Origin of the sequence: Sphaerisporangium corydalis (genome assembly GCF_025506355.1) — a bacterium.
Classification (GTDB): domain Bacteria; phylum Actinomycetota; class Actinomycetes; order Streptosporangiales; family Streptosporangiaceae; genus Sphaerisporangium; species Sphaerisporangium corydalis.
Genome location: NZ_JANZYP010000005.1, coordinates 57672 through 240732 on the forward strand (window position 1 = coordinate 57672; position 183061 = coordinate 240732).

Sequence of the window (183061 nt, forward strand, 5' to 3'; positions counted from 1 at the left end):
CAAATTCGACCCGCGCAACGACCAGATCACGGTGTTCCGCGACGCGCGCTCGACCGGTCCGACCAGCAACACGTACGCGACCACATGGGAGTACACGCCGTACGGGGAGAGGTCCAAGGAGACCACCCCCGCGACGCCGGACTTCCCCAGCGGGCGTGCGACCTCGTACACCTACACGGACGGTACCGAGGCGGCGATCGGCGGCGGCACCACGCCTGCCGGAATGCTCGAGACCGAGACCGACCCCAAGACCAACCAGCGGGTCTACGCCTATACATCAGCGGGGGATCTGGCGCAGGTCACCGAGCCGACGGGCCTGGTCACGAAGTACGGTTACGACGCGATCGGCCGCGCGGCGTCCCTCACCCAGGTCTCCGGCACCCAGAGCCCTGTCACGACCTCATACACCTACGACGACGTAGGTCGTAACTCGAAGATCACCGGATTCGGGGTGCGGAACGAGGTAACCGGCGTCACCCACACCCCTGAGACCCGTTACACCTACGACGACGACGGCAACAAGCTCACCGAGACCCTGGCCGACCTCACGGGCGGCGACCCCACGAGTACGACGACGCTCGAGTACGACACGTACGGGCGCCTGGAGAAGGTCACCGGTCCGGAAGGCGGGATCACGCAAACCGCCTACGACCACATGGGGAAGGTCGTCACGACCACCGACCCGGCAGGTGCCACCTACGGCTACGGCTATACCGAACGCGGCCAAACCGCTTCCATCACCTTGAAGGGCTGGACCGGGAGCCCCACGAATCCGGAGACCCCGCGCGACGTGGTCATGCAGTCGTTCTCCTATGACGACGGTGGCCGTCTCTTCTCGAAGACCGACGCGGTGGGCCGTACCACCCGTTATACCTACTTGGGCGATGACTCCCCGGCCGAGGAGATCGCTTACCAGGTCAAGCTGAACGCCTCGGACACTCGAGTCAACGTGGTGCTGAAATCCTCCACCTACGACGCCGCGGGAAACCTGGTCCGACAGATCACCGGCGGCGGCAAGACTCGGGTGGACTACGTCTACGACGCGGCCGGCCGGTTGACCTCCTCCACTCTGGATCCGACAGGGCTTGGCAGGAAGGCCAGCTACGTCTACGACGCCAACACCAACGTCACCCAGACGAGCAAGACGGCGACCGGCTCCACGCGCACTGAATTGGAGTCCTACGGCTACGACGCCGGAAACCGGCCCATCGAGAAGACTGTGGAGAACGGCGCCACCGATCTGAAGACCTCGTGGAAGTTCGACGACCGCGGCCTACCGACCGAGATCACCGATCCTCGGGGCAACGCTTCGGGTGCGACTCGGCTGGACTTCACGACGCTGGTCACCTATGACGCGCTCGGCAGGTCGATCAAGGTTCAGGGCCCGCCAGTGAAAATGGAGCGCAACGGTTCGGCTGCGGTCACCGAGCGGCCCACCGTTCAGAGCGGGTACAACACGGCGGGAGAGCAGACCCACCAGACAGCACCCGAGGGCCGGACCAGCGTCGTCAGCTACGACAAGGCCGGCCAGGTCACGGCGGTTACCGGGGCTCCTTACACACCTCCGGGCGGGACGGCCCTCACCCCGGGTACCTCCTACGGGTATGACGCGGCCGGCCGTGTCATCTCGACCACGGATCCGCGAGGCAACGTCTCCAACGTGACCTACGACGTGCTGGGCCGTACGGTTCGCGTCACCGATCCCCCGCCACTTCAGGGGCCGCTCGAGGTAACTGGGACTACACCTACACCCTCAGCGGGGAGCGGCTCTCCTCGACGGACCCGACCGGTGCCCGTATGGAGGCCACTTATGACGGGCTGGGCCGTCAGGTGACCACGACGCAGGTCGAACGCAAACCGACCGCGGTCGCGCTCACCACCAAGTCCGAGTACGACGACGCCGGCAACCTGGTCGCGGTGATACGACCGGCGGGCAATCGGAATCAGGCCACGGTCAACGCCGCCGGTGAAGTGGTGACGCAAACGGACGCGCTGACCCATTCCAATGCGTTCGACTACGATCTGGTCGGCCGGACGAACAAGGTCACCGACGCGCTGGGCAACGCGACCGTCGCCGAATACGACCTGGCTGGGCGAAAGACCGTCGTCAAGGACCTGAACCCCACCGGCACCGTTTTGCGCACGTACGGCTTTGAATACGACGCTGCGAACAACCCTGTAAGCCAGACGAGTCCCGAGGGTCATGTCACCCGACGGACGTTCGACGCCGGGAACCGGGTGACCCAGCTCGTGGAACCGGTGTCGGCAAGCAAGACGATCACCAGTTCTTTCGGCTACGACGCGGCCGATCGGAAGACACGCACCACTGACGGGCGCGGCAACGCCGTCATCGTCACCTACAACACTCTGGGCTCGGAGGAGTCGCGCATCGAGCCGTCCACCGCGGCGCACCCTGGCATAGCCGATCGGACTTGGACGTTCAGCTATGACGCGGCCGGAAACCAGGTCGGTGTGCTCCAGCCCGGTGGTGTGCGCACCACCAACACCTTTGACAACCTGAACCGGCTGGTGAATGAGGCGGGTACGGGGGCGGAGGCCGCCACTCAGGCGAATGCCTTCGGATATGACCTGGCCGGGCGGCGGACCAGTGCGGGTGATCTCAACTTCACTTTCAACGACCGTGGCCTGGTTCTCAAAACCGCCAAGACCGGTACCTCCGGCGACCTGTCGTCGTTCGGCTACGACGCCAACGACCGGCTGGTCCAGCGTACCGACGCCTCCGGAAGCGCCACCTTCACCTGGGACACCGCCGACCGGTTGAAGACGTTGAGTGACCCGGTGACCGCCACCACCCTGACCTACGGCTACGACAACGCCGACCGGCTGACCGGCATCGACTACGGCACCAACAAGCCCAAGCGGACCTACGCCTACGACCCCATGGACCGCCTCACCGGCGACACCCTGAAGACCTCCTCCAGCGCGGCGATCGCCTCGATCACCTACGGGTACGACCTCGACGACAATCTGACCACCAAGACGACCGCCGGCACCGCGGGCGCGGGCACCAACACCTACGCCTACGACCACAGCAACCGGCTCACCTCCTGGACCGCCCCCGGCGGCGCCACCACCGACTACACCTGGGACGACGCCGGCAACCGCACCCAAGCCGGAACCCAGACCTTCACCTACGACGAACGCAACCGCCTCCAGTCCGGCGGCGGCTCCACCTACACCTACACCGCACGCGGCACCACCGCGAGCCAGACCACCGGCAGCGTCACCAAGATGCTCCAGTTCGACGCGTTCAACCGGATGACCAGCGACGGGAACGCCGCTTACACCTACGACGCCCTGGACCGCATGACCAGCCGGACCCAGGGCACCACAACCAGCAAGTACCTGTACGGCGACTTCGGCAACGACGTGGTCGCCATGACCGATGCCGCCGGCGTCAAACAGGCCGGCTACAGCCGAGGCGTTCGCGGCGAGATCATCGGCATCTCCGACAGCTCGGGGCCCGCCTCGCTTTCGCCGACCAGCATGGCGACGTCGTCGGCACCTTCGGCACCACTGGCACCGCACTGACAGACTCGGTCGCCTACAACCCATTCGGCGAGGAAATCGCACGAACCGGCTCCAGGCACGACCTCGGCTACCAGGGTGAATTCACCGATCCCACCACCGGCAAAGTCAACATGCACGCCCGCTGGTACCAGCCCACCACCGGCACCTTCGCCAGCCGCGACACCGCCACGCTCGGTTCGGATCCCTCTGTTCAAACCAACCGCTACACCTATGGCAACGCTTCCCCCCTGACGAACACCGACCCCACCGGCCACGGCGCCTACTGCAGCAACTGCCCCGCACCCCCCGTCCAGAACATGCCAGGATATATGTGCACCAACGGCATCTGCGTCCGGCCAGACGTGACCGAAAGATGGTGGAACGACTACGTCAATTCCCCCGGATTCGACTACTACAACAACCCGCAACTGTCCGACGATGAGGTCAAGCGACTCGGATACAAGTACATGCCCAACGGCCGGCCCGTTGACCAACCGAACTTCTGGTTCGCCGACGAAGACGTACAGAACGCCTACATGGAACGCTGGTCCCCTCTGCTGAGCGATCGAGATCTTGCTTTTAATTGGGTGTCGGTCGGCGGAATGGACAGCATGGCAAAGATGCTTGAGGCTGCCAGGAAGAACGCCGGAGCGAGAGGTGGGGGTAGGCAGAGCGCGAAAAACAAATTCCAGAAAAAAGATGCGCGGATTCCCACGTGTGTATCGCAGGGGAAAAATCAGTATAACTGCCCGGATTTCCCATATTTCCGTTACTATATGTTCTTTCTCCAATATGAGAAGACCATCCTCTACGCGGCGAAGGAGCATGGGATCGATCCTGCGGCGCTGATGGCCACGCTCATTTATGAGAACCTGTGGCTTGAGCCGAAGACCGGGCCCATTGCACACTTGTTGCCCGGGGACTCTCATGGCGTCGCTCAAATGCAGATACCGACTGCCGACAGGCTACTGCGTAGGTATTACAAGAACACCTTGGCCAAGATATATAAGACGCCCGCAGAAATTAAGAACATGTTGATCGATAATATCCAGCTGTCTATCAGGTTGGCCGCCGCGTACATGAGGTACCTCAAGGAGACGTATCGCCTTCCTGACGGGCGAGGAGGTTCCCGTCCTCTCAATGACTGGAAGGCTGCCGTCGCCTATGCCATTACGCCTGAAGACTACGTCGCATGGAAGTCCGGGAAAATAAAGCCCAAGTATCCTGAGTGGCAGAAGCGAGAGTCCTATGTATACGGATGGGTAGGAGATGCGGCACGGGAGTATTGGGCGTGCCTAAAGGCACATTGCCATTATTATCTTCAGGATCAAGATCGGGATTAGTTCGCTGCGATGAAAACTCATCGGATCTTCCGGGTGGTATCAGAAATCACCCTGCTTCTTGTGCTGGTCGCGGCGTGTACCTGGGGTGATAAACACTCGGAGGCGGGCGCCGGGGCCGTGCGCGAAGTGCAGGAGATCGGGGTCAAGATGGCGGATGTCAAGTCGGATTTCATCGAGTCCGACACCCTCGTGACCAGCCGGTACATGGTATTCGACCTTGAAGCACCTCGTGCGGAGGATGCCCTCAGAAAGGGCGCCGACAATCTGCGGTCAAAGGGATGGCGAGTCGAGGTGGATCGTTTCCCGGGCTCGATGTACCTGATTTCCGACCAGCTTGGGGCGGCTGTTCTTCTGGAGCCTTTGGAGCAAGCCTTCGCCACCGGAGTCAACGAGGAAGTAAAGCAGGCCGCTGAAGCCGCCCGTGCGAAAGCAGGCGATCCGGGCTCCCTTTTGTTCGTGTCCCTGGAAGCTCTGCGGTCGTAGTTCGGCTTGGCGCGGCGACGGGTCCTCCACACGGCGACGGGGTCACCCACGCGGATATGTGGGGGACCCCGTCTGGTGTTCGCCAATTCGTGGGTGACCAAAGGATCTGCCGCTTTTCCGGCAACGGCGATCGGATACCCGCTGATTCTGGTCAGGACACCGCTTGCTGACGCACTTGTCCATCCCGCATGCGGGAGGGAGTGGTGGTCAGCGGAGCGGGCGGTTCGTCTTGATGACGAGGAGGCGGCTGGGGACGCCGGAGTCGATCAGTTTGCCGTCGGGGCCGAAGGTGCCGAGGCCGAAGTCGTTGTCGTTGGCGACCGCGAGGGTGTCCCGGTCGAGGAGGGCGACGCCCTCCAGCTTGCCGGGGATGCCCGGAAGGGCGGCCAGGTCGACGGTGAGCTTCTTGGCCAGCGGCTTGACCGTCGCGGGCAGGGCCGACTCCAGGCTCGGCGTGGTCGCGGCGTCGTCGTAGGTGCCGCCGAGCAGGTCGGTGGCGCCGCGCAGGTCGGCGGTGTAGAGGCGGGCGACGTTGTCGGTGCGCTCCTCGACCAGCAGCCTGCCGTCGCCGAGCCCGATCACGGCGGAGATCTTCATCGCGCTCTGGTCGCCCTCGGCCTTGGGGTCGAACGTGGTCACGTCCTCGAAGACGTAGGCGTACTCGCCCACCGGCTTGCCGGTGCGCAGGTCGACGGCGAGGATCCGGGTGGTTTTGGACGACTTGCCGGTGGACTTGTTCGGGTTGGCCAGCGGGCTCTGCAGGCCGATGTACAGCCGGTCGCCGGACACGCCGAGGCCCTCGAAGCCGCGGTTCTGCTGCCGCTTCAGGAAGATGGCCGGCAACGTCTCGTACACGGGGTAGCCGGTCCCGGTCAGGCCCAGACCCTTCGGTACGTACCGGGCCAGGATCCGCCCGTTGGACGCGACGCGCACCAGCGACGGGCTGTACTCGTCCACCAGCCAGAACTCGCCCCTGGCGGTGCGGATGATGTCCTCGGTGTCCAGCCCGTTCGGGTCGTAGGTGAGCGGCGTCGTGCCGTCCCAGGCGTACGGCTTCTCGTCCCGGCTCTCCTGGTTGGACCGCCCGGTGATCGGCTTGCCCGCCGAGGTCTTCAGGGTGATCGTCTCGACGACCTTCGCCCTGCCATGACCCGTGGAGACGCGCACGATCGCGGGCGCGAACTCCGGCACGGGGAACGTGCGCCGCTTCTCCCCGTCGACCTCCGGCTCCCCGTTGGGCCCCCGGTCGGTGACCATCCAGTACTCCCCGGCCCGCCCCGCCGGATACAGCCCGCTGCCGACCCCGCCCAGCTTGACGCCATGATCGTCGGTGACCACCCGCCGCTCGAACTCGGCCAACGCCGGCGCGGGCAACGTCACGTCACTGACGACGCGCGTCTTCCCATGGCCGGTCGCGTACACCGGCCCTGCCGCCGCGAACGCGAACGCCACAGCCACCGAAGAAGCCAGGACAGCGGGTACAACTCGCATCAAGGGTGCCTTTCATGCCTTCTAACCCGAACAGCGCCCAAATCTAGCCAAATCACCTGACCATCCGATGTCCTCAAGATGAACGCTCACCATCGTCCGGCCACGGGACACACGGGTTCGAGAGCGAACTTCTGGCCGGACCTCCTCGTCTAACGACATTGACCCATGCGGGAAGAGCAGGCCGATCTCAGGGGTCAACGGTCGCCCCCGATACCAGGAGTCCCCATGAGCCCACAAGCTCGTTCGTGCGGAAAAGATTCCGTCGGTAGGTTATTGATCATGGTGGTCTGTACGTTCTCCCTGGTGGCATGCATTGCATTACCTGGCGACCCCATGCCGCGACCAGTGGGAATCGGTCGTGCCGATGACGGGCGTATCAGATTCATCGTCGCACTGTGTGCCGGTGAACGGCTTTCGTCTTTCCAGGTGACCGACCATCAGACGGAACAGCTCATCTGGGCGGTATCTCGCCCGGTCGACGCGATGGGCAAGGGCCGCCAGATCACGCTCGGCGACGTGAGAGGCTTCGAGGCCCTCGAAGTTCCGCTGCCGCCTGAACTGCCGGAGAACATCGACGCGACGGCCCGGTTGGCGGATGGCCGGAGTTTCGGATCTGCCTTTGTGATAACCGAGATTTCCCCCGATCTCGCCGGCGCCCAGCGTGTTCTGGGCATCGAGAGAGTGGAAATTTCGGAAAATGAATTCTTCGAAGAGATCGATGATGGGTTCTGCTGATCCGACAATGGTGACGCGCGGGCGCTTCGTCAGGTCGTCCAGATTCGCAGGGGGCCGATCGGGGTGAAGTTCTGGGACAAGGGGGAGTCGAGGTCGTCGGGGCGGTCGTAGGCGACCAGGGGGTGGGCGGGGAAGAGGGCGGTGGCCATGGTGACGGCGCCTTCCCAGGCGGCGGGCAGGTCGCAGCCGGAGGCGAAGACGTTGGAGACGCCGACCGCCTGGCCGCTGTCGTTCAGGACCGCGCCGCAGACGATGTCGCCCTCGATGCGGCCGGCCAGGAGGGCGACGCCGGGCTCGGTCAGTAGCGCGGCCGGGAACAGGCTCTCGTCCAGCCCGCTGAAATGGTTGGACTCCCAGTCCTGCAGCTTGATTTCCGTCGTGATCACCGCCCAAGAGATGGGGTCGCCGGTGACGGCGCGCAGGCGGTCGGCCGATGTGGCCGGGCCGGGTGGCCGCATGATCCACTGGGCGTCGAACAGGACGCGGAATCCGGCTCCCCGCAGGTCAAGGTCGGCGAAACTGTCCTTGACGGACGCTTCGGCTGAGTCATGGTCGATGGCCGCGAGTATCTCCTCCGAGGATGCCTCCGGGGCCAGGGTCACCGCGTCCGGATAGAGAACCGGCGTCCGCCGCGCGCTCGACCAGAAGGACTCCCCGAAAGTGCCAGGCATGCCATGCGCCCGGCACATCACCTCACACCACTCCGCATTGTTCCGCGCCGCCGCTGGCACCCACCTGTCACTCATACCGAAATCATCCAGGCAGCCCTCATTCGCCGCATCATTTTTATCGCCGGTCGAGGGGAGGTGTTAACGCAGGGGACATCCGGGTGACATGGGTTGGTTACATAGGTCGAGGTCACAGTGTGTGAGGGCGGGACATTATCTGGGGCGGGTGGCCGACCTACGCTGGCGGGAAGCTGTGTGATCTAGGTCCTGGCACAGCGGTCTCAGCTGCGGAGGTACCCCCCATGATCCATCCGCGTCCCCTGGCCGTATCCCGACTCCGGTTCGTGTTCGTCGTTCTGGTCGCTCTGCTCGGGGCGATGGTGGCGGTGGTGCCCAGGCCGGCGAGTGCCGCCTCGCTCACGGCGGTGAGCGGGTTCGGGTCCAATCCCGGCAACCTGTCCATGTACAGCTACCGCCCCGACGGGTTGCCCTCGGGGGCGCCGCTGGTCGTGGCGATGCACGGGTGTACGCAGAACGCGACCGACTACTTCGGGCACTCCGGCTGGCAGAAGTACGCCGACCTGTGGAAGTTCGCGCTCGTACTGCCCGAGCAGAAGTCCGGCAACAACGGTCAGTCGTGCTTCAACTGGTTCCTGCCGGGCGACACCGCCCGAGGGCAGGGCGAGGCGCTGTCGGTCAAGCAGATGGTCGACTACGCCGTGGCCAACTACGGCAGCGCCGCCTCCAAGGTGTACGTGACCGGGCTGTCCGCCGGTGGCGCGATGACCAGCGTGATGCTGGCCACCTACCCCGACGTCTTCGCCGGTGGCGCGGTGATGAGCGGCATCGCGTACGGCTGCGGCACCGACCAGGTCAGCGGCACGCTGTGCCTGTCGCAGAACAAGGGGTACTCGGCGCAGAAGTGGGGCGACCTCGCGCGTGCCGGATATCCCGGCTACAGCGGGACCCGTCCGCGGGTCGCCATCTGGCAGGGCACCAGCGACTACACCGTCTACCCGTTCAACGCCGACCAGCTGCGTGACCAGTGGACGAACGTGGCGGGCGTCTCCCAGTCGCCGACCGGCACGTCCAGCCTCCCCGGCGGCACCACGCTGAAGGAGTACGGGTCGGCGGTGAAGGTGTACACGATCAGCGGCATGGCGCACGGCCTGCCGGTGAGCCCCGGATCGGCCGCCGACCAGTGCGGCAGCACCGGCGCGTACTACATCAGCACCATCTGCTCGTCGTACTACGTCGCCACGACCTGGGGGTTGAACGGTGGTGGCACGACCCCGCCGCCGGGCGGGCCGTCCGCGCCGGGCGGGCTCGCGGTCACCGGCGTCACGGGAGCCAGCGTCTCGCTGTCGTGGAGCGCGGTCTCCGGGGCGGCCGGCTATCACGTGTACCGCAACGGCACCCGGGTGACCACGTCGGCGGTGAGCGGGACGACGTACACCGACGGCGGCCTGACGGCCGGCACGGGCTACAGCTACGCGGTCAGCGCGGTGAACTCCGCGGGGACCGAGGGCGCGCGGTCGGGCACGGTCACCGGTACCACCACCGGATCGGGAGGCGGTGGCACGTGTGTGACGTCCAGCAACTACGCGCACACCACCGCGGGCCGCGCGCACGTCTCCGGGGGCCTCACCTACGCCAACGGCTCCAACCAGGCCATGGGCCTGTGGAACGTGGCGGTCACCCACACCCTCCGCCAGACGGCCACGAACTACTGGGTCCTCGCCGACGGTCAGTGCTGATGGGCGGAAACCGAGTGCCGGCGGCCGGAGGTTCAGTGTCGGCGGCCGGAGGTCCTGTCCTGGCGGCCTGAGGGTTCAGCGCCTGACGGAGGTCGCCTGCTCCGCCCCCGCCGCTGGTCAGCGGGGGTGGGGTGCGTCCAGGAGCTTGTAGAAGATGGTGGTCGAGCGGAGGGTGCCGGCGGTGTCCTGGGCGTAGGCGGGGATGGCGCCCGACTCGGTCCAGCCGCCGGTGCGGTAGAAGTGCTCGGCGGGGCTGCCGGTCTCGGTGTCCAGCAGGAGCAGGGTCAGGCCCGCGTCGGCCGCCGCCTGTTCCAGGGCGGCGAGCAGCCGCCGGCCGAGGCCCCGGCCCTGGGCGTCGGGGTGGACCATCAGCTTGGCCACCTCGCCGCGGTGCCGGCCGTTCGGGATGCGTTCCAGCTTGAGCTGGACGGTGCCGAGGACGCGGTCGTCGTCGCGGGCGACCCACACGATGAGGTGGCCCTCGGCCACGGCGGGCACGAGGTTCTCCCACCAGGTCACGGCGGCGTCCGGGGCGAGCGGGGCGAGGAATCCGACGGAGGCGCCGTCGTGCACCACGTCGGCCATCAGGCCGGCCAGCTCCTTGGCCGCACCGGCCAGCTCAGGGGGGGACGGTCGACCGATGTTCAGCATGGAGGAGAGCGTAACGTCTTCCCTGGTGACGGGCCCCTGCCGGTGGGGCCTCAGGCAAGAGGGCGCGGGTACATGACGGACTTGAGCGAGCGGGCGGCCGAGCTGGACGCCCGGGATCCGCTGGCGTATCTACGCGCGGAGTTCGATCTCGATCCCGGGGTGGTCTATCTGGACGGGAACTCGCTGGGCGCGCCGCCCCGCAGGGTGGCCGCCCGGGTGGGCGAGGTCATCCACCAGGAGTGGGGGCGGCGGCTGATCAGGTCGTGGCAGGAGACCTGGTGGACGGCGCCCGAGCGCGTGGGGGAGAAGATCGCCCCGCTGGTGGGGGCGGGCCCCGGGCAGGTCGTGGTGGCCGACTCGACCAGCGTCAACATCTTCAAGGCCCTGGTCGCCGCGATCAGGCTGACCCCCGGGCGGGACGAGATCGTGGTCGACGCGGCCACGTTCCCGACCGACGGGTACATCGCGGAGTCGGTGGCCGAGATGACCGGCAAGGTGCTGCGCCCCGTGATGCCCGACGACCTCGGTGACGTGCTCGGCGACCGGACGGCGGTGGTGCTGCTCAACCAGGTGGACTTCAAGACCGGCCGCCTGTACGACATGGCCGCCGCCACCGAGCGCGTGCACGAGGCGGGGGCACGGGTGGTGTGGGACCTGTGCCACAGCGCGGGCGTGCTCCCCATCGAGCTGGACGCGCTGGGCGTCGACCTCGCCGTCGGGTGTACGTACAAGTTCCTCAACGGCGGCCCTGGCGCCCCGGCGTTCATCTACGTGCCGCGCCGCCTGCAGGAGTCGTTCCGCCAGCCGCTGTCCGGCTGGGGCGGGCACCGGGACCCGTTCGCCATGACCCCGGACTACGTGCCGGACCCGGGGGTCGCGCGGGCGCGGGCCGGGACCCCCGACATCCTGTCGCTGCTCGCCCTGGAGGCCGCCCTGGAGGTCTGGGACGGCGTGGACCTCGCCGGCGTCCGGGCCAAGGGGCTGGCGCTGACGGGGTTCTTCATCGAGTGCGTCGACGAGCTGGCCGGGGACACGGTCGAGGTGATCACCCCGCGTGACCAGCGCAGGGGCCATCAGGTGTCGTTGCGGCACCCGGACGCGCGGGCGCTGGTGCCCGAGATGACCGCCCGCGAGGTGATCGGCGACTTCCGCGACCCGGACGTGCTCCGCTTCGGCTTCGCGCCGCTGTACAACGGGTACGCCGAAGCGCTGCGTGCCGCCCGCACCCTGGCGGACGTGCTGGCCACCTGGTCCTGACGAGAGGCCCGGGCGCCTGGTCCTGACGAGGTGCCGTGATCAGCCGGGGACGCTCGCGGTCCCCGGCCGTACGGGGTCCCCGGCGCGGGCCGCGAGGCGGGAGCCGGCCGGTCAGTCGCCGATCGAGGTGCAGGGGCGGCTGCGGAGGTCGGTGACGTAGTCGTCGGGGGCGCCGGCCTTCTCGGCGGCGTCGGCGAGGATGCCCAGATAGCGGGCGGAGGGCAGGCCGCCCTCGTACTCGTCAAGGACGTAGAACCACGCGACGATCTCGCCGTCGAGGGTCGCCACCCGCAGCTTGACCTTGTGGTAGAGCCCGAGCGCGGCCCCCTCCCACTGGTCGAGGGAGGACTCGTCCCATTCGGGCACGTCGTAGAGGACCACGAAGACGTGGTCGTCGGGGTCCTCGGCGATGGAGGCGAGCGCGCCCTCCCAGCCGACGTCCTCGCCACCGAAGGTCAGGCGCCAGCCTTGCAGCCAGCCCGTCCCGCGCATGGGCGAATGAGGAGCCCTCTGAGCCATCTGCTTGGGGTCCATGTTGCTGCCATAGGCGGCGTAAACAGGCACGGTACACAAGAGTAATCCAAGATCGGTGCGCTGATCCGGCCAGGCGGGTCCAACACGCGTGTCGATCGTGGTGAGAGGCGTTCTTTCTTCCGGTGAAGGGCGTCGGCAGTCGTGGATTCGTAGGGGTTTTTGTCGGGGAATCGCGCTTTTTACCGGCCTTCGGGGCTTCTGATCAAGTATTGAACCCCGGGCACCCCGCGTCATGCGGGACAATAGGGTATGTGACGAGGATTGTGATCATTGGCGGTGGACCCGGCGGGTACGAGGCCGCACTAGTGGCCGCGCAGTTCGGGGCCGAGGTCACCGTGGTCGAGCAGGAGGGCCCGGGCGGCGCCTGCGTGCTGACGGACTGCGTGCCGTCCAAGACCATGATCGCCACGTCCGTCCGCAAGCAGGCCCTCCTGGACGGGACGTCGCTCGGCGTCCACTTCACCGGCGGCCTCGACGGCGACGTGGGCGGCATCCAGGTGGACATGCCGCTGGTCAACACGCGTGTGAAGGAACTGGCGCTGGCCCAGTCGAACGACATCGCGGCCCGGCTCACCGCCGAAGGCGTCAAGGTCGTGCTCGGCTCGGGACGCCTGGTCGACCCCCAGGTGGTCCGGGTGGGCGACCAGACGATCAGGGCCGACATCGTCATCGTGGCCACCGGCGCGACCCCCAGGGTCCTGCCCGGCGCCGAGCCCGACGGGGAGCGCGTCCTCACCTGGCGCCAGCTCTACGATCTCGACGAGATGCCCGAGCACCTCATCGTCGTCGGTTCCGGCGTCACCGGCGCCGAGTTCGCCGGCGCGTACCGCTCGCTGGGCTCGGAGGTCACGCTCGTCTCCTCCCGCGACCGCATGATGCCGAACGAGGACGCCGACGCGGCCGAGGTCCTGGAGAACGTCTACCGCAGGCGCGGCATGAACGTCATGGGCAAGTCGCGCGCCTCCTCGGTCAAGCGCACCGAGCACGGGGTGGTCGTCACCCTTGAGGACGGCCGCACGGCCGAGGGCAGCCACTGCCTGATGACCGTCGGCATGGTCCCGAACACCTCCGGCATCGGGCTCGAAGAGGCGGGCGTCACGCTCGACCGCAACGGTTTCGTCCAGGTCGACAAGGTCTCCCGCACCTCCGCCCCCGGCGTCTACGCCGCGGGCGACTGCACCGGCGTGCTGATGCTCGCCTCCGTGGCCGCCATGCAGGGCCGCATCGCCATCTGGCACGCGCTGGGCGAGGCCGTCCAGCCCCTGCGCCTCGCCACCGTCGCCTCCACGATCTTCACCGACCCCGAGATCGCCGCCGTCGGCATCTCCCAGCGGCAGATCGAGACGGGGGAGATCGAGGCCAACGTCGTCAAGCTGCCGCTGGCCACCAACGCGCGGGCCAAGATGCAGGGCTTCAACGACGGCTTCGTGAAGCTGTTCTGCCGCCCGCACACCGGCATCGTGCTCGGCGGCGTGATCGTCGCCCCCCGCGCGTCGGAGCTGATCCTGGCCCTGTCGCTGGCCGTGCAGCACCGGCTCACGGTCGACCAGATCGCGCACACGTTCGCGGTCTACCCCTCGCTGGCCGGCTCCATCACCGAGGCCGCCCGCCGCCTGATGCTGCCGGTCACCTCAGGCGGGATCTGACCCGCTGCAGCGCGTCCCGCCCGTGGTGGACGGCCGTCGCCACCCCGGCGAGCTGGTGGACGACCTGGGCCGCGCTCAGGGACCGCTTCGCCGCCTCGTAGGCGTCGAGGGCGCGGCGCCAGTCCTGGTCCACGCCGCCGGTCGTCATGTGGTTGATCTTGTAGTCGAAGTCCAGCGAGTCGATCTCCTCGCCCAGCCGGATCACGTCCTCCTCGGCGGCCCGCCGCGCCGCGGTGAAGCGCGTGGCCCGCTCGACCCGGCGCCGGTGCGACAGCCCCCACAGGATGAGCGTGACGCTCAGCCCCACCCCGCTGAGGATCACCAGGACCAGCCCGAGGCCGCCCCCTGAAGTACTCGGCCGCGACTCGCCGAAGTCGCCGCCGGTGCGATCGCCGGTGTCGTTGACGGCCGGCAGGTCGGACGTGTGGCCCGTCGCGTCGTCCGGCACGTTCTCGGGCTCGCCGAGCGCGCCGGTGAGGTTGACGTCGTCGGCCTGGGTGAAGGACGCCCCCTCGACGGTCGCCCCGCCGAGGTCGGTGCCACGCATCTCGGCCTGGGTGAACTCCGCCTTGGTGAGGTTGGCGCCCTTGAACGTCGCGAACTGCAGCTTCGCCTGGCCGAGCTTGACGTCGCGCAGCTTGGCCCGGGTGAAGTCGGCGTTCCTGGCCTGGATCTGGCCGAGGGTGGCGTCGTTGAGGTCGGCGTCGACCAGCGTCGCGTCCGTCAGGTCGGCCTGGGTCAGCTCGGCCCTGGCCATGACCGCCTCGGTGAGGTCGGCGTGCGGGAACTCCGCCTGCCCGGCATGGGCGTCGGTGAGTACCGCTCCGCGCAGGACGGCGTGCTTGGCGAAGACCTGGCCGAGGTCGGCGTCCGACAGGTCGGCGCCGGACAGGTCGGCGTACTCCAGGTGGGCCTGGGTGAAGTCCGCCTCCTTCATGGACGCGTTCCGCAGGATCGCCCCCGACAGGTCCTTCTGCGTGAAGTCGACCTCGTCCAGCTTGGCGTTGGTCAGGTCGGCGCAGCGCAGGTCGGTGGGGAGCGTGGCGCCGTCGGTGAAGTCCCTGCCGCGCAATTTGCGGCCCGAACCGGGCTTGCACGGCACCGCCGCCGTACTCCGCGTCGGCACCGCCGCCGTACTCCGCATCGGCACCTCCGCCGTACTCCGCGCCGGCGCCGTGACCGTCGTGGAGGACGACGCCAGGGCGGGTCCCGCCGCCGACGCGGGCATGGCCGGCGCGGCCAGGACGAACAGCCCCGAGATCAGGGCCAGGGGGATGGAACGACGCAACGCGGCCTCCTCGACGATGTGCCGAGTGTGGCAGGTGAGCATATACGCGGGGTTGCACCTTCCTTGCAGATCGCTTTCGCACGACCCGCCGAACCGCCCTCGCCTGATCGCCTTCCGTTCGCCGCGCTGAGTCGCCTTCGCGGCCCAGCGAGGGCCGTCGCGGACGTGAAGAGCCCCGGCGGGCCGGGTGGCCCGCCGGGGCTCTGTGGAACGGGTGGCCGTGGCGATCACCACGGCCCGAAGGAGCCTGGGTTACCAGTCGCCGCCGCCACCGAAGTCGCCGCCGCCGAAGTCCCCGCCGCCACCACCCCAGTCGCCGCCGCCACCGCCGCCGCCCCAGTCGCCGCCGCCACCGGATTCGGCGCCCTGGGCGAAGCCCGCGTCGTACCCGGAGCCGTAACCGCCGCCGCCCCAGCCGCCGAACGAGCCGCCGAGCATGGTGCCGATCAGCATGCCAGTCATCAGGTCGCCGCCGAAGCCGCCGTAGTAGCCGGAGGCGTAGGGGGCGTAGGCCGGGCCGGCGTCCCAGTAGGGACGGCGCTGGCCGTCGACCATGACCTCGCGCATGTGCGGGTCGAAGCCCTGGTCCACGCGCTGCGCGTCGGCCGCGCAGGCGGGCACGTCGCGCGGCGCGCCGTTCGGCGGCGCCCACAGGACGTCGCGGACCGACGGGCCGTGCTGCGGGTTGAAGAAGCACGGCGCCCGGCGCTCGGGGACCGCCTCGTTGTTCACGCGCGCCTTGACGCAGGCCAGGGCGTAGCGCCCCTCTTCGAGCGCCGTCGTCACGCCGCGCAGGTCGTCGGCGCGCTTGACCGCCGCCAGCTCGTTCTTGGCCCGCTCGTAGGAGTCGAGGGCCTGCTGCCAGTCGCTCTGGGTCTGGGTCTGGTTGTCGGAGACCCTGACGTCGATGTCGAGCGCGGTGATCTCCTCACCGAACTTGGTGACGTCCTCCTCGACGGTCTGCTTGACCGCGGCCAGCTCCTTGGCCTCACGGGCCTCGCGGTCGCGCCGCTTCTTGCGGGAGTAGAAGAAGATGCCGAGGCCGCCGGCCAGGGCGAGGACCAGGATGCCGATCAGGACGCCGCCGCCACCGCCGCTCGCGGCGCTGCCGGACGCCAGGGCACCCTTGGAGTCGCCCTTGACGGCCTTGTCGACGCGCTGGACGAAGTCGTTCATCCCCGTGACGACGTCCTTGTTGTTACTGGTCGCGAGGTTCGCGAGCGTCCCGGCCACGCCGGCCTTGCGGATGGCGCTCGACCCGGCGAACAGGGTGGTGCCGTCCAGGACCGCCACGGTGGCGCGCGGGCGCCCTTCCTTGGCGAGACTCTGTCCGAGGGTGTTGATCAGCTGACCGGCCGACGTGCCGTCGGTCACCGTGCCGTCGGCCAGGGCCGCGACGTAGATCTTGCTGCTCGCGCCCTTCACCGAGTCACGGATGTCGGAGAGCTGGCTGGAGCTCAGCGACGCGCCGGGAGCGGCGTAGACCGGGTCGCCGGCCTTCCACGCGGCCACGATCGCCGCCGGATCGGGTGGTGCCGCGGCCTGTGCCGCGGGCGACAGCGCGAGCAAGGTGAGCAGCCCGGCCAGCATCGCCACAAACGTGGCAGTGGCACGGCGCACCAATTGAGTGGTCACGGCTATATGCCTCCTTCGCCCTACAGGACGAATGGGGGGTCCTCTAGGTTCCTCGATACACAACCGTATCTCGATCTGTGATGGAACCCGTTGGATCGAAGCCGTTCAGGCGTCCTTGATCTCGCAAATGGCCGCCCCGGCCGTGACCGTCTGCCCGACCGTCGCCACGAGACCCGTCACGATGCCCGATTTGTGCGCGGTGAGCGGCTGCTCCATCTTCATGGCCTCCAGCACCACGACGGCGTCACCGGCCTGCACGACGTCCCCGTCGGACGCGGCCACCTTGACGATCGTGCCCTGCATCGGGCTGACCAGCGAGTCCCCGCTCATGGCCGCCGACGAGCCCTTGCCGCCGCCCGCGCGCCTGGCGGGCTTCTTCGGCACCGTCTGCCGGGCCACGGAGGGCGCGGCGGGCAGGACGACCTCAAGGCGCTTGCCGCCGACCTCGACGACCACGCGCTCCCGCTCGACCGGCTCGTCCGCGGAGATCTCCCCGGTGTAGGGCTCGATCACGCCGGTGAACTCGGTCTCGATCCACCGGGTGTGCACCGAGAACGGCTCGCCGGTGAACGCCGGGTCCGACACGACCGTGCGGTGGAACGGCAGGACGGTCGGCATCCCGTCCACGACGAACTCCTCCAGCGCACGGCGTGACCGCGCGAGCGCCTCGGCCCGGGTGCGGCCCGTGACGATCAGCTTCGCCACCAGGGAGTCGAACGACTGCGGCACCGTCATCCCGGCCTCGTACCCCGCGTCCAAGCGCACGCCGGGGCCCGCGGGGGCCCGCATGGTCGTCAGCGTGCCGGGGGCGGGCAGGAAGTTGCGGCCGGCGTCCTCGGCGTTGATCCGGAACTCGATGGAGTGCCCGCGCACCTCGGGGTCGTCGTACCCGATCGGCTCGCCGTCGGCGATGCGGAACATCTCGCGTACCAGGTCGATGCCCGTCACCTCCTCGCTGACGGGGTGCTCGACCTGCAGGCGGGTGTTGACCTCGAGGAAGGAGATCGTGCCGTCCTGGCCGACGAGGAACTCGCACGTGCCGGCGCCGACGTAGCCGGCCTCCTTCAGGATGGCCTTGGAGGAGCTGTAGAGCAGGTCGCGCTGCTCGTCGGACAGGAAGGGGGCCGGGGCCTCCTCGACCAGCTTCTGGTGGCGCCGCTGCAACGAGCAGTCGCGGGTCGAGATCACCACGACGTTCCCGTGTGCGTCGGCCAGGCACTGGGTCTCGACGTGGCGCGGCCGGTCCAGGTAGCGCTCGACGAAGCACTCGCCCCGCCCGAAAGCGGTCACGGCCTCGCGGACCGCCGACTCGTACAGGTCCGGGATCTCCTCCAGCGTGCGGGCCACCTTCAGGCCGCGCCCGCCGCCGCCGAAGGCCGCCTTGATCGCGATTGGCAGGCCGTGCTCGGACGCGAAGGCCACCACCTCCTCGACGCCGGAGACCGGGTCGGGGGTGCCGGCGACCAGAGGCGCGCCGACCCGCTGGGCGATGTGCCGCGCGGCGACCTTGTCGCCGAGCGAGACGATCGCCGACGGCGGGGGCCCGATCCAGACCAGCCCGGCGTCGATCACCGCCTGGGCGAACTCGGCGTTCTCCGCCAGGAAGCCGTAGCCGGGATGCACGGCGTCCGCGCCGGACTCGGCCGCGATCCGCAGCAGTTTGCCCATGTCGAGGTAGGTCTCCGCCGGAGACTGCCCGCCGAGGGCGTACGCCTCGTCCGTCATCCGCACATGAAGCGCGTCGAGGTCTTGGTCTGCGTACACCGCGACGCCGACCAGCCCGGCGTCCTTGCATGCGCGGGCGATCCGCACCGCTATTTCGCCACGATTGGCGATCAGGACCTTCTGCACCGAGGTTGTCCCTTTCCTCCAAAGGCCTTGCGCGCCTCCCACGGAGTGTAAGCGGCCTCTGATCTCCCGTGAGCCCCTACCCCCGGGCTTTCTCTGGGGGGTGGGGGTCGCCTGCGCAGGCCGGGGGCGATAACCGCTCGGTATAACCAGTGCGACTTAGGGGTCTGACGTCTAAGGTAGGGGCGTTTGGCTACCCCCTGTATGCAGACGATCCCGAAGGAGACCGGCATGAGCCAGAGCTTGCTCGGCGGCGACCCCGCGGAAATGCAGAGCATGGCCGCTCAGTTCACGCAGCAGGCGGAGCAGGTGCGCCAGACGATGGCCGCCCTCGACCGTGAGGCCGCGAAGGTCGGCAGTGCCTGGACGGGGCCGGGGGCGGTGCGCTTCGGCAGCGCGTGGCAGAACTACCGGCAGGCGTTCCAGCGGATGTCCGAGGAGCTCACCGAGGCCTCTCGCATCATCACCACCTACCGCGGCAACATTGAGTCCGCGACGCGGTAGTCGCGGGGACCACGACTTTCCCGCCGGTTCGCCCCTCTTTCTTCCTTCGCACGATTTTTCAGGGTCGGCCGCCGGGGAGATGGGGTGTCGCGAGGCCGGCGCCTCGCGTGGCGTCCGAACCGCTTGAACACCGAGGCCCGGTGGGGTGGTCTTTCCACGCCGGGCTTTCGTGTGCCCGGGGTCTCCTCTGGCGTCCTGTCGGCTCGGGGGTGATCTCCTCGGGGCGTCCCGCCGGTCCAGAGCCGGTCCTCTCGGACGTGCCTGCGGCCAGCGCCGGTCCTCTCGGACGTGCCTGCGGTCCAGCGCCGGTCTCCTCGGGCGCCTTTGGGGCCGGTCTTTTCTTGGGCGTCCCGTCGGCCACGATGGGTCCGCCGCCAGTGCCCCCCGAAAACTGGAGTCCCGCCGATGAGGGTCACCGACCGACCTCCCACCACCGAGATCCGTCCACCTTCCGCGACGCTCCCCCTTAGTGCGGGCGGCGGGCGCGGTGTGGGCGGTGTGGGCGGTGGCGGTACGGGGGCCGTGAGTGTCGCGGGCGGCGGGCACGACGTGAGCGGTGTGGACGGCGGGCGCATCGCGTGTCGAGGGCTGGTCGCGCGTCGAGGCCGGGTCCGGGTCCGGGGTCTCCGGGGGCGGTTCGCGGGCGGGCAGAGGGCGGGACGGCCGGGGGCCGGGCGGGGGGAGCGGGGGGCCACGGTCATCGAGCTGGCGCTGATCATGCCGGTCGTGCTGGTGGTCATCCTGCTGATCGTCCAGTTCGCGCTGGTCTTCCACGGCAGGCAGGTGGCGGACGCCGCGGCGCGCGAGGGCGCCAGGATCGCCCGAGGCGCCGGCACCGGTTCGAGCGGCTGGCAGGGCTCCGCCGAGGCCCGCGCGCGCGGCATCGTGAAGACGATCGGCCCCAAGATGCTCCAGAGGGTCGCCGTACGCGCCTGGGAGAAGGGCGACCAGCGAGGGGTCACCGTCGAGGGGGACGCCGTCGCCGTGGTCCCGCTGCTACCCGGCATGTCCTTCAAGATCACCTCAACCTTCGGCGGTCCCATCGAGTGCTTCCGGCCGGACGACGGCAGCGAGGGGTGCGAGTGACCTGGGCGGCGCGCAAGGCGGGCGCGGCCGGTGACCTGGCGGGGCGTAAGGCGGCGCGGCCGGTGATCTGGGAGTCGCGCAAGGCGGTGCGGCCGGTGACCTGGGCGGCGTTCGGGGCGGCGCGGTCGGGGGCGCTGAACGGGATGTCGGCGTCTTCAGGGCGGTCGCGGGGAAGGCATACTTCCTGACCATCAACGGGTTCGGCGGGGGCGGTAAGAAGATCGCGGCCCCGCCGGTCCGCGGACTGTTCAGGGATTGAGGAAATGGCCACACCACCAGCGCGTGCACGCAGGACGGCGTCCGGCGCCCTGCTCGGCCTCCTCGCCGTCGTCGCACTGCTCGTGCTAGTAGGCGGCGTACCGGGCGCGCTGGTGTTCTTCGTCGGCTCCCCGCTTCCCGAGGGCGGGCTCTCACTGGACATGCTGGCCCGCCGCATCGGCCCGCGCGACGTCGTCGCCCTGCTGTCGGTGCCGGCCTGGCTGCTGTGGCTCCAGTTCGTGGTCTGCGTGGTGGTCGAACTGCGGTCGGGGATCCGGCGGTCGGGGGAGCCGCCCAGGCTCCCCCTCGCCCGCCTCACCCAACCCCTCGCCCACCACCTCACCACCACCGCACTGACCCTGTTCTCCCCCTCCACCTCCGCTGGCCCGTCCTCCACCGGTTTGTCCTCGACTGGCCCATCCTTCACCGGCTCGTCCTCCACGGGCTCGTCCTCGGCTGGCCCGTCCTCCACCAGTTCGTCCTCGGTTGGCCCGGCCGGAGCCGGGGATGGGCACGGCGTCGCGACCCCGGCGGGCGCGGGATCGGCGCCGCCCGGCACCCCGTCCGTGCATGTCCCCGGATCCATCGGTTCCCCCGGATCGCCCGGCTTCGCTGGAGCGCCTGGGCCGGGGGGCGTCATGGGATCGCCCGGGTCGCCTGGTTTCGTGGGATCGCCTGATACGGGGGGTGTCGCGGGAGCGCCAGGATCGCCTGGCTTGGGGGGATCGCCGGGATCGCCTGGCTTCGGGGGAGCACCCGGATCGCTTGGTTTCGGCGGAGCGTCCAGTTCAGCCGGTGCCCCCGGATCGCCTGGTGTCGTGGGAATGCCCGGTTCGGGAGGCGCCCCCGGGGTGCCCGGTTTCGCGGGAGCGCCCGCAGGGGGTGTCGTCGGAGCGCCCGGGGGGTCTGGTCTTGGGGGAGTGCCCGGGACGCCGGGTGGGGCGGGGGTTCATGGGTCGGGGGCGGCATGGGGTGCGGGGGCGCCGGGGTTTCCGGCCGTTCCGAGCTCCTGGGCCATGCCGAACACGCCGTCCACCGATCCACCGCCCGACACCAGGGACATCCCGGCCGAGGAGGCACCGGGGACCTCCGGTCACCGGGACGACTCGCCCGCCCCGGCCGCCCTGACCCCGGCGGACGTCATGGCCCTCACGGCCCTCGTGGGAGAGCGGGCCGCCGGTTTCTACGCGCCCGGATCGCTCGCCGCCGCGGGGATCCTCGCCGCGCTCGGGCAACGGCGCCGTGAACGCCTGTGGACCCGGACGTACGGCCGCATGCCTCCCGTGCCCACCGGAGAGGCGGCGCTCGCGGAGATGGCCCTGATGATCGGCGCGGACCAGGCGGGCAGCAGGCTGCTGGACCTCGGGCTCCGCCACCTCGGCAAGGAGCTGGCCGCCAAGGGACGCACGCCGCCCACCGTCTACGGCGCGTTCCTCGCCCCGGCGCGCGTCGACCTGTGGATCCACCCCGCCGACGAGGACGTCCCCGCGCCGTGGACGGCCGTCGACGGCGGCCGGGTCTGGCGGCTGGACGCCCGCGAAGGGTCGTCGCTCACCGAGCAGGCCGTGGCCGGGACGGTCGCCCCGTACCCGGGGCTCGTGTCCATCGGCACCAACGGGAACGGGCGGGTGCTGGTCGACCTGGAGACCGCCCGAGGGCTGATCAACCTCCGGGGTCCGCGGCCGGTCGTCGCGGCGGCCATCGCGGCGACCGCTGTGGAGCTGGCGACGAGCCCGTGGTCCGACCGTACGAGGCTGGTGCTGGTGGGGTTCGGCCCGGAGATGGCGATGATGGCCCCCGACCGCGTCATCGTCGCCGAGACCCTCGCCGAGGTCCTGCCCGAGATCTCCGCCTCCCAAGGGGCGGCCGGGGCCGGACGAGCGTCCCAAGGGACGGCAGGGGCCGGGCGGGCATCTCAAGGCGGGGGCGCGCCCCAGGGGACGGCAAGGGTCGGAGAGGCGTCTCAAGGGGCGGCCGGGGCCGGACGGGCGCCCCAAGGTACGGCCGGAGGAGCGTCCCAGGAGACGGCCGGGGCCGGAGGGTTGTCTCAAGGGGCGGCCGGGGCGGGACAGGCGGCCGGGGAAGCATCCCAAGGGGCGGCCGGAGTCGGAGGGGTGTTTCAAGGGACGGCCGGGGCCGGGCAGGCGGCCGGGGAAGCACTCCAGGGGACGGCCGGGGTCGGAGGGGTGTCTCACGGGGTGGCCGGGGCCGGACATGTGCCCCAGGGGACGGCCGGGGGAGCATCCCAGGAGACGGCCGGGGGCGGAGGGGTATTTCAAGGGGTGGCCGGGGGCGGGCGTCCATCTCAGGGTGCGGCCTCGGAGGGGCCGGGTGTTTCGGGGACCGCGCGTGCGGGGCGCCATCGGGGAGGGCACGAGCCGCCAGACGGCGGGTGGGCCGAGGAGCCGACCCCCATCTACCTGATCTCCGCCGTGCCGCCCACCCCTGAGGAGGCCGCGGGGCTGGCCGAGATCGCCCGTACCGCGACGTGGCCCGCGTCGGGGTATCTCGTCGCGGGGGACGGTGTCGAGGGCTCTGCGTGGACCTGGGAGCTCACCGAGCAGGGTCGCGCCGGCATCGCGGCCCTCGGGTTCGACGTGGCGGGACACCTCCTGCCCGGCTGGCAGTACGCCCAGGTCGCCGAACTCTTCCGCACGGCGGTACGCGGGAGGATGCCCCCATTGCCGCCGATCAGGACGAACGACACGGTCGCCGCCCAGATCCAGCCACCTGCCACCCCCGCCGACCGCCCCCCGCCGTTCCCCGACCCACCCAGAGACTCCACGGGACGCCCGCCGTCCCCGCCGTCCCCGCTGCCCTCTCGCATCGACGCCTTCCCGCCCCCTCAGCCGTCGAGACCCGCCGCCGAACGACCGACTCCGCCCTCGGTGACCGGCGCCGACCGGCCGGGCTTTTCGCCGTCGGGAACCGCCGCCGATCGGCCGGGCATTTCGCTGCCGGGAACCGAGTGGCAGGGCTTTCCGCTGACGGGAACCGGCGCCGAGCGGGCGGGTTTTCCGCCGTCGAGGACCGCCGGCGAGCGGCCGGTCTTCCGCCCGTCCGCCGAGGTGCTGCTGCTGGGGACGGTGCAGGTGCTCACCCCCAGACCGCTGGACGAGGAACGGGTGTCGATCTGTTCCGAGCTGGTCGTCTACCTGGCGACGCACCCAGAGGGGGTCCGGCCGGAAGTACTCGGCGGGGTGCTGTGGCCGCGCGGCGTGAATCCCGTCATCCGGGACCTCACGATCGCGGGCGCGCAGGAATGGCTGGGCAAGGACGGCAACGGCCGGTACAACCTGTACGTCGACGTCCAGGGGCTGCTGCGACTCGGGCCCGAGGTGCGCGTGGACTGGCTGGTGTTCCGCGAACTGCTGCGGATGGCACGGCACGATCCCCTCAGCGGGGCCGCCGCCCTGGCCGACGCACTGGCGCTGGTACGGGGGCCGCTGGTGGCCGGGCATCCGGCCGGGCGGTACCTGTGGCTCAAAGTGGACCCGGTGGGCGCCGAGGTCGTCGCCCGGGTGTCCGACGCCGCGCACCAGTTGTGCGTACTGCGCATGGAGGAGGGGGACGCCGACGGCGCCATCGGGGCGGCGCTCACCGGACTGCGCGTCTCTGAGGGCGACGAGGTCCTCTGGCGCGACCTGCTGCGCGCCGCCCGCGCCACGGGGGACCGGGGGACACTCCACCTCTGGGTCGGGACCTTGCGCCAGCGCGCCGCCGCCTCCCAGCACTGGGGCCGCCTCGTCCCCCAGACCGAAGCCCTGATCGCCCAGCTCCTCACCCCCTCCCCCACCCAGGACCGCCCCACCACCCGCTGACCGCCCGACCACACACTGCACAGCGCCGCCGCCCCGCCGATGGTCCTCGCCTTCGGCTCGGGCGTTTTTCTTGGGCCTGGCGGCGTGCCTTGGCCTTGAGCGTGTGTTCGCCGGTGGACCGCCGCATACGGCGTCGGCTTCGCCGTACTTCATCTCGCCGTATCGGCGCCCACTTGTCGAACCCTGGGGGCCGGTAGGTGAACCGGAAGCCGGGTGAGCAAGAGGGGTCGGGCTTGTCGGCACCTATTGCGTGGGTTGGGGGATGTTGGTCCATGGGAAGGGGAGGTGGCGGCCGGTGGCCGCCTTCCGGTGGTATTCGGTCCTGTCGGCCCTCCAGTCCTGAGAGGCCCGGTTGGTCCTGAGGGGTCGATTCACGCCGGTGGTTGTTGGATTGCGAGTGTTGGGTGGGCAGGACTCGGTTCCCACGACATTGCTTGCCGGGTGGGCCAATTGAAGCCAGCGTCTTTCTTCACCCCTCCCCCAGAGGACACGTCCTCAGGGTTCCAAGAGTTCTCAGCGGACGGTGACCGGTCAGCCGCCGTATTGGGCGCCGAGTTCGCCGTACCACGTCCCACCGCATCGGCGCCGACACTGGTCACCAAGGCGGGGGTGGGGTGAGCTGGGGACGGATGCGGGGAGGTGGCGGCCAGTGGCCGTCTCCTTACCGGGGGTGGTCCGCCGTTGCCTCCAGGGTGATGTAGACATGGAAGGCGCTGCGCAGCAGGCGCGTTGGGTCCTGAGGGGTTCGGTCACCAGTCCTGAGAGGGTCGGTCCCGCTCGTGATTGGGGTGTTGGGTGGCGAGTGTTGGGTGGGCAGGACTCGGTTCCCACGACACTGCTTGCCGGGTGGGCCAATTGAGCCGAGAGTTTTTCCCCACCCCTTTTCTTCCCGGGGACATGCCCTCAACGGCTCAAAAGGTTTCAGCGGACGGTGGCCGGTCGGCCGCTGTACTGGGCGCCGAGTTCGCCGTACCACGTCCCGCCGCGTCGGCGCCAAGACTGGCTATCGACACGGGGTGGGGGTGACCTGGGAGCACGACGGTGGGGCCAGGGGAGGGGAGCGGGGTGGTCGGTGGCGTCGGCAAGTGGTTTGGGTGGTCAGGGTGGTTGGGCGGTGGGTTGTTCGGGTGGTCAGGGTTGGGCGGTGGGTTGGGCGGTTGGTGGGTTAGGGGGTTAGGGCGGTTTGGATGGGGGTGGGGGTGCCGGAGATGACGAGGAGGCCGCGGCCGGGGGGGCCGCCTACGGCGCCGCGGGGGAGGCGGACGTTGAACAGGTCGCCGTCCGCGGGGCTCTGCACAGACAGGAGTAGTCCCGTGCGTGCCTTGCGCGCCTCGGCCACGAAGCCGCGGTAGGCGGTGGCGAGGTCACCGGTGGTCCCCGCGATCAGCAGGCCGTGCTCGCCGTCCCGGCCGCTGCGCAGCGTGCCCTCCAGGGCCAGGCCGAGGGGTGAGTCGGGGGACACCAGTTCGGCGTCGTCGACGATGACGACGTACCGCTCGTGGCCGCCGAGCGCCCCCGGCAGGTCCCCGGCCTCGCCGTCCCCGCCGAGGACCGCCAGCACGCCGGGCTCGCCGGTCAGTTCCCGCAGCGGGCTGCGGCGCGGCGCCACCACGGCGACCGGGGTGTCCTGGGCGAGCAGCGAACGGGCGGCCGTGAGCAGCGCCGAGGACCGCCCGGACCGCGACGGCCCCGCGATCACCGCCGCGGGCCCCTGCGCCAGCAGGTCGACGCCCAGCGGGGTCAGGGAGTCGCCGCCCGCGCCGAGCAGCGCCCACAGCGGCGACGGTGGCTTGAAGGCGGGGGCGAGCTCCAGGGCCTGCGTGGAGGTGATGCGCATCGGCAGCGCGTCCACCTTCAGCAGCGAACCGGGCCCGGGGTGGCGCGCCGCCGCCGTGCGCGCGAGCGCCTGGAGGGCGGCCACCTGGGCGGGCCCGGACGGGTCGTCGCACAGCAGCGCGATCTGGCTCTCCACGACCCCCTGCTCGCCGACGGAGATCACCCGTCCCGGCGGCATGGACGACGGGAGGCTCCGGGGCGGGATCCCCGCCAGGCCGTAGTCCGACGGATCGGCCAGCCGCATGATCAGCCGGTCCTCGAACAGCGTCGAGATCTGGCCGAGCAGGCCGGACCGGTCGGCGGTCACCACGGCGCGCAGCCCGACCGCCGGCCCCTCGCGGAGCAACTGCATGAGCGAGTCGAGCAGCCGCCCGTAGTCGTAGCCCTCGAACGCGGCGGCGAACCCCTCCCAGCGGTCGAGCATCAGCACGAGCCACGGCATGCGCAGCGTCGTGTCGCCCGTCCCGCCGTACGCGGTCACGGCCCTGGCCTCGGCCAGGGAGGCGTACCCGGCCTCGGCCAAAAGCTGCTGCCTGCGCCCGACCTCCGCCCGTAGCCGGGTGAGCAGGCGTTCGACCCGGTCGAGCTGGTCGCGCGTGACGACCGCGCCGCAGTGCGGGAGCGCGACCAGCGGCAAGAGGGCGCCGGAGCCGCAGTCGATGGCGTGCAGGTGCACGTCCTCGGGGGAGGCGTGCGTGGCGATGGAGCCGGCCAGGGTACGCAGGGCCGTCGACCTGCCGGTGCGCGCCGTGCCGGCGATCAGCAGGTGGCCGCCGTGCGCGGGGTCGAGGACGAGCGGGCGGCGGTCCTGGGCCCACGGCAGGTCGGTGAGGCCGAACGGCAGCGGCGGCACCTCGTCCCCGCCGTACTCCGACTCCTCCAGCAGCGTCAGCTCGGGGAGCGGGGGGAGCCACGGGCTCGGCTGCTCCGGGACGCCGGCCATGCGGGCGGCGTCCACGACGGCGTCCACGAGGACGGCGAGGTCGCTCGCGCCTCCGCCGGCGGCGCCCATCGTCCCGCCGGGCGCCGATCCCAGGCGCAGCGGGTGCCCGAGGTCGCGCCAGCCGACCTCGACGACCTTGGGCCCGGCGCTCCGGCGCGCGGCCTCCGGCACCCGTCCGCCGACCCTGGCGGTCTGGACGGCCTGCGCCGCACCGACGCCCGACCGTACGTAGCAGCGGCCCGGGGTGGACTTGGAGATGTGCGCGGCCTCGGGGCCGGAGATGACGTCGGCCGACTCGGCGGGCTCGGTGACGCGCAGCGCGATGCGCAGGGAGGTGTTGGCCTGGATGTCGGCGGTCACCACGCCGCCGGGCCGCTGGGTGGCGAGGACGAGGTGGATGCCGAGCGAGCGTCCGCGCCGGGCGATGTCGACCAGGCCGTCCACGAAGTCGGGCAGTTCGGCCACCATGGCGGCGAACTCGTCGATGATCAGCAGGAGGCGGGGCAGGGGCGCGGACGCCGGGACCGCCTGCCTGGAGCCGAGCCCCCCGGCCCTGCCCCCTGTCGACGCGGAGCCTGCATGAGCACCCGGGCCTCCATAGGCACCCAGGCCCCCAAGAGAACCCGAGCGCCCGAGAGCGCCAGAGCCTCCGAGAGCGGCACCCGAGCCCCGGGACGCCAGCCCCGACGACCCGCCCGACGACCCGGACCCGCCCGACGACCCGGGCCCGCCGGAGGGACCGCCGAACGACCCCGACCCACCGGACGACCCCGACCCGCCAGATCCCGACCCACCAGACCCCGGCCCGCCCAAGGTGGCAGGACCGCCCAAGGTCGCGGCCCCGCCCGGCGACCCCGAACCGCCCAGCGTGGCCGGACCGCCCAGCGTGGCCGATCCGCCGAGGGTGGCCGGGCCGCCCAGCGTGCCCAGGGACGCGGAGCCGTCGTTCAGGCGGTCCCTGAGCTCCAGGTAGTCCTCGATGTCCTTGGCCCCGGTCGCGAGCAGCAGCCGCTCCCTGCGGCGGATCTCGGCCGCCAGGGAGGCGAGAGCCCGCTGGGTCAAATGCTCGTCCAGGTCGCTGACCATGCCGACGGTGTGCGGCAGCCGCACGCACTCCTTGAACGCGGCGCCGCCCTTGTAGTCGATGAGCACGAACGTCATCTCGTCCGGCCGGTTGGCCACGGCCAGGGAGCAGATCAGGGTCTGGAGCAGCTCCGACTTACCCGCGCCCGTCGTCCCCGCGACCAGCGCGTGCGGGCCGTCCGTGCGCAGGTCCACGCTGAACGGCCCGTCGGGCCCGACGCCGATCGGCACACGGGTCGTCCGGCCTCCCGAGCGCCACCGCGCCGCGATCGTGCGGCCGGTCGGGACCAGTTCCAGCAGGTCGAGCAGGCGCACCGAGCCGGGGAGCGCGGCCGCCGCGTCGTCCCTGCTCACGTCGCGCAGGGGCGCGAGCGACCGTGCCAGGCGGTCGCACCACGCGGGCGAGACCTGGTCGGCGAGGATCTCGCCGAGCGCGTCCAGCCCGCCGCCGCGCAGCCGTACGAACCCCTCGGCGCCGCAGTCGACGACGGTCGCGCACTCCTCGGGGAGCAGGCGCTGGTCCTCGTCGATGGCGATCGTGTAGACGCCGGCGCGCGGGCCCTGGCGGAGCACCTGGGGCATTCCGGGCAGGGCGCGCAGCACTTGGGCGCCGTCGAGGATGACCAGCACGTCGTACGGGCGGTCGTCGTAGGCCGCGAACAGGGGTTCCTCGTCGGGCTGGAAGGAGCGTCCCCATCCCTTCATCGACGGGAGCGAGCCGAGGGGGTGCCCTTCGTCGTCGCCGAGCCGCTCGCCGATCAGCGTGGCCAGCTCCGCCACCCGCTGGGCCGCGGCCTCGGGGTCGGCGCCGACCAGCGCGACGCACGAGGCGTCGCGGGGCGCGCAGTGCGGCAGCCAGCGCGCCCAGCCCCACTGCGCGGCGCCGTCGGCGTTGGCGGAGAGCACGACGACGGCGAGGTCGCGCGGGCTGTGCAGGGTGACGGCGGTGCCGACCAGCGACCGGGCGAGCCCGAGGGTGACCTCTCGCGGCCCGGTCATGCCGGCCACGCCGAGCCGCCGCATCGCCAGCGAGACCGGGACGGCCCCCGACAGCGGCGGCTCGGGCAGGGCGGTGTCGGGGGACGCGCCGCGCTCGGGCACGAAGTCGATCTCCGCGGGGAGGTCGGCCAGCCCGATGCGCAGGCGCAGCGCGTCGGGGTCGTGGCTCCTGCGCTCCCACAGCCGCCGCCGGGGGCCGGTGGCGGTCAGCAGCAGCTCGGCGGGGTCGGGGGAGGCGGCGCGGCGTTCGAGCTCGTTCACGGCCCTGGCCGTCTCCAGCGCGGCCTCGAAGGTCACCAGGCGTTCCTTGTACGCCTTGACGGCCTGCCGGTACTGCCTGCGGCCGTGCCGCCGGTCGCTGATCCACTGCCCGATCATGATCAGGGGCGTCATCAGGGCAATCAGCAGGTAGTACCAGATCTGGAACACCGCGGCCATGGTCAGCCCGAGGACGGCGGGGAGGCACGCGGCGAGCAACTGCAGCCGCACGCCCTCGCCCCTGCCGGGTTCGGCCGGCACCTCGAACCGCTTGCGGCGCTCGGCGGGACGCAGCCGGGGCGGCCGGTTGTAGGCCAGGCCCCCTTCGGGCAGGACGTCCAGGTGGGCGTCGGGGGGCTCGGTGGCCTTCAGAAGCAGGACCGAGTTCCCGCAGGTGAGGGGGCTGCCGTCCGGCCAGCGGCGGGGGGCGGCGACCGGTTCGCCCGCCAGCCTCGGCACGGTGTGCGTCGCGCCGCTCGCCAGTGCGCCGATGACCTCGGCCTTCTCGGCGGCGCCCGTCACGGCCCGGCCGGCCGCCTTGCCCCGCGCCCGCCGCTTCGCCTTGCGCCGTGCCCTGCGCGAGGGCTTCGCCGGTGCCCTGCCGGGGGGTAAGACGGATCTGACCAGCACCTCGTCCGGTGTGACGCGCACCTCGGCCGCCTCTGTGGCGAGCTGTGGATCGGCGATGGACACCGCGCACGCGGTGTCGGACCCGATGACGTGCACGCCGAGGCCGAGCCGGTGCACCGCGCCCGCGCCCGGCCCGCCGACCACCCGGATCTCGATGGCGCCGCCGGGCTCGGCCAGGAGCGTCGACACCGCCGACCGCTGGTCGAGCGCCACCAGGTCGCCGTCCCGCAGGGCCGCGACCATGGGCGCGTCCGGGTCGAGCCGCCGGCCGTCCACCCACAGCGACGGCACCTCTCGCCCGCGCGGGCGTGACTGCCCGCCGAGGCCGTACGGCGCGCGGGCGCGCGTCAGCCGCACGACGTTGCCGCGGTTCTCCGCCGGTGCGCCCTTCAGCGCGACGGCGAGGGCCGCGACCGTGGTCTCCTCGTCACCATCGACGACGACGTCTCGATGGCCGTGCTCTGAGACCACGGTAAGCATGATCCGCATGCGGCGTCTCCTCCGGGTCCGGCTCCCGCATCAACGTAGCGACGGGAGTTCGCCCGGTCCGGAGGTTTACGTCAACCAGACCCGCGGGTGCCCGTTGCCCTACTCCACTTTCTTGCCGTCGGCGTTGACGACGTACCACTTGCCGCCGGAATCGCTCTTGCCCTGACCGTTGTAGTCGCCGGGCTTGGTGTCGCCGCTGTAGTAGTAGAGCGGGTGCTTGTTGTACGTGACCTGCTTCTCACCCTGCTTGCGGGTCGTGGTCCCGAGAAGCGCGTCCTTCACGTCGGTGCCGGCCTGGGGCTTGTCCATCGTGACGAACGGCGGCCAGGTGACCGCGCAGGTGTCGTAGCAGTTGGAGGTGTTCTCGGTGTCCTTCTCGAAGATGTACAGCGTCCGGTCGTTCTCGGCAACCAGGATCTTGCCGTACGTCGAGTCGGCGAGCTTGATCTTCGCGTGCTCGGGTGTCGGGATGGGGGTGGCCATCGTGGAGTCGGTGACCGACGGGGAGGCGCCCGGGGCCATGGAGTCGGTGACGGTGCCGGAGGGTTCGGGGTAGGAGGAGTCCGTGCTGGACGGGGACTCCGTGGCGTTGACCGCCGCCCTGCTGTAGCTGGTCGCGGGCTTGCCGGCCCCGCCGCACGCGCCTACCAGCAGGACGGTTGTGGCCAGCCCGACGCCGGACGCCAGGATTCTGTTCATGACCCCCTCCTTCTCAAGAGCTCCGCGCCCGGGTACCGGGCCGGACTATGTGTTTGTCTGGGGGGGACGTAGCTATCCTTCCCGCTTATCCGCTTTTCAGCACATCCGTGCTTGTTTCGTGGGTTCTCAGGCTAAAAGACCGATACAGCGGGACAGCCCGGTGGACGGCCTTCGCGGCGAATTGGCGTAAGCTCGGAGCTTCCTCCCGGCCGACTGTGGGCGGCGACTGTGGATAACCTCCTGTCCTGTGGATAACCGGCTGATGCCGTGACGGATTTCCACTCTTAAAACGGATATTTCGTTACAAATCACGCGAAAGTTCGGCCGGAGATAACGCGCTGTGCCTGTGGACAACGCTGTGGACAACTCGCCGCCCGGCTTCCCGATCCCCGCCCCATCCCCCGATCGGCCCGCCCGATCCCCCGTCCCCGCCGGGCCTCGCGCCCGATCCCGTCCGGCGTCCCGCCCGCTCGCGCGCCCGCCGGAGGGGCGCGGCCGAATCCGGGGACGATCCTTGCGCGGCGCATGGTTGGGATGGCGGCCGGCGGGGAAACCAGAGTGGTAAGTGAGGCTGAGGTTACGGTCGATACAAAAGGGAATATCAACGGAAATTTCGCTGTGGGCGATGTCACGGGGCAGGCGTGATTCTTGACGCTCCCGTTGACAGTTAATCGATAGTGGATAAGCATGGGTCCGGTTTCCATCCCCGCGCTTGGTGCAAGCTGCACGCAATGGCATGAGAATTCCGGAAGATAACTTCACGACCTCCGTCCTACATATCCGTGACCATGCCGTCCCGCACCGTGGTCATGCGGTTCATCTCGGTCGGCCCCGCCGCTGACCGGTATCAGCGCATGGTGAGGGTGTCGGCCCGGTCCCTGATTCGGGAGCCCCCCACTCATGAGGATCAGCGAGAAATCGGACCGCGACACCCGCGGGCCCGTGAACTCGGAGCGCCCGGGGACGCCGGGCGCGCTGTCCGGACCGGCCTCCCGCAAGCTCCCCGTGCCGCCCCGCGAGCGCAAGCCCGCCCTGGCCGCCCTCGCGCTGCTCCTGGTACTCGGCGGCGCCCTCGCCACCACCCTGCTGGTCATCCGCAGCGGCGACCGCGTGTCCGCCATCCAGATCGTCCAGCAGATCGGGCCCGGCCAGCCGGTGCTCCCCGAGGCGATGCAGGAGGTCCAGATCGCCGACACCGGCGTCGGGTACGTCTCCTGGTCCGCCCGCCAGCAGGTCGCCGCGACCTTCGCCCGGGTCACTCTGCTGCCCGGCACCCTGCTCACCGAGCAGATGGTCAGCCGGGCCAGTGACCAGCTCGGCCCCGGCAAGGTCACCCTCGGCCTCGCGCTCAAGGCCGGCCAGGTGCCCCTCGGCCTCCAGCGGGGCGACCAGGTCCAGGTGCTGTACGTCCCGGGCTCGGGCAGGGGCACGGCGCAGGGCAAGGTGCTCGCCCCGACCGCGCTGGTCGACAGCGTCGGCACCAGCGAGGGGAGCAGCTCGGGCCTGGTGTCGATCATCGTCGACGCCACCGTCTCCCCGGCGATCGCCATGTACTCGTCGAGTGGTGAGATCGCCCTGGGCAAGCTGTCCGGAGCCGGCTGACGTGGCACTCATCGCGCTCGCCGCCGACAAGGGGGCGCCCGGCGTGACCACCGCCGCGACGGCCCTCGGCGCCGTGTGGCCGAGGCCGGTGCTGCTCGCCGAATGCGACCCCTCCGGAGGCGACCTGGCGTACCGGCTGCCCGCCGTGGACGGCGGCGTGCTCAACCCCGGGCGGGGGCTGCTCAGCCTCGGGGCGACGGCCCGGCGCGGGCTGCGTCCCGAGCAGGTCCACGAGCACACCCAGAAGCTCGTCGGCGGCCTCGACGTGCTCACCGGCCTGACCAACGGCGAGCAGGCCACCGGCCTGACCTGGCTGTGGGGTCCGCTCGGCCGGGCGCTCGCCGCGCTGCCGGGCGCCGACGTGCTCGCCGACTGCGGCAGGCTCGGCGCCCACCCGCAGATGGGCGAGCTGATCGCCGAGGCCGAGCTCACGCTGCTGTTCACCCGCCCGAGCCTCGACCACGTGGCCCACCTCCGCGAACGGCTCATGCTGATCTCCGGGCAGGTCGGCGTGGTCGTGATCTCCGACCCCCGGTCCTACCGGGGTTCCATCGACGAGGTGCGCCGCATCGTCGCCGCGACCGCCAGAGAGGTCGCCTTCGTGGCGGGCATGGCCTACGACCCGAAGGGCGCCGAGCTGCTCAGGGGCCAGTGGGGAGGCCGCCTGGACCGCTCCCTGCTCATCCGCACGGCACGCGAGCTGGCCGGCCGCCTGGCCGCGCGCGTCGCGCCGGGCCGTACGCCCGCGCGGCCCGAGGCGCGTCCGGACGGCGGCACGCCCCCGGCGGGCGTCGCCAAGACCGGGCTCACCCGGGGCCAGGGCGGCCTCGCCCGTGGCACGGGCGGCATCTCGCGCGGCCCGGCACGCTCGCAGGAGACGCGGGCGGAGCGATCCGAATGAGCATCGACCACACCCTGGTGAAGCGGTTCCGGCAGGAGGTCGGCGACCGGCTCGCCCACCAGCGGCGCCTCGACCAGGCCAGTGGCCTGACCCCCATGTCCGGCGAGGACGAGCGCCAGTTCGCGCGGGCGCTGATCTCCCAGGTGCTGGAGGAGCACGCGCGCAGCGAGATCGGCTCGGGCCGCACGCCCCCTACCGCCGAGGAGGAGGAGGGCCTGGCGGCGGGCATCCACGCCGCGCTGTTCGGCGTGGGCCGGCTGCAACCGCTGCTTGACGACCCCGAGGTCGAGAACATCGACGTCAACGGCTGCGACCGCGTGTTCGTCGGTTACGCCGACGGCCAGGAGCTCATTCACGACCCGGTGGCCGAGACCGACGAGGAACTGGTCGAGCTCATCCAGATCCTCGCCGCCTACAGCGGCCTGTCCAGCCGCGCGTTCGACACCGCCAACCCGCAGCTCGACCTGCGGCTCCCCGACGGCTCGCGCCTCTCGGCGGTCATGGACGTCACCGTGCGCCCGGCGGTGTCCATCCGCAGGGCCCGCCTCGGCAAGGTGTTCCTCAGCGACCTGGTGGGCAACGGCACCCTCACCCCCGAGATCGGCCGCTTCCTGTCCGCCGCCGTCGCGGCCAGGAAGAACATCATGATCGCCGGGTCGACCAACGCCGGGAAGACGACCCTGCTGCGCGCCCTGGCCAACGAGATCCCGGCCCACGAGCGGCTGATCACCGTCGAGCGCGCCCTGGAGCTGGGGCTCGACCAGTTCTCCGAGCTGCACCCCAACGTGGTGGCGTTCGAGCACCGCCTGCCCAACTCCGAGGGCCAGGGCGAGATCACCATGGCCGAGCTGGTGCGGCGCTCGCTGCGCATGAACCCGAGCCGCGTCATCGTCGGCGAGGTGCTGGGCGACGAGATCGTCACGATGCTGAACGCCATGACCCAGGGCAACGACGGGTCGCTGTCGACGATCCACGCCAACTCCTCGATGGAGGTGTTCAACCGCATCGCCACCTACGCGCTGCAGGCGCGCGAGCGGTTGCCGATCGAGGCCACCCACATGCTCATCGCCGGCGCCATCGACTTCGTGGTCTTCATCGAGAAGCGCAACGACTACCACCAGGGCGGGCGGCTGCGCCGGTACATCGCCAGCGTCCGCGAGGTGGCCGGGGTCGACGGGCGGGTGCTGTCGTCGGAGATCTTCGCCTCGGGACCCGACGGCCACGCCGTGCCGCACGCCCCGATCGCCTGCATCGACGACCTGGCCCAGCACGGCTACGACCCGACGATGGGAGCCTGGTCATGATCCCGCTCCCCGCCGGGCTGTTCGACCCCCTCGCGATCCTCGCGGGCGCGGTGACCGGCGGCGGCCTGTTCCTGTTCGGCCTGGCCCTGTACGGGCTGCGCGCCGGGCCGGCCACCCCCGACCGGGGCGCCAGGCGGCGCGAGGTCCTGCGCCGGCTGTCCACCCGGTCGGCGGTCGCGACCATCACCGGAGGCGTGGTGCTCGTCGTCACCGGCTGGCCGGTGATGGCGGCCGGCGCCGTCCTGCTCGTCCTGGCCTGGCGCGGCCTGACCGGCGGCGCGGCCGAGGAGCGTGGCTCCATGAGCCGGCTCGAAGGGCTGGCCGCCTGGACCGAGTCCCTGCGCGACACCATCGCCGGCGCGGCCGGCCTCGAACAGGCGATCCCGTCGTCGATCAGGGCCGCGGCGCCGATGCTCCGCCCCCACCTCCGCGCGCTGGTCGACCGGCTGCACACCCGCATGCCGCTCGCCGACGCGCTGCGGATGTTCGCCGACGAGCTGGACGACCCGTCCGCCGACCTGGTGATCGCCGCGCTCATCCTGAACGGCAAGCTGCGCGGGCCCGGCCTGCGCGAGGTGCTCGGCGCGCTCGCGGTGTCGGCGCGGGAGGAGCTCGACATGCGCCGCCGCGTCGAGGCCGAGCGGCGGTCGACGCGCCGCAGCGTCCAGATCGTGGTCGGCACCGCCGTGGCGTTCGCCGCGCTGCTGGTCGTCTTCAACCCCTCCTACGTGGAGGAGTACGACTCGCTGCTCGGCCAGGCGGTGCTCGTCGTGGTCGCCGGGCTGTTCGGCGCCGGGTTCGCCTGGATGCGGCGGCTGGCCCGGTTCGACAAGCCCGCCCGCCTGCTCGGCCCGGCGTCCACCGCGCCGCTTGAGCGCGAGCTGGTGCCAGGAGGTGCCCATGGTTGAGAACGTCTTCGCCGGAGCCGCGGTCGGGCTGGGACTGTTTCTGCTGTTCAGGGCGCTGTTCCCGCCGAGGCCCGGCCTGGTCGCCCGCCTGCTGGCCCTGGACTCCGCCCGCCAGGGCGACGACGCGCTGCGGATCCGGCTGATCAGCCCCGACGAGGACGTCAGCGCCTTCCGGCGCGGTGTCGGCGTGCGGCTCGCCCGGTTCTACGCCGCGCGCGGGTGGGAGGTCCGCTCCACCCGCGCCGACCTGGCCCTGGTCGGCCGGTCCTTCGAGGGGTACCTCGCGACCAAGATGCTGCTCGCGGTGTCCGGGCTGCTCGCGTTCCCGATCCTTCTCGGGTGGCTGCTGCTGATGGGGTGGGGCGTCTCGCTCCAGGTGCCGCTGTGGTCGGCGCTGGTCGTCGCGCTGATCTTCTTCTTCCTGCCCGACCTGCAGATCCGCAGGGACGCCGCCGTGCGCAGGCGCGACTTCCGCCACGCCGTGGGCGCGTTCCTCGACCTGGTCGCGATGAACCTCGCCGGCGGCCGTGGCGTCCCGGAGGCGCTGCTCATGGCGGTGTCGGTCGGCGACGGCGGCAGCGCGTCCAACTGGGCGATGGCCCGCATCCGCGAGGCCCTGTCCAACGCCAGGATCGTCGGCATCACCCCCTGGCAGGCGCTCGGCCAGCTCGGCGACGAGATCAACGTCGACGAGCTGCGCGACCTGTCCGCCGCGCTGGGGCTGGTCGCCGACGACGGTGCCAAGGTCCGCGCCTCGCTCACCGCACGGGCGGCCACGATGCGGCGGCGCGAGCTGGCCGAGGTCGAGGGCCAGGCCGGCGAGCGCTCCCAGTCCATGCTGGTCGCCCAGCTCCTGCTCTGCGCGGGTTTCGTGATCTTTCTCAGTTTTCCGGCAGCGATGAAGATGTTGGGGTCCTAGATGTTCACACCTGCGTGGCTCACCTACCTGGTCGCCGTACTCCACGTGCGGATCGACCGTGCCAGGACCGCCCCCTCGCGCGGAGCCTCCGCCGTCGAGTGGGTGATCATAACCGCGATCATCGCCGGGGTGGCCCTCGGCCTGGCCACTCTGATCAAGACCCTGGTCACCCAGAAACAGGCCGAGATCCAGACCAACTTCGGCGGGGGTGGTGGCGGTACCGGCGGGAAGCCGTGACCAAGCGGCACCGTCCGGGGGCGCGTGACACGGGTTCGATGGCGGTCGAGACCGTCATGCTGGCGCCCGTCCTGCTGCTGTTCCTGATGTTCCTGGTCGGGGCGGGCCGGGTCGTCGAGGCGCAGGGCGAGGTCAACGGGGCCGCCAGGGACGCCGCCCGCGCCGCCTCGGTGCAACGCACGCTCGCGAGCGCCGAGACCGCCGCCAAGGACGCCGCCGCGTCCGCGCTGGACGACCAGTGCGGTCCCAAGGTCAGCCTGGCGGGCAGCGAGTGGAAGGAGGGCGGCACGGTACGGGCCAGCGTGACCTGCGACCTGAAGCTCGACTTCCTCGGCTTCGGGACGCTGAAGCAGATGAAGGGCACCTCGGTCGTCCCCCTGGAGCAGTTCCGGAGGGTCGAATGACGAGGGCCCGGGAAGTGCGGGGGATGAGGAGGGCCCGGAAGCATCGCGGGACGAGGGGGGCCCGGGAAGATCAAGGCTCGATGTCGGTATTTGTGGTGATCTTCTCTGTGGTGGTCTTCATGCTGGCCGGCCTCCTGGTCGACGGCGGCGCGGCCATCAACGCCCGGCTGCGGGCCGCCGACATCGCCGAACAGGCCGCACGGGCCGCCGCCGACCAGATCGACGTCGAGAACCTGCGGCTCACCGGCCAGGTGCGCCTGCTCGGCGACGAGGGCGCGGTCTGCGGCCGGGCCAGGCAGATCGTGCAGGCCCACGACGACGCCGACGTCAAGCTCGTCCGCTGCCAGACCGGCGCCGGGCAGGCGGACGTGACCGTCGCGGTGAGCGCCCACTGGGACGCGGTCTTCCTGTCCGCGCTCGGGTTCTCCGGAGCCGCCATGTCCGGCGTCGCGACCGCCGGCCCCGACCCCGGCGGCCAGCAGCCGTGACCGGCACCGAGATGAGGGAGGGAGAGGGATGACCCCACGCAGACCACCGACGCGCCCGTCCGGCGTCACCCCCGCGGCGCCCCGGCGCATCCGGCCGCGGCGGACGTTCGGCGATGTGATCATCGGCATCGCGGCGCTCATCGCGCTGGCCGCGCTCATGGGCGGCGTCCCGTACGCGCTCCTCCGCCTCGCCGGCCCCCCGCTGCCCGAGGCCCTGCTCAACGGCGACCTGCTCACCCGGCAGATCAGCACGACCACGGCCGTCGCCATCCTGGTGCTCCTGGTCTGGCTCACCTGGGCCCAGCTCGTCGTCTGCGTGATCGTCGAGGTGTACTCCGGGATCCGCAGGATCGGCATGCCCGTCCGCGTCCCGCTGTCCGGCGGCACGCAGGCGCTGGCCAACCGGCTGGTCTCGGCCGCGCTGACGCTGTTCACGGTGTCCGCCGTGGCGATCCCCATCGCCGGCATCGCCACCAGCCCGCCGCCCGCCCGGCCCTCGGTCGTGGCCGCGGCCCTGACCACGCCCGTCATCGACGACCAGGGCTCGCTCGACGTCGTCCGCCAGGTCAAGAAGGTGTACGTGGTCCAGCCCCCGCACGGGCGGCACCACGAGAGCCTGTGGGAGATCGCCGACAAGTGCCTCGGGGACGGGCGGCGCTATCCGGAGATCTACCGGCTGAACCAGCACAAGGCCCAGCCCGACGGCACCCGCCTGCAGATGGCCGACCTGATCAGGCCCGGCTGGGTGCTCGACATGCCGGACGACGCGCGGAACGTCCACGTCGTCCCGGTCGACGAGCGGCGGGAGACCATACTCAAGCACTACCCGGGCAAGCCCGCCGAGCTGGACGGCCGCACGCAGTTCATGCCCTCCGGCACCGCCGACGTGACCCGGCCGGGCGGCACGCACGACCTCGGCAAGCAGGGGCCGGCCGAGCGGACGCCCGGTGGGCGGGACCAGGGTCTTGGCCGGGATCAAGGTCAGGGGCGGCCCGAGGCCACCCAGCGGCCGGAGGCGGACCGGGACGGCACCAGCATCGTGCTGCCGCCGCCCGTGCCCTCCCAGCGCACCTACCACCTGCCCGCCGTGCCGAAGGTCCCGTCCGTCTCGGCCAAGCCGGCCGTCACCGCCTCCCCGCAGGGCACGGCCGAGGAGAAGCCGCAGAAGGCCGACCGCGCCGAGCGGCCGGAAAGGCTCGGGGCGCCGCAGCGGCAGGACAAGCAGGACCAGGGCGGCGGCCTCGACCTCGTCGACTACCTCGCGGGCGGGTCGCTGGCGGCGGCCGGGCTGCTGGCCGCGCTCGGGCGGCGCCGGCGCGAGCAGCTGTGGCACCGCGCGTTCGGCCACCGCATCCCCCGGCCGCGGGGCGACGCCGCCGGCGCCGAGGTCGCGTTGCGGCTGGGCTCCGACGCCCCCGGCAGCCGCATGCTGGACAACGGCCTGCGCCTGCTCGGCAAGCTCCTGGCCGAGCAGGGCCGCGTACCCCCGACGATCTACGCCGTTCACCTTTCGGCGCGCGGGCTGGACCTGTGGATCCACCCGCCGGAGCAGGAGGCCCCTGAGCCCTGGGAGTCGCACGACGGCGGGCGCACGTGGCGCCTGCTCGCCCACGAGGGCCGGGGCATCGACGAGCACGCCCTGGCCGACGTGCCCGCCCCGTACCCCGGCCTGGTGTCGCTCGGCGTCACCGAATCCGGGCGCGTGCTGATCGACATGGAGGCGGCGCACGGCGTGATCGCCATCACCGGGCACCGCGTGCGCGACGCGCTCGCCGCCCTCGCGGTCGAGCTGGCGACCAACCGGTGGTCGGACCAGATGCGGATCACGCTGGTCGGCTTCGGCGTCGACCTCGCCACCATCGCCCCGCACCGCGTGCGGGTCGTGGGCAGCATCGCCGAAGCCCTGCCCGAGCTGGAGGCCAGGGCGGAGGAGATCGCCGCCGCGGGCGCGCAGGTGCTGACCGGCCGCGTCCACGGCCGGGCCGCCGACCCCGTCTGGCCCCCGCACTTCCTGCTGTCCGCGATCGGGCCGGACGCCGAGGAGGCCGCCCGCCTGGCGAGACTCGGCCGTACGGGCGCCCGCACCGCCACCGGGTACGTCATCGCCGGCGACATGCCGCACGCTACCTGGACCTGGGAGATCACCGAAGAGGGCAAGGCGCGGGTGGAGGCACTCGGCGTCAGCGTCGCGGCCCAGCTCCTGCCCCGGCGGCACTACGACGCCGTGATCGAGCTGTTCCACACGGCCGGGCGCCGCGAGGGCGAGCCCGTGCGCGAGGACGAGGGGCCCCACGAGTTCACCACGTCCCCCTCGATCAACGTGCGGATCCTCGGCCCGATCGAGATCGGGCCGGTGCCGCCGCTGGAGGAGGGCCGGGCCGAGCTGGCCTGCGAGCTGGTCGTCTACCTCGCCACCCACCTGGCCGGCGTGCATCCCGTGGTGCTCGGCGGGATCCTGTGGCCGCGCGGGGTGCAGGCCGTCGTACGGGACGCCACCATCGCCCGGGTGGCCGAGTGGCTCGGCACCGACAGCGAGGGCAGGCCCAACCTGCGCACCGACGACACCGGCCGGCTGCGGCTCGGGCCCGAGGTGCGTTCCGACTGGCAACTGTTCCGCGAGCTAGTCCGGCGCTCGCACAACGACCCGGGCGCGCGGGCCGTGCTGTTGGACAAGGCGCTGGGGCTGGTACGCGGCCCGCTGCTCAACGGCAGGCCGCGCGGGCGCTACGCCTGGCTGGCGGCCGACGAGCTGGAGTACGAGGTGGCGGCGAGCGTGGCCGACGCGGCCCACCGGCTGTGCGAGGTGCGGCTGGCGCACGGCGACGCCGAGGCGGCCGTGGCGGCGGTACGGGCCGGGCTGCTGCTCACCGCCGACGACGAGGGCCTGTGGCGCGACCTGCTCAGGGCCGCGCACGCGACCGCCGACCCGCTCAAGCTGCGGGCGGTCGTGGACGGGCTGCACCGGCGGGCCTCCTCCCACCCGTACGGCGGGGGGATGGCCCCGGAGACCGAGGCGCTCATCGACGAGCTCCTGCCGAGCTGGCGGCTGCACTCCATGCCGTCGGCATGAGGTGGTGAGGGACGTGGTCCGGCGGCCGGTGGGGTCCTATGGCCCGGCGGACGGTGTGGTCTGCCGGACGGTGTCGAGAAGGTTTCGAGAAGAGGGAAAGGTGGCGGCGGCAGTGAAAGGGATGGGTCGCGTGGGCCGGGAAAATTCCCGCGAGTCATACCGATACCCGCATAAAGGTGGTCCGATCTCCCGGCCCGTGGTTACCGTCGGCGGCATGCGGATGCGGGCGGCCCTGGCCGCCGTCGCGCTGCTGGGCACGGGCTGCTCGGCCACCGGCGCGGAGCACACGTTCACCCCGGCGGGCGACGGCGGGTCCGCAGCGTCCGGCGCCCCGGCAACCCCCGGCTCGCTCGAGGCCCCAGGAGCCATGTCGACGCCCGGTGTCGAGATGGTCGAGGTCGCGCCCGGCATGACCGTGTCGATCGAATGGCCCGCCGGGCTCGACGCCGCCCAGCAGCCCATGGTCAGGGCGTTCACCGACGGCTACGTGGAATCCTGGAAGGCCGTCGTCAGCCAGGGCAAGGACAGCGGCTACCTCGACGGCGTCGAGGACCAGGCCGGCCGCGACTCCTACGCGTGGGTGCGCGGCTTCGTGAACCGGCGCGAGTCGGCCACGGGGACCGCCAAGGTGTACGCGGTCCGGGTGGCCTCGGCCACCGGCCGGGGGGCCGAGGTGGACGCCTGCGTCGACGAGTCCGGGGTCCGGGTGACGGAGGTCGACAGCGGCCGGCCGATCGACGGCCAGCCCGCATGGACCCAGCGGCCCACCTCGGTGTACCTCCAGGTCGCGGCCGTGCGCAAGGGCGACGACGGGGCGTGGCGGGTCAGGACCTACCTGCACGCCTCCTACCCCCATGAGCGTGCGAAGGAGTGCCGCCGATGAGATCGCTGCTGCCGTTCGTCCTGGCCGCCTCGCTGACGGCCGCGCCGGCCATCGACCCCGGAGGCCCGCGCGGGGAGGGGTTCCAGGACGGCCGCACGAGCGGGGTGGTGCTGCGCGACTCCAAGATCGTGCTGAGCGGCAACGGCCTCGGCGCCAAGAGCGACGGGTACCGCGTCAAGCGTCCCTGCTGGTACGAGCCCGGCGACAAGGCCGACGACATGCTGAACCGGCAGCAGGACGTCCGGGAGGACTGGTTCCACACCCACCCGACCGGCACCGACAAGGATTTCGACCAGTTCCTCAAGCAGTACAAGGACAAGGTCGGGCAGGACGGCCGGTGGTGGGCCCCCGCGTACAACGCCGCCGACCCCGACGGCCTGGCGTGCGCCACCGGGCTGCCGGGCGCGGTGTGGGTGCCCGAGGGCGGCACACCGCCCGGCGGTATCACCCTTCAGGAGCTCTACGACCTCGCCAGGGCCGCGCTGACCGTGCCCGAGCCGAAGATCGAGCTCAGCCCGGACGTCAAGAGCTACGTGAACCTGCCGACGTGGGTGTGGCTGACGGGCATCGGCGCCACCACCCGCTCGGTGACGGCCGAACTCCCCGGCGTCATGTCAGCCACCGTCACCGCCACCCTCACCGACGTTCAGATCGATTCGGGGACGACGGCCGGGCGGGCCGAGGTCAGGGAGAACTGCGGTCCCACGGGCCACCCCTACGTGAAGGGCGGCACCTTCACCTGCGGCGTCCGCTACTTGCGTGCCTCCGCCGACCAGTCGCGCGACGCCTACACCCTGACCGTCACCACCGTCTGGCCCGTAACGGGCGGCGCCGGCGGCTTCGCCTTCCAGCCCGTCCAGGCCCAGGCCGTCCGCGAAGTCCCGGTAGGCGAAGTCCAAACCACCGTCCGCGAAACCCCCACCTCCTGACCCGCTTACCGAACCCCAAAGCGAGGGGCTCACAGCCCCTCGCTCGGCTGTCACGTCAGTGGATCAGGTCGCTCGTGGCAGTCGCGGTCGGCTCGGGCGGAGTGGGGGACACCGGTGCGGGGCTTTCCGGCACGGGCGGGATCGTCTGCTTGTCCGTGGGCTTGGGCGCCGGACGGTCGACGTTCTTGCAGTTCTTCTGCGCGATCGCCGCCTTCTGGATCTCGATTTTCAGCTCGACCGCGACTCGGGCGAGCTTCGCCAGCTTCCAGTCCTTTATCGCCGTCTTGTAGACCTTCCGATAAAACTCACCGCGGCCGGCGAGCTTCTCCTTGGATTTCATGTCGCTCTCGCGCTGAGCTTCGAGATCTTTGCGCCAGGCCAGTTCGTCGATGAGCCGGTTGAGCTCCAAAGCCAGGCCGACGCACTCCTTGTCCGCGGGATTCGCGGCCGTGTTCTGGCATTTCGCCAGCTCGTACTTGGCGTTGTTCAGGACGATCCCGGCCTGGTCCATCGCGATGCGGAGCTTGTGCAGTTCTTCGGCAGAGATCGTCTGTGTCGCCTCCAGCTTCACCCCGTCCGCGTACTCGTCGGCGCTGAAGTCGTACTCCACCTGGGCCGTGTCCACCGCGTTCTGCTCCAGCTTGCAGACTTCCGCGTTGGCCGGGACATTCGGATACGGCGTGGTGGGGGTGATGGTCTCGGCCTGAGCCGCCGAGACCATCACTAAGATGGCGGCGAACACAGCGAGGAGCGCCGCGATCATCGCAAGCGGTTTCGCTTTCACATTGTTCCTTTCCCCAATCGGCTACGGGCTTCACACACGCTCGTCATTCGCAGCGCCCCCGCATTCGGATTGGGCCCGAGATCTGCGTTCTCCACCAACCTGGTGAAATCGCAGCACCATTAATACGCCCACGCAGTGCTGGCCGTCATACGTCACGGCATGGTCCGAGCAGTAGACGCGCTTCGCGCACGCGTGCTCGGGCTGTGTCTCTTCGGGGGCAAGCCCCCGAACCCCCGGCGAGGGGCCTGCCGGCCCCTCGCGCTCCCCGGCGCGCGCGGGAGTGCGACGAACATGACGATGACCAGCCATACGAGACGCTAAGGAGAGTGCGGCGAGTCATCGTCGACCGTCTTCCGGAACTCGCGACGACCGGGATCACCCGGCACTGGACAGGTGCGTCAGGGAACGAAGATCCCCTATGTCCGCACCATGTGATCCAGCGAGGCGATCAGACGGGCAAGGCGAACCAGACGGCTTTTCCGGAGCGAGGATGAGCGCTGCGGGTGTGTAGCCGACGCACGCCGCAGTCTCCTCGGGAGAGGGTGACGACGGTGAACAGGCCCCGGCCCCGTTCAAGAGTTCCGATCTCGTTGGCGTCGATGTTGTCGAGACTAAGGCGAGGTAGTGGCTGACGAGGGAGGGCGAACGGCCTGCCGTCATGTACGCAAGCGGTTCGTACTTCGTGCTCGAAGATGACGCATCGGCGATCACTTTCGTGGCGCACAACATACCCGGACTACTGCAGACGCCTGAATACGCACACGCACTGATCGCAGCGACCTTGCTGGATGGTTCAACGGAGGAGGTACGACGACGCGCTGAGGCGCGGATAACACGTCAGCTACTCCTGAGCCGCGACAAGGTCCCAGCGATCACCGTGATCCTCGATGAAGCCATTCTGCGGCGGCACGTCGGTGGAGAATCGGTCGCCCTCGCCCAGCTTGATCGCCTGATCGAACTGTGTGATCATCCAGCGATCACCATCCATGTGATCCCGTTCGGCGTGGGGGGTCATACCGGCCTGGACGGTGAATTCACCATCCTTGACTTTCCTGACGATGAGGGCCCGTCCGTCGCTCACCAGGAGGGACTGTTCGGAGATATCTTCGTTGAGGCACCCGGCGACGTCGCCCGCTATCGCAAGGCTGCTGATGCCGCGTGTCGCGCGTCTCTGGATCCTGAGGAGTCCCTGAGCCTGATCAAGAATGTGCGAAAGGCGATGTGATGACCGACGACCAAGGCTGGATCACCAGTAGCCGGACAGGCAGTGGTCAGCAGTGTGTGCAGATGAAGCCGACTCCGGCGGGGATCGCCTTACGCGATTCCAAGAACCCCTCTGGTACGCGACTGCTGGCGGCCCCGGACGTCTGGCGATTATTTCTGGCGCACGCTCAGAGGGGCTTCTATGATCCGCCGTCTTCCTTGTCCGTACCAATCGGAGACGTAGCGAAGCCCGCACCCGGTGATCTTGATTTGGGGCGTGCGACGTGGCTGGATGATGTTCCCCGTGATGAGGGCCGCGTTCGCCTGTCGGTCGCGTTCGTTGATGGCCATGTAGCGGTGCGTTCTTTACCGTCCATGGAGACTCTTGTTTTCAATCCCGCGGAGTGGCTCGCGTGGCTGTTCGGTGCCAAGGCCGGTGAGTTCGACCATCTCGCATGAGCTACGCCGATGGGTCGGACGTCCATGGACTTCGCCTGGATGCGCTCATGGCCGCTGCGCCGTCCGGGCTCGTCTGGGATGGGTTGTTCTGAGGGCTTGAACCCGCCGTAGCGGGAGGTCCTAGCGTTGTGGGTGTGATCGGGAGAGACGATGCGGGGCGCCGGTGGAGTATCGGTGAGGTGGCGCAGGCGAGCGGGGTTACCGTGCGCACGCTGCGGCACTACGACGAGATCGGCCTGTTGCGCGCGAGTGAACGTACCGCGTCGGAGCACCGTCGCTACACCGAGCGCGATCTGCGGCGGCTGTACCGGGTGCGTGCCCTGAGGGCGCTCGGGTTGTCGCTGGAGGAGATCGCGAGCGTGCTCGCCGACTCCACGGACGACCTCGCGGCCATGCGCGGCCTTCTGACCGCCCAGTTGCGCGGGCTGGAGGAACACGCCGCCCACATCGAGCAGCTCACGCGCCAGATTCGCGGGCTGCTGGGACAGATCGACAGCGGCTCGATGCCCGATCCAGACCGGTTCATGACTACCTTGGAGATGATCGCCGTGTTCGAGAACTCATTCACCACAGAGCAGCAGGAGCAGCTGGCCCAGCGCAGGACCGAACTCGGCCCGGAAGCCGTCGAGGCGGCCAAGACCGAGTGGAGCGGACTCGTCGAGGAGCTCCTGCGGCACGTACAGGACGGCGCCCCCGTGACCGACCCCAGGGTGCAGGCCCTGGTCGGGCGCTGGGACGCGGTGGGGAGCCGGTTCCACGGCGCCGGCGCCGGCGGCGAGCAGACCAAGGCCGCGGCGCAGCGCATGTGGCAGGAGAACAGCGAGGAGATCGGCCGCAGCCTGCCCTGGCCCGTCGACCGTATGCGCGACCTGGTCACCTACCTGGAACGCGCCCGCCAGTCCCGATAGTCGTCCACGTGGTGCAGGAGCCCGCTGGGCGGGCTCCTGTCGTCGTGGTCAGCGTGCGTTCTCGGCAGGAGCCCGGGCTGGGCAGGTTCCTGCCGTCGTGGTCAGCGTGCGTTCTCGTGCAGGAGCCCGGGCTGGGGCGGGCTCCTGTCGTGTCGGTCAGCGTGCGTTCTCGTGGGTGAGGAGCCATTCCTTGACCGGGGTGCCGTAGTAGTAGCCGCCGAAGCCGCCCGTCGAGGGGAGGACGCGGTGGCAGGGGACGAACGGGGCGACGAGGTTCTGGGCGCAGGCCGTTCCGGCGGCGCGTGCGGCCGTTCTCGGCAGGCCGGCTCGTTCGGCGAGCTGGGCGTAGCTGACGGTCGTGCCTGCGGGGACGGTGCGCAGGGCCGCCAGCAGCCGCTGCCTGGTGGGCGTCCCGGGCTGGTCCACCTCGATCGTGTCCAGGGCGAACAGGTCGCCGTCCAGGTAGTCGCGTACCGCCTGGGCGGGCTTGCCGAGGTCCTCGACGGTTCGCAGGGGGAGCGCCTTGAGGTTCGCGGGCAGGCGGGCGTACATCTCGCCGGTGTCGGCGGTGAATCCGGCCGCGACGAGCACGATCCCGTGGACCAGAAGCGCCAGCGGACCGGTCGGGGTGGACAGGACCTGCGCGTCGATCGTCGTGGGGAGGGCCTGGGCGGTGGTCGTCGTGGGGAGGGCCTGGGTGGCGGTCGGGGTGGGCGGGAGCTCAGTGGGGGGTGTGGTGACGAGGTTGGTGGTGGTAGTGGTGTTCATGGCGGTTCGGGGTGATCGCTTGGCTTGTGCCAGGGGTCGGCCCCCTCGCTCCTTCCAGATGGTGTGAGTGTGGGGCCGGCGCCTTCGTCGGGTCGGCCTTCGGGTTCATTCGGCTGGTGTGGTGGTTTCCGAGTTCCACAGGTGGAGGGCGGCGTAGGCGCGCCAGGGGCGCCAGCGGTCGACGTCGTCCTCGTGGATGTCGAGTGCCTTCATGGCCCGGCGGAGGCCGAGGTCGCCGCCCGGCCAGGCGTCGGGGTCGTGGAGCGCCCGCATGACGATGTAGCCGGTGGTCCATGGGCCGATGCCGGGAATGTCCAGGAGGTGGCAGGCGGTCTCGGCCGGGTCGGCGCCGCTGTCGAGGTGGAGCTCGCCGGAGGCCACCTTCTCGGCGAGGACCCGGATCGTCGTGATGCGCCGCCCGGTGAGCCCGAGCCCGGACAGGTCCGCCTCCGCCAGCCGCTCCGCCGTTGGGAACAGCAGCCATGGTGCGCCGTCGTCGCGACCTTCCTGGTCACGCGCGTCGCCTCCGGTGGCGGGGGTGCCGGCGTGCAGGGGTGTCGGCCCTTCCGGGCCGGAGGGGGTGGCGGGGGTTCCGGAGGTGGTGGCGGGGGTTGCAGAAGGGGTGGCGGGGGTTCCGGCGCGGGTGGTGATGCGGCCGAGCAGGGTGCGGGCGCCGGCGACGGAGACCTGCTGGCCGACCACGGCGCGGATCGCCAGCTCGAAGCCGTCGAAGGCGCCGGGTACCCGCAGGCCCGGATGGCGTTCGACCAGGGGCCGCAGGGCGGTGGCGCTCAGCGCGCCGGCGATGGCCTCGGGGTCGGAGTCGAGGTCGAGCAGGCGGCGGCACCGGGCGACGATCCTCGCCAGGTTGCGGGTGTCGTCGAGGGTCACCGACAGCTTGACGTGCCCGGCCGCGGGGGTCAGCGTGATGTGACCTCCTGGTACGGCCCGCCGGTATCCGGCCGGGCTCACCTGCTCCAGGCCGGGGATGGCACGGGCGGCCAGGAAACCGAGCAGGCTCGCCGCGTCGTACGGCGGCCGGTAGGTCAGCCGCAGGGTCAGCGTCGCCGGCTCTCCTTGGCCGAGGCCGCCGTCCGCGGGGGCACCCGGCCGGGCGAGCGGGCCCGTGGACGTGCGCGGGCTGGGGAGCGGGCCCGTGGACGTGTGCGGGCTGGCGAGTGGGCCCGTAGATGTGCGCGGGCTGGGGAGCGGGCCCTTAGACGTGCGCGAGCTGGCGAGTGGGCGCGAGGAGGTGAGGGGGCCGGCGGAGGTGCGGAGGTCGCTGGGGGCGAAGCCGTAGGCCTCCTTCATGGTGGCGTTGAACTGCCGCACGCTGCCGAACCCGGCCGCGAACGCGACGTCGGTGATCGGCAGCGGCGTCTCGGTCAGTAGCTGCTTGGCGAGCAGCAGCCGCCGGGTCCTCGCCACCGCCAGGGGACCCGCGCCGAGCTGGGCGGTGAACAGCCGCAGCAGGTGGCGCTCGGTCACGTGCAGGCGGTCGGCCAGCCCAGCGACGCCGTACTCGTCGGCCACCCCGTCGTCGATCATCCGGAGTGCCCGGCCGACCACGTCGGCGGCGACGTCCCAGCCGGGATCCCCGGGACTGAGCTCGGGGCGGCACCGGCGGCACGGCCGGAAACCCGCCGCCTCGGCGGCGGCCGCGTGGCGGTAGAAGCGGACGTTCTGCCGGGCCGGCGTGCGGGCGGGGCAGATGGGGCGGCAGTAGATGCCGGTCGAGGTGACGGCCGTGTAGAACCGCCCGTCGAACCGCAGGTCCCGGGAGCTGGCGGCCCGGTAACAGGAGTCGAAGTCGAGGGTCTGGTGTGGAGTCACACGTACGACGTTATGCCCTGCTCAGCTCGCGCCACTAGCGGGAATCGGACCTCGCCGTGGGAGGCGCCGCGCGGTCTCCCGACGATGGTCGAGAGGCTGGAGACCAGCCCCGGAGAGGATGATCGTGCCGGGTCCTGGAGAGGTTCGCCCCGATTCGGAGGGGGTGGGTGTCACTTGGTGGAGATGCCGACGCCTAGGTCGAATTCGCGGTAGACGCGGGCCCAGAAGCCGTCGCGGAGCCAGACGCGGGCCTCGGGGTAGGGGCGCAGGGAGTGGCCCAGTTCCTTTTCGGCCTCGATCAGCAGTTCGGTGTCGATGACCGTCGGCAGGAGCGGGCCCGGGAGCAGGTCGCGGATGTTGTCGCGGCCGCGGGTCAGTATCCACTTCTGCGCGACGTGCTCGCCGACCTCCTCGACCCTCGGACGGCTCGGTCCCAGCTTGGTGACCTGCCCGGGGTGCTTGACGGCCGGTTTGGCGTTGAGCGAGGTGCGCCCGGCGAACACCTGGGCGGGCGAGGGAGGGGCGGGCGCGGCGGCGGCCACGACCTGGGCGGCCCGGTTGAAGTAGGGGCGCAGGAAGTCGGAGCCCAGCTCCTCGACCGTGTCGGACTCCCAGACGAGACGTTCGGCTTGATTCGTTCCATAGGGAGGCTCGACGCCCCACAGGTGGATGCGCACGCCGAATGTCTGGGCGGCCTCGACGGCGGGGACCATGTCCTCGTCGCCGGCGATCAGCACGGTGTCGCTCACCGCGTGGTGGCGCGCGAGGGCTTCGAGGTCGCTCCGGATCTGCGCGTCGACGCCCTTCTGCTGCCCTCGGGCGTTGAGGTTGCCGAGGCGCACCTTGACCCACGGGAGCTGCGCGATCACCCGCTGGTCCACGGTGGGCACCCGGTCGCGCGCGGCGTCGTACCAGTAGACGCGCAGCAGCTCACCGGGGATGCGTTCCATGGCGTGCTTCTTGAGCGCCTGGATCAGCTCGTCGGCGGCGACGCGATATTCCTTGCGCTCCTTGGCACCCAGGATGACCTCGCCCGCCGCGGCGTAGAGATACCCCACGTCCACGAGAACGGCGTATTTCGCCGCCACTGGATGCGGTGTGAGGTCCGGGATTGCCATGCTCTCCTCCAGGCCTCGGTCCTAGGCGATGATCGGCTGACTATATTCCCCCATTTCTAGATAGTCCCAACTCTTAGCGCGCTTGACACCCACTTCCAAAGATCTAATGGGGCTGTGAGCTCGCTCGCCAGGCCCCCGGACCCGTGGGGAACGCCCTTCTCATCTGATGTGCTGGGTTACGCCACGTATCCCGGTTTCGGGCGGTTTTGGCGGGGGTTGTCGCCCTTGTCGCGACAGCGATGACGAGCGCGGCGACCTCCTCCGGAGTGGCGGCGCCGTGAATGATCCTCAGATAGGGCTGGTCCATGGACGCCTCCTACAGCGGGATGTTGCCGTGCTTCTTGGGCGGCAGGCTCTGGCGCTTGTTCCGCAGCACCCGCAGCGCCCTGACGATCTGGATCCGGGTGTCCGACGGCCTGATGACCGCGTCGACGTACCCGCGCTCGGCCGCGAGGTAGGGGTTGGCGAGCGTGTCCTCGTAATCGGTGATCAGCCGGGCCCGTTCGGCCTCGGGATCACCCGCAGTCGCAAGCTCGCGCCGGTACAGGATGTTGACCGCGCCCTGGGCGCCCATGACCGCGATCTGCGCCGTCGGCCACGCCAGATTGATGTCGGCGCCGAGGTGCTTGGAGCCCATGACGTCGTACGCGCCGCCGTACGCCTTGCGGGTGATCACCGTGACCAGCGGGACGGTCGCCTCGGCGTACGCGTAGAGCAGCTTGGCGCCGCGCCGGATGATCCCATTCCATTCCTGGTCGGTACCCGGGAGGAAGCCGGGCACGTCCACGAATGTCAGGACCGGAATATTAAAGGCATCACAGGTGCGGACGAATCGCGCGGCCTTTTCGGAGGCGGCGATGTCGAGCGTGCCGGCGAAGCTCATCGGCTGGTTGGCCACCACTCCCACCGAACGCCCCTCCACCCTGCCGAAGCCGACGACGATGTTCGGCGCGAACCCCGCGTGGATCTCCAGGAATTCACCGTCGTCCAGGACGTGCTCGATCACCTGGTGCATGTCGTACGGCTGGTTCGCCGAGTCGGGGATGAGAGTGTCCAGCTCGCGGTCGGCGTCGTTGACCGCCATGTCGGCCGGCGAGTCGAACGCCGGGGCGTCGTCCATGTTGTTGGACGGCAGGTACGACAGGATCGCCCTGGCGAACTCCAGGCAGTCGGCCTCGTCCACCGCCTCGTAGTGCGCGACGCCCGACTTGGAGTTGTGGGTGTGCGCGCCGCCGAGCTCCTCGAACGTCACCTCCTCGCCGGTGACCGTCTTGATGACGTCGGGCCCGGTGATGAACATGTGCGACTTCTCCCGCACCATGAGCACGAAGTCGGTGAGCGCGGGGGAGTACACGGCCCCGCCTGCGCACGGCCCCATGATGAGCGAGATCTGCGGGATGACGCCGGAGGCGTGCACGTTCCGCTTGAAGATCTCCGCGTACAGGCCGAGCGAGACGACGCCCTCCTGGATGCGCGCGCCGCCGGAGTCGTTGATGCCGACGACCGGGCAGCCGGTCTTCAGGGCGTGGTCCATGACCTTGACGATCTTCTCGCCGAAGACCTCGCCGAGCGAGCCGCCGAAGACCGTGAAGTCCTGCGCGAACACCGCGACCGGACGGCCCGCGACCGTGCCGTAGCCGGTCACGACGCCGTCGCCGTACGGACGCTCGGCCTCCATGCCGAAGCTGGACGAGCGGTGGCGGGCCAGCTCGTCGAACTCGACGAACGACTCCTCGTCGAGGAAGGCGACCAGCCGCTCGCGGGCGGTCATCTTGCCCCGGGCGTGTTGCTTCTCCACCGCGCGCGAGGGGCCCGCGTGGGCGGCCTCGTCCAGGCGCCGCTCCAGGTCAGCGATCTTTCCCGCCGTGGTGTGGAGATCGATGCCCTCGACGTGCGGGACGGGCTCAGCGCTCATTCCCGTAGGGTAGCCCGCCGGTTCCATCTCCGGTCACCCGGAACCGGTATAGCGGCCGCCATTAGAGTGATGACATGACCGATTTCGCCGGCGGGCCCGGCTCGGCCGCCTCAGCGGGCTCCGCCGGCCACCCCGAAGCGGTCCGCACGCGGGGCCTGTACAAGAGGTTCGGGCAGCAGGTGGCGGTCGGCGGGGTCGACCTCGTGGTGCCCCTCGGCAGCTTCGCCGGGCTCGTCGGGCCGAACGGCGCCGGCAAGACGACCACCCTCAGCATGATCACCGGGCTGCTGATGCCCGACGGGGGGTCGGTCGAGGTCGGCGGGATCGACGTGTGGCGCGACCCGGTCGCGGTCAAGGCGCACGTCGGCGTCCTCCCTGAGGGGCTGCGGCTCTTCGAGCGGCTGTCGGGGCGCGAGCTGCTCTCCTACAACGGCCAGATCCGGGGCATCCCCAAGGAAGAGGTCACGCGCCGCGCCGAGGAGCTGCTGCGCGTCATGGACCTCGCCGACTCGGCGGACAAACTGGTCGTCGACTACTCCACGGGCATGCGGAAGAAGATCGCCCTGGCCGCCGCGCTCCTGCACAACCCGAAGGTCCTGTTCCTGGACGAGCCCTTCGAGGGCGTCGACCCGGTCAGCGCCAACACGCTGGTGGAGGTGCTGCGGCGCTACACCGCCTCCGGGTCGACCGTCGTGTTCTCCAGCCATGTGATGGAGCTGGTCGAGCGGCTCTGCGACTGGGTGTCGGTGATGAACCACGGCCACATCGTCGCCCAGGGCACCCTCGCCGAGGTACGCGGCGACCACACGCTCAACGACGCCCTGCTCCACCTGGTCGGCGCGCGCGGCAACGGCGAGGAGGGCCTGTCGTGGCTCGGCTCCTCGTCCGCCTGACCGAAGGGGCCCGCGTGGCCCGCGACCGTCTATGCGTGAGGGGATCGTCGTGGCCTGGCTCTTCGTCCGCCTGAAGTTGCGCCTGATCGCCGGCAACCTGCGCGGCGACACCATGCGCCAGGTCGGCTTCGTCTTCACGTTGATCGCGGCGGTCTCCGTCGCGCTGGGCGGGCTGCTGCTGATGAGCCTGCTGCGGCTCGCCCCCGCCGACCTGGCGCTCGACGCCGGCATGGTGCTGTTCACCGTCCTGACCCTGATCTGGGTGATCGGCCCGCTGCTCGTGTTCGGCGTCGACGAGACGCTCGACCCGGCGCGGCTGACCCTGTTCCCGCTGACCGCCCGGCAGATGGCCGTCGGCATGTTCGCCGCGTCCGCGACCGGTCCGTGGCCGCTGGCCACCCTGTTCTTCCTCGTCGGCGCGGTCGTGGGCCTGTCCAGGAGCGTGACCGGCCTGCTGATCGGGCTGGTGGCCGCCGTGCTGCAGGCCGCGTTCTGCCTCGTCGCCTCGCGGGCCGTCACCACCGCCCTGTCCCGGCTGCTGCGCACCCGCAGGGGCCGCGACCTGCTGGCCGTGGGCGTCGTCTTCGTGATCCTGCTCACCCAGGTCCCCAACCTGCTGCTGAACCAGGGCTTCGGCGGGGTCCCCCGGGAGTTCCTGTCCAGCCTGGCCTCGGTGGTGCGGTGGGGTCCGCCGGCGATGGCCGCGCACGCCATCGCGGACGGCGGCCTGTACGGGCTGGCCGAGGTGGCCGCCGTCGCCGCGGCGGTGCTCGTCCTCACCTGGGCGTGGATCGCCGCGCTGCGCAAGGCCATGGTGACCGCCGACTCCTCCACGCAGCTCGGCTCGGTGCGCCGCAGCAGGTTCGACGGCCTGCTGCCCGCCGGCCCGCTCGGCGCCGTCGTCGCCAAGGAGCTGAAGTACCTGCGCCGCGAGCCGCGCGGCCGTATGGGGTGGATGGCGGCCATCGGGTTCGCGGGGATCTTGATGTTCTCCCTGAGCTCAGGGCCCGGAGGGCTGTCGGGATCGGCCCTGGCCGTCGCCCCCGCGTGCATCGGTGCGCTGATGATCGGGCTCCAGGCGGCCAACGCGTTCGGCATCGACGGGCGCGCCCTGTGGATGAACGCCATCGTGTACTCCTCGGCCCGCGACCTGCGCACCGACTTCGCGGGCCGGCACCTGGCGGTCGGCCTGGTCGCGGTCCCGCTGCTCGCTGTGCTGTCGGTGGCCGCCGCGCTGTTCGCCGGGCACCTGCCCTGGGCGCTGCCCGCGCTGCTCAGCTCGACCGGGCTGCTGCTGGTCGCCCTCGGGGTCGGCGCCGTCACCAGCGTGATCCTGCCCTACACCTATCCCGAGCGGATCAACGCGTTCACCAGCGCGGCGCCGGGCCAGGGAGGGGTGGCGTTCGCCGGGTCGTTCGGCGCCATGCTCGGCACGACCGTGCTGGCGCTCCCGCTCGTGCTCCCGGTGTTCCTCGGCCTGTCCTGGATCGCGGTGCTGGGCATCCCGTACGGCCTGGCGGTCTGCTACGGGGGCCGGCGGCTCGCCGCCACCATCGGTTACGCCCGGCTTCCCGACCTCCTCGGCGCCGTCTCCCGGCCGGCGTGAGCCGCCTTCTCAGACCGGCGCGAGGCGCCTGTTCGAACCGGCGCGAGGCGTCTCGCGGCCGGTCGTGAGATACCTTCGGGGCCGGTCGTGAGGGGTCTCCGGGGCCGGTCGTAAGGGGTCTTCCCGCCTGGTCACATTGGTCTAGTCCACTGGGTGAGACCGGTGTCCGATCGGTCGGGCGGACTGGATACCCTTCGTGGTATGGCCGCCACCGCACCTCAGCCGGCAGACCGCACTCCCGCCGAACGCCACAGTGCCGTCACCGAGATGCCCGACGAGCTGCGCGCCGATGTGCGCATGCTGGGCGAGCTGCTCGGCCGGGTCATCGCCGAGGACGGCGGGCCCGACCTGCTGGCCGACGTCGAGCGGCTGCGCAAGGCGGTGATCGCGGCGCGCCGGCACGAGATCTCCGTCGACGAGGTGGCCGCGATGGTCGCCGGCTGGTCGATCGACAGAAGCGTGCAGATCGCCCGGTCCTTCACGTGTTACTTCCATCTGGTCAACCTGGCCGAGGAGCACTTCAGGATCCGCACGCTGCGGTCCAGGGACGCCAACGAGGCGATGCTGCCCGAGTCCCTGGCCCAGGCCGTCAGCGAGCTGAAGCACGACCTCAAGCCGGACGAGCTGACCCGGCTGATCTCCGAGCTGGAGTTCCGCCCGGTGCTCACCGCGCACCCGACGGAGGCCCGCCGCCGCGCGATCGTCACCGCCATCCAGCGCATCAGCGTGCAGCTCGCGGAGTACAACACTCCCGAGCGTGGGGCGCACGAGCGCGAGGAGGCGCACCGCCGCCTGATGGAGGAGATCGACCTGCTGTGGCGCACCGCCCAACTCCGGCACACCAAGCTCGACCCGCTCGACGAGGTCCGCACGGCCATGTCGGCGTTCGACGAGACCCTGTTCCGCACGGTCCCGCGCATCTACCGCTCCCTGGACGCCGCGCTCGCCGAGGGCACCGGCACCCGCGAGCCGCAGGCCAGGGCGTTCATCCGGTACGGGAGCTGGATCGGCGGCGACCGCGACGGCAACCCCAACGTCACCGCGCGGGTCACCCGCGAGGCCGTGCTCATCCAGGCCGAGCACGTCCTGACCGCGCTGGAGAACGCCGCGACCCGCATCGGCCGCACGCTGACCGCGTCCGCCCTGTACGGCCCGCCGAGCGGGGAACTGCGTGCCGCGCTGGCCACGGCGTCCGACGACCACCCGGAACTGATCTCCGAGCTGGGCATGCGGTCGCCGCGCGAGCCGCACCGCCAGTGGCTGCTGTTCCTGGCCGCCAGGATCGCGGCCACCCGCCGCCGCGACCTCGACCTCGCCTACCGCTCGCCCGACGAACTGCTGCGCGACCTGCGAATCTGCCAGAGCTCCCTGGTGTCCACGGGCGCGACCCGCCAGGCGTACGGGGAGATCCAGCACCTCATCTGGCAGGTGGAGACGTTCGGGTTCCACCTCGCCGAGCTGGAGGTCCGCCAGCACTCCCAGGTGCACGCCCAGGCGCTGGCGGAGATCAAGGCGGGCACCCCCTCCGAGCGCACCGAAGAGGTCCTGGCGACCATCCGCATGATCGGCTGGATCCAGGAGCGGTTCGGCGTCACGGCCTGCTCGCGGTACGTCGTGTCCTTCACCCGGTCGGCCGACGACATCGCCGCCGTCTACGAGCTGGCCGAGCACGCCCTCGGCGGCCGGGCGCCCCTGCTCGACGTGGTGCCGCTGTTCGAGTCCGGCGAGGACCTCGCCAACTCGGCCGACGTGCTGACGGGCATGCTGCTCGTGCCCGGCGTCCAGCGGCGCATCGCCGCCAACGGGCGCCGCCTTGAGGTCATGCTCGGCTACTCCGACTCGGCCAAGGAACTCGGCCCGGCCGCCGCCACGCTCAAGCTGTACGACGCGCAGGCCGAGCTGGCCGCCTGGGCGCGGGCCAACGACGTCCGCCTGACGCTCTTCCACGGCCGGGGCGGCGCCCTGGGCCGGGGTGGCGGCCCGGCCAACCGGGCCGTGCTCGCGCAGGCCCCCGGGTCGGTCGCCGGCCGGTTCAAGGTCACCGAGCAGGGCGAGGTCATCTTCGCCAGGTACGGCCACCCCGCCATCGCCCTGCGGCACATCGAGCAGGTGACCAACGCCGTGCTGCTCGCCTCCACGCCCTCGGTCGAGGCCCGCACCGCCGACGCCGCCGCCCGCTACCGGCGGCTGGCCGAGCGGGTGGCCTCCGCCTCCGAGAGCGCCTACCGTTCGCTCACCGAAGCGCCGGGGTTCCCCGAGTGGTTCGGCCTGGTCAGCCCGCTGGAGGAGATCGGCTCGCTGCGCCTCGGCTCCCGCCCGGCCCGCCGCGGCCTCGGCGCGCCGAAGTCCCTGGACGACCTGCGCGCGATCCCCTGGGTGTTCTCCTGGGCCCAGACCCGCGTCAACCTCCCCGGCTGGTACGGCCTCGGCAGCGGCCTCCTCTCCGCCGCCAACACCACCACCCCCGCGGAAGATCCAGCCCCGCAGGACGAAACGGGCACGGCGGCCCAGGTCGAGCCGGGCACGGCGGAGGCGTCGCCGGTGGAGGGGCCTGGGCTCGACGAACTGCGGCGGGCCTACCGCGAGTGGCCGCTGTTCGCCTCGCTGCTTGACAACGCCGAGATGTCCCTGGCCAAGACCGACCGCCAGATCGCGTCCCGCTACCTCGCGCTCGGCGGACGCCAGGACTTCGCCGACCAGGTGCTCGCCGAGTACGACCTGACCCGCAAGCTGGTCCTCGCCATCACCGGGCACTCCCGCCTGCTGGAGAGCAGGCGCGTGCTGTCCCTGGCCGTCCAGCTCCGCGACCCCTACGTCGACGCCCTGTCCCACCTCCAGCTCAGGGCCCTCTCCGCCCTCCGCGCCGAGGAGCACCTCCCCGACGACGAACGCGAGCGCCTCGAAACCCTCCTCCTCCTCAGCGTCAACGGCGTCGCCGCCGGCCTCCAGAACACCGGCTGACCGGCGGCCTCACGGTCGCTGGGAGGCGATCCGGTCGGCGCCCGCGTAGATGTTGAAGCGTTCGCCGCGGAGGAAGCCGATGAGGGTCGTGTCGAATTCTCTGGCGAGGTCGACGGCGAGGGACGAGGGGGCCGAGACGCCGCAGACCATGGGGAGGCCGGCGGTGACGGCCTTCTGCATGATCTCGTAGCTGGTCCTGCCGCTGACCAGGAGGAGGGACGAGCCGAGGGGCAGGCGTCCGGACATCAGGGCCCAGCCGACGAGCTTGTCCACGGCGTTGTGGCGGCCGACGTCCTCGCGCAGGGCGAGCAGGGTGCCGTCCGGGGTGAACAGGCCGGCGGCGTGCAGGCCTCCGGTCTTGCCGAAGATGCCCTGCGCCTTACGCAGCCGGTCCGGCAGCGCGTACAGGACCTCGGCCGGGACCGGCGGGAACGCGCGCGCGAGTGCCTCGTCCGGCTGGCGCGCGGGCGCCTCGTCCGGCGGGGCGGGCGTCTTGTCCGGCGGGGTGGTGGGGAGGCGGGTGCGTAGGGCGTCGAGGCTGGCGGTGCCGCAGACGCCGCAGGCGCTGGATGTCATGAAATGTCGGTGCATGGTGGGGAGGTCGGGGAGGGTCTCGCCGTGCAGCCGTACCGTGACGGTGTTGTAGCGGGCCTCGGGGGGCAGGTCCTCGTCGGTGCAGTAGGCGATGGAGGCGATGTCGTCCGGGCCCACGACGCCCTCCCCCCAGAGGAACCCCGCCGCCAGCTCGAAGTCGGCCCCGGGGGTGCGCATGGTGATCGCCAGGGTCCGGGTCGTGCCGCCGGCGGCGATGCGGATCTCCAGCGGCTCCTCGGTCGCCAGGTCGTCCCGCCGGTCGCGCGCGGCGGCGCCGGACACCTCACGCACCCGCACCCGGGTCGTCGGCCCCGGCCGCACCCGCCCCACGCCCTGTTCGTCCAGGGTCATGGCGGTCTGGGTTGTGGTTGGGGGGTCGGGGACGTGGCGGGTGGTCATGGGGTGGCCTTCCGCAGGGTGACGACGGCGTTGTAGTCGGGGATGCGGGCGTCGGGGGAGCGGCGGCTGACGTCCAGGAGCGTGTTGCCCTCGGGCCAGTGGATCTGCAGGTTGCCCGGGGTCAGCGGCGCCCGCAGCACGCGGCCGGTGAAGTGCCCGGCGGCGCCGGTCAGCTCCACCTCGGCGCCGTCGGGCAGCCCGAGCCGGTCCGCGTCGTAGGGGCTCATCAGCACCGCCTCGCGGGTCGCGCCGTTGAAGCCGTCGCGCCGCTCGTGCACCATGCTGTTGAACTGCTTGCCGCGCCGGGTGGCCACCATGAACGAGCCGTCGGGGCGCTCCAGCGCGGGCGGCTCGACGGCCGAGAAGTGCCCGAGCCCGTCGGCGGTGGGGAAGTGCCCGCCGGGGCACAGGTGCCGCCCGCCGTACTGCACGTTGTCGCCGAACCGGGAGAGCGCGGCGATGCCCGCGTAGAACGGCACGGCGTCCTCGATGTCCTGCCTGATCTGGGGGGTGCCCCCGGGGTAGCGGAGCCGGTCGGCCAGCTCCGGGCGCGTGCGGGCCGCCAGCTCGGTGAAGATCTTCCACTCGGGCCACGCCTCGCCGGCCCGTGGCCCGTCCACCTCCGGGGAGAAGATGACGCGCCGCTCGGTCGAGGTCTCGGTCACCCCGCCGGCCATCTCGTACCGCGTCTGGGCGGGCAGCAGCAGGACGTCGCCCTCGGACTCGACCAGCATCTGGCTGGACAGCACGATGTCGATGTGGACCCGCAGCGACAGCCGGGACAGCGCGTCGCGGCAGTACGCGGGGTCGGGCAGCACCTCCAGGAAGTTGCCGCCGGAGGAGATCAGCACGTCCAGCTCGCGCTCGTGGGCCGCGTCGATCATGTCGGTGGCGGTGAGGCCGGGGGTGACGGGCACCTCGAAGCCCCACTTCTCGCTGAACTTCGCGGCGTTCTCCGGGGTGATCGGCAGGCCGCCGGGGAGGCCGGTGGCGTACGCGCCCATCTCGGCGCCGCCCTGCACCCCGCTGTGCCCGCGGATCGGCATGAGCCCGCAGTTGTCCCGCCCGACGAAGCCCCTGGCCAGCGCGAGGTTGACGATCGAGCGGACGTTCTCCTCGCCGTAGGAGTGCTGGGTGATGCCCATCGACCACACCAGTACCGCCGACTTGGCCTCGCCGAGCAGCTTGGCCAGCTCGTACATGCGCTCCCGCGTGGAGCCGCTGAGCGTCTCCAGCGCCTCCCACGACTGCGCGGCGACCGACCGTCGTACGTCCTCGAAGCCCGAGGTGTGCGCGTCGACGAACTCCTTGTCGACCCAGTCGTTCTCGATGAGGTGCTTGAGCACGCCGTTGAGGAAGCCGATGTCGCCGCCGACGTTCACCCCGAAGAAGTCGTCGGTGATCTTCGTGCCGAACAGGGCGGACTCCATGTTGGACGGCACCCAGTAGCGGTCCATTCCCGGCTCGCGGTAGGCGTTGACCATCGCGATGCGGGTGCCCTCCTTCTTGGCGTGGTACAGGTACTTCATCGCGACCGGCTGGTTGTTCGACGGGTTCGAGCCGATGAAGACGATCAGGTCGGAGCCGATCCAGTCGGTGTAGGAGCAGGTGGTCGCGGCGGCGCCGATGGTCTGCTTGAGCGCGACCGTCGAGGGCGAGTGGCAGATGCGGGCCGCGTTGTCGACGGAGTTGGTGCCGAGCGCCCGCATGGCTTTCTGCGCCGCGAAGTAGTTCTCGTTGGGGACGCCGCGGCTGGTCAGGTAGGCGCCGATCCTGCCGCCGCGCACGTGGGTGGCGGCCAGGGTCAGCGCGTCGTCCCAGCCGACGCGGGTGAAGCCGGGCTCGCCCTGGCGGCGGAGCATGGGGTGCGCCAGCCGGCCGAGGTCGCGTAGCTGCGCGCTCCTGAGCTTGGCGAGCGGCGCCACGTCGGACAGCACCGAATGGTCCAGCGGGGACATGGTGTTCAGCTTGAGCAGGCGCAGGCGGATGTTGCACAGGTGGATCTCGTCCATCGTCCAGTCGCGCATGCCCCGGGTGCCGAGGGCGCAGCCGTCGCAGGTGCCTTGGGTGAGGATGCGCCAGGCGTACCGGCGGTTGCCTTTGACCGACCGGAACGCCTTCCACAGTTCCAGGTAGTTGTTGGGCTTGCGTTCGCCGATGCCGAAGGGCTTCCAGCTCGCCCAGTTCCGAGGGTCCAGACGCTTGCTCACCGGACGTTCACCTGTTCCTTGTCCCTGCCGCCGGTCATTCGAGCGGCATATTCATAGCATCACCTTTCACCCCGTTTTGACGAACCGTGGCCCTTGGCGGAGACCCCGCGCGCCCGCAGGGGGTGTTGGTCACTCACAGTCAAAATTATGGTGGCGCTACGTAGTGTTCGCTGCTCGAGCCGGTTGGCGGGTACCGCCACTCCACGGGAAGGAGGAGGATGGGGGCGTGCTTGACTCGCCGTACACCGATCTCGACCGGCCGCCGCTCTCGGAGGCGGCGCTGACCCGCGCCGTCGTGCGCCCGGGTGGCCTGTGGTCGCGCCTGTCCGTCGTCGACCGCACCGGGTCGACCAACGCCGATCTTGCGCAGGCCGCGCGTGAGGGGGCGCGCGAGGGCGCGGTCCTGATCGCCGAGCTGCAGCTCGCCGGGCGCGGGCGCCTCGGCCGCGAGTGGACCGCGCCCGCGCGCTCGGGGCTGACGTTCTCCGTGCTGCTGCGCCCCGAGGTCCCCCCGGCCCGCCAGGGCTGGGTGACGCTGCTGGTGGCGCTCGCCGCGGCGTCCGCCGTCCGGCGCCTGGCGGGCGTCGACGTACGGCTGAAGTGGCCGAACGACCTGCTCGTCGGGGAGCGCAAGCTCGCCGGGGTGCTGGCCGAGCGGGCCGAGGACGCGGTCGTGGTCGGCATGGGGCTGAACGTGTCGGCGCGGGCCGAGGAGCTGCCCGCCCCCACCGCCACCTCGCTGGTGATCGAGGACGCCGAGTGCGCGGACCGCGATCCGCTGATGCGGGCCGTGCTGCGGGAGATCGAGGCGCACTACCGCGACTGGGTCGCCGCCAAGGGCGACGCCGACGCCTCCGGGCTCCGGGCCGCGTACGTCGCGGCGAGCGCGACCATCGGCCAGGACGTCCGGGTCGAACTGCCCGGCGAGCGCGTGCTGTCCGGCACGGCCACGGGCGTGGACGCCTCGGGTCATCTCGTCGTGCACGCGGACGGCACCGACCACGCGCTCAGCGCGGGCGACGTCGTCCACGTCCGCCGCCGGTAACGGCCGCTGGGCGCTGCGGGCGACGGTCACGCCTCCGTCCAGGTTCGCTGCGGACGGCGATCACGCCTCCGTCCAGGTCTCACCAGCTATGACGGCCGGGTCGCCGCCTTGACCACGTCTTCGGCGAGCGCCACGGCGACCGGAGTCGCGCCCCCGCCGCCGAGGACGGGCGCGTTCGAGTTCACCCCGTCGATGATCAGCGTGATCCTCTCGGCGAGCGCGTACGGGTCCGCCGCCCCGGCCTGCCTGGCCAGTTCGCGCAGGTGGGCCTGCCTGCCCGTGTAGTGGGCGAGGACGACCGCGTGGACCGGGTGGCCGGCGTCGGGGAACTCCGAGTGCGCGTTGCGCAGCGGGCAGCCCCGGAAGCCGGGGGTCAGGGCCTGCTCGGCGACGCCGCCGACGACGGCGATGAGCTGCGCCGCCGGGTCGCCGGGGAACCGCCCGGCCGCCCGGCCGACGATCGCCGCCCACTCGCGCGTGCAGCGCTCCAGGTAGGCGACCACCAGTTCGTCCTTGCTCCCGAACTCCCGGTAGAGCAGGTTCTTGCCGCAGCCGCACTCGTCGATGATCTGCTGCAGCCCGACGGCGCGTACGCCGCGGTCCTGGAAGAGCCGCGAGGCGATGTCCAGGATGCGGGCCCGCGCGCCCGGTTCAGGCTTTCGTGCCATGAGATGCCTCCGCCGCCAGCATAGCGGACCGATCGGTCCCGTACGGCCCTGCCCGGCGTCGCGAAGTGGTTGACATGGGCCGCCATCGATGGCGATGATACGGACTGATCGGTCCGGGACTGATCGGTCCGTAATCGAGCCAATATCGAAGGAGCACCCGTGGACCTGCGACTCTCCGGGAAGACCGCCGTCGTCACCGGCGGCAGCAAGGGCATCGGCCTGGCCGTCGTCCAAACCCTGATCGCCGAGGGGATGCGCGTCGTCACCGGCTCGCGGACCGTCACCGCCGCGCTCAGGGAGACCGGCGCGGTGCCCGTGATCGCCGACCTGTCCACCCCCGAGGGCCCGATCGAGCTCGTCGAGCGGGCGCTGGCCGAGCTCGGCGGCATCGACGTCCTCGTCAACAACGTGGGCGTCGGCGACACCGACGACATCAGCAAGGGCGCCCTGCTCACGCTGCTCGACCTGCCGGACGGCGCGTGGCGGCACACCTTCGACCTGCACTTCTACAGCGCGCTCCGCGTCACCCGCGCCGCCCTGCCCAGCCTGATCGAGCGCCGGGGCACGGTCGTGAACGTCTCATCGGCCGGCGCCCGGCTGGTCAGCGCGGGCCCGGCGGACTACAACGTCTCCAAGGCCGCGCTCAACGCCCTCACCAAGGTCGTCGCCGAGCAGTTCGGCGGCCAGGGGGTCCGCGCGGTCACCGTGGCGCCCGGCCCGGTCCGCACCGGCGTGTGGACCGACCCCGACGGCCTGATCGCCCGGCTCGCCCGCGAGAACGGCGTCACGCACGAGGAGTTCGCCGAAGGCCTGCTCGGCACGCTCGGCGCCAGCACCGGGCGGATCAGCACGCCCGAGGAGGTCGCCCGGCTGATCGCCTTCGTGGCCTCCCCGAACAACATCACCGGCGCCGAGTACCTCGTCGACGGGGGCGTGATCAAGAGCGCCTGACCGGTCGGCGCGTCAAGGCCGGCCCAACGGAACGTCCCGGCTTGGCGGAGTATCGGCCCTGTCGGAAAGATGGGGCAGACGTGGAGGAGATCGTCGTGCCACGATTTGCCCCATGGGTCTCCCTGAACATCATCTGACGGCGGGGGAGCGGGTCGTCCACTCGTTCCACCCCCACTGGAAGCGCTTGATACTGCCCTTCTTCGCGCTGCTCCTTGTCATCGCCGCCTCCAGCGCGGCGTTCATCTTCATCCCCTCGGACTACGAGTACTCCGGCATCGCCTGGATCGCGATCGCCGTGGTCTCGGTGGTCGCGCTGATGCTCTGGTCGTTCATCCCCTACCTGCGGTGGAAGACCACCTCGTACACGCTCACGACCCACCGGTTCAACATCAGCACCGGCATCCTGAGCAAGTCCGACGACGACATCCCGCTGGCCAAGGTCAACAGCGTCAGCTCCGACCAGACGTTCGTCGAGCGGATCCTCGGCTGCGGGACCCTGGTGGTGGAGTCGGCCTCGGACAAGGGCGAGATCGACCTCAAGGACATCCCGAAGATCCAGGCGGTCCGGGCTGAGCTGTTCAGCCTGGTGGAGGACGCGGCCGACGGAGAGATCGACGGCCGGTGAGATATGCCCCGAACGTGGCGTAACCTCCTGAAGGTGCGTGACACCGGGACCGTGGGCCGTCCGACGGCCGAGCAGATAGAACGGCTGTTCGTGGGCTCGGCGCCGCGTCTCACCCGGGGTGAGATCGCGGCGCAGGCCGGGGTCTCGCCCCAGCTCGCACAGCGGATCTGGCGCGCGCTCGGGTTCGCCACGCCCGCCGACGACACGCCCGCGTTCACCGACGCCGACCTCGCGGCGCTCCGCCGGGTGGCCGGCATGCTCGGCGGCGAGCTGATCGACGAGGAGACCGTCGTCCGCATGGCCCGCGCGCTCGGGCAGACCACCGCCAGGCTCGCGCAGTGGCAGTCCGAGATCATGATCGGCGCCATGCTCGACACGTCGGGGCCGCCGAGCGACGCGGAGCTGGCCGGGGTCCTCGAGGCCTCCCGGCTGCTCCTGCCGGACTTCGAGAGCCTGCTCGTCCACGTCTGGCGCGCCCAGCTCGCCGCGGCCGGCACCCGGCTGCTGGCGAACACCGACCTCGACGCCGACATGGTGCCCGGCCGCCTGACGCTGGCCGTCGGGTTCGCCGACCTGGTGTCGTTCACCCAGCTCGCGCGCGAGCTTGACGAGCAGGGCCTCGCGGAGCTGGTGGAGACCTTCGAGGGCCGGGCCTCCGACGTGATCGCCTCGCACGGCGCCCGCCTGGTCAAGACCCTCGGGGACGAGGTGCTGTTCACCGCCCCCACGGCCGAGACCGCCGCGCGCGTCGCGCTGGAGCTGGTCGACGCGATCCGCGACGAGGGCCGTGAGGTGCGCGTCGGCCTGTCGTACGGGCCGGTGCTGCCGACCATGGGCGACGTCTTCGGCACGACGGTGAACCTCGCCGCCCGGCTGACCGCCATCGCGCGCCCGTGCACGGTGCTCGTCGACCCTCAGGTTGCCGCCGCTGTGGAGGGCCGCGACGGGCTCGCGGTCCAGCGGATGCGCCGGCGTCCGGCGCGCGGCCTCGGGATGGTCCAGCCGTCCGTGCTCCGCCGCTCTTGACGCGCCCCGCCGCCGGTCAACATTCTGAACGCCTGAACTGTGCAGACGCACGTCGATACAGCTTGACAGATGGAGGAACGCACCATGCCGTACGAAGTCCAGGGTGTGATCGCGGCGGGCAAGGGCGAGGCCGTGTCGGTGCAGACCGTCATCGTCCCGGACCCGGGGCCCGGCGAGGCGGTCGTGAACGTGCAGGCCTGCGGCGTCTGTCACACCGACCTGCACTACCGCGAGGGCGGGATCAACGACGAGTTCCCCTTCCTGCTCGGCCACGAGGCCGCCGGGGTCGTCGAGGCCGTGGGGGCCGGTGTCACCGGCGTCGCCCCCGGTGACTATGTGATCCTGAACTGGCGCGCCGTCTGCGGCAACTGCCGCGCCTGCCTGCGGGGCCGCCCGTGGTACTGCTTCGCCACCCACAACGCCGCCCAGAAGATGACGCTCGCCGACGGCACGCCGCTCAGCCCGGCGCTCGGCATCGGGGCGTTCGCCGAGAAGACGCTGGTCGCCGCCGGGCAGTGCACCAAGGTCGACCCGGACGCGCGGGCCGCCGTCGCCGGGCTGCTCGGCTGCGGCGTGATGGCCGGGCTCGGCGCCGCGATCAACACCGGAGGGGTGTCCAGGGGCGACTCGGTCGCCGTCATCGGGTGCGGCGGCGTCGGCAACGCGGCCATCCTCGGCTCGTCCCTCGCGGGAGCCGGGCGGATCATCGCGGTGGACGTGGACGACCGCAAGCTCGACCTGGCCGGCCAGTTCGGGGCGACCCACACGGTCAACTCCAAGACCACCGACGCGGTGGAGGCCATCCGCGAGCTCACCGGCGGCCACGGCGCCGACGTCGTGATCGAGGCCGTCGGCCGCCCGGAGACCTACAAGCAGGCCTTCTACGCCCGCGACCTCGCCGGGACCGTCGTGCTGGTGGGCGTGCCGACCCCGGAGATGACGCTGGAGCTGCCGCTGCTGGACGTCTTCGGCCGAGGCGGGTCGCTGAAGTCCTCCTGGTACGGCGACTGCCTGCCGAGCCGCGACTTCCCCATGCTGATCGACCTCTACCTCCAGGGCCGGCTCAACCTCGACGGGTTCGTGTCGGAGACCATCGAACTGGACCAGGTCGAGGAGGCCTTCGCCAAGATGCACCGCGGCGAGGTCCTGCGCTCGGTGGTGGTCCTGTGACGATCGGAAAGCTCGTGACGTCGGGGACCTTCACCCTGGACGGCGGCACGTGGGACGTCGACAACAACGTCTGGCTGATCGGCGACGACAGCGAGGTCGTCGTGATCGACGCGGCGCACGACGCGGCGGGCATCCAGGAGGCGGTCGGCGGGCGCCGGCTGAAGGCGATCGTCTGCACCCACGCGCACAACGATCACATCAACGCGGCCGGGGCGCTGGCCGACGCCACCGGCGCGCCGATCCTGCTGCATCCCGCCGACGCCGTGCTGTGGGAGATGGTGTACGGGACGGACCGGGGGTACGAGCCGCTCGCGGACGGCGACCTGATCGAGGTGGCGGGCACCGCCCTGCGCGTCCTGCACACGCCCGGCCACGCCCCCGGGGCGGTCTGCCTGTACGCGCGGGACCTGGGCGCGGTCTTCACCGGCGACACGCTCTTCTCGGGCGGGCCCGGGGCCACCGGGCGGTCGTACTCGTCGTTCGACACGATCATCGACTCCATCCGGGACCGGCTTCTGGGGTTGCCTCCGGGTACCGTCGTGCACACCGGCCACGGCGACTCGACGAGCATCGGCGCCGAGCTCCCCGACCTGGAGAAGTGGATCACCCGAGGCCACTGACCTGGGCAGGGACCCGACCTCGCCTCGCGGGCGGCGCACGGCGCCCGCGGGCGGGGGGTGGCGGCGCGTACCCGGCCGCCTTGTCGATCACCGACCGGCATGGTGAGGGCACCGTGGGTGTAGCGCACATCACATAGGCAAGCCTTAGCAGGGTAGGCTACCTTAGGTATGCCTAACCTTCCCCTGAAAGGTCCGCCGCCCCATGTATGTATGTGTCTGTCAGGCTGTGACCGAGAACGAGGTCCATGCCTGTATCGCGGCGGGCGCGAGCAGCGCGCGGGAGATCCGCGACAGCACGGGCGCCGGCAGGGACTGCGCGACATGCGTCAGGAAGATATGTGCGATGCTGAAGCGATCTAAGGAACTTGTCGCGACGGCATAGAAACCGAGGTCCACCATGCAGGGGGACAAGGACATCATCGCTCTGCTGAACGAGCAGCTGACGTCGGAACTCACCGCGATCAACCAATATTTCCTGCACGCCAAGCTGCAGGAGCACTGGGGCTACACCAAGCTCGCCGCCTACACCAGGGCCGAGTCGCTCGACGAGATGCGGCACGCCGAGGTGCTCACCGACCGCATCCTGTTCCTTGAGGGCCTGCCCAACTACCAGCGCCTGGGCACCCTGCACATCGGGCAGACGGTGAAGGAGCAACTGGAGTCCGACCGCCAGCTCGAACTGGAGGTCGTGCAGCGGCTGCGTCCCGGCATCCAGCTCATGCGCGAGCGGGGCGACGTGACCTCCGCCCGGATCTTCGAGGCCATCCTCGAGGACGAGGAGCACCACATCGACTACCTCGAGACCGAGCTCGCCCTGCTGGACACCCTGGGCGAGGGCCTCTACCTCCAGCGCTTCGTGGAGCTGCCGAGCAACTCCGGCTCCTAGCGCCACCGGCGCCACACCGCGCGCACACGACACGGCCCGCCGGACCCCGTCCGGCGGGCCGTCGGCGTCCTCGGGCATCCTTCAGGCGGCGTCCTCGGCCGGCCTCCTCTGTGGGGCCGTAGGCGGCCTCCCGAACGCCGCTCATCGCCTTCGCTCCGTCTCCTCGCGTGTCTTCCGTTTTCTCCGTACGGACCCCCTCCCGGCCCTCCGGCGTGTCGCCCAGGGTCCTTCGCAGGCCCTCCGGCGTGTCCCCGGCGTGTCGCGCCCGTCGCGCACCGATGCCCTTGGCACGCTTGGGGTACCAGGCAGTGCGGGCGGGCTCATCCACGTTTCTCCGTCTTTGCCCAGGTCAATTGCTGGGTCAACGACGAGTCAAACCGCGCGCTGTACCCGGGAAACGATCGCCTAAGGTCCTACGATCGCTTTATGACCTGCGTACTTCTCGCCGAGGATGACACCTCGATCTCCGAGCCCCTGGCGCGCGCGCTGCGCCGAGAGGGCTATCAGGTGGAGGTGAGCCCTGATGGCCCGCAGGCCCTGGAGAGGGCTCTGTCCGGGGGCGTCGACCTCATAGTGCTCGACCTGGGCCTACCGGAAATGGACGGCCTGGAGGTCGCCCGTCGCATTCGCGCCGAGGGGCACGGCACGCCCGTGCTCATCCTGACGGCCCGCGTGGACGAGGTGGACACCGTGGTCGGCCTCGACGCGGGGGCCGACGACTATGTGACCAAGCCGTTCAGGCTCGCCGAACTGCTCGCCCGGGTACGGGCGCTGCTGCGGCGCGGCACCTCTGAGACCCCCGTGGTCCAGGGCGTGCGCATCGACGCCGACTCGCGGCGTGCCTGGATGGGAGACAAGGAGCTGCACCTGACCACCAAGGAATTCGACCTGTTGCGCGTGCTCGTCCGTGACGCCGGCAAGGTCGTCACCCGCGAGCAGATCATGCGCGAGGTGTGGGACACCAACTGGTGGGGGTCCACCAAGACCCTCGACATGCACATATCGTGGCTGCGCCGCAAACTGGGAGATGACGCCGCCAAGCCGCGATACATCACCACGGTTCGTGGGGTCGGCTTCCGATTCGAGCGCGAATAGCCCATAACTAGATGCGTCGGAGGTTACTGTCCTCGACCCTGGTGGTCGCGGCCATCGCGGTCCTGCTTCTGGGCGTCCCGCTCGGCCTGGTGGTGACCCGCCTCATCAACGACGAGGCGGTCCAGCAGCTCCGGGCCCAGGCGACGCTGCTGCTCAGCCAGGTGGAATACGCACGCATCGAGGATCGGCCGATCGATCCCGACGAGCTGCAGCGGCAGTATCCCAACAGGTACGTCCAGATCTTCATCCGTAACAGCCCCACGGTCATCGTGGGCGCCGGGCCGCCCGCGGACCGGCAGATGACCGAGGAGACCCATTCGGAGAGCGGGGTCTATGTCCGGATAACGCGAGACCGAGCCCAGGTGGAGCGCAATGTCCGGGGATGGCTCATGCTCATCGTGGCCCTGGCCGGGCTGGCGCTCGCGGTCGCGGTCTCGCTCTCCGTCGTGCAGTCACGCAGGCTCGCCCTGCCGCTCCTGGACCTGGCCAGGATCGCGGAGCGGCTGGGATCGGGTGACGCGCGGCCGAGCAGGCACCGCTACGGCATACCCGAGCTCGACCGGGTGGCCGAGGTGCTCGACCGCAGCGCCACCCGCATCTCCGAGCTGCTCAGCCGGGAGCGGGAGTTCGCGACCGACGCCTCCCACCAGTTGCGCACGCCGCTCACCGGCCTCACCATGCGGCTGGAGGAGATCGTCGCCGCCGCGACCCACCCCGCGACCGTACGCGAGGAGGGGGAGGCGGCGATCGTCCAGGCCGAACGGCTCACCGCCGTCATCGACGAGCTGCTCGCCGCCGCCCGGCGGCAGCGCCACGCCCAGGCGGAGGCCATCTCGGTGGACGAGGTGCTGCGCCAGCAGATCACCGAATGGGAGCCCGCCTTCCGCAGGTCCAGGCGGTCGCTCCACCTCGACGGGAGCAGGGGGCTGCGCGCGCTCGTCAGCAAGGGCGGGCTGAGCCAGGTGGTGTCGACGCTGCTGGAGAACTCCCTGGAGCACGGCGGCGGGCCGGTCACGATCACGACGGGCAGCTCGGAGAAGTCGATCGTGATCGAGGTGGCCGACCGGGGGCCGGGGATCCCCGAGCACCTCCGCGCCCGCGTGTTCGACCGCAACGTCAGCGGCGCCGGGGGCACCGGGCTGGGGCTGACGCTGGCCCGGGCGCTGACCGCCTCCGACGGCGGCCGTCTGGAGCTCGTACGGCCGCGTCCGGCCGTGTTCGCGCTGTTCCTGCGACCGGCGGACGAGAACGCCCGGCACAGGGTGGTCAGCGGCCCCGCGTGATCGGGCGGTCAGCGGCCCCGCGTGATCGGCTGGTCGGGGGCCGGGATCGGGGTGCCCGGAGGTTCGGGGGCCGGGATCGGGGTGGGGCGGGGGGCCAGCGCGGCGCCGGCGGTGTCGGGGGAGGGCTCGTGGGAGGGGTCGTCGCCGGTTTCGGGGAGCCCGGTGTGCGGGTCGACCGAGGGCAGCCCCGGCGGGAGGAACACCCACTTCTTGTACGACCAGAACCGGAACAGCGTCCCCAGGGCGGTTCCGATGATCAGCGAGATGTTGTAGCTGAGCGGATCGCCCATCTTCAGCGTGTACTCGACGAAGCCGATGATCAGCAGGGAGATCAGCAGGCCGATGCCGTTCAGCACGAAGAACAGGAAGTACTCGCGGGCCAGGCCCGTCTGCTCACGGTCCCGCCAGGTCCAGTAGCGGTTGGCGAGGTAGGCCAGGGTCGCCGCGAACACCGTGGCGACGGCCTTGGACGTCAGCGGGCCCTGGTGCGCTCCGTAGCGCACCAGATTGGTGCCGCCGAAGTCGACCACGAACGCGACGGCGCCGACCGTGCCGAACTTCGCGAGCTCGCGGAACAGCGAGGAGAACCTGTCATACAGGCGACGGATGGGCTGCACAACGGTCCTTCCTGGGTTCTGAGGCTCCTTCAGGTTACCGGTGCCCCGGTGCGCCTCGTGTCCGGTCGGCCGAGCCGGCCATCCAGACTATTTGGCGAATTATCCGTTATTTCACAGCTAGTAACTGACCTGGCGCGCTAGGCTGCCTCGCAGATCGCGAAGGGTGTGCACTGGAAGAGGTGGCTCCTGGCGTGCTGCGCCGACTGCTCGCTGTGGGAATCAGTGTGGGCCTGCTGACAGCCTGTGGCGCACAGGCCAACGGCCGCCCGGCTCCCACAGGGAATCCCGCCAGTGAGACCGCCACCTCGGGATCGGTGGGCCCAGATGACGCCGAGAAAGCGTTCGGCCTGCTCAAAGAGCTCGACGACGCCTGGAAGAAGCGCGACTGCACCAAGGTCCTCTTCCTGACGACCTCGGCCGAGAGCGAGCTGGGCGGCCGTGCCTGCGAGGCGACCCGGAACGGCCGCCCGGCTCCCCCCTCCCTCGACTACAGCGACGTCGACTACTTCCTGCCCGACCGTCCCGCCGAACACCCGTGGTTCGTCGCGCTGGCGCGCAAACCCCAGCCGTCGTACTTCGTCTTCGCCTACGAGGAGGACCGCTGGCGGCTCGCGGACGGCCCCGTGCGGATCACCGGCAAGGCCCCCGAGCTCGACGCCGACCAGACGACCCGCGTCGTCCCCACCGACGACCCCGACGACGGGGTCCGCGCCCGGCTCGTCCCGCAGAAGCACCTGGCCTTCCTGTCCGACCGCTTCGGGCTGAGCGGCGTGCGGTTCTCCTCAGGCGACCCGATGCGCGCCCTGCTCACCGAGCTGGTCAAGAAGCCGGCCACCGTACGTCCCGACCGGTTCAGCTCCGACGTCCAGCTCGTGCCCGCCGACGCGCGGGCCCTCGGGGTGAAGGGCGGCGGCGCGCTGGTCTTCCACGCGCTCAAGATCTACTACACGCAGAAGACCGGCGCCCGCAAGCTCGCCCACCCGCTGTACGGGGCCGCCGCCGTGCGCGCGTTCACCGGCAAGGGAAGCCTCAAGGTCCAGCACACCGCGGAAGTGATCATGCTGGCCACCCGGGTCGACCCCGACGGGAAACTGACGACCGTGGCCATGACCAGAGGGCTCGCCGACATCACCCCCTGACGGCCCTGGGTAGGGTTTGGGCTTGTGACCAGTGTTGTGACCAGGACTGAAACCCCTCCCATCGGGCCGGTCGTCGGCATGGTGGGCGCCGGCCAGCTCGCCCGGATGACCCAGCAGGCCGCCATCGCCCTCGGCGTCGAACTGCGCGTGCTCGCGAACTCGCCCAGCGAGAGCGCCGCGCGGGTGATCGTCGACACCCGGCTCGGCGACTACCGCGACCTCGCCACCCTGCGCGCGTTCGCCGAGGGCTGTGACGCGATCACCTTCGACCACGAGCACGTGCCGACCGGCCACGTCGCCGCGCTCGCCGCCGACGGCCACGCCGTCCACCCGGGCGCGGACGCGCTCGTACACGCGCAGGACAAGATCGTGATGCGCGAGCGGCTCACCGCGATCGGCGCCCCGTGCCCGGCCTGGGCGCGGGTCTCCTCCGCCGACGACCTCGACCGCTTCGCCAAGGAGCACGGCTGGCCCGTCGTGCTCAAGGCCGTGCGCGGCGGCTACGACGGCCGGGGCGTGTGGGTGTGCGCGTCCGCGGCGGACGCCGAGGAGGTGCTGGCCAGCGGGACCGGTCTCATGGCCGAGGCGTTCGTCCCGTTCGAGCGTGAGCTGGCCGTCCTCGTGGCCCGCTCGCCGCACGGCCAGGGCGTCAGCTACCCCGTCGTGGAGACCGTCCAGCGGGACGGCATCTGCGTCGAGGTGATCGCCCCTGCGCCCGGCCTCGACCCCGAGGACGCCGCGGCGGCGCAGCACATCGCCCTCAAGATCGCGAGCGAGCTGGGGGTCACCGGGCTGCTGGCCGTCGAGATGTTCCAGCTCCCCGGCGGCCGGATCATGGTCAACGAGCTGGCGATGCGCCCGCACAACAGCGGCCACTGGACGATCGAGGGCTCTCGCACGTCCCAGTTCGAGCAGCACCTGCGGGCCGTGCTCGACCTGCCGCTCGGGTCGCCCGCCCCGGTGGCGCCCGTGGTGGTCATGGTCAACCTGCTCGGCGGCGACGACCCCGACGTCTTCGCCCGCTACGAGCACGTCATGGCGCACGATCCTGGGGTCAAGATCCACTTCTACGGTAAGGAGGTGCGTCCCGGCCGCAAGATCGGGCACGTCACCGCCTTCGGCACCGACCTCGGCGAGGTACGCGCCCGCGCCCGCCACGCCGCCGTCCACCTCATGACCGGGGAGTACGTGTGATGTCCGCCGGCGAGAACCTGGGCGCACGTGCGACGTCCGCAGAGGACCCGGACGCCCGTGCGACTGGGTCCGCGGAGGGCCCGGGCACTCATGTGACGGCCGCGAACCCCGTGGTCGGCATCGTCATGGGCAGCGACTCCGACTGGCCGGTGATGCGGCTCGCCGCCGAGGCGCTGGGCGAGTTCGGCGTCCCGTTCGAGGCCGACGTGGTCTCGGCGCACCGCATGCCGCACGAGATGATCGCCTACGGCGAGCAGGCAGCGGGACGGGGGTTGCGGGTGATCATCGCCGGGGCCGGGGGAGCCGCCCACCTGCCCGGCATGCTGGCCTCGGTGACCCCGCTGCCGGTGATCGGGGTGCCGGTGCCGCTGAAGTACCTCGACGGCATGGACTCGCTGCTGTCCATCGTCCAGATGCCCGCCGGGGTGCCCGTGGCGACCGTGGCCGTCGGCGGGGCCCGCAACGCCGGGTTGCTCGCCGTCCGGATCCTCGCCGCCGCCGACGAGGGGCTGCGGGCCAGGATGACGGGCTTCCAGGCCACCCTCAGGGACCAGGCGCACGCCAAGGGCGAACGCCTCCGCGCCGAGGCCCGCGACCTCGGCTCGACGGCCTGAATCAGGGTTTGAACGACTGGGCTCGAACTACGGGCTGAACCACGGCCTGAAACGACGGGCTGAACCACGGCCTGAAACGACGGGCTGAACGACGGCCGAACGCGGCCGGGCCCGCGACGGTGGGCCCGGCCGGGGGTGCCGCAGGTCAGGGGCGGCCGAGCGCCCGGTAGTGCCAGCCGGACGCGCGCCAGGTCTCGGCGTCCAGGGCGTTGCGCCCGTCCACGATTTTGCGGGCGGCCACGACGTCGCCGAGCCGCTCGGGGTCCAGGTCGATGAACTCCTGCCACTCGGTCAGCAGCAGCACGACGTGCGCGCCCCGGGCCGCGTCCAGCGCCGAGGAGCCGAACCCGAGCGTCGGATGCGCCTTGCGCGCGTTGCCGAGCGCCACCGGGTCGTACACCGTGACCTTGCCGCCCTGCTCACGGATCTTCACCGCCACGTCCAGCGCGGGGGAGTCGCGGATGTCGTCGGAGTTGGGCTTGAACGCCGCCCCGAGCACCCCGACCGTGCAGCCGCGGAACGACCCGCCGGCCAGCTCGCGGGCCAGGTCCACCATGCGGGCCCGGCGGCGCATGTTGATGGCGTCCACCTCGCGCAGGAACGTCAGCGCCTGGTCGGCGCCCAGCTCGCCGGCCCGTGCCATGAACGCCCGGATGTCCTTGGGAAGGCAGCCGCCGCCGAAGCCCAGGCCGGGGTTGAGGAACCGGCCGCCGATGCGCTCGTCGAACGACAGCGCGAGGGACAGGTCCTTGACGTCGGCGTGCGCCGCCTCGCAGACCTCGGCCATGGCGTTGATGAAGGAGATCTTGGTGGCCAGGAAGGCGTTGGCGGCCACCTTGACCAGCTCGGCGGTCGGATAGTCCGTGATGATCAGAGGGGTGCCCTCCGCCAGCATGGACTCGTACACCTCCCGCATCACCTTCTCGGCCTTGTCCGAGACCACGCCGAGCACGATGCGGTCGGGGTGCATGGTGTCGCGTACGGCGAAGCCCTCGCGCAGGAACTCGGGGTTCCAGGCCAGCTCCACCTGGTCCCCGGCGGGGGCGAGCCGGGTCAGCTTGTCGGCCAGCCGCTGCGCGGTGCCCACCGGAACGGTCGACTTGCCGATCACGAGGCATTCGCGGGTGAGGTACGGCGCGAGCGACTCCACGACGGCGTCCAGGTAGGACACGTCGGCGGCGTACTCGCCCTTCTTCTGCGGCGTCCCCACGCAGACGAAGTGCACGTCGCCGAACTCGGCGGCCTCCTCGTAGGAGGTCGTGAAGCGTAGCCGCCCCGACTCCAGCCCGCGCTGGAGCAGTTCCTCGAGCCCGGGCTCGTGGATGGGCAGCTCACCGGCCTGCAGCCGGGCCACCTTCGCCGGGTCCACGTCCAGCCCCAGCACCTCGAAGCCCAGCGCGGCCATGCACGCCGCGTGCGTGGCACCCAAGTATCCGGTCCCCAGGACCGTCAGGCGATAGGACACGAGCGCGCTCCTTCCATGTTCGGCTGTCGACCTCATCTTTACCGTTAGGTTGCCGAGGCATGTTACCGGGCCCCCTACCTCCGGCAACAGTACAAATGGGACATTTCGCCTGAGGGGTAGCTGTCATATACCCCTGCTTCGGCCCTCGTATTGTTGGACGTCCTACTATTTGTCTATGAGCTTCCCTCTGTACGCGCTCGCTGAAGAGCACGAGATGCTGCGCGAGACCGTGCGGGCCCTCTCCGACGAGAAGATCGCACCGCACGCCGCCGCCGTCGACGAGACCGCCGAGTTCCCCTGGGAGGCGTACAAGGCGCTCGTCGCCGCGGACCTGCATGCGGTGCACGTTCCAGAGCAGTATGGCGGTGCCGGCGCCGACGCGCTCGCCACGGTGATCGTCATCGAGGAGGTCGCGCGCGCCTGCGCCTCGTCCTCGCTGATCCCGGCCGTCAACAAGCTCGGCACGGTCCCGCTGCTGCTGTCGGCCTCCGAGGAGCTCAAGCAGCGCTACCTGGGGCCCGTGGCACGCGGGGAGGGCATGTTCTCGTACGCCCTGTCCGAGCCCGAGGCCGGTTCCGACGCCGCCGCGATGAAGACGCGCGCCGTACGCGACGGGGACCACTACGTGCTCAACGGCACCAAGATGTGGATCACCAACGCGGGCGTGTCGGAGTTCTACACCGTCATGGCGGTCACCGAGCCGGGCGTCGGGGCCCGGGGCATCTCGGCGTTCGTCGTCGAGAAGTCCGACGAGGGCGTCGGCTTCGGCGCCAAGGAGAAGAAGCTCGGGATCAAGGGATCGCCCACCCGCCAGGTCATCCTGGAGAACGTGCGGATCCCCGCCGACCGGATGATCGGCGAGGAGGGCACCGGCTTCAAGACCGCCCTGGCCACCCTCGACCACACCCGCATCACCATCGCCGCCCAGGCCCTCGGCATCGCCCAGGGCGCGCTCGACTACGCCATCGGCTACGTCAAGGAGCGCAAGCAGTTCGGCAAGCCGATCGCCGAGTTCCAGGGCCTCCAGTTCATGATCGCCGACATGGCCATGAAGCTGGAGGCGGCCCGCCAGCTCACCTACGCGGCGGCGGCCAAGTCCGAACTCGCCATGCACGGCGAGAAGGTCGCCGACCTGACCTTCTTCTCCAGCGCCGCCAAGTGCGCCGCATCCGACGCCGCCATGGACATCACCACCGACGCCGTCCAACTCCTCGGCGGCTACGGCTACACCCGCGACTACCCCGTAGAACGCATGATGCGCGACGCCAAAATCACCCAAATCTACGAGGGCACCAACCAGATCCAGCGCATGGTCATGGCCCGCCAACTCCTGAAGTAGCCCGTGAACCCGTGACGGTTCACCCCCGATGGCCGTAACCACACCCTTCTCGAGCACGATGTCCTATGAGGAACGTCGCGTCGTCGGGAGGTCGTTTGGAGCTCGAAGATCTGTCTGAGGCGGAGCGCCGAGTGCTTGAGGCGTTTCCGGGCGGCCGGGAGGTGAGCTTCATGACCGGCCGTGCCGAGGAGGATCTTCCTATGGACGGTGGCGGCTGGGGACCCGGACGGACGGTGCGCGCCAGCGTGATCGCCGCCCTGCTTCTCGGGGACGACGCCCCCGTCGCCCACCGAATCCCGGCTCTGCGCGTCTCTGGTGTGCGTGTCTCCGGACGTTTGGAGCTCGCCTACTCCACGGTGCGGCATTCGGCCCGGTTCTCCCACTGCTACTTCGAACAGGAACCGAGTCTCTACTGGGCGCGCTGTACCCAGCTCAACTTCCGTGGGTCCTACCTGCCCGGGTTGAGCTGCTCCAACGCTCAGATCGAGGGGCATCTACGTTTAGAGCAGTGCGTGATGACCGGACCGCTGCGGTTGCGGGGCGCGCACATCGTCGGCGGACTGATGCTCACCGGCGCTCAGCTCACCGGGCCGCGCGGTGTCGCGTTGTACGGCGAACGCCTGCACGTGGGTCGCGATCTGTCCGCCGGTGACGGCTTCACAGCGGCGGGCGAGGTGCGTCTCCTCAACGCCACGGTCGAGGGAACCACCTATCTGGACGGTGCACGCATCACCTGCCGGAGGAAAGCCGCACTCGTACTGGACTCCATGGTCGCCGAAGGCGGTCTCTACTGCCGGGGAGCCCGGATCGTCGGCCAGGTCTCCGCCCGCCACGCCAGGTTCACCGGCCCGGTCATCCTCTCGGGGAGCCGGCTGAGCAACCCCGGCGAGCGAGCATTGCGTGCCACCCGGCTCACCGCCGACGGTGGGATGCACCTCGACTACGGGTTCACCGCCGAAGGGGCCATACGGCTCACGCGATCTCGGGTCGGCCGCCAGTTGAGCTTCGACAAGGCCGTTCTGATCCATCCCGAAGGCGAAGCCCTGCAGGCGGAGGACCTCGTCGTCGACGGCACCCTCACGTGCAAAGGGCTGGGCGCTCGCGGGACGCTCTACCTGTCCCAGGCGCACATCACCGGATCGGCCAACTTCAGCGGGGCGACGCTGTCGGCCCCGCATGGCGTCGCGTTGCATGCGCATGGCATGACGGTCGACGGCACCCTTGCGTGTGAGGGCGGATTTCACGCCGAGGGCAAGATCGACCTCAGGGACGCCAGGATCGGTAAGGGCCTCGACATGACGGGTGCCCACGTCAGCAACCCTGGTGGGGTCGCCCTCGACGCCAGCGGAGTCGCCGTTGGCGGGGGAATGTCATGCGATCGAGGGTTCACCGCAGAGGGCGAAACCGTACTTGTCGGTGCCCGGATCGGCCGTCACCTTCACTTTTCCGGGGCGAAGCTCTCCGCACCCGGGGCAAGGGCCTTATGGGCGTGGCAACTGGAGGCGCGAGAGGTCTTCCTGAGGCCGCGGGCCCCCATCGAGGGCATCGTCGATCTTCGCCATGCTCGCATAGGCGTCCTTCGGGATGACCCGGAGACGTGGTCCCCCCTCCGGCAGGACGGCCTCAGTTACGAGGCCCTCGATCCGGGGCTGCCCGCGGCAAGGCGGCTGCCGTGGCTCTCTGCCGATCCCGATGGATATCTGCCCCAGCCGTACGAGCAATTGGCCGCGACGTATCGCCGTCTCGGCAATGACACCGACGCCCGCACCGTTCTCCTGGCCAAGCACAGGCGGAGACGCCTGACACTCCCTCTCTACGCCCGTTTCTGGGGGTTTCTTCAGGACTGGACCGTCGGGTATGGTTACCGCCCCGCTCGAGCTGGATTCTGGCTGATGGCACTGCTTCTTCTTGGTACTGCGGCCTTCGCCATGCACGAGCCGCCACGCGTGGAAGCCGGCAAGGGACCCGCGTTCAACGCCGCCATGTACACGCTCGATCTCCTCCTCCCGCTCATCGACTTCGGCCAAGAGAAGGCATTCCAGCCGGCCGGCGGCGGACAGTGGGGCGCCTACGGTCTCATCGTGGCCGGCTGGATCCTCGCCACCACGATCGCCGCTGGAATAACCCGCGCCCTCTCCCGCCAATGAAACGGTCGGCGGAGACACTCCGGCCGACCACGATGTCTGGAACCGCGGCCCTGAATTCTTCCACGGTGAACACTTCGACCGCCTGGCGCCATTGGATCTCCAGACTTGGCTGGCCTGATTTCCAGCGGGTGCTCGCGGATGTCAGTGAGCGATTGCCCCTCGAAGCTACGGATCAGAAGACGGTGGGGTGATGTTCGTTGTCCTGCGGCTCCAGATTTCGGTGCAGCGGGGGAGGTCGGTGATGTCGCCGCCTTCGGGGATCATGCCCCAGAGGAAGGGGATGAGGTGACGGGGCGGCTCGTTCAGGAGGAGGGGTAGGTCGGCTTCGGTGATGGTCAGGTTGAACGCCGAGCCTGGTTGGCCGGGGTTCCAGCCCTGTTCGACGGCTCGGCGGACGCAGCCGGCGACGATGACGGGGCGGATCGGGAGGGTCCGATCACCGAAATCGTTGTCCGGGCGCGGGAAAGGGAGCGACACCACCAGCAGTTGTCCCGGCTCCTCCGCGAACTCGACGGAGAAGGTGAGGGGACCCCGGCCGTTCCTCTGGTGCCGGGTCGCCTTACGTCGGACCTGCCAGCGGAAGTCGGCGCCGTCGACGGTGATGGGCCGCGAGCCCTTCTTGGGCATCACCACGGGCACCTCCGAGCTTCTACCGACCGCCGTTCCGTGGGAGTGCCGGAACCAGCGAGGAGCGACGCGGGACGACCGTCAGCGTAATCCCTGTCATAGGGCATGATCGAACTTATTTCACAGCTGGCGAGATCCCGGCGCCAGAGAGCACTCGCATCAACACGGACATCAACCAGATCCGGCTTTTCAGGCGATTCCAGGCCACCTTGGGATTAAACGCCTTACCTTCCAGCTAGTTCCTGTCAAACTGACAAAAATCTACTCTTAGCTGCATGACCGACGACCCATGGGTGCCGCCTGTAGTGCTGCTCGCCGTCGATCTGGTGATCTTGACGTTGCGTGAGTCACGGTTGCACGTGTTGCTCGTTGAGCGAGGCATCGATCCGTACAAAGGCTCCCTCGCCCTGCCCGGCGGGTTCCTGCAGCACGACGGGGAGGACATCACGGCAGCGGCCCACCGGGAGCTGTCGGAGGAGGCCGACCTGGACGTCGAGGCTCTCAGCCTGGAGCAGTTCGGCGTGTATGGCGAACCGGGCCGCGACCCCCGTGGCCGAGTGGTATCAGTTGCATACCTGGCCATCGCGCCTCGTCTCCCCGAGCCGAGCGCTGGAACAGACGCGGCCGATGCCGGATGGCAGTCGGCTGACAGCGTACTCCTCGGCGATCTTGAGCTCGCTTTCGATCACCGGCGCATCATCGCGGACGGCGTAGAACGCGCCCGCGTCAAGCTTGAGCACTCCGCCCTCGCGACGGCGTTCTGCGGACCGACGTTCACGATCACCGATCTGCAGGACGTGTACGAGGCGGTCTGGGGGATCTCTCTCGACCCCCGGAACTTCTATCGCAAGGTCCAGAAGACCGAAGGGTTCATCGTCCCGGCAGGGACGGCCCGTAAAGCGGCGACCGGACGACCAGCCCGACTGTTCCGGTCCGGTCCATGCACGGTCCTTCGTCCGCCGATGACTCGGCCCGCCGAGGCGGCGAGCGTAAAGGAGTAGAAGGTTGAGCACCCGCCCAATCGTCATCCTCACCGCGTTAAACCTGGAGTACCAGGCGATCCGGAAGAAACTGGTCGACCCGGAGCTGCACCGACATCAGCACGGAACCCGTTTCGAGGTCGGCCGTATCTCGAACGGCCGCAGCCGAGTCGCTCTGGCTCATGTCGGCACGGGTAATCAGTCGGCGGCCGTACTGGCCGAGCGTGCCATCGCCGAGTTCACCCCGGCCGCACTGCTCTTCGTGGGCGTGGCCGGTGCCCTGCACTCCCACATCGCGCTCGGGGACGTCGTGGTGGCGACGCGCGTCTACGCCTATCACGGGGGGACGAGCGAGGACGACGGGCTCAAGAGCCGCCCTTGCAGCTGGGAGACCTCGCACGCCGCCGATCAGATCGCGCGGCACATCGGCCGGACCGGGGCATGGGCGCACGGCCTGCCGGATCGTAGCCCAGCCCCTCAGGTGCATTTCGGCCCGATCGCCGCTGGCGAAGTGGTTCTGAACTCCAAGGTGTCCGGGCACGCCCAGTGGATCCGGCAGACCTACAACGATGCGTGCGCGATTGAGATGGAGGGCGCCGGCGTGGCACAGGCCGGGCACCTGAACGGGGCTCTGCCGGTGATCGTCATACGGGGCATCAGCGATCTGACCGACGGGACGAAGGAGACCACTGACCGCGCCCGTTGGCAGGAGCGGGCCGTTGCCAACGCCGCGGAATTCGCCGCGGCACTGGCCGAGGAGATCGGCAAAGAGGACAAAGACGGTGGCTGGCTGGCGGCCAAGAGTACGACGAGGGGATCAACGATGGAGAAGCACCCGGTGACGTACAACATCGCACGCGATGGCTCCCGGGTGGGAGTCCAGGCCGGCACCGTGTACGGCGGCATCCGGCTCGGCTTCGACCCGAGTCCGCCGACGGACCTGGCAGGGGCGCTGGCCGGGTTCCGCACCCGGCTCAAGCGCGCGCAGGCGGACGGCCGCCTAGACGAGGAGACATACGCGGCGGCGGAGGTGGAACTGACCGTGGCCGACGAGGCCCTGCGGGCGAAGACTCCGCAGAGTAAGGGGAGGCTGACGCTGGCGCTCAAGAAGCTGCGCGGACTGATCAGCGATGTCGCCGATCTCGCCGCGGAGCTGGCGACTATCATCGCCTTAGCCCAGGCCCTGTCGTGATGCCCCCGGATGGCACCGGCATGAACTTCGCCGATTCCTCCAACATCGGTGTGCAGGCAGGAGTCGTGCACGGTGACGTCTACAACTACACGACGCCACCGGATCCGTCGCCGCGGGAAAGGTTCGAGACAGGGCTGCGACACGTCCAGGGAAACATGCCGAGGTTGGCCTGGCAGCTCATCAACGAGGCCGCCATCTGCGGTTACGCCACCGACCAGGCCTGCTTCTACTGGCTGGTCGCCCTGTTGAGCGGCAGAACGCGGCACGAACTGTCCGACGAGGAAACGACCTGCCTCCTGAACATGGACCGTCTTTTTCTGCTTTCCGACGACGACTCATGGACAGAGGGCGTGCGGACCATCCGCCGACTGCTGGACTCCGCCGAGAAACCCGACGCTGACATTCGCATTCTGATGAAGGAACTCGACGCACTTCTCCCGGTGCAGCAGGACATGATCGTGCGTCATCTGGAGATGTTCTTCGACGGGCCGCTCAATGACCAGATGTGGCACCATGCCGTGCGACGGGCCGACGCTGAGCGGATGGCCGGCAATCGGGAGAACCGGGTCTGGAAGTTCTTCCAGCCGACTCCGGCCCGTCCTCGGGTACGGGCACCGGAGCCTGTCACGATCCCTGGCTCCACCTGGACGCAGGCAGTAACAGGTTCGGTCGTGTTGGTCGCTGCGACCGTGCACATCGGCTCTCTGCTCGTGCAACGCGGCCGATTCGCCGAAATCCTCGCCTACCTGATGAGCATCGCCGGCGGCTATTTCGGCACCCGCGAGGGCGTGGAATGGCGCTTTCGCTCGGAGCGGCGCAGGACTAAGGACAACGATTTCGCACGAGCCCCGCAACGCGCGACCAACGCGCCACCCGGTGGCTTCGCCCGGAGAGTGGACCAGCGATTCGACTACTACTTCGCCAAGTACGTGCCGCGTGGTACGGACCGCGATGTCTGGCTGGCACGGACAGTCGGCATCCGCAAAGGCATGCGAGACGAGGTGGTGGAGGCGTACCGCGAGAAGCGGGTCGGGGTCGAGAGGATCAACTGGCTGATCCGGTACCGGGTCGGCACAGTGCGGGCCCGTTGGGAGGACGGCACGCTTTGGAACCACCGGCAGGAACTCGCCACTCCCTTGCCCACGAAGGCGACTGCGGTGCTCGGAGCACTGTTCCTAGCTGTCGGAGGGGTCTGGGCTGCGACCGGGGCGGTACAGGTCAGCGCGCTGAGTGCCATTCGATCGCTCCTCCTGCTCGTGGTGGCAGGCTGGATTGCCGCACGTGCCTGGTCACGCATCATCCTCGAACGCCGGCGACATGCCGTCGATACCTACGAATCCGATGTCATGTCCAAGGCCTTGGACGTGGCCTTCGCCCGATGGCGGCAACGGCTGGCCGACAAGCCCGAAGACGGTGAAATGGCGGCCTGGCTGGACTGCGACCGGAAAGTGTTGCTGAGCGAGGCTCTCCAGCACTACCGGCTCATCATGAGCAACGTCATCGCCCACGCCTTCATCGAGGCGCCCGGCGGCTCCACGGCGCGGGCACGGGTGCGGGGCGGCTCTTGGCGGTACAAGAAGTACCAGTTATTGATCTTCCTGCTCACCGCCGACGGGGTACGTCAGCTCACTGCCACGCTTGATTTCGAGCACAGTACCTTTCACATTGATCACCGGATGAACTACCGCTTCGAGGCGGTCACGGCCGTACGCGTTAAGCAGGCGGACAACGGTGAGCGCACCTTCGAGCTCGCCCTCATGGACGGCCAGAAGATCAATGTCAAGGTCATCGAACCGGGGACGGAGGAACTTCAGCCGGGTGAGGATCCCGGATCCGTGTCCGAGGCGACGTTGGATGCGGCAGGCCTGCATCACACTCTGCATGTCCTTGAGGGGATTGCGGCGGAGGGCAAGGAGTGGATAGCTCAGGAACACCGACGCAGCGAGGCACGCTCGAGAAGGCTCTTGTCGCTCCCGTCGGATGATGAACCCACCCCTTGATGTGGGCCCAACTCAGTGAACCGGGCGCCGTCCTCATGGTTTTCGATTGCTTGGATTTTCCGTGGAGCAGTGCGATCTTGGGGTGGCAGGGTCGGTTTTCCCCGGATGGTGAAGGAAACTCATGAAACGGGTCGTTGTTGCTTTCGTGCTGGTCGTGGGTTCCGTGGTGGGTGCCGCTCCTTCCGCGCAGGCGGTACGGGAAGCCGACCCGGTTCAGGCGTTGAAGGAGCAGTACGTCAAGGGCAGGGGTGTCAGGGTCGTGACCGCGATCAAGATGTCTGCCCAGCACCAGGTGCTCAGTTCTCGGCAGGCCGGGGTGTTCCAGTTCGACGGTCGCGGCCAGGCGGCCTCGGATTTCACCGAGCGGGTGCGTTTCCCCGAGGATTTTCTCGACTCGCTGCCCAAGGAGACACGCGACACCTACCGGTCCGAACGGTTGCCGATGAGGCTCATAAAGGTGTTGAGGACGGGTTATCTCTCTGGTGCGGTGGTCGCGGACGACCTGCCCAAGGGCAAGTCGTGGGTGCGGTACCGCTGGACGGACCTCTCTCCCAGCGGCACCCTGCTGGACATCATGGACGCGGCCACCCTCAGGACGCTCATGGACCACGCGACGTCCCGTCGCGGCGGGGTGGTGAAGGGTTCGGTCACCACCAGCCGGCTGGCCTCGGTATCCCCATCCTTCAGTGAGCAGTTCGGCCCGGCAGGGACGTCCAGGGACGGCCGGGATGGCAAGGTCACCTACACCCTCTGGCTTGACTCCAGAGGACTGGTCGAACGACTGGCGGCCCGGGCGGCCATGCCTTTCGCGGGGAAGACGCTCACGATCTCGATGGACAGCCGCTTCAGCCGTTGGGGCGGCAAGGTCTCCATTTCCGCGCCACCCAAGGAAAAGGTCATCGGCCGGGAGAAGCTCGGGAAGTCGGTTCCCGTCGAGCCGCCTGGTCTTCTGGACTGAGCTGACGTCACGCGGCCCCGCCGCGGGTTGATACACGGGTGATACGTGACTGAGGGGTGGTGGACGTTTGGTGGGGGCAGGGTGGGCGGCTGGTAGCTTTTGTGGCTTGGGCGGGTTGTTTGGGGGGGAATGTCTGGTTCGGAGGGTGGCCGGGTGACGGTGCTGCTCGTCGAGGACGACGAGGTGATCCGTAAGGCGGTCGGGCTGGTGCTGGACCGGTACGGGTATCGCGTCAGTACGGCCGGGGACGGCCTGACCGGGCTGGAGATGTTCAGGGAGCAGGGGCATGACGTGCTGCTGCTCGACGTGATGCTGCCCGGGCTGGACGGCATCGGGCTGTGCCGGAAGGTCAGGGAGTGGAGCCTGGTGCCGATCCTGATGATGTCCGCGCGCGGCGACGCCCTGGACGTGGTGTCGGGGCTGGAGGCGGGCGCCGACGACTACGTGGTCAAGCCGGTCGACACCTCCGTGCTGGTCGCCAGGATCCGTTCCCTGCTGCGCCGCGCCGCCTTCGTCCCGAACCCCGAGCCTGATCAGGAACCCGCGCCCGGAGGGCCCGCCGAACTGGTCTTCGGGGACCTCACCATCGAACCCCAGGGTCTGGAGGTCCGCCGGGCCGGCGAACCCGTCGCGCTGGCGCCCACCGAGCTGCGCCTGCTGCTGGAGTTCGCGGCCAACCCCGGGATCGTGCTGGACCGGCAGACGCTCCTGCGCGAGGTCTGGGACTACGGCTGGGACGGGGACAGCCGCGTCGTCGACCTGTGCGTGCAGCGGTTGCGCAAGAAGATCGGCCCCGACCGGATCGAGACGGTCCGCGGCTTCGGTTACAAGCTGCGGCGCTGAAAGCCGACGATGGGACACGCCGTCGCCCGGGCGGTACGCGGGCTGCTCAACTGGAGGTCACTGCGCTGGAAGATCGCCGCGCTGGTGGCCATGGCGTCCTGCGCGGTCGCGATGGCCGTCGGCGCGCTCGTCCACCAGAGCACCTTCGAGCGGTCCATGAGCCTGGGCAGGGCCCGGGCCTTCACCGAACTGCTGTACGTGGTGGACGAATACCGGCGCACGGGCGTCATGCCGGCCGAGCCGGAGTCGGAGCAGATCCCGCCCGCGCTGCTCCGGCAGGTCCAGAGCACAGGCCGGTTCGGTACCTGGTACGACGACCGGAACCCCGACATCCCCTGGATGTGGGCGGCCCGGCCGGTCGACGGCCAGGTGCCGGCCGTGCGGGTCGACATGGGCAGCGAGATGCGCGGCCTGCGCGCCCTGGACCGGCACATCGTGATCGCCTCGCTGCTCGTGCTCGCCGTCGTCGTGCCTCTCGCGGCGCTGGCCGCCGAGCTGCCCAACCGGCGGCTGAGACGGGTGGCCAGGACCGCGCGGCGGCTCGCGGACGGTGACCTGGACGCACGGAGCATGATGGGCGGCCGGCGCGGCGACGAGATCACCGAGATCTCGGCCACCGTCGACTCGATGGCCGACAGCCTGCGGGACCGGCTGCTGACCGAACAGAGCTTCACCGCCGACGTCGCCCATGAACTGCGCACCCCGCTGACGGGTCTGGTCTTCTCGATGGAGCTGCTCCCGGATGGCGAGGCCACCGACCTGGTACGTGACCGGGTGCGGGTGCTGCGGGCGCTGGTGGAGGACCTGCTGGAGATCTCCCGCCTCGACGTGGGCGGGGAACGGGCCGATCGCGCACTGGTGCCGCTGGACCGGGTCGTCGCGGAGTCCGCGGACCGGGCGGGGCTCGGGATCCGGCTGACGGTGACCGGCGATCCGGTCGCCGAGACCGATCCGCGGCGCCTGGACCGGATCATCACCAACCTGGTCGCCAACGCCTGCCGTCACGGACGGCCTCCGGTCGAGGTCACGGTGAGCGGCACGACGATCGTCGTACGCGATCACGGGCCTGGCTTCCCGGACGAGGTGCTGGCGGAGGGGCCGCAGCGGTTCCGTACCGGCGCGGCCGAACGTGGCCACGGCCACGGCCTGGGACTGACGATCGCGGCGGGCCAGGCACGGGTGATCGGCGCCACGCTCACCTTCGCCAACGCCCCGGACGGCGGCGCGATGGCCACTCTTTGTCTGCCGCCGCTGCCGCCGCTGCCGCCGCTGCCGCCGCTGCCGCCGCTGCCGCCGACGGCCGGTATCGCTGGGGAGTCCTGAGGCCTATTTCACACCGGGCGGGTCGCTTCGCCAGGGCGGGCGGTCGGCTTTTCGAGGGCTGATACATGGCTGATGCGTGAGCGAGTGGCCCTGGATACGTGGCCGCGGGGGTGTGGAGGTTCGCGTCGCGCATCGTGGCTGACGTGCGCGGATGTCCGCGTACCGACCCTGGTCCCTCCGGTTCGCCGGGCGGGTCGTCTCGGGGTCGTCACAGCCGTCGAAAGAGATCATCATGCGCAGTACACGTCACTTTTCTCGGGTCGGGCTCGCGGCCGTCGCCTGCCTCGCGGGCCTGCTGGCCGGTTGCGGCACGGGTGGCACGGGCGGGGCGAGCGGATCGGGTGGCGGGCCGGGTGAACCGGTGTCCGCGTCCGGTTCCGCCGGTACGGCCGATCAGCGGTACACCGAATGGGAGCTGAAGTTCCGGTCGTGCCTGGGGGACAAGGGCTTCGAGCTGCCGAAGGAGCCCGGGAAGATCGACTTCGGCGATCGGCAGGACGCGTACAAGGTGGCCGAGGAAGGTTGCCTCAAGAAGATCGGCAAGCCGCCGGCGGCGTCCGACGGCCGGCCCGGCGAGTCCGCGGCGGAGGCCAAGGAAGCGGCGGAGAAGACGCTCAAGAGCCTCCAGTGCCTCCGTGACCTGGGGTACGACGTCGCCGACCCCGAGAACGGGCAGCCCGCCCGCATCGAGGCACCCGAAGGCGCCTCGCAGGAGGACATGGACAAGTGCTTCAGCCGATGACGTCCGAGCGGCCGGCCGAGCAGTCGTCAGGGACGGGGTCGGGGATACCGGCCGAGCAGTCGTCCATGAAGCATTCGGGGGAGTCGTCTGAGCAGCCGTCCGCCAATCTCTCGGGGCGTTCGTCCGAGCGTTCGTCTGAGCGGTCGGTCGAGCAGTCGTTCGCGGAGCTTTCGGGAGAGGCGTCCGGGCCGCCGTTTCGAGGGACGGGGGACGAGCACGCGTCACGGGGGTACGGCCGGATCTGGCCGGCGGTTGTGGCCGTTGTCGTCGGTGCGGCCGTGAGCTTGGTGGTCGTGAGATCCGTGGGCGCCGACGCTGGGGAGATCACGCCGAAGCGCGTGGCGAACACCGCTCCCGTGGAACGGAAGACGCTCAAGGAGGCCGTTACCGCGCCCGGCTCGCTGGCCTACGCCGGGGCACGGCCGCTCGACGCGGGCCGGGCCGGTACCGTCACCCGCCTGCCGGCAGAGGGCCGGAAGGTGCGGCTCGGCGGGGCGCTGTACTGGATCGACGACCGGCCGGTGGTGCTGCTGCGCGGCCGGGTCCCGGTGTGGCGGGCGTTCAAGAGTGGCATGGGCGACGGGCCGGACGTCCGGCAGTTGGAGCGGAGCCTCCGTGCTCTCGGACACTTCACCGGGACCCCCGACGCCCACTTCGACTGGTACACAACGGCCGCGATCCTGCGTTGGCAGCGCGCCATCGGCGTGCGGCGGACCGGGTCGATCGAGCGCGGGCGGATCGTCTTCGCCCCAGGGGACGTGCGCGTCGCACGGACCGTGGCGCGCCTTGGGGACCAGGTCACGGCGGGTACCACTGTCATCGAACTGTCGGGACTCGACAAGATCGTCACCGCCGAGCTCAAGCCGGCGAACCAGGCCGTCGCCAAGGCGCGCGGCAAGGTGACCATCAACCTGCCCGGCGGCAAGGAGACGACCGGGACGGTCTCCAAGGTCGGCGCTCCCCGCCAACGCGTGGACAACGGCGAGAAGACGATCGTCGTCCCGGTGACCGTGGCCCTCGACCATCCCGCCGTCGCCGGTCCCCTCCAGCAGGTCTCGGTGTCGGTCGACTTTCCCACCGCGAGCCGCGAGGACGTCCTGACCGTGCCGGTCGCCGCTCTCATCGCCCTGCCGGGCGACGGGTACGGCGTCGAGGTGGTCCGCGACGCGGCGACCACGCGGACGGTCACGGTGCGGACCGGGTTGTTCGCCGGCGGCTTCGTCGAAGTGAGCGGCGCGGGCCTGGCCGAGGGGCAGGAAGTGGTGGTCCCGACACTATGAGCGATCACGTCATTGAACCCGGCGGAGTCGTCTGTGATCCGGTCATCGAGCTCGACCAGGTTGTCCGCGATCACGGCAGCCCGCCCGTGCGGGCGGTCGATCACGTGTCGTTGTCGGTCGGCCGGGGTGAGTTCGTCGCCATCGTCGGCCCGAGCGGGTCGGGGAAATCGACCCTGCTCAACATCATCGGCACGCTCGACCGCCCGACCGGCGGGCGGACGATCATCGACGGCCACGACGTGGGCGCGATGAGCGACGCCGCCCTTTCGGCGCTGCGCGCGTACCGGATCGGGTTCGTCTTCCAGCGGTTCCATCTCGCGGACGGGGTCAGCGCGGTCGGCAACGTCGCGGACGGCCTGCTCTACACGGGTACCCCTCGCGCCGAGCGGCTGCGGCGGGCGGTGGCGAGCCTCACGCGGGTGGGCCTGGCGCACCGGCTCGGCCACCGGCCCCACCAGCTTTCCGGCGGTGAGCGGCAGCGTGTCGCCATCGCCCGGGCCACGGTGTCCGATCCGGCGCTGCTCCTGGCGGACGAACCGACCGGCAACCTCGACCAGCGTTCCGGCGCGGGCCTGATGGACCTGCTCCACGAGCTCAACGCCGCCGGCACCACGATCGTGATGATCACGCACGACGTGGCGCTCGCGCGGCAGGCACCCAGGCGGATCACCATCCGCGACGGCCGCGTCGTCGGCGACGACCGTGGAGCACCGGCATGAGACGCGATGACAACGGGAACGCGGGCACGGGGAGGGGCGGGGTGCGGCGGTCGCGGCTGTTGCGGGCGGACGTTTACCGTCTGGGCGTGTCGGGGCTGAGGTCACGCCCCGCCCGGGTCGTCCTCTCAGCGCTCGGCATCGCCATCGGCATCGCGGCGATGATCGCCGTCGTGGGCATCTCCACGTCGAGCCGCGCCAGGCTCGACGACCAGCTCGCGTCGCTGGGCACCAACCTGCTGACCGTCCAGCAGGGCACGTCGATCACCGGCCAGGACACCACCCTCCCGGCCGGATCCACCGGCAAGATCGGCCTGATCCACGGTGTCTCGGCGGCCGGGGCGGTCGCCACGCTTCCGGACGTCAAGGTGTACCGGAGCCGGCTCATCGACCCGAACCGCTCCGGCGGCATCGTCGTCCAGGCCGCAGGACTCCGGCTTCTCGGTCTCCTCGACGGCACGCTGCGCCGGGGGACCTGGCTGACCACGGCGACCGCGAACTACCCCACCGTCGTCCTCGGCGCCATCGCCGCCGACCGGCTCGGCATCGTGACCCCGGGGAGCCAGGTCTGGCTCGGCGGCGCCCGCTTCACGGTCATCGGGATACTCGACGCCCTGCCACTCGCCCCGGAAATGGACACCTCCGCGCTCATCGGCGAAGCGACCGCCGCCGGGCGCTTCGACTGGGACGGCAAACCGACCACGATCTACGAGCGCTCCGCCGACGCGGACGTGGAGACGGTACGCGGGCTCCTGCCGCGCACGGTGAACCCGGAGGATCCCGGGAACGTGAGCGTGTCGCGGCCCTCCGACGCGCTGGCGGCGAAGAACGCGGCGGACCTCGCGTTCACCGGCCTCTCGGTCGGACTTGGCTCGGTCGCGCTGCTCGTCGGAGGCATCGGCGTCGCCAACACGATGGTGATCTCCGTGCTCGAACGGCGCAGGGAGATCGGGCTGCGGCGTGCCCTCGGCGCCACCCGGGGGCACATCCGGACCCAGTTCCTCGCGGAGGCCCTCCTGCTGTCCGCGCTCGGCGGACTGGCCGGGGCGGTCCTCGGGTTCGGGGTCATCGCGGCGTTCGCCGGGACGAACGGCTGGCCCATCTCGGTGCCCCCTGTCGTGTTCGCGGGCGGCATCGGCGTGACCGTGCTGATCGGCGCGGTCGCCGGCCTGTATCCGGCGATCCGGGCATCGAGAACGTCTCCCGTGGCCGCTCTCGACGGCTGATCGCGGTGGCAGGGCTGGTCACGCGGCGCCGTCGCCGATTGCGGTGGCAGGGCTGGTCACGCGCCGCCGTCGATCGCGGCGGCAGGTAGAGCGGGCCGCCGCCGCTGACCGCGATGACAGGACAGGGCGCGCCGCCGCCGCGAGTGTCCACACCCACCGATCCGCTCTGGTTCCTAACCACCGATCTGCCTGGGTTCCCGGACCCGCTCGCCTGGGTTCCCGGACCCGCTCGCCTGGGTTCCCGTACCTGCCGATCCGCCCGGATTCCCGACCACCGATCCGACGAGGATCCCGCACCCGCCGGCTGACCAAGAACCGCACCCGATTTCGGCCCTGGAAAGGAAATCGCTCATGTACGAGAAGCCCGGTGTACCGCCCACCTTCATCCACCGGCGGTCCGCCGACGGACGAGGGAGGTGGACCAGGCGCCTGCTCGTCGCCGTCATGGCGATCGCCGTCGCGGCAGGGCTCTGTTCGGCGGCGTTCGCCCTCAGTGCCCGGTGGACGGACCCCGTCGCCTCCGGTTGGTGGGGCACCACTGGTCACACCGTCGGGGTCGGGGACGGGGTCGTGCCGGACGGCGGGCGTCTGTCCCCCCGCGACACCGGGCTGCCCGCCATCGCCAACCTGGATCCGAAGCTCCTGCGCGCCGTACGGAAGGCGGCGGACGACGCGTCCCGCGACGGCATCGGGATCTATCTGACGTCGGGGTGGCGGAGCAAGGCGTACCAGCAGCGGTTGCTCGACGAGGCGATCGTCAAGTACGGCAGCGAGCGGGAGGCCCGCCGCTACGTCGACACCCCCGAGCGGTCGCACCACGTCACCGGTCAGGCGGTGGACATCGGCCCGACCGACGCCGACGACTGGCTCGCCCGGCACGGAACCGCTTACGGCCTGTGCCAGACCTACGCCAACGAGATGTGGCACTTCGAACTCACCATCACCCCCGGCGGCACCTGCCCCACCCCCCTTACTGACGCGACCGACGGCTAGTGAGGCGTCCACAAGCGGCAGTGGCATGCCCGCCGCACAACGCGCAGGAGCGGCCGTAACCCCATCCCGCCTTGCGCGTACCCAACACCGGGCACCCAGCCGTGTGGTCCTCGCCTTCGGCTCGGGCGTTTTCCTTGGGCCTGGCGGCGTGCCTTGGCCTTCAGTACGGGTTCGCCGGTCGACCGCCGCTCGGGGCGCCGGTTTCGCCGTATTGCGTCCCGCCGTGTCGGCGCCGGTTTGTACGAGCCGGGGGCCGGTGGGTGGTCCGGGGGCCGGTGGTCGGAGGGCCGGTGTGTGCTGTGGGGGCCGTGCTCGTGGTTGGGGGTGTTGGGTGGCGAGTGTTGGGTGGGCAGGACTCGGTTCCCACGACACTGCTTGCGGGGTGGGCCAATTGCACCCGGCGTCTTTCTTCACCCCTCTCCCGGAGGACACGTCTCAAGGGTCCGAAGAGTTCTCAGCGGACGGTGATCGGTCAGCCGCCGTACTGGGCGCCGGTATCGCCGTACCCCGTCCCGCCGCGTCTGCTCCGACTGGCTCCAAGACGGGGGTGGGGTGATTGGGGGACGGGGACGGCTACGGGGGGTGGCAGCTGGGGGCCGTCTCCTGGCCGGGGTGGCGAGGGGGTTGGTTCACAAGTCCTGAGGGGGCCGGTTCCGCTCGTGGTTGGGGGTGTTGAGTGGCGAGTGTTGGGTGGGCAGGACTCGGTTCCCACGACACTGCTTGCGGGGTGGGCCAATTGAACCCGGTGCCTTTTCTCGCCCTTCGCCCGGAGGACACGTCCCCAACGGTTCGAAGAGTTCTCGGCGGACGATGGCCGGTCGGCCGTCGTACTGGGCGCCGATTTCGCCGTCCCCCGTCCCGCCGCGTCGGCGCCAATCCTGACCACCAAGGCGGGAGTGGGGTGAGCTGGGCACGGGAGAGGAGGGTGCGAGGCGAAGTAGAGGGGTAGGTGCGGGGGTGAACGGGTCCGGGCGGCAGGGCCGGTAGGCCTTAGGAATACTGCCCGAGCCGAAGGCGAGGACCTTTGGGTTGGGCGGCGGGGGCGTTCCGTGGTGCCTTGGGCTAAAGGGTGTGGGCGGCGGGGCGGGGGTCTACCGAGTCCACCGGGTTCGCCGGGGTCGCTGGGTCCGCTGGGGGGAGTGAAGGTGGGGTGGGGTTTTTGCGGACGGGGGTTAGTTGGGCGACGATGATGGCGCCGATGATGATGATCGCGCCGATCAGTTGCATCAGGGACAGGACCTGGTTCAGGAACAGGTAGCCGAGGGCCGTCGCGACGATCGGGCTCACCAGGCCGAGGAAGGACACCGCGACGGCGGGCAGTTTGTCGACGCCCCGGAACCAGACCGAGTAGCCGACCAGCGAGCCCAGCACGATCAGGTACACGTAGCCGGCCAGGTTGGTGCCGTTGATCTGGCTCGGCAGGCCCTCGAACGCGAACAGGACCGGCAGCAGCACGAGGCCGCCGGCGGTGAGCTGCCAGCCGGTGAACAGGAGCACGCCGACGGGCCGCTCCTTCCAGCGTTTGGTCAGCACGATTCCGCTTGCCATGCACACGGCCCCGCCCAGGGCGGCCAGTACGCCGACGAGGTCGAGGCGCACCGTCGACTTCAGGACGAGCAGGCCGACGCCGACGACGCCGAGTACGCAGGTCACCACGTGGATGGGCCTGATCCTGTCCTTGAGCAGCAGCGCCGCGAGGACCAGCACCAGCATCGGCTGGATGGAGCCGGTCAGCGCGGCCACGCCGCCGGGCAGGCGGTAGGCGGCGACGAACAGCAGGACGAAGAACGCGCCGATGTTCAGGGTGCCGAGCACGAAGGCGCGCCACAGCCAGATGCCGCGCGGCAGGACCCGGCCGAAGGCGAGGAGCACCAGGCCGGCGGGTAGCGCGCGGGCCGTGGCGGCGAGCAGCGGCCGGCCCGGCGGCAGGAACTCGGTGGTGACCAGATAGGTGCTTCCCCAGATCGCCGGCGCCAGCGCCGAGACCACCGAGTCGAGCAGTCGCCAATTGCCTTTCACAGGTCACTCCTCGTTCGGTCCGGTGGCCGTGGCCTCACCTGTCGGTGCCGAAGAACCGATCGCCGAAATCGCCGATTCCCGGAATCATATACGCGTTCTCATTGAGCTGCCGGTCGACGGCCGATGTGACCAGTTTCACGTTCGGAAAGCGGTCGTGCAGAACGGCGATTCCCTCTGGGACGGTGAGCAGGTTGATGAATACGATGTGCTCTTCCCGGACGCCCTTGTCGAGCAGAAGTTGTATCGCGGCCAGCGCGGTCCCGCCGGTGGCGAGCATCGGGTCCAGAAGCAGGACGTGCCGTTCGGCGATATCGGCGGGAAGGTGGGAGTAGTACAGCTGCGGGAGCTTGGTCACCTTGTCGCGCTGGATCAGTATCTTGCCGATCCTGACCGAGGGGATGATGGTGCGCAGCTCGGTCTCCATGCTGTCACCCGCGCGGATGATCGACACCCCGCAGATCTTCGAGGTGAGACGCAGCCCGTCGTAGGTGCTCCCGACGGGGGTCTCGACCTCGGCCTTCTCGTAGGGAAGGAGGTCCAGGCCCGTTTCGATCAGCAGGCGCATGATCCGCCTGGAGTGGAAGACCAGGTCCTCCCGGCGTGCCGTGCGGTCGCGGATGATCGTGTGCAGCGCGCGTAAATGGTTCGTCTGGGGCAGCACGTGCACGTTGCCGTCGACGTGGTGTTCAGCCGGTGAAACTGTCGTGACGGACATTGTGGTGAATCTCCTTACCCGTGGTGTCGCTCATTCCAGCAGGACGGGCGAACGCTCAGACGAGGGTTTTCGGCAGCCCCGGCGCGGATGGCGCCTCGGAAACCTCCGCGATGGAAAACTCCGAAACGGAGAGCTCTGACACGGAAAGCTCCGACACGGAAAGCTCCGACACGGAAAGCTCCCCAACAGAAACGTCTCCGGCAGAAGCATCCCCGAAAGAAACGTCCCCGACGGAAACAGCGGAAGAGAAGCCCTCCCGTATGAACCGCACCACGTCGCCGAACGTGTCCGCCACCCACGTAGGCCCGGCCGTCCGCAGTTCCGCGAGGCCGTGGATCCCGTAGGTGACCGCCACCGACCGGATCCCGGCGCCCCTGGCCATCAGCAGGTCGTGCGTCGTGTCGCCGACCATCACCATCCGGCCGGGCGCCACGCCCAGCGTCCGCATGATCAGCAGGCCCATCTCGGGGTCCGGTTTCGGCCGCGCCACCTGGTCGGCGCCGACCACCATGGTGAAGTGGCCCCGCAGGCCCGCCGCCGTCAGCAGCGCGTCGGCGCTCGCGTAGAACTTGCTGGTGGCCACCGCCAGGGTGTACCCCTGGGCGCGTAGCTCGGTCAGGCCGTCCACGACGCCGGGGAACAGCAGCCGTTCCGCCCTGGGCAGGATCAGCTCCTTGAACAGCGCCTGGTACCGCCGCACGCCCAGCGTCACGGCGTCGTCGTCCAGCGGGACGCCCAGCAGCCCGCTGAACGCCTTTTCGAGCGGGAGCCCGATCGTGGCCCGGATGGCCGGGGCGTCGGGGGGTTCGGCGCCCATGGACGCGAAGGCGGCGGTGAACGTCTCGACGATGGCGCTGGGCGTGTCGACCAGCGTCCCGTCCAGGTCGAAGGCGGCTACGTGGGTCACGGCGTTCCCTCCTGACGGTACCGGGCGTGTGCCGCCGCGAGGCGGCCCGCCAGTTCGGCCGTGCTGATGAGGACCGCCATGTTCGCCCTGGCGGACCTGCCCTCGGTGGCCTTGTCGACCGCGCGCATCAGGTACTTGGTGAGCGCGTTGCCTCGGACGCCGTCCCGCTCGGCGGTGGCCGTCGCCTCCGTGATCGCCGCGTCGACCTCGGCGCTGTCGATCGCGTCCTCGTCCCCGATCGGGGTGGTGATCAGCAGCGCGCTGTCGTTGCCCAGCGCCCAGTGCGTTTCGATTGTGCGGGCGACGGTCGTCTCGTCGTCCAGCCGGTGCGGGCTGCGGATGCCGGAGGAGACGCAGTAGAACGCGGGGAAGTCGTCAGACCGGTAGGAGACCACCGGGACGCAGTGCGTCTCCAGGAACTCCATCGTCAGCCCGAGGTCGAGGATGGTCTTGGCTCCCGCGCACACCACCGCCACCTTGGAGCGGGTGAGCTGGATCAGGTCCGAGGAGATGTCCATCGACTCCTGGGCGCCGCGGTGCACGCCGCCCATGCCGGCCGAGGCCAGGAACGGGATGCCCGCCAGCTCGGCCGCGACCAGCGAGGAGGCGATCGTGGTGGCGCCGAGCCCGCCGCGCGCCATGATGACCGGCATGTCCCTGCTGCTGACCTTGGGGATGCCCGGGGTCGAGGCGAACCGTTCGATGTCGGCGTCGGTCATGCCCACCAGGATGCGGCCGTCCTCGATCCCGATCGTCGCCGGGACCGCGCCGCCGGCCCGCACGGCCGCCTCGACCTTCCTGGCCGTGGCCGCGTTCTCCGGGTACGACAGGCCGTGGGTGATGACGTTCGACTCCAGCGCCACCACCGGGTGGCCGGCGCGGATGGCGTCCGAGACCTCTTCGGTGAACGTCAGCGGGGCGTTCTCTTGTCGGTTGGGGCGCATCGTCGTCTCTCGTTCCGCCTGGTCAGTAGTTCGGGGTCTTGCGCAGCAGGTCCTTGCGTTCCACGATCTCCGGGACGAAGACCTGCCCGTTCCAGTCGTCCGGCGCGATGGGCTCAAGCGCGATCGAGATCATGCGCTCCTCGCAGCCGAAGGCCTCCTGCACGGCGCTGGTCAGTGCGGTGACCAGTTCGCGCTGCTGCTCCTCGCTCAGCGACGCCGGGAAGTGCTTGATGTTGACGTGCGGCATGCGAGCCTCCTTCGTGATCAGGTTGGGTGGACGGTCGCCGGCCCGGTGCCGAGGCGGTGGCGGATCGCCCGCACCAGCTCGCCGATGTCGGGTTCCCTGAGCAGGCTGTAGTGGTCGGCCTCAAGGTCGGCGACGGCCGGGGGCTCGGCCGAGTAGCCGCTGTTGCCCTCGATGAACGAGTAGTCGTCGCCCTGGGCCTTGAAGATCGTGATGGGGGCGGCGATCCGCCGCTCGGTCAGCTCCCGGAACGTGTACTTCAGTTGAAACGTCTGGGACACGATGCGGACGATCCGTCTCACCTGATCGACGTCCAGATCGCTGAAGCTCCGGCAGATGAAGGACGTGAAGCTGTCGTCGTCCGTGGCGACCCGCAGGCATTCGGCCAGCAGCGGGCCGCTGATGCCACCCGCGAAGACCGAGAACAGGATCGTCACGTACGCCGGGTTGTCGTAGGAGGGGTCGTCGCCGTCGATGAGGACGTCACCGACCCGGACCTTGGGCGACCCGGGCGCGATCAGGAACAGGTTCTCCACCTGCTGGCCGGCCTGTTCGAGCTGGTAGGCCGTCTCGAAGGCGACGCGCGCGCCGAAGGAGTAGCCCCACAGCGTGTAGGGGCCGTCCGGCTGGAGCTCTCTGATCATCCTGACGTCCTCGGCCGCCATCTCCCTGATGGTGGCGTACGGGGTCTCGCCGGCGTTGATGCCGTGCGCCTGCACCCCGTAGAACGGCCGCTCGACGCCCATTCTGCCTGCGAGCGTCCGGAGGTTCATGGTGAACCCGCCGAGGCCGGGCCAGCAGTACACCGGCGCCCCTGTGCCCTGGGGCTGCAGCCGCACCAGGCGGGAGGAGGACCCGCTGACCTCGCCGTCGACCAGGAGCGCGAGCTCCTCGATGGTCGAGGCCTCGAAGAGGATCTGCAGCGGCAGCGAGCTGCCGAACTCCCGGTTGATCTTGTTGATCAGCTTGGTGGCGATGAGCGAGTTGCCGTCGGCCTCGAAGAAGTCGTCGTCGATCGAGGCGACGTCGCGCTTCATCTCCTTCTTCCAGATGACGCTGATCCGCTCCTCGGTCCTGGTCCGCGGTGCGACGAAGGGCCGGTCGACGACCCCGAAGTTCGCCCGGTCGGACGCTTCGAGGCCCTTCATGTCGATCTTGCCGTTGGCGGTGAGGGGCAGCTTGTCCAGCACGACGACCCGGTTGGGCATCATGTAGTCGGGCAGGAAGTTGACCAGGTCGTCCTTGATCAGCTCCGTGGGGCCCTTCATGTGGACGACGTCCTCCTTCATATCGACGCCGCTCACCTGCTCCTCGCTCACGCGCCCGCCGACGAAGAAGTACGAGGGGCCCGACTCGGCGCCGCAGGCCCGCAGGATGCTCTCGATCCGCTTGGCCGACGGCAGGTCGTTGCCGGTCTCGGAGCTGTATCCCGAGGACATGAACCCCATGCCGATGTCGTTCATCTGCAGGCGCTGGAGCTCGCGCCCGAGGCCGACGTAGCTCGACCAGCTCCTCGGGGCACTGCTCAGCACGGTGATCCCGATGCTCGCCCGCTGGTACACCGACTGGTTGATCGCGATGACGTGCTTCTTCAGCACCAGCTCACCGGAGATCCTGGTCAGGTCGCCGCCGGTGTACCGGTACTGCCCGGCCGGCAGGTCGGCGACCATGCCCGGGTGGGCCTGCACGTAGGTCTCCAGGGACGGATCCGGCGCCGCCGGGGCGTAGGGGACCATCGCGAAGGTGCCGAGGTAGTAGTCCTCGTCGGCGACCTCAAGCAGGTCCTTGGTCGCGGGCGCGTCGTCGAGGGCCCGCATGGTCAGCCCGTACTCCGGGAGGACCTCCTCGAACAGCCCGACCATGTGGCCGGCCTCGATCCGCAGGACCTCCTGGATGTTGTTCTTGTAGACCGGCTCGATCGCCCGCTTCTTGCCGACGAAGTGGACCGTGGCCCCCGCGGCGGCCGTGCCCTCGGTCTCCCGGATCAGGATGAGCTGGTGGTGGACGGGGTGGAAGTAGTAGATCCCCGGCCGCAGCCCGCCGATCCCGGTCAGTTCGAGGTACATCTGCGTCGCGTACAGCGACCCCGGCGAGGCGTAGCCGTACTTGGGCAGCAGCCGCTCGTCGCTGAGGTGCTGACCGAAGTACCGGAGGATCTCGCCGAACTCGGCGAAGGTCAGCTCGTCCAGGACCCGGGGGGTGACGTCCGCCGTCCGGGAGGCCAGGAGCCGCAGCACGTCGGCCTTGGTGACGGAGCCGCCCTCGTAGAACCGGTAGGTCTTGCGGGCGAACACCCGCCGCCGCTGCTCGTCGGTGGCCGCCTTGCCCGGCAGGTCGACGGTCACCCGGCCGGCGATCTCCGCCGCGTCCCGGCACCCGAGGTTCGACAGCTGGGCCTTGACCTGGAGCTTGCTCTCCTTGGACTGGTGGTGGGCGCCGTGGGCGCCCTGGTCCATCAGGGCCGCCTCCTTCGGGTTCAGCTCCACGAAGGCGATCAGGCTCTGGAAGCCGGTGCGCGCGTCGTTCTTGACGATGACCGCCGCGTTCCTGACCCAGTCGTGCGTCTCGACCGCGAGCTTGATCTCGTCCAGCTCCACGCGGAAGCCCCGCAGCTTGACCTGGTTGTCGGCCCGGCCGACGAACTGGACGGTGCCGTCGGGGTTCAGGTAGGCGAGGTCGCCGGTCTTGTACAGCTTCGCGTACCCGTGGTCGCCGTAGAACGGGTTGCCGATGAACCTGTCGGCGGTCAGGTCGGGCCGGTGCAGGTAGCCGCGCGCGAGCTGTGCCCCGCCGACGTGCAGCTCACCGATCTCGCCCACGCCGACGGGCGAGCGGCGCTCGTCCAGGATGTAGTAGTGCGTGTTGTGCACCGGCGCGCCGATGGAGATCGAGTTGGGGCCCTCGGTGAGCGAGGCGCGGTCGACGGTGTACGAGGACGAGTTGATCGTGCACTCGGTCGGCCCGTACAGGTTGACCAGCTCGCAGCCCGGCAGCGTGTCCAGGCACTGGAGCGCCAGGTTCGCGGACAGGGCCTCGCCGCCGCTGAAGACCTGGGTGAGCGAGGTGCAGTCGTGGATCTCGTCGAGGTCCAGCAGAGCCTGCAGCAGGGTGGGGACGCACTGCAACGTGGTCACGCCGTGCCGGACGATGGTCTCGACGAGCCTCTCGGGGTCCCGGTAGATGCCGGGGGTGCCCATGACGACCGTGCTGCCGCAGACCGGGGCGAGGATCTCCCACTGCGCGGCGTCGAAGCTCATGGGGGTCTTCTGCAGGACGATCTTGTCCTGGTCCAGCCCGTGGACGGCGCCCAGCCACCGCATCTGGTTGACGATGCTGCGGTGCTCGATCATCACCCCCTTCGGCTTTCCCGTGCTGCCGGAGGTGTAGATGATGTACGCCAGGTCGCGGGGGAACGGGCCGCTCGTTCCGTCCCGCTCACCGGCCGCCGCGCCGATTGCCGCGAAATCCAGCGCCTGCTCGAAGGTGACGATCGTCGTCCCCTGCGGGGCCAGTTCCTCAAGCCTTTCCCGGAGCGCCTCCTGCGTGAAGATGATGCCGACCGGCCCATCCTCGATCATGAAGCGCAGGCGTTCCTCGGGATATTCGGGGGACAACGGCAAATAGGCGCCTCCGGAGTAGAGGATCCCCCAGGCGCCTATCATCAGCTCGGCCGACGGCTCCACGAAGACGCCGACGCAGTCATCGGCGGCCACTCCGAGATGCCGCAGGTAGGATCCTAAGACCGATGCGCTCTCCTCGAGCTCGGCATACGTGAGGGTCTCGTCACCGTCGACGACCGCGGTGCTTTCCGGCCGGATTCTCACCTGTTCCCGTAAAAGCTCGGGAAGGCTTTTGTCGCCGATCGGCAGCCGGGTCGTCTCGTTGAATCTCCTGGCGATCAGGGCGTTCTCGTCCGAGGCGGCCGGCCGGAATTCCGCTATTCTGGTATCGGCGGCGTCGCCGACGGTATCGCTGTGCTTGACAAGTTCCATCGGCATACCCATCCCCCAGCAGGCCGCGCCACTTCCGAAAACGCTTCAGGCACATTAGGGCGCGTAACCCTAGACAGCTTGAAAGGTGATGAAAGGGTAACCTGGGGGCCCAGGCGGATGGTTCTTCCAAAATGCTCAGATGATCCGGAGCGGGAACCGGAAATGGCGGCCGCCCGTGAAACGCCGGAGGGCGTTACCAGGCCTTGCCGGTGATGCGCTCGTAGGCGTCCACGTAGCGTGCGCGCGTGGCGTCGACGATCTCCTGGGGCACCTCGGGGGCGGGCTCGGTCCTGTCCCATCCGGTCCCGGCGGCCCAGTCGCGCACGAACTGCTTGTCGAACGCGTACTGCGGGCGCCCGGGCTCCCACTCGGCGGCCGGCCAGAACCGCGAGGAGTCGGAGGTCAGCACCTCGTCGCCCAGCACGAGCGTGCCGTCGCCGGTGCGGCCGAGCTCCAGCTTGGTGTCGGCGATGATGATGCCCCGCTCGGTGGCGAGCTCCGCGCCGCGCCGGTACACCGCGAGGGTGATCCGCCGCAGCTCCCCGGCCGTCCCGGCGCCTTCCTGGGCCACGACGTCGTCGTAGGTGATGAACTCGTCGTGGGCGCCGAGCTCCGCCTTGGTGGTCGGCGTGAAGACGGGCTCGGGCAGCTTCGAGCCCTCCACGAGCCCCGGCGGCAGGGCCACGCCGGACACCTGCCCGCGCGCCTGGTACTCCTTCAGGCCGAGGCCGGCGAGGTAGCCCCGCGCGATGCACTCGACCTGGACCATGTCCAGCATGCGGCAGCGCACGGCACGCCCGGCGAACTCCTCGGGCACGTCGGTCGCCGAGATGACGTGGTTGGGCACGATGTCGGCGAGCTGCTCGAACCACCACAGCGACAGCCGGGTGAGGATCTTGCCCTTGTCGGGGATCGGGGTCGGCAGGATCACGTCGTACACCGAGACGCGGTCGGACGCCACGAGGACGACGTCCCCCCGGTCCTCGTAGACATCCCGGACCTTCCCGGAGTGGAGAAGCTTCACCCTTTGCCCCCTGACCTCGCCTGCCGTTCCGCCCGCATCATGCTAGGACAGTCCGGCCCCGAGCCGTCCCTGGGGACGGGCCAGGGGCGATCCGGGGTCATCCCCGATGGGCGCGGGCCCCGGCCGGAACGATGATCTGAGCATGTCGACCCCCCCGGCCACCGCCTCGTGGAACGCGCTCACCGGCATGGCGTTCTCCGCAGCCCCCCTGTTCGTGCTCGTGTACGGGGTGGTCCGCCTGCTCGACGGCCTGGACGGCGCCCGGGGTCCTGGGACGCACTGGACCGCCGGGCACGCCGCCTTCCTGGTCGGGCTCCTGCTGTTCGTGCCGGTGGTGCTCGGGCTGCGCCGCCCGGTGGCCGCCCGCGCCGCCGGGCTGCGGGTCACGGCGACGGTGAGCGCCGTGGTCGCGGTGCTGGGGATCGCCGCCGCGGCGGGCCAGGTCGTCATCGACCTGGTGGTGGGGCTGCGCGCGGGCGGGCGCGAGGAGATGAACCGCCTGTTCGAGCAGGTCCAGGCCTACCCCGCCGTCCGTCCGGTGTTCTACACCGTCGGGCCGGTGCTGTTCTACGTCGGCCTGCTCGCGCTGATCGTCCTGGTCGCCGGGTCCCGGCCGAGGCCGGTGAGCGGGTGGAGCCCGGTGCTGGTCGTGGCCGGCACCGTGATGATGGCGGTCGACCTGGACCTGATCCCGCTCGGGGCCGCCTGCTACTGGCTTGCGCTGGCGCCCCTCGGCTGGCGGCTGGCGTGGGGGGACCGGGCCCTTGAGGGCGCCCCGGGCGCCGCCGTCCCGGCCTGACCGCCCGGGGTCACTTCTTGCAGATGTTCTGGGTCGCGGTCTTGGCCGCGGCGGTGCTGGTGGGCGTGGCCGCGCTGGGGGTGGCGGACGGTGCCACCTTGACGGTGACCTTCTTGACCCCGGTGTACTTGGTCCCGACGATGACCTCGATGCCCGGGACGTCGGCCTCGCGCAGCTCGGCCCCGGGGATCGCGGCGGCGACCGTGCGGGCGGAGTCCTCGCGGCCGGCGGGGTAGCGGACCGTGGTGTCGACGTGGTCGCGGGGCCGGGTGTCGCCGGGCGCGGACGGCACCTGGAAGCCGGCCCTGACCAGGTCGGCCTTGGTGCGCGCGCCCAGCCCGTTGACGGCGGTGCCGTTGACGACGCGGACCGCGATGCGCGAGGGCGGCACGGTCAGCGCGTCGGACGAGGAGGACGAGGAGGACGAGGAGGGCGTGGCCGAGGGGGCGGGCGTGGCGCTCTTGGTGGCCGGAACCGGCTTGACCAGGGGATCGTCGGCCGCGATGCGCTTGAACAGGTCGCGGGCCGCCGCCTTGTCCCACAGCACCGCCGACTCGCCCGTGGGCGCCTTGTAGTCGACGTTCGCGATCGGGACGGTGGCGAAGGTCACGTCGTCGGTGGACACGTCCTTGAGCTGGCCGGCCAGCCCCAGCACGTCCTTGGCCAGGGCGTCGTCCACGGTCAGCGTCTTCAGGGTCGAGCCGGCCAGGGCGGCGAGCTTGGCCGGGTTGGCCAGGGTGCCGCCGCTGAGCGCCCGCTGGAGCAGGGCCGAGATGACCTGCTGCTGGCGGTCGATGCGGTCGAGGTCGGAGCGGGCGGTGGCGCGGGTGCGCGCGTAGAACAGCGCCTTGATCCCGTCGAGCTCGTAGGTGCCGGGCTGGAGCTGGAACTTGGTGTGCAGGTCGTTGATCGCGACGGGCGTGCAGACCGAGACCCCGCCGATGGCGTCCACGACGTTGATGAACCCGAGGACGTTGACCTCGATGTAGTGGTTGATGTCGAGGCCGGTGGCGTTGTGCACCGTGCGCACGGCCAGCGGGGCGCCGCCGAGCGAGTACGCGGAGTTGATCTTGTGGGTGCCCTTGCCCGGGATGTCCACCCAGCTGTCGCGGGGCAGGCTGACCACCGTGATCTTGGAATGGTCCTCCGAGAGGTGGATCACCATCATCGTGTCGCTGCGCTGCCCGACCTCACGGCCGAGGTGGAGCTGGTTCTGCTGCTTGCGTGACAGGTCGTCGCGCTTGTCGACGCCGACGAGCAGGATGTTCAGCGCCCCCCGGGCGTCGGAGACGACCGTGCCGGCGTCGACCCGCTTGATCTGGCCGGCGGCGTACGTCGACAGGAACCACAGCACGCCGGACCCGAGCAGCACCACGCTGGACAGCGCGCCGGTGACCAGCACCGCACGCACGCTGGACCGCGCCCGTTTGGTGCGGCGCTGCGCCAGCCGCACCCCGCCGTACGCGTCGCCGCCCACGTGAACGCCGGAGTCGCCCGCCTGTGCGGCGGGGTCGCCCGCCGGTACGCCGGGGTCGCCCACGTGGACGCCGGAGTCGTCGTCGCTCATCGTGGTGCCCCCTCGGACAGAGAACGTTCACCGGTGAGGACGCGTTCCACCGCCCTTTGGGTTGTCGTCCCCACCCGCTCGTACAGTAGCGTGAGCGCCGCCATGAAGGAGTTCCCCGACTCGCCCCGAAACGGTCAGACCACACGAGTCTGGCCGCCGATCTCGGTCGTCATGCCGGTGCTCAACGAGGAGCGCCACCTGCGTGAGGCCGTGCGGCAGGTGCTCGCACAACGCTACGACGGACCGATCGAGGTCGTCCTCGCCATCGGCCCGTCCCGTGACCGCACGCAGGAGGTCGCCGACGCCCTCGCGGCCGAGGACCCCCGCGTGACGGTCGTCCCGAACCCCACAGGACGCACGCCGAACGCGCTCAACGCGGCCATCGGCGCCTCGCGCAACGGGATCATCGCCCGCGTCGACGGGCACGCCATGCTCCCTGAGGACTACCTCCAGGTCGCGGTGGACACGCTCGAACGCACCGGCGCCGACAACGTCGGCGGCATCATGGCCGCCGAGGGCGTCACGCCGTTCGAGCGGGCCGTGGCGTGCGCCATGACCTCCAGGATCGGCGTGGGCAACGCCCGCTTCCACACCGGAGGCGAGCCGGGCCCCGCCGACACCGTCTACCTCGGCGTGTTCCGCCGGGAGGCGCTGGAGCGGGTCGGCGGCTACGACGAGCACTTCCAGCGCGCGCAGGACTGGGAGATGAACCACCGCATCCGCGAGACCGGCGGCCTGGTGTGGTTCCAGCCCCGCATGCGGGTCTCCTACCGGCCCCGGCCCACGGTCGCGGCGCTGGCCAAGCAGTACTTCCACTACGGACGCTGGCGCCGGGTCGTGGCCCGCACCCACGAGGGCACGATCAACCTGCGCTACCTCGCGCCGCCGCTGGCCGTACTCGCGATGCTGTTCGGCCTGCTGGTGGCGCCGTTCTACTGGCCGGGCCTGCTGATCCCCGGGGCCTACGTCGTGGCGATCCTCGCCGGGTCGGTGCTCACCGGCCGGGGGCTGCCGGCCGCGGCGCTCGCGCGGCTGCCGCTGGTGTACGCGACCATGCACGTCGCGTGGGGCACCGGCTTCCTCACCAGCCCGCCCAGTCTCGGCAAGCCCTCGGATCCGTAGCCGGCCCCCGCCCGGCCCCCGGAGCCGTCACAGGCTCAGGGCGGCCGGGGCGCCGGAGCGGTCGCAGGCGCGGCCGACCGCCGCGTCGAAGCGGGTCATCGCGTCCGGGACGCCGGGCCCGAGCAGGTAGGTCCTCAGGTCCCGCCGGGCCCCGGCCAGCTCGTCCTCGCCCCGCCGCTGCAGCCGGGCGACGATCCCCGGCAGCTCACGCAGGTCGGGGCCGAGCAGGTAGGCCGCACCCGCGCTCGGGTAGCGCTCGCGGAACACGTGCCCGGCCATCCCGGCGACGTTGGTCACGGCGTACGGCTTGCCGCTGGCCACGAAGTCGGCGACCACGCTGGAGATGTCGCTGACCAGCAGGTCGGAGTCGTTGAAGCACGCGTACAGGTGGGGCTCGGCGCCGGTGACCGCCCGGTGCGGCCCGCCCCGGGCGGCGGCGATCATCTCCATGATCATGCGGTGGGCCGTCGCGGCGCGCGGGTCCCGCTCTCCGGTGAGCGGGTGCGGCTTGTAGACCAGCCGCACCTGCGGGACGTGCGCCAGCAGCGCCTGTACGAGCCGCGGGCCCATCGTGATGATCGAGGTGTGGAACAGGTCGTCGGTCCAGCCCTCCCAGGTGGGCGCGTAGAGCACGCTGAGGACCGGCAGGCCGGGCCCGTCGCCCCTGATCCCGGAAAGCTGCGGGCGGCCCACCTCGACGACGTCCTCGTCCCGCACGCCCACCTGGGCGCGCAGGTAGCGGTCGCGCCCGGCACGCCCGGCCACCCACACCTCGTCGTAGGCCTTGGAGAACGGGTTGAACGAGGCCTCCTTGTCGCTGTCGCCGTGGCCGACGAAGACGCTGCGCAGGCCGGGCACCCGCAGCAGGTGGATGTTCTTGCCCACGTTGGAGGCGTACAGCGCCACGCGGGCGCCCTCCAGCCCGCGCAGGTTCATCAAATCGACCGCCGACGGCACGCACAGCACCGGCAGCGACGTCGGGCCGAGCAGGGGGAGCAGCTCGCGTTCGCGCAGCACGACGATCGTGCGGCGGCTGAGGCGCGACAGGGTCTCCAGCCACATGGTGGCCTGGTAGACCGAGCCCACCGGACCTGAGAAGTAGAAGATCACCTCGGGGCGCAGCGCCCGGACCCGCAGGTCGACCTCGGTGATCACCCGCTCGCGGCACGCCAGGGGCGCCGCCCGCCGCGCGTGGAGCGCCAGCACGACCACGGCGGCGGCCCGCAGCGCGACGGCCGCCCCGAGCCCCGCCCCGCCCAGCGCCGCCGCGAACCCCGCCGTGCCGGGCCCGTACCACCCGGCCACGGCGCCGGCGGCGACCGCGCCCACCGGCAGGACGTCGAGGTGGAACAGGTGGGCCCCGCGCCGGCCGGCCAGCCACTCGGGCGGTGCGCCGGGGATCCGCAGCGCCGGTACGGCGATGTTCCTGGTCACCACCGGCATCCGATTGAGGCACCGGTCGAGGTGGATCGCCACGCCGGTGTGCAGCACGCGGAGCAGGTGCGTGACCAGCAGCCCGCCGCACAGGACGACGAACCACCGGGAGTCCCCGCCCGCCGTCCTGGCCACCAGCAGCACCGCGCCGGCCTCGCGGGCCAGGAACCGTACGGCGATCCCGAGGTGGACCCGGCCCAGCCGCGCGAACACGATCGGCGCCGCCCTGCCCAGCGCCGCCTCGGTCCCGTACGAGACCGCGACCGCCAGGGCGAACACCAGGGGGGAGGGGCGCAGCGCGGCGGCCAGCAGCACCGGGAACGACAGCAGGAGCAGTGCCGCGAGGAACGCCCCCCACGTGTTTCGACGCACCCAGTCCATCGACGGCCCCCCGGTCGTGTCCCCCCCCGCAATGATCGTCTTCTACCCACTCGCGGAGAGGTTCCACGCCCGGCCGTCCATCGCGGCGACCTGGGGCCGCCCGTCACCGCGATCTCGGGCTACCCGTCGCGGCGTACGTCGATCACCTGGCCCGTCAGGCCGGAGATGAGCAGGTCCACGGAGGTCTGGGCGACCGCGCGGGGGGACAGCAGGCTGGCCGGCGGCTCGTCGCCGAAGGCCCGCGACCGCATGGGCGTGCCCGTGCGCTCGGGGTTCACGCAGTTGACGCGGACGCCGTACTCCGCCCACTCGTCGGCGAGCGCCTGGGTGAGGTTCACCACGGCGGCCTTGGTGGAGGAGTACAGGCTGTAGTCCGCGCGCCCGCGCGTGTAGGAGGAGGAGGTGTAGAGCAGGAGGTGGCCCCGGGTGTCGCGGAGGTGGCGGATGGCGGCCCTGGCGATGTTGACCGGGCCCAGGTAGTTGACGCCCACGGTCTCCTGGACGGTGAGGTCGTCCGCCTCCTCCAGCTTGCCCATGTGCAGCACGCCCGCGGTGTTGACCACGTAGTCGACCCGCCCGCTCTCCTTGGCCGCTCGGTCCAGGGCGTCCGCCACCGAGATCGGGTCCTCCACCCGCACGCCGTTCTGCGAGCGGGAGAAGGAGTGGACGATCGCGCCGTGCTCCTCGGCGAGGTGGACGATCTCGGCGCCGATGCCGTAACTGCCGCCGAACACCACCACACCCTTGCCCGCGAGCGCCCTGCGGTAGGCGGCCGGGTCGGCGGGCACCGGGGCGGTGTTGGAGGCGAGCTGGAAGAGCTTGTCGGCGATGTAGACGTCGACCGGGTGGGTGACCTTCATGTTGTGCTCGCTGCCCGGCACGATGTAAATGGGGACGTCCGGGAGGTAGCGCAGCACCACGCCGCAGTCGTCGGTGGCGGGCCGCCGCTCGAAGTCGGGGTCGGCGAACGCGCGCTCGTAGGCCTCCCTGATCACCGACAGCCGGAAGCACTGCGGGGTCTGGCCGCGCCGCAGCCGCGAGCGGTCGGGGATGTCGCGGATGATCTCGCCGCGCGGGCCGGGCGCGGCCACCACGACGGTGTCGGAGGACGGGATCGCGACGTCGACCGCCGAGTACACCTTGAGCGCCTCGACGCACTCGGAGATGATGCGCGGCTCCACCAGCGGGCGCACCGCGTCGTGCAGGAGCACGTCGCACTCCGCGTCGCCGAGGGCCCGCAGGGCGCGCCAGGTCGACTCGGTGCGGCTCGCGCCGCCCTCCACGACCTTGCTGACCTTGTGGAAGCCGCCCTCCCGGACGAGCCGCTCGGCCTCGGCCGTGAAGCCGGGCGCCATGAGGACCACGATCTCGTCGATCTCCGGCGCGTCGTTGAAGACGGTGAGGGTGTGCTCGATGATCGTGCGTCCGGCGATCTTGAGGAGCTGCTTCGGCGTGTTGAGCCCGACGCGCTGCCCTACTCCGCCGGCGAGGACCACTCCGACGGTCCGCAGGCGTGGTTCCTGTGCGGCCAAGGTACGACTTCCTTCTGGTGACTCGTTCACGGCTGACCCTACTGATCACTACCCGGAGGCGCCGCCTCCTTCACCGGCGGCGTCCGCTGCGGGACGCGTACGGCGATAACGCTGCGTGACCGGGGCCGCCCCCGGTAGCGTTCCCGCATCGGCGGCGTCCCGCCCAAAGTAGCGGTGCGTCACCGGCGGTGCTCCCGAGTGACCGGGGCCGCCGCGGCGGCGACCCCTGTGACCTGGGGCTCACCGGACGCCGCGCCGATGGCATTGCAAGGCGTGTGACGGCTCGGTTACTTTGCGGGGTGGACGATCCCCGGTCGCGGAAGGAGACCCCCGGTTGCCTGACTCCGCGTATCCGCCCCCGGTGAGACCCCAGCGCAAGCCCGGCGCCCGAGCGGGCGAGCCCGCCGAGATGAGGGCTCCCGCGGCGCTGGCGGTGCTGCTCGCCACCACCCCCGCGACCGGCCTCGCGTGCGCGGAGGGCACCCTCGTCGACCGGCTCGCCGGGCAGCTCGCCCTGCTCCGCGTCCGGCGCACCCACATCGTGACCAGGGGCTCCGACCTGCCCGCGCTGCCGTCCCGCCCCGGGGTGCTCGTCGCCGGGGCGGTGAACGAGCCCGTTCCCGTGGCGGCCGCCGCCGCCACGGCCGCCGAGGTGGCCCGCAGCCCGGGGCTGACCGGCGACCTGCGCGCGGTGGCCGCCATCGCCCGCGCGGGTGCCGGCCCGATGGCCGTGCTCCCGGGCGACCTGGTGGCCCACACCGACGCGCTCGCCCTGCTCCTGGCCGATCCCGCCCGGGGCACCGGCGCGCTCGTCGCTGTGGGCCACGACGGCGGCGGGCCGGACACCGGCGTCCCGGGACCGGACGGCGGACGGCGGGAGACCGGCGTCCCGGGACCGGACGGCGGACGGCGGGAGACCGGCGTCCCGAGCCCGCCCGTACGCGCCGAGCGTGGCCGGGTGGTCGCCGCGGGGAACTCCTTCCACACCGTGACCGGCGCCAACGGCGGCTTCCGCGGCGTCCTGCACGTCGGGCAGGCCGACCTGGTGAGCTTCGCCGACGTCGCCGACGAGCTGGCCAACCTCGCCCAGGACCGGCGGCTCGGCGACGCCGACGAGACCGAGGTGGCCGGCCTGCTGCTCGCGGGCCTCGTGCGCGTCGGGGTGCCCGTGCGCGCGGCGCACCTCGGGCGGCTGCACTGCGACCGGGTCACGGCCCAGAAGGAGGCCGACGCCGCCATCGCCCGGCTCGGCGAGGTGGACGAGGACGGCGCCCGCCTTTCGGCGGCGGTCAAGTCCGACGACGGCTTCGTCGCCACCTACCTGGTCAGCTCGTGGTCGGGCCACGCGGTCCGGCTGGCCGCCAGGCTCGGGCTGACCCCGAACGCCGTGACCGGGCTCTCCGTCGGCCTGGCCGGGCTCGCCGCCGTGGCCTTCTCCGCCGGGCTGCGCCGCGCGCAGCTCGCCGGGGCCGTCCTGCTGTACCTGTCGTTCGTCCTCGACTGCGTGGACGGCCAGCTCGCCCGCTACACCCGCATGTTCTCCCCCCTCGGGGCCTGGCTGGACGCCACCTTCGACCGGGTCAAGGAGTACGTGGTCTACATCGGGCTCGCCCTCGGGTACGCCGGCGGCCTCGACCAGGGCTCGACGGGCCCTGGCGCCATCTGGGCCCTCGCCGTGGCCGCCATGCTGCTCCAGGCGATCCGCCACATGGTCGACTTCTCCTACGCCGGCGCGCGGGCGGACGCCGCGGGCGTCGACCCGATCTGGGAGCGTCCCGGGCACGGCGGCGCGCTCGGGACGCCCATCCCGCTGCGCACCGATCCACCGGGCGGGCCCGCGAACGCGTCCGGGGCGCCGTCCCGTCCGGGCGGGGGGCCGGTCGTGCGGCTGTCGGCCCGCCTCGACGCGAACACCGTCTCCCGCTGGCTGAAGAAGATCGTGGTGCTGCCCATCGGCGAGCGGATGGTGCTGATCGCGGTGACCGCCGGGCTGTTCAACGCCCGGGTGACCTTCCTCGCGCTGCTGACCTGGGGCGGGCTCGCGGCGCTCTACACGCTGACCGGCAGGATCGCGAGGTCGCTTTGATCATGACCAAGGTGCACATGGCGCCGGTGCCGCGCAGCTCGGTGGTGACCTTCCGGGACGACGGGGTGCTGGCCCGGGGCATGGGCCTGCTGGTGGCGGGCCAGCTTCCGCCGCTGCCGCCCGCGGTCGCCGGGGCGTTCGTCACCGGCGTGATGCTGCTCCTCGGGGTGGCAGGCGCCGACGGGCCCGCGGTGTTCGCGCCCGCCGTCGCGCTGCTGCTCGCGGGCCCCGGCAGCTCCCACGCCCACGACGGGCGGCTCGACTGGCTGGTGCCGCCGATCCTCCGGCTCACCGAATACGGCTTCGTCGCGTGCGTGGGCTTCGCCTGGGACGTGCCGAGGGTGCTGGTGTTCGCGTTGCTCGGCGCGATGCTCTTCCACCACTACGACGTCGTCTACCGCTGCCGGCAGCACGTCTACCCGCCCGCCTGGCTCGCCTCGGCCGGCCTCGGGTGGGAGGGGCGGATGCTCCTGGTGGCCCTGGGCGCCCTCATGGGGGCGGTCACCCCGGTCTTCGCGCTGGCCGCGCTGTACCTCTCGGCCCTGTTCTGCTGGGAGAGCGTCACCTGCTGGCTGGCCGCGCCGAGGTCCGGAGTCGAGGCGGCCGACCTCGGCGGGCACGATTGACGCCCGCCGAACGGCCCTGGCGCCGCATTCGAGGCGTGCATTGCCACCATTTGGTGTCTTTACGGTTTAGGTGAACTCCGGATTACACGATCACCACCCGTAGGCAACTAACCTTTGGCCTACAGATTCTGTCTTGATTGAGGAGTGCACGTTGCTGGGAATGGTGCTGGCCGCCGGGGCCGGACGACGCCTGCGGCCGTACACCGACACGCTGCCCAAGGCGCTCGTGCCGGTCGACGGAGAGACCACGATTCTGGACATCGCCCTGCGCAACCTGGCGGCGGTGGATCTGCGCGACGTCGTGGTCATCATCGGCTACGCCGCGCAGGCCGTGCACGACCGCAAGGCCGAGCTGGAACGGCGGCATGACGTGAAGCTCACCCTTGTGCACAACGACAAGGCGGAGGAGTGGAACAACGCCTACTCCCTCTGGTGCGCGCGTGATCACTTCTCGCAGGGGGCCCTGCTGGTCAACGGCGACACCGTCCACCCGGTGTCGGTCGAGCGCACGCTGCTGGACGCCCCCGTGACCAGCGACATCCTGCTGGCGGTCGACAACGTGAAGTCGCTCGCCGAGGAGGAGATGAAGGTCACGCTCGACGAGACCGGCCACCTCGCGCGGATCACCAAGCTGATGGACCCCGCCACCGCCTTCGGCGAGTACATCGGCGCCACCCTGATCCGCCCGGGCGCCGCCGAGCGCCTCGCCGACGCGCTCAGGGCCACCTTCGAGCGCGACCCCCAGCTCTACTACGAGGACGGGTACGGCGAGATGGTCGCCCGCGGCGAGAAGATCGCCGTCGCCCCCATCGGCAAGGTCGACTGGGTGGAAGTGGACAACCACGACGACCTCGCCAGGGCACGGGAGATCGCGTGCACGTACTAGCCGAACCGGCCGGACCGGCACGCGTCCGGCGGCCGGCGCCCGGCTCGGCGGCGCACCGGGAGGACGCATGCCCCTTCTAGCGCGAATGCTCATGGCCCCGCTGACCGTCGAGGTCCGCAGGGGCGCGGTGGCCCAGCTCGGCGCGCTGCTGGCCGACAGCCGGGTGGCCACCTCCGGCAGGGTCGCGGTCGCCGTGGGCGCCGGTCAGGGCGACCACATCTCCAGCCTGATCGCCGCCACTCTGGGCGAGGCGAAGGTGTTCCGCGTCCCCGACGGGTCGGTGGACGCGGCGGTGTCGCTCGGCGCCGACCTGCGCAAGGGCGCGTTCGAGGCCGTGGTCGGCATCGGCGGGGGCAAGACCATCGACGTGACCAAGTACGCCGCGTCGCTGACCGGCATCCCGATGGTCGCCGTCGCCACCAACCTGTCCCACGACGGCATCTGCTCGCCGGTCTCCTCGCTGGAGCACGAGGGCGGCAAGGGGTCGTTCGGCGTCCCGATGCCGCTGGCGATCCTGGTCGACCTCGACTTCGTGCACGGCGCGCCGCCCTCGCTCGTCCGGGCCGGCGTGGGCGACGTGATCAGCAACCTGTCGGCCATCGAGGACTGGCAGCTCGGCAACGTCGAGCGCGGCGAGCCCATCGACGGCCTGGCGGTCGCCATGGCGCGCACCAGCGCCGAGGCCGTGCTCGGCCGGGGCGACTCGATCGAGTCCGACGCGTTCCTCACCGTCCTCGCCGAGTCGCTGGTCCTGTCCGGCATGGCCATGGTCATCGCGGGCTCCTCGCGTCCCAGCAGCGGTGGAGATCATGAGATCCTGCATGCCGTGGACCAGCTTTATCCAGGCACCTCCAATCACGGCGAGCTCGCCGGGATCGGGGCGGCCTTCTGTTTCTTCCTGCGCGAGGACGAGCGCCGGCTGTCGCTGGTGACCGGCTGTCTGCGCGGTCATGACCTTCCGGTCACGCCCGGCGACGTGGGCCTGACGGCCGAGCAGTTCACCGCAGCGGTGATGCTGGCGCCGTCGACCCGCCCCGGGCGATACACGATTCTTGAGCACCTGCGCCTCTCCGAGGCCGAGGTGCGCGACCGGGTGGAGGAATATGTCCGGGCCCTCGGTCATTGAGCTGCGCGCGGTAGCCCAGCCACAGACCACGATGAGCCGCAACTCCGGCGAGCACTGGGCCGGCGCGCTCTACATGCGCAAACTGTCGATCTACGTGACGTGGGCGCTGGCCCGCACGCCGATCACCCCCAACCAGGTCACCGGGCTGATGATCCTCTCCGGTGTGCTCGCGGGCGTGGTGCTGGCCCTGCCGGGCCTGTGGGCGGCCGTCGCGGCGGCCGTGCTGATCCAGCTCTACCTGCTGCTCGACTGCTCCGACGGCGAGCTGGCGCGGTGGACCCACCGCACCTCGATCACCGGCGTCTACCTCGACCGGGTCGGCCACTACTTCGCCGAGGCGGCGCTGCTGATCGGGCTCGGGTTCCGTGCCTCGGCCACGCTGCCCGACTGGTACACCGTGCTCGGCGTCGCCGCCGCGCTCGGGGCCATCCTGATCAAGTCGGAGACCGACCTGGTCGACGTCGCCCGCGCCCGATCGGGCCTGGTGGCGACGACCGAGGAGGCGGCCGAGCACTTCCAGTCGCGGCGCCTCGGCGCGGCCAGGAAGATCGCCGCGGCCCTGCGCTTCCACCGGGTGATCCAGGCGGTGGAACTGTCGATCATCGCGGTGATCGCGGCCGTGTGGGACGCGGTCGCGGGCACCATCACCGCCACCCAGGTGCTGACCGTCGCCTGCGTCGTCTTCGCGGCGCTCCAGACGGTGCTCCACCTCGTGAGCATCCTCGCGTCGAGGCGGCTTGCTTGAGATGATGATGAATCGGAACCGGCGGCGGTCCTCCGGCGTCGTATCTCTGTCAAGGGCCGACGCCGAAGCAACAGTTGCTGTTTGGCGGGGGTTCGCTGACAGTTCCGATACCCTTATTTCGCAGTGTTCAGAGCCAGCCCGGATTGCCCGCTTACACAGACTCGGTGATCATGACTACATGCGTTCTCCATGCGTCGGGGCGATGACGCGTTGAAGATCTCGTGTGTCATCCTCACCATGGGCAACCGGATCGCCGAGCTTGATCGGGCCGTCGAGTCCGCGCTGACCCAGACCGACGGGGACGTCGAGGTCGTCGTCGTCGGCAACGGCGCCGATGTGCCCCCGCTCGCGGAGATGCCGGTCCCCGGCTCCGCGTCCGTGCGCACGGTCCGCATCCCGAACAACGTCGGCATCCCCGAGGGCCGCAACCACGGCGTCCGCGAGTGCACCGGCGACGTCGTGCTGTTCCTCGACGACGACGGGTGGTACGCCGACGACAAGGTGGCCGCGCACGTCCGGGAGCGGTTCGCCGCCGAACCCGACCTCGCGGTGATCTCCTTCCGCGTCATGGACCCCGACGGCGGCGTCGGCCAGCGGCGTCACGTCCCCCGGCTCCGCGCGGGCGACCCGCAGCGCTCCTCGCCGGTGACGACCTTCCTCGGCGGTGCCTGCGCGATCAGGCGGTCGGCGTTCCTCCAGGTCGGCGGCCTTCCCGGGCGGTTCTTCTACGCCCACGAGGAGACCGACCTGGCCTGGCGCCTGCTCGGCGAGGGTTACCGAATCGAGTACGACGCGGACGCCGTCATGTACCACCCGCAGGTCCCGCCGACGCGGCACGCCGAGTTCTACCGGCTGAACGCGCGCAACCGGGTGTGGCTGGCCCGGCGCAACCTTCCCTGGGCGCTCGCTGGGCTGTACCTCCTCGACTGGGTCCTGCTGACGCTGCTGCGCGAGCGGTCGTCGCTGGCGATCAGGTCGTGGTTCCGCGGCTTCAAGGAAGGCCTGCGCGAGCCCGCCGGCGAACGCCGCCCGATGGCCTGGCGAACCGCTTGGCGCATGCTCCGCCTGGGCCGCCCTCCCATCGTCTGACCCGTCCCCTGCCGGAGTCGTCTCCGTGCGGTGGCGCGCGGGTGGTTCAGGCCAGGACGGTGACCGGGTCGCCGAGCCGTAGTTCGCCTCGGCTTCTGGGGACCAGGCGGATGCCGAACCAGGTCTTGCCGTCCCAGCGGCGGTGGCGGGCCAGGGTGCGCAGGGGTTCCTTGCCCTTCTCCAGGGTGACCGGGTCGTAGGTGGTGGCGGCGCAGCGGTCGCAGCGTTCCGAGACGCGGAAGTCGAGCGGGCCGATGCGGATCTCGCGCCAGTCGTCCTCGGCGTACGGGGGAGCGCCGTCGATCACGAGGTTGGGGCGGAATCTGCCCATGTCCAGCGGGGCGGGCGGGTCGTCCTGGCGTTCCATGGCGCCTTCGAGGACCCAGTCGTCCAGGCGGCGCAGCGAGGAGCGTGAGGTGAGCAGGAGGGGGGCGTCACCGGCGAAGCCGACGATCTCGCCGGGCAGGCCGCCGTGGGAGGGCGGGACGGCGCGGCGGCCGGGGTCGTCGAGCCAGACCAGGCGGGCGGGTTCGCCGACCAGGCGGGTGAACCAGGCGTGGGCGTCGGGGTGCGCGAGCGTCGCGGTGTCCAGTTCCTGGAAACCGACGGGAACGTTCTCTCCGGTGGCCGGGGGGACCTTCATCTGGGGCAGTTCCGGCGCGTCGAGCAGCAGGCCGTCCTCTTCGGTGACGCTGGCGGCGACGGACAGCAGCCGGGGATGCTCCCCGAGCCAGAAAGGGTCCCCTTGCTCGTTCACGACGGCCCAGCGGCGGTCGCCCGCCAGCCCCCATCGCTCCACGATCGCCGTGTTCACGATCACCCCCGAAACCGCCTTAACCGGATATTTCCGGATCTCAGCTAGCTCCATGCCGACACCTTACGCCGCACCTCCGAGAGAGCGCTTTCACGCGAAATCGACCCCTGCCCGGCTCCCTGGATCGCCCCTATCCGGCTCCCCGGGTCGGCCCCTGCCCCGATCCCTGGGTCGGCCCCTGCCCCCCGATCCCCGGGTCGACCCTTGCCCCGCTCCCCGTCCAGAGTCGGCTCGTCTAGGGCTCCCGGGTCCGGGCGGGCTCAGCGGGCGTGGCCCAGGAGGATGTGGTGCCACAGTCGTTCGGCTTCGGGGTAGGTCATGTGGTCGGTCTCGGTGGCCTTCGGGCCGGCCGGGTCGTCCTGGCGGCCGATCCGCCGGATCCACGCCAGGCCGCCCCCGGCCATCAGGTAGTAGACGGTGGACCTGCATTCGCACGTCCAGCGCAGCGTCCGTGCCCGATCCACCCGGCGCGTCGCCGGATACCACGTGACCCGCTCCGTGCCGTCGGTGCCCCGGCACCGCGGGACGTGCACCCCGTGGCCGGCGTTACCCTCGAAGGCGCTCAGCACGGTCTCCAGCCGCCCGCTCACGCCCGTGCGGCCGTTGCGTGACTTGTCATGTACCGATGGTGAGATCGGGCGGTCCCGGCTGCCAGGGACACCCCGTCCCTCCGCGTCCACGGCCGCCGTTCCGTGAGGACGCTGTGTCCTACCCCTCCAGGGGCAGCGAGTTGGCCAGCGACCTGACCGCGGCCGACGGCCGCGTCTCGGCTTCGCGGACCTCGGCGACCAGCGTCAGCGCCACCCGCTGGTGGCGGAACCAGACCGGCGACAGGGCCCGCGCCTCCTGGAGGTGTCGCACCGCCGCGGTGTGGTCGCGGGCGTCGAGGTGCGCCTGCGCGACGTCCAGCAGGTGGGAGCCGTAGGCGATGCCGGTCACCTGGCCGGGACGGATGCGCCGGGACGCGACGAGCGCCTTGTCGGGCTCACGCCGTACGGAGTAGGCGTGGGTGGCCTGCATGGCCACCGTGGCCGGCCCGAACGCCGAGTTGTACACCCCGACGTGCTCGCCGAGACGCTCGGCGCCCGCCGAGGCCAGGGTGATGTACTCGGAGATGTCCTGACCGGCCGCCGCCGCGGGGGCGAGCGCCGTCATGAGCAGGTTGCCCCATGCGGCGATGTGCGAGGCCGGCGCGGAGAACGCGGGTTCGATGCGCTGGGCCATGCTCGCGGCCAGGCGCTCGGCCTCGCCGAGACGCGCCTGGTGCAGCAGCACCCACGCGTAGGTGGCGTGCAGGGTCGCCCACAGCAACTCGTCGCCGCCGCCGTGCGCCGTGGCGATGGCGCGCTCGGCCCCGATGGCGGCCAGGTCGTCGCGGCCGAGATGGACCATGATGCTGGCGGCCAGGTCGTAGGCCATCGCGAGCGGGTAGACGGCGGCCTCGCCCACGGCGGCGTGGGTCTGACGCGCCTCGCCGATCAGCCCGGGAAGCCGGGCCAGGAGCCACCCGAAGTCGCCCGCCCAGTAGCGGCGGCACGCGTCCTCGACGGCGGCCGTGACGTCGGCCAGGGAGGTGGGCTCGCCGTGGTGGCCGTCGTCGGCGCCGGAGAGGAACCCGGGGGAGATCAGCGCGTCGCGCAGCGCCAGCACGCTGCCGCCGTCGCGGTCGGCGCCCATCCGGTCGCGCTTGCCGATCATCTCGGCCAGCTCGACGTCCAGGGCGTTGGCGAGCCGCATGATGGTGGTCAGGCGGGCCGACCGGCGCCGGCCCTGCTCCAGCTTGGCGATGATGTCGCGGGACAACCCTGAGCGTTCGGCGAGCTGCTCCTGGGTGAGGCCGCGGTCCTCGCGGGTCCTCTTGAGCTGTCGCCCGATGCCGCCACGGTCGTCCATAAGCCCCGGCCTCTCCTGGATCCCTCGACGTCCTCAGGCTACGGCGCGGCGCTTTCCCCCTGCCAGCGAAACGGCGGTACTCATGACACCCGAGGTTTACCGTTTGTGGAACTTGGAGGTACGAAGCCTTCGTCCGCCCCCATCTGCGGCCAAAGACGGCAAGAGACGAAGTGTCGGGAAATGTCGGGCGGTCGAGGAGTGCCGGGCGCCCTGGGAAGTACGGCCCGGGCCTTCGTCTCATGGTGTGGGCCGTCGGGTACGGGGGCTTGCGGCGGTGGCGGATACTACGAGAATGCGGTTGCTGGAGCGGGAGTCGTCGTTGGCGTCGCTGGCCGAGTACGCGGCCGAGGCGCGGCGCGGTGAGGGACGGCTGGTCCTGGTCGCGGGCGAGGCGGGAGTCGGGAAGTCGGCGCTGGTCGAGCGGTTCCAGCGGGACCTGCCGGACGCCCGCTGGTCATGGGGGGCGTGCGACGGCCTGTTCACCCCGCGCCCGCTCGGCCCGCTCTTCGACCTGGCCGACCAGCTCGGCGGCGGCCTGCTGGACCTGTGCCGCGCCGGGGCCGGTCGTGAGGAACTGTTCCGCGGGCTGCTGCGCGAGGTCAGAGAGCCGGGCGTGCTGGACGCGGTCGTCATCGAGGACGTCCACTGGGCCGACGAGGCCACCCTCGACCTGCTGCGTTTCCTCGGACGGCGGCTCCGTGACGCCTCGATGCTCCTCATCGTCACCTACCGGGACGACGGCCTGGCGGCGGCCGACCCGCTCCGCGTCGCCCTGGGCGACCTCGCCTCGCAGCGGCCGACCCGGCGCATCGCGCTGTCGCCCCTGTCGGTGGACGCGGTACGCGCGCTCGCCGGCGGGAGCGAGTCACAGGCGTCCACGCTGCACCGGATGACCGGCGGGAACCCGTTCTACGTGTCCGAGGTCGTGCGCGCCGGGGCCGGCGAGGTGCCGGGATCGGCGCGGGACGCGGTCCTGGCGCGCGCGGCACGCCTGGGCGGCGAGGCCCGTGACGTGCTCGACGTCGCGGCGCTGACCGGGACGAAGGTCGAGGTGCGGCTGCTGGAGTCGGTGACCCGGTGCCCGGCGTCGGCTGTCGACGAGCTGCTCGCGTGCGGGCTGGTGGTCGGGGACGGCGGGTCGCTGAGGTTCCGCCACGAGATCGCCCGGCTGGCGGTGCAGGGGGCGGTCGCCGCGCACCGCGGCCGTGCGATCCACGGCCTCGTCCTGGCCGCGCTGGGTTCCCTCGGGTGTGACGACGACGCCCGGATGGCCTTCCACGCGGAGGCGGCGGGCGACGCCGCCGCGGTCCTGCGCCACGCGCCCGCCGCCGCGCGCCGGGCGGCGTGGCTGGCGTCCCACCGTGAGGCCGCGGCGCAGTTCCGGCGCGCGCTCCAATTCGCCGACGCGGCCGACGCCGCGACGCTCGCCGCACTGTACGAAGGGCTGTCGGACGAGGCGGCGCTGCTCGACCGGTGGCAGGAGGCGGCGGACGCCTGCGAGCACGCGCTGACGCGGTGGCGCGAGGCGGGCGACCGGCGGCGGGAGGGCGACGTGCTGCGGCGGCTGTCGCGCATCAGGTGGAACCTGTGCGGCGGCGGCGAGGTGGCGGCCGCGGAGGCCGCGGTGGCCGTCCTCGAGCCGCTGGGGCCGGGTGTCGAGCTGGCGTGGGCGTACGCCACCTTCGCCAACCAGCGGATGCTGCACGCCGACCACGACGCGGCGATCGGCCTGGCGCTGCGGGCGCAGGAGATCGCCGAACGGCTCGGCGCCGGCGACGTGCTCAGCGACGTGCTGAACACGCAGGCCGTGTGCGCCGGCATCCAGGGCGGCGAATGGTCCGGGCAGTTGCGCCGCGCGCTGGAGATCGCGCTGTCCGGGCGCCACCAGGACCAGGTGGGCCGCGCCTTCGCGAACCTGTCCTCTCTGCACAGCACCGAGCGGCGGTTCGACGAGGCCGAGCGGTACCTGTCCGAGGGCATCGCGTACTGCGACGAGCACGACCTCACCTCGTACTCCACGTGCCTGCGCAGCGAATGGTCCACCGTCATGGAGCGGACCGGGCGCTGGGAGGAGTCGATGAGGCTCAACGCCGAGATCCTCACCATGGCGGGCCGTTCCCCGGCCAACCGGCTCTGCACGCTGCGAAGGCTCGGCGCGATCATGGCTCGCCGGGGGGACTCCGGCGTGTGGGAACACCTCGACGAGGCGGCCGTGAGCGCCGACCGCACCGGCGAACCCCAGCAGATCGTGCCGGTCCGGCTGACCCGCGCCGAGGCGTACTGGCTGGAGGGCCGGGCGGGCGCGGCCGTCCGCGAGGCCGAGCTGGCCGCCGACGCGTGCGCCGACCTGGACGCCTGGGACCGCGGCTCGGTCGCGGCCTGGCTGCGGCGGACCGGCTCCGCCCGCACGGCACCGGGCGAGTACGCCGAGCCGTACCGGCTGGAGGTCGACGGCGACCCGATCAAGGCCGCGCGGGTCTGGACCGAGCTGAGCTGCCCCTACGACGCCGCGCTGGCCCTGGCCGGCGTGTCCGAGGAACCGGCGCTGCGCGAGGCCCTCGGGATCCTCACCGGCCTCGGCGCGGCCCCCGCTGCCCGGATCGTCAGGCAGGCGTTGCGCGGGCTCGGGGTCCGATCGCTCCCCGCCGGGCCGCGCTCGGCCACCCGAGAGCATCCGTTCGGGCTGACGCGGCGCGAACGCGAGGTCCTCGCCCTGGTGTGCGCGCAGCACACCAACGCCGAGATCGCCGCGAAGCTGTTCATCTCCGTCAAGACCGTGGGCCACCACGTCTCGGCCATCCTCGCCAAACTCGGCGTCCCGAGCCGGGACGTCGCCGCGGCCCAGACGATCAGGCTCGGCCTGGCCGACGTGGAAATCTAGGCAGTACGCGGCGAAACATAGGGAACGGCTCCCGATCCGGGCCATGGGCCCGCACTCCTACCGTCTGAGGGACTGACCACGACATAGGAGGCCGGCGTGCCGATCTACATGGACGTACACAACATCACCGACGGCGTCGCGATGGCCGACGTCGCCCAGGCGCACAAGGCCGACCTGGAGAAGCAGGGGATGTTCGGCGTCAACTACCTGCGCTACTGGGTCGACGAGAAGCAAGGCAAGATCTTCTGCCTGGTCGAGGCCCCCTCGGCGGACGCGGCCGAACACGTCCACCGCCAGGCCCACGGCCTGGTCGCCGACGAGATCTTCGAGGTAAGAGAAGGCTGCTGACCCGCCAGACCAGGTCCTCGCTTCGCGACAGCCTCGCTTCGTGACAGCCTCGCTCAGAGCAAGGTCCTCGCCTCCGCGCGCTGGACGCGCTCCGGCTCGGGCTGTGTTTCCCAGGGGGCTCCGCCCCCTTCGACCCCCGAAACCGTCGCTGCGCCCAGGCGGACACATTGGGGGATGGGTTCAAGCTGACGCGGTACCAGCCGGGTGTTTCGGAGATCGTCGGCCTGGAATCGTTGCTTTCGGCTCAGCACCTCGAGGGGCGCGGGAACTCGCCGTCTTACGGGTGCGATGGCGGGAGGGGCGGGGGCGATGAGGGTTCGGGAGGCTCGGGGGGTTGCGGGGCGGTGGGTCGGGGAGTTCGCGGCGGGGGCGGCGGGTTTCGCGGGGGCGTTCTTCAGCGGGTCGGTGTGCTGGGGGTCCGGGGAGAGGGAGCTGGCCGCCGCGTCCGACGTGGATGTGATCGTCATGACCTCGGGGGACAGGGCGCCGGACAAACTGGGGAAATTTGTCTGGGGCGGCGTGCTGATCGAGGCCACGTACCTGTCGTGGGGCGAGATGCCGTCGCCTGGGGAGATGGCAGGTTCGTATCACCTCGCGGGGAGCTTCCGTGGGGTCGGCGGCATCATCGCCGACCCCACCGGGCGGCTCGCCGAGATCCAGGCCAGGACGGCACGGGAGTTCGCCCGCCGGCCGTGGGTGCGCCGAAGGTGCGCGGACGCCGAGAAGCGGATCGTGGACGGACTCGGGCGGCTCGACCCGTCCGAGCCGTTCCACGACCAGGTCACCTCGTGGCTCTTCCCGACCGGCGTGACCACGCACGTGCTGCTAACCGCCGGGCTCCGCAACCCGACCGTCCGGCTCCGCTACGTGGCCGCCGGAGAGCTCTTGGCGGAGTACGGGCAGGCGGACTTCTACGAGGAACTGCTGCGACTACTCGGCTGCGCGAACCTGAGCCCTGAACGCGTGACCCGCCACCTGCAGGCGATGGCCGAGGTGTTCGATGCCACGGCGCCCCTGTCGACGACGCCCTTCTTCTTCTCCTCCGACATCACGCCCTTGGCGCGGCCGATCGCCGTCGACGGTGCCCATGACCTCATCGCACGCGGCCGCCACCGCGAAGCCGTCTTCTGGATCGCCGCCACCTACGCCCGATGCCTGAAGATCCTCACCGCCGACGCCCCGCCCACCGTCAGGAAAGCCTTCGCCGGAGGCTTCGCCCACCTGATCGCCGACCTGGGCATCACCTCGCCCGCGGACCTCCAATCCCGTGCCCAGGACGTCCTGACCTTCCTCCCCGCCCTCCGCACGACCACCAACAAGATCATCACCACTAATCCCCACATCCAGGACTGACTTCACCCCAATACCGCCTGACGCGTCCTGACAGTGCGAATATGCGGCCCAGACCTGCCCGAGAAACGCAACCCGCGAATAACGGGGTAAACCGGGTGTCGAAGGGGGCGGAGCCCCCTGGGAAACACAGCCCGAGCCGGAGCGCGTTCAGCGCGCGGAGGCGAGGACCTTCTTTCCGGATGAGCCTATGGCACGCCTCGCCGGGCTCGCGGGACGTATGGGAAGCCGGGACGGCGGGTGTTCCGGGTGGGGGTCAGAGTTGGGTGGGGTTGTTGAAGGACATGGTGAGGTGGGTGGCGGTGGTGGTCATCAGGGCGCGTTTGGGGAGGCCGAGTTCGCTCAGTTCCTTGGCGATCGGGTGGTTGCCCAGGCGGATCAGCGCGCCGCCGGGGCGGGCGCGGACGCCGTGGGGGCGCATGGTCCAGCGGGTGCGCCGGGTGACGCCGTCGAGGTGGGAGTAGGCGTCCATCGTGGTGGGGGCGCCGAGCACGGGCACGCCGGGGCGGATGAGCAGGTCGAGTACGAGGCGGCCGTCCTTGCGCAGGACGCATCGCTTGTACGGGGAGGAAAGCCGCAGGTCGATCTCGGCCAGTTCCTTGGGGAAGCCCCAGATCGTGCGGCCGGCCTCCATGGTGAAGCCCTGGTCCACGGGGAGCCAATGGATGAACGCGCCGGTGCCGTGCGCGCGGAGGTCGCGTACGCCTGCCAGCGCGCCGTGGGCGGGGGGACGGCCGGAGCCGGGCGGGCGGACCATGAACGCCACGCCGAACTCGTTGTAGGAGTCGAGGTCGCTGTCGCCGTAGCGGACGAACACCAGCGTGCACAGGGCCTTGCCGGGAAGGGCCTCGGTGACGTCGAGATCGGAGTAGGCGAGCACGGCCCGGGCCGCGTCGGCCCGTACGAGGTACGTGGCGCCGCAGACGGAGGCGTCCCTGACCTCCACGGGCATCGTGACCCGTCGGCCCTGGATGAGATGGCTTGCCATGGCTTCCAGTACATCAACCCGGGATCCCAGGCGCCAGATGTACAAGAACGACAGCGTGGGACGAGCCGATGAACGGCGAGGAGGGAGGCCGGCCGGCTCGGGCGTGAGTTGTTGGGGAGTAAGGGTTGGTTTGGTGAGGATGGTTGGTGGGGTGGGGGGTTGGGGGCGGAGGAGGGGTCGGTAGATTCGGGGGTCTTGGTTGGGTTTGGGGGGGTTGTCAGTGGTGGGTGAGGCGGGGTTGGGGCGGGGGTTGACGTTTGTGCTGGCGCTGGCCTGTGGGGTCAGTGTGGCCAATGTGTACTTTCCGCAGGCGATCAGCCCGCTCATCGCCTCCGGGCTGCGGGTGTCGCCGGACTCCGCCGCGCTGGTGGCGACCGCGACGCAGGTCGGGTACGCGGCCGGGCTGTTCCTGCTGGTCCCGCTGGGCGACCGGCTGCGGCACCGTCCCCTGATCGTCACCCTGCTCGCGCTCACCGGCCTCGGCCTGCTCGCGGCGAGCGCCGCCCCCACGCTGCACGTGCTCGTCGCCGCGAGCGCCGTAATCGGTGTGACGACGGTGGTCCCGCAGATCATCATGCCCATGGCGGCGGGCCTGGTGCCCGACGGCCGCCGCGGTGCCGTGGTCGGCACTCTGCTGGGCGGCCTGCTCGGCGGCATCCTGCTGGCCCGCACCTTCAGCGGGTCGGTCGGCGAGTGGCTGGGGTGGCGGGCCCCGTACCTGGTGGCCGCGGTACTGACGCTGCTCCTCGCGGTCGGCCTGGCCTTCGCGGTTCCCACGACGACGCCGCCGTCACGGCAGCGGTACCCGGCGCTGCTGGCCGCGTCCGTGCGCCTGCTGCGCGCGGAGCCGGAGCTGCGGCGCTCGTGCGTCTACCAGGCGACGCTTTTCGGCGGCTTCAGCGCGGCCTGGACGAGCCTCGCCCTGCTGGTCACCGGGCCGGTGTACGGCCTCAGTGGCCACGCGGTCGGTCTGATCGCGCTGGTGGGCGCGGGGAGCGTGCTGTGCACGTCCGCGGCCGGACGGTGGGTCGACCGCAGGGGGCCGGGAGTGGTGAACCTGGTCTGCGTCCTCGGCACGCTCGCGGCGGCGGCGGTCCTGGTGCCCGGCGCTCTCGGCGGCACGGCCGGGCTGGCGGCCCTGGTGGTCGGCATGCTGCTGCTGGACATCGGGGTGCAGTGCGGTCAGGTCGCGAACCAGGCGCGGATCTTCGCCCTGCGCCCGGAGGTCCGCAGCAGGCTGAACACCGCGTACATGACCTGCTCCTTCATCGGGGGCAGCGTGGGGTCGTGGCTCGGGGTGCGCGCCTACATCCACCTGGGCTGGCGGGGCGTGTGCGGGCTCGTCGCGGTGGTCGCCCTGATCGCCCTCGCCTGGTACGTCCTGCGCCGGGCACCCCGCCGGAACACGATCCCGGCCGAAGCGACTGCGACCCAAGGCGCCGAAGCGGCCGAGGGGGCCGGCGGGCGCTGACGTCACGGGACGACGACGCGGTGGTCAGCGGGGACGGCGCGTGGTCGCGGGTGTGGTGGTCAGGCGGGGACGACGCGGTGGAGGGCGGGGGAGGGGACGTGGACGGCCCATTCCTCCAGGTGGGAGACGAAGTCGCGGGCCTGGTCGGGCCAGTGGTAGTGGCCCCGGGCCTCGGCGTACCCGTGGGCGCCCATCACGGCCCGCCGCTCGGGGTCGTCCCGCAGCCGCAGCACGGCCTGGGTCATCGCGTCCACGTCGCCGTAGGGGACGATCAGCCCGCAGTCGGCCCGCCCGACGATCGAGGCGGCGTGCGGCAGCGGGGTGGTGATCACCGGGATGCCCCGGGCCATGTACTCGATGACCTTGGTGGGCAACGACTGCCGGTAGTTGGGCACGTCGTGCAGCAGCGACAGCCCGGCCAGCGCGCCCTGGGCCATGCGCAGCGCGTGGTCGTTGGGCACGTACCCGAACCAGTCGAGCAGGCCCTCACGCTGCGCGTCGCGCAGCAGCGGGCGCACCGCCGCGTCGGCGCCGCCGATCAGGTCAAGGCGGATCCCGTGCGGCCGTAGCCTGCGGGCCAGCTCGATCATCTCGACGACCCCCCTGGCCTCGGACAGGTGACCGACGTAGACGATCCGGCTGTCACCGGGCGGCGGGGGCGGGGTCACGGGCACGTAGGTGGTGTTCGGGACCACGGGGTGGTTCCCGGTGAAGCGGTCACGGTACGCGGCCTCGGCGAGGATCAGGCGGTGGCGGCGCTCCGCCCGCCTCTCGACCCCGTGGACCAGGTGCGGGAGCAGCCGGCGCATGAGCTCGCTCAGGTAGGGCTTGGTCTCCAGGGAGCCCGCGATGTCCTCGTGCACGTCCCACACGGTGGTGGGCCGCCGCCGGGGCAGCAGGAACAGCAGCTCGATGTCGTGGACGAGCAGCAGGTCCGCGTCCTTGACGCCCTTCCTGAGCGCGGCGCGCGCGGCGCGGTGCGCCCGGCCGCGGCGCAGGCCGACCGCGCGCGGGACGTCGATCGCGCGGATCTCCTGCGGCGGCGTGACGTTGCAATGGGTGAACGGCGCGATGTAGGTGACCTCGTGCCCGGCGTCGAGCAGCGCGCGGATCTGCCGATGCATGATCCGGGCGTCCTCCGGGTGGTGGACGATCGTGCCGACACATACCTTCATATGACGATGGTGGGTGGCGTTCCCTTCCTGCCCGGATGCGCACCGTTAATCGCGGTGGAAATGCCGCTGAACATCCGCCTACCTGGTCCGATCACCTGGACCTAGGAGGACGGTCTGCGGTAGAGCCACACCAGGCGCGGCTCCAGCAGCCACTTGAAGAGCTTGCGGGTCTCCGGCAGGCACAGGACGATGGCCAGCGCGAAGCAACTGCTCATGATCGCCATGACGCCGAGCGGGCCGTGCAGCCAGCGGAAGCCCAGCCAGCCCATGTCCTTGGCGATGAGCACCGGCACGCCGTGCAGCAGGTAGCAGTACAGCGTGCGCGTGCCGAGGTCGGTGAACCAGGTGTTCCTGCGCGGCACCAGCGCCAGGATGGCCGCCGAGACCGTGAGGGCGGCGACCAGCAGGGCGGCGCGCACGCCCATGCCGACCCACCACGACATGTGCAGCTCGGCGTAGCTCTCCTTGAAGTACAGGGGGCTGAGCGGGAGGCGCTTGGAGATCAGGAGGGCCACCCCGGCGGCCCCGGCCAGCACGACGCCGGCGAGGATCTTCACCCACCGGCGGTTGAGCATCTCGAAGTGGCGCGGCTGGAGCCACAGGCCGAGCACGAAGAACGGCATCAGGCCGAAGAAGCGGTCCATGCTGAAGTCGCCGGGCAGGTCCGACAGCCCGGCCATCAGGTAGACGCCGACGGCGATCGGCAGGGGGTAGCGCATGCGCCGCCACACCGGCGTGGAGAGCCGCCACAGCAGCAGGGCCAGCAGGTACCAGTTGAGCCATGACGGGTCGATGATCGTCAGGCTCCACTTGTGGCCGAGCGCGGTGCGCAGCACGGCGTAGCCGACCTCGACGATCACGTACGGCACGAGGAAGGTGTCGACGAGCTTGTTCGTCTTGGCGTTGGAGTTCCAGAAGTTCCTGCTCAGGTAGCCGCTGATCAGGACGAACAGCGGCATGTGGAACACGTAGATGAAGACGTAGAGCGAGCGCGAGGAGTGCGTGCCGAGCGTCGGCACCAGAGAGTGGCCGGTCACGACCAGCGCGATCAGCACGAACTTCACGTTGTCGAGGTACGGCTCGCGCGCCCGCTTCGCCCGGGCGGGCGCCGGGCTCTCCACGGCCTCGCGGGGCGCGGAGTCCCCGGCGGGAGCCTCCTGGACGCGGGCCCGCCCGGCGAGGACGGGGGCCGCCGCGGCGGGAGAGGGGTCGTCGGCCACCGGGCGCCGCTCCCAGAAGGAGAAGCCGTCGGAGACGGGCGCGTCATGCTCGTGCGGGGCCTCGGCGGGCGGCGGCCCGCCCCAGGCCGGCCGGTCGAAGGTGAAGGTCTCGGGGTCGTCGTCCTCGCCGGGCCCGGGCGCGGGCTCGGCCGTCCGCGCGGGGCGGAGGGCGTACGGCGAGCGGCCGGCCTGCCTGGGACGGCCCGCGGGGGCCTCCGCGCCCGCGTCGCCCTCGGCCGGAGGACGCGTGCCCTCGGCGGTCTCGGGGGCCGGCCACAGCGGCTCACGGGACCGGCCGCCCGTCGGGGGGCGGTGGCGGTCCCAGGCGCCCGTGGGAGGCGCCGCGTAGTCGGGCACCGGCCAGCGGGCCGTGGGGGCGTCCTCGGCGGGGTCTTCGGTGGCGTCCCCTGCGGGGTGCTCGGTGGCGTCCCCGGCGGGATGCTCGGGGCCGCCGTCGCCGGTCTCCGCGTCCTGGCCGGGGTCGATCGGCGCCGGTCCTCGTGTGCCGGGCGCCCCCACCTCGTCGGCGTCGGTGGAGACGCCGTCGGTGCGTGGAGACGGAACCTGGAAGGAGGATCTGGTGTCACTCACGGGGGGAACGCTCAGCTATCTGTCGGGAGACCAGGGGTAGCTTCGGACACTGGCAGGTGCTCAGAAAGAACGCTGCGGAAGGGATTAGGGGCACGCTCGCCAGATCATCCACCCTAACGCCCCCACCATCAATTGTCGCGACGGAGCCGGAAGTCGGCCGCCCCGGGACACGCGGACGGCCCGGTCCCGCAGGGGGATCCGGGCCGCGCGGGCATGGTCGGTCAGGTGCTGCAGACGTCGGTCTTGGAGTCGACGACGCGGGCGCTGTCGGGAATGGTGACCGGCACCTTCACGCCCTTGAAGTCGGCTCCGATGACGAGCTGGATGATCGGGCCGTCGGCCGGGGTGTCGGTCGTCCCGGCCGGAGGGGTGGTCGTCGCGAGCGGTGTGAAGGGCGTCAGAAGCCCCGTCTTCACCTTCCCGGCGCCCGGGGCCACCTTGATGGTCAGCAGCTTCGAGGCGACGGGAGTGGCGTAGTCCGCGCCGTCCGCAGCGTTTTTGGCGTACCTGAGCAGGGTTTTCGGTCTGTCGGTTCCGTCGGCCGGGCGCGCGTCGCCGATCTGGGTGACCTTGAAGCCCTGGGCCGCCAGCGCCTCGGCGACCTCCTTGGCCTTGCCCGGGGTGTTGGTGCCGTTGACCACCTGGATGCGCACCTGGCCCGGCTTCACGGCGGGCTTGGCCGGCGTGGTGGAGGAGGACGAGGAGGCGCTCGGCTTGGCCGTCGGGGTGACCTCGACGTCGGTGCGGAGCGACTCGAACATCTTCCCGGCGTCCGGCTGCTTCCACTGCACGCGGTTCTTGTCCGCCGGGTAGGCCTCCCAGGGAACCGTGACGAACTTGACACCCTTGGCGGTGAGGCTGCGGGCGCTCTGCCCGATCTGCAGGAGGGTGTCCACGTCGAGCTGCGGGTCCATCACGACCGACTGCGCGGCGGCGGTGACGAGGCTCAGCAGCTTGGTCGGGGTGGTCAGGGTGTCGCCGCTCGTCGCCTTCTTCGCGACCTGCGACAGGAAGATCTGCTGGCGCTTGATGCGGCTGATGTCGCTGCCGTCGCCGAGGGAGTGCCGGGCGCGCACGTACGCGAGCGCGGTCTCGCCCTTCACGATCTGCTTGCCGGCCGTCAGGTCGAGCTTGGCCTGCTTGTCGTGGACCGCCTGGGGCACGCAGATCTGGATGCCGCCGAGGGCGTCGACAATGTTCTTGAAGCCGGTGAAGTCGACCTTGATGTAGTGGTCGACGCGGATGTTGGTGGTGGACTCGATCGTGTTGATCGTGCAGCCCATGCCGCCCTCGTTGAACGCCGAGTTGATCATGTCGAGGCGGGGAGGGAGCGCCGCCTTCGTCCGGGCGTTCTTGCACGCGGGGATCTGCACCATCGAGTCGCGCGGGAAGCTGATCAGCGTCGCCTTGTCGCGGTTCGGCGAGATGTGCATGAGGATGATCGTGTCGGTGCGCTCGCCCTCGTTGCCCATGTGCTGGCCGTACCGCTTGTTGTCGCCCGCGCGGGAGTCGGAGCCGACGAGCAGGACGTTGAGCGCGCCGGTGGTGTTGACCGGCCGGTTGGCGTTCAGGTCGGCGCTCACGTCCTCCTTGCGGAAGTTGCCGAGCAGGTTGCGGTACAGGGTGTATCCCCCGAGCGCGACCAGGACCATGACGCTGGTGAGGGCGATGCTGACCCACGCGAGCACCCTCGGGCGCTTGCCGCCGCCCTTGCGCGGAGGCTCGCCGTCGCCGCGCCTGCGGCCCCGGCGGGCGGGCTCACCCGGCGGCGGGAGGGGACCGGCGAGCACGTCACGCTGCCGGGGCGCGCGCGGGTCGTCGAACGGCTGCGCGCCCTGCGCGCCATAGGACTGCCCGTCGGCGGGGCCGTACGCCGGCCCGTCCGCACGGCCGTAGGGCTGCGCGCCCGGCGGGCCGTACTGCGCGTCGGGAGGGCCGTACTGCGCGTCCGGGGGACCGTACTGCCGCGCGTCCTGCCGGCCGTGGGCGTTCTGCTGCGCGTGGTCGACGGGGCGCCCGTAGGCGTCCGGCTGCCCGTAGGGCTCGGGCGGCGGTTCCTGGGGGGCGCCTCGGCGGCGGCGGGGACGCTCGCCGTCCGCGGGGGGGACGGCGCCGGAGTGGTCCGGGGTCCGGCCGCGGCTCGACCTGCGGCCGGGCTGGGGCGGCTCGGCGCCGTGTCGGTGCTCGCTCATTTCGTCACGAGACTAGGTCACCGGCCCGGTTCCGGGCGGCATGATCGGGTGAATGGGCTCATGATCATGCAATCTCCAGATGGGTCGGTTGGGTCCGCCAAGCTTACCGACAAGAGGATATTTGCTGGAATGTCGCAATCGGCCGGTTTACCGGAAGTTCACAGGTTCACCAGGTCAGGCGGACTCTGACCGCTCCACCTGCCGCGCCGTCAGGAGCGCGGCGGCCAGACACGCGAGCGGCACCGCGGGCAGCGTGTACCGGTAGTCGAATTCGGCGGTGGCGGCGGGGATCGCGAGCAACGCCAGAGAGGTCATCCACGGCAGCGCCCACGACGCGCCCGCCCCCCCGCCGCGCCGCCTCCGTACGAGCGCGACCGCCGGAGGCAGGAGAAGGATCACCAGCAGCGCCGCGCCGGGAAGCCGCACGACGTCCTGGTAGGCGCGTATCCAGCCCGCGTACGGCTCCACGATGCGCGTGCCGATCGGGCCGTCCTCGTACCGCTCGGCCGCCGCGGCGCCCGCCATCGCCGGCGCGCGCGTGGGCGGCGGCGGGGCCGTCGCCGGGAACTCGTAGAGGTCGTAGATCGCCTGGTCGGGGTAGACGGGGCGGCCTGGCGAGAACGACCGCGCCATCTCCGAGAGCACCGACGCGACGTAGTCCAGGGGCTGGCTGCGCAGGGCGAGCAACGCGAACCGCCCGGCGAGCCCGTCGGTCTCCCGGGTGAAGGTGATGCCGGGCAGCGCCACCAGGGGGGAGCCGGCCGCCCAGACGTACTCCTGCGAGGGCGGGCGGCGGGCCGGCGGGGTGGGGTCGCACAGCACGGCGAGGTCCGGCGGCGGGCGCATGACGCCGCAGTCGGCGAACGACATCGTCCGGGCGTACAGGAAGACCCCGTTGGAGCCGACGATGCCGAAGCGGTGGTAGGTGGCGGCGAACCAGGTCGCGTACCCCGCGACCGGCACCAGTGCCGCGGCGACGAGCACCCCGGCGAGCCACCTGCCCCCCGCCCGCCCCGGCGCGGACCGGTGGCGGGCCAGGAGGCACACGGCGACCACGGCGATCAGCGGCAGCCCGATCGTCCTGGTGAGCGTCGCGGCCCCCAGCAGCAGTCCGGCCGTGACGGCGGCCCGCCAGGTCAGCGGGCCGAGTACGGCGACCACGGCCGCGATGGCGAGGAACGCGAACAGGGTGTCGGACACCAGCAGGTGCTCCAGCTCGACCTGGTAGGCGTCGAGCAGCACGGGTGCGGCGGCCAGCGCCCCCGCCCACCGCCGCCCCCGCAGCCGCAGCACGGCGGTGTAGACGAGCACGCCGGTGGCCAGCCCGAGCAGGTGCTGCGTGAACGCCACCAGCCCGAAGCTGTGGAACGGCTCCAGCAGGCGCAGGAACATCGAGTACCCGGCGGGGCGTACCAGGTCGGGCCGGGGCCACAGCGCGGTCACCACATAGGTGTAGGAGTCGGGGAACCAGAGCGCCGGCCGGTAACCGATCATGGCGACCAGGCGCAACGCGGCCCCGAACGACAGCACCACGAGGAACCACCGGTGCCGCCCGGCGAAGGCCCGGACGGACGGGAGCGTCGTGAGGAGCCGCCCCGTCAGGGTGCGTGCGGCCGTCGTGGTCACCAACTCGTCCCCCCGCACGCCACCAATGAAGATCGTCACCCGCCGGAGCGAGATCACGCGAAGCCCGTACGCTACCTGCTCCTCCGCCGCCACGCCGCCTCGCAGGCCAGGCGCCGTGCTGGTGGGAAGGGGTGGCGATGCGGCGAACGCCCATGTACGTCGCACTAGGCTCGCGGGCAAGGATGACCGGAACCTGGTTCGATCAGTCGCGACGGCCGCCGGCGGGCCGGGTGCTCGCCGCGGTGTCCATCATGCCCGCCCTCGCCCTGACGGGCTGGCTGTTGGCGGGCGTGCCCCTGCTTCTGCTCGGCCGTTTCACCCCGCCGTTCATGCTGCCGCTCGGCGGTCTCCTCGCCGTAGTCCTGTGCGTGTACGGGGCGCGGATCGCGCGCCAGGGGGAGGCGGCCGACGCGACGCCCTGGCACGTGGCCGCCGTGGGCGGCATAGCGGTCGCCTCGGGCGTGTTCAACGCCGTCTTCCACAGCGAGCAGCTCGCCGTCCGCCGCGACCCCGCCACCTACGCCCAGTACGCGATCTGGGTGGCCCGGCACGGCTCGCTGCCGATCCCCTACGACACGGCGGCGTTCGGCGGCCCCGATCCGGCGCTGATCCAGGGCAGCATCGGCTTCTACGACCATGGCGGCGCCGTCGTGCCGCAGTTCATGCCCGGTACGCCGATCATCGACGCCCTCGGGTTCTGGTTCGGCGGGGTGCCCGGCCTGCTGCTGGTGCCCCCGGTGCTGGGCGCGCTGGCCGTGCTGACCGTCGCCGGGGTCACGGGCCGGCTCGCCGGCGCCAGGTGGGCCCCTCCGGCGGCGCTGGCGTTCGCCGTCGCGCTGCCGATCCTCTACACCTCGCGCACCACGTTCAGCGAGATCCCGTCGCTGATCCTGCTCTTCGGCGGCATGGCCCTGGCCTTCGACACCCGCCGCCGCCCGCGCGCCGCCGCGCTCGCCGGGCTGGCCTTCGGCCTGGCCGTGCTGGTCAGGATCGACGGCCTGCGCGACGTGCTCCCCGTGCTGGTGTACGCGGGGCTGCTGATCGCCCTGCGCCGGGGGAAGGGGCGGGGCGTGGCGTACGCGGGGACGGGTCCGCCGCTGCTCGGCGGGCTGGTCGCGGGCGCCGGGCTGGGGTTCCTGGTGGCGTACGTGCTGGCGCGGCCGTATCTGAACTACCTGTCGGACTCGATCCTGCCGCTGCTCGCGATCTGCGGTCTGGTGCTGGCACTGACGGTGGCCGGGGCGGTGCTCGGACCGAGGGTGATCCCCCCGTCCTGGAAGGCGGTGCGGTCCTGGCGGTGGCCGCCCGGCCTCGCGGCGGCGCTGGTCGTCCTGACGATGGCGGGCCTGGCGGTGCGCCCGTGGGTCCAGACCGTGCGGCGGGTGGCCGCCAACCCCGACGACCTGCTCAACGACCGGTTCATCCAGGCGACGCAGCGGGCGACCGGCCTGCCGGTCGAGGCCGGGCGCCTCTACTACGAGGACTCGCTGTACTGGGTGATCTGGTACGTCGGCGTCCCGGTCGTGGTGCTCGCCACGCTGGCGGCGGCCGTGCTGGCCCGGCGCATCGCCCGGGGCCGGGGCTTCGTCTGGCTGCTGCCGCTGGCGATCATCGGGTGGACCACCGTCACCACGCTCTGGCGCCCGGCGATCACGCCCGACCACCCGTTCGCGTCGCGACGGCTGGTCGCGGTGATCGTCCCGGGGCTGATCCTGCTCGCGGCGTGGGGTCTGCGCTGGGTGACGGCCAGGGTGCGGAACGCCGGGTACGGGACGCGGGTCCAGCGCGGGGTGTACGCGGCGGGCGCCGTCCTGATGGTGGTCCCGGCCGTGGTGACCTCGATCGGCACCGCGTTCTCCCCGATCGAGCGCGGCGAGGCGGCGGCCGTGGCGCGGATGTGCGCCGCCCTGCCCGCGGACGCCACTGTGCTGATCATCGAGCGGGTGACCGCCGACCGGATGACCCAGGTCGTCCGGGGCATGTGCGGGGTGCCGACGGCCCATGTCCGGGTCGCGAGCCAGGTCACCGGTTCGGGGCCCTCCGACGTCGCGGCGCCCTCCGACGTGGACCGCCTGTCCGACCGGATCCGCATCGCGCGCCGCGTCCCGGTCCTGCTCGCCGCCCGGCGGGACCAGCTCACCCCGTACGGCGCGCCCACCCAGGTCGTCGCCCTGCGCACCCGCCAGGACGAGCGGTCCCTGGTCGACCCGCCGGACGGCACGTGGTCCCTGGGCATCGACGTCTGGATGACCGTCCCCCGCACCGGCTGACCTCCGCACCGATCGACCCCGGGAGCCGCCGACCGTGCGTGACCGGGGGTCCCGCGCCGGTTGACCCCGGGAGGCCGTGATCGGGAGAGTGGAGGCCGTGTACCAGCCAGAGGAGCCGCCGGGCCCGGAGGAGCTGTCGTTCGGGGAGGACCCGGACCGGGAGCCCAGGTTCCGGGCCTGGGCGTCGGCCCACCGGGTCCTGCTGGCCGTGGGCGCGGTGGCGGTCGTGCTGCTGGGAGTGGTCGCCGGCGGCGGGTGGTACCTGTACGACCGGTCCCGCGAGCCGCTCCCGCCCCCGGACGTCGCGGTCCCCGAGCAACTCCGGTTCGCGGTGGGGGTGTGCGGCGAGGGGATCTCGCGCTGCCAGACCGACCAGGGCAGGGTCATCGCCGACCAGCCCCGCGTGGAGGCCGCGCTGCGCGCCATCCCCGAGGTCGTCTCGCTGGAGTTCGTCAGCTCCGCGGCCTCCTACAACAGGTGGCGCGGCCTTCCCGACCGGTATCCGGACGTGACCTCCGACTTCACGCTCACCCAGGCGAACTTCCCCGACTCCTTCATCGGGACGCTGCGCCACCAGTCGGACTACCTCGCCGTGGCCGCCAAGGTCAGGCGCATCCGGGGGGTGCGGGTCGTCACCCGCGTGACCACCGACTTCTGGGACGGCAGAGCCGACGTCACGGTGACCCTGTGCGGCTACGGGCCCGCGCGGGCGTGCAAGTCCATCGGCGGCCGGCCGGTCACCGACGCGCAGAAGCGGGCGATCCTCGACCGCCTCCTCGCCGTCGACGGGGTGGAGAAGATCTACTTCGAGGACCGGGCGCACGCGCTCAAACTGGAACGGCTGTACCGCCCCGAGGGGATCAACGACGGGCCGCCCCTGCTCCTTGAGCTCATGCTGGAGAGCTACCGCGTGCGCACGGGCACCCCCAAGGCCGCCGAGGCGGTCAGGAAGGCGGTGCGCGACATGCCGGGCGTCCAGTCGGTCCGGTAGGCGAGAGGATCCGAGTGGCGCCCCATGGCAGAGGGGCCGGGGTGACCGGAGTGGCGTCGCGGGGGCGGGGAAGACTCCCCAGGTCGGGATGACGTGGACTCCTCGACGGGCCGGGCCCTGTATCCTCGCCCGACGTGAGTGTGACCGAGACGCCTGAGACTGGATCCGCCGTGGAAGCGAAACCGTACGTGACGATCGTCCTGCCCTGTTACAACGAGCAGGACCACGTCATCGAAGAGGTCGAACGCATCTGCGAGGCCATGGACCTCAGCGGTTACACCTACGAGCTGGTGGCCGTGGACGACCACTCCACCGACGGGACGCTGGCCCGGCTCCAGGCCGCCGCGCCCCGGTTCCCCAGCATGCGCATCGTGGCCTTCCACCGCAACGGCGGCTCGGGCACCGTCCGCCGCATAGGCACCCAGGACGCGCTCGGCGAGATCGTCGTGTGGACCGACGCCGACATGACCTACCCCAACGAGCGCATCCCCGAGCTGGTGCAGATCCTGGAGAAGGACCCGGCGATCGACCAGGTCGTCGGCGCCAGGACCAGCGAGCAGGGCTCCCACAAGATCCTCCGGGTGCCCGCCAAGTGGTTCATCCGCAAGGTGGCCGAGCGCCTGGCCGGCCAGGAGATCCCCGACCTGAACTCCGGCCTGCGGGCCTTCAGGAAGTCGGTGTCCCTGCCCTACCTGCGGCTGCTGCCCCCCGGCTTCTCCTGTGTGACGACGATCACCCTGGCGTTCCTGTCCAACCAGCACGACGTGCACTACATGCCCATCGAGTACAGCAAGCGGGCGGGCAAGTCGAAGTTCAGCTTCATCTCCGACGCCTACCGCTACATCCTTCAGGTGCTGCGGATGGTGATGTACTTCAACCCGCTCAAGGTCCTCATGCCGCCCGCGATCTGGCTGGTCGTGATCGGCCTGGCCAAGGGCGTGGTGGACATGTTCCGGCACCCGTTCTACTTCCCGGCCAGCACGGTCATGGTCTTCCTGTCCGGGCTGATCATCGGCTCGCTCGCCCTGTTGGCCGACCTGATCGTCCGGTCCCGGGGCGCCTGAGGTGCGCGTCGCGATCGTCGGGCCCGCCTACCCCTACAAGGGCGGCGGGGCGCAGCACACCACCGAGCTGGCGCACCGGCTCGCGGCCCTGGGCCACGACGTCGTGATCGAGTCCTGGCGGGCGCAGTACCCCTCCTTCCTGTACCCCGGGCAGCAGACGATCTCGGCGCCCGAGGGGGAGCCGTTCCCCGGCGTCCGGCGCGTCCTCGACTGGCGGCTCCCCGGCGGGTGGGTCGCCTGCGGCCGGCGGCTGCGCGGCGCGGACCTGGTGGTGCTCAGCCTGCTCAGCTCCGTGCAGGTCCCCGCCTACCTCGGCATCCTGTACGGCCTGCGGCGCCGGGCCCGGGTGGTCGCGCTCTGCCACAACGTGCTGCCGCACGAGCGCAAGCCCTACGACGCGCCGCTGGTGAAGGCGTTGCTGCGCCGCGCGGACCAGGTGCTCACCCACTCCGAGGAGCAGGCGGGGCTCGCCCGGGAGCTTTCGGCCACGCCGGTCCGGGTCGCCGCCCTGCCGCCCCACCTTCCCGCGAGGGGCGAGGTCACGGCCTCAGGCGGGGTGCGTAACCGGCTGCTGTTCTTCGGCATGATCCGGCCGTACAAGGGCCTGGACCTGCTGCTGCGCGCGCTCGCCCGCGTCCCTGGCGTCTCGCTGACGGTGGCGGGCGAGTTCTGGGGCGGCCTGGACGGCACGCGCGACCTGATCGCCGAACTGGCCCTCGGCGACCGCGTGGAGCTGCGCCCCGGCTACGTCCCGGCGGCGGAGCTGCCGGCGCTGTTCGCCGAGGCCGACGCCCTGGTGCTGCCCTACCGCTCGGCCACGGCCAGCCAGAACGCCTGGCTCGGCCACGAGAACGGCCTGCCGGTCATCGCCACGCGCGTCGGCGCGCTGGCCGACCACGTCACCGACGGGGTGGACGGCCTGCTGGTCGAGCCCGGGTCGGCGGACGCGCTCGCCGAGGCGATCACCGCGTTCTACGCCGACGGCGAGCCGGAGCGGCTGCGCCAGGGCGTCAAGGCCGTGGACCCCGACCCCTACTGGGCGGCGTACTGCGAGGCCCTGCTCTCCTCAGGCGCCTGACCGCGCGCCAGCAGGAAGCCGAGGCCGGCCCACGCGACGTCGCCCAGGGTGAAGGCCAGCCGCGAGACGATCGCGACGACCAGCGCGCCCGGGGCGGACAGGACGGGCGCGAGCACCAGCACCATGGCTCCTTCCCGCACGCCGATGCCGGCCGGGATGATCACCGTGAGCAGGCCGGTCACCCAGGCGAGCGCGTACGCCCCGGCGGCGACGGCGTACAGCGACACCCCGCCGGGGCGCATGTCGCCGAGCAGCAGCCAGATGTGCACGCCGTAGACCAGCCAGCCGATCATCGTCCACCCGGTGGCGACGAGCATCGCCCTGCCCGGCAGGACGCGGTCCAGGGGCTCCTTGCGGGCGACGCGCAGCACGAGGTTGAGGCCGAACGTCAGCACCCGGGGGTGCAGGCCCACGACGATCAGCGGGATCAGCGCGACGAGGTACCACGTCTGCCGGGCGACGTCCTGGGAGGTCAGGGGCAGTGTGACGGCGGCGAGCGCGATCGCGCAGCCCAGAGAGGTGACCAGGGCCACCACCGTGGCGCCGAACGTGCGGCGCGGCGGGGAGCCGTGGTCGCGCGCGAGCTCCATCATGGCGGCGAACGCCCACACCGACCCGGGGACGTACTTGCCGAGCTGCCCCACGAACAGCACCTTCGCCGCGACCCGCAGCGGCAGCGGGGTCCCGAAGCCGGCGAGCACCGCCCGCCAGGCCAGGAGCATGAACCCGAGGCCCGCGAGGACGGAGACGACCGACCCGGCGACCGTCCACCACGACAGCATGCCGAGGGCGGCGGCGGAGTCGTGCCAGTTCCTGGACAGCCCGTACCCCAGGAAGGCCAGGGCGACGAGCGCCAGCGCCACGCGGAGCAGGGGACTCGATCGCAGGCGGCTCAGCATCCGCCCAGCGTAGAGCCACCTGGTCGTCGAGGGTAGGACCCTCGGCGTACGCGGGATCCGGCCTCGGGTGTCGCGCGGGCGCGCCGGAGGTCCCTTCGGACCCCTCGGTCGCCCGTCCCGCACACGCGATCCCGCGCGGGCGCGCCGGAGGCCCTATACCCTTGGGCGGCGTGGGCAAGGAACGTGTGGCGCAGCTCGAATACTCCGAGTTCCAGGCCGCGATGCTGGACGAGGCCAAGCGGCGCCGCAAGGCCGCGAAGATCATCGCCGTGCTCGCGCACTTCCTGGGCCGGGAGGGCGGCGACGCCCCGGTGCTCAAGGGGCTGACCGTCGCCGACATCGGGTGCTCGGCGGGGTTCATCGCCGACGAGCTGGCCTCGGCCGGCGCCGAGCGGGCGCTCGGGGTGGACATCGACGTCCCCGGCCTGCGCAGGGCCGCCGAGCGGTTCGGCGAGCGGGTCGAGTTCGTCTGCGCCGACGGCACCGCCCTGCCGTTCCCCGACGGGTCGATCGACGTCCTGGTCTTCAACCACATCTACGAGCACGTGGTGGACCCCGACGCCGTCATCGCCGAGATGCGCCGCGTGCTCGCCGACGACGGCGTGCTGTACCTCGGGCTCGGCAACCGGCTGGGCGTGATCGAGCCCCACTACAAGCTGCCGTTCCTGTCCTACCTGCCGCCCGCGCTCGCCGACCGCTACGTCCGCGCCTCCGGCCGGGCCGACCACTACTACGAGCGGTTCCGCACCCGCGGCGGCCTGCGGCGCATGCTCGCCGGCTTCCACGTCTGGGACTACTCGCTGCCCGTGCTGGCCTCGCCCGACCGGTTCGCCGGGACCGAGCTGTTCCCCGGCGCGGCCGGGCGCGCCGCCCAGGGCACGCTGGCGCGCACTCCCCGCGCGGCGCTGCGGGCCCTGCTGCCGGTCGTGCCGACCTACCTGTGGGTCGCGACCAAGACCGCGCGCGGCCCTCTCGGCGGCACGCTCCCGCGTGGCCCCGAGCCCGTGCGCACTCCATGACGCCGGACTCCGTGGCACCCGCCTCGACGACGGCGGCGCCGCGTTCCACGACGCGCAAGAAGCTGGTCAGGGTCGCGTTCCTGCTGGTCGCGCTGGGCTTCGGCGCCTGGGCGATCGCCGGGCGCTGGGCGCAGGTGGCCGAGGGGATCGGGCGGCTGTCCTGGCCGCTGCTCGCCGGGTCGCTGGTCGCCGTGCTGGCGGCGCTGGTGGCGGGCATGCTGATGTGGCGGGCGCTGCTGGCCGACCTCGGCTCGCCGCTGCCGTTCACCGACGCGGCGAAGGTGTTCTTCGTCGGGCAGCTCGGCAAGTACATCCCCGGGTCGCTCTGGCCGGTCCTCGCCCAGATGGAGATGGGCAAGGACCTCGGGATCCCGCGCCCCCGCAGCGCTGCCGCCTTTTTCCTGACATATCCGATCTATCTGGTCAGCGGGCTCACGGTCGCGGCCGTGACCCTGCCCGTCTTCGCCGGCGACTCGGTGGCGCGCTACGCCTGGCTGGTCCTGCTGCTCCCGGTGCTGGTCGCCGGCCTGCACCCCCGCGTGGTCAACGGCGTGCTCGGCCTCGGCCTTCGGCTGCTCAAGCGGCCCCCGCTCGAACGCCCCCTGACCCGGCGCGGCGTGCTCGTCTCGGCCGGCTGGGCCCTGGCCGGGTGGCTCGCCTACGGGGCGCATCTGGCGCTGATCGTCGCCGGGCTGGGCGCCGCAGGCCCGAGGGCCACGGCCCTGTCCCTCGGCGCCTTCGCGCTGGCCTGGTGCCTCGGGTTCCTGGTGGTCGTCGCCCCCGCGGGGGCCGGTGTGCGCGAGGTGGCCATGGTCGCGGCCCTGGCACCGGTCCTTCCCGGCGGCTCGGCCATCGCGGCGGCCCTCTGCTCGCGGCTGGTCGTCTCGGCCGGTGACCTGGTCTGCGCGGGCGTCGCCGGCCTGGCCGCGCGCCGATCGGAGAACGTTCCAGCGACCGCCGGGCGCGACTGATCCACCAACCGGCCATCTCGGACAGAGAAGCAGGAAATGGCCTGTGATTTGACTCACGGTTTCGGGGGGCCTCGCAATAGAGTGAGGGCTGATGGGGATCGGGGCGAGGGCATCGGCCGCGGCAGCCGGTAGGGGCACGACAGTGACCCGGCCGGTACACCAGGCCAGGTGGCCCGCGCTCGCATGCGGTCTCCGTCCTCGACAGGCACGGAGATCCGAGAGGAGCGATCGCCCTTGACGCCCCGAGTGCTCGTCGACGCGGCGGCCGTCCCCGCCGACCGCGGCGCCCTGATCCGATACGTCGACGGACTCCTCGCCGCCCTCGACCGGGCCGGCGCCGATCTCGCGGTCGTCTGCCAGCGGGCCGACGCCGAGCGGTACGGGAAGATCGCGCCCTCCGCGCGCGTCCTCCCCGGCCCACCGGCCATCTCCAGCCGGGGCACCCGCCTGGTCTGGGAGCAGACCGGCATCCCCGTGCTGGCCCGCCAGGTCGGCGCGCAGGTCATCCACGCCCCCTTCTACTCGATCCCGCTGCACTCCGGCCTGCCCACCGTCGCGACCGTCCACGACGTGACGTGCTTCACCGAGCCGGAGCAGCACAACTCCGTCCGGGCGTCGTTCTTCCGCGCGGCCACCCGTACGGCGGTCCGCGGCTCGGCCCGTGTCATCGTGCCGTCCAAGGCCACCCGCGACGAGCTGGTCCGGGTGCTCGCGGCCGACCCGACGCGCATCGACGTCGCCTACCACGGGGTCGACCCTGCGCTGTTCCACCCGCCGTCCGAGGCCGAGGTCAAGCGGGCCGCCGGCCGGCTCGGCCTGCACGGCCGCCCCTACGTCGCCTTCCTCGGCGCCTTCGAGCCGCGCAAGAACGTCCCGAACCTGGTGAAGGGCTTCGGCCAGGCCGTGAACGACCTGCCGTCGGCGCCGGCCCTGGTGCTGGCCAGCGCCGGAGGCTGGAACGACGAGGTGGACGCGGCGGTCAGCGCGCTCCCGGTGGCCGTGCGCGTCATCCGCCCCGGCTACCTCGCCTTCGCCGACCTGCCGGGGTTCCTCGGCGGGGCGGTCGTGGTGGCGTTCCCCTCACGCGGGGAAGGCTTCGGCCTGCCCGTGCTCGAGGCCATGGCCTGCGGGGCGCCCGTGCTCACCACCCACCGCACCTCCCTGCCCGAGGTCGGGGGCGAGGCGGTCGCCTACACCGAGCCCGACGCCGAGAGCATCAGCGACGCCCTGAAGGCGCTGCTGGAGTCAGGGGAGCGCCGGCGGTCGCTGTCGGAGGCCGGGATCTCCCGCTCCCGGGAGTTCACGTGGGACGCCTCGGCGGAGGCGCATATGGTTTCCTATCAACGGGCGGTCGATCAGTGAGCTAGCCTCACGGTGTGACGGAGAGCTACTCGACAGAGGCGGCACACCTTGAGGCCATTCTCCTCGTGGGCGGGCAAGGCACGCGTCTTCGCCCCCTGACCCTGAGCACTCCAAAGCCACTGCTCCCCACGGCTGGGGTGCCGTTCCTGGCCCACCAGCTCGCCAGGGCGCACTCCTTCGGGGTGCGGCGCGTGGTCTTCGCTACCTCCTACCGCGCCTCGATGTTCGCCGAGGCCTTCGGCGACGGCTCGGCGTTCGGCCTCTCCCTGGTGTACATCACCGAGGAGAGCCCGCTCGGCACCGGCGGCGCGATCCGCAACGCGGCCCGGGCGCTCACCTCCGGCCCCGACGCCCCGATCCTGGTGCTCAACGGCGACATCCTGTCGGGGCACGACATCTCCGAGCAGGTGGGGCTGCACGTCGCGCGCCGTGCCGCTGTAACGCTCCATCTCACCGAGGTGGACGATCCCTCGCGGTTCGGATGCGTGCCGACCGGCGAGGACGGCCGGGTCACCGCCTTCCTGGAGAAGACCCCCAATCCGGTGACCAACCGCATCAACGCCGGGTGCTACGTCTTCCAGCGGTCGGTGATCGACCAGATCCCCGAGGGGCAGGTCGTCTCGGTCGAGCGGGAGACCTTCCCCGGCCTGATCGAGTCCGGCGAGCTGGTGCTCGGGTACGCCGACCGGTCCTACTGGCTCGACGTCGGCACCCCTGCGGCCTTCGTCCAGGGTTCGTGCGACCTGGTGCTGGGCCGCCTCGCCTCCCCGGCGCTGCCCGGCCCGTGCGGGGAGTCCCTGGCGCTGCCCGGGTCCCGCGTCTCGCCGAGCGCCAAGATCGCGGGCGGCACGGTCATCGGCCCCGGCGCGGTCGTCGAGTCCGACGCCTCGGTCCGGGGCAGCGTGCTGTACGCGGACTGCGTGGTGGAGTCCGGGGCCACGGTGGCCGACTCGGTGGTGGGCGTGGGCGCGCACATCGCCTCGGGGGCGGTCCTGCGCGACGTCGTGATCGGCGACGGCGCGTACGTCGGGCCGGGCAACGAGCTGCTCGCCGGGGCACGCGTGTGGCCCGGCGTCCGGCTTCCCCCGCGCGCGGTCCGCTTCTCCAGCGACGGCTGACCGCGCGCCGTCCGCGTGATCGACCATCCGTTCCATTTGACGCGTCCGCCTAACCTGGAGGAACAGGCGTAGAGACGAGTCGGAAGATGGCCTTCGAGATCCACTACGAGGCGGTGTTCAGGGACGGTCTGGCCCCGCTGCTGCTGTTGACCCCCGACCTGGTCGTCGTGGCGGTCAACGACTCCTATCTGAAGACCACCGGATGGACCAGGGCGGACCTGCTCGGCCGGCCCATATTCACCGCCATGCCCCGTGACCCCCACGATCCGGACCTGCGGGGGCTGAAGGCCCTGCGCGCGTCGCTGGAACAGGTGGCGGCCACCGGCGAGCCGTCCGCCGTGGCGCTGCAGAGGCACGACGTCGAGGTTCCCGGCCGGCCGGGAACGTTCGAGGAACGGTACTGGAGCGCGGTCAACAGCCCCGTTTTCGACCCCGGCGGACGGGTGCACCTGATCATCCACCGTGCCGAGGACGTCACCGCCTTCGTCCGGCATCTGAGGCGCGGCGGCCAGGACGCCGCCTCCTGCGCGCGGGCCGAGCAGGGGGAGAGCGACCCCGGCGCCTTCGTCCGCGCCCGCGAACTCCTGGCCGTCAGCGAACGGCTCCACCACGCCTACACCCAGCAGGGCCACACCATGGCGGCGTTGCGGGAGGCCGCCGAACAGCAGCGGCGGTTCGTCCTCGACGCCTCCCACGACCTGCGCAACCCGATCACCGGGCTGCTCACCAAGCTGGAGGTCGGGCTCTCCGAGCCCGACACCGACCTGCGGCCGATCCTGCACAAGGCCCTGCGAGACGCGGAACGGCTTAAAGACATCGTCGCCGACCTGCTGGAACTCGCCCGCCTCGACACCACGGCACCCACCGCCACCGAACCGATCCACCTGGCCAGGCTCGTCGCCGACGAACTGGAACGCCGCACGCTGACCGCCGCCGTCGTGACCCGGCTCGACCGGCGGGCGGTGGTGAACGCCTCACCGATCCGCCTGGCCCGGCTCCTGGGCAACCTGATCGCCAACGCCGAACGGCACACCACCACCACGATCGAGATCGTCGTCACCGCCGACCCGCCCGAGGCGGTCCTGGAGGTCATCGACGACGGGCCCGGCATCGACCCGGCCGACCACGAACGCGTCTTCGAACGCCTCGCCCGCCTCGACGAGGGCCGCCGCCTGGACCCCAGCGGATCCGGGCTCGGCCTGCCCATCGCACGCGAGATCGCCCAGGCCTACGGCGGCCGCCTCTACGCGGCCGACCACCCCACCGGCGCCCGCTTCGTCCTCCGCCTCCCTCTCGCCACATAGCCGCGGCGACCGGCCGCGACCTCCCTCACGGTCGAACCGATGATCGGGTCAGCAGAACATGGGCTTGGCGGCGTCCTTCGGGACCTTCGGCATGGAGCCGACGACCTTCACCGCCATCACCGCCATGCTGCTACTCGGGATCTCCTTGACCTGTCCGCCCTCCTGCCGCCCGATCCAGCTCCGGTAGCCGAGGAACCGGTAGGTGACCGGCTCGAAGATGAGCTCCCCGCGTTCCCAGGTTCCGGGGCTCTCATACCTGAGTGAGGCGCCCACCCCGTGTCGTCCGGCGGGGTCGGTGAGGTCCGGGACGACGGTCGCGCTCGGCATCTTGGACAGCGCGCCGAAGACGGTGGCCCTGGTCTGGGAGGGGGTGAGCGGGTTCTCCGCCAGCTTGAGCAAAAGACCCCCGACGATCTTCTCGACCCGCATGTCGATCTCGCTCTGGCCCAGGTCCGTCTCTCCTCGTCTGCGCTGGTCCGACCGGACGAACACCTCCGCGTCCCGGCGGATCCTCGCCAGGGCCTGATCAGGATCGGCGGGAAGATCGGTGGCCTGGGAGAGCAGGGCCAGGGGGCTCTCGTGGCACTGCCCCGCGCGCTGGTACTCCACCGTTCCGGGGGGTTGCACGTGCGCCGGGCCTCCTCCGCCGGTGAGACGTGTCCGCCCGTACGTCGAGCGCGTCAGGGCCTTGCCGGGATCCCCGGCCGGCATCCACACCTCGCGACGCCATTCCTGGGTGTACGCGCCCTCGGGGCTGCTGACGAACATGACGTTCCTCTGGTCCACGTAGACGAACTGCCCCGGCCCGGGCCGCACGTCCTCGCGCGCCGCGACGGAAGCCGCGTGCCGGAGCAACTCGGCGGCGCTGGCAGGAGGCGTCCCGAACGGAGCGGAGTCGTGGCCGCCCCGCACCAGGACCAGTCCCGCGGTCACCGCGGCCGCGAGGCCCACGGCCGCGCCGGCCCTCATCGCCAACCTGGAAACGCGAAGAGGCCGCCGAGGTGACCGCGCCGGCCGGCCGCGGCCGGGAGCGGCCACCGTCAGCCGACGCGGCTCGGCCCCGGCCTCTTCGGCCAGCAGCACGCGTGCGCGCGCGGTCACCTCGGGCGCGGGGCCGGGCAGGCTGTCGTGATGATCCTTGATCGCTTCGAGTTCGTTCATCACAGTGCCTCCTCGGCGGGACCGATGATCGTGCGGAGCTTCTTGCGGGCGCGGTTGAGACGCGATCCCACCGTTCCCCGAGGTATGCCGAGGGCCTCGGCCACCTCCTCGTAGCTGAGCTGGGCGCAGGCGACGAGCAGCAGGACGTCCCTGTCCCCGGCCGAGAGCCGGGCGAGGCCGGCGGCGAGCCGCGGCCGCATGACCGCCGCGGAGACCCGTTGCACCACGCGCTCGTCGTGGCCGGCGATCTCCGTGGCAGCGGAGCTTCTGGCCAGCGCCCGATATCTGCGCGCCTCGCCGCGACGATGCTCGGCGACCAGATTGGAGGCGATGCCGTACAGCCAGGGGCGGGCACTGAGGCGGGTGAGGTCGAAGCGTTCCCGGTCGCGGAAGGCACGCAGAAAGGTTTCCGCGGTGAGGTCGTCCGCGGCCGTCTCGCCCAGGCGCAGGTGAACATAGCGGTGGATGTCTGCGAAATAGCGATCGAAGACGGCGCCGAACCGATCAGGGTGACGCCGCGAAGCCTCCACCACCTGCGCGTCGGTGTCCTTGCTGGGCGGCGCCGCATCCTTGGGAGGGGCTGTCATGAATCCCGGTCTTTCCGTCGGTTGCCTCGGACACCCATAGTTCGGCGAACCCACGATTCTTGTTCACGGTCCAGCACTGCGGGCCGGGTATCACGCGGCGCGGTGGCCGGAGGCGCTGCCGCGGCGACGGCCGGGTGGCGGGGCGCGGGGCGCGCCTAGGCTGAGGGGGTGCGAGAACGCAGGTGGCGGCCGGAGGGTCCGCTCGACGTGGCGCGGACGATGGCTCCGCATCGCCGGGGCGGCGGCGATCCCGCGTGGCGGTCCGCGCCGGACGGGGCCGTGTGGCGCACGTGCCGTACTCCCGAGGGGCCGGGCACGATCCGGGTGACGGTCCAGGCGCGCGAGGCCGTCGTGGTCGCGCAGGCGTGGGGTCCCGGGGCCGGGTGGATGCTGGAGACGCTGCCGGAGCTCCTCGGGTCCGCCGACCTGGTCGCCGACTTCGAGGCGCTGGTCGGCCGCCTGGGGCCGGGCGTCCACGAGCTGGTGCGGGAGCTGGCCTCGCGGTTCGGCGGGCTGCGCGTGGGCCGCACGGGTCGGGTGTTCGAGGCGCTGGTGCCCGCGGTGCTGGAGCAGAAGGTCGTCGGCCGGGAGGCGTGGCGGGCGTGGCGGTGGCTCCTGGGCAGGTACGGCGAGCCCGCGCCTGGCCCGGCGCCCGAGGCCATGCGGGTCTTCCCCGAGCCGGAGGTGTGGCGGCGGATCCCCTCGTGGGACTGGCACCGCGCGGGGGCGGAGGCCGTGCGCGCGAGGACGATCATCAACGCGTCCCTGCACGCCGGAAAGCTGGAGGCGGCGGGGTCCGCGGAGGCGGACCGATTGTTACGGGCGCTGCCCGGGATCGGCGTGTGGACGTCGGCGGAGACCCGGCAGCGGGCCCACGGCGACCCGGACGCCGTCTCGGTCGGTGACTACCACCTGCCCTCGCTGGTCGGGTGGTCGCTCACCGGCGGTAAGACCGACGACGCCGGGATGCTGGAGCTGCTGGCTCCCTACCGTGGGCACCGGCACCGGATCACCCGCCTGCTCGAACTCGGCGGCCGGAGACCACCGGCACGCGGACCGAGGATGGCCGTTCGCGACTATCGCTCGTTCTGAGCGAGGTGTGCCGGAGGGCGTGCCGTTCGCCGCGCGCCTGCGGGGTGCTGGGCCTCCAGTCGCGGCCGTCGCGGGAGTCGGCGCCGAAGATCGGTGCGAGCAGGGCCACGGCGACGATGAAGGCGATGATCAACCAGGACATCTCGGTTCTCCTTGGGCTGAGCTGGGGTGACCTCCTAAGTATGTTCCTGTGCATATGTTTACGTCTATCGAGAATCAGTGACTCTTACCCTTAAGTAGCGCTAAAGCTGGTGGGACTCGGCCCCCCGCCCGCCCGTCCGGCCGAGACCGTTCCGTACTGTGCGTTCCATGAACGTGAACCCCACAGACGCCGCGATGCGGCGAGCGCTGGCCCGCGCCAGGGACGGCAAGGCGCTCGACGTGACCGAGGCCACGGTTCTGTTGCATGCCCGAGGCGCCGATCTGGACCGTCTCCTCGAATACGCCGGCCGGGTCAGGGACGCCGGGCTGGCGTCGGTCGGACGCCAGGGGATCGTGACCTACAGCCGCAAGGTCTTCATCCCCCTCACCCGGCTCTGCCGCGACCGCTGCGGCTACTGCACGTTCGCCACCGCGCCGGGCAGGCTCCCCGCCGCGTTCCTCGGCCCGGACGAGGTGCTGGAGATCGCCCGCCAGGGCGCCGCCCTCGGGTGCAAGGAGGCGCTGTTCACCCTCGGCGACCGCCCCGAGGACCGCTGGCACCAGGCGCGGGAGTGGCTGGACGCCCACGGGTACGACGACACGCTCTCCTACGTGCGGGCCATGTCGATCCGCGTGCTGGAGGAGACCGGGCTGCTGCCGCACCTCAACCCGGGCGTCATGACCTGGCAGGACCTGCAGCGGCTCAAGCCGGTCGCCCCCTCGATGGGCATGATGCTGGAGACGACCTCCCGCCGCCTGTTCGAGGAGAAGGGCGAGGCCCACTACGGCTCGCCCGACAAGGACCCGGCCGTGCGGCTGCGCGTCCTCGAGGACGCCGGACGCTCCAACGTGCCGTTCACCACCGGCATCCTGATCGGCATCGGCGAGACCGTCGCCGACCGCGCCGAATCGATCTTCGCCATCCGCAGGGTCGCCCGCGAGTACGGCGGCGTGCAGGAAGTCATCGTGCAGAACTTCCGCGCCAAGCCGGACACCGCCATGCGCGGCATGCCCGACGCCGACCTGCGCGAGCTGGCCGCCACGATCGCCGTCACCCGGCTCGTGCTCGGCACCAAGACCCGCGTCCAGGCCCCGCCGAACCTCATCGGCGGCGAGTTCGACCTGATGATCAGGGCCGGGATCGACGACTGGGGCGGCGTCTCGCCGCTGACCCCCGACCACGTCAACCCCGAGCGTCCCTGGCCGCAGATCGACGACCTGGCGGCCCGCACCGCCGCCGCCGGGTTCACGCTCAAGGAACGGCTCACGATCTACCCGGAGTACGTGCTCGCGGGGGAGCCCTGGCTCGACCCCCGCCTGCGCGCCCACGTGGCGTCTCTGGCCGACCCGGAGACCGGCCTGGCCCTGGACACCGTCCCGGTGGGCCGGCCGTGGCAGGAGCCCGATGGCGGCTTCGCCCCCGGCGGCCGTACGGACCTGCACGTCGAGGTGGACTCCACCGGGCGCTCGCAGGACCGGCGCGACGACTTCGAGCACGTCTACGGCGACTGGGACGCCCTGCGCGACCGGGTCCCCGCGGGGGCGGCGCCGGGGCCCGCGATCAGCGGCGACATGCGGGAGGCGCTCCGGCGGGCCACCGCCGACCCGGCGGGGCTCACCGACGCCCAGGCGCTCACCCTGCTGAGCGCCGACGGCGCCGACCTGGAAGAGCTCTGCGGCCTGGCCGACGACCTGCGCCGCCAGGTCAGGGGCGACGAGGTGACCTACGTCGTCAACCGCAACATCAACTTCACCAACGTCTGCTACACCGGCTGCCGCTTCTGCGCGTTCGCCCAGCGCCGCACCGACGCCGACGCGTACACCCTGTCGCTGGACCAGGTCGCCGACCGGGCGGCCGAGGCGTGGGAGGCCGGGGCGACCGAGGTGTGCATGCAGGGCGGCATCCACCCCGACCTGCCCGGTACGGCCTACTTCGACATCGCCAAGGCGGTGAAGGCGAAGTGCCCGGACATGCACGTCCACGCCTTCTCCCCCATGGAGGTCATCAACGGCGCCAGCCGGACGAACATGTCGATCCACGACTGGCTCGTGGCCGCCAAGGAGTCCGGCGTCGACTCGCTGCCGGGCACGGCGGCGGAGATCCTCGACGACGACGTGCGCTGGGTGCTGACCAAGGGCAAGCTCCCCACCCGGGAGTGGGTCGAGGTGGTCACCACCGCCCACCGCGCGGGCATCCCGACGACGTCCACGATGATGTACGGCCACGTGGACACCCCCGCGCACTGGGTGGCGCACATCCGGCTGATCCGGCGGATCCAGGAGGAGACCGGCGGCTTCTCGGAGTTCGTGCTGCTGCCGTTCGTCCACCACAGCGCGCCGATCTACCTGGCGGGCATCGCCCGGCCGGGCCCGACGGCCCGGGAGAACCGCGCCGTGCACGCCCTGGCGCGGATCATGCTGCACGGCGCGATCGACAACATCCAGTGCTCGTGGGTGAAGCTCCAGGACGAGCTGTGCCGTGCCGTGCTGACCGGCGGCGTGAACGACCTGGGCGGCACGCTGATGGAGGAGACGATCAGCAGGATGGCCGGGTCGGAGAACGGCTCGTACAAGACGATCACCGAGATCGCCGCGATGGTGGAGCCGACGGGCCGCCCGCTGCGCCAGCGCACCACCGGGTACGGCACCCCGCCGGCGGAGCGGCTGGCGGCCGCGGCGGCCAGCGACGGCGTCTGCCGGAGCGTGCGCAGGACCATCCCGCTGCTGGTCGACTAGGAACGCCGTCCCGCACCGGAGTCAAGGAGTTGTCAGCCCGGTTATAACAAGTTCTACATTTCCACCTTGGGGATACTTGCGCTGTCTACCGTGTCCATTGGGAGAATTATCCGATTCATTCTCTGGAACGTGCGACACCGAAAGGGCGAACCCGTGGCGTCTGCTCGACCCGGCCGGCACCGCGCGGAGCCGGTCGCCGAGCCCCCGCGCCGGACGGGCCGGCGCCGGGGAGCCGCGGCGGCGGTCATCGCCGTCGTCCTGGTCGCCGCCGTGCTGGTGGTCGCCGTACGGAGCGGCGGCGGATGCTCGTCCCGGGACCCGGTGCTGGTCGGCGTGGACGCCGCCGTGGACATCGCGCCGGTCGCCATGGAGGCCGCGGAACGGTTCAACGCCACCAAGGCCGCCGTGGACGGGCGCTGCGTGCTCGTCCAGGTCACCGAGCAGTCGCCCGCCCCGGTCCTGCGCACCCTGATCGGTGACCGGGCCGGGGTGCTGGCCGGGCGCCCCGACGCCTGGATCGCCGACTCCTCGGCGTGGATACGCCTGGCGCGCAAACAGGGCGCCCCCAGCCTCGCCTCCGAGGAGACCGTCGTGGCCACCTCGCCCCTGGTGTTCGCCACCAGGCGCTCCCTGGCCCAGCGGTTCGCCACCAAGAAGACCGAGATGAGCTGGGAGATGGTCTTCCCGGCCACCGCGCGCGGCCGGCTCCAGCCGACGAAGGACGAGCCGGACGTCGTCAGGATCCCCGACCCGTCGGTGGCCGGCGCCGGGATCGCCACGGTCGCCGCCGCCAGGGACATCGCCGGCACCGGCGCCAAGGGCGACAAGGAACTGACCGCCTTCGTCAGGATGGCCCAGGCGGGCTCGGCCCCCGACTACCGCTCGATGCTGGCCGCCGTGGACGACCACTCCTTCTGGCAGCGGCCGGTCGTCGTGGTGCCCGAGCAGTCGGTGTGGCTGCACGACCGCACCCCGTCCCCCGACCCCGTCACGGCGCTCACCCCCAAAGAGGGCACGATCGTCCTGGACTACCCGTACGTGGTCACGGCCGCCGACCCCGCCGACGCGGCCGGCGCGCGGCTCTTCGGCGGCTGGCTGACCACCCCCGAGGTGCGGGCCGCGGTGCGCCGGGGCGGGTTCCGGCTCCCCGACGGCAGGCAGGCGCCGGACGGCGGCGGGCCGGAGATCCCCCCGGGACAGCCGAGGCCGCGCCCGTCCATCACCCCCGGGGTGATCGACGAGGCCCTGGACGCCTGGAGCCGACTCGCGCCGCCGAGCAACATCCTGGTGCTGGCCGACGCCTCCAAGCACATGGGCGAGCCCCTCGACGGCCAGAAGGGCCAGACTCCGCTGTCGGAGGCGCTCAAGGCCACCCACCTGGGACTTCAGCTCTTCCCTCCCTCGACCCGCATGGGCCTGTGGGAGTTCGCGAAGGGCCTGGCCGGCGGCAAGGGGCACCGCCCGCTCGTCGGGCTCGGCCCGATCACGCAGCCGGACGGCGAGGACGACCAGTTCACCCGGCAGACCCGCCTGGACGGGTACACCCAGACGCTCAAGGCCTACAAGGGCAGGGACAGCTCGCTCTACGACTCGATCCTCGCCGGGTTCCACGAGGTCACCGAGCACTACGACCCCTCGATGAACAACTCCCTGCTGATCATCACGGCGGGCAGGGACGACAAGGCGGGGATCTCCCGGCAGGACCTGGTGCGCAGGCTGCGCGACGAATGGGACCCCGACCACCCCGTGCAGATCATCGTGCTCACCTTCGGCGATGACGTGGACCGTGCCGCCCTGAACGAGATCACCTCGATCACCAACGGATCCCTGAACGTGGCCTCGGACCCCGGCGAGATCATCGACGTCTTCCTCAGCGCGCTGGCCCGCCGGCTGTGCCACCCCACCTGCGCGAAGGCCGGCTGACGGGCGGCGCCGGGGGCGCTGCCGGGGGATCGGCCCAGCGGACGGCCCAGTGGACGGCTCAGCGGACGGTGAGGTACTCGGCGGCCTCGCGCGGAGGGCGCGGGCGCGCCGGGGCGGCGGGGTGGCCGACGGCCACCGCGCCCATCGGGTCCCACGACTCCGGCAGGTCGAGCACCTCGCGCACCACGTCCCTGCAGAACATCGTCGAGGACACCCACGCCGAGCCCAGGCCCTCGACGGCGAGGTGGACCAGCAGGTTCTGCACCCCGGCGCCCATGGCGACGACGAACATCTCCCGCTCGGCGGCGTTGCGCCGGTCGTCGGGGTAGGTGTGCGACCCGTCCATGACCAGGCAGGGGACCACCAGGTAGGGCGCGCGGCGCAGGACGTCCCCGCGCCTGACCCGGCGGGCCACCGACTCCTCGGTGAAGCCCGTCGCGCGCAGGTCGGCGACCCAGGCCGCGAGCATGGCGTCCAGCAGCTTCTCGCGCGCCGAGGCCGACTCCAGCAGCACGAAGCGCCACGGGGTCGTGTGGTGGGGGGCCGGCGCGCTGATCGCGGCGGCCACCGCCCGCCGGACGGCGGCCGGGTCGACCGGATCGGCGGAGAAGTCCCTGATCGTCCGGCGGGCGAACAGCACGTCGGCGGACCCGTACCGGAACATGTCCTCGTCGGCGGGCCGGACCAGCGGCCTGACCCCGGGGCCGTCCTCGGCGGTGACCAGATGGGACAGGCCGCGGACGATCGCCACCGGAACCCCGTCGAGCTTGCCCTTGACCAGCTCGCCCGCCGCGGCGATCTCGTCCGCCAGCGCGGTGACGGTCGCGACCAGCGGGTTCCCGTACGCGTCCGACCGGCCGCGGAAGTCGTCCAGCACGCGGACGCCCGCCGCGCCGATGGCCACGTCGGTCAGGCCGTGGCGCCACGGGCGGCCGAAGGTGTCGGAGACGATCACTCCGACGTTCGCCGCCAGGCCGGACCGGATGCGGCGGGCCGAGGCGTCCGGGTCCTCAGGCAGCAGCAGGATGGTGCCCTGATCGGTGTTGGAGGCGTCCACCCCGGCGGCGGCCATCACGAAGCCGTGCCGGGTCTCGGCGATCACCGTCTCGCCGCGCCTGGCCACGACGCGCACGGTCTCCTCGGCGATGGCCTCAGCGCGGCCGGTGCCCTGGCGCACACGGCCCTCCGCCTTGCTGACGATCTTGGAGGTGACCACGAGGACGTCGCCGTCCGCCAGACCGGGCGCGGCCCGGGTGATCAGCGCGGCGAGGTCGTCCCCCGGCCGCACCTCGGGCATCCCGGGCACCCCGAGGACGCTGACGCTCTGACCTGGCGCGACGGGAGTCACCTGGCCAGCTCCAGGGCGGCGCGGGCGATGGCTGCGGTGGCCGCGAGGTCGGTCATGAGCAGCGGCCCGGCCTGCACGCGGACCCCGTCGAGCGCGACGCCCCGGTCCTCCTCGGCGACCAGCCAGCCGTCGAGCAGGTCCGCGCCGTACAGCTCAAGGACCGCCTGCGCGCTGGTCTCCACGCCGATCGCCGTCAGGCAGGCGTCGGCCATGCCGCGCACGGGCGCGCCGCCGATGATCGGCGAGACGCCGACCACGATCTTGTCCAGCAACGCCTCGCGGATGCCGGGGATCTGGAGGATCGTCCCGATGCTGACCACCGGGTTGGACGGCGGGAGCAGCACAACGTCCGCCTCGCCGATCGCCTCCACGACGCCGGGAGCGGGCTTGGCGTCGTCCGCCCCGACCAGGATGATCTGCTCGGCCGGCACCGAGGCGCGCAGCCGCACCCACCACTCCTGGAAGTGGATCGCGCGCCTGCCGTCGGCGTCGTCGATGACGACGTGGGTCTCGGCGCGGTCGTCGGTCATGGGGATGAGCCGTACCCCCGGCCGCCAGCGCGCGCACAGGGCTTCGGTGACCGCCGACAGCGGGTAGCCGGCGCCGAGCATCTGGGTGCGCACGATGTGGGTGGCGATGTCCTTGTCGCCGAGGCCGAACCACTGCGGCTCCACGCCGTACTCGGCCAGCTCGGCCTTGACGGCGTGCGTCTCGCCCGCGCGGCCCCAGCCCTGCTCCTCGTCGATCCCGCCGCCGAGGGTGTACATGACGGTGTCGAGGTCGGGGCAGACCCGCAGCCCGAACAGGGTGATGTCGTCGCCGGTGTTGCCGATGACGGTGATCTCGGCGTCGGGCGCGGCGGCTCGGAGTCCGCGGAGGAAACGGGCGCCGCCGATTCCACCGGCGAGGGACACGATGCGCATGATGTCAAGTCTTCCATTGCCCCGTTCTTTGCCGTACCACGCCCCGGGCGATCCGCGAAGTGATCTGTGAAACGGCTGCTCACCGCCTTGGTCAAAGGGTTGGATGTCACGGGAAAGTCGCTTGTGTGATCAGTGAGGTTCTTGGGTCCAGCGCCCCTCAAGTGGGCGGATGTGCGAAACTGCGGGTGCCGTATGGACCCATTGGGGGGTAGTTGTGGTCAAAATTGAGCCCGCACGGCTCCGCGAGCCTGCGGCGTGGATCATGCTTGCGGTGGTGTGCGCGGAGGCCCTGGTCGCGATCGAGACACTGTTCCTGGGCGGCTGGGGGACGTTCGCCGAGCGCGCGTCGTCGTCCTTCTCCGTGCTGACCTTTCCGGTCTATCCGGCGCTCGCCGTGGGCGCGGTCGTCCTGGTCACCAGGTTCGGGCCGCCGGTCCCGCGTGCGCGGCTGGTCAACCTCGTCGCGGCCGGTGTGCTCGCGGCGGCGGCGTTCTTCGGACTTGTCACCTTCGTCGTGGGCCTGTTCAGCGGCACCACCCTGGTGCACACGATCGAGAACGTCCTGACCGGCCTCCCCACCCTCGGCCTCACCGCCCTCGCCCTCGCGTACGCGGTCTCGGTCCTGCCGCCCGCCCCGCCGTCGGCCGTACGGCCCCGGCAGGAGGGCGGGTTCGGCATGCTCCCCGGCGAGGGCCGGCCGATGACCGGCGGCCCCGGGTACGCGCCCCAGCAGGGGTACGCCGAGCCGCCCGCGCTGCCCCCGGCCTCCTACGTGCCCCCGCAGCCGTACGTCCCCGCCGACCAGCGGCCGGAGACCTACGTCCAGCAGCCGGCGGGCGCCGACATGTACGCCCAGCAGGCGGCCCCGGTCACCACCCCCCACACGCGGCAGAACGCGGTCGCCGACCCTTACGCGCAGCGGCCCGGCGCCGAGCCGTATGGGCAGCAGGCGGGACCGGCCGCCGACCCTTACGGCCAGGCCCCCGGGCCGGGCGCCGATCCTTACGGCCAGGCCCCCGGGCAGCAGGGCTTCGGCCGTCCCGGTGAGCCGCAGCCGTACGCCCCGGCGGGCGAGGCTCCCGGCGACGGCTACGCGCCCCAGCACTCCCAGCCGCTCGACGCCTACGCGTCGGCGCTGCGGTCCGAGCCGTACGGGAACCAGACAGGCCAGCAGCTTGCTCAGGGCCAGCAAGGTCAGCAGGGCACGCAGGGCCAGCAGGGTCAGCAGGTTTCCCTAGGCCAGCAGGTTTCCCCAGGTCAGCAGGCCCCCCAGGGTCAGCCGGGGCGCCAGCCCTCCTCGCCGTTCGCCCCGGCCGGCGCGGCGCCCGGCGCCTTCGTCGCGGCCGACGCCTTCACGACCGGCGCCCGCCAGGCCGTGCCCGCGCCGGACCCGCTCACCGCGCCGACCGCGTTCGACCAGTCCCCGTCCTACGGCCGCCCCGGCGGCGCGTACGGCCAGACCGGTCCCCAGCCGAGCCCTCTGGACCAGCCGTCGTCCTCGTCCTACGGTCAGCCGGGCCCCCTGGACCAGCCGTCGGCCACCTACGGCCAGACCGGCCCGCAGCAGAGCCCGCTCGACCTGCCGTCCTCCTCTTCCTACGGTCAGACCGGACCGCAGCCGAGTCCGCTCGACCTACCGTCCGCCACGTACGGCCAGACCGGTCCCCAGCAGAGCCCGCTCGACCAGCCGTCCTCGTACGGGCAGACGGCGCCGCAGTCCAGCCCGCTGGACCAGCCGGCTTACGGCGGCTACCCGCCGGCCGAGCCGTCCCCGCTGTACGCCGAGGCGGCCGACGCGCGGCAGCAGCAGATCGCGCACGCCTACCAGCAGGCCCAGAGCTACCAGCAGGCGCAGGGCACGGGCTCCGAGCAGCCCGGTGGCGGCACGGGGCCGAAGGAGTACACCGGCACGCAGCCGGTGCGCACCCCCGACTACGTCCCCGCCTACAGCGGTGGCCCCTTCGGCCACCCCCAGTCGCCGCAGGACTCGGCCGGCTACCCGCGCGCGACCGGCGAGGCCCCCGCCTACCGGCCGGCCCAGGACCAGCCGTATCCGCAGGACGCGGCGTACCCGCAGCCCAGGGACCCGTCGTACCCGCAGGACGCGGCGTACCCGCCGGCCAAGGACCACAAGGACCAGCCGTACCCGCAGGACCAGCCGTACTCCCAGGCCAAGGACCAGCCGTACCCGCAGGACGCGGCGTACCCGCCGGTCCAGGAGTCGTACAAGGCGCCCTCCTGGGAGGAGCCGGCCACCGAGAAGACGGTCCGCTTCGATCCGAAGGCGTACCAGAACGACCCGCTGAACGCTCCGATGCCCCCGCAGCCGGGGCGGCGGGACGAGGCGATCGACCCGACCGCGATCTATGCCCCCGACCGGGCCTCCCAGGCAAGGCCTGAGGAAAGCCCTGGTAGAGATCAGGCAGGCTCAGGTGTGGACCAGGGCGAACGCTGGTACGGTTCCGACCGCTGAGGGCATTGAAGATCGAGTATTACAGGAAGCCGCCGGATCCTCCGTAGGACGGCGTCAGCCGACGACGGCCGTATATTCCGCCGAGGCCGTCATACCGGGGTGAGCTGGTCTTTCTCCGGATACTGTCATGCTGCTTGACGCCACACGCGGCACACGCGTGTAATTACAACTGTGTTGTTACGCCTTTCACATGATGGGTATTGAGGAAGGTGTTCAAATGGGGGGCTCCGTTGCGGGGCGGGCGGGCGATCGGCAGGAGGTGTGCATTGACCGATCTGGTCATGGCACAGGTGCTCGGCGCGGAAGAGCTGGGATGGCAGGAGCGCGCGTTGTGCGCGCAGACGGATCCGGAGGCGTTTTTTCCGGAGAAGGGCGGTTCCACCCGGGAAGCCAAGAAGGTTTGCCGGTCCTGCGAGGTGCGGGCCGAGTGCTTGGAGTACGCGCTGCAGCATGATGAGAGATTCGGGATCTGGGGAGGCCTGTCCGAGCGGGAACGCCGCCGGATCAAGCGAGAGGCCGGCTGAGGGGATCCTGTCGACCGCCGGAGTGCGGCGGTCGGGATACTGATCGACCGACACTGACGCGAGTCCACGTGGAGATTCGACACTGAGCGATCACGGTCACGGCCGGGGCTGAGGGGCAATGGGGGGCCGCGCAGCCACGGGCCGGGCGAGGGGACGTGATCGCCGGTCAGCGATTCGGAGACCGGATTGGGAGAGTGGCAGACCCGGCGCGCTCGGGGTGCCGTATCGTGATCGGCGCAAGCCACACGAGCCCCCAAGGACACCACCTCCGTGCACCCGTCGCGCCAGTCCGTCACCGCGATCGTCGTCGCCCATGATGGCGCGCGCTGGCTGCGGGAGACGCTGGAAGGCGTCCTGCGGCAGACGCGTCCCCTCGACCGGGTGGTCGGGGTCGACAACGGCAGCCGCGACGGCGGCGGGAAGCTGCTCACCGAGGCGTTCGGCGCCAACAGCGTCCTGACCCAGCCCCGCTCGGCCGGTTTCGGCGAGTCGGTGGCGGCGGTGCTCGAACGACTGCCGCGCACCGGCGGCGAAGAGTGGATCTGGCTGCTGCACGACGACTGCGCGCCTCACCCGCAGGCGCTCGAAGCGCTGCTGTGGGCCGCGTCCGAGGACGAGAAGGTGGCGATCCTCGGCCCCAAGCTCCGCGACTGGCTCGACCGCCGCGTCCTGCTCGAAGCGGGCGTCACGGTCGACAGGTCCGGCCGCCGCGACACCGGCCTCGAGCCCAGGGAGTTCGACCAGGGCCAGCACGACGGCATACGCAAGGTCCTCTCGGTGTCCACCGCCGGCATGCTGATCCGCCGCGACGTGTGGGACGAGCTGGGCGGCCTGGACGCCGGGCTGCCGCTCTTCCGCGACGACCTCGACCTGTGCTGGCGGGCCACCGCCGCCGGGTACCACGTGCTGAACGTGACCGCCGCCGTGGCCTGGCACGCCGAGGCCGCGGCCCGCAGGCGGCGCCGCATGACCGCGAGCACCGACCACCCCCGCAGGCTCGACCGCCGCAACGCCATGCTGGTGGTGATGGCGAACCTGCCGTTCGGCCCGATGCTGTGGTCGCTGGTGCGCAACACCTTCGGCTCGCTGCTGCGCACCCTGCTGCTGCTCCTGGCCAAACAACCGGCCAACGCCCTGGACGAGGTCGTCGCGCTCGTCTCGGTGCTCGGGTCCCCGCGCCGGCTCATGCGGGCCAGGAAGGCGCGCGGGAAGGGCAGGAAACAGGGCTATCCCGTGGTGAAGAAGCTCTTCACGCCCTCGGGGATGGCCTACCGCCGCCTGGCCGACATGATCCAGAGCTACCTGTCCGGCGCCGGGCCGATCGACTCCGCCGGACGCCACCACGCCGTGATCGCCGAGCCCGGAGGCGACGACGACGGCGACGAGCTGCTCACCGACGCCGGCCTGATGCAGCGGATCTTCAGCAACCCCGGCGTCCTGCTGTTCCTGACGCTGCTGGCCGTGACGGTGGCCGCCGAGCGGTCGCTGCTGTACGGCGGGCTGCTCGGGGGCGGCGGCCTGGTCCCCGTGGTCGGCGGCGCCTCGGACCTGTGGTCCTTCTACACCTCCGGCTACCACCCGAGCGGCCTCGGCACCGACGCCTGGGCGCCGCCGTACGTCGCGGTCGTCGCGGCGCTGTCGACGGTCCTGCTCGGCAAGACCTGGCTCGCCGTCACGGTCCTGCTGCTCGGCTGCGTGCCGCTCGCCGGCCTGTCGGCGTACTTCGCGACCCGCACGATGATCTCCTACCCGCTGGCCAGGGTCTGGCTGGCCGCCTCCTACGCCCTGCTCCCGGTCGCCATGGGCATCGTCTCGGGCGGGCGGCTCGGCACGGCGGTGGTGTTCGTCCTGCTCCCGGCCTACGCCGCGCTCGCCTCCAAGGTCATCATGGGCGAGCGCCGTGGCGCGCGCCGCGCGGCCTGGGGCCTCGGCCTGCTGCTCGCGGTCGGCACGGCGTTCGCGCCGCTGGTCTACGTGCTCGTCGCGGTCCTGGCCGGCCTGGCGGCGGTGTCGTTCGGCGGGGTGCGGCGCGGGGTCGGCGTCTCGCTCGGCATCGCGATGGCCGTGCCGCTCGCGCTGCTGTTCCCCTGGCTGGGGCAGATCGCCGCCGACCCCGGGCGGATCCTGCTGGAGGCCGGGCTGCACCGGCCGGGGCTGGCCGACCCGCGCCTTCCCGCCGAGGCGCTGCTGCTGCTCGGCCCCGGCGGCCCCGGCGTGCCCCCGATATGGGTGACCGGGGGGCTGATCGCCGCCGCGCTGGCCGCGCTGCTGTTCCGCCGGCACAAGATGGTGGTCATCGTCGGCTGGGGCGTGACCGTGTTCGGCGTCCTGGTCGCGATCGTGGCCGCCCGCGTCTCGGTGGCGGGCGCCCCCGCCTGGCCGGGGGTGCCGCTGGCCTTCGCCGCGACGGGGCTGATCGTGGCCGCCGCCCTGACCGGCCACCGCATCGTCGAGCTCCACCGCGCGGGCGGGCTGCGCAGGGCCGCCGCCGCGCTGATGGTCCTGGTGGCCTGCACCACGCCCGTGCTGGTGGCCGGCCTGTGGATCAGGGACGGCGCGCGCGGGCCACTCCAGCGCGGGGTGCCGAGCGTGATCAGCGACTTCGCCGCCGCGAGCTCCACCAAGGGCGAGGGCACGGTCGTGCTCCGCTCGGAGGCCGGCGGGGGACTCGGCTTCACCGTCCTGCGCGGGCGCACCCCTCTGCTCGGCGAGACCGACCTGCCGGTCTCCGCCCCGATGCGCGAACGCCTGTCGGGCCTCGTGGCCGGCATCGTCTCCGGGCGCGGCGGCGACGACGCGCTCACCCTCGCGACCTACGGCGTCCGCTTCGTCGCCGTGCCCGCGCCGATCGACCCCAAGGTGCTGCGCTCCCTCGACTCCGATCCGGCGCTCGTCCGGGTGAACCTGTCGGCGACCGCCGGGCTGTGGCGGATGGCCCAGCCCCTGGGCCGTGCCTACCTGACCGGCGGGGGCGGGCCGCCCACCCCGGTGCCGTACACCGTGACGCGGGACGGCGGCCTGACCGCGACCGTTCCCGCCGGCCCGGCCGACCGCACCCTGGTGCTGGCGGAGCCCGCAGGGGCGGGCGGATGGACGGCCAGGTCGGCGGGCGTCTCGCTCACCGGGCGGGCCGTCGACGGGTGGGCGCAGGGCTTCGTGGTGCCCGTCGCGGGCGGCGCCGTCACCGTGACCCACGAGGCGTTCTGGCATGACGTGTGGCTGTGGGCGCAGGTCGCGCTGGTGGCGCTGGTCCTGATCCTGGCCTCGCCCGGGGCGCGGGGCACCGAGGTCGTCGAGGAGTACGTGGAGGCTCCGGTGGAGCAGCGGGAGGCCGAAGGGGTGCTGGTCCGGTGAGGGCGCTGATCGAGAACCGCTTCGCGTTCCTCGCCCTGGTCCTGATCGCGCTGGCGGCCCTGTTCGGCGTGGCGTACGTGACCCGTCCCGGCGTCGTCGCCGTGCCGGCGCTCAAGCCGGCGCGCGTCGCCGTCGAGTCGGTGTCGACCGTCTGCCCCGACCCTGGCGGCGCGCGGGTCAGCACGATCACCCCGACAGGGGGCAAGGGCACGGGACGCGCCACGGTCACCGAGGTCACCGAAGCCGGGAAGACGGCGGCGGGCAAGGGCGGCAAGCCCGTCAAGACCGAGGAGCCGGCCCGGCCCGAGGCGACCCTCGACCGGCCCGGCGTGCTGTGGCAGCGCGAGGTGCCCGCGAAGTCCGGCCCGCTCGAGGTCGCCGGCACCGGCGCCATGGCGGCCGGGCTGGAGGCCACGCAGACGAGCAGGAAGACCGACGGCGCCGCGCGCGGGCTGGCCGGGGTCCGTTGCGCCGAGCCCGGCCCGGGCGCGTGGTTCGTCGGCCCGGGCCCGGCGGCGGCCGACGTCACGCTCTACCTCACCAACGCCGACGCCGCCCAGGCCGTCGTTGAGGTCATGGTCTACTCCGGTGAGGGTCCCGTGGTCGGCGACGCCGGGAGCGGCCTCGTGCTCAAGCCTGGCGAGCACCGCGAGGTGCGTGTGCGCGACCTCGCGCCCTCGCCGCTGGTAATGGCGATGGAGGTGCGCACGATCAGCGGCCGGGTGTCGGCCGCCGCTCGCGTGAACCTCGGCGACGGCAAGGGCACCGACTGGCTGCCGCAGTCCGCTGAACCCGCCACCCGCGTCGTGGTCCCCGGCCTCCCGGGCGGCGGCGGCCTGCGCCAGCTCTACGTCACGGCGCCGGGGGAGGGCGACACCGTCGTCAAGGTGAAGGCGCTGACCGCCGACGGGTTCTACGCCATGAAGAACCGCGAGACGCTGGAGGTGCCCGCGGGCTCCACCTCTTCGCTGGACCTGTCGACCGGCATCGGTGGCCAGGCGTCGGCGCTCGTGCTCACCGCCGACGTGCCGATCGTCGCCGGGGTGATGGTCACCGGCACCGGCGGCAAGCAGGACGTCGCGTTCAGCGCCGGAGCGGTGCCGATCGACATCGGCAGCGTGGTGGCCGACAACCGCGCCGGCAAGAAGATCTCCTCCCGGCTGATCCTTTCCGCGCCGGGCGCCGCGGGGAAGGTGCGCGTCCAGACGCTGCCCGCGCGCGGCGCCGCGCCCCCGCCGGTGGACGTGGCGATCCCCGCCTCCCGCACCAAGGAGGTCAAGACGGCCGCGCCGGGCGGCCGGGGGGACTACAGCGTGGTCGTGCTTCCCCTGCCCGGCTCGGGCCCGGTCTACGGCGGGCGGGTGATGGACGAGCGCGCCACGGGCGGCCTGCTGCTGACCGTCCAGCCGCTGGCCCTGGCCCGCACCTGGGCGCTGGTCCCGCAGACCGTCGAGTCCCCCGAGGTGGTCCTGCCCTGAGGGCCGGACCCGGGACGCCGGTGAACCGTCGTGGAGCCTGCCCGGTGTCCTGAGGGCGGGTCAGTGGCGGTCGTCGTAGCCGGGGTCGACGGTCTCGGGGGACAGGCCCAGCAGGCTGGCGACCTGCTCGACGACCACGTCGTGCACGAGCGCGCCGAGCGAGTCGCGGTCGCGCGCCCGCGCTTCCAGCGGGCGGCGGTAGACCACCACGACCGCCGGGGAGCCGTCGGCGGCGGGCTGGACCCGGCCGAAGGGGATCGGGTCGGAGGACAGCCTGCCCGGCCCGTCGATCAGCTCGTCGGCGGGGGGCACCTCCTCCACGGCGAACTCGACCAAGGAGAGCTGCCCTCCCCATTTGGGCTTGAGCCGGTCGACCGCGTCCAGCACGAAGTCGTCGAAGCGCTCGCTCCGGGAGCGCGCGATGGGCACGTGCGACGGGGCGAGCGGGCCGCGCATGCCGCGACCGTGCCGGTCGCGCCGCCGCGGGCCGTTGGGGCGGGCCTTGCCGCCGGGGGCCGAACTCACGTAGCAAGCCTAGATCGTGCTCCGTGGATCTCGTGCCGCGCGTCCGGCGCGATGCGAGGCCGTGATCGTCGATCACGGCCTGACGGTGGTGCGGACGGTCGGTCAAGGAGTTTCCGTGCCGCACCAAAGGGCCCGTAAAGGGACGGCAACTGTCCGAATTGTGGCGACACGCTCGTTAAGAGCTGCCGGGTGGTGGCAATGTGAACGCGGACCGGATACGGTCCCTCCGTGAGCCCCGTCCGCAGCTGTTCCCGTACCGCCTGCAGGCAGCCTGCCGTCTTCACACTCACGTATGTCTACGCCGACTCGACCGCAGTGCTCGGACCGCTGGCGACATACGTCGAACCACACTGCTATGACCTGTGCGCGGACCACGCGGAGCGGCTGACGGCCCCGCGTGGATGGGAGGTCGTCCGGCTGCCGTCGGAGGCGGGGCAACCGAGCAGCGATGATCTCGAAGCGCTCGCCAACGCGGTGCGCGAGGCGGCCAGGCCCGCCCCCGCCTCGGGCGAGCCCGTCGGCCAGGGCGTGGAGGTCGGCCGGCGCGGTCACCTCAGGGTCCTGCGCTCCGCCCAGCAGAACCTGGAGCGGTGAGCGTCCCGCGACGAGCCCTCTGTCCTGGGGTTCCCGGGTCTTCGGCCGACCGGCGAACCCTCGATCCCCATTCGGGTTAGTCTCCGTGTGCGGGCGGGACGGCGGTCCCGAGCTTCGTGAAAGGCCCTCAGGGGACGCAGTAGGCTCGGTCCGAACAGACGTGACTAGGTGCGGAGCGGCATTGGGCGACCTCGCCAAGATCTTCAAGGCGTACGACATCCGCGGCGTCGTGCCCGGCGAGCTCGACGAGAGCACGGCCGAGGCGGTCGGCGCGGCGTTCGTCGAGGTCGTCGGCGCCGAGGCCGTGGTCGTCGCCCATGACATGCGCGCCTCCTCCGGACCGCTGGCCGCGGCCTTCGCCCGCGGGGCGACCGGCCGGGGCGCGAACGTCGTCGACACCGGGCTCGGATCGACCGATCTTCTCTATTACGCCAGCGGAAGCCTGGGGTTACCGGGCGTGATGTTTACGGCCAGTCACAATCCCGCGCGTTACAACGGGATGAAGCTGTGCCGCGCGGGCGCCGTCCCGATCAGCTCGGGCACCGGCCTCGTGGAGATCCGCGACCGGGCCGCCGAGCTGCTCGCCTCCGGCACCGGCGCCGGGAGCGGCCAGGGCGAGGTGACCACGCGCGACCTGCTCGCCGGGTACGCCGCCTACCTGCGCGGCCTGGTCGACCTGTCGGGCATCCGGCCGCTCAGGGTGGTCGTGGACGCCGGCAACGGCATGGGCGGGTTCACCGTCCCCTCGGTCTTCGCCGGCCTGCCGCTGGAGCTGACGCCGCTCTACTTCGAGCTCGACGGCACCTTCCCCAACCACGAGGCCAACCCGATCGAGCCCGCCAACCTGCGCGACCTGCAGAAGGCCGTGCTCGACAAGGGCGCGGACATCGGCCTGGCCTTCGACGGCGACGCCGACCGCTGCTGGGTCGTCGACGAGCGGGGGGAGTCGGTGTCGCCCTCGACGATCACCGCGCTGGTGGCCGCCCGCGAGCTGGCCAGGCACCCCGGCGCCACGGTGATCCACAATTTGATCACCTCCCGGGCGGTGCCCGAGATCATCGCAGAGCACGGCGGCGTCCCGGTGCGCACCCGCGTGGGCCACTCCTTCATCAAGGCCGAGATGGCCCGCACCGGAGCGGTCTTCGGCGGCGAGCACTCCGCGCACTACTATTTCCGCGACTTCTGGTTCGCCGACTCGGGCATGCTGGCGGCGCTGCACGTGCTGGCCGCGCTCGGCGAGCAGGCCCGTCCCCTCTCGGACGTCCTCGCCCGCTACTCCCGCTACGCCGCCTCCGGTGAGATCAACAGCACCGTCGAGGACCAGGCGGCGGCGCTCGCGCGGGTCCGCGGCGAGTTCGCCGGACGTGCGGGCGTCACCCTGGACGATCTCGACGGCCTCACGGTGTCGGGACCCGACTGGTGGTTCAACCTTCGTCCGTCCAACACAGAGCCGCTTCTCCGGTTGAACGCCGAGGCGGCCGACGAAAAGCCGATGGCGGCGATCCGGGACGAGGTCCTCGCCGTAGTGAGGAGTTGACCGTGAAGATCGACGACTGGCTGCTCGACATCCTGGCCTGCCCGGCCTGCAAGTCGCCGCTCAACGCCGTGGCCGAGAGCGACGAGCTGGCCTGTAGCTCCGAGACGTGCGGCCTGGTCTACCCGGTCCGCGACGACATCCCGGTGCTGCTGGTCGACGAGGCTCGCAAGGCGTGAGCCCGTTCGAGCCCGAGCGGCTGGATGACGCGACGTTCCTGACCGAGGGGGACCCGGCGGGCATGCTGCCCGCCGCGGCCTCCTCGGGCGCGCAGGTGCGCGCCTCGCACCGCGGGGCGCTGGAGGCGGGCGTCTCCCGGCTGTCCGCCGACGAACGCCCCCGCGCGATCGTGGTGGTCGGCGTGGGCGGTTCGGCCATCGCCGGCGACATGCTCGCCGCCGTGTGCGGCGGCGGCGTCCCGATCCCCGTCACGACCGTGCGCGCCTCCCGGCTCCCGGGCTGGGTGGGCGCCGCCGACCTGGTCATCGCGGCGTCGTCGTCGGGCGACACCGAGGAGACGCTGGCCCTGGCGATGGAGGCCGTCCGCCGGGGCTGCCGCCTGGTCACCGTCGGCCGCGCGGGCTCACCGCTGTCGGCGATCGCCGAGCAGGCCTCCGGGCTGCACCTCCCGGTCGCGCCGGTGGCCGGTGCGGTCCGGCCGCCCCGCGCGAACCTGTGGGGGCTGACCATGCCCCTGCTGGCCGTGGCGTCGGCGTTCGGCCTGGTCGAGGTGACCGACGACACCGTCGAGTCCACCGCCAAGCGGCTTGAGGACATCGCGCACCGCTGCCGCCCGTCGAGCGAGTCGTTCATCAACCCGGGCAAGACGCTGGCCCTGGAGATCGCCGACACGATTCCGATGATCTGGGGCAGCTCGGCGGTCGCCACCTCCGCGGCCCACCGGCTGGCCACCCAGCTCAACGAGAACGCCGGCTATCCCGCCGTCTGGGGGGAGATCCCCGAGGCCGGTCACAACCAGCTCGCGACGCTCGACGGGCCGCTCGCCCAGCGCGACATCTTCGGCGAGGGGCCGTCCCTTGCGCTGCGCCTGATCGTGCTGCGCGACCTGGAGGAGCCGCCCCAGGTGAGCAGGCGGCGGGCCCTGTCGGTGCGGCTCGCGCAGGACCGAGGGGTGCAGGTCACCGAGATCACCGCCGAGGGCGCGCATCCGCTGGAGCGGCTGGCCTCGCTGGTGGGGCTGGTGGACTACGGCAGCGTCTACCTGGCGCTGGGGTTCGGCGTGGACCCCTCCCCGGTGAGCGCCATCACGGAACTTAAGGCGAGACTTTCCCAATAAGATCTCCTTGACCGCTTTCGGCGGTGGGTTGGAGCACGGTGCTAGGGATGGGTGGAGACTGCGGGTGAGCGCGGGCGGCGGTACCAAGGCGATCATCGCGGCGCTGGGGGCGAACCTGGCGATCGCGGTCGCGAAGTTCGTGGCGTTCCTCTTCACGGGGTCGTCGTCCATGCTCGCCGAGTCGGTGCACTCACTGGCGGACTCGGGCAACCAGGCGCTGCTGCTGCTCGGCGACCGGCGGTCGAAGAGGCGCGAGAACCGCAAGCACCCCTTCGGGTACGGCCGGGAGCGCTACTTCTACGCCTTCGTCGTCGCGGTCGTGCTGTTCACGATCGGCGCGGCCTTCTCCCTGTACGAGGGCGTCGAGAAGATCATGCACCCGCACAACGTGGAGTCGCCGATCTGGGCGTTCGCCGTCCTGGTCTTCGCGATCGCCGCCGAGTCGTTCTCGTTCCGCACCGCGATCGTCGAGTCCAACGCCATCCGGGGCACGACCTCGTGGCTGAACTTCATCCGCAGGGCCAAGGCGCCCGAGCTCCCCGTCGTGCTCCTGGAGGACTTCGGGGCGCTGGTGGGCCTGGTGTTCGCGCTGTTCGGCGTGACGATGGCCGTGGTCACCGGCAACGGCGTCTGGGACGGCGTCGGCACCCTCATGATCGGCATTCTGCTCGCGATCATCGCGGTGATCCTGGCGGTCGAGACCAAGTCGCTGCTCATCGGTGAGAGCGCCACGCCGGAGATCGAGGAGAAGATCTGCGCCGCGCTGGAGGGCTCGCCCGAGGTGACCAAGGTCATCCACCTGCGCACCCTGCACCTCGGCCCCGAGGAGCTGCTGGTCGCGGCGAAGATCGCCGTGGAGCACGACGACACGGCCGCCGACGTCGCCAAGGGCATCGACGAGGCCGAGCGCCGGATCCGCGAGGCGGTGCCGATCGCCCGGGTCATCTACCTGGAGCCCGACCTGTACCGCACCACCAAGGCGACCACCTAGCCAGGCGGGCACCCCGTCCGGCCAGGCCCGCTCAGGCACGCCCCGGCCGGGGTGGAGTAGGGGTTCATCTGCCGCCGCGGAGCAGCCGCAGGGCCTTCTCCTGCTCGAAGTCCAGGGCGCGGCGCGGCGCGTGGATGCGGCCGATGCGCAGCCCGAGGTCGCGCACGGCCTGGGCCACGGCGGGCTCGCTGAGCACGCGCATCCCGAACGCCAGCTCCGACGGCGAGACGTCGAACCGCCGCTCCAGGTCCATGGCCTGCGTGACGGCCGCCAGCTCCTCGGGACCGAACCGCCGGTGCGATCCCCGGTCCCTGGTGGGCGGCAGCAGGCCGAGTGCCTCCCGGTAACGGAGCATCCGGGGGGACAAACCCAGGCGTTTCGCCGCCTCAGTGATGCGCATGAAGCCAATTCTTACATTCTTATGTCAGGTTCGCAGATCTGGGGATGCAAAGGGGTGCGCGTGCCTCTTAAACTCGCAGAGACGCAATGACCGGGTTGAGGGGAACACACTATGGACTTCAAGGTCGCCGACCTTGCTCTGGCGGACTTCGGCCGCAAGGAGATCCAGCTCGCCGAGCATGAGATGCCCGGCCTGATGTCGATCCGTGGCGAGTACGCCGCGGCCCAGCCGCTGCGCGGTGCCAAGATCATGGGCTCGCTGCACATGACCATCCAGACCGCCGTCCTGATCGAGACGCTGGTCGCGCTGGGCGCGGACGTCCGGTGGGTGAGCTGCAACATCTTCTCCACCCAGGACCACGCCGCCGCCGCGGTCGTCGTCGGCGCCGACGGCACCGCCGAGGACCCGAAGGGCGTGCCGGTGTTCGCCTGGAAGGGCGAGACGCTGGAGGAGTACTGGTGGTGCACCGAGCAGGCGCTGTCCTGGCCCGGTGGCGGCGGCCCCAACATGATCCTCGACGACGGCGGCGACGCGACCCTGCTCGTCCACAAGGGCGCCGAGTACGAGAAGGCCGGCGCGGTCCCCTCGCCCTCCGAGAACGACCCGGAGGAGTGGAAGATCATCCTTGAGCTCCTGAACCGCACGGTGTCCGCCGAGGGCCGCTGGAGCGCCGTCGCCCAGGAGATCAAGGGCGTCACCGAGGAGACCACGACCGGCGTCCACCGCCTGTACGAGATGTTCAAGGCCGGCTCGCTGCTCTTCCCGGCGATCAACGTCAACGACTCGGTGACCAAGTCGAAGTTCGACAACAAGTACGGCTGCCGGCACAGCGTGATCGACGGCCTCAACCGCGCCACCGACGTGCTCATCGGCGGCAAGGTCGCCGTGATCGCCGGCTACGGCGACGTGGGCAAGGGCTGCGCCGACGCGCTGCGCGGCCAGGGCGCCCGCGTGATCGTCACCGAGATCGACCCCATCTGCGCGCTCCAGGCGGCCATGGACGGCTTCCAGGTCACCACGCTGGAGGAGGTCGTCGGCATCGCCGACATCTTCGTGACCACCACCGGCAACTACGACATCATCACGGCCGACCACATGAGCCAGATGAAGCACAACGCGATCGTCTCCAACATCGGCCATTTCGACAACGAGATCGACATGGCCGGCCTGGCGAAGATCCCCGGCATCGTGAAGACCGAGATCAAGCCGCAGGTCCACACCTGGACCTTCCCCGACGGTCACTCGGTGCTCGTGCTGGCCGAGGGCCGCCTGATGAACCTCGGCTGCGCCACGGGCCACCCCAGCTTCGTGATGTCGAACTCGTTCACCAACCAGGTGATCGCGCAGATCGAGCTGTTCACCAAGACCGAGGAGTACCCCGTCGGCGTCTACGTGCTGCCCAAGCACCTGGACGAGAAGGTCGCGCGGCTGCACCTCGACGCGCTCGGCGTCAAGCTCACCACGCTCAGCAAGGCCCAGGCCGAGTACATCGGCGTGGACGTCGAGGGCCCGTACAAGCCCGACCACTACCGCTACTGATCGACCGGCCCACCGGGCCAGGCGAGGGGTCCCCGCGCGGTTCGCGCGGGGACCTTTTCGCCACGTACGGGGAACGCAGGGGGAACCATGGATGCCGAGGACAAATCGCTCGCCGAGGCCGGGGAGCGGCGCGTCGACTGGGCGCTGCGCTCCATGCCCGTGCTCCGGGCGATCGGCGCCCGCTTCGACGCCACCCGCCCGCTCGACGGCCTGAAGATCGCCGCGTGCCTGCACGTCACGGCGGAGACCGCCGTGCTGGTCGGCGCGCTGAAGGCCGGTGGCGCCGAGATCGCGCTGGCGGCGTCCAACCCCCTGTCCACCCAGAACGACGTGGCCGCGGCGCTGCGCGAGTACGGTGTCGCGGTGCACGCCCGCGCCGGGGTGGACCGTGACACCTACTACCGGCACATCCACCAGGCGCTCGACATCGGGCCCGACATCGTGCTCGACGACGGCTGCGACCTGGTCAACATCCTGCACACCGAGCGCGTGGAACTGCTCGACGGGGTCACGGGCGGGTGCGAGGAGACCACGACCGGCATCATCCGGCTGCGGCAGATGGCGGCCGAGTCGGCGCTGCGGTTCCCGGTGGTGGCGGTCAACGACACCCGCACCAAGCGAATGTTCGACAACAGGTACGGCACCGGCCAGTCCACGCTCGACGGCATCGTGCGGGCCACCAACACCCTGCTCGCGGGCCGGACGATCGTCGTCGCGGGGTTCGGCTTCTGCGGCCGGGGCGTCGCCGAGCGGGCCAAGGGCCAGGGCGCCCGGGTGATCGTCACCGAGATCGACCCGGTCAAGGCGCTGGACGCCAGCCTGCAGGGCTACGAGGTGCTGCCGATGGCCGAGGCGGCGCGCACGGGCGACCTGTTCATCACCGTCACCGGCAACCGGGACGTGGTGCGGGCCGAGCACCTCGCCGAGATGCGGGACGGCGCCATCCTCGCCAACGCCGGCCACTTCGACGTCGAGATCGACGTGCGGGCGCTGGAGGAGCTGGCCGTGACGGTGAACCTCGGCGTGCGGCCGCACACCGACGAGTACGTGCTGGCGGACGGCAGGCGGCTGCTGCTGCTCGCCGAGGGCCGCCTGGTCAACCTGACCGCCGCCGAGGGGCATCCGGCGGCCGTCATGGACATGTCGTTCTCCGCGCAGGCACTGGCGGTCGCGTGGCTCGCCGAGGAGCGGGTGCGGCTCGCGCCGGGCGTGTACGACGTGCCGGCGGAGATCGACGCGGAGGTGGCCCGGCTGAAGCTCGCGGCGGCCGGCATCGAGATCGACGCCCTCACCACCGTGCAGGCGGACTACCTGCGCTCCTGGCGCCTCGGCTCCTGAGGCCCTTCTCCCGCCCAGACTTCTCGGCTTTCCTCGGTTCCGGCCCTGGTTCTTGAGACCGCTTCGCCCTTCACGCCCGGTTTACCGTGCGCGGGCCGTCGTCGCAGGTCACGACCCCGTTCCGGAGGGATTAACGGGGTATGTCGCGATTCGCTGACGTATCGCGATCGAACCGGCATCACCTGCGGGTCGCGCCTCGCCAACGGTTGGGTAACCGCTCTCGACAGCCACCCCCGCGGGGTGGGTTCCTTCAGTGAGAGCACGGCCAATAGAGAGCAGCCCCGGGCACGTCGCAGGGCGCCACGGTACCGGCACGAGCCCTGCCATCGGCACCACCCAAGGTCCCCATCTCTTCAGGAGGAGGGCAGATGGCCCCTACGCGCCATCTCACCATCGCGGTAGTGGCGGCGGCCACCCTGCTCGCCGCGGCCTGCCAGACGGACACCGGCGGCGGCACCGGCGGCACGACCACCCCCATGCCGGCGGGCAAGGCCGTGCCGGGGGGCACGCTGCGGCTCGTCGGAGGCGGTGACGTCGACCACCTCGACCCCACCAGCACGTACTACACCGTGACCAACCAGATCCTGCGCACCTACGCCCGCCAGCTGTTCACCCTGCCGGCCTCGGCCGACCCCAAGAAGGCGGTGGAGGTCGTCCCCGACGTCGCGGCCGAGATGCCGACGACGGCCAACGGCGGCGTCAGCCAGGACCTGCTCACCTACACGATCAAGCTGCGCGACGGCGTCCAGTGGGACACCACGCCGCCCCGCCCGGTCACCGCGGGGGACTTCCTGCGCGGGTTCAAGCGGCTGTGCAACCCGGTGGCCGGCTCCGGCGCGCCCGGCTACTACACCAGCACGATCAAGGGCATGGCCGCGTACTGCTCGGCGTACGCCAAGGCGTTCGAGAAGGACAGGCCCACGCCCAAGGCGCTCGCGGACTTCCAGAACTCGCACGACATCGCGGGCGTGCGGGCGAAGGACGACCGGACGATCGTGTTCACGCTGGCCCAGCCGGCCGGGGACTTCCTCAACATCCTCGCGCTGAACTTCGCCTCGGCGGCGCCGGTGGAGTACGACCAGTACGCTCCCGACGACGCCGCCTTCCGCCAGCACGTGATCTCCGACGGCCCTTACAAGATCACGAAGTACGTGGCGACCAAGGAGATCCGGCTGGAGCGCAACCCCGCGTGGAAGCAGGAGTCCGACCCGGTCCGCCACCAGTACGTCCAGGCCATCGAGGTCAAGGAGGGCGTCACCGAGCCCGACAGCGTGCAGCAGCAACTGGAGGCCGGCAGCGCCGACCTGGCGTGGGACCTGCCGGTCCCGACCGCGCAGCTTCCCCGGCTCGCCTCCTCGGGCGACCCGAACTACAAGGTCTATCCCGGCGCGGTCACCAACCCGTACCTGGTGTTCAACCTGCAGAGCAAGAACGAGAACGGGGCGATGGGCAAGCTCGGCGTCCGCCAGGCCATCGAGTACGCCATCAGCAAGGTCGCCATCGGCAAGATCTACGGCGGCAAGGAGCTGAACACCCCGCTGCACACCGCGATCCCGCCGGGCAACATCGGGTACAAGGAGTACGACCCCTACCCCACGCCGAACGACGAGGGCGACGCGGCCAAGTGCAAGCAGACGCTCGCGGCGGCGGGCTACCCGAACGGCCTGACCCTCATCGGGGCGTTCCGCAACGCGGGCAACCACCCGGCGGTCTTCCAGTCCTACTCCGCGGACCTGAAGGAGTGCGGCATCACCGTCAAGGGCCTGCCCGTGCGGCAGGGCGACTACTACGGCGCGTTCCTGCAGAACCCGTCCCTGGCCAAGGACAGCAAGTGGGACATCTCAGCGCCCGGGTGGGTGCCCGACTGGTACGGCAACAACGGCAGGGCGGTGTCCCAGCCGCTGTTCCAGACCAACTGTTCGGCGGGGACGTCGAACTACGGCTGCTACAGCGACCCCCAGGTCGACGGCCTGATCAAGCGGGCGCTGGCCGAGCCGGACGCGACCAAGGCGGCGGAGCTGTGGCACCAGGTGGACCAGAAGGTGCTGGCCGACGCGGTGATCGTGCCGTTCCAGAACCAGAACACGCCCATCTACCACGCAAAACGGGTGCGGAACGCGATGTACCTGCCGTCGTTCCAGCTCTTCGACCTGACCAACCTCTGGCTGGACCCGCCGAGCCCGTGAGCGGCACGGCGGGCGGCGATCGCGGACGAAGGACAGGTGGATGAGCCTTCTCGAGGTGAAGGATCTCAAGGTCGGCTTTCCGACCGCGGACGGCCTGGTCCAGGCCGTCCGCGGCCTGTCGTTCAGCGTCGATCCCGGGCGGACGCTGGCCATCGTCGGGGAGTCGGGGAGCGGCAAGACGGTGAGCACGCAGGCCATCCTCGGGCTGCTCCCGGAGGCGGACATCTCCGGGAGCGCCGTCTTCGAGGGCGTCGACCTGCTCAGGCTCGACGAGGAGCGGCTCAGGCGGATCCGGGGCTCGGAGATCAGCGTGATCTTCCAGGACCCGCTCACCAGCCTGCACCCGCTGTACAAGGTGGGCTGGCAGATCGCCGAGATGATCCGGGTGCACGATCCGGGCGTCGGCCGGGCCCAGGCCAGGCGGCGGGCGGTGGAGCTGCTCGGCATGGTCGGCATCTCCCGGCCGGACCGCCGGGTGGACGACTACCCCCACCAGTTCTCCGGCGGCATGCGGCAGCGAGCGATGATCGCGATGGCGCTCGCGCTCAACCCCAAACTGGTGGTCGCCGACGAGCCCACCACCGCGCTCGACGCGACCGTGCAGGCGCAGATCCTTGACCTGATCGCCGGCCTCCAGCGGGAGTTCGACATCGCGCTCGTGCTGATCACCCACGACCTCGGGGTGGTGGCGGGGGTCGCCGACGAGGTCATGGTGATGTACGCGGGGCTCCCGGTGGAGCGGGCCGACCGGCGGACGATCTACTACCGGCCCCATCACCCGTACACCAAGGGGTTGCTGGAGTCGATCCCCGGCAGCACGGGCGCGCGGCAGGGCCGGCTCCGGCCGATCCCCGGGCAGCCGCCCAGCATGATCGCGGTGCCGTCCGGGTGCGCGTTCCACCCGCGCTGCCGGTACGCCATGCCGGTGTGCGTGGCCGAGCGCCCGCCGCTCGGCCGGGTGACCGGGGACGGGGACCACGCCTCCGCCTGCTGGCTGCCGCACCAGGCGATCGGCCTCGGCGAGGAGGCGGAGGCCGTACGCCTGCGCGCATCCGGGGCGGAGACCCGGTGAACGGCGGCCCGCCGGACGCGCGGACGGCGAACGGGGACCCGCTGAACGGGGGCGCGGTGCACGAGGACCCGCTGAACGGGGGCGCGGTGAACCTGCTGGAGGTGGACGACCTGGTCAAGCACTTCCCGATCCAGGAGGGCGCCGTGCTCCGCAGGACGGTCGGGCAGGTGCGCGCCGTCGACGGGGTCAGCCTGACCCTGGCGCCCGGCGAGACCCTCGGGCTGGTCGGCGAGACCGGCTGCGGCAAGTCCACCCTGGCCCGGTGCATCGCGGGCCTGCACCCGGTGACCTCGGGCAAGGTGACCTTCGACGGCCAGGACATCACCAACCTGTCGCGGAGCGCGATGCGGCCCTTCCGCAGGGACATCCAGGTGATGTTCCAGGACCCGTACGGCTCGCTGAACCCGCGCAGGCGGGTCGGCTCGATCATCGCCGACCCGCTGGTCATCCACGGCGTCGGCACCGCCAAGGAGCGGCGGCGCGCGGTGGCCGAGCTGATGGAGCGGGTCGGGCTCAACCCCGAGCACTACAACCGGTTCCCCGCGGAGTTCTCCGGCGGCCAGCGCCAGCGCATCGGGGTGGCCCGCGCCCTTGCGCTGAAGCCCCGGCTGATCATCTGCGACGAGCCGGTGTCGGCCCTGGACGTGTCGATCCAGGCCCAGATCCTCAACCTGCTCAAGGACCTGCAGGACGACTTCGGGCTGACGTACCTGTTCATCGCGCACGACCTGTCGGTGGTCAGGCACGTCAGCGACCGCATCGCGGTGATGTACCTCGGCAGGGTGGCGGAGCTGGCCGAGGCCGACGAGCTGTACGACCACCCGCGCCACCCGTACTCCGACGCGCTGCTCTCGGCCACGGCGGTCGCCGATCCCGACGTCGCCGACCGGCGCGGGCGCGTCGTGCTCACCGGTGACGTCCCCTCGCCGATCGACCCGCCGTCCGGCTGCCGGTTCCACCCGCGCTGCCCGAGGGCCCAGGAGGTGTGCTCGGTGCGGGAACCGGTGCTGGAGGGGGCCGCCCACCTGACGGCCTGCCACTTCCCGATCGGACCCGGCGAGGGGGCCCCGCGGTGACGCTCACCGAGATACGCCCGGACGCGGTGCCGGGGCGGCCCATCGCCGGGCGCAGCCCGTGGGCGCTGGCCTGGGCGCGGGTGCGCAGCGACAAGGTGGCGCTGGTGTCGGCGGTCATCGTGGTCCTGTTGCTGCTGCTCGCCGCCGCCGCGCCGCTCATCGCGCAGTGGAGCGGCCACGGCCCCGACGACCAGTTCCGCGACATCGGCATCACCGCCCAGGGGCTGCCGGTCGCCCCGAACGGCACGTTCTGGTTCGGCACCGACCGGCTCGGCCGCGACCTGTTCGTCCGGGTCCTGTACGGGGCCCGCGTCTCGCTGGTGGTCGGCGTGCTGTCCACCGGCATCGCGGCGCTGTTCGGGGTCGCGGTGGGCCTGCTGGCCGGCTTCTACGGCGGCGTGGTCGACACGCTGCTGTCGCGGCTGATGGACCTGGTGCTGTCGTTCCCCTACCTGATCTTCGCCATCGCGATCGTCTCCATCGCGGGGCCCTCGCTCACCGCGACGATCGGGGTGATCGCGTTCTACTCCTGGGCGGCGATCGCCAGGATCGTGCGCGGGCAGACCCTGTCGATCAAGGAACGGGAGTACGTCGAGGCGGCGCGGTCGCTCGGCGCGAGCGACGCGCGCGTCATGTTCGTCGACATCCTGCCCAACCTGCTCGCGCCGGTGATCGTCCTGGTGACGCTGCTGGTGCCCGCGGCGATCGTGTTCGAGTCGACGCTGTCCTACCTCGGCCTCGGCATCGTCCCGCCGACCCCCTCCTGGGGCAACCTGCTCAGCGAGGCGCAGGGCTTCTACCGGGTCGCCTGGTGGTACCTCACCTTCCCCGCAGGGAGCCTGCTGCTCACCACGCTGGCGATCAACCTGCTCGGCGACGGCGTCCGCGACGCGATCGACCCTCGGACCGAGCGGCTGTTCAGCCGCCGCAGGGGCATCGCGCGCAGGCGCGGCGCCAGGACCAGGAAGGGGTGAACGGGTGTTCCGGCGCTTCGTCGTCCGGCGGATCCTGCTCGGCGTGGTCGTGCTGTGGCTGGTCACGCTCGGGACGTTCTTCATGTTCTTCGTGGCGCCCGGGGACCCGGCCAGGACGCTGGCCGGGCGGCAGGCCACGCCCGAGCAGGTCGACCTGATCCGGCGCGACCTCGGCCTGGACCGGCCGATCCTGGTGCAGTACGGCGACTACATGGGCCGGCTCGTCCACGGCGACCTCGGCAAGTCGTACTTCAACGGGGAGTCGGTGGGCACACTGGTCGCCGCCGACCTGCCGCCCACCCTGTCGCTCGTCCTCGGCGGCGCCGTCCTGTGGTTCCTGGTCGGCGTCAGCGCCGGGGTGCTCAGCGCCACCCGCGCACGCTCCCTGCTGGACCGGGTGCTGACGTTCCTGGCGCTCGCCGGGGTCTCGATGCCGACGTTCGTCATCGGCCTGCTGCTGCTCTACCTGCTGTTCTTCCAGCTCACCAAGGCCGGGGTGCCGATCTTCCCGCCCGACTCCTACGTTGCGCTTTCGGAGAACCCGGCCGAGTGGGCCCGGCATCTGGTGCTGCCCTGGGTGACGCTGGCCACCGTCCAGGCCGCGACGTACCTGCGGCTGACGCGGGGGTCGATGCTGGACGTGCTCGGCGAGGACTACATCCGCACGGCACGCGCCAAGGGCGTGCCCGAGCGCCGGGTGATCATCCGGCACGGGCTGCGGTCGGCGCTGACCCCGGTGGTGTCGCAGCTCGGCGTGGACGTGGGGACGCTCATCGGCGGGGTGGTCGTCACCGAGTCGGTCTTCGGGCTCGGCGGCGTCGGGCAGGCGGTGGTCCAGGCGTTCGTGAGCGGCGACCTGCCGGTGATCATGGGGGTGGTGCTGATCACCGCCGCCTCGGTGGTCGTCGCGAACCTGCTGGTCGACGTGGCGTACGCGCTGCTGGACGCCAGGGTGCGGCTGGCCTGACCGGGGCGCGTTCCCGGCTGGGGCACCCGTCCGGGGAGGGACTGGGGCCTGTCCGGGGAGGGATTTTGGGACCCGTCCGGGGAGGGATCCGGAGAAAAAAAGGGTGGGTATGGCCGGCGCGACCTCTCCCTCACGCGCCAGGCCATACCCGTCCCTACTTCAGCGGGCTAATGCCCCAGTAGCCCGCTGGACACCCCCGTGCCCCTGCTTGTCCGATGTATGCCTAGACGTTCGAGAAAATCTACGCGGGAGGCAGGAAGCCCGCCGGACGGCCCTGCGTCTCCCCTGATGGGGGCGGCGAACCGGCCGGCATCGGCGGAGGCGGGAAAGCCGCGGGAATCTGACCACGGGGCGGCGGAGGCGGCGCGAACCCCCGGAAGGCGGGCCCGCCGGGCGGCGGGTATCCCGGACCGGCGTGGCCGCCCGGCGCCGGGAACGCTGGACGGGCGTGGCCGTTCGCCGGGTATCCCGGATGGGAAGGACCGTTCGGCGCCGGGTATCCCGGATGGGGCCGGCCGTTCGGCGGGAAGGCCGGGCGGGCCCGGCTCGCGAGCCTGATCTGGGTGCGGCGGCGGCGCTCGGCCAGCACCGCCGCGAGGTACGCGTACGGGGGCGCGGCGGGCGGGGGCGGCGGCGAGACGAAGGACGCGAACTGGGCGGCGATCCGCGTCCCCATGTCGTACTGGACCATCGGCGCGAGCTGGTGCCAGCGCGAAAGGTACTGCCGGGCGGTGGCCGCGAGATCCTCGGGCAGCCGGGACAGCTCCAGCGTCGTGGCCCACCCGGCGAGCGCCGGGGGCATCTCGGGCGGCGGGGCCTGCCGGGGACCGCGCTCGGAGATCACGATCGTCCCGGAGAACACGTCGCCGAGCCGCTTGCCCTGCGCGGAGATCAGCGAGCTGATCAGGGCAGGGGCGCCGAAGAACGTCCAGAACTCCAGCACGCCCGACAGGCCGCGGAACAGCGCCTGCCGGAACCGCTCCGGGCCACCGTCGTCGCTCACGACCCGGAGCCCCATGGCCAGCTTGCCCAGGCTGCGCCCCCGGCCGAGCGTCTCGAAGATCACCGGGTAGCCCACGACGACGAGCGCGGTGATCAGGATCGACAGGGCGACCGCGAACGCCTCGTCGGTGACGACCAGGAGCCTGGTCAGCATCACCGACAGCCCCACCAGGAGCAGGAACTGCAACGTCATGTCGATGAACAGGGCAAGGGCGCGGCTCGGAAGCTGGGCCACCCGCACTTCGACGACGACGGCCTCGCCCGTCACGACCTCTGCCACGTCTCCCACCCTATCCGCCGGGCCAATAGGCTCTCGTGCGTGGACATCGACGCGTTCGTCTCCGTGCACAAGCCGGCGTGGGACCGGCTGGAGACCCTGGTACGGCGCCGCGGCTCGCTGAGCGGCCCCGAGGTGGACGAGCTGGTCGACCTCTACCAGCGGGTCGCGACCCACCTGTCGATCGTCAGGTCCGGTTCCGACCGGCTGCTGGTCGGCCGGCTCTCGGCGCTGGTCGCGCGGGCGCGGTCGGCGGTGACCGGGGCGCACACGCCCGCCTGGCGGGAGTTCATCCGGTTCTTCACGGTCTCGTTCCCGGTGGTGGCCTACCGCGCCCGGTGGTGGTGGGCGGGGACGGCCGCCCTGTTCTTCGTGGTCACCGCGGTGCTGGCCGTGTGGGTCGCGCGCAATCCCGACGTGCAGACCGCCATCGCGAGCCCGCAGCAGATCAAGCAGCTCGTGGAGCACGACTTCGCCGACTACTACTCCGACCATCCCTCGGGGGCGTTCGCCGGGCAGGTGTGGATCAACAACGCCTGGGTGTCGATGCAGGTCATCGCCACGTCGGTGCTGCTCGGCCTGCCGATCCCCTACATCCTGTGGCAGAACGCGGCCAATGTCGGGGTCTCGGCCGGGCTGATGGCCTCCCGCGACCGGCTCGACATCTTCTTCGGCCTCATCACCCCGCACGGCCTGCTGGAGCTGACCGCCGTCTTCCTCGCCGCCGCCGTGGGCATGCGCCTCGGCTGGACGGCCATCGATCCCGGGCCGAGGAAGCGCACCGAAGCGCTGGCCGAGCAGGGCCGTGCGGTGGTGAGCGTGGCGCTCGGGCTGGTGGCGGTGCTGCTGGCGTCCGGGCTGATCGAGGCGATGGTGACCCCCTCGTCGCTGCCCACCTGGGCGCGCATCGGCATCGGGGTGGCCGCCGAGGGGGCGTTCCTCACGTACGTCACGTTCTTCGGCCGGCGCGCCCTGCGGTCGGGAGAGACCGGCGACCTCGAACGCGCCCCGGACGTGGCCCCGTCGAACTGACCCACCGAACCGGCCCGCCGGCCCACCGAGCTGGCCCGGCCGGTCGGTCGTGCCGAGGCGCGGGCCGTACCCGGATGAGCCGGTCGGTCGTGCTGAGGCGCGGGCCGTACCCGGGTGACCGCCAGGCGTACGGCGGGCTAGGCGGCCTTGAGGAAGCGGGCGGCGATCGGCGCCGCGACCCCGCCGCCGCTGCCGCCGTTCTGGACGAACACCGCGAACGCCAGGGAGCCTCGGTACCCGACGAACCACGCGTGGGAGGCGGCCCCGGCCACCTCGGCGGTCCCGGTCTTGCCCGCGGTGCCGGACGGCAGGCCCGCCTTGGCGGCCGTCCCCCGGGCGACCACGGCCTCCATCATCGTGCGCAGCCCGGCGGCCACGCCCGGGTCAAGGGGCACCTCGGGCGGTGAGCCGGCGGGAGGCGCGTCCGTCATGATGCCGGGCCGGTAGGTGCCGACGGCGACGGCGGCGGCGACCTCGGCCATGCACAGCGGGCTGGCTTGCACCGAGTTCTGGCCGATGGCGTCGGAGCCCAGCTCGTTGAGGTCGGCGGACGCCCGGATCCGGCAGAAGCCGAGGCCCGGCTTCTCCCGGAAGCCGAAGCGGTCGGCCGCCTCGGCGCGCAGCCGGTCGTCGCGCAGCCGCTCGTAGGCCTGCTGGACGAACGTGGTGTTGCAGGAGAGCGCGAAGGCCGTGGCGAGGGTCACGGTGCCGTGGCCGGCGTTCCCGTCGTTGGCGAAGGTCCTGGCGTTCGGGAGGGTGTACGTCGCCGGGCACGCGACCTGCGAATCCGGTGCCAGGCCGGTGCGCAGCAGCGCGGCGGAGGTCACGATCTTGAAGGCCGACCCCGGCGGGTACAGGCCGTTGAACGCCCTTTTGCCGCCCAGGGTGTCGGCCACGGCGCGCACCTGGCCGGTGGCGACGTCCAGGGCGACGATCGCTGCGGGCCGCTGGACGCCGTCGAGCGCCCGCGCGGCGGCGGCCTGCGTCCGCTGGGAGATCGTGCTGCGCGTCGCGTCCCCCTTCGGCGCGGGGGAGGCGAGCAGCACCCGCCCCGAGGGCGACTCCTCCAGCGACAGCCGCACGGCCGTGCCGGTCAGCCCGGTCAGGTAGTCGCCCGCCCGGCTGTCGGCGGGGAACGGCAGGCCCTCGCGGGTGAGCGTGGCCGGCCGGGAGACCCGCGTCTCCTTGAGACGGACGCTCCCGCCGTCCTTGAGCGAGGGGTGCAGCGTCTCGGGAGCCCACAGCACCTTCCAGCCCCCGTTCCGCACGGCCAGCCGCAGGACGGAGGCGAACGGCCACGGCCCGAGGCCCGTGACCTCCCTGACGCCCTGGAACGGGACCTCGGCGGCGTCCGCGCCCTGGCGGCGCGGAGTGCCCGGCGCGAGGGACAGCGAGGCGATCCGCAGGTCGGCGGTGAACCGGCGGTGCCGGTCGGCGAAGTCGGCGGGCGGGCCGTCCACCAGCCCGGCCATGGTCGCGAAGTCCCCGGCCCGCCAGGCGGCGAAGTAGCGCCCCGCGACGCCCTCGGGCCCTGGAACGGCCGCCGGCGTCGCGGGGGCGCTGAGCGTGACGACCGGGTCCGGGAGGGGAGAGACCGGGGACGTGCCGCCGGGACCGGGCACGGAGGGGGACGCGGCGGCGCCGGACGGGGGCGCGGTGGACGGGAACGCGGTGGCGGGCGGCCGGGTGTGCCGCGCGAGGGGCGCCGCCTCGATCGGGCCGGGCCGGGCCAGCATCGCGATCACGCCGACGACGACGATCACCGCGACCGCGGCGACCATCGCCAGAGGCCATCGACCGCGCATATCGCGACACCACCGGATCGGGAGGAGGGGGCGCAAAGATCATAGGCGTCGGCGCCCGGACCGGAACAGGCCCACCCGGCGCTGTCCGTAACCGGCGACGCGGTCCTCGACGGCCGCACAGAGTCGCTGGCGAAGGTGTGAGCGCGATGAGACCCACTAAATGGGTGTCAAGTGGACAAAGTTTCCTTTGAGTGGCATTTGCTGATCAAGTGGTCTTCGCCCCCGATGTGGTACCGAACTAGACTCGGGAGTGTGACCTCGATGGCGGACGGTCCGATTCCCAGCGGTGTGCCGCTGCGAGGGCGTGAGAAGGCACACACCCGGCAGGTCCTGGCGGAGGCGGCGCTTCGCCTGTTCACCGAGCGAGGTTTCGACGCGACCACACTGGACGACGTGGTGGCCGCTGTGGCGATCTCCAAGCCGATGTTCTTCCGCACCTTCACCTCCAAGGAGGACGTGGCGCTGGCCCCCGAGAAGGAACTGTGGTCCGGCTACGTCAGGGAGATCGAGGCGTGCCCGCTGTCCGGGCCGGTCCTCGCGGTGTACCAGGAGGCGCTGGAGGTCACGCTCGCCGGGATGGACTCCGGCTGGGAACGCCGGTTCGCGGTCAGCCGCCGCCTCGCCGACGCGACGCCGTCGCTGACCGCGCACAGCCTCCAGCACTGCGCCGAGATCACCCGCACGGTCGTCGAGATCGTGGTGGCGCGCCTCGGCCCGGACGTCCCGGAACGCGTCCAGCTCCACCTGCCGCTGGAGCTCATGGTGGCGGCCTGGCGGTGGGCGCTGAAGGAATGGGCCGAGGGCGGCTTCGACCCGGGGCGCGCGGCGCTCCAGGACCGGATGGGCGAGGCCTTCTCCGCGATCCCGCTGGGCATGGCCCTCACCCTGTCCCTGGTCTGAAGCTCCCTGATCCCGGGTCCCGGGTCCCGGGTCCCGGGTCTGGAGACGTACCTGAGCTAGAGGCGGCCGGCGGCCTTGAGCGCGAGGTAGGCGTCGGCGAGGGCCGGAGCCAGGTCGTCGGGGGTGGCGTCCACGACCTCGCACCCGTGGCGGCGCAGCCGGGCCGTCAGCCTCGTCCGCTCCCCGCGCAGGTGCTCGGCCGCCGCCGCGTCGTAGACCAGTTCGGCCGTGCCCCGGCCTGCGGCCATCTCGGCGACGCGGGGGTCGGCCACGGCGGCGACGAGCACGAGGTGCCGCGCCGCGAGCTGGGGGAGGACCGGCAGCAGGCCCTCGTCCATGGCCGCCGGGTTCAGGTCGGTGAGCAGGACGACCAGGCAGCGCCGTTTGGCGCGGGCGAGGATGGCGGCCACCATGCCCGCCGAGTCGGCCTCGACCAGCTCGGCCTCGATGGGGGCCATCACGTTGACCAGCGCCGTCAGCGAGTCGGTGCGGGAGGCGCCGGACATCCACGCCCGCACGCCCCGGTCGTGGGCGAGGAAGTCGACCCGGTCGCCGGCGCGGGCCGCGAGGGCGGCGAGCAGCAGGGCGGCGTCCATCGACCAGTCGAGCCTCGGCCACCCGGCGGCGGCACCGCCGGTGGTGCCCGCCGCGCCGGGGACGGGGCTGGTGCCGACGCGGCCGGCCGACGTGCGGCCGGTGTCGAGCACGATGAGCACTCGCCGGTCCCGCTCGGGGCGCCAGGTGCGGACCACCACGTCCGAACGGCGGGCGGTGGCCCGCCAGTCGATGGAGCGTACGTCGTCGCCGACGACGTACTCGCGCAGGGAGTCGAACTCGGTGCCCTGGCCGCGCACCAGGGCGGGATGCTGGCCCTCCAGCTCGCGGAGCCGTGACAGCTTCGCCGGCAGGTGCTTGCGGCTGAGGAACGGCGGCAGCACCCGCACGCTCCACGGCACGATGTGGGAGCCCTGCCGTCCGGCGACGCCCAGCGGGCCGAGGGACCGCACGGTGATCTTCACGGCCTCGCGGTCGCCGCGCCGCGACGGCGTCAGCGTCGTGACCAGGCGGCGGCGTTCACCGCCGGGGACGTCGAGGCGCAGGTGACGCGGGCTCACGCCCGCCGACGGCGGCCACGCGTCCCGCAGCACGCCCCGCACGCGGCGGCGGCCGGGGTTCTCCACGACCAGCTCCACCTCGATCGACTCCCCGAGCCGCACCAGGTGGGCCCCGCCGCGCCGGAAGCGCAGCGGGCGCACGCCCCCGGCGAACAGCAGGTCGACCGCGACGAGCGCGCCGAGCAGGAGCAGCAGGCCGAGCACGGCGGAGCCCGGCCTCGGCGCCAGCAGCACGCCGACGGCGCCGAGCGCCGCGATCAGCGCCGCGCGGCCGGTCAGCGCCATCAGCGCGGGACCGGGACCGACGCGAGCACGCCGTCGAGCACGCCGTCCGGCGTCGCACCTTCCAGCTCGGCCTCGGGACGGAGCTGGACGCGGTGCCGCAGGGCGGGCTTGGCCAGAGCCTTGACGTCGTCGGGGGTGACGTAAGAGCGCCCCGACAGCCACGCCCAGGCGCGGGCCGCCGCCAGTAGCGCGGTCGCGCCTCGCGGGGACACGCCGAGCTGCAGCGAGGGGGACATCCGGGTCGCGCGCGCCAGGTCCACGATGTACCCGAGCACCTCGGGGGCGACGTGGAGCTTGGCCACCTCGGCCCGCCCGGCGGCCAGGTCGGCGGCGGAGGCCACCTGCTTGATCTGCGACAGGTCCCTCGGGTCGAAGCCCATGGCGTGGCGTTCGAGCACCGCGATCTCCTGGTCGCGCGGCGGCAGCGGCACGGTCAGCTTGAGCAGGAACCGGTCGAGCTGCGCCTCCGGGAGCTGGTAGGTGCCCTCGTACTCGATCGGGTTCTGGGTGGCGACCACCACGAACGGGTCGGGCAGCCGCATCGGCGAGCCGTCCACGCTGACCTGCCGCTCCTCCATGGCCTCCAGTAGCGCGGCCTGGGTCTTCGGCGGGGTGCGGTTGATCTCGTCGGCCAGCAGCAGGTTGGTGAAGATCGGCCCCTCGCGGAAGGCGAACTCCGCCGTCTTGGCGTCGTACACCAGCGAGCCGGTGACGTCGCCCGGCATCAGGTCGGGGGTGAACTGCACCCGCTTGAAGTCCATGGACAGGGTGGCCGACAGGGTGCGGACCAGCAGCGTCTTGGCCACGCCCGGGACGCCTTCCAGCAGCACGTGCCCCCGGCACAGCAGGGCGATGACCAGCCCGGTGACCACGGCGTCCTGGCCGACGACGGCCTTGCCGACCTCGGTGCGCAGCGCGCCGAGCGCGTCCCTGGCCAGGTCCCCGCCGCCCGCCCGGGGAGCCTCGCCCCAGGCCGGCGCGAGGGCCTGGGGCCGCTCGGGCGGCGGCGGCGCGCC

General features: G+C 71.4%; 145 protein-coding genes and 1 pseudogene (1 of these 146 running past the window's edge). 96 read left to right on the top strand and 50 right to left on the bottom strand.

The genetic code is table 11. The features are described 5' to 3' along the window. The 4 genes in view from NYZ98_RS05460 to NYZ98_RS05475 are tightly spaced (at most 9 nt apart) and all read left to right on the top strand, a layout consistent with a single transcriptional unit that may run on beyond the window. Positions 1 to 1834: the 3' portion of a LamG-like jellyroll fold domain-containing protein gene (locus NYZ98_RS05460; protein ID WP_262841374.1), read on the top strand. Its footprint begins 1802 nt before the window's first position; the window shows 1834 of its 3636 coding nt (coding positions 1803-3636); its start codon lies off the left edge, out of view; it ends in the stop codon at positions 1832 to 1834. Beyond that, positions 1798 to 3552, top strand: a complete 1755-nt coding sequence (locus NYZ98_RS05465; RefSeq protein WP_262841375.1) for an RHS repeat domain-containing protein — start codon at positions 1798 to 1800, stop codon at positions 3550 to 3552. The genes NYZ98_RS05460 and NYZ98_RS05465 overlap by 37 nt, the downstream gene beginning before the upstream one ends. Beyond that, entirely contained in the window at positions 3549 to 4874 is a 1326-nt protein-coding gene (locus NYZ98_RS05470) for an RHS repeat-associated core domain-containing protein (protein ID WP_262841552.1), read from the top strand. The genes NYZ98_RS05465 and NYZ98_RS05470 overlap by 4 nt, the downstream gene beginning before the upstream one ends. Positions 4875 to 4883: 9 nt before the next feature. Continuing rightward, entirely contained in the window at positions 4884 to 5357 is a 474-nt protein-coding gene (locus NYZ98_RS05475; RefSeq protein WP_262841376.1) for a hypothetical protein, read from the top strand. Positions 5358 to 5564: 207 nt separating this feature from the next. Here NYZ98_RS05475 and NYZ98_RS05480 read toward each other — a convergent pair whose 3' ends face one another. Continuing rightward, entirely contained in the window at positions 5565 to 6815 is a 1251-nt protein-coding gene (locus tag NYZ98_RS05480) for an esterase-like activity of phytase family protein (RefSeq protein ID WP_262841377.1), read from the bottom strand. 312 nt (positions 6816 to 7127) lie between these two features. On the opposite strand from NYZ98_RS05480, the gene NYZ98_RS05485 reads away from it, so the two are divergent. Next, complete coding sequence (locus NYZ98_RS05485) at positions 7128 to 7583, top strand: hypothetical protein (RefSeq protein ID WP_262841378.1); 456 nt, start codon at positions 7128 to 7130, stop codon at positions 7581 to 7583. Between the two features lie 29 nt (positions 7584 to 7612). Here the strand turns inward: NYZ98_RS05485 and NYZ98_RS05490 are convergent, their stop codons facing one another. Continuing rightward, positions 7613 to 8254, bottom strand: coding sequence for a hypothetical protein (locus NYZ98_RS05490; protein ID WP_262841379.1), 642 nt, complete (start codon positions 8252 to 8254; stop codon positions 7613 to 7615). A 341-nt stretch (positions 8255 to 8595) separates the two neighbouring features. On the opposite strand from NYZ98_RS05490, the gene NYZ98_RS05495 reads away from it, so the two are divergent. Next, positions 8596 to 10008 carry an extracellular catalytic domain type 1 short-chain-length polyhydroxyalkanoate depolymerase gene (locus NYZ98_RS05495; protein ID WP_262841380.1) on the top strand — a complete coding sequence of 471 codons (1413 nt, stop codon included), beginning with the start codon at positions 8596 to 8598 and terminating at the stop codon, positions 10006 to 10008. 117 nt (positions 10009 to 10125) lie between these two features. Here the strand turns inward: NYZ98_RS05495 and NYZ98_RS05500 are convergent, their stop codons facing one another. Continuing rightward, on the bottom strand, positions 10126 to 10659 hold the full coding sequence (locus NYZ98_RS05500) for a GNAT family N-acetyltransferase (RefSeq protein WP_262841381.1): 534 nt from the start codon (positions 10657 to 10659) through the stop codon (positions 10126 to 10128). 72 nt (positions 10660 to 10731) lie between these two features. Here NYZ98_RS05500 and kynU point away from each other — a divergent pair, with 72 nt between their 5' ends. Then, positions 10732 to 11916: a kynureninase gene (kynU, locus tag NYZ98_RS05505; RefSeq protein ID WP_262841382.1), complete on the top strand. Its 1185-nt coding sequence runs from the start codon at positions 10732 to 10734 to the stop codon at positions 11914 to 11916. A gap of 111 nt (positions 11917 to 12027) precedes the next feature. Here the strand turns inward: kynU and NYZ98_RS05510 are convergent, their stop codons facing one another. Further along, positions 12028 to 12480 carry a gamma-glutamylcyclotransferase gene (locus NYZ98_RS05510; RefSeq protein ID WP_262841383.1) on the bottom strand — a complete coding sequence of 151 codons (453 nt, stop codon included), beginning with the start codon at positions 12478 to 12480 and terminating at the stop codon, positions 12028 to 12030. Positions 12481 to 12701: 221 nt separating this feature from the next. Between NYZ98_RS05510 and NYZ98_RS05515 the strand changes: the two genes are divergently transcribed. Then, on the top strand, positions 12702 to 14096 hold the full coding sequence (locus NYZ98_RS05515; RefSeq protein WP_262841384.1) for an NAD(P)H-quinone dehydrogenase: 1395 nt from the start codon (positions 12702 to 12704) through the stop codon (positions 14094 to 14096). Here the strand turns inward: NYZ98_RS05515 and NYZ98_RS05520 are convergent. The 3 genes from NYZ98_RS05520 to NYZ98_RS05530 form a co-directional block, all read right to left on the bottom strand. Then, a complete protein-coding gene (locus tag NYZ98_RS05520) occupies positions 14077 to 15384 on the bottom strand; it encodes a pentapeptide repeat-containing protein (RefSeq protein ID WP_262841385.1) in 1308 nt (435 codons plus the stop codon). The two genes, NYZ98_RS05515 and NYZ98_RS05520, sit on opposite strands and share 20 nt — an antisense overlap. Before the next feature lie 252 nt (positions 15385 to 15636). Then, positions 15637 to 17019 carry a hypothetical protein gene (locus NYZ98_RS05525; protein ID WP_262841387.1) on the bottom strand — a complete coding sequence of 461 codons (1383 nt, stop codon included), beginning with the start codon at positions 17017 to 17019 and terminating at the stop codon, positions 15637 to 15639. Between the two features lie 105 nt (positions 17020 to 17124). Beyond that, positions 17125 to 18870, bottom strand: a complete 1746-nt coding sequence (locus NYZ98_RS05530; protein WP_262841388.1) for an acetyl/propionyl/methylcrotonyl-CoA carboxylase subunit alpha — start codon at positions 18868 to 18870, stop codon at positions 17125 to 17127. A gap of 228 nt (positions 18871 to 19098) precedes the next feature. Between NYZ98_RS05530 and NYZ98_RS05535 the strand changes: the two genes are divergently transcribed. The 3 genes from NYZ98_RS05535 (at position 19099) to NYZ98_RS05545 (ending at position 24536) form a co-directional block, all read left to right on the top strand. Continuing rightward, positions 19099 to 19371 (top strand): WXG100 family type VII secretion target, encoded by a 273-nt coding sequence (locus NYZ98_RS05535; RefSeq protein WP_262841389.1) that lies wholly within the window; start codon positions 19099 to 19101, stop codon positions 19369 to 19371. A gap of 522 nt (positions 19372 to 19893) precedes the next feature. Then, the gene (locus NYZ98_RS05540) at positions 19894 to 20457 is read left to right on the top strand and encodes a TadE/TadG family type IV pilus assembly protein (protein WP_262841390.1); all 564 of its coding nucleotides are present in this window, start codon (positions 19894 to 19896) and stop codon (positions 20455 to 20457) included. 1274 nt (positions 20458 to 21731) lie between these two features. Then, positions 21732 to 24536, top strand: coding sequence for a BTAD domain-containing putative transcriptional regulator (locus NYZ98_RS05545; protein WP_262841391.1), 2805 nt, complete (start codon positions 21732 to 21734; stop codon positions 24534 to 24536). Between the two features lie 1165 nt (positions 24537 to 25701). Here NYZ98_RS05545 and NYZ98_RS05550 read toward each other — a convergent pair. After that, a complete protein-coding gene (locus NYZ98_RS05550; RefSeq protein WP_262841393.1) occupies positions 25702 to 30774 on the bottom strand; it encodes an FtsK/SpoIIIE domain-containing protein in 5073 nt (1690 codons plus the stop codon). A 99-nt stretch (positions 30775 to 30873) separates the two neighbouring features. Further along, the gene (locus NYZ98_RS05555) at positions 30874 to 31473 is read right to left on the bottom strand and encodes a COG4315 family predicted lipoprotein (RefSeq protein ID WP_262841394.1); all 600 of its coding nucleotides are present in this window, start codon (positions 31471 to 31473) and stop codon (positions 30874 to 30876) included. Positions 31474 to 32373: 900 nt separating this feature from the next. Between NYZ98_RS05555 and NYZ98_RS05560 the strand changes: the two genes are divergently transcribed. From NYZ98_RS05560 to NYZ98_RS05610, 11 genes are all read left to right on the top strand, one after another. Continuing rightward, positions 32374 to 33075, top strand: a complete 702-nt coding sequence (locus NYZ98_RS05560) for a hypothetical protein (RefSeq protein WP_262841395.1) — start codon at positions 32374 to 32376, stop codon at positions 33073 to 33075. Between the two features lies 1 nt (position 33076). Beyond that, positions 33077 to 33976 (top strand): hypothetical protein, encoded by a 900-nt coding sequence (locus NYZ98_RS05565; protein ID WP_262841396.1) that lies wholly within the window; start codon positions 33077 to 33079, stop codon positions 33974 to 33976. Beyond that, complete coding sequence (locus NYZ98_RS05570) at positions 33973 to 35280, top strand: CpaF family protein (protein WP_262841397.1); 1308 nt, start codon at positions 33973 to 33975, stop codon at positions 35278 to 35280. Before NYZ98_RS05565 ends, NYZ98_RS05570 begins: the two co-directional genes overlap by 4 nt. Then, the gene (locus tag NYZ98_RS05575; protein WP_262841398.1) at positions 35277 to 36188 is read left to right on the top strand and encodes a type II secretion system F family protein; all 912 of its coding nucleotides are present in this window, start codon (positions 35277 to 35279) and stop codon (positions 36186 to 36188) included. Before NYZ98_RS05570 ends, NYZ98_RS05575 begins: the two co-directional genes overlap by 4 nt. Beyond that, on the top strand, positions 36181 to 37107 hold the full coding sequence (locus tag NYZ98_RS05580) for a type II secretion system F family protein (protein ID WP_262841399.1): 927 nt from the start codon (positions 36181 to 36183) through the stop codon (positions 37105 to 37107). The genes NYZ98_RS05575 and NYZ98_RS05580 overlap by 8 nt, the downstream gene beginning before the upstream one ends. Next, entirely contained in the window at positions 37108 to 37344 is a 237-nt protein-coding gene (locus NYZ98_RS05585) for a hypothetical protein (protein ID WP_262841400.1), read from the top strand. A gap of 38 nt (positions 37345 to 37382) precedes the next feature. Beyond that, positions 37383 to 37748 (top strand): TadE/TadG family type IV pilus assembly protein, encoded by a 366-nt coding sequence (locus tag NYZ98_RS05590; RefSeq protein WP_262841401.1) that lies wholly within the window; start codon positions 37383 to 37385, stop codon positions 37746 to 37748. A gap of 80 nt (positions 37749 to 37828) precedes the next feature. After that, positions 37829 to 38236, top strand: a complete 408-nt coding sequence (locus NYZ98_RS05595) for a pilus assembly protein TadG-related protein (RefSeq protein WP_262841402.1) — start codon at positions 37829 to 37831, stop codon at positions 38234 to 38236. A 28-nt stretch (positions 38237 to 38264) separates the two neighbouring features. After that, positions 38265 to 41306, top strand: coding sequence for a bacterial transcriptional activator domain-containing protein (locus NYZ98_RS05600; RefSeq protein ID WP_262841403.1), 3042 nt, complete (start codon positions 38265 to 38267; stop codon positions 41304 to 41306). 214 nt (positions 41307 to 41520) lie between these two features. Further along, entirely contained in the window at positions 41521 to 42189 is a 669-nt protein-coding gene (locus NYZ98_RS05605) for a hypothetical protein (protein WP_262841404.1), read from the top strand. Continuing rightward, entirely contained in the window at positions 42186 to 43118 is a 933-nt protein-coding gene (locus NYZ98_RS05610; protein WP_262841405.1) for a hypothetical protein, read from the top strand. Before NYZ98_RS05605 ends, NYZ98_RS05610 begins: the two co-directional genes overlap by 4 nt. 55 nt (positions 43119 to 43173) lie before the next feature. On the opposite strand, the gene NYZ98_RS05615 is transcribed toward NYZ98_RS05610, so the two are convergent. Beyond that, the gene (locus tag NYZ98_RS05615; RefSeq protein WP_262841406.1) at positions 43174 to 43902 is read right to left on the bottom strand and encodes a hypothetical protein; all 729 of its coding nucleotides are present in this window, start codon (positions 43900 to 43902) and stop codon (positions 43174 to 43176) included. 658 nt (positions 43903 to 44560) lie between these two features. Here NYZ98_RS05615 and NYZ98_RS05620 point away from each other — a divergent pair. The 3 genes from NYZ98_RS05620 to NYZ98_RS05630 all read left to right on the top strand — a co-directional run bounded on the left by NYZ98_RS05620 (position 44561) and on the right by NYZ98_RS05630 (position 46472). After that, positions 44561 to 45127 carry a DUF5753 domain-containing protein gene (locus NYZ98_RS05620; protein WP_262841407.1) on the top strand — a complete coding sequence of 189 codons (567 nt, stop codon included), beginning with the start codon at positions 44561 to 44563 and terminating at the stop codon, positions 45125 to 45127. Beyond that, positions 45127 to 45564, top strand: coding sequence for a DUF397 domain-containing protein (locus NYZ98_RS05625; protein ID WP_262841408.1), 438 nt, complete (start codon positions 45127 to 45129; stop codon positions 45562 to 45564). Before NYZ98_RS05620 ends, NYZ98_RS05625 begins: the two co-directional genes overlap by 1 nt. A gap of 179 nt (positions 45565 to 45743) precedes the next feature. Beyond that, positions 45744 to 46472: a MerR family transcriptional regulator gene (locus tag NYZ98_RS05630; protein WP_262841410.1), complete on the top strand. Its 729-nt coding sequence runs from the start codon at positions 45744 to 45746 to the stop codon at positions 46470 to 46472. Between the two features lie 156 nt (positions 46473 to 46628). On the opposite strand, the gene NYZ98_RS05635 is transcribed toward NYZ98_RS05630, so the two are convergent. From NYZ98_RS05635 to NYZ98_RS05650, 5 genes are all read right to left on the bottom strand, one after another. Further along, positions 46629 to 47240: a methylated-DNA--[protein]-cysteine S-methyltransferase gene (locus NYZ98_RS05635; protein WP_262841411.1), complete on the bottom strand. Its 612-nt coding sequence runs from the start codon at positions 47238 to 47240 to the stop codon at positions 46629 to 46631. Positions 47241 to 47345: 105 nt separating this feature from the next. Continuing rightward, entirely contained in the window at positions 47346 to 49073 is a 1728-nt protein-coding gene (locus tag NYZ98_RS05640) for a DNA-3-methyladenine glycosylase 2 family protein (RefSeq protein ID WP_262841412.1), read from the bottom strand. Positions 49074 to 49243: 170 nt separating this feature from the next. Continuing rightward, positions 49244 to 50191, bottom strand: coding sequence for an NYN domain-containing protein (locus NYZ98_RS05645; protein WP_262841414.1), 948 nt, complete (start codon positions 50189 to 50191; stop codon positions 49244 to 49246). Between the two features lie 103 nt (positions 50192 to 50294). After that, positions 50295 to 50498, bottom strand: a complete 204-nt coding sequence (locus NYZ98_RS41475; protein ID WP_380706407.1) for an acyl-CoA carboxylase subunit epsilon — start codon at positions 50496 to 50498, stop codon at positions 50295 to 50297. A gap of 9 nt (positions 50499 to 50507) precedes the next feature. Continuing rightward, positions 50508 to 52106, bottom strand: a complete 1599-nt coding sequence (locus tag NYZ98_RS05650; RefSeq protein ID WP_262841415.1) for an acyl-CoA carboxylase subunit beta — start codon at positions 52104 to 52106, stop codon at positions 50508 to 50510. Positions 52107 to 52180: 74 nt separating this feature from the next. Between NYZ98_RS05650 and NYZ98_RS05655 the strand changes: the two genes are divergently transcribed. From NYZ98_RS05655 to NYZ98_RS05665, 3 genes are all read left to right on the top strand, one after another. Further along, positions 52181 to 52999: an ABC transporter ATP-binding protein gene (locus NYZ98_RS05655; RefSeq protein WP_262841416.1), complete on the top strand. Its 819-nt coding sequence runs from the start codon at positions 52181 to 52183 to the stop codon at positions 52997 to 52999. Positions 53000 to 53048: 49 nt separating this feature from the next. Further along, positions 53049 to 54605, top strand: coding sequence for a hypothetical protein (locus NYZ98_RS05660; RefSeq protein ID WP_262841417.1), 1557 nt, complete (start codon positions 53049 to 53051; stop codon positions 54603 to 54605). Between the two features lie 201 nt (positions 54606 to 54806). Then, positions 54807 to 57566, top strand: coding sequence for a phosphoenolpyruvate carboxylase (locus NYZ98_RS05665; RefSeq protein WP_262841418.1), 2760 nt, complete (start codon positions 54807 to 54809; stop codon positions 57564 to 57566). Between the two features lie 9 nt (positions 57567 to 57575). Here NYZ98_RS05665 and fdhD read toward each other — a convergent pair whose 3' ends face one another. Together fdhD and NYZ98_RS05675 are read right to left on the bottom strand one after the other, a co-directional pair. Then, positions 57576 to 58511, bottom strand: coding sequence for a formate dehydrogenase accessory sulfurtransferase FdhD (gene fdhD, locus NYZ98_RS05670; protein WP_262841553.1), 936 nt, complete (start codon positions 58509 to 58511; stop codon positions 57576 to 57578). Positions 58512 to 58555: 44 nt separating this feature from the next. Next, complete coding sequence (locus tag NYZ98_RS05675) at positions 58556 to 60769, bottom strand: FdhF/YdeP family oxidoreductase (RefSeq protein WP_262841419.1); 2214 nt, start codon at positions 60767 to 60769, stop codon at positions 58556 to 58558. A 226-nt stretch (positions 60770 to 60995) separates the two neighbouring features. On the opposite strand from NYZ98_RS05675, the gene NYZ98_RS05680 reads away from it, so the two are divergent. Next, positions 60996 to 61814, top strand: coding sequence for a biotin--[acetyl-CoA-carboxylase] ligase (locus tag NYZ98_RS05680; protein ID WP_262841420.1), 819 nt, complete (start codon positions 60996 to 60998; stop codon positions 61812 to 61814). An 86-nt stretch (positions 61815 to 61900) separates the two neighbouring features. Here NYZ98_RS05680 and NYZ98_RS05685 read toward each other — a convergent pair whose 3' ends face one another. Next, positions 61901 to 62482: a TetR/AcrR family transcriptional regulator gene (locus NYZ98_RS05685; RefSeq protein WP_262841421.1), complete on the bottom strand. Its 582-nt coding sequence runs from the start codon at positions 62480 to 62482 to the stop codon at positions 61901 to 61903. Positions 62483 to 62641: 159 nt separating this feature from the next. Here NYZ98_RS05685 and NYZ98_RS05690 point away from each other — a divergent pair, with 159 nt between their 5' ends. The 9 genes from NYZ98_RS05690 to NYZ98_RS05730 all read left to right on the top strand — a co-directional run bounded on the left by NYZ98_RS05690 (position 62642) and on the right by NYZ98_RS05730 (position 70138). Next, entirely contained in the window at positions 62642 to 63433 is a 792-nt protein-coding gene (locus NYZ98_RS05690) for an SDR family NAD(P)-dependent oxidoreductase (protein WP_262841422.1), read from the top strand. Positions 63434 to 63545: 112 nt separating this feature from the next. After that, entirely contained in the window at positions 63546 to 64058 is a 513-nt protein-coding gene (locus tag NYZ98_RS05695) for a PH domain-containing protein (protein ID WP_262841423.1), read from the top strand. Positions 64059 to 64091: 33 nt separating this feature from the next. Further along, complete coding sequence (locus NYZ98_RS05700) at positions 64092 to 65084, top strand: adenylate/guanylate cyclase domain-containing protein (RefSeq protein WP_262841424.1); 993 nt, start codon at positions 64092 to 64094, stop codon at positions 65082 to 65084. 84 nt (positions 65085 to 65168) lie between these two features. After that, the gene (locus tag NYZ98_RS05705; RefSeq protein ID WP_262841426.1) at positions 65169 to 66254 is read left to right on the top strand and encodes an S-(hydroxymethyl)mycothiol dehydrogenase; all 1086 of its coding nucleotides are present in this window, start codon (positions 65169 to 65171) and stop codon (positions 66252 to 66254) included. Further along, a complete protein-coding gene (locus NYZ98_RS05710) occupies positions 66251 to 66874 on the top strand; it encodes an MBL fold metallo-hydrolase (RefSeq protein ID WP_262841427.1) in 624 nt (207 codons plus the stop codon). Before NYZ98_RS05705 ends, NYZ98_RS05710 begins: the two co-directional genes overlap by 4 nt. Positions 66875 to 67076: 202 nt before the next feature. Continuing rightward, positions 67077 to 67256, top strand: a complete 180-nt coding sequence (locus tag NYZ98_RS05715) for a (2Fe-2S)-binding protein (RefSeq protein ID WP_262841428.1) — start codon at positions 67077 to 67079, stop codon at positions 67254 to 67256. 15 nt (positions 67257 to 67271) lie between these two features. Beyond that, positions 67272 to 67760, top strand: coding sequence for a bacterioferritin (gene bfr, locus NYZ98_RS05720; RefSeq protein ID WP_262841429.1), 489 nt, complete (start codon positions 67272 to 67274; stop codon positions 67758 to 67760). A 426-nt stretch (positions 67761 to 68186) separates the two neighbouring features. Then, the gene (locus NYZ98_RS05725; RefSeq protein ID WP_030451323.1) at positions 68187 to 68855 is read left to right on the top strand and encodes a response regulator transcription factor; all 669 of its coding nucleotides are present in this window, start codon (positions 68187 to 68189) and stop codon (positions 68853 to 68855) included. Positions 68856 to 68866: 11 nt separating this feature from the next. Continuing rightward, complete coding sequence (locus NYZ98_RS05730; protein ID WP_262841433.1) at positions 68867 to 70138, top strand: ATP-binding protein; 1272 nt, start codon at positions 68867 to 68869, stop codon at positions 70136 to 70138. Positions 70139 to 70146: 8 nt separating this feature from the next. Here the strand turns inward: NYZ98_RS05730 and NYZ98_RS05735 are convergent, their stop codons facing one another. Then, positions 70147 to 70755 carry a GtrA family protein gene (locus NYZ98_RS05735; protein WP_262841434.1) on the bottom strand — a complete coding sequence of 203 codons (609 nt, stop codon included), beginning with the start codon at positions 70753 to 70755 and terminating at the stop codon, positions 70147 to 70149. A 314-nt stretch (positions 70756 to 71069) separates the two neighbouring features. On the opposite strand from NYZ98_RS05735, the gene NYZ98_RS05740 reads away from it, so the two are divergent. The 3 genes from NYZ98_RS05740 to purE all read left to right on the top strand — a co-directional run bounded on the left by NYZ98_RS05740 (position 71070) and on the right by purE (position 73702). Beyond that, positions 71070 to 71894 carry a hypothetical protein gene (locus NYZ98_RS05740; protein ID WP_262841436.1) on the top strand — a complete coding sequence of 275 codons (825 nt, stop codon included), beginning with the start codon at positions 71070 to 71072 and terminating at the stop codon, positions 71892 to 71894. A 36-nt stretch (positions 71895 to 71930) separates the two neighbouring features. Next, positions 71931 to 73088: a 5-(carboxyamino)imidazole ribonucleotide synthase gene (locus NYZ98_RS05745; RefSeq protein WP_262841437.1), complete on the top strand. Its 1158-nt coding sequence runs from the start codon at positions 71931 to 71933 to the stop codon at positions 73086 to 73088. A 125-nt stretch (positions 73089 to 73213) separates the two neighbouring features. Beyond that, the gene (gene purE, locus NYZ98_RS05750) at positions 73214 to 73702 is read left to right on the top strand and encodes a 5-(carboxyamino)imidazole ribonucleotide mutase (protein WP_262841554.1); all 489 of its coding nucleotides are present in this window, start codon (positions 73214 to 73216) and stop codon (positions 73700 to 73702) included. 145 nt (positions 73703 to 73847) lie between these two features. On the opposite strand, the gene NYZ98_RS05755 is transcribed toward purE, so the two are convergent. After that, a complete protein-coding gene (locus tag NYZ98_RS05755; protein WP_262841438.1) occupies positions 73848 to 75167 on the bottom strand; it encodes a UDP-glucose dehydrogenase family protein in 1320 nt (439 codons plus the stop codon). Positions 75168 to 75342: 175 nt separating this feature from the next. Here NYZ98_RS05755 and NYZ98_RS05760 point away from each other — a divergent pair, with 175 nt between their 5' ends. Together NYZ98_RS05760 and NYZ98_RS05765 are read left to right on the top strand one after the other, a co-directional pair. After that, positions 75343 to 76506, top strand: coding sequence for an acyl-CoA dehydrogenase family protein (locus NYZ98_RS05760; RefSeq protein WP_262841439.1), 1164 nt, complete (start codon positions 75343 to 75345; stop codon positions 76504 to 76506). A gap of 95 nt (positions 76507 to 76601) precedes the next feature. After that, the gene (locus NYZ98_RS05765; protein ID WP_262841440.1) at positions 76602 to 78653 is read left to right on the top strand and encodes a hypothetical protein; all 2052 of its coding nucleotides are present in this window, start codon (positions 76602 to 76604) and stop codon (positions 78651 to 78653) included. A 165-nt stretch (positions 78654 to 78818) separates the two neighbouring features. Here the strand turns inward: NYZ98_RS05765 and NYZ98_RS05770 are convergent, their stop codons facing one another. Then, positions 78819 to 79283 (bottom strand): hypothetical protein, encoded by a 465-nt coding sequence (locus NYZ98_RS05770; protein WP_262841441.1) that lies wholly within the window; start codon positions 79281 to 79283, stop codon positions 78819 to 78821. Positions 79284 to 79555: 272 nt separating this feature from the next. Between NYZ98_RS05770 and NYZ98_RS05775 the strand changes: the two genes are divergently transcribed. The 11 genes and pseudogenes from NYZ98_RS05775 (at position 79556) to NYZ98_RS05825 (ending at position 91533) form a co-directional block, all read left to right on the top strand. Continuing rightward, entirely contained in the window at positions 79556 to 80281 is a 726-nt protein-coding gene (locus NYZ98_RS05775; RefSeq protein WP_262841444.1) for an NUDIX hydrolase, read from the top strand. 4 nt (positions 80282 to 80285) lie between these two features. Next, positions 80286 to 81452: a 5'-methylthioadenosine/S-adenosylhomocysteine nucleosidase family protein gene (locus NYZ98_RS05780; protein ID WP_262841447.1), complete on the top strand. Its 1167-nt coding sequence runs from the start codon at positions 80286 to 80288 to the stop codon at positions 81450 to 81452. A 20-nt stretch (positions 81453 to 81472) separates the two neighbouring features. Further along, complete coding sequence (locus NYZ98_RS05785) at positions 81473 to 83452, top strand: hypothetical protein (RefSeq protein ID WP_262841449.1); 1980 nt, start codon at positions 81473 to 81475, stop codon at positions 83450 to 83452. Positions 83453 to 83573: 121 nt separating this feature from the next. Next, entirely contained in the window at positions 83574 to 84410 is an 837-nt protein-coding gene (locus NYZ98_RS05790; protein ID WP_262841450.1) for a hypothetical protein, read from the top strand. A gap of 129 nt (positions 84411 to 84539) precedes the next feature. Next, a complete protein-coding gene (gene cseB, locus NYZ98_RS05795; protein ID WP_262841451.1) occupies positions 84540 to 85253 on the top strand; it encodes a two-component system response regulator CseB in 714 nt (237 codons plus the stop codon). A 9-nt stretch (positions 85254 to 85262) separates the two neighbouring features. Then, entirely contained in the window at positions 85263 to 86576 is a 1314-nt protein-coding gene (locus tag NYZ98_RS05800; RefSeq protein WP_262841452.1) for a sensor histidine kinase, read from the top strand. A 232-nt stretch (positions 86577 to 86808) separates the two neighbouring features. Continuing rightward, a complete protein-coding gene (locus NYZ98_RS05805; protein ID WP_262841453.1) occupies positions 86809 to 87318 on the top strand; it encodes a hypothetical protein in 510 nt (169 codons plus the stop codon). Between the two features lie 293 nt (positions 87319 to 87611). Beyond that, the gene (locus NYZ98_RS05810) at positions 87612 to 88598 is read left to right on the top strand and encodes a peptidoglycan-binding protein (RefSeq protein WP_262841454.1); all 987 of its coding nucleotides are present in this window, start codon (positions 87612 to 87614) and stop codon (positions 88596 to 88598) included. Beyond that, a pseudogene (locus NYZ98_RS05815) lies at positions 88595 to 89152 on the top strand (ABC transporter ATP-binding protein); the annotation flags it as partial. The gene NYZ98_RS05810 and the pseudogene NYZ98_RS05815, both read left to right, overlap by 4 nt. A gap of 161 nt (positions 89153 to 89313) precedes the next feature. Beyond that, positions 89314 to 90540, top strand: a complete 1227-nt coding sequence (locus NYZ98_RS05820; RefSeq protein ID WP_262841456.1) for an ABC transporter permease — start codon at positions 89314 to 89316, stop codon at positions 90538 to 90540. A gap of 351 nt (positions 90541 to 90891) precedes the next feature. Beyond that, positions 90892 to 91533, top strand: a complete 642-nt coding sequence (locus NYZ98_RS05825) for a M15 family metallopeptidase (protein ID WP_262841457.1) — start codon at positions 90892 to 90894, stop codon at positions 91531 to 91533. A gap of 1062 nt (positions 91534 to 92595) precedes the next feature. On the opposite strand, the gene NYZ98_RS05830 is transcribed toward NYZ98_RS05825, so the two are convergent. From NYZ98_RS05830 to NYZ98_RS05860, 7 genes are all read right to left on the bottom strand, one after another. Continuing rightward, positions 92596 to 93552 (bottom strand): EamA family transporter, encoded by a 957-nt coding sequence (locus NYZ98_RS05830; protein WP_262841458.1) that lies wholly within the window; start codon positions 93550 to 93552, stop codon positions 92596 to 92598. Positions 93553 to 93586: 34 nt separating this feature from the next. Next, positions 93587 to 94267, bottom strand: a complete 681-nt coding sequence (upp, locus tag NYZ98_RS05835; protein ID WP_262841459.1) for a uracil phosphoribosyltransferase — start codon at positions 94265 to 94267, stop codon at positions 93587 to 93589. A gap of 55 nt (positions 94268 to 94322) precedes the next feature. After that, positions 94323 to 95174, bottom strand: a complete 852-nt coding sequence (locus NYZ98_RS05840) for an HAD family hydrolase (protein ID WP_262841460.1) — start codon at positions 95172 to 95174, stop codon at positions 94323 to 94325. Further along, positions 95171 to 96118: a pseudouridine-5'-phosphate glycosidase gene (locus tag NYZ98_RS05845; RefSeq protein WP_262841461.1), complete on the bottom strand. Its 948-nt coding sequence runs from the start codon at positions 96116 to 96118 to the stop codon at positions 95171 to 95173. Before NYZ98_RS05845 ends, NYZ98_RS05840 begins: the two co-directional genes overlap by 4 nt. 22 nt (positions 96119 to 96140) lie before the next feature. Then, on the bottom strand, positions 96141 to 96365 hold the full coding sequence (locus NYZ98_RS05850; protein ID WP_262841462.1) for a tautomerase family protein: 225 nt from the start codon (positions 96363 to 96365) through the stop codon (positions 96141 to 96143). Positions 96366 to 96382: 17 nt separating this feature from the next. Next, on the bottom strand, positions 96383 to 100360 hold the full coding sequence (locus NYZ98_RS05855; protein ID WP_262841464.1) for an amino acid adenylation domain-containing protein: 3978 nt from the start codon (positions 100358 to 100360) through the stop codon (positions 96383 to 96385). Between the two features lie 187 nt (positions 100361 to 100547). Next, entirely contained in the window at positions 100548 to 101378 is an 831-nt protein-coding gene (locus tag NYZ98_RS05860) for a phosphoribosylaminoimidazolesuccinocarboxamide synthase (RefSeq protein ID WP_262841465.1), read from the bottom strand. Between the two features lie 142 nt (positions 101379 to 101520). Here NYZ98_RS05860 and NYZ98_RS05865 point away from each other — a divergent pair, with 142 nt between their 5' ends. Then, a complete protein-coding gene (locus NYZ98_RS05865) occupies positions 101521 to 102177 on the top strand; it encodes a hypothetical protein (protein WP_262841467.1) in 657 nt (218 codons plus the stop codon). Between the two features lie 10 nt (positions 102178 to 102187). On the opposite strand, the gene NYZ98_RS05870 is transcribed toward NYZ98_RS05865, so the two are convergent. Then, positions 102188 to 103744, bottom strand: coding sequence for an LCP family protein (locus tag NYZ98_RS05870; RefSeq protein WP_262841468.1), 1557 nt, complete (start codon positions 103742 to 103744; stop codon positions 102188 to 102190). Positions 103745 to 103846: 102 nt separating this feature from the next. On the opposite strand from NYZ98_RS05870, the gene NYZ98_RS05875 reads away from it, so the two are divergent. After that, positions 103847 to 104866 (top strand): glycosyltransferase family 2 protein, encoded by a 1020-nt coding sequence (locus tag NYZ98_RS05875; protein WP_262841555.1) that lies wholly within the window; start codon positions 103847 to 103849, stop codon positions 104864 to 104866. Between the two features lie 27 nt (positions 104867 to 104893). On the opposite strand, the gene NYZ98_RS05880 is transcribed toward NYZ98_RS05875, so the two are convergent. Further along, complete coding sequence (locus NYZ98_RS05880) at positions 104894 to 106672, bottom strand: CDP-glycerol glycerophosphotransferase family protein (RefSeq protein ID WP_262841470.1); 1779 nt, start codon at positions 106670 to 106672, stop codon at positions 104894 to 104896. A gap of 128 nt (positions 106673 to 106800) precedes the next feature. Further along, positions 106801 to 108213 (bottom strand): bifunctional cytidylyltransferase/SDR family oxidoreductase, encoded by a 1413-nt coding sequence (locus tag NYZ98_RS05885; protein WP_262841471.1) that lies wholly within the window; start codon positions 108211 to 108213, stop codon positions 106801 to 106803. Between the two features lie 361 nt (positions 108214 to 108574). Between NYZ98_RS05885 and NYZ98_RS05890 the strand changes: the two genes are divergently transcribed. The 6 genes from NYZ98_RS05890 (at position 108575) to NYZ98_RS05915 (ending at position 114771) form a co-directional block, all read left to right on the top strand. Further along, positions 108575 to 110299: a CDP-alcohol phosphatidyltransferase family protein gene (locus tag NYZ98_RS05890; protein WP_262841473.1), complete on the top strand. Its 1725-nt coding sequence runs from the start codon at positions 108575 to 108577 to the stop codon at positions 110297 to 110299. A 2-nt stretch (positions 110300 to 110301) separates the two neighbouring features. Continuing rightward, a complete protein-coding gene (locus NYZ98_RS05895) occupies positions 110302 to 110925 on the top strand; it encodes a DUF5941 domain-containing protein (protein WP_262841474.1) in 624 nt (207 codons plus the stop codon). Positions 110926 to 111076: 151 nt separating this feature from the next. After that, positions 111077 to 111811: a phosphocholine cytidylyltransferase family protein gene (locus NYZ98_RS05900; RefSeq protein ID WP_262841475.1), complete on the top strand. Its 735-nt coding sequence runs from the start codon at positions 111077 to 111079 to the stop codon at positions 111809 to 111811. A gap of 85 nt (positions 111812 to 111896) precedes the next feature. Beyond that, on the top strand, positions 111897 to 112937 hold the full coding sequence (locus NYZ98_RS05905; RefSeq protein ID WP_262841556.1) for an iron-containing alcohol dehydrogenase family protein: 1041 nt from the start codon (positions 111897 to 111899) through the stop codon (positions 112935 to 112937). Further along, a complete protein-coding gene (locus tag NYZ98_RS05910) occupies positions 112915 to 113682 on the top strand; it encodes a CDP-alcohol phosphatidyltransferase family protein (protein WP_262841476.1) in 768 nt (255 codons plus the stop codon). Before NYZ98_RS05905 ends, NYZ98_RS05910 begins: the two co-directional genes overlap by 23 nt. A 189-nt stretch (positions 113683 to 113871) precedes the next feature. Continuing rightward, on the top strand, positions 113872 to 114771 hold the full coding sequence (locus tag NYZ98_RS05915) for a glycosyltransferase family 2 protein (protein ID WP_262841478.1): 900 nt from the start codon (positions 113872 to 113874) through the stop codon (positions 114769 to 114771). Positions 114772 to 114817: 46 nt separating this feature from the next. Here NYZ98_RS05915 and NYZ98_RS05920 read toward each other — a convergent pair whose 3' ends face one another. The 3 genes from NYZ98_RS05920 to NYZ98_RS05930 all read right to left on the bottom strand — a co-directional run bounded on the left by NYZ98_RS05920 (position 114818) and on the right by NYZ98_RS05930 (position 117478). Beyond that, positions 114818 to 115639, bottom strand: a complete 822-nt coding sequence (locus tag NYZ98_RS05920; protein ID WP_262841479.1) for an MOSC domain-containing protein — start codon at positions 115637 to 115639, stop codon at positions 114818 to 114820. Between the two features lie 206 nt (positions 115640 to 115845). Beyond that, a complete protein-coding gene (locus NYZ98_RS05925) occupies positions 115846 to 116175 on the bottom strand; it encodes a hypothetical protein (protein WP_262841481.1) in 330 nt (109 codons plus the stop codon). A 118-nt stretch (positions 116176 to 116293) separates the two neighbouring features. Next, positions 116294 to 117478 carry a helix-turn-helix domain-containing protein gene (locus NYZ98_RS05930; RefSeq protein ID WP_262841482.1) on the bottom strand — a complete coding sequence of 395 codons (1185 nt, stop codon included), beginning with the start codon at positions 117476 to 117478 and terminating at the stop codon, positions 116294 to 116296. 292 nt (positions 117479 to 117770) lie between these two features. Between NYZ98_RS05930 and NYZ98_RS05935 the strand changes: the two genes are divergently transcribed. From NYZ98_RS05935 to NYZ98_RS05945, 3 genes are all read left to right on the top strand, one after another. Further along, entirely contained in the window at positions 117771 to 120359 is a 2589-nt protein-coding gene (locus tag NYZ98_RS05935) for an AAA family ATPase (RefSeq protein ID WP_262841484.1), read from the top strand. Between the two features lie 96 nt (positions 120360 to 120455). Continuing rightward, complete coding sequence (locus NYZ98_RS05940; protein ID WP_262841485.1) at positions 120456 to 120707, top strand: DUF4242 domain-containing protein; 252 nt, start codon at positions 120456 to 120458, stop codon at positions 120705 to 120707. A 309-nt stretch (positions 120708 to 121016) separates the two neighbouring features. Further along, a complete protein-coding gene (locus NYZ98_RS05945; protein WP_262841486.1) occupies positions 121017 to 122060 on the top strand; it encodes a hypothetical protein in 1044 nt (347 codons plus the stop codon). Positions 122061 to 122313: 253 nt separating this feature from the next. On the opposite strand, the gene NYZ98_RS05950 is transcribed toward NYZ98_RS05945, so the two are convergent. Further along, positions 122314 to 123045 (bottom strand): acetoacetate decarboxylase family protein, encoded by a 732-nt coding sequence (locus NYZ98_RS05950; RefSeq protein WP_262841487.1) that lies wholly within the window; start codon positions 123043 to 123045, stop codon positions 122314 to 122316. Positions 123046 to 123304: 259 nt separating this feature from the next. On the opposite strand from NYZ98_RS05950, the gene NYZ98_RS05955 reads away from it, so the two are divergent. Next, complete coding sequence (locus tag NYZ98_RS05955; RefSeq protein WP_323802290.1) at positions 123305 to 124516, top strand: MFS transporter; 1212 nt, start codon at positions 123305 to 123307, stop codon at positions 124514 to 124516. 59 nt (positions 124517 to 124575) lie between these two features. Here the strand turns inward: NYZ98_RS05955 and NYZ98_RS05960 are convergent, their stop codons facing one another. The 4 genes from NYZ98_RS05960 to NYZ98_RS05975 all read right to left on the bottom strand — a co-directional run bounded on the left by NYZ98_RS05960 (position 124576) and on the right by NYZ98_RS05975 (position 131359). Further along, complete coding sequence (locus NYZ98_RS05960; RefSeq protein ID WP_262841489.1) at positions 124576 to 125691, bottom strand: glycosyltransferase; 1116 nt, start codon at positions 125689 to 125691, stop codon at positions 124576 to 124578. Positions 125692 to 125792: 101 nt separating this feature from the next. After that, the gene (locus NYZ98_RS05965; protein WP_262841490.1) at positions 125793 to 127502 is read right to left on the bottom strand and encodes an acyltransferase family protein; all 1710 of its coding nucleotides are present in this window, start codon (positions 127500 to 127502) and stop codon (positions 125793 to 125795) included. Positions 127503 to 127723: 221 nt separating this feature from the next. After that, positions 127724 to 129694 (bottom strand): LCP family glycopolymer transferase, encoded by a 1971-nt coding sequence (locus NYZ98_RS05970; RefSeq protein WP_262841491.1) that lies wholly within the window; start codon positions 129692 to 129694, stop codon positions 127724 to 127726. A gap of 174 nt (positions 129695 to 129868) precedes the next feature. Continuing rightward, positions 129869 to 131359, bottom strand: coding sequence for a glycosyltransferase family 39 protein (locus NYZ98_RS05975; protein WP_262841493.1), 1491 nt, complete (start codon positions 131357 to 131359; stop codon positions 129869 to 129871). 98 nt (positions 131360 to 131457) lie between these two features. Between NYZ98_RS05975 and NYZ98_RS05980 the strand changes: the two genes are divergently transcribed. The 4 genes from NYZ98_RS05980 to NYZ98_RS05995 all read left to right on the top strand — a co-directional run bounded on the left by NYZ98_RS05980 (position 131458) and on the right by NYZ98_RS05995 (position 136723). Beyond that, on the top strand, positions 131458 to 133590 hold the full coding sequence (locus tag NYZ98_RS05980; protein ID WP_262841494.1) for a hypothetical protein: 2133 nt from the start codon (positions 131458 to 131460) through the stop codon (positions 133588 to 133590). Between the two features lie 97 nt (positions 133591 to 133687). Then, positions 133688 to 134581 (top strand): permease-like cell division protein FtsX, encoded by an 894-nt coding sequence (locus NYZ98_RS05985; RefSeq protein ID WP_262841495.1) that lies wholly within the window; start codon positions 133688 to 133690, stop codon positions 134579 to 134581. Between the two features lie 170 nt (positions 134582 to 134751). Further along, complete coding sequence (locus tag NYZ98_RS05990; RefSeq protein WP_262841496.1) at positions 134752 to 135645, top strand: glycosyltransferase family 2 protein; 894 nt, start codon at positions 134752 to 134754, stop codon at positions 135643 to 135645. A gap of 1 nt (position 135646) precedes the next feature. Beyond that, positions 135647 to 136723, top strand: a complete 1077-nt coding sequence (locus tag NYZ98_RS05995; protein WP_262841498.1) for a glycosyltransferase family 4 protein — start codon at positions 135647 to 135649, stop codon at positions 136721 to 136723. On the opposite strand, the gene NYZ98_RS06000 is transcribed toward NYZ98_RS05995, so the two are convergent. Further along, positions 136678 to 137622, bottom strand: a complete 945-nt coding sequence (locus NYZ98_RS06000) for a lysylphosphatidylglycerol synthase transmembrane domain-containing protein (protein WP_262841499.1) — start codon at positions 137620 to 137622, stop codon at positions 136678 to 136680. The genes NYZ98_RS05995 and NYZ98_RS06000 overlap by 46 nt on opposite strands. A gap of 170 nt (positions 137623 to 137792) precedes the next feature. Here NYZ98_RS06000 and NYZ98_RS06005 point away from each other — a divergent pair, with 170 nt between their 5' ends. From NYZ98_RS06005 to NYZ98_RS06025, 5 genes are all read left to right on the top strand, one after another. Beyond that, positions 137793 to 138641 (top strand): class I SAM-dependent methyltransferase, encoded by an 849-nt coding sequence (locus NYZ98_RS06005; RefSeq protein ID WP_262841501.1) that lies wholly within the window; start codon positions 137793 to 137795, stop codon positions 138639 to 138641. An 11-nt stretch (positions 138642 to 138652) separates the two neighbouring features. After that, a complete protein-coding gene (locus NYZ98_RS06010) occupies positions 138653 to 139612 on the top strand; it encodes a lysylphosphatidylglycerol synthase transmembrane domain-containing protein (protein ID WP_262841503.1) in 960 nt (319 codons plus the stop codon). Positions 139613 to 139846: 234 nt separating this feature from the next. Further along, positions 139847 to 140974: a glycosyltransferase family 4 protein gene (locus tag NYZ98_RS06015; protein WP_262841504.1), complete on the top strand. Its 1128-nt coding sequence runs from the start codon at positions 139847 to 139849 to the stop codon at positions 140972 to 140974. Positions 140975 to 140988: 14 nt separating this feature from the next. After that, positions 140989 to 142092 (top strand): mannose-1-phosphate guanylyltransferase, encoded by a 1104-nt coding sequence (gene manB / locus NYZ98_RS06020; RefSeq protein ID WP_262841505.1) that lies wholly within the window; start codon positions 140989 to 140991, stop codon positions 142090 to 142092. Positions 142093 to 142178: 86 nt separating this feature from the next. Next, entirely contained in the window at positions 142179 to 143396 is a 1218-nt protein-coding gene (locus NYZ98_RS06025; protein ID WP_262841507.1) for a PAS domain-containing sensor histidine kinase, read from the top strand. Between the two features lie 48 nt (positions 143397 to 143444). On the opposite strand, the gene NYZ98_RS06030 is transcribed toward NYZ98_RS06025, so the two are convergent. Together NYZ98_RS06030 and NYZ98_RS06035 are read right to left on the bottom strand one after the other, a co-directional pair. Then, entirely contained in the window at positions 143445 to 144557 is a 1113-nt protein-coding gene (locus NYZ98_RS06030; protein WP_262841508.1) for a CU044_5270 family protein, read from the bottom strand. Beyond that, positions 144557 to 145144: an RNA polymerase sigma factor gene (locus NYZ98_RS06035; RefSeq protein ID WP_262841509.1), complete on the bottom strand. Its 588-nt coding sequence runs from the start codon at positions 145142 to 145144 to the stop codon at positions 144557 to 144559. Before NYZ98_RS06035 ends, NYZ98_RS06030 begins: the two co-directional genes overlap by 1 nt. A 168-nt stretch (positions 145145 to 145312) precedes the next feature. On the opposite strand from NYZ98_RS06035, the gene NYZ98_RS06040 reads away from it, so the two are divergent. The 3 genes from NYZ98_RS06040 to NYZ98_RS06050 all read left to right on the top strand — a co-directional run bounded on the left by NYZ98_RS06040 (position 145313) and on the right by NYZ98_RS06050 (position 151036). Further along, positions 145313 to 146236: a DNA-3-methyladenine glycosylase family protein gene (locus tag NYZ98_RS06040; RefSeq protein ID WP_262841511.1), complete on the top strand. Its 924-nt coding sequence runs from the start codon at positions 145313 to 145315 to the stop codon at positions 146234 to 146236. 309 nt (positions 146237 to 146545) lie between these two features. Beyond that, positions 146546 to 149113: a bifunctional FO biosynthesis protein CofGH gene (locus tag NYZ98_RS06045; protein WP_262841513.1), complete on the top strand. Its 2568-nt coding sequence runs from the start codon at positions 146546 to 146548 to the stop codon at positions 149111 to 149113. Between the two features lie 153 nt (positions 149114 to 149266). Next, entirely contained in the window at positions 149267 to 151036 is a 1770-nt protein-coding gene (locus NYZ98_RS06050) for a substrate-binding and VWA domain-containing protein (protein ID WP_262841514.1), read from the top strand. A gap of 58 nt (positions 151037 to 151094) precedes the next feature. Here NYZ98_RS06050 and NYZ98_RS06055 read toward each other — a convergent pair whose 3' ends face one another. Together NYZ98_RS06055 and cofD are read right to left on the bottom strand one after the other, a co-directional pair. Then, on the bottom strand, positions 151095 to 152333 hold the full coding sequence (locus NYZ98_RS06055; RefSeq protein WP_262841557.1) for a coenzyme F420-0:L-glutamate ligase: 1239 nt from the start codon (positions 152331 to 152333) through the stop codon (positions 151095 to 151097). Positions 152334 to 152380: 47 nt separating this feature from the next. After that, entirely contained in the window at positions 152381 to 153307 is a 927-nt protein-coding gene (cofD, locus tag NYZ98_RS06060) for a 2-phospho-L-lactate transferase (RefSeq protein ID WP_262841515.1), read from the bottom strand. Between the two features lie 262 nt (positions 153308 to 153569). Between cofD and NYZ98_RS06065 the strand changes: the two genes are divergently transcribed. From NYZ98_RS06065 to NYZ98_RS06080, 4 genes are all read left to right on the top strand, one after another. Continuing rightward, positions 153570 to 155780 (top strand): hypothetical protein, encoded by a 2211-nt coding sequence (locus NYZ98_RS06065; RefSeq protein ID WP_262841517.1) that lies wholly within the window; start codon positions 153570 to 153572, stop codon positions 155778 to 155780. Positions 155781 to 156061: 281 nt separating this feature from the next. After that, entirely contained in the window at positions 156062 to 156304 is a 243-nt protein-coding gene (locus tag NYZ98_RS06070; RefSeq protein WP_114031515.1) for a WhiB family transcriptional regulator, read from the top strand. Between the two features lie 270 nt (positions 156305 to 156574). Further along, positions 156575 to 159658, top strand: coding sequence for a glycosyltransferase family 2 protein (locus NYZ98_RS06075; protein WP_262841519.1), 3084 nt, complete (start codon positions 156575 to 156577; stop codon positions 159656 to 159658). Next, on the top strand, positions 159655 to 161136 hold the full coding sequence (locus tag NYZ98_RS06080) for a DUF5719 family protein (protein WP_262841521.1): 1482 nt from the start codon (positions 159655 to 159657) through the stop codon (positions 161134 to 161136). The genes NYZ98_RS06075 and NYZ98_RS06080 overlap by 4 nt, the downstream gene beginning before the upstream one ends. 60 nt (positions 161137 to 161196) lie before the next feature. Here NYZ98_RS06080 and NYZ98_RS06085 read toward each other — a convergent pair whose 3' ends face one another. Next, positions 161197 to 161661, bottom strand: a complete 465-nt coding sequence (locus NYZ98_RS06085; protein ID WP_262841523.1) for a metallopeptidase family protein — start codon at positions 161659 to 161661, stop codon at positions 161197 to 161199. A gap of 228 nt (positions 161662 to 161889) precedes the next feature. Here NYZ98_RS06085 and NYZ98_RS06090 point away from each other — a divergent pair, with 228 nt between their 5' ends. From NYZ98_RS06090 to NYZ98_RS06110, 5 genes are all read left to right on the top strand, one after another. After that, positions 161890 to 162255, top strand: a complete 366-nt coding sequence (locus tag NYZ98_RS06090) for a DUF3499 domain-containing protein (protein WP_262841524.1) — start codon at positions 161890 to 161892, stop codon at positions 162253 to 162255. Between the two features lie 181 nt (positions 162256 to 162436). Continuing rightward, the gene (locus tag NYZ98_RS06095; RefSeq protein WP_262841525.1) at positions 162437 to 163792 is read left to right on the top strand and encodes a phosphomannomutase/phosphoglucomutase; all 1356 of its coding nucleotides are present in this window, start codon (positions 162437 to 162439) and stop codon (positions 163790 to 163792) included. Next, the gene (locus tag NYZ98_RS06100) at positions 163789 to 163968 is read left to right on the top strand and encodes a Trm112 family protein (RefSeq protein WP_262841526.1); all 180 of its coding nucleotides are present in this window, start codon (positions 163789 to 163791) and stop codon (positions 163966 to 163968) included. The genes NYZ98_RS06095 and NYZ98_RS06100 overlap by 4 nt, the downstream gene beginning before the upstream one ends. Further along, positions 163965 to 165086, top strand: coding sequence for an SIS domain-containing protein (locus NYZ98_RS06105; RefSeq protein WP_262841527.1), 1122 nt, complete (start codon positions 163965 to 163967; stop codon positions 165084 to 165086). Before NYZ98_RS06100 ends, NYZ98_RS06105 begins: the two co-directional genes overlap by 4 nt. Positions 165087 to 165150: 64 nt before the next feature. Continuing rightward, positions 165151 to 166077, top strand: coding sequence for a cation diffusion facilitator family transporter (locus tag NYZ98_RS06110; protein ID WP_262841536.1), 927 nt, complete (start codon positions 165151 to 165153; stop codon positions 166075 to 166077). Between the two features lie 64 nt (positions 166078 to 166141). On the opposite strand, the gene NYZ98_RS06115 is transcribed toward NYZ98_RS06110, so the two are convergent. Further along, complete coding sequence (locus NYZ98_RS06115) at positions 166142 to 166477, bottom strand: MerR family DNA-binding transcriptional regulator (protein WP_262841539.1); 336 nt, start codon at positions 166475 to 166477, stop codon at positions 166142 to 166144. Between the two features lie 111 nt (positions 166478 to 166588). On the opposite strand from NYZ98_RS06115, the gene ahcY reads away from it, so the two are divergent. From ahcY to NYZ98_RS06150, 7 genes are all read left to right on the top strand, one after another. Next, entirely contained in the window at positions 166589 to 168016 is a 1428-nt protein-coding gene (gene ahcY / locus NYZ98_RS06120; RefSeq protein WP_262841541.1) for an adenosylhomocysteinase, read from the top strand. A gap of 87 nt (positions 168017 to 168103) precedes the next feature. Beyond that, positions 168104 to 169354 (top strand): adenosylhomocysteinase, encoded by a 1251-nt coding sequence (locus NYZ98_RS06125; protein WP_262841542.1) that lies wholly within the window; start codon positions 168104 to 168106, stop codon positions 169352 to 169354. A gap of 368 nt (positions 169355 to 169722) precedes the next feature. Beyond that, entirely contained in the window at positions 169723 to 171540 is a 1818-nt protein-coding gene (locus NYZ98_RS06130; RefSeq protein ID WP_262841543.1) for an ABC transporter substrate-binding protein, read from the top strand. 40 nt (positions 171541 to 171580) lie between these two features. Further along, complete coding sequence (locus tag NYZ98_RS06135; protein WP_262841544.1) at positions 171581 to 172612, top strand: ABC transporter ATP-binding protein; 1032 nt, start codon at positions 171581 to 171583, stop codon at positions 172610 to 172612. Continuing rightward, the gene (locus NYZ98_RS06140) at positions 172609 to 173688 is read left to right on the top strand and encodes an ABC transporter ATP-binding protein (RefSeq protein WP_456115246.1); all 1080 of its coding nucleotides are present in this window, start codon (positions 172609 to 172611) and stop codon (positions 173686 to 173688) included. Before NYZ98_RS06135 ends, NYZ98_RS06140 begins: the two co-directional genes overlap by 4 nt. Then, a complete protein-coding gene (locus NYZ98_RS06145; RefSeq protein WP_262841545.1) occupies positions 173685 to 174662 on the top strand; it encodes an ABC transporter permease in 978 nt (325 codons plus the stop codon). Before NYZ98_RS06140 ends, NYZ98_RS06145 begins: the two co-directional genes overlap by 4 nt. A gap of 4 nt (positions 174663 to 174666) precedes the next feature. After that, positions 174667 to 175629 (top strand): ABC transporter permease, encoded by a 963-nt coding sequence (locus NYZ98_RS06150; protein WP_262841546.1) that lies wholly within the window; start codon positions 174667 to 174669, stop codon positions 175627 to 175629. A 241-nt stretch (positions 175630 to 175870) separates the two neighbouring features. Here the strand turns inward: NYZ98_RS06150 and NYZ98_RS06155 are convergent, their stop codons facing one another. Continuing rightward, positions 175871 to 176911 (bottom strand): RDD family protein, encoded by a 1041-nt coding sequence (locus NYZ98_RS06155; protein WP_262841547.1) that lies wholly within the window; start codon positions 176909 to 176911, stop codon positions 175871 to 175873. A 39-nt stretch (positions 176912 to 176950) separates the two neighbouring features. Between NYZ98_RS06155 and NYZ98_RS06160 the strand changes: the two genes are divergently transcribed. Beyond that, entirely contained in the window at positions 176951 to 177940 is a 990-nt protein-coding gene (locus NYZ98_RS06160) for a stage II sporulation protein M (protein ID WP_262841548.1), read from the top strand. 137 nt (positions 177941 to 178077) lie between these two features. Here the strand turns inward: NYZ98_RS06160 and NYZ98_RS06165 are convergent, their stop codons facing one another. After that, the gene (locus tag NYZ98_RS06165) at positions 178078 to 179745 is read right to left on the bottom strand and encodes a penicillin-binding transpeptidase domain-containing protein (RefSeq protein WP_262841549.1); all 1668 of its coding nucleotides are present in this window, start codon (positions 179743 to 179745) and stop codon (positions 178078 to 178080) included. A gap of 261 nt (positions 179746 to 180006) precedes the next feature. On the opposite strand from NYZ98_RS06165, the gene NYZ98_RS06170 reads away from it, so the two are divergent. After that, positions 180007 to 180645 (top strand): TetR/AcrR family transcriptional regulator, encoded by a 639-nt coding sequence (locus NYZ98_RS06170; RefSeq protein ID WP_262841559.1) that lies wholly within the window; start codon positions 180007 to 180009, stop codon positions 180643 to 180645. A 56-nt stretch (positions 180646 to 180701) separates the two neighbouring features. On the opposite strand, the gene NYZ98_RS06175 is transcribed toward NYZ98_RS06170, so the two are convergent. After that, positions 180702 to 182045 (bottom strand): DUF58 domain-containing protein, encoded by a 1344-nt coding sequence (locus NYZ98_RS06175; protein ID WP_262841550.1) that lies wholly within the window; start codon positions 182043 to 182045, stop codon positions 180702 to 180704. Continuing rightward, positions 182045 to 182983 carry an AAA family ATPase gene (locus NYZ98_RS06180; protein ID WP_262841560.1) on the bottom strand — a complete coding sequence of 313 codons (939 nt, stop codon included), beginning with the start codon at positions 182981 to 182983 and terminating at the stop codon, positions 182045 to 182047. Before NYZ98_RS06180 ends, NYZ98_RS06175 begins: the two co-directional genes overlap by 1 nt. Positions 182984 to 183061 lie beyond the last annotated feature (78 nt).

What these genes read in the sequence shown, in the direction of transcription:
- NYZ98_RS05730 (WP_262841433.1), top strand. Translation starts at nt 68,867, where the DNA reads ATGCGTCGGAGGTTACTGTCCTCGACCCTGGTGGTCGCGGCCATCGCG.
- NYZ98_RS06000 (WP_262841499.1), bottom strand. Translation starts at nt 137,622, where the DNA reads ATGCTGAGCCGCCTGCGATCGAGTCCCCTGCTCCGCGTGGCGCTGGCG.
- NYZ98_RS06055 (WP_262841557.1), bottom strand. Translation starts at nt 152,333, where the DNA reads ATGCCCGAGGTGCGGCCGGGGGACGACCTCGCCGCGCTGATCACCCGG.
- cofD (WP_262841515.1), bottom strand. Translation starts at nt 153,307, where the DNA reads ATGCGCATCGTGTCCCTCGCCGGTGGAATCGGCGGCGCCCGTTTCCTC.
- NYZ98_RS05645 (WP_262841414.1), bottom strand. Translation starts at nt 50,191, where the DNA reads ATGGCAATCCCGGACCTCACACCGCATCCAGTGGCGGCGAAATACGCC.
- NYZ98_RS05905 (WP_262841556.1), top strand. Translation starts at nt 111,897, where the DNA reads ATGCTCATGGCCCCGCTGACCGTCGAGGTCCGCAGGGGCGCGGTGGCC.
- NYZ98_RS05855 (WP_262841464.1), bottom strand. Translation starts at nt 100,360, where the DNA reads ATGCCGATGGAACTTGTCAAGCACAGCGATACCGTCGGCGACGCCGCC.
- NYZ98_RS05895 (WP_262841474.1), top strand. Translation starts at nt 110,302, where the DNA reads ATGACCAAGGTGCACATGGCGCCGGTGCCGCGCAGCTCGGTGGTGACC.
- NYZ98_RS05500 (WP_262841381.1), bottom strand. Translation starts at nt 10,659, where the DNA reads ATGCTGAACATCGGTCGACCGTCCCCCCCTGAGCTGGCCGGTGCGGCC.
- NYZ98_RS05575 (WP_262841398.1), top strand. Translation starts at nt 35,277, where the DNA reads ATGATCCCGCTCCCCGCCGGGCTGTTCGACCCCCTCGCGATCCTCGCG.
- NYZ98_RS05870 (WP_262841468.1), bottom strand. Translation starts at nt 103,744, where the DNA reads ATGAGCGACGACGACTCCGGCGTCCACGTGGGCGACCCCGGCGTACCG.
- NYZ98_RS05550 (WP_262841393.1), bottom strand. Translation starts at nt 30,774, where the DNA reads ATGCGGATCATGCTTACCGTGGTCTCAGAGCACGGCCATCGAGACGTC.
- NYZ98_RS06030 (WP_262841508.1), bottom strand. Translation starts at nt 144,557, where the DNA reads ATGAACGAACTCGAAGCGATCAAGGATCATCACGACAGCCTGCCCGGC.
- NYZ98_RS05545 (WP_262841391.1), top strand. Translation starts at nt 21,732, where the DNA reads ATGCCGAACACGCCGTCCACCGATCCACCGCCCGACACCAGGGACATC.
- NYZ98_RS05570 (WP_262841397.1), top strand. Translation starts at nt 33,973, where the DNA reads ATGAGCATCGACCACACCCTGGTGAAGCGGTTCCGGCAGGAGGTCGGC.
- NYZ98_RS05825 (WP_262841457.1), top strand. Translation starts at nt 90,892, where the DNA reads ATGTACGAGAAGCCCGGTGTACCGCCCACCTTCATCCACCGGCGGTCC.
- NYZ98_RS05875 (WP_262841555.1), top strand. Translation starts at nt 103,847, where the DNA reads ATGAAGGAGTTCCCCGACTCGCCCCGAAACGGTCAGACCACACGAGTC.
- NYZ98_RS05845 (WP_262841461.1), bottom strand. Translation starts at nt 96,118, where the DNA reads ATGCGCCCCAACCGACAAGAGAACGCCCCGCTGACGTTCACCGAAGAG.
- NYZ98_RS05600 (WP_262841403.1), top strand. Translation starts at nt 38,265, where the DNA reads ATGACCCCACGCAGACCACCGACGCGCCCGTCCGGCGTCACCCCCGCG.
- NYZ98_RS06130 (WP_262841543.1), top strand. Translation starts at nt 169,723, where the DNA reads ATGGCCCCTACGCGCCATCTCACCATCGCGGTAGTGGCGGCGGCCACC.
- NYZ98_RS05635 (WP_262841411.1), bottom strand. Translation starts at nt 47,240, where the DNA reads ATGAACACCACTACCACCACCAACCTCGTCACCACACCCCCCACTGAG.
- NYZ98_RS05820 (WP_262841456.1), top strand. Translation starts at nt 89,314, where the DNA reads ATGAGACGCGATGACAACGGGAACGCGGGCACGGGGAGGGGCGGGGTG.
- NYZ98_RS41475 (WP_380706407.1), bottom strand. Translation starts at nt 50,498, where the DNA reads ATGGACCAGCCCTATCTGAGGATCATTCACGGCGCCGCCACTCCGGAG.
- NYZ98_RS05915 (WP_262841478.1), top strand. Translation starts at nt 113,872, where the DNA reads ATGCGTCGGGGCGATGACGCGTTGAAGATCTCGTGTGTCATCCTCACC.
- NYZ98_RS06165 (WP_262841549.1), bottom strand. Translation starts at nt 179,745, where the DNA reads ATGCGCGGTCGATGGCCTCTGGCGATGGTCGCCGCGGTCGCGGTGATC.
- NYZ98_RS05595 (WP_262841402.1), top strand. Translation starts at nt 37,829, where the DNA reads ATGTCGGTATTTGTGGTGATCTTCTCTGTGGTGGTCTTCATGCTGGCC.
- NYZ98_RS05695 (WP_262841423.1), top strand. Translation starts at nt 63,546, where the DNA reads ATGGGTCTCCCTGAACATCATCTGACGGCGGGGGAGCGGGTCGTCCAC.
- NYZ98_RS05715 (WP_262841428.1), top strand. Translation starts at nt 67,077, where the DNA reads ATGTATGTATGTGTCTGTCAGGCTGTGACCGAGAACGAGGTCCATGCC.
- NYZ98_RS05650 (WP_262841415.1), bottom strand. Translation starts at nt 52,106, where the DNA reads ATGAGCGCTGAGCCCGTCCCGCACGTCGAGGGCATCGATCTCCACACC.
- NYZ98_RS05910 (WP_262841476.1), top strand. Translation starts at nt 112,915, where the DNA reads ATGTCCGGGCCCTCGGTCATTGAGCTGCGCGCGGTAGCCCAGCCACAG.
- NYZ98_RS05850 (WP_262841462.1), bottom strand. Translation starts at nt 96,365, where the DNA reads ATGCCGCACGTCAACATCAAGCACTTCCCGGCGTCGCTGAGCGAGGAG.
- NYZ98_RS05580 (WP_262841399.1), top strand. Translation starts at nt 36,181, where the DNA reads ATGGTTGAGAACGTCTTCGCCGGAGCCGCGGTCGGGCTGGGACTGTTT.
- NYZ98_RS05705 (WP_262841426.1), top strand. Translation starts at nt 65,169, where the DNA reads ATGCCGTACGAAGTCCAGGGTGTGATCGCGGCGGGCAAGGGCGAGGCC.
- NYZ98_RS05800 (WP_262841452.1), top strand. Translation starts at nt 85,263, where the DNA reads ATGGGACACGCCGTCGCCCGGGCGGTACGCGGGCTGCTCAACTGGAGG.
- NYZ98_RS05590 (WP_262841401.1), top strand. Translation starts at nt 37,383, where the DNA reads ATGGCGGTCGAGACCGTCATGCTGGCGCCCGTCCTGCTGCTGTTCCTG.
- NYZ98_RS06065 (WP_262841517.1), top strand. Translation starts at nt 153,570, where the DNA reads ATGCTTGCGGTGGTGTGCGCGGAGGCCCTGGTCGCGATCGAGACACTG.
- NYZ98_RS05775 (WP_262841444.1), top strand. Translation starts at nt 79,556, where the DNA reads ATGACCGACGACCCATGGGTGCCGCCTGTAGTGCTGCTCGCCGTCGAT.
- NYZ98_RS05485 (WP_262841378.1), top strand. Translation starts at nt 7,128, where the DNA reads ATGGTGGTCTGTACGTTCTCCCTGGTGGCATGCATTGCATTACCTGGC.
- NYZ98_RS05785 (WP_262841449.1), top strand. Translation starts at nt 81,473, where the DNA reads ATGAACTTCGCCGATTCCTCCAACATCGGTGTGCAGGCAGGAGTCGTG.
- cseB (WP_262841451.1), top strand. Translation starts at nt 84,540, where the DNA reads ATGTCTGGTTCGGAGGGTGGCCGGGTGACGGTGCTGCTCGTCGAGGAC.
- NYZ98_RS05970 (WP_262841491.1), bottom strand. Translation starts at nt 129,694, where the DNA reads ATGAGCGAGCACCGACACGGCGCCGAGCCGCCCCAGCCCGGCCGCAGG.
- NYZ98_RS05805 (WP_262841453.1), top strand. Translation starts at nt 86,809, where the DNA reads ATGCGCAGTACACGTCACTTTTCTCGGGTCGGGCTCGCGGCCGTCGCC.
- NYZ98_RS05465 (WP_262841375.1), top strand. Translation starts at nt 1,798, where the DNA reads ATGGAGGCCACTTATGACGGGCTGGGCCGTCAGGTGACCACGACGCAG.
- NYZ98_RS05935 (WP_262841484.1), top strand. Translation starts at nt 117,771, where the DNA reads ATGCGGTTGCTGGAGCGGGAGTCGTCGTTGGCGTCGCTGGCCGAGTAC.
- NYZ98_RS06035 (WP_262841509.1), bottom strand. Translation starts at nt 145,144, where the DNA reads ATGACAGCCCCTCCCAAGGATGCGGCGCCGCCCAGCAAGGACACCGAC.
- NYZ98_RS05625 (WP_262841408.1), top strand. Translation starts at nt 45,127, where the DNA reads ATGACCGACGACCAAGGCTGGATCACCAGTAGCCGGACAGGCAGTGGT.
- NYZ98_RS06070 (WP_114031515.1), top strand. Translation starts at nt 156,062, where the DNA reads ATGGCACAGGTGCTCGGCGCGGAAGAGCTGGGATGGCAGGAGCGCGCG.
- NYZ98_RS05535 (WP_262841389.1), top strand. Translation starts at nt 19,099, where the DNA reads ATGAGCCAGAGCTTGCTCGGCGGCGACCCCGCGGAAATGCAGAGCATG.
- NYZ98_RS05475 (WP_262841376.1), top strand. Translation starts at nt 4,884, where the DNA reads ATGAAAACTCATCGGATCTTCCGGGTGGTATCAGAAATCACCCTGCTT.
- NYZ98_RS05950 (WP_262841487.1), bottom strand. Translation starts at nt 123,045, where the DNA reads ATGGCAAGCCATCTCATCCAGGGCCGACGGGTCACGATGCCCGTGGAG.
- NYZ98_RS06045 (WP_262841513.1), top strand. Translation starts at nt 146,546, where the DNA reads ATGAACGTGAACCCCACAGACGCCGCGATGCGGCGAGCGCTGGCCCGC.
- NYZ98_RS05555 (WP_262841394.1), bottom strand. Translation starts at nt 31,473, where the DNA reads ATGAACAGAATCCTGGCGTCCGGCGTCGGGCTGGCCACAACCGTCCTG.
- NYZ98_RS06135 (WP_262841544.1), top strand. Translation starts at nt 171,581, where the DNA reads ATGAGCCTTCTCGAGGTGAAGGATCTCAAGGTCGGCTTTCCGACCGCG.
- NYZ98_RS05585 (WP_262841400.1), top strand. Translation starts at nt 37,108, where the DNA reads ATGTTCACACCTGCGTGGCTCACCTACCTGGTCGCCGTACTCCACGTG.
- fdhD (WP_262841553.1), bottom strand. Translation starts at nt 58,511, where the DNA reads ATGACCCTGGACGAACAGGGCGTGGGGCGGGTGCGGCCGGGGCCGACG.
- kynU (WP_262841382.1), top strand. Translation starts at nt 10,732, where the DNA reads ATGACGGACTTGAGCGAGCGGGCGGCCGAGCTGGACGCCCGGGATCCG.
- upp (WP_262841459.1), bottom strand. Translation starts at nt 94,267, where the DNA reads ATGTCCGTCACGACAGTTTCACCGGCTGAACACCACGTCGACGGCAAC.
- NYZ98_RS05790 (WP_262841450.1), top strand. Translation starts at nt 83,574, where the DNA reads ATGAAACGGGTCGTTGTTGCTTTCGTGCTGGTCGTGGGTTCCGTGGTG.
- NYZ98_RS06025 (WP_262841507.1), top strand. Translation starts at nt 142,179, where the DNA reads ATGGCCTTCGAGATCCACTACGAGGCGGTGTTCAGGGACGGTCTGGCC.
- NYZ98_RS05760 (WP_262841439.1), top strand. Translation starts at nt 75,343, where the DNA reads ATGAGCTTCCCTCTGTACGCGCTCGCTGAAGAGCACGAGATGCTGCGC.
- NYZ98_RS06125 (WP_262841542.1), top strand. Translation starts at nt 168,104, where the DNA reads ATGGATGCCGAGGACAAATCGCTCGCCGAGGCCGGGGAGCGGCGCGTC.
- NYZ98_RS05620 (WP_262841407.1), top strand. Translation starts at nt 44,561, where the DNA reads ATGTACGCAAGCGGTTCGTACTTCGTGCTCGAAGATGACGCATCGGCG.
- NYZ98_RS05610 (WP_262841405.1), top strand. Translation starts at nt 42,186, where the DNA reads ATGAGATCGCTGCTGCCGTTCGTCCTGGCCGCCTCGCTGACGGCCGCG.
- bfr (WP_262841429.1), top strand. Translation starts at nt 67,272, where the DNA reads ATGCAGGGGGACAAGGACATCATCGCTCTGCTGAACGAGCAGCTGACG.
- NYZ98_RS05930 (WP_262841482.1), bottom strand. Translation starts at nt 117,478, where the DNA reads ATGGACGACCGTGGCGGCATCGGGCGACAGCTCAAGAGGACCCGCGAG.
- NYZ98_RS05665 (WP_262841418.1), top strand. Translation starts at nt 54,807, where the DNA reads ATGGCCGCCACCGCACCTCAGCCGGCAGACCGCACTCCCGCCGAACGC.
- ahcY (WP_262841541.1), top strand. Translation starts at nt 166,589, where the DNA reads ATGGACTTCAAGGTCGCCGACCTTGCTCTGGCGGACTTCGGCCGCAAG.
- NYZ98_RS05560 (WP_262841395.1), top strand. Translation starts at nt 32,374, where the DNA reads ATGAGGATCAGCGAGAAATCGGACCGCGACACCCGCGGGCCCGTGAAC.
- NYZ98_RS05980 (WP_262841494.1), top strand. Translation starts at nt 131,458, where the DNA reads ATGCGGCGAACGCCCATGTACGTCGCACTAGGCTCGCGGGCAAGGATG.
- NYZ98_RS05920 (WP_262841479.1), bottom strand. Translation starts at nt 115,639, where the DNA reads ATGGAGCTAGCTGAGATCCGGAAATATCCGGTTAAGGCGGTTTCGGGG.
- NYZ98_RS06175 (WP_262841550.1), bottom strand. Translation starts at nt 182,045, where the DNA reads ATGGCGCTGACCGGCCGCGCGGCGCTGATCGCGGCGCTCGGCGCCGTC.
- NYZ98_RS05865 (WP_262841467.1), top strand. Translation starts at nt 101,521, where the DNA reads ATGTCGACCCCCCCGGCCACCGCCTCGTGGAACGCGCTCACCGGCATG.
- NYZ98_RS06115 (WP_262841539.1), bottom strand. Translation starts at nt 166,477, where the DNA reads ATGCGCATCACTGAGGCGGCGAAACGCCTGGGTTTGTCCCCCCGGATG.
- NYZ98_RS06170 (WP_262841559.1), top strand. Translation starts at nt 180,007, where the DNA reads ATGGCGGACGGTCCGATTCCCAGCGGTGTGCCGCTGCGAGGGCGTGAG.
- NYZ98_RS05685 (WP_262841421.1), bottom strand. Translation starts at nt 62,482, where the DNA reads ATGGCACGAAAGCCTGAACCGGGCGCGCGGGCCCGCATCCTGGACATC.
- NYZ98_RS05605 (WP_262841404.1), top strand. Translation starts at nt 41,521, where the DNA reads ATGCGGATGCGGGCGGCCCTGGCCGCCGTCGCGCTGCTGGGCACGGGC.
- NYZ98_RS05960 (WP_262841489.1), bottom strand. Translation starts at nt 125,691, where the DNA reads ATGAAGGTATGTGTCGGCACGATCGTCCACCACCCGGAGGACGCCCGG.
- purE (WP_262841554.1), top strand. Translation starts at nt 73,214, where the DNA reads ATGGGCAGCGACTCCGACTGGCCGGTGATGCGGCTCGCCGCCGAGGCG.
- NYZ98_RS05725 (WP_030451323.1), top strand. Translation starts at nt 68,187, where the DNA reads ATGACCTGCGTACTTCTCGCCGAGGATGACACCTCGATCTCCGAGCCC.
- NYZ98_RS05945 (WP_262841486.1), top strand. Translation starts at nt 121,017, where the DNA reads ATGAGGGTTCGGGAGGCTCGGGGGGTTGCGGGGCGGTGGGTCGGGGAG.
- NYZ98_RS05655 (WP_262841416.1), top strand. Translation starts at nt 52,181, where the DNA reads ATGACCGATTTCGCCGGCGGGCCCGGCTCGGCCGCCTCAGCGGGCTCC.
- NYZ98_RS05490 (WP_262841379.1), bottom strand. Translation starts at nt 8,254, where the DNA reads ATGCCTGGCACTTTCGGGGAGTCCTTCTGGTCGAGCGCGCGGCGGACG.